This is a genomic window from Escherichia sp. R1, from assembly GCF_003000935.1.
Classification (GTDB): domain Bacteria; phylum Pseudomonadota; class Gammaproteobacteria; order Enterobacterales; family Enterobacteriaceae; genus Escherichia; species Escherichia coli.
The window spans coordinates 56,136-286,821 of sequence record NZ_PSRU01000003.1 but is presented as its reverse complement, the minus strand read 5'-3'; the positions used below and the strand labels follow the sequence as shown (position 1 = coordinate 286,821).

The following is a 230,686-nucleotide window of genomic DNA, read 5'->3' as shown; positions in this document are numbered from 1 at the left end:
GATATTTCGTCGCTGCGAGAACGTATTCAACAACAAATACGCGGAGAATATCACTTAGGTGATGTTGATTTGTATTATCCTGGTGCCAGTCTTGGCATAGTAGAAGTCGATCCTGAAACGACCGATGCAGACAGTGCCCTGCATGCTGCCGATATCGCGATGTATCAGGAGAAAAAACATAAACAGAAAACACCTTTTGTCACGCATTCAGCGCTACATTCCTGAGGCGTATTCACATCCTTTTGATTGGTGATAACATGCGAATCGGTATTATTTTTCCGGTTGTAATCTTTATTACAGCGGTCGTATTTTTAGCATGGTTTTTTATTGGCGGCTATGCTGCCCCGGGAGCATAAAGATGAAAAAAACAACGATTATTATGATGGGTGTGGCGATTATTGTCGTACTCGGCACTGAGCTGGGATGGTGGTAACGTCACATCTAAAAAATAGCAAAGGCTGCCTGTGTGCAGCCTTTGTGCAATTTACGCGTTAACTTTTAATCTTCCTGTAGATAAATAGCACAACAATTGCACCAATAACGGCAACCACGAAGCTGCCAAAATTGAAGCCATCGACTTTACCAAAGCCAAACAGCGTGCTGATCCATCCGCCAACTACGGCACCGACTATCCCCAGTAGGATAGTCATAAAGAATCCACCACCATCTTTACCTGGCATGATCCACTTCGCCAGAATACCGGCAATAAGCCCAAAAATAATCCATGACAGAATGCCCATTGTTTCCTCACTTATCTGTTTTGCATTAGCGGGTTAGTCGCTGATAAAAAGCATAGCACAACATCGGGAGGGTAAGATTTGTGACGAGCATCACGGAGGAATTTTTTGCGATGGCGCAGAAATTGCGCCATCAACGATCAGTGATAATTACCAACCACAAACATCATGTTCGTTTTCCGTGTCATAAGAACGCACGGTATTCACCAGATCTTTTATCACTTCAGCCGCCACTTCTGGCACCAGCAAAGTCATCGGCGTCTCTGTTTCATAATCGACAGAAACGCCATTGCTGTTATTGGTGACGGTCACGGTATACGTTGCTTTGCCCATGATTCATTTCCCGTTATGAATGACTTTCCGTTGTTGCGCGCCTTCCATCAGGACTTCAGGAGCAACGAAGAAGTCAATGTTGAAATAAGTATCGTCAGTCATGGCTTCAATGTTGTGCCACTTTTCTGGAGGGAACACCGCAAACTGCCCCGCTTCGATAAGGATCACCTGATCAGGCTCTGCACTGTGTTCATCAGCGTAGCCGAGATATTTGACCGCCCCATGCATAACGGAAAGGCGTGGGTAAACCCCCGGGCGCGTTCCTTTATCAAGATGACGTTCGAATATTCCGGCAGGCGCAGTTTGTTTATTCCAGAAAGGCGTTGAGCGCGTATGAATATAATTCTGTGGGATTTGCAGCATCCTTTTCCCTCCTTCGGTGAATGCGCTGAAAACGGTTTATTCCAGCCGTTTCAGGGTACGCCTGATAATTTGCATTTTAAATACCATTTATTGGTTACTTTTTAGCACCGTATCAGAGAAGAATCAGGGAGGATTACAGGTGGGAAGCCCGCGGCAACGCGGGCTGAAAGCATCAGGATTGCAGCGTCGCCAGTCGGGCGGCGAAACCCACGAACATCAAACCAATCAGGGAGTTGCCCACTTTAGCCAGTTTCTTTTTGGTACGTATGTACTGCGTGACAAAAGCCCCAGAAATAATCAGAAAGCTCAAATAGCAGAAACTCACCAGTTCCAGCGTCGTCGCCAGAATAAAGAATGAAATTCCCGTATGTGGGGCATTAACATCGATAAACTGTACGAAAAACGACACATAGAACAAAATGGCTTTCGGATTAGTCAGGCTCAAAATTAACGCGCGTTTAAAAATGGCACCGTATTGGGGCTCATCGGATTTGGCCTCGCTATTTTTACCCTTCAGGGTTGCGTAGAGAATTTTACTCCCCAGATAGAGCAAATAAAACGCACCAAGATAACGTACGATGTTGAATAATATCGGGGTGGTCTTAATTAATGTCGCCACTCCAGCCCATGCCAGAAACATCAATACCGCATCGCCAATAAATACACCACAGGCCGCAAGATAACCGCCTTTCATACCGCTACTGACGCTATTTTTGAGTACAAACAGGGTATTTGGCCCTGGCACCAACACAATAAAAATGGCCCCAACCAGATAGGTCCAGTAATTCAGAACCCCGTATTCAGCGAACACATTAACCTCTTTAATTATCTTTCGATCATGCGCGATTAAAGGTGAATATGCTAACCAATCTGTAGCGGCTTAGAAAGGAGAAAATCAGGTTTTAACTCGATATCAACCCGATAATTGAATCATTAATCAGGCATGCTCCAGTGAAAAATTCGGGTAGTGCTCGGCAAAATACTGGCGTAAAAATTCTACCGTTATCCGCACTTTCGCTGACGTCGCCAGCCTTGAAACATAAACGGCCCAGACATTCGCTGGCTGGTAATATTCCGGTAGCACTTGTACTAAATGACCACTGGCGGGAAACAGCCTGGCGACATCGATTTTTACGTGGTCCGGAAAAACACCGAAGGCGAATATTCCTCGCCAGGCGGTAGAGTAAATGAAGGAACAGAGAATGAAGTCGTCATTCAGGAATCGGTATTTACTCGTCGTGGTGTCGAGCGCATTTTGCGTTAAGCTCAAATAAGTTCATTTGAACCACCTGCTGTTGGATTTGTAGTTTGCCGAAGCCGGACTGAGCGCGCCCAGTCCGGCTTCGGAAGATTTTACTGTGGATATTCCTGCAATAAATTGTGTAATGCTTCCGCCATCAACTCACCACGCCAGCCGGAAATCAGCTCCGGCAAATTGTTCTGCGGTTTCAGTTTCCAGTGCCAGTTCAGCAGTTGGTTGATTTGCCGACGCGACGCCAGCAATTCGGCGCTGATCTTGTGCGTTTCGCTGACGTCAGTAATCAGCGACTTAATCGCTTTAAACGCTTTACGATAACCCGGCATGTCCATCAGGTTAAGCATCGGCTGCGGTAAGGCCTCTTCTGGCAATGCCTGCGCTTTTTCCACCAGCGCCAGCAACGTTTTACCGTGGAAGCGGATTTCGCTACCGGATAAGCCCAGGCTGTCCAGTTCGCCCAGACTTCCCGGCATATAACGCGCTACCGACCACAAATGCTCTTCACGCACGACAAAGTTCACCGCCAGATCGCGCTCTCGCGCCTTGCGCAATCGCCAGTCGGCTAACAGTTGCAGACAGGCCAGTTGGCGTGTGCGTAACTGCCAGGCATTGGTGATATCACGCCAGGCGTCTTCCGGCGCAACGACTTCCTGACGACGCATTTGCATCAGGCGGCATTCATCCAGCGCCGCAGGTAGCCAGCCGGAGGCCTCCGTTTCTACCATAAGCTTGGCGGTGATCGGTAACAGATACCAGACATCCGCCGCTGCATATTCACACTGACGTTCGGTCAGCGGTCTGGCCAGCCAGTCGGTGCGCGATTCACTCTTGTCCAGCGTAACGCCGGAATACTCTTCCACCATGGAAGCGAAACCCCATGACATCGGGCGTCCGCAGAAGGCAGCAAGGATTTGCGTGTCAATCAGGGGTTGTGGTAATTCGCCAAAGACATTGAGGAACACTTCCAGATCTTCACTGCCTGCATGGAGAAATTTTGTGATGGACGGATCGCGCAGGATCGCTTTCAGTGGTGACCAGTCGGAGATCCCGAGAGGATCAATTAGCGCCAGATGCTCACCATCAAAAAGTTGAATTAGACCCAGTTGCGGGTAATAGGTGCGCGTACGAACAAATTCAGTATCCAGGGCTATCGCCGGAAAGGCACGGACGGCTTCACACAAAGAAGCCAGCGCATCGTCCGTGGTAATCATTTGGTAATTCAAATTGTATTCTCTTTAGTGGGCGTCAAAAAAAACGCCGGATTAACCGGCGTCTGACGACTGACTTAACGCTCAGGCTTTATTGTCCACTTTGCCGCGCGCTTCGTCACGTAATTCTCGTCGCAAAATTTTTCCGACGTTAGATTTCGGTAACTCATCACGAAACTCCACCAGCTTCGGTACTTTGTAGCCCGTGAGCTGACGGCGGCAAAAGGTCACCAGTGACTCTTCGGTAAGCGATGGATCTTTTTTCACTACGAAGATTTTCACCGCTTCACCACTGGAGCCGGAAGGTACGCCAACAGCCGCGACTTCCTGTACGCCAGGATGCTGCATGACGACATCTTCAATCTCGTTGGGATAAACGTTAAAACCGGAAACCAGAATCATGTCTTTTTTACGATCGACAATGCGCAGGAATCCTTCTTCATCCATCACCGCGATGTCGCCGGTGTGTAACCAGCCATTTTTGATGATTTCATCGGTAGCATCCGGACGCTGCCAGTAACCCAGCATCACCTGCGGTCCTTTGACACAAAGCTCACCTGGTTGACCAGGTGGTACTTCATTATCATCATCATCCACCAGTTTGGCTTCCGTCGACGGCACCGGCAAACCGATGCTACCACTATGATAATCAATATCATACGGGTTAACGCTGACCAGCGGCGCGCACTCGGTCAGGCCATAACCTTCCAGCAGATACTGTCCAGTCAGTTTAACCCAACGTTCTGCCACCACTTGCTGAACAGGCATCCCTCCGCCTGCGGAAAGATGCAGACTGGAGAAATCCAGCTGCTGGAACTCTTTATTGTTCAGCAACGCATTGAACAAGGTGTTAACACCAGTGATAGCGGTAAACGGATATTTCGCTAACTCTTTTACCAACCCTGGAATATCGCGCGGGTTAGTGATAAGCAGGTTCTGCCCCCCCAGTTCGATAAACAGCAGGCAGTTAATGGTCAGTGCAAAAATGTGATACAGCGGCAGCGCCGTCACCACCAGCTCTTTGCCCGGATGCAACAGCGGACCATAGGTCGCGTTAACCTGTTCCAGGTTCGCCAGCATATTGCGGTGAGTCAGCATCGCGCCTTTCGCCACACCAGTGGTGCCGCCGGTGTATTGCAGGAAAGCTAAATCTTCCGGCACCAGTTCTGGTTTGACGTACTGCATCCGGTAGCCGTTGTGCAGGGCGCTACGAAATGAAATGGCATCTGGCAGATGGTATTTCGGCACAAGACGCTTGATGTATTTAACAACGAAATTGACTACCGTGCCTTTTGCCGTAGATAGCTGATCGCCCATACGGGTCAGAATAACGTGCTGAACGGCGGTTTTATCAACCACTTTTTCCAGAGTGTGGGCAAAGTTAGACACGATAACAATCGCCGATGCGCCGCTATCGTTAAGCTGATGCTCAAGCTCACGCGGGGTATACAACGGGTTAACGTTTACGACGATCATCCCGGCACGCAAAATGCCAAACAGCGCCACCGGATATTGCAATAAGTTAGGCATCATCAACGCAACGCGATCGCCTTTCTTCAGCCCCAACCCTTGTTGCAAATAAGCGGCAAACGCGCGACTGCGTTCTTCCAGTTTGCGGAAGGTCATCACCTCCCCCATATTCACAAACGCGGGTTGATCGGCATAGCGCGCGACCGACTGCTCAAACATATCTACCAGAGATTGATAACGGTCAGGGTTGATCTCCGTCGGAACGTCCGTGGGATAACGGTTAAGCCAAACCTTCTTCAATTCTTCACCTCTAAAATGCGTGTTCGTCGTCATCGCAACCCCAAGTGATAGACATGCTGTTAACATAATATTAACTCATCTTACCAGCTTGATAATTACCCAAGGAAAAGGTTGCGAAGCGCGTCACTATTTATTTTTATCTTTACCGTAAGAATGCAGAAACAGCGGACCGGCCGCTGTTTCTTTTTCTTTAAAAACAAGCAATTATTCAGTTACAACTGTTTGTACTCTCGCGGGGCCGGGATTATACCAGCCCCATCCACCGTAGCCATAGGGCCAGCCACGACCGCCATAAAACCATGGATCAATCGGCTGAGGCGGCATAATCACCTGCTGGGTTAAATGCCAACGTTTGTAACCTGTTGCCTGCATCACCATAAATTTATAGGGCGTGTTGCCGATTTTTCCGTCAACCGTACCGGTGATTGGCCCGACAACTGTCACCAGCTGCCCACGGAAATCGACCGGATCAAGAAAACCATTCACATCGGCATAAATGCGACCGCGAGAAGGTTCTCCCAGCGTCGGTCTGGCACCGCTGTCCAGCGGTACGGTAGCAATTTCCAGGCGGGTTTTCCCTTGCTGGTTTTGTACCGCAACCACTTTGCCGCCAAAGCGTGCCTCCTGACCAACGTACAGCTGCGGCGCACTCATCACCCGAACTAAATCTTGTTGCGGCGTGGGACTGCTGCCTTTAATGGCGTCCGGCACAGTAACACAACCGCTCAGCATTAGCGCAAACGTACCTGCCAGTATGCCTTTGATAACATTCTTTTGAACCGCCATGATGCGACTCCTTTTTTTCTCAGGGCATACTCTTAAGATTCATTCTTTGCCCGGAAGTTTCTTCCATGCGACGTTGTTACGTAAATAAACTGGTTCAGCATGTTCCACCGCCACCGTTTTACCCTCGGCAAACATCTGGCACGCAATCGGCAGCATATCTTCTGCAGCGGGCAGTAACACTTCGCCATCGCGCAAAACCAGCCCGCTCTCTTTACCGAGATCCGGCCAGGCTTGCCAGCCCGTCCCTACCGTCACCCATTCGCCGGAAAGCTGTTGCATTCGTTCATGAACCAGTTCGGGTTTGAGTACGGCTTCGGTTTCTTCACCATGCCAGATACCGTTTTCATCACGCTGATATTCGGCCCAGTAAACTTCGCCCATTCGCGCGTCAATAGCTGCCAGCACGCGGGTTGCGCCGTTTTTGCGCCACGCCCCTTGCGCCATCGTCATTAGCGTGGAGACGCCAATCATCGGCAGCTCTGCGCCAAGTGCCAGCCCTTGCGCAATGCCAATACCAATGCGCACGCCGGTAAAGCTACCGGGGCCGCGCCCGTAAGCCAGAGCGTTTATGTCAGTCAGAGAAGTTCCGCTGGTGGTCAGGATATCCTGCACCATCGGTAAGATTCGTTGAGTATGTTCACGAGGGCAAAGCTCAAAATGAGCGTTGACAGTACCGTCGTTCCACAGGGCGACAGAGCAGGCCTCTGTCGCGGTATCGATAGCCAGAATTCGCATGGGTCTTCGTGCTTAGATCAATAAAAAGGCGCGCATCATACCATACTCCGTAACAAATTACCTGGAGGATGGTATCGCAAGGAAACGAACCGCACGGGCAATGTCGCGGGTGCGCGGCGCTGGCGGCAGACTGGCGAGAAACGTCGCGCCGTAAGGGCGCATCACCAGCCGATTGTCGCAAATCACTAACACGCCGCGATCGTCGGCGTCGCGAATCAATCGCCCTACCCCCTGCTTGAGAGTAATGACCGCATCCGGCAGTTGTACTTCATCGAACGGATCACCACCGCGCAAACGGCAATCTTCCATGCGTGCTTTTAATAGTGGATCATCCGGCGAGGTAAACGGCAATTTGTCGATAATCACCAATGACAATGTATCGCCACGCACGTCCACCCCTTCCCAGAAACTGCTGGTTGCCACAAGAAGCGCGTTACCGGCGCTGACAAATTGCTGCAACAGTTGCCCTTTGCTGGTTTCCCCCTGCAACAAAACGGGAAGCGTCATGGTAGCGCGGAACTGCTCGGCCAGATCGCGCATCATGGCGTGCGAGGTACAAAGCATAAAACAACGACCGTTGTTAGCTTCGATGATCGGTCGCAGCATTGCCGCCAGTTGCCGTGCGGAACCCGGTTGATTGGTTTGCGGCAGGTTGCGCGGCACACAGAGTAACGCCTGGCGGCTGTAATCAAAGGGGCTGGGTAACAGCAACGACTCTGCCTGTTCAATGCCAAGCCGCAAGGTGAAATGATGCAGATCGTCGTTTACCGACAGCGTTGCTGAGGTAAAGATCCAGCTACCGGTTTTTTGCGCCATTAACTCTTTGAATTTATCCGCCACGCTGAGCGGCGTGAGAGCCAGAGTAAAATGGCGCGAAGTGCATTCGTACCAGTAGCTGTAGCCCGGCTGATTGATCTCTTTTAGCCGTTTCAGCCGTGTGCGATATAACGTGGCGCGTTCAAATGCCGCATCCAGCAAGGCGGAACGCCCCAGCGACAGTTTCGCCACGTCATAACAAAGTTCCAGAGTGTCATCGAGCAGTAAAAATGCCCGCTGAATTTGCGGATTAGCTAACAGCTCACGCAGGTTACCGCGATAACCTGGCTCACCGAGTTGCAGGCGAAAATCCTGCGCACTCTGGGCAAGACGGTCCGCGCACTTTTGTAACTGCTGGGTGTCTTTTAATTCGGTGCGGTAGGCGATGGTGATGTCTTTTGCCAGGTCGAGCAGTTGTCGACTGGAGAGTGACTGACCAAAATACTGGCTGGCAATGTCGGGCAGCTGGTGGGCTTCGTCGAAGATCATGACGTCCGCTTCCGGGATCAATTCGCCAAAACCGCTCTCTTTCACCACCATATCCGCCAGAAACAGATGATGATTCACCACCACCACATCGGCGTCCATCGCTTTTTTGCGTGCTTTGACCACAAAGCAATCTTTATACATCGGGCAGTCACTGCCGAGGCAGTTATCGTTGGTGCTGGTGACCAGCGGCCACGCCTGTGAATCTTCCGCCACGCTGACGCAGGTGCTGATATCGCCATCGACTGTTTGATTAGACCAGGAGCGCAGCAGGATCACATCGCTTAAGATTTGTACCGGCAGATCGCCCCCCGCCAGCGCCTGCTGTTCGAGACGTTCGAGGCAGAGGTAGTTTGAGCGCCCTTTCAGCAGCGCCACATTGCCCGTGTATTTCAATGCCTTTGAGACCGTTGGCAAATCGCGGCTGTAGAGCTGATCCTGCAACGCTTTTGAGCCGGTCGAGATTATGACTTTCTTTTTCGCCCGCAGCGCAGGGGCCAGGTAAGCGTAGGTTTTGCCCGTACCGGTTCCTGCTTCCACCACCAGCGGCTGGCCTTTTTCTATCGCCTGGGTGACGGCTACCGCCATCTGTCGCTGTGGTTCTCGCGGCTTAAAGCCTGGTATCGCTTTCGCTAACTGACCGTCTGGTGCAAAATCGTCCGTCACACTACCCCCTGTTGATTTGAACAGGGATTATGTCAGGATGAGGGCGCTTTCGCCAGTTGAAGTGGTGACGGCGACCTCACATTGTGGCAGTCTTTGCAGCACGAAAATGGGAGTATAATGAGGACAAAATGATGACTATCGTTCGTATCGATGCCGAAGCCCGCTGGTCTGATGTGGTAATCCACAACAACACGCTCTACTACACTGGTGTACCGGAAAACCTCGACGCCGATGCCTTTGAGCAAACCGCCAACACGCTGGCGCAGATTGACGCCGTGCTGGAAAAACAGGGCAGCAATAAATCGAGCATTCTGGATGCCACCATTTTCCTGGCCGATAAAAACGACTTCGCGGCGATGAATAAAGCGTGGGATGCCTGGGTTGTCGCGGGTCATGCGCCGGTGCGCTGCACGGTACAAGCAGGTTTGATGAACCCGAAGTATAAAGTTGAAATTAAGATTGTGGCTGCGGTGTAAGCTTTATCGAAGCAAAATAAGTCAGACGATAATTTATCGACAATACTGGTCGGTTTTGCATAAATCGACCAGAGATTAAGATATTACAGTTGATGCTCCTGCTAATTCATTATTTATTTTTATAATTTCAATTTTATCTATAAAACTAACTATATAAATAAACATAATCATGCCGTTATGTTCGCCCTTCGATTAGCATCTCTGGTTTTCTTTCTTACCTGAACAATCTGGTTATAGCGTGAGGACTGACCATTAATTTTCTCCATCTTACTGGATAACACACTATGAGCTGCTACCTTTAAAACACCTGAATGTCAACAGGTTAACTCGTGCCATATCGTTATAATCCCTTTGATATTAGATACAAATTAAGGTCATATATAGCCTTATCGATAACATGGTTAATTTTAAGGATAAGAATATGCCTGCTGTAATAGATAAAGCCCTGGATTTCATTGGTGCCATGGATGTATCAGCGCCAACACCAAGTTCGATGAATGAAAGTACGGCGAAGGGAATCTTTAAATATTTAAAAGAACTGGGAGTACCCGCGAGTGCCGCTGATATTACGGCGCGAGCTGACCAGGAAGGCTGGAACCCTGGTTTCACGGAAAAAATGGTTGGATGGGCAAAAAAAATGGAGTCTGGTGAACGCTCTGTGATTAAAAATCCTGAATACTTTTCAACATATATGCAGGAAGAACTAAAAGCACTGGTTTGAGTTAAATTTACATCAGCACAAATGGGTCAGGACGCTTTTAATCACATATAAAAAGCGTCCTTTTTCTCACAATCAAATAATCATCGGCTTCTATAACGAAAGCGATACGGATTAGTGTGTTACTCGTCTTCATCCTCAAAACGCGCCACGATTCGCTCGCCGGAATGGTTGGCACGCAGCTCTTCTGCCACCAGCGCGATTGCCTGGCCGCTGCTCATCCCTTGTGCCATCAGTTCCTGGATCCGCTCGACAGCTTTTTGCTGCTGTTCATGGGTGAGTGAAGGTAAACCTGCAAACATTGTTAACTCCTGCTAAATTGTTGGCGCTAATTATTTCATGCTACCCGGCACATAGCCAGTAGAGTCAGGACTGATGAAGACGTTATCTCCCGCTGTGATTACTTTACCCTGGCGTCAGGACGCCGCTGAATTTTATTTCTCACGCTTAAGCCACCTGCCGTGGGCGATGCTTTTACACTCCGGCTATGCCGATCATCCATATAGCCGCTTTGATATTGTGGTCGCCGAGCCGATTTGCACTTTAACCACTTTCGGTAAAGAAACCGTTGTTAGTGAAAGCGAAAAACGCACAACGACCACTGATGACCCGCTACAGGTGCTCCAGCAGGTGCTGGATCGCGCAGACATTCGCCCAGCGCATAACGAAGATTTGCCATTTCAGGGCGGCGCGCTGGGGTTGTTTGGCTACGATCTGGGCCGCCGTTTTGAGTCACTGCCAGAAATTGCGCAGCAAGATATCGTTCTGCCGGATATGGCAGTGGGTATCTACGACTGGGCGCTGGTTGTCGACCACCAGCGTCAAACAGTTTCTTTGCTGAGTCATAATGATGTCAATGCCCGTCGGGCCTGGCTGGAAAGCCAGCAATTCTCGCCGCAGGAAGATTTCACGCTCACTTCCGACTGGCAATCCAATATGACCCGCGAGCAGTACGGCGAAAAATTTCGCCAGGTACAGGAATATCTGCACAGCGGTGATTGCTATCAGGTGAATCTCGCCCAGCGTTTTCATGCGACCTATTCTGGCGATGAATGGCAGGCATTCCTTCAGCTTAATCAGGCCAACCGCGCGCCGTTTAGCGCTTTTTTACGCCTTGAGCAGGGCGCGATTTTAAGCCTTTCACCAGAGCGGTTTATCCTTTGTGATAATAGTGAAATCCAGACCCGCCCGATTAAAGGCACGCTACCACGCCTGCCCGATCCTCAGGAAGATAGCAAACAAGCAGAGAAACTGGCGAACTCAGCGAAAGATCGTGCCGAAAATCTGATGATTGTCGATTTAATGCGTAATGATATCGGTCGTGTTGCCGTAGCAGGTTCGGTAAAAGTACCAGAGCTGTTCGTGGTGGAACCCTTCCCTGCCGTGCATCATCTGGTCAGCACCATAACGGCGCAACTACCAGAACAGTTACACGCCAGCGATCTGCTGCGCGCGGCTTTTCCTGGTGGCTCAATAACCGGGGCTCCGAAAGTACGGGCTATGGAAATTATCGACGAACTGGAACCGCAGCGACGCAATGCCTGGTGCGGCAGCATTGGCTATTTGAGCTTTTGCGGCAACATGGACACCAGCATTACTATCCGCACGCTGACTACCATTAACGGACAAATTTACTGCTCTGCGGGCGGTGGAATTGTTGCCGATAGCCAGGAAGAAGCGGAATATCAGGAAACTTTTGATAAAGTTAATAAGATATTACGCCAACTGGAGAAGTAAGACGTGGAATACCGTAGCCTGACGCTTGATGATTTTTTATCGCGCTTTCAACTTTTGCGCCCGCAAATTAACCGGGAAACCTTAAATCATCGTCAGGCTGCCGTGTTAATCCCCATCGTCCGCCGACCGCAACCGGGGTTGTTGCTGACTCAGCGTTCGATTCATCTGCGTAAACACGCTGGACAAGTGGCATTCCCTGGAGGCGCAGTCGATGACACGGACGCATCAGTTATCGCCGCTGCGCTGCGCGAAGCTGAAGAAGAGGTCGCTATACCGCCTTCCGCCGTTGAGGTTATCGGCGTGCTGCCGCCCGTCGATAGCGTCACTGGCTATCAGGTAACCCCAGTGGTCGGCATTATCCCGCCCGATCTGCCGTATCGCGCCAGTGAAGATGAAGTCTCCGCCGTCTTTGAAATGCCGCTCGCCCAGGCATTACATCTGGGTCGTTATCATCCTTTAGATATCTACCGCCGTGGCGATTCACATCGGGTATGGCTGTCCTGGTACGAACAGTATTTTGTATGGGGAATGACCGCAGGCATAATTCGTGAGCTGGCGCTGCAAATTGGTGTGAAACCCTGACTATACTTATCTTTACATCTACAAAACACTACTTGAGACAATCATCGCAATATTAGTTAAATCGCGGTTTTTGATTAGTTTAATTCATGTGAATAGTTAAGCCAGTCGCCGCGTTCCCTCTTACACTATGCGCTGTTATTAGTTCGTTACTGGAAGTCCAGTCACCTTGTCAGGAGTATTATCGTGATTAGTCTATTCGACATGTTTAAGGTGGGGATTGGTCCCTCATCTTCCCATACCGTAGGGCCTATGAAGGCGGGTAAACAGTTCGTCGATGATCTGGTCGAAAAAGGCTTACTGGATAGCGTTACTCGCGTTGCCGTGGACGTTTATGGTTCACTGTCGCTGACGGGTAAAGGCCACCACACCGATATCGCCATTATTATGGGTCTTGCAGGTAACGAACCTGCCACCGTGGATATCGACAGTATTCCCGGTTTTATTCGCGACGTAGAAGAGCGCGAACGTCTGCTGCTGGCACAGGGACGGCATGAAGTGGATTTCCCGCGCGACAACGGGATGCGTTTTCATAACGGCAACCTGCCGCTGCATGAAAACGGTATGCAAATCCACGCCTATAACGGCGATGAAGTCGTCTACAGCAAAACTTATTATTCCATCGGCGGCGGTTTTATCGTCGATGAAGAACACTTTGGTCAGGATGCCGCCAACGAAGTGAGCGTGCCGTATCCGTTCAAATCTGCCACCGAACTGCTCGCGTACTGTAATGAAACCGGCTATTCGCTGTCTGGTCTCGCTATGCAGAACGAACTGGCGCTGCACAGCAAGAAAGAGATCGACGAGTATTTCGCTCATGTCTGGCAAACCATGCAGGCATGTATCGATCGCGGGATGAACACCGAAGGCGTACTGCCAGGCCCGCTGCGCGTGCCGCGTCGTGCGTCTGCCCTGCGCCGGATGCTGGTTTCCAGCGATAAACTGTCTAACGATCCAATGAATGTCATTGACTGGGTAAACATGTTTGCGCTGGCAGTTAACGAAGAGAACGCCGCCGGTGGTCGCGTGGTAACTGCGCCAACCAACGGTGCTTGTGGCATTGTTCCGGCAGTGCTGGCTTACTATGACCACTTTATTGAGTCCGTCAGCCCGGACATCTATACCCGCTACTTTATGGCAGCGGGTGCGATTGGTGCACTGTATAAAATGAACGCCTCTATTTCCGGTGCGGAAGTCGGTTGCCAGGGCGAAGTGGGTGTTGCCTGTTCAATGGCTGCTGCGGGCCTTGCCGAGCTGTTGGGCGGTAGCCCGGAACAGGTTTGTGTGGCGGCGGAAATTGGCATGGAGCACAACCTCGGTCTGACCTGCGACCCGGTTGCAGGGCAGGTTCAGGTGCCGTGCATTGAGCGTAATGCTATTGCCTCTGTGAAAGCGATCAATGCTGCACGCATGGCCTTACGCCGCACCAGTGCACCGCGCGTCTCGCTGGATAAGGTCATCGAAACGATGTACGAAACCGGTAAGGACATGAACGCTAAATACCGCGAAACCTCACGCGGTGGTCTGGCAATCAAAGTCCAGTGTGACTAATACTTCTTACTCGCTCATCTGCAACGGATGGGCGAATTTATCCCCGCTTTCTCGTCTGCTGTAATTTTCCCCACTACACTTCCACTGTTGCGTCAGGCGTTTGTCGCCATACGCTTACAGGGTGGCCCGCATGCAAAAAGCACAACGGATCATTAAAACCTATCGCCGTAATCGAATGATTGTTTGTACGATTTGCGCACTCGTTACGCTCGCTTCGACCCTGAGCGTGCGATTTATTTCACAGCGTAACTTAAATCAACAACGGGTAGTACAATTCGCCAATCACGCTGTAGAGGAATTAGATAAAGTACTGCTTCCCCTACAGGCAGGTAGCGAAGTCTTACTTCCGCTAATTGGTCTGCCCTGCTCTGTCGCCCATTTGCCATTACGTAAACAGGCGGCAAAACTCCAAACTGTGCGATCCATTGGCCTGGTGCAAGACGGCACACTTTATTGCTCCAGCATTTTTGGCTATCGCAATGTGCCCGTCGTGGACATTCTGGCTGAACTTCCTGCACCGCAACCACTTTTACGACTGACGACCGACCGTGCCCTGATAAAAGGCAGTCCGGTTTTGATTCAATGGACGCCTGCAGCGGGCAGTAGCAATGCTGGGGTCATGGAGATGATTAACATCGACTTACTGACGGCAATGCTCCTTGAACCACAGCTGCCGCAAATCAGTAGCGCCAGCCTGACGGTGGACAGTCGGCATTTGCTCTATGGGAATGGGCTGGTAGATTCCCTTCCGCAACCTGAAAACAATGAAAACTATCAGGTTTCTTCGCAACGCTTTCCTTTTACCATTAACGTTAATGGCCCGGGGGCTACGGCGCTGGCATGGCACTATCTTCCAACACAATTACCGCTGGCGGTGCTGCTAAGTTTACTGGTGGGCTACATCGCCTGGCTGGCGACCGCTTACCGAATGAGCTTTTCCCGCGAGATCAATCTGGGCCTGGCGCAACATGAGTTCGAATTGTTCTGTCAGCCTTTGCTTAATGCACGCAGCCAGCAATGTATTGGTGTAGAGATTTTGCTGCGCTGGAACAATCCGCGTCAGGGCTGGATTTCACCGGATGTGTTTATTCCTATCGCGGAAGAACATCATTTAATTGTGCCACTGACCCGCTATGTGATGGCAGAAACCATTCGTCAGCGCCATGTTTTCCCAATGAGTAGTCAGTTTCATGTTGGCATTAACGTCGCACCCAGCCATTTTCGCCGTGGTGTGCTGATAAAAGATCTCAATCAGTACTGGTTTAGCGCTCACCCGATTCAGCAACTGATCCTCGAAATCACCGAACGCGATGCCTTACTGGATGTTGATTACCGGATTGCCCGCGAGCTGCATCGTAAAAACGTCAAACTGGCGATTGATGACTTCGGCACCGGCAACAGTTCATTTTCCTGGCTTGAAACATTACGTCCTGACGTTCTGAAAATTGATAAGTCATTTACCGCAGCTATAGGTTCTGACGCGGTTAACTCGACGGTGACCGATATCATCATCGCACTGGGGCAAAGACTGAATATTGAACTGGTGGCGGAGGGCGTAGAAACGCAAGAACAGGCGAAGTATTTGCGCAGTCATGGCGTGCATATTTTGCAAGGGTATTTGTACGCACAGCCGATGCCGCTACGTGATTTTCCCAAATGGCTGGCGGGCAGCCAACCGCCGCCCGCCCGGCATAATGGACATATCACACCCATTATGCCGTTACGTTAACGCTTACTCATCTTCATCGTGCGCCGGTTGCTCTTTAACAATGCGAACCAGATCAACACGATAATCATTGGCTTCAATGATGGTGATATGCAGTGGCCCTACATCAATCACATCGCCCACACGGGGAATGTGACCATTTGCCGAGATCACGAGGCCCGCGACCGTCGCGATATCATCGTCATCGGCAAGGTGCTCAACATCAAGCGCCTGCTGCAAGGCATGCAAATCTGTACCGCCTTTTACCAGCCAGCCGTCACCATCAGTAATGATTTCCGGCGTTTCGTCAGCATCCGGGAATTCACCCGCAATGGCTTCCAGCACATCCAGCGGCGTGACCAAGCCTTGTACCACACCAAACTCGTTGGTCACGATAACAAAGCTCCCGCGAGCACGACGCAGCACGCCCAGCAGGTTGATCGGATCGAGGGTTTCAGGGACGATAATCGCCGGAGACGCCGAAGCAATCGCCGCCACATCAACGCCCTCTTCCAGCGCCACCAGCAGTTCTTTAGCACGTACGATACCAATGATTTCATCCAGTTCACCGCGACATACCGGGAACAGACTGTGCGGTGAAGAGAGCAGTTGCTCGCGGATTTCATCGACCCCGAGATTAGCGTCAACCCAGCTTATTTCACCGCGCGGCGTCATGATCCCGCGCAGAGAACGCGACGCCAGCGTCAGTACGCCGTTAATCATGTAACGTTCTTCTTCGGCAAATGCACCTTCCGGGATCGGCATCGGCATCGGGTTATCGGCATCGTGCTGAACATTGGCCTGACGTTTCCCGCCCATCAAACGGAGAATCGCATCGGCAGTACGCGCTCGCAGCGGCAAAGTCGACTGGTGACGAATAAAGTTGCGACGCGCAATCTGGTTAAACACTTCGATGATGATCGAGAAGCCAATCGCGGCATACAGGTAACCTTTCGGAATGTGGAAACCGAAACCTTCTGCCACCAGACTCAGACCAATCATTAACAGGAAGCTCAGACAGAGCACCACCACCGTGGGGTGCTGGTTAACGAATCGCGTCAGCGGTTTTGATGCCAGCAGCATAACCGCCATCGCAATCACTACCGCCGCCATCATCACTGGCAGATGGTTAACCATCCCTACTGCCGTAATTACCGCATCCAACGAGAAGACGGCGTCAAGGATGACGATCTGTGTGACGACCACCCAGAAACTGGCGTAGCCTTTACCGTGGCCGGAATCATGATCGCGGTTTTCCAGCCGTTCATGCAGTTCGGTTGTTGCTTTGAACAGCAAGAATATCCCCCCGAACAACATAATCAGGTCGCGTCCGGAGAAGGAAAAATCCATAACGGTAAATAGCGGTTTGGTCAGCGTGACCATCCATGAAATCAGCGACAGCAGCCCCAGACGCATAATCAGCGCCAGTGATAATCCCAGCAAACGCGCTTTATCGCGTTGTTTTGGCGGCAGTTTGTCAGCAAGAATGGCAATGAAGACCAGGTTATCGATACCCAGCACAATTTCGAGAACAACAAGCGTGAGTAGCCCCGCCCAAATTGAGGGGTCCATTAAGAATTCCATGACAAGCTCCTGCTTAAGGAATAGCTATTCGACGCCAGAAATAATGCAGGCGTAACGACAAAATGCAAACGAAAGGTGCGGCATAGAGTGCCAGAAAGGCAGGCGTTAAAAGGCCTGATGCTGAAATGACGTCGGTGACGATCCATACTGCGGGCTACTGCCCTATACTCCATGGTTGTTAAACGGGAGTTAAACATATCAGAGACGCCTCTGATTTGGCAAAGATTTACCTTCCTTTGCAAACGAATGTGACAAGGATATTTTACCTTTCGAAATTTCTGCTAATCGAAAGTTAAATTACGGATCTTCATCACATAAAATAATTTTTTCGATATCTAAAATAAATCGCGAAACGCAGGGGTTTTTGGTTGTAGCCCTTATCTGAATCGATTCGATTGTGGACGACGATTCAAAAATACATCTGGCACGTTGAGGTGTTAACGATAATAAAGGAGGTAGCAAGTGACCATTGCTATTGTTATAGGCACACATGGTTGGGCTGCAGAGCAGTTGCTTAAAACGGCAGAAATGCTGTTAGGCGAGCAGGAAAACGTCGGCTGGATCGATTTCGTTCCAGGTGAAAATGCCGAAACGCTGATTGAAAAGTACAACGCTCAGTTGGCAAAACTCGACACCACTAAAGGCGTGCTGTTTCTCGTTGATACATGGGGAGGCAGCCCGTTCAATGCTGCCAGCCGCATTGTCGTCGACAAAGAGCATTATGAAGTCATTGCAGGCGTTAACATTCCAATGCTCGTGGAAACGTTAATGGCCCGTGATGATGACCCAAGCTTTGATGAACTGGTGGCGCTGGCAGTAGAAACAGGCCGTGAAGGCGTGAAAGCACTGAAAGCCAAACCGGTTGAAAAAGCCGCGCCAGCACCCGCTGCCGCAGCACCAAAAGCGGCTCCAACTCCGGCAAAACCAATGGGACCAAACGACTACATGGTTATTGGCCTTGCTCGTATCGACGACCGTCTGATTCACGGTCAGGTCGCCACCCGCTGGACCAAAGAAACCAATGTCTCCCGTATTATTGTTGTTAGTGATGAAGTGGCTGCGGATACCGTTCGTAAGACACTGCTCACCCAGGTTGCACCTCCGGGCGTAACAGCACACGTAGTTGATGTTGCCAAAATGATTCGCGTCTACAACAACCCGAAATATGCTGGCGAACGCGTAATGCTGTTATTTACCAACCCAACAGATGTAGAGCGTCTCGTTGAAGGCGGCGTGAAAATCACCTCTGTTAACGTCGGTGGTATGGCATTCCGTCAGGGTAAAACCCAGGTGAATAACGCGGTTTCGGTTGATGAAAAAGATATCGAGGCGTTCAAGAAACTGAATGCGCGCGGTATTGAGCTGGAAGTCCGTAAGGTTTCCACCGATCCGAAACTGAAAATGATGGATCTGATCAGCAAAATCGATAAGTAACGTATTGTGTTGATTATCACTCAGTTTTCACACTTAAGTCTTACGTAAACAGGAGAAGTACAATGGAGATTACCACTCTTCAAATTGTGCTGGTATTTATCGTAGCCTGTATCGCAGGTATGGGATCAATCCTCGATGAATTTCAGTTTCACCGTCCGCTAATCGCGTGTACCCTGGTGGGTATCGTTCTTGGCGATATGAAAACCGGTATTATTATCGGTGGTACGCTGGAAATGATCGCGCTGGGCTGGATGAACATCGGTGCTGCAGTTGCGCCTGACGCCGCTCTGGCTTCCATCATTTCTACTATTCTGGTTATCGCAGGTCATCAGAGCATTGGTGCAGGTATCGCACTGGCAATCCCTCTGGCCGCTGCGGGCCAGGTACTGACCATCATCGTTCGTACTATTACCGTTGCTTTCCAGCACGCTGCGGATAAGGCTGCTGATAACGGCAACCTGACAGCGATTTCCTGGATCCACGTTTCTTCTCTGTTCCTGCAAGCAATGCGTGTGGCTATTCCGGCCGTCATCGTTGCGTTGTCTGTTGGTACCAGCGAAGTACAGAACATGCTGAATGCGATTCCGGAAGTGGTGACCAATGGTCTGAATATCGCCGGTGGCATGATCGTGGTGGTTGGTTATGCGATGGTTATCAACATGATGCGTGCTGGCTACCTGATGCCGTTCTTCTACCTCGGCTTCGTAACCGCAGCATTCACCAACTTTAACCTGGTTGCTCTGGGTGTGATTGGTACTGTTATGGCAGTGCTCTACATCCAACTTAGCCCGAAATACAACCGCGTAGCCGGTGCGCCTGCTCAGGCAGCTGGTAACAACGATCTCGATAACGAACTGGACTAACAGGTGAGCGAAATGGTTGATACAACTCAAACTACCACCGAGAAAAAACTCACTCAAAGTGATATTCGTGGCGTCTTCCTGCGTTCTAACCTCTTCCAGGGTTCATGGAACTTCGAACGTATGCAGGCACTGGGTTTCTGCTTCTCTATGGTACCGGCAATTCGTCGCCTCTACCCTGAGAACAACGAAGCTCGTAAACAAGCTATTCGCCGTCACCTGGAGTTCTTTAACACCCAGCCGTTCGTGGCTGCGCCGATTCTCGGCGTAACCCTGGCGCTGGAAGAACAGCGTGCTAATGGCGCAGAGATCGATGACGGTGCTATCAACGGTATCAAAGTCGGTTTGATGGGGCCGCTGGCTGGTGTAGGCGACCCGATCTTCTGGGGAACGGTACGTCCGGTATTTGCAGCGCTGGGGGCTGGTATCGCGATGAGCGGCAGCCTGTTAGGTCCGCTGCTGTTCTTCATCCTGTTTAACCTGGTGCGTCTGGCAACCCGTTACTACGGCGTAGCGTATGGTTACTCCAAAGGTATCGATATCGTTAAAGATATGGGTGGTGGCTTCCTGCAAAAACTGACGGAAGGGGCGTCTATCCTCGGCCTGTTTGTCATGGGGGCATTGGTTAATAAGTGGACACATGTCAACATCCCGCTGGTGGTCTCTCGCATTACTGACCAGACGGGCAAAGAACACGTTACCACTGTCCAGACTATTCTGGACCAGTTAATGCCAGGCCTTGTGCCACTGCTGCTGACCTTTGCTTGTATGTGGCTGTTGCGCAAAAAAGTTAACCCGCTGTGGATCATCGTTGGCTTCTTCGTCATCGGTATCGCTGGTTACGCTTGCGGCCTGCTGGGACTGTAAGACTGTTGTACACTACCGGGGCCTTTTGGCCCCGTTTTTTTATCTGGAGGATTAATGACAATCACGGACCTGGTACTGATTCTTTTCATCGCCGCACTTCTGGCCTTCGCGATCTACGATCAGTTCATCATGCACCGCCGTAACGGCCCCACCCTGCTGGCAATTCCTTTGCTCCGGCGTGGTCGCATCGATAGCGTTATCTTCGTCGGATTGATTGTCATTCTTATCTATAACAACGTCACGAATCATGGCGCGCTTATAACAACATGGTTATTAAGTGCACTGGCTCTGATGGGTTTTTATATATTCTGGATTCGCGTTCCGAAGATCATCTTTAAACAAAAAGGTTTTTTCTTCGCCAATGTCTGGATTGAATATAGCCGAATCAAAGCGATGAACTTGTCGGAAGATGGCGTGTTGGTGATGCAATTAGAACAGCGTCGGCTGTTAATCCGCGTTCGAAATATCGACGATTTGGAAAAAATTTATAAGCTTCTCGTTTCAACTCAATAAGTTATGAATTTAGCCAAAGCTATGTTTAGTGTATTTTTAATAATCAGACATAGCTTAGGCTATATTACCTCTTCCCTTATTTGTTTTTTATTTTAACGTTTCATTGATATATAAATATAAATGAAAATCGTTATCAATAAAACAATAAAATAATATATTCCAACAGTTGTCTTATATTCTCAAAATATGTTAAGGTTGCGCCCTCATTTGGGGAGTAGCTGATTTCCAGATTCCGGAAATGTACGTGTCAACATACTCGTTGCAAAACGTGGCACGTACGGACTGAACACTTTCAGTCAGGCGAGACCATATGCACATCAATCGCTATGCCTGCATGAACGCGAAAACCATCGCGGCTTGTTGTTCATGTATGCATGTTTGCTGGGGGCGATGATGTGTTTTATGGATACCCCGGTCAGGACGTTGTCATGAATATCACTGCTACTGTTCTTCTTGCGTTTGGTATGTCGATGGATGCCTTTGCTGCATCAATCGGTAAAGGTGCCACCTTCCATAAACCGAAATTTTCTGAAGCATTGCGAACCGGCCTTATTTTTGGTGCCGTCGAAACCCTGACGCCGCTGATCGGCTGGGGAATGGGCATGTTAGCCAGTCGGTTTGTCCTTGAATGGAACCACTGGATTGCGTTTGTGCTGCTGATATTTCTCGGCGGGCGAATGATTATTGAGGGTTTTCGTGGCGCAGATGATGAAGATGAAGAACCGCGCCGTCGACACGGTTTCTGGTTACTGGTAACCACTGCGATTGCCACCAGCCTGGATGCCATGGCTGTGGGTGTTGGTCTTGCTTTCCTGCAGGTTAACATTATCGCGACCGCATTGGCCATTGGTTGTGCAACCTTGATTATGTCGACATTAGGGATGATGGTTGGTCGCTTTATCGGCTCAATTATTGGGAAAAAAGCGGAAATTCTCGGCGGGCTGGTACTGATCGGTATTGGCGTCCAGATCCTCTGGACGCACTTCCACGGTTAATAAGAACGCTGCCAGAGGTGAATATTAAAGTCCGTCTGGCAGTCGAACACTTCTTTTGCTGCCAGTGCTTGCCAGACTTCAGGCTTCGCACGCCAGGCAAACGGCGTCATCTGCAATAATGCGACGGCTTCATCACCGCGAAGACGCATCAGATAACACAACTCATCACTCTGCTGTAATGTAAAACCTTTCAGTTGTTCTGCATGAGGTGCATGAAGATGTACTTCATTGTAAATCAGCCCCTTCAGCTCCATTAAGTGTCTCGGTCCCGGCGTGGCAGTAATGACCCAACCGCCGGGCTTCACTACTCGCGCTAGTTCTTCTGCTTTACACGGCGCGTAAATACGTATTATGGCGTCCATACTGGTATCGGAAAACGGCAAACGGTGGCTGGAAGCAACACAAAAAGTGACCTGCGGATAGCGTTTCGCCGCCGCTTTTATCGCTACCTTCGAGACATCCAGACCAAACGTGGTGATTTCGGGCAACGCATCAGCAAATGCGTGTGTGTAATACCCTTCACCACAGCCAATATCCAGCACCGCCGCGGCCTTTGCATCAAGCCGTTCCCGCAGTTGGCCGACAATTGCATCACGCAGCGGCTGATAATGTCCGGCATCTAAGAATGCGCGGCGTGCTTGCATCATTTCCGCGCTGTCGCCCGGATCACGAGACCGTTTATGCTGAACGGGCAGCAGATTGACATACCCTTCTTTCGCCATATCAAACTGATGTCGCAGGGGACAGATATAGCTGTTTTTTTCACGCGAAAGAGGCTGATGGCAAAGTGGACAGGAAAACGACATGACAACTCCGGCAGGATACTAAAGGCCGCAAGTGTAACGCGAATCATGCGGCGGGCAAATATCCGAACGACTGGAGCGAAGATAAAACAAAGTAAAAAGCCTCGCATTCGACGAGGCTTTATAGCGAGATTGAAGCGTATTCACACTTCAGATCAGTGGATTCGATCAGATAGCTGTTACGTTAACAGCTGCCGGACCTTTCTGACCGTCCTGAATTTCGAACTCAACGTTCTGACCTTCAGCCAGAGTTTTGAAGCCATTACCCTGGATAGCGGAGAAGTGTACGAACACATCTTTGCTGCCATCAGCCGGAGTAATGAAGCCAAAACCTTTAGACTCGTTGAACCACTTAACCTGACCTTTAATCTTTGCCATTTGAAAAATTCCTTAGATTGTTTTCTTCGCCCGCAGGCATAACATAGATAAAACTGACACATTACTGCATGAGGCACCAATATAAGGCTCGGCAGAGAAGCGGTATTCAACGTCAACGTGTTTACTCAGGACTTCTTTACTGAAAATGCCACACATAAACAGAACTGTACCTCGTTTAACCCGAAATCTGTTATCACATACAACGTTAATTATGGCAAGCCATTTTTAAACATGTCTCGATCAGACGCACAAATCTCGATACGTCTTCCACTTTTTTTGCACACTTATGCAACGGAATACGCGCCGATATATCATTGTGCTTAACCTTGCCAGTTCAGGCAGATACTTAAACTGACGTATTTTCTAACATAGTTCAATAAGTTCAGTTGTTCCAGGCCAGTGGGAGAAGTTATTACATAGTGCGTGCAATATCACATTTTCTACTATGCAATGAATAAAAAGTTATATCACTTTTTCTCATAAAACAGTCAGTTAACGGCTATCAATTACCCTAAAGAGAAGTCAATCCCCAAAGGGATTGTAAATTTAAAATAAGAAAAATTGATGAATGAGCAAAAAAATCAAGAGAGAAACGTTTCGCTAATAAATAATACCACGCTTAATCACAAATCCGATGTAAACATCCTAATAAATTAATGAGGGAAATATCTTTTTCTGATATCCCGTTACGCAAATTAATAATATGATAATTATTTGAAGTCAGACCAGAGTTTTAATTTGAAGCAGCTGCACCATGACAGTGCGTATAATCAGCATGAATTGAGTAACCCTTCAACGACGGGGTTACTCAAGATTGAGGAAGGATTATCGCTCGGCGACCAGACGAATAATATCTTCGTCTTCAACCGATTTTTGACTCTCAACGGTCTTTTTATCTGCTTTCTCAGGTTCGTTTGCTTCGCACAAACGACGTAACAGTGCATTTTGACGTTTTTGCTGATCCAGCAACGCCTCAAGCAGTTCAATCTGTTCGTTAGTCCGTGAACTGGCACGATTGATAAAAAACCACAAGATGAGCCCGATAAGAAGAACCACCACCGATACAACCAAAGACGCAATGTTCATCACGCCTGAATTTACAACTTCGTTCATTTCACCACCTCTGAGTAGAGGCGCTATTCTACCACTGCTGGAGAGGAAGAAAATCTAGTGCTGAAAAAATGATATCACCACGGGATAAACTGGTTAATGGCACAAATTCCGCTGAAAAATTGTACATCCTGATCGCACATCATGTTGAATACCTGCGCCCAAAGCAGCAAGCAAGCCAACACCACGACAACCAGAGCGACCCATCGAAACTTTTTCACTCCAATCTCCGTTTCACCTACCTTATGTCATTAAACTAGCATGCGTTAGTTAAACAGCGCCTAACTATGTCGATATTCGTGCTTTTTCGGAATGAGTCGCTTGCTTCAGCGCATATTGCCGCTACGATTAAGCGAACATAAAAAGAGAAGAGGTTGTAATGCGATTCATCATTCGCACAGTTATGCTGATAGCGCTGGTATGGATAGGATTATTACTCAGCGGATATGGCGTTTTGATTGGAAGCAAAGAGAATGCCGCGGGATTAGGTTTACAATGTACCTATCTGACCGCCAGAGGCACCAGCACGGTACAATACCTGCACACTAAAAGTGGTTTTCTGGGGATAACAGATTGCCCGTTGTTACGTAAAAGCAATATTGTGGTCGATAATGGTTAAGGGTAATAAATAACCAGATTCTCACTCATGAGTAAAATATTCTTATCGCAAGTGCGTTTAATATAACGCCACCTTCAACTTTATTTTTCTCATGCTAAATAAAGAACCTGTCTGTTTGATATTCAGACAGGTTCTTACTTTCCTCAGAACGGATAGTCGTGATAACCCATTTGGGCAGAAATTTTGCGCGCCGCGGTATGCAACATTGCGACATATTCCTGTAAACGCTCTTCAGAGAAACGCAACGTCGGGAAGGAGATGCTCAGACCGGCAATGACCACGCCAAAGCGATCAAATACCGGAACCGCAATGCAACGCAGTCCTTCTTCCTGCTCTTCATTATCTTCGCCATACCCCTGCTCGCGCACCTGGTCCAGAACGGGTAATAACGCTTCTGTACTGGTGATGGTCCGCTCGGTACTGCGTTTATACTCCACGCCCTCAAGAATTTGCATCACTTCATCGCGATCGCGCCATGCCAGCAGTACCTTACCAATCGCGGTGCTGTACAGCGGATTACGACGCCCAATCCGTGAATACATGCGCAAATTGTACATTGAGTCAATTTTGTGGATGTAAACAATACTATCTTCGTCCAGTGCGCCGAGGTGGATAGTTTCTTTGGTCAGGCGGGAGATCTCACGCATCTGGATATCTGCGCTACGAATTAAATCGACGTTTTGCAACGCGCGAGCGCCCAGTTCAAACAATTTCAGGGTCAGCGAATATTTCTCCGACTCCCCTTCCTGCGCCACATAACCTAAGGTTTTCATGGTCTGTAAAAAGCGATAAACGGTGCTTTTTGACATCATGACGCGCTGCGACAACTCGGTTATCCCTATTTCGCGCTCTTCACCCAGCGCCTGCAAAATGCCAAAAACTTTTAGCACGGAAGATACAGAATCAGGCTGTTTATCCAGATCTGCGTTAGCCATTTATCACCTCATTGCGAGTGTTTTATAAAAATCAGAACTGTTTTTTATTATAATTTCGCACCAGGGTGGTCGCAATCCATCTTTTGCCGGTTAGTTACAATTCTGCGACATCCACCGTGAATATCAGTGCTAGAATCATACCCCTGTTGATTATTCACCAAAGATATAAAATTCCTATGCCAAAAGTTCAGGCCGACGGCCTGCCATTGCCCCAGCGATACTGTGCGATATTAACCATTGTGATTGGTATTTCGATGGCTGTCCTTGACGGCGCAATCGCCAACGTCGCCTTGCCAACAATCGCTACGGACCTTCATGCCACGCCGGCCAGTTCCATCTGGGTAGTGAACGCCTATCAAATCGCCATTGTCATCTCCCTGCTCTCGTTTTCGTTTCTGGGCGATATGTTTGGCTATCGACGTATTTATAAATGCGGTCTGGTCGTTTTTCTGTTGTCTTCACTGTTCTGCGCCCTTTCTGATTCGCTGCAAATGCTCACCCTTGCGCGTGTCATACAAGGTTTCGGCGGTGCAGCGTTGATGAGCGTTAATACCGCACTTATCCGCCTGATCTATCCACAACGTTTTCTGGGTAGAGGGATGGGCATAAACTCGTTTATAGTTGCCGTCTCTTCTGCTGCCGGGCCGACAATTGCTGCAGCAATCCTCTCCATCGCATCCTGGAAATGGTTATTTTTAATCAACGTACCGTTGGGTATTATCGCCCTGCTTCTGGCGATGCGTTTTCTGCCACCCAATGGTTCTCGCGCCAGTAAACCCCGTTTCGACCTGCCCAGCGCCGTGATGAACGCGTTAACCTTCGGCCTGCTTATTACTGCATTGAGTGGTTTCGCTCAGGGGCAATCACTGACATTGATTGGTGCGGAACTGGTGGTAATGGTTGTCGTTGGTATTTTCTTTATTCGCCGCCAGCTTTCTCTTCCCGTACCGCTGCTACCGGTGGATTTACTGCGTATCCCGCTGTTTTCACTTTCTATTTGCACATCTGTTTGCTCTTTCTGCGCACAAATGCTGGCAATGGTTTCCCTTCCCTTTTACCTGCAAACCGTGCTCGGGCGTAGTGAAGTCGAAACAGGTTTACTTCTGACACCGTGGCCGTTAGCAACGATGGTGATGGCTCCACTGGCAGGCTATTTGATTGAACGCGTACATGCAGGATTGCTGGGTGCTTTAGGGTTATTCATCATGGCTGCGGGGCTTTTTTCCCTGGTTCTGCTGCCCGCGTCACCTGCGGATATCAATATTATCTGGCCGATGATCTTATGTGGCGCTGGATTTGGCTTGTTCCAGTCACCCAATAACCACACCATTATTACCTCCGCTCCTCGCGAACGTAGCGGTGGAGCCAGTGGCATGTTAGGGACGGCTCGTCTTCTGGGTCAGAGTAGCGGCGCGGCTCTGGTAGCGCTGATGCTAAATCAGTTTGGTGATAATGGTACGCACGTCTCGCTGATAGCTGCGGCTATTCTGGCAGTGATTGCTGCCTGTGTCAGTGGTTTACGTATCACTCAGCCACGATCCAGGGCATAAAAAAAGCGCGTCGATCAGGACGCGCTTTTTAGTATTTACTTCATATTACTTCAGGTATTCACCCGTACGCAGAGCTTCAATACGTTTATCCAGCGGCGGGTGAGTCATGAACAACTCACTGAGCGATTTCGACTTCCCGTTAATGCAGAAAGCCATCATGCTGGTTGCTTCTTGCGGTTCATAGCTGGTTTTCAGGCGTTGCAGCGCGGCAATCATTTTCTCGCGACCAACCAGTTTTGCTGAACCCGCATCGGCGTGGAATTCACGATGACGCGAGAACCACATGGTTATAATGCTCGCCAGAATACCAAACACCAGTTCCAGAACCGTTGCAACCGCAAAGTAGATCAGCGGGTTGCCGTTGCTCTCTTCACCTTCATCACGGTTTCCGCCCATAAAACCCGCGGCAAGCTGCGCCAGAATACGGGAAATAAAGATAACGAAGGTGTTCACCACGCCCTGAATCAGCGTCATGGTGACCATATCACCATTGGCGATGTGGCTGATTTCGTGAGCAATTACCGCCTCGGCTTCATCCGGGCTCATGTTCTGCAGCAAACCGGTGCTGACAGCAACCAGAGAGGCATCACGGCGCGCACCGGTTGCAAAAGCATTGATGTCCGGCGCATGGTAGATAGCCACTTGCGGCATAGCGATCCCCGCCTGACGAGCCTGGGTTGCTACAGTATTGACCAGCCAACGTTCCCTTTCGTTACGCGGTTGCTCGATCACTTCCCCGCCAACAGATCGTAATGCCATCCATTTGGACATCAGAAGCGAAACGAAGGAACCACCAAAACCGAACAGCAAGGCCATGATCATCAGCCCCTGAACGCTGCTCGACTGTATCCCTGTCAGGCTCAGTACCAGCCCGAAAACGACCATTACGGCCAGGTTCGTTAGCAGGAAGAGCGCGATTCGCATCATAATTTTCTTTTTACCTCAGTTTAACAAAACGCAATATGCGATACCCACATCGTATGGGTTACGCGACTATTTTCAAGTCTGGATAGTGCGTAAGTCACCAGAAAGACACAACTTTACATTTTGTAGCATCTGATTTACGGCATCTTGCCGCTGTTAAAAAATCAGGCACAATTTCTTGTGCCTGATTGATATTACTTGACGGGAGCGGGTTGTTCCGCGGGTCTGGCTTTTTCAAGCTTCGCCAGATCGAGTGCGATATTCACCGTCTCATCCAGATAAGGATCTGGCTCCTGGTAATCTTTCGGTAGATCATCCAGTTTCTTCAACTCCGGTTTACCTTCGCGTTTAAAGCGTTCGTTCAAACGCGCCAGACGCGTCGCATCATCTTCATTATTCTCTTTCTCACGCACAGCGTAATTCAGAGAAACGATATTGCGCTTGTCCTTCATAGCGTTGAAGCGCGCGATATCCTTCATGATGTTCTGGAACTCAGGATCTTTCGCGATACGCGCATTATGTTCCTTCAGCAGCTCCGGTTCAAAGGCCGTTAAATCTCCTGATTTCACATAAGTCGCGGCATCAATGCTATCCCACGGCAGCGCGTTATCTTCGAATTTCTCACCCGTTTCCGTTTCTTCATTACCCGTCGGCATGATGATGTCTGGCGTTACGCCTTTACGTTGCGTACTGCCGCCGTTAACGCGATAGAATTTCTGGATCGTGTACTGCACAGAACCCAGCGCTGGCCATTCAGGACGTAACATCTGATCGTAAATACGGTTCAATGAACGGTACTGCTGAACGGTGCCTTTACCAAATGTCGGTTCACCCACAACCAGGGCACGACCGTAATCCTGCATTGCCGCGGCAAAGATTTCTGAAGCCGAAGCACTGAAGCGGTCAACCAGCACCACCAGCGGGCCTTTATAGAAGACCTGTCCGTCGGTGTCGCTGTCTTCACGAACCTTGCCGTTGTTATCGCGGACCTGAACAATCGGGCCGGATGGAATGAACAGACCGGAGAGCGATACGGCTTCAGTCAACGCCCCACCACCATTGCTACGCAGGTCGATAATCACACTGCTGACATTCTGTTTTTCCAGTTTCTGCAATTGCACTTTGACATCGTCTGTCAAACCTACATAGAAGCCCGGAATATCCAGCACGCCGACTTTCTCTTTACCGACGGTCTTCACCGACATTTTAACCGCGCGGTCTTCGAGACGAATACGTTCACGGGTCAACGTTACCGTACGGGTCTTGGTCCCTTTACCAGCAGGTAAAATTTCCAGACGAACTTTACTGCCCTTAGGCCCTTTAATTAAGGCCACCACATCATCAAGACGCCAGCCAATCACGTCAACCATCGGCTTGCCTGTTTGACCAACACCGACAATTTTGTCACCAACGCTGATAGCTTTGCTCTTCGCTGCCGGACCTCCTGCCACCATCGAATTGATAACGGTGTAGTCATCATCCATTTGCAGCACTGCGCCAATACCTTCCAGCGACAAACTCATTTCAGTGTTGAACTGTTCGGTATTACGCGGGGAAAGATAGTTGGTATGCGGGTCGATTTCACGCGCAAACGCCGTCATTGCCAGCGAGAAAACATCTTCGCTGTTGGTTTGCGCCAGACGACGAATGGCAAATTTGTAGCGGCGAGTCAGGGTTTCACGAATTTCCTTATCCGTTTTTCCTGTCAGCTTCAGGCTTAACTCGTCGAATTTGACTTTACTGTCCCACAGCGCGTTCAACTCAGCCTCGTTTTTCGGCCAGGGCGCTTTGCTGCGGTCAAGGTTATAAGTGTCGTTGCCGGTGAAATCCATCGGCTTTTCCAGTACCGACAAAGCGTACTGGTAACGTTCAAAACGGCGCTTTTGCGCCAGATTGTAGAGATCGTAGAAAACGTCGAGTTTACCTGAACGCAGTTCATCGCCTAACTCAGTTTTCTTTTTCGCGAACTGTTCAACATCGCTTGCCAGCAGCACATTGTGGCTGTAATCGAGCAGATTCAGGTAGCGGTCAAAGATTTTGGCCGAAAATGCCTGATCGAGGTCGAACTGGCGATAATGAGAACGGGTGAAGCGCGACGTTACGCGCTCACTCACCGTCGCATGCTGCGTCTCTTCCTTTAATACCGGAATTTGATCAGCACGCGTGATATCTTCTACAGCGAAGGTCTGGCCTGCTATTGCAAGCAGGCCAGCTAACGCGGTAAGCCTAAAAAACATGTTCATGCCTGGCCCGGCCTCCGTTTCAGAACACCAGGTGTTCTGCGCGCACAATCAAAGACATACCCGAATTCAGCTGGACGCGGACGCCGTCTTTGGTGATTTCTAATACGGTGGCATCCATCGCGTTTTGACCCGCTTTCACCTTCAGGGCTTGTCCGACAGTCAGAGCTGAAATGTCAGAAACCGGGGTGTGCTGTTCTTCGCGAGGTGCTTTTACTGTTTTTGGCGCTTTCTCTACCGGCTTTTGCGAACGAGGTTTACGTTCAGCGCCTTCTTTGCGGCGTGGCGTGGTCGGACGTGGCTTGCGTTCGCGGCGCGGTGCGTCTTCTTTCTCACCAGCAGCTGCGGCAGCTTCGCGTTTTTTCGCTTGCTGTTCAGCACGCTGTGCCTGAACACGCGCTTTCGCTTCTTCAAGCTGCTTGCGAGCATGCTCGACATGTTGCTCGTCCAGCTCACCGCATGGGTTGCCGTCAAGATCGACACGTGTTGCACCGGGTTTAACACCGTAAAGATAACGCCAGCTCGAAGTGTAGAGACGTAAAGCGGATCGCAATTGCGTTTTGCTCAGGTTCATTTCCCCGGCAACACGATCGACCAAATCCTGAAAAATACCGATTTTCAGCGGACGCGCTTCACCTTCCGCACTGAAACAGTGGGGAAAACGTTCGGCCAGAAACGCGATTACTTCTTTACTGCTATTCAACTTAGGTTGATTTTCCATGAAATTTCCTGATTACAACGGACGTAGCCAACAAGCGCAGGCATGAACAGGCGTCATTATAATGACGCTATCAGTAAATGCTACGTTATCCGTTGATTATCCTGCGACGCTCGCAAAGAATTTTTTGTAATCCGTCGTTGCAAGCACTTTTTCAAGCTGTGCCACAAGCTGACGTAAGCCTTGCTCGTCCTCGTCTGTAAAGCGACCGAAGACGGTACTATCGATGTCGAGAACACCAATAATCTGATTTTTCACCACCAGCGGCAGAACAATTTCAGAATTACTCGCCGCATCACAGGCAATATGCCCGTCAAACGCGTGAACATCCTCGATACGCTGCACTTGATTGCGGGCAACCGCAGTGCCGCATACACCGCGCCCAACGGGTATCCGGACACAGGCAATTTTGCCCTGAAATGGTCCGAGCACCAGTGTATCGTCCTCAAGCAAATAAAAACCTGCCCAGTTTACGTCAGTGAGACGCTCATATAACAACGCACTGGTGTTCGCAAGCGTTGCCAGAAAACTGGTTTCTCCCGCCATCAGCGCGTTAAAGTCGCGATTTAAATCCGCGTAAAATTCTGCTTTGTTCATTATATAATCACTTGGTTGTCTTACCTGGAACTGCCAGCCTATTAAAATAAGCATTAAATGCGTTAATGCTCAAGATCATTCCCATCATGGGTTAAGATTAATGTTAATTCTTATTACATTTGGCACGTCATGGCTCTTAACACACCACAAATTACGCCGACAAAGAAGATAACAGTGAGGGCTATCGGCGAGGAACTGCCGCGTGGTGATTACCAACGTTGCCCGCAATGTGACATGCTGTTTAGCCTGCCCGAGATAAATTCTCATCAAAGTGCCTATTGTCCGCGCTGTCAGGCAAAAATTCGTGACGGGCGCGACTGGTCGCTAACGCGCCTGGCGGCAATGGCCTTCACCATGCTGTTGCTTATGCCGTTTGCCTGGGGCGAACCGCTGTTGCATATCTGGCTGTTAGGCATTCGTATTGACGCCAACGTTATGCAAGGCATCTGGCAAATGACCAAACAGGGCGATGCGATAACGGGGGCGATGGTCTTTTTCTGCGTTATCGGTGCCCCCCTCATTCTGGTGACCTCCATAGCTTATTTATGGTTTGGTAACCGATTGGGAATGAATTTACGCCCGGTACTGCTGATGCTTGAGCGGCTGAAAGAGTGGGTGATGCTGGATATCTACCTGGTCGGCATTGGCGTTGCTTCTATAAAGGTACAGGATTATGCCCATATCCAGGCGGGTGTCGGCTTGTTCTCTTTTGTGGCGTTGGTGATTTTAACGACGGTGACGTTGTCACATCTTAATGTTGAAGAACTGTGGGAGCGATTTTATCCGCAGCGCCCCGCTACGCGTAGGGACGAGAAACTCCGTGTCTGTCTTGGGTGCCATTTTACCGGCTATCCTGATCAGCGTGGTCGCTGCCCGCGTTGCCATATCCCGCTACGCCTGCGTCGCCGTCATAGTCTGCAAAAATGCTGGGCGGCGCTGTTAGCGTCAATCGTTTTGTTGTTACCTGCCAACCTGTTGCCTATCTCTATCATTTATCTGAATGGTGGTCGGCAGGAAGATACGATTCTTTCCGGAATTATGTCGCTGGCAAGTAGCAACATTGCAGTTGCGGGAATCGTGTTTATCGCCAGTATTCTGGTACCGTTTACTAAAGTGATCGTCATGTTCACTTTACTGTTGAGTATTCATTTTAAATGCCAGCAAGGTTTACGCACACGCATTCTGTTACTGCGGATGGTGACCTGGATTGGTCGCTGGTCGATGCTCGACCTGTTTGTCATATCTTTAACCATGTCGCTGATTAATCGCGATCAGATCCTCGCTTTTACTATGGGACCGGCTGCGTTTTATTTCGGCGCAGCGGTAATTTTGACTATTCTTGCTGTGGAATGGCTGGACAGCCGCTTACTTTGGGATGCACATGAGTCAGGAAACGCCCGCTTCGACGACTGAAGCGCAGATTAAAAATAAACGCCGTATCTCACCTTTCTGGCTGCTGCCGTTCATCGCGCTAATGATTGCTGGTTGGCTGATTTGGGACAGTTATCAGGACCGGGGCAATACTGTCACCATCGACTTTATGTCGGCGGATGGTATTGTTCCAGGCCGTACGCCTGTTCGTTATCAGGGCGTTGAAGTTGGAACAGTGCAGGATATCAGCCTCAGCGACGATCTTCGTAAGATTGAAGTCAAGGTCAGCATCAAGTCCGATATGAAAGATGCGCTGCGCGAAGAGACACAGTTCTGGTTGGTGACGCCAAAGGCCTCGTTGGCAGGTGTCTCCGGGCTGGACGCCCTCGTCGGTGGTAATTATATCGGCATGATGCCGGGTAAAGGTAAAGAGCAGGATCACTTTGTCGCACTCGACACCCAACCGAAATATCGGCTGGACAATGGCGATCTGATGATCCACCTGCAAGCCCCCGATCTCGGTTCACTGAGCAGTGGTTCATTGGTCTATTTCCGCAAGATCCCGGTGGGTAAAGTCTACGACTATGCCATCAATCCCAACAAGCAAGGCGTGGTGATTGATGTCCTGATCGAGCGGCGTTTTACCGATCTGGTGAAAAAAGGTAGCCGTTTCTGGAACGTTTCCGGCGTTGATGCCAACGTCAGTATCAGTGGCGCGAAGGTGAAACTGGAAAGTCTGGCGGCACTGGTTAACGGTGCGATTGCCTTCGATTCACCTGAAGAGTCGAAACCTGCCGAAGCGGAAGATACCTTTGGTCTGTATGAAGACCTGGCCCATAGCCAACGTGGCGTAATAATAAAACTGGAACTGCCAGGCGGTGCCGGATTAACCGCCGACTCGACGCCGTTAATGTATCAGGGGCTGGAAGTCGGACAGCTGACTAAACTGGATTTAAATCCTGGTGGTAAAGTCACTGGGGAAATGACCGTTGATCCCAGCGTCGTCACCCTGCTTCGTGAAAATACCCGCATCGAATTACGCAACCCGAAATTATCCCTTAGCGATGCCAATCTCAGCGCCCTGCTGACCGGAAAAACCTTTGAGTTGGTGCCCGGCGATGGCGAGCCACGCAAAGAGTTTGTTGTTGTGCCAGGCGAAAAAGCCCTGCTGCAAGAGCCGGATGTTCTGACACTGACCCTGACAGCACCAGAAAGTTACGGTATTGATGCTGGTCAGCCGCTCATTCTTCACGGCGTGCAGGTAGGCCAGGTTATCGATCGTAAACTCACCAGCAAAGGCGTCACCTTTACCGTCGCCATCGAGCCTCAGCATCGCGAACTGGTAAAAGGCGATAGCAAATTTGTCGTCAACAGCCGTGTCGACGTGAAGGTGGGGCTGGATGGCGTTGAGTTTCTCGGTGCCAGCGCCTCAGAATGGATCAATGGCGGAATACGTATTCTGCCGGGCGATAAAGGCGAGATGAAAGCCAGCTATCCACTGTATGCCAATCTGGAAAAAGCGCTGGAGAACAGCCTTAGCGATTTACCCACCACAACCGTGAGTTTGAGTGCAGAGACGCTGCCGGATGTGCAGGCAGGATCGGTAGTGCTGTACCGTAAATTTGAAGTTGGTGAAGTTATTACTGTGCGTCCGCGAGCTAACGCGTTTGATATCGATCTGCATATTAAGCCGGAGTATCGCAACCTTCTGACCAGCAACAGCGTGTTCTGGGCAGAAGGTGGGGCGAAAGTTCAGCTGAATGGTAGTGGTCTGACTGTACAGGCATCCCCGCTCTCCAGAGCATTAAAGGGGGCTATTAGCTTCGATAACCTCAGCGGTGCCAGCGCCAGTCAGCGTAAAGGCGACAAGCGTATTCTGTATGCTTCCGAAACAGCGGCCCGTGCGGTTGGCGGGCAAATTACGCTTCACGCTTTCGATGCCGGAAAACTGGCGGTCGGGATGCCAATTCGCTATCTCGGTATTGATATCGGGCAAATCCAGACGCTGGATCTGATTACCGCGCGCAATGAAGTACAGGCAAAGGCGGTGCTCTATCCGGAATATGTCCAGACCTTTGCTCGCGGTGGTACGCGCTTCTCAGTGGTCACACCGCAAATTTCGGCAGCTGGCGTTGAGCATCTTGATACTATCCTCCAGCCGTATATCAACGTCGAACCAGGCCGGGGCAATCCTCGCCGCGACTTTGAATTACAAGAGGCCACCATTACTGATTCGCGTTACCTGGATGGCTTAAGCATTATTGTTGAAGCGCCGGAAGCCGGTTCGTTAGGTATCGGTACACCGGTGCTGTTCCGTGGTCTGGAAGTAGGTACGGTTACCGGAATGACGCTGGGGACATTGTCAGATCGCGTGATGATTGCGATGCGCATCAGTAAACGCTATCAACACCTGGTGCGTAACAATTCCGTCTTCTGGTTGGCATCGGGTTACAGTCTGGACTTTGGTCTGACGGGCGGCGTAGTGAAAACCGGTACCTTTAACCAGTTTATCCGTGGCGGCATCGCCTTCGCCACGCCTCCGGGTACGCCACTGGCACCGAAAGCCCAGGAAGGCAAGCACTTCCTGTTGCAGGAAAGTGAACCGAAAGAGTGGCGTGAATGGGGAACTGCGCTTCCCAAATAATGCCCACTGCTCCGGCGTGCCTGCGCCGGAGCGTTTATGCTAAACTGCGCGCCTGTTTTTTTGCCAGTGGTATATGCTCGTGGCCCAACACACCGTTTATTTCCCGGACGCCTTTCTGACACAAATGCGCGAAGCGATGCCTTCGACGCTCTCTTTTGATGATTTTCTTGCCGCCTGTCAGCGCCCGTTGCGCCGCAGCATTCGCGTTAATACGCTGAAAACCTCCGTTGCTGATTTCCTGCAATTAACTGCTCCTTATGGCTGGACGCTTACGCCAATTCCGTGGTGTGAAGAAGGTTTCTGGATTGAACGCGACAATGAAGATGCATTGCCGTTGGGTAGTACCGCCGAGCATTTAAGCGGCCTGTTTTATATTCAGGAAGCCAGTTCAATGTTGCCTGTTGCCGCCTTGTTTGCTGACGGTAATGCACCACAGCGGGTGATGGATGTCGCTGCTGCACCAGGTTCCAAAACGACGCAAATTGCTGCGCGGATGAATAACGAAGGGGCAATCCTTGCCAATGAGTTTTCCGCCAGTCGGGTAAAAGTGTTACATGCCAATATCAGCCGCTGTGGCATCAGTAATGTTGCGCTCACGCATTTTGATGGCCGCGTATTTGGTGCGGCAGTGCCAGAAATGTTCGATGCCATTTTGCTGGACGCTCCCTGCTCCGGCGAAGGCGTGGTGCGTAAAGATCCCGATGCGCTAAAAAACTGGTCACCAGAAAGCAATCAGGAAATCGCAGCGACCCAACGAGAGCTGATCGACAGCGCCTTTCATGCATTACGTCCTGGCGGTACGCTGGTTTACTCGACCTGTACCTTAAACCGGGAAGAAAACGAAGCCGTTTGCCTGTGGCTGAAAGAGACTTATCCCGACGCAGTAGAGTTTTTACCGCTTGGCGATCTCTTCCCTGGTGCAAACAAGGCGCTGACCGAGGAAGGCTTTTTGCATGTTTTCCCACAAATTTACGACTGCGAAGGCTTCTTCGTTGCTCGTCTGCGTAAAACTCAGGCGATTCCCGCCTTACCCACCCCAAAATACAAAGTGGGCAATTTCCCGTTCAGCCCGGTGAAAGATCGCGAAGCCGGACAAATTCGTCAGGCGGCTGCAAGTGTTGGCTTAAACTGGGATGAAAACCTGCGACTCTGGCAGCGTGACAAAGAACTGTGGTTGTTCCCGGTGGGCATTGAAGCCCTGATCGGTAAAGTCCGATTTTCTCGCTTGGGGATTAAACTTGCCGAAACGCACAACAAAGGTTATCGCTGGCAGCATGAAGCCGTTATTGCCCTTGCCTCCCCCGACAATGTGAACGCTTTTGAACTGACACCGCAGGAAGCGGAGGAGTGGTATCGCGGGCGCGATGTATACCCGCATGCCGCGCCAGTGGCGGATGATGTATTGGTTACCTTCCAGCATCAGCCGATTGGTTTAGCCAAACGGATTGGTTCACGACTGAAAAACAGCTACCCGCGTGAACTGGTGCGCGACGGGAAACTTTTTACCGGTAACGCCTGACAGCGCACAAAAAAAAGCGCACTTTTTGACTGGCACATTCAACTGCCTCAACTAGGCTGAAAAATGGTGCGATCGGACTGGTCGTACCACAACCGGCAGCTAAATGGAGAGCACGAAGATGAAAACCAGTGTGCGCATAGGCGCTTTTGAAATCGACGACGGCGAATTACACGGCGAATCGCCGGGTGATCGAACGTTAACCATTCCTTGTAAATCAGACCCCGATTTATGTATGCAACTGGATGCCTGGGATGCTGAAACCAGTATCCCTGCCCTGCTAAATGGCGAACACTCTGTCCTTTACCGTACCCGTTACGATCAACAATCTGATGCCTGGATTATGCGTCTTGCCTGATCCAAAAAGAACCCGTCGGCATGGCGGGTTATTTGTCCTGGTTATTCCCCCGTTGTAAAATCTCTCCTAAACTTAACGGTACGGCACCACACTTCGGGGATGAAATGTTCGCGCTGGTACTTTTTGTTTGCTACCTGGATGGCGGTTGTGAAGATATTGTTGTGGATATCTACAACACGGAACAGCAGTGTCTCTATTCTATGAGCGATCAACTGATCCGTCATGGCGGTTGTTTTCCGATTGAGGATTTTATAGATGGTTTCTGGCGACCTGCACAGGAGTACGGTGATTTTTAATTATTGCAATTGCACAAGAGTCAGTTCTCCCCCAAAGACAGCACCGGTATCAATATAATGCAGGTTGCCAATATCCACGCGATGGCGCAAAGGTGTATGACCAAACCAGAAATGATCAGCACCTGCAATTCCCTGCCCTTTTTGGTGTTCACCTAATCGCGAGCGGCTCCACAAGATCTGATGCAAATCGACGTCCTTTTGCCATTCATAAACATCATCTGGATAATCGGCATGAGCAATAACATGTTTGCCGGTGCGACTGTGTACTTCAAGAATAAAGGGCAAATGCTGACATTTTTCCAGCGCCGTTTTCGCTTGTTTCTGGTGATTATCTGCCAGCGCAATAAACCAGTCGCCGCCATTCATCAACCATAAAGACATCTGCCGGGATGCCAGCGCATCCATCGCCATCTGTTCATGATTGCCTCTTACCGCACGAACCCAATGTTGTTCCAGTAACTGCAGGCAACGTAAACTTTGCGGCCCACGATCGATAACGTCTCCCACTGAGATAAGTAAATCTCGCCACGGATCAAAACGACAATGCCATAATTTGCGGCGCAACTGCTCAAGACAACCGTGTATATCGCCTGAAAGCCAGATATGTCGCCATTGATGACCCGCAATTCTCTGATAAACGGGCGCAGGCTGTTTCATCAATATTTTCCTCCCGCGCTAAAGATCACATAATCTTAACAAGAATGTTAAAAAACGCTGGACTCAGACAGTAGAGTGTGTGTTATGGTTGACTATAAAGTCAGCGAAGGGAATGCTTCTGGCTTTTAACAGATAAAAAGAGACCGAACACGATTCCTGTATTCGGTCCAGGGAAATGGCTCTTGGGAGAGAGCCGTGCGCTAAAAGTTGGCATTAATGCAGGCTTAGTTGCCTTGCTCTTTAAGAATAGATGACGACGCCAGGTTTTCCAGTTTGCGTGCAAAATGGTCAATAAAAAGCGTGGTGGTCATCAGCTTAAATGTTAAAAACCGCCCGTTCTGGTGAAAGAACTGAGGCGGTTTTTTATTGGAAATCAAAAGGCTATTTTAGGTAATTAACAGAGTTTTTCAGCTCGCTCTATAAACGGTGCCAGACTCATTTTTTCGCCGGGATTGTTAGGATCATCAATCTGAATCACCGAAATGGGTTGGGCTTTAGTCTTCCCACTGGCAACTTCCTTTTGTGCGATATCGTTTAAAGGATACTGCACGAGGGTACTTGGGTTAATGACATACAAAGCATTACCCGGTCGGCAAGTCAGCATCACCTCTTCGCGATTAAACGCCCATTTGTCTTTACCCACTTCAAAACGGCTGACGGTAATCACCTGCGGTGCCGCCAGCGCAGCTGCAGAACTGGTGAGTAACAGAAACGCCAGAATACTTTTTCTCATCATTTTCGTAATCCATCAAAAAGGTTCGAGAGTCGCAAGCAGGCTGATGATCACCAGCACTACCGCACCTATCGCCCATTCGAGTTTAGTCATCCAGACAAACCAGGGAGCCGCACGATCTTCATCCTGCCTCATGCGCGGTACAAGAACATAACGATTAGCCAGCGCGATGACCACCATAATCATCACCAGGATGGCTTTGAGCAATAAGAGTTGGCCCCAGTAAGTCGTAAGCGTGGGGGGAAATCCGGTAATCAACAATGCATTAAGCACGCCGCTTGCCAGTACGCCGATCACCGCAAAATGCCCGCACCAGGAAAAACGCATCAGCGCCTGAATAGCCTGGTGTCGCCAACGGCCTTTGATGAGTTGCATACACCAGAGCACCGGCAGTAATCCCCCAAACCACGCCGCCGCACAGATCAGGTGAATTGCGTGATTAGTCTGATGGATTTTCGCCGTTACCCCTTCATTCAACGTCGCATGCCCGACTCCCGCCAGCAGAATAAATTGCGCGGTAGTGAGCATAAACAGCAAACGTGGCATATTCCGCGGTTGCATAAGGGCGACGATCAACGTTACGAGGGCGAGAACAATTTGCCATAACCAGACGCCACCAAACTGCGTTTGCAAAACAGCCAACCAAATGTTTGGCGAAAATACATCTGACCATCCCGCTCCCATCAACCCGCCCTGAACGGCGAGCATTGCAGTGGCACTGATCAAACTCCAGACGGCAGCGTGCTGTTGTAAACGCAGAAAACGCTTCGTCAGCAAGCGACGAATCGTTAAGGGGGCCAGCCAGGCACCGTACATTGCGAAGCCAAAAACCAGCATCAGCGAGGTGAAATGGATAAATCGCAGCGCGATCCAGGTAAACGCCAGCATGATTTATTTCACACTAAAGGTGTAATGTCCTTTCGTTTTATGCCCATCCACCGAAACAACATGCCAGTCAACGGTGTAGGTTCCGGGTTTCAGCGAATCGGCCAGTGGAACAATCAGTTGCTTTTGGTCCTGCTCATTCCGCTTCGCCGGTAATGTTTTAATATTTTCGTTTTTTGGCCCCGTGATTTTTGCACCACTGAATCCTGTTTCAACGCCTTCCGAGAAGTTTAAAGTGATTGCCTGCGGAGCTGCTGTCACTTGTGCATTTGCCGCAGGATACTGATGCGTTAAATGCGCATGTGCCCAGACGGAAGGTGTCACCAACGAAGTGGTCAGGATTGCCAGCGCGTAGCGAAGGGAGCGTGCAGTTGAAGCCATATTATCTATTCCTTTTTGTAATAACTTTTTTACAGAGCATAACCTTGTCTAATGTCTGAGTCGAGGATCATCAATTCCGGCTTGCCATCAAGGCTCACTCTTAGTAACTTTTGCCCGCGAATGATGAGGAGATTAAGAATGCTGAAGAATCTGGCTAAACTGGATCAAACAGAAATGGATAAAGTGAATGTCGATTTGGCGGCGGCAGGGGTGGCATTTAAAGAACGCTACAATATGCCAGTGATCGCTGAAGCGGTTGAACGTGAACAGCCTGAACATTTGCGCAGCTGGTTTCGCGAGCGGCTTATCGCCCACCGTTTGGCTTCGGTCAATCTGTCACGTTTACCTTACGAGCCCAAACTTAAATAAAACTTATACATAGTTACACTTTCTTACATAACGCCTGCTAAATTATGAGTATTTTCTAAACCGCCCCCATAATTTGCAGTCATTTTGAAAAGGAAGTCATTATGTCGTTCTGGAAAGTTGCAGCAGCGCAATATGAGCCTCGTAAAACCTCACTCACCGAACAGGTAGCTCATCATCTGGAGTTTGTGAGGGCCGCCGCCAGGCAACAATGTCAGCTGTTAGTTTTTCCATCGCTTTCTTTACTGGGGTGTGATTATTCGCGACGTGCCCTTCCTGCCCCACCCGATCTCTCGCTATTAGACCCGCTTTGTTATGCCGCAACGACCTGGCGAATGACCATCATTGCCGGCCTTCCCGTTGAATATAACGATCGCTTTATTCGTGGAATTGCGGTATTCGCACCGTGGCGAAAAACGCCAGGGATCTACCATCAGAGTTATGGTGCATGTCTGGGCCGTCGTTCCAGAACCATCACGGTGGTCGATGAACAACCGCAAGGTATGGATATGGACCCGACCTGTTCACTGTTTACGACAGGGCAATGTCTGGGAGAACCCGACCTGCTGGCGTCGGCCCGTCGCTTACAATTTTTTTCACATCAGTACTCGATTGCTGTGCTGATGGCAAATGCCCGTGGTAACAGTGCACTATGGGATGAACATGGTCGTCTCATCGTTCGCGCCGATCGTGGTTCATTATTGTTAGTCGGTCAGCGTTCATCACAGGGTTGGCAAGGCGATATCATTCCATTACGCTAGGCTTTTTCGGCCTGGAGCATGCCATGTTGCGCATTATCGATACAGAAACCTGCGGTTTGCAGGGAGGGATCGTTGAGATTGCCTCTGTTGATGTCATTGACGGAAAAATCGTCAATCCCATGAGCCACCTGGTGCGTCCCGATCGTCCTATTAGTCCACAGGCGATGGCGATTCATCGCATCACCGAAGCCATGGTCGCCGATAAACCGTGGATTGAAGATGTGATCCCGCACTATTACGGTAGTGAATGGTATGTCGCGCATAACGCCAGCTTTGACCGCCGCGTACTGCCTGAAATGCCCGGTGAGTGGATTTGCACTATGAAACTGGCCCGTCGTTTGTGGCCAGGGATCAAGTACAGCAATATGGCGTTATATAAAACACGGAAGCTCAATGTACAGACGCCGCCGGGCCTGCATCATCACCGCGCGTTGTATGACTGTTATATCACCGCTGCGTTGCTTATCGATATTATGAACACCTCCGGCTGGACGGCAGAACAGATGGCCGATATCACCGGACGTCCATCGTTGATGACGACTTTCACCTTTGGCAAATACCGTGGCAAAGCGGTTTCCGACGTTGCCGAACGCGATCCGGGCTATCTGCGCTGGTTATTTAATAACCTGGGCAGCATGAGCCCGGAGCTGCGTTTAACACTGAAACATTATCTGGAAAATACTTAATCCGCAGGCGTAGCGGGTAATGTTCCCTGCGCCAGCGCGACCAGAAAAGCATATTCCATCGCTACGCCTTCGTACGATTTAAAGCGACCAGATTTACCGCCATGACCTGAGTCCATGTCGGTACAGAGCAATAAAAGATGGTCATCGGTTTTCAGCTCGCGCAATTTAGCGACCCATTTTGCCGGTTCCCAATATTGCACCTGAGAATCGTGTAAACCGGTCGTTACCAGTAAATGCGGATAAGCCTGTGCGGTGACGTTGTCATACGGGCTGTAGCTTTTCATATACTCGTAATATTGCGGATCCTGCGGATTCCCCCACTCTTCAAATTCGCCGGTGGTAAGAGGAATTGATTCATCCAGCATTGTTGTTACAACATCAACAAACGGTACCTGGGCGATAACGCCGTGGAACAATTCCGGGCGTTGATTAATCGCAACGCCCATCAACATACCCCCCGCACTCCCGCCCATCGCATAACAGAGCGAAGGAGAGCCATAGCCCAGTTTTAACAATGCATCGCAGGCATCAAGATAATCATTAAACGTATTTTTCTTCTTCAGAAATTTACCGTCCTCGTACCATTGTTGCCCCAGCTCACCGCCGCCACGAACATGGACAATGGCGTAGACAAATCCACGATCCAACAAACTCAAGCGGCTAAAACTGAAATCGGCATCAATACTTGCGCCGTAAGAACCGTAGCCATACACCAGCAGCGGGTTGTGTCCTTTGCGAAAATGTTTGCGATGATAGACCAGCGAAACCGGAACTTCGACGCCATCACGGGCGACTATCCACAGGTGTTCACTGCGGTAATTCGCCGCATCAAAACCAGGAACTTCCGTTTGTTTTAATACACGACGCTCACCGGTATCCATATCCAGTTCAAACAAAGTATCTGGTGTGGTCATGGAAGAATAACCATAACGCAATCGCGCGGTTTCAGGTTCTGGATTGTAGGCAATCCAAGTCACATAGGCCGGATCATCAAAGGCAATGCCAATGACTTCCCGGGTCTTGCGGTTAATTTGCCGCAAACTGGTTAACCCGCGCTGACGCTCTTCAACCACCAGCCAGTCGGTAAACAGCGTAAACCCTTCCAGCATAATGTTATCACGTGGCGGAATTAACTCTTCCCACTGTTGCTCATCACGCATACGGGTACGGTATAAGCCAAAGTTTTTACCGTGGCGGTTGGAACGCAGATAAAACCGATGCTGGTAGTGATCAAGGCTGTATTCGTGATCTTTGCGGCGAGGCAGAAAAACAAACGGCTCGGCATCGGCCATTTCCGCGTCCAGCAGGCGAACTTCACTGGTGGTGGCGCTGGCCAGATGAATGACCACATAATGCTTCGAGGTCGTTTTATGCAGGCTGACGTAATAGGTATCGTCTTTTTCTTCGTAAATCAGTTTATCTTGCGATGCTGGCGTACCGATGGCGTGACGCCGGACCTGATAAGGGAGCAGCGTCACTGGATGCTTGCGAACATAGTAGAAAGTCCAGGAGTCATTTGCCCAGACAAAGCTGGGTTCAACGTTATCCAGCAGTTCCGGGTACCAGTTACCTGTTTCCAGATTACGAAAACGAATGCCGTACTGCCGTCGGGAAAGAAAATCTTCTGCCAGTGCCATAATGGTGTTATCTGGCGTAATCGCCATTCCGCCCATCGAATAAAACTCACTATGAGCCGCGCGCTTGTTGGCATCGAGCAATGTTTCCCACTCGTCCCACTCTTCACTGAACGCCGATTGACGCTGGTAGATAGCATATTCACAGCCTGGTTCATAAATATGCCGATAGCGGTAGCCATTTTTGATGTAGGGCGCAGAAACTTCTCGTTGCGGAATGCGGTCGATGATTTCCTTTAAGATGCGATCCTGCAAGGCTTGTTGCGAGGCCATCACCCGATGACCGTAACTATTTTCTTGTTGCAGATAGTCCAGGACTTCCGGCTGAGAACGCGTATCGTCCCGCAGCCAGTAGTAATTATCGATGCGCGTATCGCCATGAAGCGTCATGGCGTGGGGAATGCGGGCGGCTTTTGGTAGCATGTTATTGTTCTTTCTGGTTGAAACATCTTATAAGGGTGGCAAAACTCACCGGGGATGCAAGCGAAACAGGGTAGTCATTGCTTAGATGATGACAGGTAATGGCGCGGATATCGACTGTTATGCAGACAGAGAAAATCAGCCTGTTCAAATGGCTGTGCGGTTCTGGATAACCCGAAATAGTCAACTTCAGGCTATCCAGAGAGCGGAATTACTCCGCCAAAGTACGTTTTTGCTGTTCGAGATCGCGTTCAATGCCTTCACGAACGTCCTGGGGGATTTTCAGCGCATCACCCAGTGCATTCAGGTAACTGCGTTCCATAAAATGGTCAATATCAATAGCCGCGCAGCTCAGGAAATAGATTTCCAGCGCCTCTTCTTCATTGCGGACCCCGGTAGCCAGGCGTTGTGGATCCAGCGGTTGTTCGATTGCCTGCTCAATGAGTACACGCCCCTTCTCTTCCACACCGGCTTCTCGCAATTGCTGGTCGATTGCCGCACGTTCTTTGGCATCGATATGGCCATCACTTTTAGCGGCAAAGACCAGCGCAAGGATCAAACGTTCCGTACGCTCATCCAGCGGCGTACTTTGCGCGCCAAACTGCGGTTCATCCTGATGCGCCGCGCGAATTTTATCTTTGTATTTATTCCACAGCACCGTACCCGCTACCGCTCCGCCGCCAACCAGTAACGCGTTTGTGCCATATTTCGTAAGAAGTTTACGTGCTGATTTATTTGCGACCAGCAGCCCAGCCAGTCCGCCTAATGCGCCAGGCACTAAAAGTTTGCCCAATCCCTGATCCGCAGACGAGGAGGTAGAAGAACGGCTTTGCCCAAGCAGAGATTGCAGTTGATTTAACCAGTTAGCCATATTTGCTCCTCAATAACCATTTTTAGTGCCTGTAGCATAGCGGATGAGGATGTCAGAAAATGTATATCGAGACAAAAGATGCGCAAATAAGCGGGGCGGTAGGCCGTTATTCAAAGAAATTCGCGCCAGGTAAGGTGTTCACTGTATATAAGGTGATAAGGGTATTTTAGGTGAAAGTAGTTTGACATTTTGAGTGGAACTGTTTGATGCTGATTGCCCAGTTCGACGCTACTGCGTCTTCTCAGGACTACGATTGTGTTGCGTTGTAGGGCGGACAAGGCACTCGCGCCGTATCCGCCAACGGTCAATCGAATTATCAGAAGCCATTAACGCCGCTGATATTCCGCCATTCCCGCTTTGCAGTCCACGCTGACCTGGTAATGAATATCGGCACTTTTACCACGCACGGTTAGCGGTACTGACCATTTATCATCTTTCCCCTGAATGTCCTGCAAACTGACCCATGCCACGGGGTCGGCCTGACCGACAATTTTTTGATCATCAGCCCAGCGCGCCACGCGATTTTGTTGGTAATCACGTTTTACGCTCGCGGCAATTCCGGCAGCATCCAGACCTTCACACTTTGGGAAAGTGACCGACTTGCTGGTTTCATTATTGGCAGCGAAAACTGATGCGCAGGCAGAAACCAACAACAGCCCTAAAAACGCCCCTCTTTTTTTCATGTTTTTCTCCATAGCACAATGATTCAGGAGAAAGCATGGTACAAATTGTCAGGAGCGCAAGTTGCTTCAGGCCGCGTGTGAGGCATCTTCCTCTTCGGATTCAGCACCGACGACCTGTGGGGACGGTAATTTGCCGGTTTTCAGAATGGTGCTCAGCACATCTTTTTGTTCTGCCAGCCATAGCGAAAGGGCTTCACGTTGCTCATCTTCCATTTGCACTGGAGAATTTGTCAGCCAGGTGTCAAGCAGATCGGCCGTATCAAGCATCTTGTCATAAGCATCGGCTTCCTTTTTGCTGGTAAACGACATTTTCTCTTCGCCCTCACGAATGACTACGTATTTAACTTCAACCGCCATTTGCAGCCTCTCATAATAACTGTGATTTTATACAGTATATTTCTTTTCAGTTGGGAAATCAACATCAGCAATAAAGACACACGCAAACGTTTTCGTTTATACTGCGCGCGGAATTAATCAGGGGATATTCGTTATGACGTTATTAGGCACTGCGCTGCGTCCGGCAGCAACTCGCGTGATGTTATTAGGCTCCGGTGAACTGGGTAAAGAAGTGGCAATCGAGTGTCAGCGTCTCGGCGTAGAGGTGATTGCCGTCGATCGCTATGCCGACGCACCAGCCATGCATGTCGCGCATCGCTCCCATGTCATTAATATGCTTGATGGTGATGCATTACGCCGTGTGGTTGAACTGGAAAAACCACATTATATCGTGCCGGAGATCGAAGCTATTGCCACCGATATGCTGATCCAACTTGAAGAGGAAGGACTGAATGTTGTCCCCTGCGCTCGCGCAACGAAATTAACGATGAATCGCGAGGGTATCCGTCGCCTGGCGGCAGAAGAGCTGCAGCTGCCCACTTCCACTTATCGTTTTGCCGATAGCGAAAACCTTTTCCGCGAAGCGGTTGCCGCCATTGGCTACCCCTGTATTGTTAAACCGGTGATGAGTTCTTCCGGTAAAGGGCAGACGTTTATTCGTTCTGCAGAGCAACTTGCTCATGCATGGGAGTACGCTCAGCAAGGTGGTCGCGCCGGAGCGGGCCGCGTAATTGTTGAAGGCGTCGTTAAGTTTGACTTCGAAATTACCCTGCTAACCGTCAGCGCGGTGGATGGCGTCCATTTCTGTGCACCGGTAGGTCATCGCCAGGAAGATGGCGACTATCGTGAATCCTGGCAACCACAGCAAATGAGCCCGCTTGCCCTTGAACGTGCGCAGGAGATTGCCCGTAAAGTGGTGCTGGCACTGGGCGGTTATGGGCTGTTTGGTGTCGAGCTGTTTGTCTGTGGTGATGAGGTGATTTTCAGTGAAGTCTCCCCTCGCCCGCATGACACCGGGATGGTGACGCTAATTTCTCAGGATCTCTCGGAGTTTGCCCTGCATGTACGTGCCTTCCTCGGACTTCCGGTTGGCGGGATCCGCCAGTATGGTCCTGCTGCTTCTGCCGTTATCCTGCCGCAACTGACCAGTCAGAATGTCACGTTTGATAATGTGCAGAATGCCGTAGGCGCAGATTTGCAGATTCGTTTATTTGGTAAGCCGGAAATTGATGGCAGCCGTCGTCTGGGGGTAGCACTGGCTACTGCAGAGAGTGTTGTTGACGCCATTGAACGCGCGAAGCACGCCGCCGGACAGGTAAAAGTACAGGGTTAAACCCGGCAAAAAAACGCTACAAAAATGCCCGATCCTCGATCGGGCATTTTGACTTTTACAGCTTAGCGCCTTCTACAGCTTCACGCGCCAGCTTAGTAATGCGGTCGTAATCGCCCGCTTCCAGCGCATCTGCCGGAACCAGCCAGGAACCACCGATGCACAGCACGCTTTTCAGCGCCAGGTAGTCACGGTAGTTAGCCGGAGAAATACCACCTGTCGGGCAGAAACGGACCTGAGAGAACGGACCCGCGATCGCCTGCAGGGCTTTCACACCGCCGTTAGCTTCAGCCGGGAAGAATTTGAACTCTTTCAAACCGTAGTCCATACCCAGCATCAGTTCGGAAACAGTGCTGATCCCCGGAATCAGAGGAATAGTCCCTTCGGTAGCAGCTTTCAGCAGCGGCTCGGTCAGACCCGGGCTAATTGCAAACTGTGCACCTGCTTCAGTGACTTCTGCCAGCTGCTGTGGATTCAGCACCGTACCGGCACCCACAATCGCTTCAGGCACTTCTTTGGCGATAGCACGGATAGCGTCAACTGCGCACTCGGTACGCAGAGTCACTTCCAGAACGCGCACCCCACCAGCAACCAACGCTTTTGCCATCGGCACCGCGTGTTCCAGTTTTTTTACCACGATAACCGGTACAACCGGGCCGGTGGTCAGGATTGATTCTGCACTTGTTTTCCAGTTTTTCATCAGAGTTTTCTCTCGCCTGATTACAAATTTGTCGTCTTAAAAAGTGATACAGGTTGCGCCCTGTTCGGCACCGGACAGTTTTTCACGCAAGGCGCTGAATAATTCACGTCCTGTTCCCACGCGTGACGCGCTCAGGTCAGGAATGTGCGGTTCGCGAGCAGCCAGTTCCGCTTCGTCTACCAGCAGCGTCAGTTCGCCTGTCTGTCCATTCACACGAATGATGTCCCCGTCGCGCACTTTTGCCAGCAGCCCGCCATCGTAGGCTTCTGGTGTTACGTGGATAGCTGACGGCACTTTACCTGAAGCGCCGGAGAGTCGTCCATCGGTAACTAACGCAATTTTGAAACACCGGTCCAATAATACACCAAGTGGCGGCATGAGTTTATGTAATTCTGGCATTCCGTTCGCTTTTGGCCCCTGATGACGGACAACAACGACACAATCGCGGTCCAGTAAACCCGCTTCAAAGGCCGGCATAACGTCATGCTGGCTTTCAAAAACAACCGCTGGCGCTTCAATCACCTGGTTCTCTACCGGCACGGCAGAGGTTTTCATAACCGCTCGGCCCAGGTTACCGCTTAACACTTTTGTCCCACCATGATGAGAGAAAGGTTGTTCGAAGGACGCGATCACATTGTTGTCGAGTGATTTTTCTGCCCCTTCCCGCCAGTCCAGTTCACCATTATTCAGCCATGGTTCAAGGGTATAACGAGACAGACCAAAGCCTGCCACCGTATTGACATCTTCATGCAGCAGGCCTGCTTTGAGCAGTTCACGTACCAGAACCGGTACGCCACCTGCCGCCTGGAAGTGGTTAATATCGGCCGGACCGTTCGGGTAGAGACGTGCCATCAGCGGTACAACATCAGAAAGGTCAGAGAAGTCATCCCAGTTAATCTGAATACCGGCTGCGCGCGCCATCGCCACTAGGTGCATGGTGTGGTTAGTGGAACCACCGGTCGCCAGCAGTGCAACGATACCGTTCACCACCACTTTCTCATCGATCATCTTACCGATCGGCATCCATTCATTACCATTACCGGTCATGCGCGTAACCTGGCGCGCAGCTGCAGCGGTCAAAGCATCGCGCAGCGGAGAATCCGGATGAACAAAAGAAGAGCCTGGCAACTGCATCCCCATAAACTCCACCACCATCTGGTTGGTGTTGGCAGTACCGTAGAAAGTACATGTTCCCGGCGCATGATAAGACGCGGCTTCTGACTCCAGTAATGCCATGCGGTCCACTTTACCTTCGGCATAAAGCTGGCGAATACGCACTTTTTCTTTATTTGGCAAACCGCTTGCCATCGGTCCAGACGGCACAAACACCGCAGGCAAATGACCAAACGACAGGGCTGCCATGGTCAGACCTGGGACAATCTTGTCGCACACACCGAGAAACAGAGCACCATCAAACATGTTATGGGACAGCCCCACCGCCGCAGACATCGCAATCACTTCGCGGCTTAACAGCGACAATTCCATTCCATCCTGCCCCTGGGTGACACCATCACACATCGCCGGAACACCGCCCGCAACCTGACCAACCGCATTCGCTTCATGCAGGGCTTTACGAATGATTTCTGGATAGTGTTCATAAGGCTGGTGAGCGGAGAGCATGTCGTTATAGGAGGTGATGATGGCGATATTGTTACGCAACATGCTTTTCAAAGAGGCTTTGTCTTCTGGCTGGCAGGCAGCGAAACCGTGTGCCAGGTTACCGCATGCCAACTGCGAACGATGAACGGTCGAAGTTTTCGCTTGTTCTATCCGGGTGAGGTAAGCAGAGCGAGTCTCGCGCGAACGTTCAATGATTCGATTTGTTACGCGTAACAATTGTGGGTTCATAAAGGCTCCTGAAATTGAGTTGTCAGAGCAGGATGATTCACAACGCGTTTCATACATGGAAATTATGATTGAAACGCCTGTAACCGGAGCTCATAGGGCAAAAACGTTTCAGTCAGTGTAATAAAAAAAGCCTCGTGGGTGAATCCGCACGAGGCCTGAAAGTGTAAAAATTGTTCTACAATCTGTGCAAGATCATGTTACCGGTAAAATAACCATAAAGGATGAGCGCAGATATTACTCAAACTCATTCCAGGAACGACCATCACGGGTAATCATCGCCACTGAGGCAACGGGTCCCCAGGTTCCGGCCTGATACGGTTTCGGCGCATCATTGTCCATCGCCCACGCCTCAGTAATGGAGTCTACCCATTTCCAGGCTTCTTCCACTTCGTCGCGACGTACAAACAGTGCCTGAATACCACGCATGGTTTCCAGCAGCAAACGTTCATAGGCATCCGCCAGATGCGTCTGATTAAAGGTTTCTGAATAGCTCAGATCCAGCTTGGTGATTTGCAGGTTATGTTTGTGGTCAAGGCCAGGAACTTTATTCAGTACCTGGATATCCACGCCTTCATCAGGTTGCAGACGGATAGTCAGTTTATTTTGCGGTAGATCCTGCCACGACTCTTTAAACAGATTCAGTTCAGGTGTTTTGAAATAGACCACGACTTCAGAACATTTGGTCGGCAGACGTTTACCAGTACGCAGGTAGAATGGCACACCGGCCCAGCGCCAGTTATCAATGTCGACGCGGATCGCCACGAAGGTTTCTGTATTGCTGCTCTTGTTCGCGCCCTCTTCTTCCAGATAGCCCGGCACTTTTTTGCCCTGAGCGAAGCCCGCAGTATATTGCCCGCGTACGGTTTTTTCGCGCACATTGGAGCGGTCGATGCGGCGCAGAGACTTCAGTACTTTCACTTTTTCATCGCGGATGCTGTCTGCGCTCAGGTCAGACGGCGGAGACATCGCAATCATGCAAAGAATTTGCAGCAGGTGGTTCTGGATCATGTCGCGCATCTGACCGGCTTTATCAAAATAGCCCCAGCGCCCTTCGATCCCCACTTCTTCTGCCACGGTAATCTCAACATGATCAATGGTGCGATTGTCCCAGTTGTTCACAAACAGAGAGTTAGCAAAACGCAGCGCCAACAGGTTCAGCACTGTTTCTTTACCAAGATAGTGGTCGATACGGTAAACCTGGCACTCCTCGAAGTATTCGCCAACCTGATCGTTGATTTCCTGCGAGGTCGCCAGCGACGTCCCCAGCGGTTTTTCCATGACTACGCGTGCCGGTTTAGCATTCAGTTTTGCCTCACCAAGCCCTTTGCAAATTGCGCCAAAAGTGCTGGGCGGCATGGCAAAGTAGTTAATGGTGATACGATTTTTTTGATCCAGCATCGCGCCGAGACGGCTGAATGCAGCAGTGTCATTGACATCAAGATTACAAAAATCCAGACGTGCACTCAGGGTGTCCCATAAACCTTCATCAATGGTTTCTTTCATGAAAGTTTCGAGCGCCTCGCGGACAACTTTGGTATAAGCCGCTTTATCCCAGTCAGCACGCCCTACGCCGATAATCCGGGTGTCCGGGTTGAGCTGACCGGCTTTTTCCAGTTGATACAGGGAAGGCAGCAATTTACGACGCGCAAGGTCGCCTTTCGCGCCGAAAATGACCAGGTCACAGGCCTGGGCTGTTTGCGTTACCGCCATGTCATTCTCCTTAAGTTAACTAACCCGGTACTTAAGCCAGGGTATACTTGTAATTTTCTTACGGTGCACTGTACTGCTTTTACGAGCTTGCGAAAACTGTAAACGCTTATCCACCCGTGCGATTACGGTAAAAGCGCGCAAAGTGCGGCAAAACTGATAAAAAAATCATCGTTTTCCATTGGGTAAAAATCTGACACTGATCATGTTATGAAAAAAAATAACAACTTTTTTATCTGCTTTTGTCATTAACACAGCACACAGGCGTAATATCTGACAAAACTGCATTTCGATTTCTTTCAGAGCGGAAATCGTCATTACCCGTGAGTCTCTTTACATCATGAATATGCTGGAAAAAATCCAGTCTCAGCTGGAACATTTGAGCAAATCTGAGCGCAAAGTTGCCGAGGTCATTCTGGCTTCGCCCGATAACGCGATCCATTCGAGTATTGCTGCTCTGGCGCTGGAAGCCAATGTTAGCGAACCGACGGTGAATCGTTTCTGTCGCAGCATGGACACACGCGGTTTTCCTGATTTTAAACTTCATCTGGCACAAAGTCTGGCGAATGGCACTCCCTATGTTAATCGCAACGTCAATGAAGATGACAGCGTTGAATCATACACGGGGAAAATATTTGAGTCCGCAATGGCAACGCTCGATCATGTCCGTCATTCACTGGATAAATCTGCCATCAACCGCGCCGTCGACTTGCTCACTCAGGCAAAAAAAATCGCCTTTTTCGGATTAGGTTCTTCAGCCGCCGTTGCCCACGATGCGATGAATAAGTTCTTTCGTTTTAATGTTCCGGTGGTGTACTCCGATGATATCGTGCTGCAACGCATGAGTTGTATGAATTGTAGCGACGGAGACGTGGTGGTGCTGATTTCTCACACGGGAAGAACAAAAAATCTGGTCGAGCTGGCGCAGCTGGCACGCGAAAACGACGCTATGGTAATTGCCCTCACCTCTGCGGGTACCCCACTCGCCCGGGAAGCAACGCTGGCAATTACCCTCGACGTACCGGAAGATACTGACATTTATATGCCCATGGTTTCTCGACTTGCACAGCTGACCGTGATAGATGTGCTGGCGACAGGATTTACTTTGCGGCGCGGTACAAAATTCAGAGATAACTTGAAGCGGGTCAAGGAAGCGCTGAAGGAATCGCGTTTTGATAAGCAGTTACTTAATTTAAGTGACGATCGCTAAAAACGACTGTCACTGTCCTAATCTTATACGACATCCGAATGAGATTAATTTATCGCCATCACGGCGTTATTTCATTCGGATTTCATGTTCAAGCAACACCTGGTTGTTTCAGTCAACGGAGTATTACATGTCCAGAAGGCTTCGCAGAACTAAAATCGTTACCACGTTAGGCCCGGCAACAGATCGCGATAATAACCTTGAAAAAGTTATCGCGGCGGGTGCCAACGTTGTACGTATGAATTTTTCTCACGGCTCGCCTGAAGATCACAAAATGCGCGCGGATAAAGTTCGTGAGATTGCCGCAAAACTGGGGCGTCATGTGGCTATTCTGGGTGACCTCCAGGGGCCCAAAATCCGTGTATCCACCTTTAAAGAAGGCAAAGTTTTCCTCAATATTGGGGATAAATTCCTGCTCGACGCCAACCTGGGTAAAGGTGAAGGCGACAAAGAAAAAGTCGGTATCGACTACAAAGGCCTGCCTGCTGACGTTGTGCCTGGTGACATCCTGCTGCTGGACGATGGTCGCGTCCAGTTAAAAGTACTGGAAGTCCAGGGCATGAAAGTGTTCACCGAAGTGACCGTCGGTGGTCCCCTCTCCAACAATAAAGGTATCAACAAACTTGGCGGCGGTTTGTCGGCTGAAGCGCTGACCGAAAAAGACAAAGCAGACATTAAGACTGCGGCGTTGATTGGCGTAGATTACCTGGCTGTCTCCTTCCCACGCTGCGGCGAAGATCTGAACTATGCCCGTCGTCTGGCACGCGATGCAGGATGTGATGCGAAAATTGTTGCCAAGGTTGAACGTGCGGAAGCCGTTTGCAGCCAGGAGGCAATGGATGACATCATCCTCGCCTCTGACGTGGTAATGGTTGCTCGCGGCGACCTCGGTGTGGAAATTGGCGATCCGGAACTGGTCGGCATTCAGAAAGCGTTGATCCGTCGTGCACGTCAGCTAAACCGCGCGGTAATCACGGCGACCCAGATGATGGAATCAATGATTACTAACCCGATGCCGACGCGTGCAGAAGTCATGGACGTAGCAAACGCCGTTCTGGATGGTACTGACGCTGTGATGCTGTCGGCAGAAACTGCTGCTGGTCAATACCCGTCAGAAACTGTTGCAGCCATGGCGCGCGTTTGCCTGGGGGCGGAAAAAATCCCGAGCATCAACGTTTCTAAACACCGTCTGGACGTTCAGTTCGACAATGTGGAAGAAGCCATTGCCATGTCAGCAATGTACGCGGCTAACCACCTGAAAGGCGTTACGGCGATCATCACCATGACCGAATCGGGTCGTACCGCGCTGATGACCTCCCGTATCAGCTCTGGTCTGCCAATTTTCGCCATGTCACGACATGAACGTACGCTGAACCTGACTGCTCTCTATCGCGGCGTTACGCCGGTGCACTTTGATAGCGCTAATGACGGCGTAGCAGCTGCCAGCGAAGCGGTTAATCTGCTGCGTGATAAAGGTTACTTGATGTCTGGTGACCTGGTGATTGTCACCCAGGGCGACGTGATGAGTACCGTGGGTTCTACTAATACCACGCGTATTTTAACGGTAGAGTAAGTACGTTGCCGGATGCGGCGAAAACGCCTCATCCGGCCTACAGTTCAATGATAATTCAACAGATTTCGAATCTTCTGAAGCAAACTTGAACTTATCATCAGTCGAAGGCCTCTCCTCGCGAGAGGCATTTTTTATTTGATGGGATAAAGATCTTTGCGCTTATACGGTTGGATTTCGCCCGGTTTGCGAGTTTTCAGCAATTTTAATATCCAGGTGTATTGTTCTGGTCGCGGACCAACAAAAATCTCGACTTCTTCATTCATCCGCCGCGCAATCGTATGATCATCCGCCTCTAACAGATCATCCATCGGTGGGCGCACCTGAATCGTCAGACGATGCGTCTTGCCATCATAAATCGGAAACAGCGGTACAACGCGCGCACGGCACACTTTCATCAAACGACCAATCGCGGGCAACGTCGCTTTATAGGTGGCAAAGAAATCAACAAATTCGCTGTGTTCTGGGCCATGATCCTGATCGGGTAAATAATATCCCCAGTAACCCTGACGTACCGACTGGATGAATGGTTTAATACCATCATTTCTCGCATGCAGACGACCACCAAAGCGACGGCGCACCGTGTTCCAGACATAATCAAAAACCGGGTTGCCCTGATTATGGAACATCGCTGCCATTTTCTGCCCTTGCGAGGCCATCAGCATGGCAGGAATATCGACGGCCCAACCGTGCGGCACCAGAAAAATCACTTTCTCGTTATTACGCCGCATCTCTTCGATGATCTCCAGCCCTTGCCAGTCAACGCGCGGCTGAATTTTCTCCGGCCCGCGTATTGCCAACTCAGCCATCATTACCATCGCTTGCGGCGCGGTGGCAAACATCTCATCTACAATCGCTTCGCGTTCAGCTTCACTACGTTCTGGAAAGCAGAGCGACAGATTGATTAACGCACGACGGCGTGAGCTTTTTCCCAGTCGTCCGGCAAAACGTCCCAGCCGTGCCAGAATGGGATCACGGAACTTTGGCGGCGTTAAAGCGATACCCGCCATCGCTGCTACGCCCAGCCATGCTCCCCAGTAGCGCGGGTGGCGAAAGGATTTATCAAACTCAGGAATGTATTCGCTATTATTTTTTTTCGTTTCCATGCTTTTCCAGTTTCGGATAAGGCAAAAATCAATCTGGTGATAGTGTAGCGGCGCAACTTGCCCCGCACCAAATAAAAAAGCCGGTACTGACTGCGTACCGGCTGCGAATGGATGTTAATTAATCAAACCGTAGCTGCGGCACAATCTCTTTGGCCTGTGCCAGGAATTCGCGACGATCGGAGCCGGTCAGCCCTTCGGTACGCGGCAGTTTTGCCGTCAGCGGGTTTACGGCCTGCTGGTTTATCCATACTTCATAGTGCAGATGCGGCCCGGTTGAACGTCCGGTATTACCGGAAAGCGCGATACGGTCGCCACGTTTCACCTTCTGTCCCGGTTTCACCAGGATCTTGCGCAAGTGCATATAACGCGTGGTGTAGCTGCGACCATGACGAATAGCCACATAATAACCTGCTGCGCCACTACGTTTGGCAACCACCACTTCACCGTCACCCACTGAAAGCACTGGCGTACCTTGTGGCATGGCAAAATCAACACCTCTGTGTGGCGCAACGCGACCGGTCACCGGATTAGTACGACGCGGGTTAAAGTTAGATGAGATACGGAACTGTTTCGCCGTCGGGAATCGCAAGAATCCTTTCGCCAGACCAGTACCGTTACGATCATAGAATTTGCCATCTTCAGCGCGGATTGCATAATAATCTTTACCTTCTGAACGCAAACGTACGCCCAGCAGCTGGCTTTGCTCACGTTTACCATCAAGCATTTCTCGTGACATTAACACCGCAAATTCATCGCCTTTTTTCAGTTTGCGGAAATCCATTTGCCACTGCATGGCTTTAATCACTGCGCTCACTTCGGCGCTGGTTAAACCGGCGTTTCTGGCGCTGGCAACAAAGCTTCCCCCGACGGTACCTTTCAGCAGATTGTTGACCCACTCTCCTTGCTGCATTTCGCTGGTCATTTTAAAACCGTTAGCGGCAGTACGGTCATAGGTTCGGGTTTCACGACGAGACACTTCCCAGGTGAGGCGCTGCAGTTCGCCGTCCGCGGTTAATGTCCAGGAGAGTTGTTGACCGATTTTCAGGTTACGCAATTCTTTGTCGGCAGCAGCCAGTTGGGTGATATCACCCATATCAATACCATACTGATTGAGAATGCTGCTTAGCGTATCGCCAGTGGAAACAACATATTCATGCACGCCCGCTTCACCGGCGATTTTGTCATCCAGTTCGTCCTGGGGAATGGCTTCATCTTCTTGTGCAGCTTGATCAATCGGCTCACTGGCTTCAGGTAAGAGCGAACGAATTTCGTTCTGTTCCAGCTCAATGGTTTTGACAATTGGCGTGGCATCACGGTGATAAACATAGGGCCGCCAGACAGCGACGGCCAGAGTAAGAACGGTGAGCGACCCCAACATAACGCGGTGTGGTCGCGGTAAATTATTAAACGCTAGGGCGACAGAGCGGGCTATCTGTTGCACGTAATCACTTCCTCATTAATCTCCTTTCAGGCAGCTCGCATACTGGTTGGCTAATTGATTCAGGAATTCTGAATAGCTTGTTTTACCCAGTTTGATATTCGTCCCCAGGGGATCCAACGTTCCCATACGAACGGATGTCCCTCGTGCGACGCTCTCAACGACCGCTGGCCTGAACTGTGGCTCAGCAAAAACGCAGGTTGCTTTTTGCTCAACCAACTGTGTTCTTATTTCATGTAAACGCTGCGCGCCAGGTTGAATCTCAGGGTTAACGGTAAAATGACCAAGCGGTGTCAGTCCGAACTGTTTTTCGAAGTAGCCGTAAGCATCGTGAAAAACGAAATAACCTTTCCCCTTGAGCGGCGCGAGCTCGTTACCAACCTGCGTTTCGGTTGAGGCTAATTGTGCCTCAAAATCCTTCAGGTTGGCGTCAAGTTTGGCTCGACTTTGCGGCATAAGTTCCACTAATTTTCCATGGATTGCAACCGCTGTAGCCCGCGCTATCTCTGGGGAAAGCCAAAGATGCATGTTGAAATCGCCGTGATGGTGATCTTCGTCACTTTTTTCCGCGTGATCGTGATCATCATCATCGTCGTGAATACTTTTCATCAGCAGCGGTTTCACATCTTCTAGCTGCGCAATCGTTACCTGTTTCGCTTCTGGTAATTTACTTACCGGTTTTTGCATGAACGCTTCCATCTCCGGGCCAACCCAAACGACTAAGTCCGCGTTCTGTAAGCGTTTTACATCCGATGGACGCAGTGAATAATCATGTTCTGAAGCGCCGTCAGGCAGTAAAACCTGCGTTTCTGTTACCCCATCAGCAATGGCAGAAGCGATGAACCCAACGGGTTTAAGCGAAGCGACAACGGCGGCATCTGCGGCCTGTGTTGCACCGCCCCAGAGAGCGGCGGATAATGCTGCGAAAAGAAGCGTTTTTTTATGTAACATAATGCGACCAATCATCGTAATGAATATGAGAAGTGTGATATTATAACATTTCATGACTACTGCAAGACTAAAATTAACATGACAAGTCTGGTTTCCCTGGAAAATGTCTCGGTTTCTTTTGGCCAACGCCGCGTCCTCTCTGATGTGTCGCTGGAACTTAAACCTGGAAAAATTTTGACTTTACTTGGGCCAAACGGCGCAGGTAAGTCGACACTGGTACGGGTAGTGCTCGGACTGGTAACACCCGATGAAGGGGTTATCAAGCGCAACGGAAAACTGCGCATCGGCTATGTACCGCAGAAGCTGTATCTCGACACCACGTTGCCACTGACCGTAAACCGTTTTTTACGCTTACGCCCTGGCACACATAAAGAAGATATTTTGCCTGCACTGAAACGTGTCCAGGCCGGGCATCTGATTAACGCACCGATGCAAAAGCTCTCGGGTGGCGAAACGCAGCGTGTACTGTTAGCGCGAGCATTGTTAAATCGACCGCAATTATTAGTGCTGGATGAACCCACTCAGGGCGTGGATGTGAATGGTCAGGTGGCGTTATATGACCTTATTGACCAACTGCGTCGTGAACTGGATTGTGGCGTTTTAATGGTATCTCACGATCTGCATCTGGTAATGGCAAAAACCGATGAAGTGCTTTGCCTGAATCACCACATTTGTTGTTCCGGCACACCGGAAGTTGTTTCCCTGCATCCGGAGTTTATTTCTATGTTTGGTCCTCGTGGTGCTGAACAACTGGGTATCTATCGCCATCATCATAATCATCGTCACGATTTACAGGGACGAATTGTTTTGCGTCGGGGAAATGATCGCTCATGATTGAATTATTATTTCCCGGTTGGTTAGCCGGGATCATGCTCGCCTGTGCCGCGGGTCCGCTGGGTTCGTTTGTAGTCTGGCGTCGTATGTCTTATTTCGGTGATACGCTGGCTCATGCCTCATTACTTGGCGTCGCGTTTGGTTTGTTGCTGGACGTGAATCCATTCTATGCGGTGATTGCAGTTACGCTGCTGCTGGCGGGCGGTCTGGTATGGCTGGAGAAGCGTCCACAGCTGGCGATCGACACGTTATTAGGGATTATGGCGCACAGTGCCCTGTCGCTGGGCCTGGTGGTCGTTAGTCTGATGTCTAATATTCGTGTTGATTTGATGGCTTACCTGTTCGGTGATTTACTGGCAGTGACGCCAGAAGATCTCATCTCTATTGCGATTGGCGTGGTCATCGTGGTGGCTATTTTGTTCTGGCAATGGCGCAATTTGCTGTCGATGACGATTAGCCCGGATCTGGCGTTTGTTGATGGTGTGAAATTACAGCGCGTGAAATTGTTGTTGATGCTGGTGACGGCATTGACGATTGGTGTAGCGATGAAATTCGTCGGCGCGTTGATTATTACTTCACTGCTGATTATTCCTGCTGCTACTGCACGTCGCTTTGCCCGCACGCCGGAACAGATGGCTGGTGTCGCTGTTTTGGTGGGGATGGTGGCAGTGACTGGCGGTTTAACCTTTTCCGCATTTTACGATACACCTGCAGGCCCGTCGGTGGTGCTATGCGCGGCACTGTTATTTATTCTCAGTATGATGAAAAAACAGGCCAGCTAATCTTTCGCTGAACATATTTGTCGGATGCGGCGCGAGCGCCTTATCCGACCTACGGTTCGCTATCTCTGGTAGGCCTGATAAGACGAACAGCGTCGCATCAGGCACACTGCCAATGTCGGATGCGGCGCGAGCGACCAATCCGACTTACGGCATTTCTGGCGGCGTTATGCCAAAGTGATTCCACGCCCGCGTCGTCGCCATACGCCCACGCGGTGTACGCTGCAAAAAGCCTTGCTGAATCAAATAAGGTTCCAGTACATCCTCAATGGTTTCACGTTCTTCGCCAATGGCTGCCGCCAGGTTATCCAGACCTACCGGCCCACCAAAGAACTTATCGATTACCGCCAGCAACAATTTGCGGTCCATATAATCGAAACCTTCAGCATCGACATTCAACATATCCAGCGCCTGAGCAGCGATATCTGCCGAGATGGTGCCATCGTGCTTCACTTCGGCGAAATCACGCACTCGACGCAGCAGACGGTTGGCAATACGTGGCGTACCGCGCGCACGACGAGCAACTTCCAGCGCGCCGTCATCACTCATCTCAAGCCCCATAAAGCGTGCGCTGCGACTGACGATATATTGCAGATCCGGCACCTGATAAAACTCCAGACGTTGCACAATACCAAAACGATCGCGCAACGGTGATGTCAGCGAACCTGCGCGCGTGGTTGCACCAATCAGGGTAAACGGCGGCAAATCAATTTTAATGGAGCGTGCCGCCGGACCTTCACCAATCATGATATCCAGTTGGTAATCTTCCATTGCCGGATACAACACCTCTTCCACCACTGGTGAAAGACGGTGGATCTCATCAATAAACAGTACATCGTGTGGTTCAAGGTTAGTGAGCATTGCTGCCAGATCGCCCGCCTTTTCCAGCACCGGACCAGAAGTCGTGCGTAAATTAACGCCCATTTCATTGGCGACAATATTGGCAAGCGTAGTTTTACCCAACCCCGGAGGACCAAAAATCAATAGATGATCGAGGGCATCGCCGCGCAGTTTCGCTGCTTTGATGAAAATCTCCATCTGCGAACGAACCTGCGGCTGACCAACATACTCTTCCAGTAATTTAGGGCGGATGGCGCGATCTGCCACATCTTCCGGCAAAGTGGTACCGGCAGAAATCAGACGGTCTGCTTCAATCATCCTTTACCTCATAACGCGGCGCGTAGGGCTTCGCGAATTAATGTTTCACTGCTGGCGTCAGGGCGAGCGATTTTGCTCACCATGCGGCTTGCTTCTTGTGGTTTATAGCCCAGTGCCACCAGCGCAGCAACCGCTTCCTGTTCAGCATCGTCGGTCGCCGGGCTGGCAGGAGACGTGAGTACCAGGTCGGCGGCTGGCGTAAAGAGATCGCCATGCAAACCTTTAAATCGGTCTTTCATTTCGACAATCAAGCGTTCGGCGGTTTTTTTGCCAATACCCGGCAGTTTCACCAGTGCCCCCACTTCTTCACGCTCAACGGCATTAACGAACTGCTGCGCTGACATTCCGGAGAGGATCGCCAGCGCCAACTTCGGGCCGACGCCGTTGGTTTTGATCAACTCTTTGAACAACGTGCGCTCTTGTTTATTGTTAAAACCGTACAGCAGTTGCGCGTCTTCACGCACCACAAAGTGGGTGAAAACGATCGCTTCCTGACCCGCTTCAGGGAGTTCATAAAAACAGGTCATCGGCATATGCACTTCATAGCCTACGCCGCCCACTTCAATTAACACCAGCGGGGGTTGTTTTTCAATGATGATGCCTCTGAGTCTGCCTATCACATGACGCTCCTGCGTAATGAATCAAAGATAATGCTGTATGATAAAAAAATGCTGGATAGATATCCAGCGAAGGATGAAGAAAACTTGCGAGGTGTCTCAATGATCTGAAAAATGGCGCAGTATAATTTATTCTACAGGTTATATTGGAAGCAAATATTTAAATATTACATATTCAGCGAAGAAATGTGTAATAAAAATATACATTGCGACTCCTGAAAAAATAATTTTTTATGCTATTACGTATATTCATATCTATTTCAATGGAATGACAACGTGAATATTAATTATCCTGCTGAATATGAAATTGGTGATATCGTCTTTACATGTATAGGTGCTGCCTTATTTGGTCAAATATCAGCTGCATCAAATTGCTGGAGTAATCACGTCGGGATCATTATCGGTCATAACGGTGAAGACTTTCTGGTTGCAGAAAGCCGTGTTCCCCTCTCAACCATCACTACGCTATCCCGTTTTATTAAACGCTCTGCTAATCAACGCTATGCTATAAAGCGATTAGACGCCGGACTAACAGAACAACAAAAACAACGAATTGTTGAACAGGTTCCTTCCCGGCTACGCAAACTTTACCACACCGGTTTTAAATACGAATCTTCGCGCCAGTTCTGTTCAAAATTTGTTTTTGATATTTATAAAGAGGCGCTATGTATTCCGGTGGGTGAAATAGAGACGTTTGGAGAATTGTTAAATAGCAATCCGAATGCAAAACTCACTTTCTGGAAATTCTGGTTCTTAGGTTCTATTCCGTGGGAGCGTAAAACCGTCACGCCAGCCAGTTTGTGGCATCATCCGGGTTTGGTGTTGATTCACGCGGTGGGAGTTGAAACGCCTCAGCCGGAACTGACCGAGGCGGTATAACTTAACGCAGTCGCCCTCTCGCCAGGTTCAGTCGCGATTCGCTCATTTGCATCGCATTCTGACTAACGTGGCAGTGGGTGATGGCAATCGCCAGCGCATCGGCGGCATCCGCCTGTGGATTAGCGGGCAGTTTCAGCAAGGTGCGGACCATATGCTGCACCTGGCTTTTTTCGGCACTACCAATACCTACCACTGTTTGCTTTACCTGACGTGCCGCATATTCAAATACCGGCAATTCCTGATTCACCGCCGCCACAATCGCCACGCCGCGCGCCTGCCCCAGTTTCAGGGCTGAGTCAGCGTTCTTCGCCATAAAGACCTGTTCAATGGCGAAATAATCAGGCTGGAATTGGGTGATGATTTCCGTCACGCCCGCATAGATGAGCTTCAGACGAGACGGTAAATCATCCACTTTGGTGCGTATGCATCCGCTACCCAGGTAGGACAGTTGCCTGCCTACCTGGCGGATGACGCCATAGCCGGTCACGCGCGAACCCGGGTCAATGCCGAGAATAATAGCCATCACGCGTCTCCGTTTTGCTGTTTAGCAGGCCTCATCAGAGAGTCGCTGCAACCTCATCAGAGATTTCACCGTTATGGTAAACTTCCTGCACGTCGTCGCAATCTTCCAGCATATCGATCAGACGCATCAGTTTCGGTGCGGTTTCTGCATCCATATCAGCTTTGGTGGACGGGATCATGGAAACTTCCGCGCTGTCTGCTTTCAGACCTGCCGCTTCCAGAGCGTCGCGTACTTTGCCCATTTCTTCCCATGCAGTGTAGACATCAATCGCGCCGTCATCATAGGTCACAACGTCTTCAGCACCGGCTTCCAGGGCTGCTTCCATGATGGTGTCTTCATCGCCTTTCTCGAAGGAGATCACGCCTTTTTTGCTGAACAGATAAGCTACGGAACCATCAGTACCGAGGTTACCGCCACATTTGCTGAATGCATGACGCACTTCAGCAACGGTACGGTTGCGGTTGTCAGACAGACATTCAATCATGATTGCCGTGCCGCCAGGACCGTAACCTTCGTAGATGATGGTTTCCATGTTTGCATCATCATCACCGCCCACACCTCGTGCAATTGCGCGGTTCAGAGTGTCACGGGTCATGTTGTTAGACAGTGCTTTATCAATTGCTGCACGCAAACGCGGGTTAGCGTCCGGATCACCACCGCCCAGCTTAGCCGCGGTTACCAGCTCACGAATGATTTTAGTGAAGATTTTACCGCGCTTAGCATCCTGCGCAGCTTTACGATGTCTGGTGTTGGCCCATTTACTATGACCTGCCATAAAAATATCTCCAGATAGCCCTGCCTGTTCAGGCAGCGTTAATTACAAACTGTTCAATCGCCTGCCGGTTGCTCCAGGACTTAGTGAGCGCCGCCGCAGCAGACGCATCAAGCCACTTGTAAGCCAGATGTTCAGTGAAAACGATCTGGCGCTCGTGCGGAAGCGCAAGACAGAACCATGATTCCGTATTACGCGTCACGCCCGGCGCATAGCGATGACGTAAATGTGAAAAAATTTCAAACTCTACCGTGCGCTGACAGTCAATTAAGGTCAGTTGTTCAGCGACAACATCAATGGTGACCTCTTCCTTTACTTCGCGCATGGCAGCTTGCGGCGCGGTTTCACCCTCTTCCACGCTGCCGGTTACCGACTGCCAGAAATCGGGATCGTCACGCCGCTGCAACATCAGCACCCGTTTCGTATCTTGTGCGTAGATGACCACTAAGATCGAAACGGGACGCTTATAAGCCATATCAGTTATTCTCAGCCTTCTTCACAACCTGAATGCTCAGCTCAGCCAGTGCAGTCGGGTTAGCAAAGCTCGGTGCTTCAGTCATCAGACACGCCGCCGCCGTGGTTTTCGGGAAGGCGATAACGTCACGGATATTGTCGGTGCCGGTCAGCAGCATCGTCAGACGGTCAAGACCGAATGCCAGACCTGCGTGCGGCGGAGTACCGTATTTCAGGGCGTCGAGCAGGAAGCCGAATTTCTCGCGCTGTTCCTCTTCGTTGATACCCAGAATACCAAACACCGTCTGCTGCATATCACCATTATGGATACGCACAGAACCACCGCCCACTTCGTAACCATTGATGACCATATCGTAAGCGTTCGCCACCGCATTTTCCGGTGCAGCTTTCAGTTCTGCTGCCGTCATGTCTTTCGGTGAGGTGAACGGATGGTGCATTGCCGTCAGGCCGCCTTCACCGTCGTCTTCAAACATCGGGAAGTCGATAACCCACAGCGGTGCCCATTTGCTTTCGTCGGTCAGACCAAGGTCTTTACCCACTTTCAGGCGCAGTGCCCCCATCGCGTCGGCAACAATTTTCTTGTTGTCGGCACCGAAGAAAATCATATCGCCATCTTGCGCGCCAGTACGCTCCAGGATGGCTTCAATGATTTCTGCATTGAGGAACTTCGCTACCGGGCTGTTGATACCTTCCAGACCTTTCGCGCGTTCGTTAACTTTGATGTAAGCCAGACCTTTCGCGCCGTAGATTTTAACGAAGTTACCGTATTCGTCGATCTGCTTACGGGTCAACGATGCGCCGCCCGGAACACGCAGAGCGGCAACACGGCCTTTCGGATCGTTCGCCGGACCTGCAAATACTGCAAACTCAACAGATTTCAGCAGATCGGCAACGTCGGTCAGTTCCATCGGGTTACGCAGATCCGGTTTATCAGAACCATAACGGCGTTCTGCTTCTGCAAAGGTCATTACCGGGAAATCGCCCAGATCCACACCCTTCACTTCCAGCCACAGATGACGCACCAGCGCTTCCATCACTTCACGCACTTGCGGCGCGGTCATGAAAGAAGTTTCCACATCGATCTGAGTAAATTCAGGCTGACGGTCAGCACGCAGGTCTTCGTCACGGAAGCATTTAACGATCTGATAGTAGCGGTCAAAGCCGGACATCATCAGTAGCTGTTTGAACAACTGCGGGGATTGCGGCAGCGCGTAGAATTTACCTTTGTGCACACGAGAAGGCACCAGGTAGTCACGCGCGCCTTCAGGCGTGGCTTTGGTCAGCATCGGAGTTTCGATGTCGAGGAAGCCGTGGTCATCCATAAAACGGCGCACCAGGCTGGTGATTTTAGCGCGGGTTTTCAGGCGCTGAGCCATTTCCGGGCGACGCAGGTCGAGGTAGCGGTATTTCAGACGCGCTTCTTCGGTGTTGACGTGGTTAGAGTCAAGCGGCAGAACATCTGCACGGTTGATGATAGTCAGCGAGGACGCCAGTACTTCGATTTCGCCAGTCGCCATATCGCGGTTAATATTTTTTTCGTCACGCGCACGTACGGTGCCCGTGACCTGAATGCAGAACTCATTACGCAGTTCAGAGGCCAGCTTTAACGCGTCCGCACGATCCGGATCGAAAAATACCTGCACGATACCTTCGCGGTCGCGCATATCGATGAAGATCAGGCTACCAAGATCACGACGACGGTTGACCCAACCACACAGAGTCACCTGCTGCCCCACGTGGGACAAACGGAGCTGTCCACAATATTCTGTACGCATGAGATATCCCTTAACTTAGCTGCCGGCGGATGCCCCCTGCTGCGCAGGTGACCAAGTCGCAGCGTTAGCTGTATGTCACAACTGAATGAAAAAAGGCGGCTATTATACTGGAAATTCTGCCGCACCGTAAGAGCCTGGCCCGCGCTGGAACGCCTCGTTACCACTTTATATCGGGCCTGAAATCAGACTCTACGCCAGTTTGCTATAAAGGTGTTGCCCGAACTCATAAAAATTAACAAAATTTGTCGTTCCGCCATCGGCTAATCGCATTAAGGTGAGAGGCACGATTTTGTTTTGTCAGGAGTCATCATGCTTGAACTTAATGCTAAAACCACCGCGCTGGTGGTGATTGATTTACAAGAAGGCATCTTACCTTTTGCCGGAGGTCCACATACTGCCGATGAGGTGGTTAATCGCGCCGGGAAGCTGGCGGCGAAATTTCGCGCCAGCGGTCAGCCCGTGTTTCTGGTGCGCGTTGGCTGGTCTGCCGATTACGCCGAAGCATTAAAACAGCCGGTTGATGCCCCCTCCCCCGCAAAAGTGTTGCCCGAAAACTGGTGGCAACATCCTGCTGCATTAGGTGCAACCGACAGCGATATCGAAATCATCAAACGTCAATGGGGTGCGTTTTACGGTACGGATCTGGAGTTGCAATTACGCCGCCGGGGTATCGATACAATAGTGTTATGTGGGATCTCGACCAATATCGGTGTTGAATCCACCGCCCGCAATGCCTGGGAACTCGGTTTTAATCTGGTGATTGCCGAAGATGCCTGTAGCGCCGCTAGCGCCGAGCAGCACAATAACAGCATTAATCATATCTACCCGCGCATCGCCCGTGTGCGCAGTGTGGAAGAGATCCTCCACGCGTTATGATTTACATCGGTCTGCCGCAATGGTCGCATCCTAAATGGGTGCGGTTGGGGATCACCAGCCTTGAAGAGTATGCCCGCCACTTTAACTGCGTGGAGGGTAACACCACGCTTTATGCCCTGCCGAAACCCGAGGTTGTCCTGCGCTGGCGTGAGCAGACCACAGATGACTTCCGCTTCTGTTTTAAGTTTCCGGCGACCATTTCGCATCAGGCAGCATTACGGCATTGCGATGATTTAGTGACTGAATTTTTGACCCGCATGTCACCGTTGGCTCCGCGCATTGGACAATACTGGCTGCAACTGCCTGCCACATTCGGCCCACGGGAGCTGCCTGCGCTTTGGCATTTTCTCGATTCTCTTCCCGGTGAATTTAATTATGGGGTGGAAGTCCGCCATCCACAGTTTTTCGCCAAAGGGGAAGAGGAACAAACGCTTAATCGCGGTTTACATCAGCGCGGCGTTAATCGGGTGATTTTAGACAGCCGCCCGGTTCATGCAGCACGTCCACACAGTGAAGCTATTCGCGACGCTCAACGAAAAAAACCTAAAGTTCCGGTACATGCTGTACTGACGGCGAAAAATCCACTGATCCGTTTTATCGGTAGTGATGATATGACGCAAAACCGGGAGTTATTTCAGGTCTGGTTACAAAAATTAGCACAGTGGCATCAGACCACTACGCCTTATCTTTTTTTACATACGCCAGATATTGCCCAGGCCCCGGAACTGGTACATACCCTGTGGGAAGACTTACGTAAAACGCTTCCAGAGATCGGAGCAGTTCCGGCTATTCCACAGCAATCTTCTCTTTTCTGAATTTGCCACCTATCATAGACAGGTGCCATCGGCCATTTTAAAGGGAGTTTGTATGGTAAGCGCGCTGTATGCCGTTTTAAGTGCGTTGTTATTAATGAAGTTCTCTTTTGATGTCGTTCGCCTGCGAATGCAGTACCGCGTTGCCTATGGCGACGGCGGTTTTAGCGAACTGCAAAGCGCTATTCGCATTCATGGTAACGCGGTGGAATATATTCCTATCGCGATTGTGTTGATGCTGTTTATGGAAATGAATGGCGCAGAAACCTGGATGGTGCATATTTGCGGCATCGTTTTGCTTGCTGGTCGTCTGATGCATTATTACGGTTTTCATCACCGTCTGTTCCGCTGGCGACGTTCTGGCATGAGCGCGACCTGGTGTGCGCTGTTGCTGATGGTGCTGGCGAATCTTTGGTATATGCCCTGGGAGTTGGTTTTCTCCCTGCGTTAGCGCACAATACGCCACTTTCTTTTTCCCGGATTTTTACGTTATGTCTCACCGCGACACGCTATTTTCTGCCCCTATCGCCAGACTGGGCGACTGGACCTTTGATGAACGGGTAGCTGAAGTCTTCCCGGATATGATCCAGCGTTCCGTTCCCGGCTATTCCAATATTATTTCCATGATTGGTATGTTAGCCGAGCGCTTCGTTCAACCTGGTACGCAGGTTTACGATCTGGGTTGTTCTCTGGGCGCGGCGACGCTCTCGGTGCGTCGCAACATTCATCATGATAATTGCAAAATTATTGCCATCGATAACTCCCCGGCGATGATTGAACGCTGCCGTCGTCATATTGACGCCTATAAAGCTCCTACGCCAGTAGACGTTATTGAAGGTGATATTCGCGATATCGCCATTGAAAACGCATCGATGGTGGTGCTGAATTTTACCCTGCAATTCCTGGAACCTTCCGAGCGCCAGGCGTTACTGGATAAAATTTATCAAGGGCTGAACCCGGGCGGTGCGCTGGTGCTTTCGGAAAAATTCAGTTTCGAAGATGCCAAAGTTGGTGAATTGCTGTTCAACATGCACCACGACTTTAAACGTGCCAACGGTTACAGCGAACTGGAGATCAGCCAGAAACGCAGCATGCTGGAAAACGTGATGCTGACCGATTCCGTGGAAACCCATAAAGCACGCCTGCATAAAGCCGGTTTTGAGCATAGCGAGCTGTGGTTCCAGTGCTTTAACTTTGGTTCACTGGTGGCATTAAAAGCAGAGGACGCTGCATGATCGACTTTGGTAACTTTTATTCTCTGATTGCCAAAAATCATCTTTCACACTGGCTCGAAACGCTGCCCGCGCAGATTGCTAACTGGCAGCGCGAGCAGCAGCACGGGCTGTTTAAGCAGTGGTCCAACGCGGTGGAATTTCTGCCTGAAATTAAACCGTATCGTCTTGATTTACTGCATAGCGTGACGGCAGAAAGCGAAGAACCACTGAGCGCCGGGCAAATTAAACGCATTGAAACGCTGATGCGCAACCTGATGCCGTGGCGCAAAGGGCCGTTCTCACTGTATGGCGTCAACATCGATACCGAATGGCGTTCCGACTGGAAATGGGATCGCGTTCTGCCCCATCTTTCTGATTTAACCGGGCGCACCATTCTTGATGTTGGCTGCGGCAGCGGTTATCACATGTGGCGCATGATTGGCGCAGGCGCGCACCTCGCGGTGGGGATCGACCCTACGCAACTGTTTCTGTGCCAGTTTGAAGCGGTGCGTAAACTACTGGGCAACGATCAGCGCGCACATTTGTTACCGTTAGGTATTGAACAACTTCCGGCACTGAAAGCCTTTGATACCGTCTTTTCGATGGGCGTGCTTTATCATCGTCGTTCACCGCTGGAGCATCTCTGGCAGTTAAAAGACCAACTGGTGAATGAAGGCGAACTGGTGCTGGAAACGCTGGTTATTGATGGCGATGAGAACACGGTGCTGGTGCCGGGCGATCGTTACGCACAAATGCGTAATGTCTATTTCATTCCTTCCGCGCTGGCGCTGAAAAACTGGCTGAAGAAGTGTGGTTTTGTTGATATTCGCATTGCAGATGTGAGCGTTACCACCACAGAAGAGCAGCGACGCACCGAATGGATGGTCACCGAGTCTCTGGCCGATTTTCTCGACCCGCATGATCCGGGTAAGACGGTGGAAGGTTATCCTGCGCCTAAACGCGCGGTGCTGATTGCGCGCAAGCCGTAAAGGTCTGGTAATACTGCCGGATGCGGCGTGAACGCCTTATCCGGCCTACAAAGTCTTGCTAATTCAATATATTGCAGGGGCTATGTAGGCCTGATAAGCATAGCGCATCAGGCAGTTTTGCGTTTGCATAACCTCAGCGCCCGTTTCCGGGCGCTTTTCACGTCTTATGCCTGAACAGCTGGCTGATCAAACGCCGTTAACTTCAGCGCATTGCCCGTATATTTTTCGATATACACCAGCGCAGAGTTACCGGCACAGGCATTCGCCAGCTGCGAGCTGGGGATATCCGCCGTTAACACGTTCGCACTACCGTTTTTACACAAGCCATTTTCCAGATCTGGCCATGCACCTTCATGCACGCATACCACGCCTTTTTTGATCCCGTCAGTCACCACCGCGCCTGTCAGGATCTGACCGCGCTTGTTCCAGACACGCACCAGATCGCCATTCGCAATACCAAAGCGAGCAGCATCTTCGGTGTGAATAGTGATTGGTTCACGATCGGCAACCGCATATTTTTTACGCAGTTCCGCATAGTTAAGCTGACTGTGTAAACGGTGTGCCGGATGTGCGGTCAGAAGCTGCAACTGCTTCTCGTCGGCGGTACCCTTCCACTCATCAGGCGCAAGCCAGGTTGGGTGTGCCGGGCAATCCTTATAGCCAAATTTTTCCAGCGTTCTGGAGTAAATCTCAATTTTGCCGCTTGGCGTACCCAGCGCATTTTTCACCGGATCGGCGCGGAAATCACCATAACGAATGTACTGTTCGTTCTTCTCGCTGCGGCGCATTTCGATCAGTTTATTTTGCTGCCAGAAGGCATTAAACATCGGCATAGTCACGCGTTGCGCACGGGCACCTTTCTGAGCGGCATCATAGAAAAATTTCAGCCACGCCATTTCATCTTTACCTTCGGTATAGATCTCTTTTCCGCCAGGTTTGAGTAATTCAGCAAGATCGGCAAACACGTCAAAATCGTTGCGCGCTTCAAATTGCGCAGCGACAGCCTGCTTCATCGGCACAATATGCTGGTTGCTGTAATCACCGGTCATCGTCAGGTCATTGCGCTCAAACGATGTGGTGATCGGTAATACGATATCTGCGTGTTTGGCTGCTGCGGTCCAGTAGCATTCAGAAACGACGATCATCTCCGGTTTCTGCCATGCTTTAATCAGACGATTAGTATCCTGGTGATGGGTAAAGTTACCGCCACCCGCCCACCAGATCATTTTGATATTCGGATACGTTTGTTCTTTACCGTTATGCTGATATTTGCTGCCAGGATTTTCCAGCGCATCGACGATACGGGCAACAGGAATCGCCGTCATTCCGCCATCATCAGCGGCCTCGCTGGCCTGTCCGGCAATCGCCGCAGACATTTCTGGTAGCACGCCGCCAACACGCGTCGGGTTGCCACCGTTGGAGTAATGATAAGAGAAACCAAACCCGCCGCCCGGTGTACCAATCTGCCCTAACATCGCCGCCAGCGTCACCAGCATCCAGTGTTTCTGTTCACCATATTGCTGGCGCTGAATTCCCCAGCCTGCCATCAGCATTGTGCGATTTGCCGCCATCAGTTCAGCGAGTTTGACTATCTGCGCTTCCGGTACGCCAGTAATTTCCGCCGCCCAGGCCGCGCTCTTCGGCGTATTATCGCTCTTACCTGTCAGATACTCTTCAAACTGCGGATACCCGGTAGTGTATTTTTCAAGGAACACTTTATCGTGTTTGCCTTGTGTCATCAGGGTATGCGCAATCCTAACATCAGTGCCACATCGGTGCCCATATTCGGTGCGATCCAGGTGGCATTATCGCCAAAGAATTCGATGGTTTCGGAGCAGATAGGATCAATGGCAATCACTGGTTTGCCAGATTTTTTCAGCTGATGGAAGTATTCCAGCCCTTGCTCATCGGTACTGCTCCAGGCAATTTTGAGCGTGTTCAGCGGGTTCATCCCCCACAGCACCACCACCTGGCTGTTTTCCAGAATCAGCGGCCAGGAGGTCTGCTGTTCATACACCTCTACAGAACCGACCACATGCGGCATGATCACCTGTGCCGCTCCGGTTGAATAATCGCCGCTATGCCCGGAATAACCGCCCGCCAGGTTCATATAACGTTGCAGTAAGGTTTGCGCTTTATGCAACACGCCAGAAGAACGCCAGCCATAAGATCCGGCAAAAATGGCCGATGGTCCGTTAGCTTTGCGAATGCGATCGTGTTGTTCATGAATCAGTTTTAATGCTTGTTCCCAGCTCACCTGTACATAGGTATCTTCGCCACGACCTTTCACCGGTTGCAGTGGATTATCGAGATAGCTTTTTCTCACCATCGGATGCTGAATACGCGCCGTGGTGTGTACCTGATCCGCCGCCGTAGACTGTAATGAGTTCGGTATGGTTTTCGCCAGCGCGCCTGTCGAAGAAACAATCTTGCCGTCCTTCACTTCTACGTTCATCGCTCCCCAACGGCCCGCGGTGAGAATTTTGCCGCCCTTTTCTTCTGCCCATGCGGGTAGCGGTGCAGCCGATGTCACCACCAGCGTCCCTGCCGCAATACCGCTATGTTTAATAAATTCACGTCTTGTTAATGTCATAACTTCCTCCCTGATCAACGAGGATCACTGTTTCTCGGTAATATCTTTGGCGTTGTACTGGAAGTACCGCGTCAAAATGTCCAGTTCGTTTTCGCTCATGCTGGTTCGCGCCCCCATTCCTTTGGCAATGGACGGCCATGTATTGACGGTGTAATGGTCGGCGGCAATAGGGGCATGGCAGCCAGCGCAATAGGTACCGTCAAGTTTTTCAGCGTATTGCCATAGCGGTTTACGGTCCGCTAATGCGGGATCGATAAGCGCCCCCTGCAAAGACGCCTGACGCCATTGATTGCCGTATTCGTCAGCCTGCCATTCCCCGTTTACCGTTAGCGCCTTGATACCTTCTTCACTTAATGTGGCGAGCGCCAGCCGTTGGCCTGCCGCCAGGTAGAGCGTGTTTTCACTGCCCTGCATTTGATAACCCTGCAACCGAACAATTGGCTGTTTGCCACTGGCATCAACGACGGTAAGATCGGTACCAGGAGTCACGGTAGCCAGTTCGCCTATGCGAGAAGTTTTGAAAGGATAAATATGTGCGCCATTAGTAACTGAAGTAGCGGCCTGACTTTCCAGCTCATGCGCCGCGTTGTCATCCATTTTTATTTCTGGCGGAAAATGGGCAATGCCTTTATGGCAATCGATACAGGTTTCGCCGTCCTTTTGCGCTTTATTATGCATTTTCTGCGCAGATTCACTTTGCGAGGCAATATCCATGGCATCAAAAGAATGGCAACTACGGCAGGTTGCAGAGTCAGTTGCTTTTAATTCTTTCCATACTGTTTCGGCCATTTCCTGGCGATGAGCTTCGAACTTATCATCACTGTCTATTTTGCCGCTAACAAATTCATGATAAATATCTTTAGATGCTTTTAATTTAGCAAATAAATAATCCATCCCTGACTTTGGAATATGGCAATCGGCACATTCCGCACGTATCCCTTTCTGGTTTGAAAAGTGGACAGTTCCCTGATATTCCTCAAAAGGTTTACTCATCGAGTGGCAGGAAAGGCAAAATGCGGTATCCGACGTTTTATGTAAGGCTTTTTGCGCCAGCAATAACCCGCCGCCACCAACCACAACCGCTATCAGCAAAAACAATAACCCAATGCGTTTTTTCCCTCGCATAGATTCCTCTAATTAAATTCCAGGACACCGATACCATTGTATAAATAAATACACAACGAATTGACTACTTGCTTAATTCGGCACAACACTGCCTGAAATAATCGATAAAGAATATGATTTATTACAATGTAATCATTAATTGCTAAGGAATAACCCAGTTGTTATTTAGAATATATATTTGTCAGTTTTGGCAATTTAAATCACATAATGAATGTGAATATATAAAATATTTTTAGCACAACGCTATGCGCACTGTCACCCGCTCAACAGATCACGGCAATCGTTCGTTTTTTATACTGCTCAGGGATAAAAAAAGGCCCCTGTTGAAATTGCAGGGGCCTGGTACGAGCAAGCATCATATTGGGCGACATGATGCAACGGTAAAAATCATTTGGCCTGATGGCGTTCAATGATTCCTTTCATTTCAGCAACCGCCGCCCCGTCTACGACATAACGCGAATACTCGTCCGCGTGTGCATCTGATGACATGGACAATCCTTGATTACGATAACGCATCGGTGAGGCTTGCCACGCTCCCGCGGAGCTATGGACTTCCAGCACTCCGGCATCGAGGAAGTGGTGCAGGTTTTCCGCACGGACTCCTGCTCCGGCCATAATGATTGGAGCATCACGATGGGCAATAAGTTCCATAATTTTTGATAAACCTTGCAGTGCGTCTGACTTTTGCCCTGATGTCAGTACCCGGGCAATGCCCAATTCCGTAAGATTATTGAGTGTATTTAAAGGGTTAGCGCACATATCGAAGGCACGATGAAAAGTCACTGCCAGCGGACCGGCAGCAGCCATTATTTTTTCCATTCGTGGCATATCGACATTCCCGTCAACATCGAGAACGCCCGTCACCAGTCCAGGAAAACCTAATTCGCGGACTGTGCGCACATCTTCAAGAATGGCGGCAAACTCACCGTCGCTGTAGCAAAAATCACCACCGCGTGGGCGGATAATCGGATGCACTGGGATCGTCACCCGCTGGCGCACGGATTTCAGTACCCCCAACGACGGCGTTAAGCCCCCCTCTTTTGGAGCTGCGCATAATTCAACTCTGTCAGCGCCGTTTTGCTGCGCCGTTAGCGCGCATTCCATGCTGTAACAGCAAATTTCCAGTAATGCCATTTTTGCTCCTTAGTTACGCCGACTGCTCGCTGGCAACGATCTCTTCAATGGACCACGGATGAAACTTAATGGTTGTTTTACCATCGGTGACCGCCAGCGTCGGATTCGGTAATCGTTCATGCTCACCTTTTGGCGAACTGGTTTTAACTGAGATCCCCGGCAGGCTGAGTCCTTCATCAGAAAGCAATGCCAGCGCACGGGCATTCAGCGTTTCTGGATCACCCGGTAGAACGATTTCAATATGTTCCCAACCTTCGTGCGGGTAACGTTTTTCCCCGGGCCACGGTAGCTCCACAATGGAAAACTGCCAGTGCGCAACCTGTAGCGGTTCATGCAATTTAAACAGACAAATCGGTCTGCCATTGATCATATTTTCTGACAAAAGCTCGCCGCACTGTTCAAACCCGCGACGCCAGCGTTCAGCGGTGACGTTTTGATGGCAACGCAAGGAAATGTGATCGGCAGTCAGCGGAGTGATATCCAACCCCAGACGGCGGGAAAGTTCATCTAATGCGTGGGTAAATCGCGGTAAATCCGATGCAATATCCTGCAGCTCGTCGATAGATTGCCAGTTCGCCATAATCACTCTTCGTCTTTCATTAAAAGCGCTAATTTACCCTGTTGCCCTGCGCCAACCAACCGCTGATTTCACGCCGCTTCTGATGCAATGGTGAAAACGGCAATACGCCACGCGCACGTTGCTGACGAAAACAGCCATTTGCAGTATACTCCCGCCCTAATTTCTTTAACTGGTGCGGGCAATTTTTGCTCGCTTCATCAATGTAAGGTATTCCGGTGAATATTCAGGCTCTTCTCTCAGAAAAAGTCCGTCAGGCCATGATTGCGGCAGGCGCGCCTGCGGATTGCGAACCGCAGGTTCGTCAGTCAGCAAAAGTTCAGTTCGGCGGCTATCAGGCTAACGGCATGATGGCAGTTGCTAAAAAACTGGGTATGGCACCGCGACAATTAGCAGAGCAGGTGCTGACTCATCTGGATCTTAACGGTATCGCCAGCAAAGTTGAGATCGCCGGTCCAGGCTTTATCAACATTTTCCTTGATCCGGCATTCCTGGCTGAACATGTTCAGCAGGCGCTGGCGTCCGATCGTCTCGGTGTTGCTACGCCAGAAAAACAAACCATTGTGGTTGACTACTCTGCGCCAAACGTGGCGAAAGAGATGCATGTCGGTCACCTGCGCTCTACCATTATTGGTGACGCAGCAGTTCGTACTCTGGAGTTCCTCGGTCACAAAGTGATTCGCGCAAACCACGTCGGCGACTGGGGCACTCAGTTCGGTATGCTGATTGCGTGGCTGGAAAAGCAGCAGCAGGAAAACGCCGGTGAAATGGAGCTGGCTGACCTTGAAGGTTTCTACCGCGATGCGAAAAAGCATTACGACGAAGATGAAGAGTTTGCCGAGCGTGCACGTAACTACGTGGTAAAACTGCAAAGCGGTGACGAATATTTCCGCGAGATGTGGCGCAAACTGGTCGACATCACCATGACGCAGAACCAGATCACCTACGATCGTCTGAACGTGACGCTGACCCGTGATGACGTGATGGGTGAAAGCCTCTACAACCCAATGCTGCCGGGTATCGTGGCGGACCTGAAAGCCAAAGGTCTGGCAGTAGAAAGTGAAGGCGCGACCGTTGTATTCCTTGATGAGTTCAAAAACAAGGAAGGCGAACCGATGGGCGTGATCATTCAGAAGAAAGATGGTGGCTATCTCTACACCACCACTGATATCGCCTGTGCGAAATATCGTTATGAAACACTGCATGCCGATCGCGTGCTGTATTACATCGACTCCCGTCAGCATCAACACCTGATGCAGGCGTGGGCTATCGTCCGCAAAGCAGGCTATGTACCGGAATCCGTACCGCTGGAACACCACATGTTCGGCATGATGCTGGGTAAAGACGGCAAACCGTTCAAAACCCGCGCGGGTGGTACAGTGAAACTGGCAGACCTGCTGGATGAAGCCCTGGAGCGTGCACGCCGTCTGGTGGCAGAAAAGAACCCGGATATGCCAGCCGACGAGCTGGAAAAACTGGCTAACGCGGTTGGTATTGGTGCGGTGAAATATGCGGATCTCTCCAAAAACCGCACCACGGACTACATCTTCGACTGGGACAACATGCTGGCGTTTGAGGGTAATACCGCGCCATACATGCAGTATGCTTACACGCGTGTATTATCCGTGTTCCGTAAAGCAGAAATTGACGAAGAGCAACTGGCTGCAGCTCCGGTAATCATCCGTGAAGATCGTGAAGCGCAACTGGCAGCTCGCCTGCTGCAGTTTGAAGAAACCCTCACTGTGGTTGCCCGTGAAGGCACGCCGCATGTGATGTGTGCTTACCTGTACGATCTGGCCGGTCTGTTCTCTGGCTTCTACGAGCACTGCCCGATCCTCAGCGCAGAAAACGAAGAAGTGCGTAACAGCCGTCTGAAACTGGCACAACTGACGGCGAAGACGCTGAAGCTGGGTCTGGATACGCTGGGTATTGAGACAGTAGAGCGTATGTAATCGCGTTATACGGCAACAGCCGATGTCATTGCAGACATCGGCTTTTTTATCATTAACGATAATTTACAATCACTTCATTCCGTTGAATCTTTAGCGGCGGAATTAACCGCCCACCGCCAGGCACTTCCCAGATAAAGCGCAACGGTTCTGCCGCCGGTATACCGGAAAAGGCCACGGTGGTTCCACTCTGCCCCTCTAATTCGACACAACGAGATTGTGAACACAAGCGAACCCGCAGTCCTGCAGGTGTCGGACCGATAAGCTGATAACGCCACGCCACCAGCGTCATCAATCCTGCAGCAGGTTGTCGAGTAGAAAGAGGCGCTGACGACATCGACTCACCACGGTGATTCAGCGTAACGCCCACACTACTCGCCTGCCACATCCCCTCCCCGGCGGCTTGCACCAGCAGCGGAAACAATAATATTGCTAATAAAGTTCTCATCATTTACCACCAATTGTCGCCGTCATGCGGATATGTCGGTTATCAGATAGTTCCAGATTCGACAGCACCACTAACTGCGGCAAGCTGCGGCGCAGGAAGCGAGACAATAATGGTCGCAGCGCGTGGTTCACCAACAGTACCGGCGGCGCACCCAACATCTCCTGACGGGATAGCGCTTCCTGAGTTTGCGCCAACAAGCGATCCGCCAGCCCTGGCTCCAGTCCCCCCCCGCCCTGCAATGCCTGTAGCAACAAACGTTCCAGCGGTGTATCGAGGCCAATAACATGGACTTCATCTTTGCCAGGAAACCACTGCTGGGTAATCGCACGTCCCAACGCCACGCGCACGACAGCGGTTAATTCATGCGGATCGCTCTGGATGGGCGCATGTTCCGCCAGCGTTTCGAGAATGGTGCGCATATCGCGAATCGGCACTTTTTCATCGAGCAGATTTTGCAGCACTTTATGCAGTGTGGTAAGCGTGACGACGCCAGGAACGAGATCTTCCGTCAGCTTTGGCATCTCCTGGGCGACGCGATCCAGCAGCTGTTGCGCCTCCTGACGACCAAACAGCTCTGCGGCATGCTGGCTAATGAGGTGGTTAAGATGCGTTGCCACCACCGTGCTGGCCTCAACCACGGTGTACCCCTGAATCTGCGCCTGTTCTTTAAGCGCACTTTCAATCCAGATAGCATTCAGGCCAAATGCCGGATCAACGGTCGCTTCACCAGGTAATGTTCCGGCGGCAGTGCCTGGATTAATTGCCAGCCAGCGCCCCGGATAAGCATCACCACTCCCCATTTCGACACCTTTCATCAAGATACGATAGCGGGCTGGTTGCAAATCCATATTGTCGCGAATGTGTACCACTGGCGGCAGAAACCCCATCTCCTGGGCAAATTTCTTGCGGATACTGCGTATACGGCCCAACAACTCACCATCCTGCTGGAAATCGACCATCGGGATCAGTCGATAACCCACTTCCATTCCCAGAGAATCTTCCAGTTGTACATCGTTCCACGTCGCTTCGACAACGGTATTATTCTCTGCCATTTTTACCGGTTTTGGTTCAGCAGGCGCTTTTTGTTCACGTCCGCGGATCCACCAGGCCAGCCCCAGCAATCCGGCAGTGAACAGCAAAAATACCAGGTTCGGCATTCCAGGCACCAGGCCGAGTAAACCGAGCACGGCGGCGCTTAATAACATAACGCTCGGATTACTGAAAAGCTGATTCACCATCTGCTCGCCAACATCCTGATCGGTGCTGACACGTGTAACGATGACGCCCGCGGCGGTAGAAATCACCAGTGCCGGGATTTGTGCCACCAGACCGTCGCCAATGGTCAATAGCGTATAACTTTCCGCCGCGTGCCCCATGCTCATGCCATGTTGCAGCACACCGACCAGCAATCCGCCGACAACGTTAATGACCATGATGAGGATCCCGGCGATGGCATCGCCGCGAACAAACTTACTTGCCCCGTCCATCGAGCCGTAAAAATCGGCTTCCTGAGTCACTTCGGAGCGGCGTTTTTTCGCTTCATCTTCACCAATCAATCCGGCGTTAAGGTCGGCGTCAATCGCCATCTGCTTACCCGGCATACCATCGAGAACAAAGCGCGCGCCCACTTCCGCAATACGCCCGGCACCTTTGGTGATAACCATAAAGTTGATGATCACGAGAATGACGAACACCACGATACCGATAGCGAAATTGCCACCAACGAGGAAGTGACCGAACGCTTCGACCACCTTTCCAGCCGCCGCCGCGCCGGTATGCCCTTCCATCAAAATGATACGGGTTGAAGCCACGTTAAGTGCCAGACGCAACAGCGTGGTAAACAACAGGATGGTCGGAAACGCAGCAAACTCGAGCGTGCGCTGGGTAAACATCGCCACCAGCAACACCATGATCGACAAGGCAATATTGAAGGTAAACAGCAGGTCGAGTATGAATGCGGGCAGTGGCAGTACCATCATCGACAAGATCAACAGGATCAAAATCGGTCCGGCAAGGATCTGCCATTGTGTCGATTTCAGGTTTGCAGGCAGGCGCAGCATCGCGGCCAGATTACTCATGGGTCGGTTTCTCGTTAATAAAATCCAAGGCTTCCGGCACCGGAAGATGAGTAGGTTGTACAGGGCGCTGTCCACCAGCCAGACGCCAGCGTTTCAGTTGCCAGACCCAGGCCAGCACTTCCGCCACCGCGGCGTACAGTTGACCCGGGATTTGTTGACCGATCTCCGCATGTCGATACAGCGCACGCGCCAGCGGCGGCGCTTCAAGCGTCGGGACGTTATTTTCAGCGCCAATTTCACGAATGCGCAGCGCGACCAGCCCTGCACCTTTAGCGACCACTTTCGGTGCGCTCATTTTGTTTTCGTCATACTGCAACGCTACCGAATAGTGGGTCGGGTTATTGACAATGACATCCGCTTTCGGCACATCGGCCATCATCCGACGCCGTGCGGCCGCTCGCTGCATCTGACGGATCCGCCCTTTAACATGGGGGTCGCCTTCGCTTTGTTTGAACTCATCACGAATATCCTGCCGTGACATTCGCAGCTTTTTCAGGTGGCTGAAGATTTGGAAAAAGACGTCAAATCCCACCATTGGAATGACACCAAGCACCACCAGCAGCGCGCATAGCCCTACCAGATCCATCGCATTACCCATGGCGGTAATCGGAGACTCGGCCATTAAGCGCATCATCTGCGGCCAGTGATGCCAGAGAAAAAACCCCGTCACGCTGCCAACCAGGATGGTTTTCAAAATTGCCTTAAGCAACTCCGCGCCAGTCTGTGCCGAGAACATCCGTTTAATGCCCGGTAGCGGGTTGAGTTTGGAAAACTTCGGCTGCAAGGATTTTCCGCTAAATACCAGCCCCCCCAGCATAACCGGAGAAATAATCGCCACCAGCACCACGCCGCTAATCAGCGGTAGCAGCGCCAGCATGGCTTCTCTGATCAGCAGAATAATCTGCCCGAGGATCAGATTCGGGTCATTGATAATACTGTGATCAAAATGCAGCCCTGCGGAGAGCATGCCCGACAATCGACGGGCCAGCGACACACCGCCAAACCAGATAACACTAACGCCCACCAGCAAAATCAGCAGTGAAGTCAGTTCGCGGGAACGCGGGATTTGCCCCTCTTCCCGCGCTTTTTCTAGTCGGTGAGGTGTGGGGGCTTCTGTTTTGTCGTCGCTCTCGTCAGACACGTCGCCAATCCTGGAAAGAGTATTAAGCGTAAATGATGCCAGAGCGCAAAGTGTTCAATGGTTTGAGTAAGGGGCAAAACAGGCGGGATTTAGGGCTTTTGCCACAGCACATCAGGCATGGTGACATGTTTGTCGGGTACGGCGTAAACGCCTTATCCAACCTTGAAGATCTGATGTGACGCGGCCACGTCACATCAGGCAATACAAATCAAAATCCAAGACTATCCAACAAATCGTCCACCTGATCCTGACTGGCTACCACACCGGCTTTGCTGGTATCGACCTGAGGTCCATTAAGCAAACTCTGGTTTTCACGTTTTGGACGCGACTCCTGTTCCGGGATGTTTTCCAACAGCACCATCAGCAACTGACGTTCGATCTCCTGAATGACATCCATCATCCGCTTAATGACCTGTCCGGTGAGATCCTGAAAATCCTGCGCCATCATGATTTCCAGCAGTTGCGCGTTAGTAAAGCTGGTATGTGCGGGGACATCTGCCAGAAATTGCCGCGTGTCTGTTACCAGTTCACGGGCGTCGGCAAGGTCAATCGGATCGGCAAACCAGTCATCCCAACGTTGGGTTAACGCTTTTGCTGATTTCTCCATTTGATCCTGATGCGGTTGTGACGCCTCAACACTGTTCAGCGCCCGCTCCGCAGCCTGGGCGGTCATCTGCACAACATAGTACAAACGATCGCGCGCATCGGGGATAGCTTCCGCGGCTTCGGCAATGGCCTGATCCAGCCCCAGTTCCCGCAAACTGTCGCGCAGCATACGCGTCAGGCTGCCGATGCGCGCAATGATATCGCCAGCTGAATGCTCGTCAGCAGGTTTGATTGATGGTTGCATCATAGTCGCATCCTCACATGCCCAGTTTCTCAAAGATTTTGTTGAGTTTTTCCTCCAGCGTCGCGGCGGTAAATGGTTTCACCACATAGCCACTGGCCCCCGCTTGCGCCGCAGCAATGATGTTCTCTTTCTTCGCTTCTGCAGTCACCATTAACACTGGCAATGCCGACATCGCGCCATCCGCACGAATCGTTTTCAGCAACTCCAGGCCATCCATATTGGGCATGTTCCAGTCGGAGATAACAAATCCATAACCGCCTGCCTGCAACTTATTGAGAGCGTCGAGGCCATCTTCCGCTTCCTCAACATTATTGAATCCCAGCTCTTTCAGCAGGTTACGCACTATGCGTCGCATGGTGGAAAAGTCATCCACAACCAAAAATTTAAGTTCTTTATCCGCCATTTCACACTCCTGATTTAAATACGTATCGCCTGTCCGGCACTAATTTTTGCCAGCATTTGCTGACTTACCTGGCTAAGATCGACCACTTCGCAGACACCACCCATATTGATGGCCTCGCGCGGCATGCCGAACACCACGCAACTTGCTTCGTTTTGCGCAAGGGTCCATGCCCCCGCCTGACGCATCGCCAACATTCCCGCCGCGCCGTCGTTGCCCATACCGGTTAGGATTACCCCAACCGCATTACGCCCCGCCTGTTTGGCCACAGAATGGAACAACACATCTACCGATGGCCGATGGCGATTAACCGCCGGGCCATCGTGAATTTTGATTTGATAATTTGCGCCACTACGCGCCAGCTCCATATGCCGATCGCCCGGCGCGATATAGGCATGTCCCGGCAAGACGCGCTCTCCGTCTTCGGCTTCTTTAACTCCGATCTGGCAAAGCTTATTAAGTCTGTCGGCAAAAGAGCGGGTGAAACCGGGCGGCATATGCTGGGTAATTAACAGTGCCGGACTGGAAAGCGGCAACGGTTGCAGTACGTGACGAATTGCCTCAGTTCCACCCGTTGAAGCACCAATCGCAATCAGTTTTTCAGAACTCAACAACGGCCCCGCCTTCAGCGTTGTCGGTACCGACAATGGCTTATGTGCTGCAAGGCTCGCCTTTGCTGCCGTACGCACCTTTTCAGCAATCATTTCGCTATATGCCAGCATTCCTTCGCGAATACCCAGTTGCGGTTTGGTGACAAAATCTATCGCCCCCAGCTCCAGCGCGCGCAGCGTAACTTCTGACCCTTTGCCGGTCAGGGAAGAAACCATCACAACGGGCATTGGACGCAAACGCATTAATTTTTCGAGGAAATCCAGTCCGTCCATCCGCGGCATTTCAACATCCAGCGTCAATACATCGGGATTGAATTTCTTAATCAAATCACGCGCAACCAGCGGATCAGGGGCGGTCGCCACCATTTCCATGTCGCTATGGCTGTTGATGATTTCTGTCATGATCTGGCGCATCAGTGCCGAATCATCGACAGATAACACCCTGATTTTGCTCATCGTTAATCCTTACTTAGCGCATACACCGTCTGACCACGCAGCATGAAGCGGCGCTCAAGGTGGCTAAAGTTTTCAGAGTGACCCGCAAACAGCAATCCGTCGGGTTTAAGGAGCGGAACAAAGCGGCGCAAAATCTTCTGCTGGGTAGTTTGATCGAAGTAGATCATGACGTTACGACAGAAGATCGCATCAAACGGCCCCGGCACGGTGTACTGTTTCGCCAGTAAATTCAGCGGGGCAAAATCAACATAGTTCGCCAGCTCCTGACGCACGCGTACCAGCCCTTCATGCGGTCCCGTCCCTCGCATGAAATACCGTTGCAGTTGCTGCGGCGTCAGGTTTTTCAACTCTTCATGGCGATAAATACCGCTTCTGGCTTTTTCCAGCACTTCGGTGTCGATATCGCTGGCAAACACTTTCCAGCGTCCGGGCGCGGTGCCCAATGTATCAGCCAGCGTCATCGCTATGCTGTACGGCTCTTCGCCGGTTGAAGCCGCCGCACTCCATACGCGATACTCGCCAGAACGGCGACGTGCGTGATCCGCGAGCAGAGGAAAATGGTGTGCCTCACGGAAAAATGCCGTCAGATTCGTGGTCAGCGAATTGATAAACGCCTGCCACTCACCGCTGTGCTGATTAGATTCCAGCAAGTTCAGGTAATGACCGAAATCCGCCAGTCCCAGCGCACGCAAACGACGAACCAGTCGGTTGTAAACCATGTCGCGTTTATGGTCAGCCAGAACGATCCCGGCTCGTTGATAGATCAATTGACTTATCCGCCGAAAATGCGCGTCGGAAAGCGCCAGGCGCTCGGTCATCTGTAACAATAAAGACGTTTGCCCACAGGGCAGAGATGAAGTCATAGCGCCTTCTCAATCACTTCAGGATACCACTGGCGCAATTTGTAACTGCGCCGACTCATGTCGTGCTACTTCATGTTCTTCAAGGGTAAATACCGCCACACGCGACGAAAGATGGTCGGCCTGATTCAGTCGTTGCAAATCGTCGCGAAATGCCCAAAAGACATGCCGTTACTGCCAATCTGCAAGATCCCGCAGAGAATCAAAATTAAAAACAGCGTGGTCGAAATTCGAATACGATTAAACATCAACGCTCCCCATCAGGCGGCAATGACCGCTTTAGTAAATACTCGTCAAAATGTTTCCCAGTTTGGATCTTGTTCAGCAATTCGCAGTCGTGGCTGTGCCGGTGGTTGCTCACTGGCAGGACGAGATGGTGTTTGCGGTTTATTGGTGAGTGGGCTGGCTGCCAGACGGAACGCGGAAACCGCTTGCGTTAAACGACTCGCCTGTTCTTCCAGCGCAGCTGCGGCGGCAGCTGATTCCTGCACCAGCGATGCGTTCTGTTGCGTGACGCGATCCATTTCCGAAACCGCCAATGCGACTTGATCGATGCCACGACTCTGTTCATCCGATGCTGATGCAATCTCGCCCATAATGTCAGTCACGCGAGTGACAGCATTGACGATATTGTTCATTGTTTCCCCTGCGCTTTCGACCAGCACCGAACCGGTATCAACGCGCGAGACGGAGTCTTCAATGAGGGCTTTGATCTCTTTTGCCGCCTGGGCGCTGCGACTGGCAAGATTACGCACTTCGCCCGCCACCACGGCAAAACCACGGCCTTGTTCACCCGCTCGCGCGGCTTCAACAGCGGCATTCAGCGCGAGGATATTAGTCTGGAAGGCAATACCATCGATAACGCTGATAATGTCGGCAATTTTCTTCGAACTATCGGCGATCTCATGCATCGTTTTCACTACGCCATCCACCACTTTGCCGCCGTGCTGGGCGGTGTCGGAGGCACTTTGCGCCAGTTGCGAGGCCTGGCGGGCGTTATCGGCGTTTTGCTTCACTGTCGCGGTGAGCTGCTCCATGCTGGCGGCAGTTTCTTCCAGCGCGGATGCCTGCTGTTCAGTACGGGAGGAAAGATCGGTGTTGCCCGCCGCAATTTCACGGGTACCGGCATAGATGGCATCTGAACCTTCGCGCACATGAGTGACGGTGTCAGTCAAAGAGCGTTGCATATGTGAAACGCTCTGCGCCAGGTCGCCCATTTCACTGCGCCCGTCAATGGTCAGGGTATTCGCCAGGTTACCACCGGCAATTTCGCGAATATGCGCAATAATTTTTGCCAGCGGTGTAAGCAACATACGGCGAATGCCGTACCACGCCACCAGCAGAATCAATACCACCACCAGCGCGATAACCGCCAGTTGCCACTGGGCAAATCGGTAATCATCTGCGTTGTCAGTGACGATATCGCGATACAGTTTTTCACTGCTGAGGGCGTACTGAGCAAACGCTTCGCCCATTGCATTTTGCATTCCCTGGGTTGGCTGAGCGAAATAAGCTCCAGTATTGCCATAATCAAGATAATCAATCAGTTCAGTTAACGCTGTGTGATAGTTTTTATATTTTTCATCAATATTACGACTGGTAGCGACCATTTCAGGTAACGGTGCCATGCTTTTGAATTTTTTATAATGAGTCGCGGCCTGGGCCAATGTTTTCCTGGCACTATCGAGCAACTCAACTTTGGCATTACTTTGCTGATTGGATGAATCCATCATCATCCGCACCGCTGAACGACTCAGGTTAATGCGCGTTTGTAGCATTAAATCCCATGTTGACGTCAGCTCGCCCTGCTGTTCCCGTAATTGATTGGAAACCACAAAGCTCTTCTGGCTATGGTGAAGGGAAGAAAAAAACAGACTGCCGGAAATAAGCTGTAACAGTGCGAATACCCCCAGCACCATTACCAACAGCGTGACTACGCGGATACGGTTAATCATAAGGCACCTTCCTGAAAACAAGTTGATCTCGTTATCGGCAAGGAGGGGGGAAACTTTATTGCTGATGCCACCCGCCGCGAAATTGAAATAAAAAACCCGATGCGCAGATCATCGGGTTCATTTCAATTGAGGACATCGGGAGAATTACGCCACTTCTGACGCCGCGCTATCTAACAGCGCCATCTCTTCGCTGTTCAGCAGTTTTTCGATGTTCACCAGAATCAACATGCGGTCGCCCAGTGCGCCCAGTCCTGTGAGATATTCGGTTGAAAGCGTCACGGCAAATTCCGGTGCCGGACGAATTTGCTCCGCCGTCAATGAAAGCACGTCTGAGACGCCGTCAACCACGATGCCGACCACCCGCTGTCCGAGATTCAGGACGATAACTACCGTGTTGTCGTTATAGTCCACATCCACCTGGCTGAACTTAATTCGTAAGTCAACAATCGGCACAATAACGCCGCGCAGATTCGTGACGCCTTTGATAAACGCTGGCGTGTTCGCAATCCGTGTCACCTGATCGTAGCCACGGATCTCCTGCACTTTCAGAATATCAATACCGTACTCTTCATCACCAAGGGTAAATACCAGAAATTCCTGGCCTGACGGCTCGCTGGCCAGCTTTGTTACATTCGTCATACCGGTCATATTGTTACCTTTTTACTCATTCAGGCGGCGGTGTTCGCCATACGTTGTTCGCGGTTTATCGCCTGCAAGGCGGAGACATCAACAATCAGTGCCACGCTGCCGTCGCCAAGAATGGTCGCAGCAGAAATGCCGGGGACTTTGCGATAGTTACTTTCAAGGTTTTTAACCACAACCTGGTGTTGACCAATTAATTGATCCACTAGCAAGGCGTAGCGGCGACCGCCACTTTGTAAGATCACCACAATTCCCTGGGTGGCTTCGGTTTTCGCGCCCGCGACGTTGAACACTTTCCACAGTTCGACGATAGGCAGATATTCACCCCGCACTTCCAGCACCCGCTCGTCGCCAGCCAGTGGATGCAGATCGGCTTCACGGGGTTGCAGTGATTCCATGACAGCATTCAGCGGCAGAATGAAAACTTCATCCGCAACGCGTACGGACATGCCGTCAAGAATTGCCAGCGTCAGCGGCAGTAAAATGCGGATCGTAGTGCCAGTACCCTGCATCGACTGGATCTCGACATGACCGCCCATCTCCTGGATATTACGTTTAACGACGTCCATGCCGACGCCACGCCCGGAGACGTCGGTGACCTGCTCCGCCGTGGAGAAGCCAGGTGCAAATATCAGCATTGCAACTTCGTCGTCGCTCATGTTTTCGCTGACGGTCAGACCTTGCGAGGCCGCTTTTGCCAGAATTCGTTCACGGTTTAGCCCCGCCCCATCGTCGGTCACTTCAATGCAAATGTTGCCGCCCTGATGTTCGGCAGACAGAATTAAATTTCCGACGCTGTTTTTACCTGCAGCGAGCCGTTTTTCTGGCAGTTCAATACCGTGATCGAGGCTATTGCGTACCAGGTGGGTCAGCGGGTCGATAATGCGTTCAATCAGGCTCTTGTCGAGTTCAGTAGAACTGCCCACCAGCGTCAGTTCTACCTGCTTGCCGAGTTTTCCCGCCAGATCACGCACCAGCCGGGGATAGCGACTAAAGACATATTCCATCGGCATCATGCGAATCGACATCACTGATTCCTGCAAATCACGAGCGTTACGTTGTAACTGCCCCATGCTGGTAATCAAATCACCATGATTAACCGGGTCCAGTTCACTGGAGCGCTGAGCAAGCATGGACTGGGTGATGACCAGCTCGCCGACGAGGTTAATTAATTGATCAACCTTTTCTACCGCTACACGGATGCTGGTGGATTCACTGCTGCGCGTCGTTTTTTCCCGCTCCACGCGACCGGTTGGCGCTTGTTCGGCTGCCAGTTTAAGCACTGGTGGGGTGGATATTTTTGGCGAGACGTCTACTGTTTCAAAGGTAATCTGACCGGCTTCAATCACAAAACAGAGTACCGCTGTGATGTCATCTTCGGCGATGTCGCCCGGTAATATTGCCGAGAGAGAATCCGCCCCTTTCACCACGTCAGTTAACGTTGTCAGATGCCCCAACTCTTCTTCCAGCAGGTCGACTTCGCCGGCCTTCAGGCGCGAAAGGATAATTCGTCGCGGTGACTGACTACGACTCTGCTCATCTTGCGGTTCACTTTTGGCAACCACACTTAATCGGGTCACTGCAGATGGCGTTTCGCCTTTCGCTTCTAATGCCAGTTGACGCAAGGCCTAGCAGATATAATCGAAGCTGGCGGCATCCGGCTCTTGCGACTGTTTATAAGCGTCGAGCTGTTCTTGCATGATGTCCTTCGTTTCCAAAAACAGATTGATAATGTCGGTGTTGAGTTGCATCTCACCTCGTCTGGCTTCATCGAGCAGGTTTTCCATCAGATGCGTGGTTTCCTGCAAAACGCTGAAGCCAAAGGTTCCTGCCCCTCCTTTGATCGAGTGGGCAGCCCGAAAGATGGCATTCAACTGTTCGGCATCTGGCGCTTCCGGCTGCAAAACCAGCAGATGCTGCTCCATATCAGCCAACAGTTCGTCCGCTTCATCAAAAAATGTCTGATAAAAATCGCTTATATCCATGCTCACGCTGTCACCTCGGTTCGGCTGATGGCATTGTGGGAACACTGACCTGTGGTGCAACCTCAGGTTTTTCCAGGGCGCTTACTGGCTCATTCTGGCTTTCGGCGTTTTCATGCAAAATGGCCTGTTCGGCGTGTTTGTTCAGTACCAGCAGGCTGATGCGACGGTTGATGGCATCATCAGGTCCGCGATCGCTTAAGCGCATCGTTGCCGCCATGCCGACGACACGTAACACTTTGCCGCCATTCAACCCGCCAACCATCAGTTCGCGGCGGGATGCATTGGCCCGATCGGCAGAAAGCTCCCAGTTGCTATATCCTTTCTCACCACTGGCGTAAGGGAAATCATCGGTATGACCCGAAAGGCTAATACGGTTGGGAATACCATTCAGAACGGGCGCGATGGCGCGCAGAATGTCGCGCATATAGGGTTCGACGTCGGCACTGCCGGTTCTGAACATCGGGCGATTCTGGCTATCGATGATCTGAATACGTAGACCTTCCTGGACCAGATCGATTTTGAGATGTGGACGTAACGCCCGCAGTTTCGGATCGGACTCTATCAATTGGTCGAGATCGCCACGCAATTTCCGCAATCGACTTTGCTCCATGCGTTTTTTCAGCTCTTCGATGTTCGGCTGCTTATTCACTTCCCCCTGGCTTTGGGTGTAATCATCACCACCGCCGGGAATTGGGCTTTCACTATTAGAAATGCGATCGCCGCCCGTAACCGCTGTCGCCAGCGGAGTCCGGAAGTACTCCGCAATCTGAATCAGCTCTTTTGGACTGGAGATAGAGATCAGCCACATCACCAGAAAAAAGGCCATCATTGCGGTCATAAAGTCGGCATAAGCAATCTTCCACGATCCATGTGCTGCCCCGTGGCTTTTGGCTTTGCGTCGTTTGACGACAATAATCGGATGCGCTTGATTCTTCATGCTTCCTCGGTTGTCGTCTGTTGTTGCGGATTTTTCACCGCACGCACATGCTCTTCCAGCTCAATAAACGACGGACGTTCGCTGGAATAGAGCGTTTTGCGACCAAACTCAACGGCGATAGGCGGTGCGTAACCGTTCAGATTAGAAAGCAGAGTGACTTTGACGCACTGCATCATTTTGCTGGTTTCGGCGCTTTTCTGACGTAAAACACTCGCTAATGGGGAAATAAATCCGTAAGCCAATAAAATACCGAGGAAAGTCCCCACCATCGCATGAGCGATAAGCGCCCCCAGCTCGGCGGCAGGACGATCGGCTGAACCTAACGCGTGAACGACCCCCATTACAGCCGCAACAATACCAAACGCCGGAAGTGAGTCCCCGACCAGCGCCAGACTGTTCGCCGGGACTTCTGCCTCGCTTTCGTGCGTCTCAATCTCTTCATCCATCAGAGCTTCGATTTCGAAGGTGTTCATGTGACCACTGATAATCAGGCGCAGATAATCGACGATAAATTCAAGCATGACGCTATCCGCAAGGATGCGTGGGTAGCTGGCGAAGATCTCACTCTCACGGGGATTTTCAATATCGCGTTCCAGCGAAAACATCCCCATCTGCCGCGATTTCGCCATCAACCGATAAAGCAGAGCCAGCAGATCCATATACATTGCTTTGGTGTATTTGGAGCGACGAAACAGCAACGGCAGCGCCTTCAGCGTGCCTTTAATCGCTTTGCCATTATTGCCGACGATAAACGACCCAATCCCTGCACCGGCAATAATCACCAGTTCAGCGGGTTGATAGAGTGCTCCAAGGCTTCCACCGGTCATCAAATAACCGCCGAAAACTGTACCGAGAACAACCAGGTAACCTAATAAGATAAGCACGACATCATCCTTCCACTGTTGACCATGACAGGATGTTCAGTCGTCAGGCGTTAACACGCGATAGGGGCAAAAAAAAGCAGCGGTACATCGTTACCGCTGCTGGAATGTTTCGCCACACCGTATCAGTTAAACAGCCTGTACTCTCTGTTCATCCAGCAGTTGTGGGATAATATCGGCAGGATTCTGGGAAAGTTTACGTCTTTTTACTGCCCGGGATGGCGGCTGACATAAGCTGCAGGCAAAGCTGCCAACAGGCTGGTGAGCGTGGGTAATAAAATTGCCGCCGCAGCAGTTGCAGCTGGAAAGTTGCAGTAATCCACTTTCAACAAACCGCACCAATGTCCAGGCACGGGTTAATGCCAGCAGCGGTCCTTCTTCTGCTTGCGGGCACTGTTCAAGGTATAAACGGTAGGCTTTGATCACCGCATCGACGCCATTACACAAGCCAGTTTTCAGTAAAAACTGCCATGCATTACAGAACATCGAAGCATGAACATTTTGTTCCCAGGTCATAAACCAGTCGGTTGAGAATGGCAGCATGCCTTTCGGCGGTGGGCTTCCGCGCAGTTCTTTATAGAGTTTTATCAGACGTCCGCGACTTAACTGTGTTTCGCTTTCCAGCATCTGCAAACGAGCGCCCAGGGTGATCAATTCCATTGCCAGCTGAATATCCCGCGCTTCCTGAACAATGCTTTTTTCACTCATGATCAGGCCCTTTTCTTGCGCAGCGCTTCTTCAGGCTGATTAACATCATTCAGCAAGCGTGTTGAGAGCATGATGCCGGTATGAATTTGCTGGAGATCGTCAACGCGGGAATCTTGCGTCAACTGAGTAATCGTCTGGTGGCTGTCAAAACGGAAGTGACAAACCAGTTGATTGGTTTCTGCCAGCTTAACCATTTGCGGAAGAGTCAGTGCCGCTAACGTTGTCGCCATTTCTTCATTTATGCCGAGACGAAACATAGCGGACGCTTTGTCCTGAACAATCAGACGCTGTGCAAGTAGTAAATATGACAAGTTGATGTCATAAATGTGTTTCAGCAACTCGGAGGTATGCATTATTCCCACCCAGAATAACCAACTTTATTTTTATGCGGTCACACCGCACCCCGTGATGTCGCCGGGAAGCCCCGGTAAAAAATAATTAGCATTAGAATAGTTGCGATAAGCTGCAATAAGCAGACCCACCTTTTTGGTTTAATAAGTCCTTACAAATAGAAGGGGGTCTTTACACTTATCTAAGATTTTTCCTAAATCGACGCAACTGTACTCGTCACTACACGCACATACAACGGAGGGGGGCTGCGATTTTCAATAATGTGTGATGCAGATCACATAAAACGCTCAATTACTTAACATAAATGTATAAGTCATACTTTTGTTTTGGGTGTATTTCAATCTGTTAAAAATTTTTTCGCTACACTGGCAAGCAAAAATGAAACAGGAATAATCGAAATGGGATGTTGCGCACAGTTAAAATAACTCACCGTAAATAATCATCTGCTATAAATAATCGCTTTAATGCAATACCCGATAAGCCATTTTTAAACAAACACTTACCGCACAACAAACTAATTAACTACAAAGAAAGGCAACAATCAACCTAATGTTAATAAAATGTTTTGCATATATTAACCACTTGTTCAATATGGGAAATCAGTACATTATTTTCTTATAAATACAGTTGAAATCATATGATAACCAAGAGTGATTGATTAATTGTCTTTACTAATAATCAGACTAATATTTACCTGTTTAACTGAGTTGGGATTGCGTCGTTTCTCCATTAGGAGTAAAGCTTTAATGTCACCTGAAGTTCACAGAATAAGGAACAGGTTATGAGCTATAGCAATATTCTTGTCGCCGTTGCGGTTACACCGGAAAGTCAGCAACTGCTGGCAAAAGCGGTATCTATCGCCAGGCCAGTAAAGGGACACATCAGTTTAATTACTCTCGCTTCCGACCCGGAAATGTACAATCAATTAGCTGCGCCGATGCTTGAAGATTTACGCAATGTGATGCAGGAAGAAACGCAAAGCTTTCTTGATAAGTTAATTCAGGATGCGGGGTATCCCGTTGACAAGACGTTTATTGCCTACGGTGAGTTAAGCGAACATATTCTGGAAGTTTGTCGCAAACATCATTTCGATTTGGTGATTTGCGGTAATCACAATCACAGTTTCTTTTCGCGAGCATCCTGCTCGGCGAAAAGAGTGATTACCTCAAGTGAGGTCGATGTGCTGTTAGTTCCACTTACGGGAGATTAACCGCACCTACGCAAGCTTAGGAAAGGTAGCAACTTTATCGCGCTGCTGGCTTTCTGCGCTTCGCGGAACTATCTGCTTTAGGTCGCTAATGAAGCACTCCTGCCAGTGGTTAATATCGTTTTTCACGATAACGTCCAGCATTTCTGCATGACGGGAAATACGTTCCGCCAGCGACATAGTCAATGCACGATCCAGCGCAGCTGCAACTTCGTCACGATCGTAGGGATTAACAATTAACGCCGACGTTAACTCGTTTGCCGCTCCCGCAAATTGCGAAAGAACAAGAACGCCCGGGTTAGCAGGGTCCTGAGCGGCAACATACTCTTTTGCCACCAGGTTCATCCCGTCACGCAGTGGCGTCACTAAGCCCACGTCAGAGTAGCGGAATATTTTCATCAGTAATTTACGGTCAAAATGCTGATTCAAATAATAAAGCGGCGTCCAGCCTAATTGCCCATATTTACCATTAATTCGTCCGGCTTCATTTTCGAGCTGATGACGAATATCCTGATAGGCTTGCACATCACCACGAGACGTTGGCGCGATCTGGGTATAACGAATTTTACCGTGATGTTGCGGATATTTTTCCAGTAACGCTTCATAGGCGAGAAAACGCTCCGGCAAACCTTTGGAATAATCCAGTCGTTCGACAGAAAAGATATTTTGTACGTTTTTCAGTTCTGCTTTGAGTTGCGCCAGTTTTGGCGGCAGTGGACCGGCAGCCTGTTTCGCTATTTCTTTCGGCTCAATGCCGATCGGGTAAACTTCCGTTCGAAACGCTTTGCCGCAGGCCGTATGGCTTTTTGCGCTACGTGTCGTGACGCGGGTCAGGTTAGAAAGGCAATCCAGGAACGCCAGACGATCGTTCTCCGTCTGGAAACCCAGCAAATCATAATCACAAAGCTGTTCAAGCAAGGTGTCATATGTCGGCAGCGCGTTGAAGATTTCCGGTGTCGGGAAAGGAATATGCAGAAAGAAACCAATGCGATTATTCACGCCCCGTTTGCGTAATTCATGCGCAAAGGGCAACAGGTGATAATCGTGGATCCAGATAATGTCATCGTCTTGCAACAGCGGCAGTAATTTATCTGCCAGCAACGCATTTACGCGTAGATAGCCATCCCAGGCAGGACGCTGAAATTGCACCAGATCGAGCCGATAATGAAAAGCGGGCCAGAGAACGGCATTGGAGAATTTGTTGTAGTATTCGTCAAGGTCCTGTTCGCTGAGGTTAAAAGAGGCCCACGTAATGTTACCCTTTTTCACCTTTTTTAGCGGCTGATCCTCATTCCCTGTTTCACCGCTCCAGCCAAACCACAGTCCACCTGCGGCTTTCAGTGCCCCCAGTATGCCAACGGCAAGGCCACCGGCACTGGCGGCGTGCTCGTCTGGTGGTGCAATCCGGTTAGATACTACGACTAAACGACTCATAGTCATCACTCCTGTTATTTTCTCTTTTTTGTTGTAATGCGGTGGTTATCATTTCAAGCCAGCTCCAGACATCCGGCACGCCCGCCAGTCGCCATGATGCCTGAGTTGCACCTGTGCCAATTTTTACTGACATTCCGCCCAGCCGGTTAACGACTGCGAAGCCAGATTCATCGGTCAGATCATCGCCCAGAAATACGGGCGTTCGCCCGATAAAGGGAGCTTCCTGCATAAAAGCAGCAATCGCCTCACCTTTACTGGTACCTTTCGGTTTGATCTCGACAACACACTTTCCCTGCTGTAACGCCATTTGTGGCCAGATCTGAGTAATACGTTGCGCTAATGTCATTAATGCGTCTTCATGCTGCGGAGCCTGGCGATAATGCAGCGCAAAAGCCATTCCTTTCGCCTCCAGCTCCGCGCCGGGATACTGGGCGATGACCGTATGCAGTTGCACGCTAATATCACGCGCAATCGCATCCGGCAGATAAACGATATGCGTTTTACCATTGATGTCACGGCGCTCCGCCCCATGCACGCCCGCTAACGGGAAGCGATAAGGTTTTGCCAGTGCGTCAAGCTCCACCATTGAGCGCCCTGAAATCAATGCCAATGCACCATCACTTGCGGTTGCCAGTAGCTGAAGTCCTTGCAGAATAGTGTCAGGCACGACGACTTGATCGGGATGCGGTTTGATTTCCGCCAGCGTTCCATCGAGATCAAAAAACCAGGCATATTTCGCAGATAGTTCAGGGGTTTCGGTTAACGGTTCTGTCACCCGGTTCTCCTCCTTCTCTTTTCTTATTGTGTTGCGCAGAACGCGCTTTACAGACATGTAAGTATAGACAGTGTGACGGGGGTCGCCATTTGCAACGAAGAACAGCCAACCGTTGTGGCGGCTGGCTGTGGTGGGAAAAAACGCTAAATTGTTGTGGAAAAAAGCATCAGACAGTGCGTTTCGCTTTTTGCTTGTAACGGTCGAAAATCACCGCTGCCAGCAGGATTAAGCCGCGAACTACGTACTGTGCGAAAGGAGAAATATTAAGCAGGTTCATGGCGTTTTCCACGGTGCCTAAAATTAAGATACCCGCCACCACATATGAGATTTTTCCGATGCCGCCTTTCAGAGAAACGCCACCTAAAACGCAGGCGGAGATCACAATCAGCTCATAGCCAATCGACGTCATTGGCTGCCCACTGGTCATACGTGAAGCCAGAATAATTCCGGCTATCGCTGATACCAGGCCAGAGAGAACAAAGATAATAATTTTGGTGCGAACAACCGGTACACCCGCCAGACGCGCAGCCTCTTCGTTCCCGCCAATCGCCAGGGTATTACGACCAAAGGTGGTTTTATTCAGCAGCAAGCCAAAGATGATCAAACACGCGACGGTGAGCCAGATTGGCGCAGGCAGACCAAACCAGTTGGCGTAACCAAGGGCAAAGAAGCTTTCATCTTCGATACCGACCGCTTTACCGTCTGAAATGATGTACGCCAGACCTCGAACAATCTGCATCGTTGCCAGTGTCGTGATGAGGGCATTTATTTTCAGTTTGGCGATAACAAAGCCATTGACCAGGCCACAGAGAACGCCCAGCAACAAACCCGCTGCCACGCCAATCCACAGGCTTTCAGTCAGGTTGATAACCACCGCAGTGGTGACACCCGCACAGGCAATTACGGAGGCGACAGAAAGGTCAAAGTCACCGGAAGCAAGGCAGAACAACATGCCACACGCCACCATCCCCGACATAGAAATTGCCAGGCCCAACCCTTTCATATTAATGAAGGTGGCAAAATTTGGGACAAAAATGGCACAGGCGATAAAAAGCACCGCAAACACCACCAGCATGCCGTACTGATCCCAGATACGCCCAAAGCTGAATGACGACTTAGGTGCTCCAGAACCCGATGTAGAAACAGAAGACATCATACTCTCCTTACTCAGGCAACTGCCTGGCTGACTTTAGGCATCGCAAGGCTCAGTGCCTGACGCTCATCTGCCTGCTCGTGTAACAATTCACCGGCGATTTCACCTTCGCGCATCACCACAATCCGGTCGGCAACGCCGAGGACTTCAGGTAAGTCGCTGGAGGCAAACAGCACCGCCACACCCTGCGCCGCCAGCGCATAAATCACGTTATATATTTCGTGCTTAGCACCAACATCAATGCCGCGCGTAGGTTCATCCAGCAAAATGACCTTCATCTCTTCCGATAACCAGCGGCCCAGAATGGCTTTTTGCTGATTTCCACCTGAGAGATTCATAATCAGTTGCTCAGCGCCCGGCGTTTTGATGTTGAGCGAACGAATGTGGTGATCGGCATTGTTTTCTTCCCAACCGTTGTTGATTACACAACCGCCGAGCACATGTTTGCGTCTGGCACTGATGTTGATATTGTCGCGAACGGAGTGCACAGGAATAATGCCTTCCGCTTTGCGATCTTCCGGGCAGAGCATCATGCCTGCGGTAATAGCGTGGCTCGGTTTACGAATATCGATCGGCTGTTGGTCGATATAAACCTGACCGGCGGTGATTTGCGTACCGCCAAACATGCCTTTCATTAATTCGCTACGCCCTGCCCCGACCAGACCAAACAGACCGACAATTTCTCCACTGCGAACCGCCAGACTTATTGGCGTACGCACGCCTGGTGCTTTCACAGCATCAAGACGCAGCCGCTCCTCGCCATAACTACGCGGTTGCCAGCCGTAGATATCGCCAATGTCTCGCCCGACCATCGCCTGCACCAGTGCGTCGTGGTCAACCTGCTGCATATCGGTAAAGGTTTTGACATAACGCCCATCTTTAAAGACGGTGATGGCATCGCTGAGGGCAAATATTTCTTCCATACGGTGAGAAACGTATAAGATCACCCGCCCCTCTTTTCGCAGTTCACGAATAACGCGGAAAAGATTGTCGATTTCGCGGGCAGAGAGGGAGCTGGTTGGCTCATCAAAGGCGATAATTTTGGCGTTACGCGCCAGCGCTTTGGCGATTTCAACCATCTGCCACTGACCAATGGAGAGATATTTCAGCGGCGTGTCCGGGTCAATATCCATACCAAGATGTTTAATTTGTAAACCTGCCTCATAATTCAGCAATGAACGATTCACAATGCCGCCTTTATGCGGCAGCTGGCCGAGATAGATGTTTTCCGCGACGGTCATTTCCGGCACGAGATGCAGTTCCTGGTAAATAATCGCCACCCCCGCGTTAAGTGCTGCGGTCGTGTCGGAAAAGGACATTTTCTGCCCATTAATCACTACAGAACCCGTGGTTGGCGCATAGTTTCCGCTGAGGATTTTTAAGAGAGTTGATTTTCCTGCGCCATTTTCACCCATCAACGCATGAACCTGACCGGCATAGCAGTCAAAACTAATATCCGTCAGCGCCTTAACGCCGGGAAACGTTTTACCGATGCCGCGAAATGAGAGATACGGGGTAGACTGTTGCATAACGTCTCCGTGAATCACTGGTCGTTCACACCCCCTCTGCATCATGCAGAGGGGAATTTTTCCGGCAAATTACTTACCGCCTAAACCTTTTTTCTCCAGTTCTTCTTTAAAGTTGTCACGCGTGATCAGCACCACGTCGGTAACTTCGGTGAATTTGGTCGGTTCAACACCTTTTGCAACCCAGTTGTAAAGCATTTCGCTGGACTTATAACCATGTACGTCCGGGCTTGGCAGCAGGGAACCGTAGAAGCCGGTTGCCTGTGCCTTAGACAGTTCACTCACCGCATCCACACCGTTAATACCGATACCGATGATATCGGCCGCTTTAAAGCCCTGACCTTCCGTCGCGCGTACGCCGCCCAGCACGGTGCTGTCGTTCATACCGACAATCAGCCAATGTTTAACTTCCGGATGTTGAACCAGCATTGAGTTGGCAGCGTCAAATGCCCCCGGGATGTCGTTAGATTTGGTAGGTACCTGATAAATTTGTTTTTCCGGGAATCCTGCAGCTTTCAGCGCATCCATAGACCCCGTAGTACGGCGACGAGCCGTATCCAGTTCGTTGGAGGTAATCGCCATCACCGCGCTTTCTTTGACATCCCAGCCACGTTTCTGCATCTCTTTATACAGTTCCTGGCCCTGACGTTCGCCAATTTTGGTCGCAGCCATCATCACCAGCGGAACGGTATCCATTGGCTTACCTTTGGCGTTAACAAACTGGTCATCCACGGCAATGACTTTCATATCGTAGCCACGCGCTTTCGCCACGATGGCAGAGCCGAGTTTCGGGTCCGGAGTACAAATAACGAAACCTTTCGCGCCACTGGCAGCCAGGCTGTCGATAGCGTTCAATGTTTTTTCGCCATCCGGCACGGCAATCTTAATAACTTCAAACCCTAAATCCTTCCCGGCTTTATCGGCAAACTTCCATTCGGTCTGGAACCACGGCTCTTCCGGTTGCTTCACCAGGAAACCGAGCTTCAGGTTCTCCGCCATAGCGGATTGTGACATAACGGCTGCCAGACCAATGGCTGCCAGGGCTTTAGTAAATTTGTGCATGGTTCTCTCCAGCTTTAGTGTCGTTTTGTGTAGGGCAAAAACGAATGACATTCGTTAAATTAATCGGAAAACAAAGCATTACCTTTTAACTAAAAGATAAGTGACTGTGTTGACATAGTTTTAGCGAGAAATTAATTCTCCATAGGAGAGCAATATCACATCGCAGAATTACAGTGAGAACGTGCATAAATTTAGCGGGAAAAGACATAAGGAAAAGCGAATTTGTCAGACAAATTATCGAGTGCACAGCAGAATAATCCATAAGATTAGCCTGGAAGTCCTTGTTGTCTTTGGTACCCATGCGGGATGTTTTCTTTTTAACCAGTCAATAGGCCTCATTACCTGGCGTTGAGTTTTTGCAATGGTGTAATAACCGCAACTTAAAGATGTGGAAAATGCGCGTCATTCATTTCGCCATTAATTATCACTGTACTCATTAATTAACAGAACACGTATAATGAGAGCCATATCGCAAAAATGAAAAAACGTTTTATAAAATCATTGCTTCATCATGAATTCAAATTCATCGATTAATATCAACAAGATACAAAAAGCACCATCATTAAAATTCATTACAGTTACATTGATTTCATCAATGAAATGTAAAAATATATAAACTTGATGATTTAAGCATTTTCTTATACCCGTTCAGACGTTATTCTTATTTCAGATCATCGTCAGAATTGACTCCACGATCACATTTCGGACCGGCAGAAAGGAATTATTCTGCAAACAGTAATTATGGTGTTTTGATTTATCTTGCACCTCTCCACTTCTGGATATAAGGATATTAGGTATGGCAACCGCTGGAATGCTTCTCAAACTCAACTCTCAAATGAACCGCGAGTTTTACGCATCCAATCTCTACCTTCACCTGAGTAACTGGTGTTCTGAACAAAGTCTGAACGGCACCGCCACTTTCCTTCGCGCCCAGGCACAGAGTAATGTGACCCAAATGATGCGCATGTTTAACTTTATGAAGAGTGTCGGCGCTACCCCCATCGTTAAAGCCATTGATGTTCCCGGTGAAAAACTGAACTCTCTGGAAGAACTGTTCCAAAAAACGATGGAAGAATACGAGCAACGTTCAAGCACGCTGGCGCAGTTAGCCGATGAAGCGAAAGAACTGAATGATGATTCAACCGTCAATTTCCTGCGCGATCTGGAAAAAGAACAGCAGCATGATGGCCTGTTACTGCAAACCATTCTTGATGAAGTGCGCAGTGCGAAACTTGCTGGTATGTGTCCTGTGCAGACCGACCAACATGTTCTGAATGTCGTGTCGCATCAGCTGCATTGATCATACATCGGCGCTAATGCATTGCGCCGATGAAGTTTTTGAGAAACCGCTGCCTCATTTTTTTGAAGCAGCGGTTTTTTAATGGGATTCGCCCTGTGGGGTAAACTTGAGTTCAATCAACGCGATGGCTTTTTGGATTGCCCGCATGGTGACCGGGTCTGCGGCGGCGGGATGGTTAGTAAAGTCGATATTCTTCAGCTGGCTGGACATTTTTTCGCGAACTTCAACGGGCGCGATCACATCGAGAACATCCAGAATTTGTTTGATAACCAACTGGCAAGCAACCACATCAGAAACCAGTTCCTGATCGGCATTCAGCGGCTGGGACATCGTAAACTCCTGATAGCATTTTGAAAGCCGTTATAGTAGCGGCTTCACATCTTCAGCGATAGTCACATCCACCGTCATCAGAACACAAAAAAACCTGCCGGAGCAGGTTTTTTGTTATCGGAACATATTGCCTGGCGGTACGTCTTTGAACGTCTTGCAATAGTTATTGAACATACTTTTCAGGATCTTGCGCAGTTTCATCGCGGTACTCCGACCATTTGTTATACAGGTGTTATTGTCTTTGCGTTTATAATATGACAACCATCACAAAAATCAATCTTTATGTGATGTAAATCACATAAATACCCCTTTAATGTTATAAAAATGATAATCAAAAAGCAGCCCCCCCAATTTCTGACACATATAGATGGCAAGAAATAGCGCCTGCCAGGCGTCTTTTCCGGCCATTGTCGCAGCGCTGTAACGCGTAAAATACTGCTTTCTTTTACTCTTCTGGCTGGACCATGAGACTTCTGATTCTGACTCTTTCCTTAATAACGCTGACAGGATGTACGGTTACTCGCCAGGCCCATGTGAGCGAAGTTGACGCGGCAACAGGTATTGTTCGGTTGGTTTATGATCAGGCTTTTTTGCAGCATGCCCGTACCGATCGTTATGTCAGTCGCGGGATCGCCGATCGCGCATGCCAGCAGGCAGGCTATACCCACGCTATCCCCTTTGGTCAGCCAGTAGGCAACTGTAGCCTCTTTGCGGGTTCCTTATGTTTGAATACGGAATTCACTTTGTCATATCAGTGCCATCATTCCGCCTTCCCTGTCTTTCTCTAAACGTTTTAATCAGCGAGGGGGATCTTCGCTGATTAAATAAATAGCGGTAATGCGTTTTATTCCCATTCGTATTTTTAATAAATGATGTTTATATTTTACCTTTTGCAAATAATAAAATAACAAATTATAGTGACGCTACAGCAACAAATATAACCTTTGTGGAGCACTATCATGCTGAAACCAGAAATGATTGAAAAACTTAATGAGCAGATGAACCTGGAACTGTACTCTTCACTGCTTTATCAGCAAATGAGCGCCTGGTGCAGCTATCATACCTTCGAAGGTGCTGCCGCGTTCCTGCGCCGTCACGCCCAGGAAGAGATGACGCATATGCAGCGTCTGTTTGATTACCTGACTGATACCGGCAACTTACCGCGTATTAATACCGTTGAATCTCCGTTTGCTGAATATTCCTCACTTGATGAATTATTCCAGGAAACCTATAAACACGAACAATTAATCACGCAGAAAATTAACGAACTGGCTCATGCTGCAATGACCAATCAGGACTACCCAACATTTAATTTCCTGCAATGGTATGTTTCTGAGCAGCATGAAGAAGAGAAACTGTTCAAATCGATTATTGATAAATTAAGCCTGGCAGGCAAAAGTGGCGAAGGTCTGTATTTTATCGACAAAGAACTCTCTACCCTCGACACACAAAACTAATGCTCTCCGGCGGCAGGTTTTCTGCCGCCGTTTCAAATCAGTGACGGCAAATCTTACTCTGATCGGTTGAAAAACCTTCTTCTGAAGGTATAAATTTGCCTTTTGCTGCCAGAAACGCCACCAACTCTCCCGCAGTCATCCCTTCTGCCGAGCAGGTGTGAAAACGTGCCTGTTCACCAAAACGCGCTTTAATTGCTGCTTCCAGACTGGCATGCGTATATTGCTCGCCTGATTCAATCATCATATTTAACACTTCATGACCGTGAATAGAGTCCATCGTTCCTCCTCAAAAAAAGCCTAGCGTAGCGATTGCCGCTTATGAAGACTTTGCGCCAGCGCAGAACTGAACGCTTTTTGTTGTACATTTATATTTACATCATATGTAACGTCGGTTTGACGAATCAGCCGTTATGCCTTAACCTGCGCCGCAGATATCACTCATAAAGATCGTCAGGACAGAAGAAAGCGTGAAAAACAGAACTCTGGGAAGTGTTTTTATCGTGGCGGGAACCACAATTGGCGCAGGCATGCTGGCAATGCCGCTGGCTGCGGCAGGTGTTGGTTTTAGCGTCACGTTAATCTTGTTGATTGGGCTTTGGGCGTTGATGTGCTACACGGCGCTATTACTGCTGGAGGTGTACCAGCATGTCCCGGCAGATACCGGTCTGGGCACGCTGGCAAAACGCTATCTGGGACGCTACGGTCAGTGGCTGACGGGCTTCAGTATGATGTTTTTAATGTATGCTCTGACTGCGGCATACATCAGCGGTGCCGGTGAATTGTTGGCCTCCAGCATCAGCGACTGGACAGGTATTTCAATGTCGGCAACCGCTGGCGTGCTGTTGTTCACTTTTGTTGCCGGTGGCGTGGTTTGTGTCGGAACTTCGCTGGTCGATTTATTTAACCGTTTTCTGTTCAGCGCCAAAATTATTTTTCTGGTGGTGATGCTGGTATTGCTGCTACCGCATATTCACAAAGTGAATCTTTTAACCCTGCCGTTGCAACAGGGACTGGCACTGTCTGCAATCCCGGTGATTTTTACGTCGTTTGGTTTTCACGGTAGCGTGCCGAGTATTGTCAGCTATATGGATGGCAACATTCGTAAGCTACGCTGGGTGTTTATAATCGGTAGTGCGATCCCCCTGGTGGCATATATTTTCTGGCAGCTGGCGACCCTTGGCAGCATTGATTCAACAACCTTTATGGGATTGCTGGCTAATCATGCCGGATTAAACGGGCTGTTACAGGCGTTACGCGAAATGGTGGCCTCTCCGCATGTTGAGCTGGCAGTGCATTTATTTGCTGATTTAGCCCTCGCCACGTCCTTCCTCGGCGTAGCGTTAGGCTTATTTGATTATCTGGCAGATTTGTTTCAGCGTTCAAATACCGTTGGTGGACGATTGCAAACTGGTGCAATTACCTTTCTGCCGCCACTGGCGTTTGCACTGTTTTATCCACGAGGATTTGTGATGGCGCTGGGTTACGCCGGTGTGGCACTGGCGGTACTGGCATTGATTATCCCTTCGCTGTTGACCTGGCAAAGCAGGAAGCACAATCCTCAGGCGGGTTACCGGGTGAAAGGTGGTCGTCCGGCGCTGGTGGTGGTGTTTCTCTGTGGTATTGCTGTGATTGGCGTGCAATTTTTGATTGCGGCAGGCTTGTTACCAGAAGTGGGGTGATTAGATAGCCTCAAATTCCTTATTGGGTGCCAGAATTAACGCTGACACCCAATGTGACCTCTTAATGCAGGCAGCACTGCTTAAATTTCTTACCACTACCGCACGGACAAGGATCGTTACGCCCCGGTTTCTCTTCTGCTTTGATAGGTTGCTGAACAGCTTTTTCCTGCGGATGCGCCATCCAGTATGCATGTAAATCAAGCGCCGCCAGTCGAATAGCATCTACGCTCTCTTCAAACGCTTCTGGCGACATCTTCTCTACCCGCTCGAAGTTTTCCTCAGTACCGTGCAGCGCAATCGCATCCAGCGCTGGTTTTAACGAATCGGGCAACGTTGACCAGTCAGAAAGTGCCACGCCCCGCATATAGCCAAAGCACCACTCCTCAACAATCGTCAGCTCGCTGCCATCGACTTCTCGCAAGCCGAATAACGGCTCAAACTGCTCCGGGAATTCGTTCAGACGCTCTGCGGTATCAGCCATATGTTGAAAAGCCAGGTTCATAAAGCGCGTCATCTCTTTCTCTGACGCCCAGCGCGGCACATAGTCAGCCCCACCCCACACGGCAACCAGCCACTGTGCCGGTTCAATCTCTTGCGGAGAACTCAACACCGCCGTCAATAAACCGTCCAGCTCCGCCACATCAAGAATGGCGTGGTCAGTGTTGTATTTGGTCAGAATATCGTCCAGCCATTCCAACTCACTTTCGTTTAACGGTCCTGTTTTCATACGCTTTTCCTTGTGGATCTCAACTCGCCAGCACCTATCTTACATGCCGGTCCGTATCAGAGATACTTTTTGAGTGGCTTTGCCGGTGATTAAAAATTAAGGAGGGTGTAACGACAAGTTGCAGGCACAAAAAAACCACCCGAAGGTGGTTTCACGACACTGCTTATTGCTTTGATTTTATTCTTATCTTTCCCATGGTACCCGGAGCGGGACTTGAACCCGCACAGCGCGAACGCCGAGGGATTTTAAATCCCTTGTGTCTACCGATTCCACCATCCGGGCTCGGGAAGAAAGTGGAGGCGCGTTCCGGAGTCGAACCGGACTAGACGGATTTGCAATCCGCTACATAACCGCTTTGTTAACGCGCCAAATTCTTCAGGCCTTTCAGCCAGACATCCGCTGCCGCCGATGTCTTTTAAACTGGAGCGGGAAACGAGACTCGAACTCGCGACCCCGACCTTGGCAAGGTCGTGCTCTACCAACTGAGCTATTCCCGCACTCATCAAGCAATCAGTTAATCACTTGATTTTATTATCGTCTGGCAATCAGTGCCGCCGTTCGATGCGTTGCATTCTACTTACCTGGCGCGATGAGTCAACGATATTTTTCACCACTTTTGATCGTTTGCTGAAAATTGCGCCGAAACGATCACTGATCAAGCAAATCTGCACGCGCAGCGCTCAAATATTGCAACATTGACCACAGAGTCAGTACCGCAGCCACAAAGAAAAGTGCAATACCGGCGTACTCAACCCAAATGTTCGGACGCCACAGCAGCCAGGCTAACGCCACCATCTGGGCAGTGGTTTTCACTTTCCCAATCCAGGAGACAGCCACGCTACTGCGTTTACCCAACTCCGCCATCCATTCGCGTAGCGCAGAAATAATAATTTCACGGGCGATCATCGTTGCTGCCGGTAAGGTCACCCACCAGCTGTGGTAATGCTCGGTTACCAGCACCATGGCGATAGCCACGAGAACTTTATCTGCGACAGGGTCAAGGAAAGCACCAAACCGGGTACTCTGGTTCCAGCGGCGTGCCAGAAAACCATCGAACCAGTCAGTCAGCGCCGCGACGCAGAAAATGAGCGCGGCGGCAAATGGCGACCAGGTGACAGGCAAATAAAAGACCAATACAAAGAATGGGATAAGGATGACACGGAACAGTGTAAGCAACGTAGGGATATTAAATTGCATAATGACGGGTAACTATCTGTTGTCAGTAAGATTACCCCTATGTTGCTACAGAGACATCAATGTTTCAACGACCAGAAGATCTTTTCTGCCAGACCTTGCGAAATACCCGGCACTTTTGCAATTTCCTCGACGCTGGCGTTACGTAAACCTTGCAAACCGCCCATATATTTCAACAACATTTGCCGACGTTTTAGCCCGACGCCTTCAATGGTTTCCAGGGAACTGGTATTTTTGACCTTCGCCCGTTTTTTACGGTGCCCGCCAATCGCGTGATCGTGTGATTCATCGCGAATATGCTGGATAACATGCAGCGCGGGAGAATCTGGCGGCAAACTAAATCCCTCACCTTCCGGCTCAAAGAACAGCGTTTCCAGCCCAGCCTTACGATCTGCTCCTTTGGCAACACCAAGTAGCAGCGGATGATTTTTATCCCATGAGACATCCAGTTCGGCGAAAACATTTTTCGCCTGCGCAAGCTGGCCTTTGCCGCCGTCAATAAGGATCACATCCGGGATCTTACTGTCGTCGATAGCTTTACCATAACGCCGACGCAGCACCTGATTCATCGCCGCGTAATCATCGCCCGGCGTGATGCCAGTAATGTTATAGCGCCGATACTCCGCACGCAGCGGGCCGTTGGCATCAAACACCACACAGGAAGCGACGGTTTGTTCACCCATGGTATGGCTGATGTCAAAGCACTCCATCCGCTTCACTTCCGGCAATTTCAACACGCTGGCAAGCGCGGTCAGCCGCTGGTGAACGGTAGATTGCTGCGAAAGTTTGCTGGTTAAGGCCGTCGCCGCATTGGTACGCGCGAGTTTCAGATAACGCGCTCTATCGCCACGAGGTTTGGTTTGAACATTAATCTTGCGTCCCGCCAGTTCTGAAAGGGAATCGGCGAGCAGCGTTTTATCGCTAAGATTAAAATCGAGCAGGATCTCACCCGGTAAGGTGCGCATCTGGCTGCCTTGTAAATAGAACTGACCTACGAAGGTTTCCACCACCTCGCTCAGTTCCGTACCACCAGGCACTTTCGGGAAATAGCTGCGGCTGCCGAGCACTTTGCCCTGACGAATGAACAATACGTGGACACAAGCCATACCCGCATCGAACGCCACTCCAATAACGTCAAGGTCGTCGCCGGTATTGGAAACAAACTGTTTTTCGGTGACACGTCGCACCGCCTGAATTTGGTCGCGAATCCGCGCCGCTTCTTCAAACTCCAGATTCTGGCTGGCAGTTTCCATACGACTAATGAGTTGCGTAAGCACCTGATCATCTTTGCCAGACAAAAACAAGCGCACATACTCGACCTGCTGAGCGTATTCTTCTTCACTCACCAGTCCTTCAACGCACGGCCCCAGACAGCGCCCTATCTGATATTGCAGACACGGACGCGAGCGATTGCGATAAACACTGTTTTCGCACTGGCGAATGGGAAAAATCTTTTGCAGTAGCGCCAGTGTTTCACGTACGGCATAGCCATTCGGGAACGGGCCGAAATATTCACCTTTGGCATGCTTCGCTCCACGATGCATCGCCAGACGCGGGTGGGTATCGCCACTCAGGAAGATAAAAGGATATGATTTATCATCGCGTAGCAAAACGTTGTAACGCGGCTGATAAAGTTTGATGTAGTTGTGTTCCAGTAACAGCGCTTCGGTTTCTGTATGAGTAACCGTTACATCAATTTGCTGGATCTGGGCGACCAGCGCTTCGGTTTTGCGCGAAGCGAGGTTGCTACGGAAATAGCTGGAAAGCCGTTTTTTCAGGTCTTTCGCTTTGCCGACATAGATAACCGTACCACCAGCATCGTACATGCGATAAACGCCTGGCTGGCTGGTTACGGTTTTTAAAAACGCTTTTGCGTCAAACTGATCACTCACTGACTTGATAATGTCTCCGCATTACACAGACCATGGCGAATTGCCAGGTGAGTCAGCTCAACATCGCCATGAATGTTTAGTTTACTGAACATACGATAGCGGTAGCTGTTCACCGTTTTCGGACTGAGATTGAGCTGTTCTGAGATCTCATTGACCTTCTGGCCCTTGGTGATCATCAGCATAATCTGCAATTCACGTTCAGACAAACTGGCAAATGGGCTTTCTGTTTTTTCTGGTTCGATCTGGCTTAACGCCATTTGTTGAGCGATATCAGAAGCAATGTAACGCTGCCCTGAATAGACAGAACGAATCGCACTAACGACTTCCTGCGGAGCCGCGCCTTTGCTGAGGTAGCCCGCAGCTCCGGCCTGCATGACTTTCGCTGGTAAAGGGTTTTCTGTATGGACGGTAAGCATGATGATTTTGACATCAGCTGTGGAACGCGCGATTTTACGCGTCGCCTCAAGACCGCCAATGCCCGGCATACTCATGTCCATTAGCACCACGTCAACGGCATTTGCCCGGCACCATTTAACGGCGTCTTCACCGCACGATGCCTCACCGACGACTTTTATACCCTTTATATCTTCCAGAATGCGTCGTATCCCTGCGCGCACCAGTTCGTGGTCATCAACAAGTAGAACGTTGATCAAAGGAATATCTCCAGAAATAGGGATAACGCTACTGATAGTTAGTCATTCGTATATTAGCGGTTTTTATTGCAACTTTGAAACGTTAAAAATGGTGGGTATTCGATTTTTCTCTCGTTTTTGTCAATTCGATTGTCCACAGTTATGGTCACGCCCGTCACCAACGGCTTCCGGGATCGTTTCACAGTAAGCCCGGCGATGAAATGTGACAAAAATTGACTTTATTCAGCAAAAATGAAAATCAGCCCGCTGAATATGTAACATTAATTAACCCGAACAATACGGGCAAAAAACATTCATGATAAAAATATTTATTGGTCATTATATTAACGTATTTTATAGTACTGTTGATATCACGCTCAAAAAACAACCACTGCTATTTTTAGCAAAGCTTATGGTATACTCCGCCGCCTTAACATTTTTCACCGCAAATTTTCATTGCAACATGACGAGGAAAATAAATGAGTACGCCTGATTTTTCTACTGCCGAGAATAATCAAGAACTGGCAAATGAAGTCTCCTGCCTGAAAGCGATGCTGACGCTGATGCTGCAGGCGATGGGACAAGCTGACGCGGGCCGCGTGATGTTAAAGATGGAAAAACAGCTTGCGCTGATCGAAGACGAAACCCAGGCTGCAGTATTTTCCAAAACGGTTAAGCAAATTAAACAAGCCTACCGTCAGTAATATAAAACCGGCTGAGAGCGTGCCTTTCAGCCGGTTTTTGCATCTGGCACGCAGAACAGAAAAGAGATCAAATTAAGCCAGTAGCGGCCGCGTAACAAGCAACCTGCGTCTTATTCGGTGCATTGATTTTTTTCTGCATGTTTTTCTGATGGAAATTGACCGTATTCTCAGAGATTGACAAAATCATCGCTATCTCTGCTGATGTCTTACCTTCCGCCGTCCATTTCAGAATTTCTTTTTCGCGCTTGCTGAAATTCATCTCTGGCGTCATCACTATTTCATCATTTAAACGCATCAGAGCCATCAGACTTTCGCGCACCAGTAGCTGCATTTTTAATTGCAGTTCATCACTAAGAATGGGTATTTCGCGCGTGCTGCAACGGGAAAAGGACAAAAAGCCCAACGCCCGATTTGGCAGCATTAAATACTGAGTGACACCGCGGCGTAAACCATGTGCGCGCGCAGCTTCCCATAACGGCTGTGCTTCGCTGAATAAGTCATCATTCCACATTAAATGGCCCTGACTAAAGTTTTCAGGGTTCAGCACCGGATCAATTGCGAGAAAATTTTTTGCCTGATAATAACTAACCCACGACTCAGGGTAATTGGTGTAGAAAGCCACTTTAGGTCGCGTGAATGGTACCGGGTGGCGAACACATAACGAATAGTAATCGTACTCCAGCTGCTGAGCCTGAAGCTCTATTTCATGGTAGACCTCTTCTGCGGCCTCCATCCTCTGAAAACGCAACAACATCGTGCGAAGCCAGCTGAAAAAATCCGTATCCTGCATAGTAAACCGCAACGCCCCTGAGAGTGAGTATCATTTATAATGATAATTCAAACTATCACATAAATAAGATTTATATATAATTTATATTATTCAGGCAATGAATTACTTTTGCAAGCCATCGCATTCTCTTATGTTATTAATGAGTTATGCTGATTTGTTAAGCAGTTTTATCACGTTTGAAATGGCGTCCCGCCCCGACTGGTGAATCGTCGGGGCTGATTTTTTCTTATTATTGCAGCAGAAACTTCTCCAGGAACTGGCGGGTGCGAGGCTGCTGAGGATCAGCAAATAACGCTTTTGCTACCCCCTGCTCGACTATCCGCCCCTGGTCCATAAAAATCGCCCGGTCCGCAACATCCCGGGCAAAGCTCATTTCGTGCGTCACAATCACCATCGTGCGCTTTTCCTGCGCCAGCTGACGAATGGTGTTCAGGACTTCGCCCACCAGCTCTGGATCCAGCGCCGACGTTGGCTCATCAAACAAAATCACTTCAGGACGCATTGCCAGAGCACGCGCAATCGCAACGCGCTGCTGTTGACCGCCAGACAAACGACGTGGATAACTGGTTTCTTTACCGGCCAGCCCAACTTTCGCCAGCAGCTCGCGAGCGCGCGCCGTGGCCTCTTCTTTCGGTTCGCCTTTGACGATCACCGGCCCTTCAATAATGTTTTCCAGCACCGTACGATGCGGAAACAGATTAAAGTTCTGGAAGACAAACCCGACGTGCTGACGCAACTGGCGAATCAGCGATTTTTGCTGACTTAATGAACGTGCAGTATCAATAGTGATATCGCCAACGGTGATGGTTCCCGCTTCCGGTTGTTCCAGCAGATTTATGCTGCGTAGCAACGTGGTTTTGCCGGAACCACTCGGACCGATAATAGCCACTACTTCGCCAGGCTTCACCTCAAGGTCGATACCATGCAGCACCGTCTGACCGTGGAATTTTTTCACCAGGTTCTTAACTTCAATGGCACTCATTTGGGTTCCCTCTCCTGGCGATTAAGTTGATTCTCAAAATGGTTCTGCAACGTCGATAACACAGTCGCCATAATCCAGTAGATGAGCGAAGCCGCCAGGTACATGGTGAACACCTCCAGCGTGCGCGAGGTAATCAACTGCGCCTGACGGAACAGCTCCGGCACCTGGATTGTCGCGGCCAGCGACGTATCTTTTACCAGGCTGATAAAGCTGTTCGACAGCGGCGGCAACGCCACCCGCGCCGCCTGTGGCAAAATCGCGCGACGCATGGTCTGCCATGGCGTCATACCAATACTGGCTGCAGCTTCCCACTGACCTTTATCAATAGAAGAAATGGCGGCGCGCAGCGTTTCGGCAGCATAGGCGGCAGTGTTCAGCGACAGACCAATCATTGCTGACGGAATGGGATCTAATTCGATACCAAACTGTGGCAGTCCGTAATAGATCATAAACAGTTGTGCGATGAGCGGCGTACCACGAAAAATAGAGATATAAAAACGCGCCAGCCAGCGCACGGGCCAGATTGGCGACAGGCGCATCAGCGCGAGAATAAACCCGAGCAGTAAGCCAAAAAACATGCCGCCGATACTGAGTTGCAGCGTATACCCAGCCCCTTTCAGCAGGAACGGCAAGGAATCAATAACCAGTTGTATACTTTCTTGCATGAGCGTTCCCGGAGCTAAACGTGGGGATGATAGGCGAACAGCGCAGGCGCGCCGCCGGTATGAATAAACAGAATCGGCCCTTCATCTTTGAAGCGTTTCTGACTGATACCGTCAATCAGCCCCGCCATCGCTTTTCCGGTATACACAGGATCAAGCAGAATGCCTTCCAGCCGCGCCAGCAATTTCACTGCTTCCATGCCTTCGTCGTTCGGCACGCCGTAGCCAGGTGCAAAATAGTCATCCCAGAGTAAAATTTCCGCTGATGCGGTCAGCTCCAGTTCTTTCGCAATCGCCTGTTGGAGGTTAACCACTTTCGGCAATTGATCGGCAACGGAACGCGACACGGTCACGCCAATCAGTTCGCTTTCAGGCATCAGGTGTTCCAGCCCAACAGCCAGTCCGGCGTGAGTTCCGGCACTGCCCGACGCGACCACCACCGACGAAATATTAACTGCCCCTTCACACTGTTGCGCAATTTCCAGCGCACTCTCCACATAACCCAGCGCGCCCAAAGCATTAGAACCGCCAACCGGAATGACATACGGGCGAAAGCCTTGTGCTTCGACTCGCGTCGCCAGCTCTTCCAGTTGGGTATTGGGATCGGTCAGTGCGTCGCACATTTCAATCTGGGTATTGAACAGATCCAGCAACAAACGATTGCCGTTGGTTAAATAGTTTTCTGCGGTTGTGCCAATAGGATTTTCCAGCAGCGCCACGCAGTGCAGACCGAGTTTCGCCGCAACTGCGGCAGTCTGGCGCACATGGTTAGACTGGATCGCCCCAGCAGTAATCAGCGTATCGGCACCTTCACGCAGAGCATCTGCCGCGAGAAATTCCAGCTTACGTAATTTATTGCCGCCCATTGCCATGGGAGTGACGTCATCCCGTTTGATGAAAATTTCCCGTCCAAGATAATCAGAAAAGCGCGGCAGATATTCGAGCGGCGTTGGCGCGCCGATAAACTCCAGCCGTGGAAAACGGGTTAAATTATGCAGTGGCATAACAGCCTCCGATGTGTGTTGTTGTGATTTTCTTATTATGCACGCTGAAAACGCGTAAATAAAAAAGGCGCTAGTGAAAGCGCCCTTTTTTGTCATTATGCTGATTATTTGGTCACATCAGCACCAAACCATTTTTCGGAAAGGGCTTGCAGAGTGCCGTCTTTTTGCATTTCCGCAATTGCATCATTCACTGCTTTCAGCAGGTCTTCATTTCCTTTACGCAACGCCACGCCAGACTCCTGACGGGAGAATGCTTCACCGGTTACTGCCAGCGTATCGTTGGTTTTCTTCACCAGATCCAGCGCCGCCAGACGATCAACGAGGATCGCATCGATACGGCCTACGCGCAGATCCTGATATTTGGTCGGGTCATCATCATAGGTACGCACATCGACACCCTGAACATTCTGACGCAGCCACTCTTCATAGTTGGTGCCCAGACCGACACCCACTTTTTTGCCTTTCAGATCAGCAGCCGTTTTAATGGTGCCTTCGTTACCTTTTTTCACCAGCGCCTGAATACCAGAAATGGTGTACGGGGTAGAGAAATCGTATTTTTTCTTGCGCTCGTCAGAAATGGTGACCTGATTAATCACCACATCAATGCGTTTAGAGTCCAGCGACGCCAGCATACCGTCCCATTTAGTCGGTTTTAGTGACGCCTCAACGCCAAGATGTTTTGCCAGCTGTTGGGCAAATTCCACTTCAAAACCGGTTAATTTGCCGTCATCCCCCTGAAAACTGAACGGCGGATAAGTTCCTTCCAGCCCTACCAGCAGCGTGCCGCGCTCTTTGACTTTATTAAGCAGACCTTCATCTGCAAAACTTTTAACGCTCATACCCGCAACCAGCGCCACGGCCATCACACCCATCAATGCCTGACGTCCCAGATGTGCTAATTTCATATTTACCCCGAATGTTGTTATGTCTGTTTGCAGTGTAGAGCCATTGTTTGTAAACACAAAAACAACTCCGCTACATCTTATTCTTATTTAATATATATCAGAAGCAGGTTGGCTGGAGGATTTCTGCACAAGTCCGGTACACGTTTGACGCTGATAGTGTTGATACTTCCGTAACGCGATGCGGTAATTGTTGGTGCTGGTGGAGGGCAGCCACGGGGCGAGGATTTCATCAAGGAAACCGTCCTGCAGCTGGTCGAGGGAAATATTTTGCTCGTGTAGATGATTCCCCAAACGGCGCAGACGAACGACATATTCACGCACCGTACCAGGGCTCATTTCAGTTTGCTCAAAAAGAAATTGCTTAAAGCCGATAATATCGAAAAAATCACTCTGCGTTTTGCAATGTAAATCACCGCAAAATCGGCACAATGCCGCCCATGATTGTTGTTCCACTTGCCAGCCATTTTCATCAAGCAGCGTATCCAGGCGGGAAATCTCGATTTTATTCACTATTTTGCCGTCGCGAACTAAGGTAATGCGATCGAGTAATTTACGGCAATGCGCGCAATGGGTCTGGCTGTGTTTAAAGTCTTTAAGATAGCGGCTTAATGGCCGTCTTTTCAGGTGCTGCACCATCATTAAGAACTCCTGGTAGTCAAAATTAAAGTGCGGCATTTACTGACGTTATAACTTACCCAGTTTAGTGCGTAACCGTTTAATAGCCTGGCTGTGTAACTGACTGACCCGCGATTCCCCGACCTCCAGCACCGCACCAATCTCTTTGAGATTCAGCTCTTCCTGATAATAGAGAGTTAATACCAGTTTTTCGCGCTCCGGCAACGTTTCGATGGCTTCCATCACCCGCTGGCGCAGATTACTGTCCAGCAGTTATTGTAGCGGGTTTTCTCGCTGATGATCATCAGTAACCAGTTCGATGCTATCGCCGTGCTCTTCGCGCCACTCATCGTAGGAGAAGAGCTGGCTGTTATTGGTGTCGAGCAACATTTGGCGATAATCGGCAATATCGATCCCTAAACGTTCCGCTACCTCAGTTTCCGTGGCGTTGCGGCCAAGTTCCTGCTCCAGTTGCCCTATTGCCTGTGCCACTTCACGCGCGTTGCGTCGCACGCTGCGCGGCACCCAGTCACGGCTGCGAAGTTCATCCAGCATAGCGCCACGTATACGCTGCACTGCGTAAGTTGTAAATGCCGTTCCTTGTAGGGCGTCATAGCGTTCGACGGCATTAAGTAACCCAATGCCGCCCGCCTGTAGCAGATCGTCAAGTTCCACGCTCGCGGGCAGTCGAACCTGCAGGCGCAATGCTTCGTGACGCACCAGCGGGACATAACGCTGCCACAGCGAGTGTTTATCCATTACACCTTCAGCGGTATAGAGTGAATTCACGATAAACAGCCCTGCGTTATATGAGTTATCGGCATGATTATCCGTTTCTGCAGGGTTTTTAATCGGGCGATTAGTGGGTGAAATGAGGGGTTATTTGGGGGTTACCGGTAAATTGCGGGCAGAAAAAAACCCCGCCGTTGGCGGGGAAGCACGTTGCTGACAAATTACGCTTCATGTTGCCGGATGCGGCGTAACGCCTTATCCGGCCTACAAAAATCTGCAAATTAAATAAATTGCAATTCACCTTGTAGGCCTGATAAGCGCAGCGCATCAGGCAATTTGGCGTTGCCGCCAGTCTCAGTTAATCAGGTTACGACGATTAACCCTGCAGCAGAGACAGAACCTGCTGCGGTACCTGGTTGGCTTTTGCCAGTACGGAGTTACCGGCCTGCTGGATAATCTGCGCTTTCGACATGTTGGACACTTCGGTCGCATAGTCGGCGTCCTGAATACGGGACTGCGCTTCAGACAGGTTGGTGGTGGTGTTGTTCAGGTTGGTTACTGCGGAATCCAGACGGTTTTGCACCGCACCGAGGGAGGAGCGGAAAGTATCAACCTGTGCAATAGCTTTGTCTAAAAGTGCCAGTGGATCAGCAGAAGAAGCCCCTGAGAACTGTGCAGTCGGTTTTGCTGTTGATAATTCAACAACAACTTTATTATCTGTTGCTTTTGCCGCAGTATTATCATCAAGTGCCGTTGAAACCGTTGTAGCGTAGTTTTTACCTTGGAATGTTACATATCCCGCAGCCGAGCCGTCAGAGTCAGCGGCAACTTTAATCAGTTGATCTTTCTGAGTAGCCGCAGTCGTTAGTCCATTATCGGTGTCTGTGTATTCGACATCGGCTTTATTCAACGTGACTTTGCCGTCTGTATGATTAATCGACGCGGAGTAGAAATCATTGCCGGATTGAACGACGAACTGTGATGTAGCAGCCCCTTTCGCATCCAGAGTGTTGTGTAACGTCAGGCTAGAAACATCGACTGTTTTACCTGTCGCAGTAGTCAGATCTTTCGCAACAGCAGTGAAATCAACACCAACAGGTTTTGTCCCGGCGGCACCGGTAATTTGAGTAATGGAATCACTAACGTTAAGTGACTGACCCGAAACGGAGAAACCGTTCAGTCCTAATGTAGAAGAGTCAATCTTCTGCAAATCAATGCTAATAGTCTGCCCATCATTCGCGCCAACCTGAATCTTCATCGAACCATCTTTCGCCAGCACATTCACGCCGTTGAACTGGGTCTGACCGGAAACGCGATCAATTTCATCCAGACGGGATTTGATTTCGTCCTGAATAGAAGACAGGTCAGAATCAGAGTTAGTCCCGGTCGTCGCCTGAACGGTCAACTCACGCACACGCTGCAAGTTGTTGTTGATTTCAGACAGTGCGCCTTCCGTGGTCTGCGCCAGAGAAATACCGTCGTTGGCGTTACGTGCGGCCTGAGTCAGACCTTTGATGTTAGAAGTGAAGCGGTTAGCAATCGCCTGGCCCGCAGCGTCATCTTTAGCGCTGTTAATACGCAGACCAGAAGAGAGGCGCTCGATAGAAGTCGACAGCGCAGACTGGTTTTTGTTGATGTTGTTCTGAGTGATCAGCGAGAGGCTGTTGGTATTAATGACTTGTGCCATAATTCATTTTCCTGTTTTCAAGTCTACGGTTTAAGTATTGGGCTTCCACCCTTCGGCTTCGTCGCCGTCAACCCTGTTATCGTCTGGTCACTCACAACCTTTAGAATTTTTTTCTAGCGGTCGAAATACTCCCCTTCCTCGTTGCTGTTCGTGCCATTAAGGCAAAAAATAAATCGTAAACTTTACCCCGCTTACGCCGATAACCCCGGTATTCGTTCTATACACGTCGCATGATTAAGGAAACTATATGGCTAGTATTTCAACGCTTGGGGTTGGGTCGGGGCTGGACTTAAGCAGCATCCTTGACAGTCTGGAGGCGGCAGAAAAATCTACCCTGACGCCGATATCAAAACAGCAAAGCTCTTACACCGCGAAACTGAGCGCCTACGGGACGCTGAAAAGTGCACTAGAGAGTTTCCAGACAGCCAACACAGCACTGAATAAAGCCGATTTATTTACCGCCACCTCAACCACCAGCAGTTCATCGGCTTTCAGCGCCACCACCACGGGCAGCGCGATTGCTGGGAAATACACCATTAGCGTTAGCCAACTGGCGCAGGCACAGACGCTGACAACAAAAAATAGTCAAAAAGACAGTAAAGCCGCCATCGCCACCAGCGATAGCGTACTGACCATCCAACAAGGCGGCGGTAAAGATCCTGTCACGATTGATATCAGCGCGGGTAACTCGTCACTTTCCGGCATTCGCGATGCCATTAACAACGCCAAAGCTGGTGTCAGCGCCAGTATCATCAATGTGGGAAACGGCGAATATCGTCTGTCCATCACCGCTAACGATACGGGCAGCGATAACGCTATGAAACTTAGCGTCAGCGGCGACAGCGCCCTGGAAAGTTTTATGGGTTACAACGGAACGCCGGGTGATAGCAGCAATGGCATGATTGAAAGCGTCACCGCGCAAAACGCCAAACTGACAGTCAATAACGTTGAGATTGAAAACAGCAGTAACACTATCAGCGACTCACTGGAAGATATCACCCTCAACCTGAATGACGTCACCACCGGTAATCAGACACTGACCATCAGTAAAGACACATCCAAAGCTGAAAATGCGGTTAAAGCGTGGGTGGATGCCTATAACACATTGCAGGATACATTCAGCAGCTTAACCAAATACACCGCTGTCGATGCCGGAGCTGAAAGTCAGGACTCCAGTAATGGCGCATTACTCGGTGACTCCACACTGCGTACCATCCAGACTCAGCTTAAAACCTTGCTCGCCAATACTCACAGCAGTTCAAACTATAAAACGCTGGCACAGATTGGCATTACCAGCGATGCCAGTACCGGCAAGCTGGAAATCGCGACTGACAAATTGCAAACGGCGCTAAAAAATGATGCCGCTGGTATCGGTGAAATGTTTATAGGTGACGGCAAAAGTACTGGGGTAACCACCGGCATTAGTAGCAACCTGACCAGTTGGCTCTCTTCCACCGGGATAATCCAGGCAGCAAAAGATGGCGTCAGCAAAACGCTGAATAATTTGACCGACCAGTACAACGCAGCCAGTGAACGTATCGATACCTTAATGACGCGCTATAAAGCCCAGTTCACCCAATTAGATGTGTTAATGAACTCGCTGAACTCCACTAGTAGCTATCTGACACAGCAGTTCGACACCTCAAATAGCAACTCGAAATAATCTTCAGGAGAGACTATGTACGCGGCAAAAGGCACCCAGGCCTATGCACAAATTGGCGTCGAAAGCGCCGTAATGAGCGCCAGCCAACAGCAGTTGGTCACCATGCTATTTGATGGAGTGCTGAGCGCACTGGTTAGAGCGCGCCTGTTTATGCAGGACAACAATCAGCAAGGCAAAGGTGTCTCTTTGTCAAAAGCGATCAACATCATTGAGAACGGACTGCGGGTGAGTCTTGATGAAGAGAGCAAAGACGAATTAACCCAAAACTTAATTGCTCTTTATAGCTATATGGTCAGGCGTTTGCTGCAAGCCAATTTACGCAACGATGTCTCCGCAGTCGAAGAGGTGGAAGCATTAATGCGTAATATTGCCGATGCCTGGAAAGCGTCTTTACTCTCCCCTTCTTTGATTCAGGACCCAGTCTGATGAACAATGCACCGCATTTGTATTTCGCCTGGCAACAACTCGTCGAAAAAAGCCAGCTCATGTTACGCCTGGCGACAGAAGAACAATGGGACGAACTCATCGCCAGCGAAATGGCGTATGTGAATGCGGTGCAGGAGATTGCACATCTGACTGAAGAGATTGACCCATCCACCACGATGCAGGAGCAGCTCCGCCCGATGCTGCTCCTGATTCTCGACAACGAAAGCAAGGTAAAGCAGTTATTACAGATTCGGATGGATGAACTGGCGAAACTGGTCGGTCAGTCATCGGTGCAAAAATCGGTGTTAAGTGCCTATGGCGATCAGGGCGGCTTTGTGCTGGCTCCGCAGGATAACCTCTTTTGAATCTTAATGAGCCGATGGCTCGCGAATAATCCGATTACGGCTACGCTTCTAATATTCCCCTTGAATGGAGTCGAAGAATGCGTAATCCCACTCTGTTACAATGTTTTCACTGGTATTACCCGGAAGGCGGTAAGCTCTGGCCTGAACTGGCCGAGCGCGCAGACGGTTTTAATGATATTGGTATCAATATGGTCTGGTTGCCGCCCGCCTATAAAGGCGCATCGGGCGGCTATTCGGTCGGCTACGACTCCTATGATTTATTTGATTTAGGTGAGTTTGATCAGAAAGGCAGCATCCCTACTAAATATGGTGATAAAGCACAACTGCTGGCCGCCATTGACGCCCTGAAACGTAATGACATTGCGGTGCTGCTGGACGTGGTAGTCAACCACAAAATGGGCGCGGATGAAAAAGAAGCTATTCGCGTGCAGCGTGTAAATGCTGATGACCGTACGCAAATTGACGAAGAAATCATTGAGTGTGAAGGCTGGACGCGTTACACCTTCCCCGCTCGTGCCGGGCAATACTCGCAGTTTATCTGGGATTTCAAATGTTTTAGCGGTATCGACCATATCGAACACCCTGATGAAGATGGCATTTTTAAAATTGTTAACGACTATACCGGAGAAGGCTGGAACGATCAGGTTGATGATGAACTCGGTAATTTCGATTATCTGATGGGTGAGAATATCGATTTTCGCAATCATGCCGTGACGGAAGAGATTAAATACTGGGCGCGCTGGGTGATGGAACAAACGCAATGCGACGGCTTTCGTCTTGATGCGGTCAAACATATTCCGGCATGGTTTTATAAAGAGTGGATCGAACACGTACAGGAAGTTGCGCCAAAGCCGCTGTTTATTGTGGCTGAATACTGGTCGCATGAAGTCGATAAACTGCAAACGTATATTGATCAGGTGGAAGGCAAAACCATGCTGTTTGATGCGCCGCTGCAGATGAAATTCCATGAAGCATCGCGCATGGGTCGCGACTACGACATGACGCAGATCTTCACTGGGACGCTGGTGGAAGCCGATCCTTTTCACGCCGTAACCCTCGTTGCCAACCACGACACCCAACCGTTGCAAGCCCTCGAAGCCCCCGTCGAACCGTGGTTTAAACCGCTGGCGTATGCCTTAATTTTGTTGCGGGAAAATGGCGTTCCTTCGGTGTTCTATCCGGACCTCTACGGTGCACATTATGAAGATGTCGGTGGTGACGGGCAAACCTATCCGATAGATATGCCAATAATCGAACAGCTTGATGAGTTAATTCTCGCCCGTCAGCGTTTCGCCCACGGTGTACAGACGTTATTTTTCGACCATCCGAACTGCATTGCCTTTAGCCGCAGTGGCACCGACGAATATCCCGGCTGCGTGGTGGTCATGTCGAACGGAGATGATGGCGAAAAAACCATTCATCTGGGAGAGAATTACGGCAATAAAACCTGGCGTGATTTTCTGGGGAACCGGCAAGAGAGCGTAGTGACCGACGAAAACGGCGAAGCAACCTTCTTTTGCAACGGCGGCAGCGTCAGCGTGTGGGTTATCGAAGAGGTGATTTAAATTCATCCCCGGCGGCAAGCCGGGGAGATTTCATTACGGCAGTGGCGTCGGTAACGGCGCTTTATCCAGCGCGGCGGCACACTCTGCCGTCGGGCGATCCACACGCTCCATCGTCATACCATCGTACTCAATGGTGTTACCGTCACGCTCAACCTCGTACAGCTCACGTTTTACGGTAACGTTAGTGAGATCATCAGACATCAATGTCAACTTACCCGGCACGGCAATCACCCGCTGCCACTGACGGCAATCGAGGGTATCGCCCTCTTTAGTGACAATGAGGCTGCCTATCGCTTCCGGACTGACCAACGCACGTTGCGGCCCTTTGGTCTGCCAGTAACCCGTCAGCCAGTCCGGCGCGGGGGTTTTCACGACATTGTTATAGTTTTCGACTTCGGCACAGCCCGCCAGCAACATGAGCGCACCTGCAATTGCGAGTTTTTTCATCATTCGTCCTGCATGAGAAGAAAAGAGGATTGTGGCATTAAAGCCCTGATGTCGCCAGCCTTTCCAGGCTCAGAGAGAAATTTGATCTAACCATTATTTTTGTGAATTATTACCCCGAAAATAAATTTGCATGGTGTATGATTCGCGACTCTTGTTTCAAACCTTCTGAGTTCAGAGGCTACATTCATGTCATGGCAGCAATTCAAACACGCCTGGTTGATTAAATTCTGGGCACCCATCCCTGCGGTCATCGCGGCGGGTATTCTCTCCACTTACTATTTTGGCATCACTGGCACATTTTGGGCAGTCACGGGTGAATTTACCCGTTGGGGCGGTCAGCTTTTGCAGCTGTTTGGCGTCCATGCTGAAGAGTGGGGTTATTTTAAAATTATCCATCTGGAAGGATCGCCATTAACCCGCATCGACGGAATGATGATCCTCGGTATGTTTGGCGGCTGTTTTGCCGCAGCGCTGTGGGCCAACAATGTCAAACTGCGCATGCCGCGCAGCCGTATCCGCATTATGCAGGCCATCATTGGCGGTATTATCGCCGGTTTTGGCGCACGTCTGGCAATGGGCTGTAACCTGGCGGCGTTCTTTACCGGAATTCCACAGTTCTCGCTGCACGCCTGGTTCTTTGCCATCGCCACTGCCATTGGTTCATGGTTTGGCGCGCGCTTTACCCTGCTGCCCATCTTCCGTATTCCCGTGAAAATGCAGAAAGTTTCTGCTGCCTCACCGTTGACGCAAAAACCGGATCAGGCGCGGCGTCGTTTTCGTCTCGGGATGCTGGTCTTTTTCGGCATGCTGGGCTGGGCGCTGCTGACGGCGATGAACCAGCCCAAACTGGGGCTGGCAATGCTGTTTGGCGTCGGCTTTGGTTTACTGATTGAACGTGCGCAAATCTGCTTTACTTCGGCGTTCCGCGATATGTGGATCACCGGACGTACCCATATGGCGAAAGCAATCATTATCGGTATGGCGGTAAGTGCCATCGGGATCTTCAGTTACGTACAGTTAGGCGTTGAACCCAAAATCATGTGGGCGGGACCAAACGCGGTAATTGGTGGTTTACTGTTTGGTTTTGGCATCGTGCTGGCAGGCGGCTGCGAAACCGGCTGGATGTACCGCGCGGTAGAAGGCCAGGTGCACTACTGGTGGGTCGGTCTGGGCAACGTGATCGGCTCAACGATTCTGGCGTATTACTGGGATGATTTCGCTCCGGCGCTGGCCACCGACTGGGACAAAATCAACCTCCTGAAAACCTTTGGCCCGATGGGCGGCCTGCTGGTGACATATTTGCTGTTGTTTGCAGCTCTAATGTTGATTATCGGCTGGGAAAAACGCTTCTTCCGCCGTGCGGCACCGCAGATTGCTAAGGAGATCGCATGAAAAATATCGTTCCTGATTACCGTCTTGATATGGTGGGTGAACCCTGCCCTTATCCGGCAGTCGCAACCCTTGAGGCGATGCCGCAGTTAAAAAAAGGGGAGATCCTGGAAGTGGTGAGCGACTGTCCGCAGTCGATCAATAATATTCCACTGGATGCGCGTAATCACGGCTATACGGTGCTGGATATTCAGCAAGACGGGCCGACCATTCGTTATTTAATTCAGAAGTAATCCCTCATTCCCGCTGTGGCCCACAGCGGGAACATCATTACCTCTCTATCACATAGATTTTACCCGCCCCCTCTCCTATTCTTTTCAGTGTGACCTCAGGAGGTTTCTATGTGTGGACGCTTTGCTCAATCCCAAACGCGTGAAGATTACCTTGCGCTTCTCGCGGAAGATATTGAACGCGATATTCCCTACGATCCCGAACCTATTGGCAGATACAACGTCGCGCCGGGAACCAAAGTCCTTCTGCTCAGTGAACGTGATGAACACCTTCATCTGGATCCGGTTTTCTGGGGATATGCTCCCGGAGGGTGGGATAAACCGCCGCTGATTAACGCCCGCGTAGAAACTGCCGCAACCAGTCGCATGTTTAAACCGCTCTGGCAACATGGTCGGGCAATCTGCTTTGCCGATGGCTGGTTTGAGTGGAAAAAAGAAGGCGACAAAAAACAGCCTTATTTTATCTATCGCGCAGATGGACAACCTGTTTTTATAGCCGCGATAGGTAGCACACCGTTTGAGCGCGGTGACGAAGCCGAAGGATTTTTAATTGTCACTGCAGCAGCAGACCAGGGTCTGGTAGATATTCATGACCGCCGCCCGCTGGTACTGTCGCCAGAAGCTGCACGGGAATGGATGCGGCAAGAGATTAGCGGTAAAGAAGCCTCTGAAATTGCTGCCAGTGGCTGTGTTCCAGCAAACCAGTTCACCTGGCACCCGGTATCGTGCGCGGTGGGTAATGTTAAAAACCAGGGCGCGGAGTTAATTCAACCTGTTTGATAAGCCTGGAGATTATCTACACCTGGATGGACATCATTGTACTATGCCCCGTACATGCCCCATCACATCCTCAACATCAAAGTATTAGAGCCTTGCAAACCATTATGCGTCTCAGTTTGTCTCATCTATCTTACGCAAAAAAAAATAGAACTAATATCAAGCGGCGCTATATTGCGTATTAAATAAAACCACCTCAATTACATTAATAAATCTAAACAAATATCATGCAAATAATTTCCATGGTTATTTTTAGGCTATTTAAATTAAAAAAATAAATTATGAGTCAAACATAAATAACAACCTTTAATATAATTTGACTACCAAATTTATATTCGTTCACAAAATAGTCATGCATTGTGTGCAATAGAAACAGTTCAGATAAAAATAGGGATCTACTTCACAATTTAAATGAGAAACTAAAACTTACATCTTGAAATAATCTCATTGATTAGATGAATATTTGTAGTGCAGTGACATCATTTTTAAATAATAGTTCAAATAAAAGGGCTCACGATGAAAAAATTAACAGTGGCAATTTCTGCTGTAGCTGCATCAGTACTGATGGCGATGTCTGCTCAGGCAGCAGAGATTTACAATAAAGACAGTAACAAGCTGGATCTGTACGGAAAAGTTAATGCTAAGCACTACTTCTCTTCTAACGATGCAGATGATGGCGACACAACTTATGTTCGTCTGGGCTTCAAAGGCGAAACTCAAATCAACGATCAACTGACTGGTTTCGGTCAGTGGGAATATGAATTCAAAGGCAACCGTGCTGAATCTCAAGGTTCTTCCAAAGATAAAACCCGTCTTGCCTTCGCTGGCCTGAAATTCGGTGACTACGGCTCCATCGATTATGGCCGTAACTACGGTGTAGCATACGATATCGGTGCATGGACCGACGTTCTGCCAGAATTCGGTGGCGATACCTGGACCCAAACAGATGTGTTCATGACTGGTCGCACCACAGGTGTTGCAACCTATCGTAACAACGACTTCTTTGGTCTGGTTGATGGTCTGAACTTTGCTGCTCAGTATCAGGGTAAAAATGACCGCACTGACGTAACTGAAGCTAACGGTGATGGTTTCGGTTTCTCCACTACTTATGAGTATGAAGGATTCGGTGTAGGTGCAACCTATGCTAAATCTGACCGCACTAATGATCAGGTTATCTACGGTAACAACAGCCTGAATGCATCTGGTCAAAATGCTGAAGTATGGGCAGCTGGTCTGAAATATGATGCGAACAACATCTATCTGGCTACCACCTATTCTGAAACCCAGAACATGACTGTTTTTGGTAATAACCATATTGCCAACAAAGCACAAAACTTCGAAGTAGTTGCACAATATCAGTTCGACTTCGGTCTGCGTCCGTCCGTTGCTTACCTGCAATCTAAAGGAAAAGACTTGGGTGCGTGGGGTGATCAGGACCTGGTTGAATATATTGATGTAGGTGCAACCTATTACTTCAACAAAAATATGTCCACTTTTGTTGATTACAAAATCAACCTGATTGATAAGAGCGATTTCACGAAAGCATCTGGCGTTGCTACCGATGATATCGTTGCTGTAGGATTGGTTTACCAGTTCTAATCTGATTACTCAAAGATATGTTGTGGGAGGCTTTGCCTCCCCAACATATAAGTGGCGCCCTCAAGCCACTTTCCTTAGAAGCACTATCTTGCTTCTGACTATATAAACCTTCTGTTATATATTACCCTTTATTTTCTGGGGCGTTTCAACGCCCCATTTTTAATAATACTCAGTGAACAATTAACGTATCAATTAGATTTAATAACAACGATATCCGTACCTAACCGGATATCTAATGTCATAAGCATCCCTTTAATTATCCCCTCAACCTCTTGTAACTTTCCCACTCTTGAACTCCACATAGTCCAAACGCCGGATGCAAAAAAATCACACGTGCATTTCTGAAATTGTGATGAAGGAAGATAGTATCAATTATATGTGCTTATAAACGTCCCCGATTAGCGCAGAAGTCACCGGATTGTTCAGGCTCCAATAGGTTGAGTATGCCGTATTTATTTTCCAAAATAAAAATCGATGCTGTTGCTCCTTCATAAAATACTTTTACTCTCTGGACGCTTTTCTTAGCTCTCTTGGTGTTATCTTAAAACGATTATGGAACCTTTCAGTAAAACGAGAAGGACACTTGTAACCATTTTCCCTGGCAATCTCGCTGATGGGTTTTACTGTCGTTTGTATAGCAGACAACGCATTATTTAACCTCACGTCGTCCAATATACTTTGAAAACTTATTCCCTCGCTTGCCAGACGGCGATGCAATGTGGAAACAGAAATGTAGAGATATCTCGCTACCTTGTTTGCTGTCCATTTTGTTCCAGGTTCGGATAGCATTAGGTTATAACAACGACTTATTAATGATTGTTTACTATCTGATAAAAGTAAACAATTAACATGATGTGCTCCTAATGAAAGTAGAACGCCCATTGCTAAGTGTTCCTGAATTTGCGTTGAGAAGCCTCGGAAAATAGATGTTTTTAGTTGCTCCCAACAATATATTAACTCGGGGTTCTGAGGTAAGCAGAAACCTGTCGTGTTACGAATTTGATCAGTTATCGCATAAAATTTTTGAAACTTTTCAATTAGATCAATGGGATAATAAAGCATTTCTGCAAGATAAAGACCTGCTTCTGGATAATTCGCAATATAAAATTCATATCCACAGGGAAATAATATTATCTGATTATTATCAACAGTTAGACTATGCGTCTCCCAATTGATAACTTTTTTTCCCTGACGGATACGACATAAAGCTGGCATAAGAGGCTTAACCCTGTGAATCTCATGATGTTTATGCATCCGTATTTCTTCAATCTTTAGGTTAGACTTATCTTTTGCCAGCATACTCTTACCCTACTTTATCTCATAAACTGGTGTTATCTCAGCGGTTGCAATTTTATTGGCATTAAGCATATAACCAACTAACGCTCCGCTGGAATTAGAATCCACAGGAATCTTATCAGTTTTTAGAGCCCATACTTTAAACTGGTAATGATGGGGTTTATCTCCTTTGGGAGGACATGCTCCACCAAATCCTGCATAACCAAAATCATTTCGGCCTTGAACAGCACCAGTCGGAAGTTTTGTACCATCACGTCTTCCTGCATCAGTGGGCAAATATGTTACAGTTGCTGGAATATTAGCAACAGTCCAGTGCCACCATCCACTGCCTGTAGGAGCATCTGGATCATACACAGTTACGGCAAAGCTTTTGGTGCCTTCAGGAGCACCAGACCAGGTTAATGAGGGCGATGTATTACCCCCTTCACACCCAAATCCAGAAAATACATGAGACGTTGTAAGTTGCTCTCCTGTTTTTATTTCATTACTAGTGACCTGAAATGCTGCGGCCTGCGCAGAAAATGTTATGAATGCCAATACACTTGAAACGATAAGTTTTTTCATAAAAACCTCATTGTTGTGACCTATCGTTATTTTATTTGATGTGCCTTGATCTCATTATGCATAAAGGCGCAATGATCGCGCAAATGCAATCATAATTATAAAGGTGCCCCGAACATTAGCCATAATATGCACAAATCAGATTCCTGTTATCTCAAGGATAATTATTTTTTAATGCGGTGCACTTCGTGACAACAAGTTAATGACTAACACACCGGCACAAATCAACATCATGCCTATGATAGCTGGCAGGTCCAGTCGTTGACCAAAAAATCCCCAGGAAAGCAAACTAATCAGAACGATACCGACTCCTGACCAGATAGCATAAGCAATCCCTGTAGGTATATAAGCCAGCGTCTGAGCTAATAACCAGAATGATGCACAATAGCAAATAATTGTGCCAACAGAGGGCCATAACCGTGTAAATCCCTCTGAAAACTTCATTAAGGTTGTACCAATGACCTCTGCAAGTATTGCGCCACCAAGATAAATATAAGGGTTCATAGCATATTCTTTCCTGTTCATACTGGAGAGAATTGTACTACAGTTTGAACACAACTCACCGTTTTCATCCTGGTGTATGTGTATCCAGGGGGCTCTGGCGTGGCAAGAGATAAAGGCAGGAACAATAATGATCAGAAGGAACCCCAGGCTAACGAATGAGTTCACTCTTCCTGGGAGCAAAGCGAAGACAAAACATGTTATCGCGTTTACGGATCGTGGATGGCAGAAAACAACCAGGATCAGGTATCCATTTTAAACCAGAAATTGAGTGAGTTTGCCCCATCCATGCCCCACGCTGTGGGATCGGATATAATTAAACAAGCATAGTCAACAGGTTACACAACCTACACCTGCATGGACATCACTTCCTGATACGCCGCCACCAGCTTATTACGCACCTGAATCCCCATTTGCATAGAAACTGAGGCTTTTTGCATATCGGTCATCACATCGTTTAGCGCCACGCCGGGTTCACCGAGGGTGAATTTTTCTGCCTGCGTGCGGGCGACTGTTTGTGTATCGCTTATGCGATCGAGCGCGGCGTGCAGCTGCCCGGCAAAACTAATGGTCGGTTGCGGCAGTGATTCCTGCGCACGCGCACTCATCGCCGTAGCCTGTAACTGGCTGATAACCCCTTCAATCCCCTGTATCGCTGACATTTTCGTCTCCCGGATAATTTCTGGTAGCAAAGCCTACCAGTAAGTCAATAAGACAAAGGCGCTAAATAGCAACAAAAAAACGGGTTTATTGGCGGATAGAAAAAAACGAAAGCACAAATAATGGGAGCGTCAATTTTTCGAGTTTGCTGACCCGGGAGTGAGTCTTGTTCCACTTTGCCAATAACGCCGTCCATAATCAGCCACGAGGTGCGCGATGAATGCGACTGCAGCCCAGACAAAATCTCTTGAGTGGCTTAATCGCCTGCGTGCGAATCCGAAAATTCCATTGATTGTTACCGGTTCCGCGGCAGTGGCGGTCATGGTCGCACTGATCCTGTGGGCGAAAGCCCCCGACTACCGCACATTATTCAGCAATCTTTCCGATCAGGATGGTGGCGCAATTGTCAGCCAACTGACGCAAATGAATATTCCTTACCGCTTCAGCGAAGCCAGCGGCGCTATTGAGGTTCCGGCAGATAAAGTTCACGAACTGCGCCTGCGCCTGGCGCAACAAGGTTTGCCCAAAGGCGGCGCGGTCGGTTTCGAACTGCTCGATCAGGAAAAGTTTGGTATCAGCCAGTTCAGCGAACAGGTGAATTATCAGCGGGCGCTGGAAGGCGAGCTTTCTCGTACCATCGAAACTATCGGCCCGGTAAAAGGGGCGCGCGTACATCTGGCAATGCCGAAACCGTCTTTATTCGTCCGTGAACAAAAATCCCCTTCTGCATCGGTGACGGTAAATCTGTTACCCGGCCGCGCACTCGATGAAGGGCAAATTAGCGCTATTGTACATCTGGTTTCCAGCGCGGTTGCTGGTCTGCCGCCGGGAAACGTCACGCTGGTGGATCAGGGCGGGCATCTGTTAACCCAGTCCAATACCAGCGGGCGCGATCTTAATGACGCTCAGTTGAAATATGCCAGCGATGTCGAAGGCCGTATTCAGCGGCGTATTGAAGCGATCCTGTCGCCTATTGTTGGTAACGGTAATATTCACGCCCAGGTCACGGCGCAACTGGACTTCGCCAGTAAAGAACAAACGGAAGAACAGTATCGCCCTAACGGTGATGAATCTCATGCGGCGCTTCGTTCACGCCAGCTTAATGAGAGCGAGCAAAGCGGTTCCGGTTATCCGGGCGGCGTACCGGGGGCGTTGTCGAATCAACCGGCACCTGCGAATAACGCGCCAATCAGCACGCCTCCGACAAATCAAAATAACCGCCAGCAGCAGTCGAGCACCACCAGCAATAGTGGGCCGCGTAGCACACAGCGGAATGAAACCAGTAACTACGAAGTCGATCGCACCATTCGTCATACCAAAATGAACGTGGGCGATGTGCAACGTCTGTCAGTCGCGGTAGTGGTGAATTACAAAACCTTGCCAGACGGTAAACCATTGCCTCTCAGCAACGAACAGATGAAGCAAATTGAAGCTCTGACCCGCGAGGCGATGGGCTTTTCTGAAAAACGCGGTGATTCGCTCAATGTTGTTAACTCGCCGTTCAATAGCAGTGACGAAAGCGGCGGAGCACTGCCGTTCTGGCAACAGCAAGTGTTTATCGATCAGTTGCTGGCTGCCGGTCGCTGGTTGCTGGTACTGCTGGTGGCGTGGTTGCTGTGGCGGAAAGCGGTACGCCCGCAGCTAACACGTCGCGCCGAGGCGGTGAAGACTGTGCAGCAACAGGCGCAGGCCCGCGAGGAAGTGGAAGATGCGGTGGAAGTCCGTCTGAGCAAAGACGAACAACTCCAACAACGGCGCGCTAACCAACGACTGGGGGCAGAAGTCATGAGCCAGCGTATCCGTGAAATGTCTGATAACGATCCGCGCGTGGTGGCGCTGGTCATTCGCCAGTGGATAAATAACGATCATGAGTAACCTGACAGGCACCGATAAAAGCGTCATCCTGCTGATGACCATTGGCGAAGACCGGGCGGCAGAGGTGTTCAAGCACCTCTCCCAGCGCGAAGTGCAAACCCTGAGCGCTGCAATGGCGAACGTCACGCAGATCTCCAACAAGCAGCTAACCGATGTGCTGGCGGAGTTTGAGCAAGAAGCTGAACAGTTTGCCGCACTGAATATCAACGCCAACGATTATCTGCGTTCGGTATTGGTCAAAGCTCTGGGTGAAGAACGTGCCGCCAGCCTGCTGGAAGATATTCTCGAAACCCGCGATACCGCCAGCGGTATTGAAACGCTCAACTTTATGGAGCCGCAGAGCGCCGCCGATCTGATTCGCGATGAGCATCCGCAAATTATCGCCACCATTCTGGTGCATCTGAAGCGCGCCCAGGCCGCCGATATTCTGGCGTTGTTCGATGAACGTCTGCGCCACGACGTGATGTTGCGTATCGCCACCTTTGGCGGCGTGCAGCCAGCCGCGCTGGCCGAACTGACCGAAGTACTGAATGGCTTGCTCGACGGTCAGAATCTCAAGCGCAGCAAAATGGGCGGCGTGAGAACGGCAGCCGAAATTATCAACCTGATGAAAACGCAGCAGGAAGAAGCCGTTATTACCGCCGTGCGTGAATTCGACGGCGAGCTGGCGCAGAAAATCATCGACGAGATGTTCCTGTTCGAGAATCTGGTGGATGTCGATGATCGCAGCATTCAGCGTCTGTTGCAGGAAGTGGATTCCGAATCGCTGTTGATCGCGCTGAAAGGGGCCGAGCAGCCACTGCGCGAGAAATTCCTGCGCAATATGTCGCAGCGTGCCGCCGATATTCTGCGCGACGATCTCGCCAACCGTGGTCCGGTGCGTCTGTCGCAGGTCGAAAACGAACAGAAAGCGATTCTGCTGATTGTGCGCCGTCTTGCCGAAACTGGCGAGATGGTGATTGGCAGCGGCGAGGATACCTATGTCTGATAATCTGCCGTGGAAAACCTGGACGCTGGACGATCTCGCGCCACCACCGGCAGAGTTTGTGCCAATGGTCGAGTCGGAAGAAACCATTATTGAAGAGGCCGAACCCAGCCTTGAGCAGCAACTGGCGCAACTGCAAATGCAGGCCCACGAGCAGGGTTATCAGGCGGGGATTGCCGAAGGTCGCCAGCAAGGTCACGAACAGGGCTATCAGGAAGGACTGGCCCAGGGGCTGGAGCAAGGTCTGGCAGAGGCGAAGTCTCAACAAGCGCCAATTCATGCCCGGATGCAGCAACTGGTCAGCGAATTTCAAACTACCCTTGATGCGCTTGATAGTGTGATAGCGTCGCGCCTGATGCAGATGGCGCTGGAGGCAGCACGTCAGGTCATAGGTCAGACGCCAACGGTGGATAACTCGGCACTGATCAAACAGATCCAACAGTTGTTGCAGCAAGAACCGTTATTCAGCGGTAAACCACAGCTGCGCGTGCACCCGGATGATCTGCAACGTGTGGATGATATGCTCGGCGCAACCTTAAGTTTGCATGGCTGGCGCTTGCGGGGCGATCCCACCCTCCATCCTGGCGGCTGTAAAGTCTCCGCCGATGAAGGCGATCTCGACGCCAGTGTCGCCACCCGCTGGCAAGAACTCTGCCGTCTGGCAGCACCAGGAGTGGTGTAATGACCACGCGCCTGACTCGCTGGCTAACCACGCTGGATAACTTTGAAGCCAAAATGGCGCAGTTGCCTGCGGTACGTCGCTATGGGCGATTAACCCGCGCTACCGGGCTGGTGCTGGAAGCCACCGGATTACAATTGCCGCTCGGCGCAACCTGTGTCATTGAGCGCCAGAACGGCAGCGAAACGCACGAAGTAGAAAGCGAAGTCGTTGGCTTTAACGGTCAACGGCTGTTTTTAATGCCGCTGGAGGAAGTGGAAGGTGTCCTGCCCGGCGCGCGTGTATATGCCAAAAACATTTCGGCAGAAGGGCTGCAAAGCGGCAAGCAGTTGCCGCTCGGTCCGGCGTTATTAGGTCGTGTTCTGGACGGTAGCGGTAAACCGCTCGATGGCCTGCCCTTCCCCGATACGACGGAAACCGGTGCGCTGATTACCCCGCCATTTAACCCGTTGCAACGTACACCGATTGAACATGTGCTGGACACCGGCGTGCGCCCAATCAATGCCCTGCTTACCGTCGGACGCGGGCAGCGTATGGGGCTGTTTGCCGGGTCCGGCGTTGGTAAAAGTGTGCTGCTGGGGATGATGGCCCGTTACACCCGCGCCGATGTCATTGTCGTGGGTTTGATTGGTGAACGAGGGCGCGAAGTAAAAGATTTTATTGAGAATATCCTCGGTGCCGAAGGGCGTGCACGCTCAGTGGTGATTGCCGCTCCGGCGGATGTTTCTCCGCTCCTGCGAATGCAGGGTGCCGCCTACGCCACGCGCATTGCCGAAGATTTTCGCGATCGTGGTCAGCATGTGTTGCTGATTATGGACTCCCTCACCCGCTACGCGATGGCCCAGCGTGAAATTGCGCTGGCGATTGGCGAACCACCTGCCACTAAAGGTTATCCACCGTCGGTGTTTGCCAAATTACCGGCACTGGTCGAGCGTGCCGGTAATGGCATTAGCGGCGGCGGCTCGATTACCGCGTTTTATACCGTGCTCACCGAAGGCGATGACCAGCAGGACCCCATTGCTGACTCCGCGCGGGCAATCCTCGACGGTCACATTGTGCTGTCTCGCCGACTGGCGGAAGCCGGGCACTATCCGGCTATCGATATTGAAGCGTCGATCAGTCGCGCAATGACGGCGTTGATCAGTGAGCAACATTACGCGCGAGTGCGCACCTTCAAACAGCTGTTGTCGAGTTTTCAGCGTAACCGCGATCTGGTTAGCGTCGGCGCGTATGCCAAAGGCAGCGATCCGATGCTCGATAAAGCCATCGCCCTGTGGCCGCAGCTGGAGGGCTATTTGCAACAAGGCATTTTTGAACGCGCGGACTGGGAAGCGTCTCTCCAGGGGCTGGAGCGTATTTTCCCGACAGTGTCATAACCCAGGAGATAACGGCAGATGGCGGAACATGGTGCGCTGGCGACCCTGAAAGATCTGGCAGAAAAAGAGGTAGAGGATGCCGCTCGCCTGCTGGGTGAAATGCGTCGCGGATGTCAGCAGGCGGAAGAACAGCTCAAAATGCTGATCGATTATCAGAATGAATATCGCAATAACCTCAATAGCGATATGAGTGCCGGGATGACCAGCAACCGCTGGATCAACTATCAGCAGTTTATCCAGACGCTGGAAAAAGCCATTACTCAGCATCGCCAGCAACTTAATCAGTGGACACAGAAAGTTGACATTGCCCTGAACAGCTGGCGAGAAAAGAAACAACGTTTGCAGGCCTGGCAGACACTGCAGGAACGGCAATCCACGGCGGCACTGCTTGCAGAAAACCGCCTCGATCAGAAAAAGATGGATGAGTTCGCCCAGCGCGCCGCCATGAGGAAACCTGAATGATTCGCTTAGCGCCCTTGATTACCGCCAACGTTGACACCACCACATTGCCTGGCGGCAAAGCCAGCGATGCTGCACAAGATTTTCTCGCGTTGTTGAGCGAAGCATTAGCAGGCGAGACAACTACCGACAAAGCGGCCCCCCAGTTGCTGGTAGCAACAGATAAGCCCACGACAAAAGGCGAGCCGCTGATCAGCGATATTGTTTCCGACGCGCAACAAGCGGATTTACTGATCCCCGTGGATGAAACACTGCCTGTCATCAACGACGAACAATCCACATCAACACCGTTAACCACCGCTCAGACGATGACGTTGGCTGCGGTGGCTGACAAAAATACGACAAAAGACGAAAAAGCGGATGATCTTAATGAAGACGTCACCGCAAGCCTGAGCGCCCTTTTTGCGATGTTGCCGGGTTTTGACAATACGCCCAAAGTGACTGATGCACCGTCAACCGTGTTACCGGCAGAGAAACCAACGCTCTTCACAAAACTGACTTCTGCGCAACTCACTACAGCACAGCCTGATGACGCCCCCGGCACCCCAGCTCAGCCATTAACACCGCTGGTAGCAGAAGCCCAGAGTAAAGCGGAAGTCATCAGCACGCCTTCGCCGGTGACCGCTGACGCCAGCCCGCTAATCACTCCACACCAGACACAGCCACTGCCCACCGTCGCCGCGCCTGTTTTGAGTGCACCGCTGGGTTCTCACGAATGGCAACAATCATTAAGCCAGCATATTTCGCTGTTCACCCGCCAGGGGCAACAAAGTGCAGAGTTGCGTCTGCACCCACAGGATTTAGGTGAAGTGCAAATTTCCCTCAAAGTGGATGATAACCAGGCGCAGATCCAGATGATTTCACCGCATCAGCACGTACGCGCCGCCCTGGAAGCAGCGCTGCCGGTACTGCGTACGCAGCTGGCCGAAAGTGGCATTCAGTTAGGGCAAAGCAACATTAGTGGCGAAAGCTTTAGTGGTCAGCAGCAGGCCGCTTCCCAGCAACAGCAAAGCCAACGCACAGCAAACCATGAACCTCTGGCGGGGGAAGATGACGATACGCTTCTGGTTCCCGTCTCTTTACAAGGGCGTGTAACAGGTAACAGCGGCGTTGATATTTTCGCCTAACGTCAGAGGTAGCACCGTAATCCGCGTCTTTTCCCCGCTTTGTTGCGCTCAAGACGCAGGATAATTAGCCGATAAGCAGTAGCGACACAGGAAGACCGCAACACATGACTGATTACGCGATAAGCAAGAAAAGCAAGCGATCGCTTTGGATCCCGATTCTGGTATTCATTACCCTCGCGGCCTGTGCCAGCGCAGGTTACAGCTACTGGCATTCGCATCAGGTTGCCGCTGACGACAAAGCGCAGCAACGCGTCGTGCCCTCCCCGGTCTTCTATGCGCTGGATACCTTTACGGTCAATTTGGGCGATGCGGATCGCGTGCTTTATATCGGCATAACCCTGCGACTGAAAGATGAAGCTACCCGTTCGCGGCTGAGTGAGTATTTGCCGGAAGTCCGTAGCCGTTTGCTGTTACTGTTTTCGCGTCAGGATGCTGCCGTACTGGCGACAGAAGAAGGCAAGAAAAACCTGATTGCCGAGATTAAAACCACACTTTCCACCCCGCTTGTTGCCGGGCAACCGAAACAGGATGTCACCGACGTGCTGTATACCGCTTTTATTCTGCGATAACGACATGGGCGATAGTATTCTTTCTCAAGCTGAAATTGATGCGCTGTTGAATGGCGACAGCGAAGTCAAAGACGAACCGACAGCCAGTGTTAGCGGCGAAAGTGACATTCGTCCGTACGATCCGAATACCCAACGACGGGTTGTGCGCGAACGTTTGCAGGCGCTGGAAATCATTAATGAGCGCTTTGCTCGCCATTTTCGTATGGGGCTGTTCAACCTGCTGCGCCGTAGCCCGGATATTACCGTCGGGGCCATCCGCATTCAGCCGTACCATGAATTTGCCCGCAACCTGCCGGTGCCGACCAACCTGAACCTTATTCATCTGAAACCGCTGCGCGGCACAGGGCTGGTGGTGTTCTCGCCGAGTCTGGTGTTTATCGCCGTGGATAACCTGTTTGGCGGCGATGGACGCTTCCCGACCAAAGTGGAAGGCCGCGAGTTTACCCATACCGAACAGCGCGTCATCAACCGCATGTTGAAACTGGCGCTTGAAGGCTATAGCGACGCATGGAAGGCGATTAATCCGCTGGAAGTTGAGTACGTGCGTTCGGAAATGCAGGTGAAATTTACCAATATCACCACCTCGCCAAACGACATTGTGGTTAACACGCCGTTCCATGTGGAGATTGGCAACCTGACCGGCGAATTTAATATCTGCCTGCCATTCAGCATGATCGAGCCGCTACGGGAATTGTTGGTTAACCCGCCGCTGGAAAACTCGCGTAATGAAGATCAGAACTGGCGCGATAACCTGGTGCGCCAGGTGCAGCATTCACAGCTGGAACTGGTGGCCAACTTTGCCGATATCTCGCTACGCCTGTCGCAGATTTTAAAACTGAAACCCGGCGACGTCCTGCCGATAGAAAAACCCGATCGCATCATCGCCCATGTTGACGGCGTCCCGGTTCTGACCAGTCAGTACGGCACTCTCAACGGTCAGTATGCGTTACGGATAGAACATTTGATTAACCCGATTTTAAATTCTCTGAACGAGGAACAGCCCAAATGAGTGACATGAATAATCCGGCCGATGACAACAACGGCGCAATGGACGATCTGTGGGCTGAAGCGTTGAGCGAGCAAAAATCAACCAGCGGAAAAAGCGCTGCCGACGCGGTGTTCCAGCAATTTGGCGGTGGTGATGTCAGCGGGGCGTTGCAGGATATCGACCTGATTATGGATATTCCGGTCAAGCTGACCGTCGAGCTGGGCCGTACGCGGATGACCATCAAAGAGCTGTTGCGTCTGACGCAAGGGTCAGTCGTGGCGCTGGACGGTCTGGCGGGCGAACCGCTGGATATTCTGATCAACGGTTATTTAATCGCCCAGGGCGAAGTGGTGGTTGTTGCCGATAAATATGGCGTGCGGATCACCGATATCATTACCCCGTCCGAGCGGATGCGCCGCCTGAGCCGTTAGTGATGAATAACCATGCTACTGTGCAATCTTCCGCGCCGGTTTCTGCTGAGCCACTGCTGCAGGTGAGCGGCGCACTCATCGCCATTATTGCCCTGATCCTCGCTGCTGCCTGGCTGGTAAAACGGCTGGGATTTGCCCCTAAACGCACTGGCGTTAACGGTCTGAAAATTAGCGCCAGTGCTTCGCTGGGCGCGCGTGAACGGGTCGTGGTGGTCGATGTGGAAGATGCACGGCTGGTGCTCGGCGTTACCGCAGGGCAAATCAATCTGCTGCATAAACTTCCCCCTTCAGCACCAACGGAAGAGATACCGCAGACCGATTTTCAGTCGGTCATGAAAAATTTGCTTAAGCGTGGCGGGAGATCCTGATGCGTCGTTTGTTTTCTGTCGCACCGGTCCTTCTCTGGCTGATTACGCCCCTCGCCTTCGCGCAACTGCCGGGTATCACCAGCCAGCCGCTACCTGGCGGTGGACAAAGCTGGTCGCTCCCGGTGCAGACGCTGGTGTTCATCACCTCGTTGACGTTCATTCCAGCGATTTTACTGATGATGACCAGTTTCACCCGCATCATTATTGTTTTTGGTTTATTGCGTAACGCGCTGGGAACGCCCTCCGCGCCACCTAACCAGGTATTGCTGGGGCTGGCACTGTTTTTGACCTTTTTTATTATGTCGCCAGTGATCGACAAAATTTATGTCGATGCGTACCAGCCATTCAGCGAAGAGAAAATCTCAATGCAGGAGGCGCTGGAAAAAGGGGCGCAGCCGCTGCGTGAATTTATGCTGCGTCAGACCCGCGAGGCGGATTTAGGGTTGTTTGCCAGACTGGCGAATACCGGCCCGTTGCAGGGACCTGAAGCTGTGCCGATGCGCATTTTGCTCCCGGCCTACGTGACCAGCGAGTTGAAAACCGCATTTCAGATAGGCTTCACGATTTTCATCCCTTTTTTGATTATCGACCTGGTGATTGCCAGCGTGTTGATGGCATTGGGGATGATGATGGTTCCCCCCGCCACCATTGCTCTGCCCTTTAAACTGATGCTGTTTGTACTGGTGGATGGCTGGCAATTGCTGGTCGGTTCGCTGGCGCAGAGCTTTTACAGCTAGAGAGGCAAAATGACACCTGAATCGGTCATGATGATGGGAACTGAAGCGATGAAAGTCGCGCTGGCACTGGCAGCCCCGCTGTTGCTGGTGGCGCTGGTCACGGGCCTTATCATCAGTATTTTGCAGGCAGCCACGCAGATTAACGAAATGACGCTGTCGTTTATTCCGAAAATCATCGCCGTATTTATCGCCATTATTATTGCCGGACCGTGGATGCTCAATCTGTTGCTGGATTACGTCCGCACCTTGTTCACTAACCTGCCGTATATCATCGGGTAGCCCGTACAATGATGCAGGTGACAAGCGATCAATGGCTTTCCTGGTTAAGCCTGTACTTCTGGCCGTTACTGCGCGTGCTGGCGCTCATTTCTACCGCGCCAATTCTGAGCGAACGCAGCGTGCCGAAACGGGTAAAACTGGGTCTGGCAATGATGATCACGTTCGCCATTGCCCCATCATTACCTGCCAACGATGTTCCTGTTTTTTCGTTCTTTGCTCTGTGGCTGGCCGTGCAGCAGATCCTGATCGGCATTGCGCTTGGTTTTACCATGCAATTTGCCTTTGCCGCTGTGCGAACCGCTGGCGAAATTATCGGTCTGCAAATGGGGCTGTCATTTGCGACATTTGTCGATCCTGGCAGCCATCTCAATATGCCCGTTTTAGCGCGCATCATGGATATGCTGGCATTACTGCTGTTCCTGACATTTAACGGTCATTTATGGTTGATTTCACTGCTGGTCGATACCTTTCACACCCTGCCGATTGGTAGCGAACCGTTGAACAGCAATGCGTTTCTGGCACTCACCAAAGCAGGGAGTTTGATTTTCCTTAACGGGCTGATGCTGGCGTTACCGCTCATTACTCTGTTGCTGACCCTGAATCTGGCATTAGGTTTACTGAATCGTATGGCCCCGCAATTATCCATTTTTGTTATTGGATTTCCATTAACTCTGACTGTCGGCATCTCTTTAATGGCGGCATTAATGCCGTTAATTGCGCCTTTTTGCGAACATTTATTCAGTGAGATGTTTAATTTGCTGGCTGATATTATTAGTGAATTACCATTAATATAATTCCGTAACGTTTATCATGCTACCCTAAGGATTATCCGAAAAATAATATCTGCGAACATCTTCCAGGATACTCCTGTAGCGAAATATTTGTTTTAAGCTCACTCACATATCGCAACATTTACTTTACTTTAAGACAATTCCAGGCAAATTATACAACACTTTACGGGATAGTAAGTCCGCCTGAAAAATTGCGAGAGTGGCGCATTAGGTGACCCATGTTGTTCCGTTTAGTCATGATGAAATATTCAGGTAAGGGGAATTATCGTTACGCATTGAGTGAGGGTATGCCATGTCAACGATTATTATGGATTTATGTAGTTACACCCGACTAGGTTTAACCGGGTATCTGTTGAGTAGAGGGGTTAAAAAAAGAGAAATCAACGACATTGAAACCGTTGATGACCTTGCCATAGCTTGTGATTCACAGCGCCCTTCAGTGGTGTTTATTAATGAGGACTGTTTCATCCACGATGCTTCTAACAGTCAGCGCATCAAGCACATCATTAATCAACATCCCAATACGTTATTTATCGTTTTTATGGCAATTGCCAATGTTCATTTTGATGAATATCTATTGGTCAGAAAAAATTTATTGATCAGTTCTAAATCGATTAAACCGGAATCTCTCGACGATATCCTTGGCGATATTCTGAAAAAAGAGACAACGATAACCTCGTTTTTAAATATGCCGACGTTATCATTGAGCCGAACCGAATCGAGTATGTTGCGAATGTGGATGGCAGGTCAGGGAACCATTCAAATCTCCGACCAAATGAATATCAAAGCCAAGACCGTTTCATCGCATAAAGGTAATATTAAACGTAAGATCAAAACGCATAATAAACAGGTTATCTACCATGTCGTCCGACTGACGGATAATGTGACTAATGGTATTTTTGTCAACATGCGCTAACACATTCTGACTGGTGGTTTCCCACCAGTCAGGCTGAATAAGATTACTCTGCTTTCTCAACAAAGATACCGTCCTGATGCCCTGCTTCATTAAAGAACCAGATGCCGAGCGGGTAGTCTTCCAGCGAAACCAGGTACATTGTGCCTTCACTAAACTCCTCAACTGCCAGTACCACGCCAGGACGACGCGGACCGCCATCCGTTTTGACTGTTACCCGATCATTCACCTTCATCGTTTTCCTCCTGTGGCTTTGTGCCAGTGTAGAACAATTTCGTTTTCCTGGCAGCGCCAGGCGCGCGCGAGTGCTGATTTTCTCGACGGTCTATACTTAAGAGATGCCAGGCGGACTTAACGACTGGCGGCAACAACAGAGTAACGGTTGCGAGGAAAGATGATGAAAACCGCAAAAGAGTACAGCGATACCGCAAAACGTGAGGTCAGCGTCGATGTCGATGCCCTGCTGGCGGCGATCAATGAAATTAGCGAAAGCGAAGTTCATCGCAGCCAGAACGATTCTGAACACGTTAGCGTCGATGGACGTGAATATCATACATGGCGTGAATTGGCGGATGCCTTCGAACTGGATATTCATGACTTCAGCGTCTCTGAAGTGAATCGTTGAATGCACAATAAAAAAATCCCGACCCTGAGGGGGTCGGGATGAAACTTGCTTAAGCAAGAAGCACTTAAAAAATTCGTTACACCAGGAAATCTGATGTGTTCATCACCTTATCTGCAATTTTTTTCGCTGACAAGAAAATATTCGCGCTATGAATGATTAACGCTACTTATGAATAGAAATGTGACGCGCGTCACCCCTTGGTGGCTCTGGTGTCAACGGGATCGCTCCCGAAAAAATCATCTTTGATTATTTGTGCTGTTTTGAGAATCATCCTGGTAAGGGGAGTACTGCGCCCATGTTTTCAATTCAACAACCACTACTGGTTTTTAGCGATCTTGATGGCACCCTGCTGGACAGTCATAGTTATGACTGGCAACCGGCAGCCCCCTGGCTCAGCCGTTTACACGAAGCCAATATTCCCGTCATTCTCTGTAGCAGTAAAACTTCAGCGGAAATGCTGTACTTGCAAAAAATGTTGGGGCTACAAGGCTTACCGCTGATTGCAGAGAATGGCGCAGTGATCCAGCTTGCTGAACAATGGCAGGATATAGACGGTTTTCCACGCATCATCTCAGGTATTAGCCATGGCGAAATCTGCCAGGTTTTAAATACGCTACGCGAGAAAGAACATTTTAAATTCACGACTTTTGATGATGTCGACGATGCAACCATTGCCGAATGGACGGGATTAAGCCGTAGCCAGGCGGCGCTGACGCAGCTGCATGAGGCGTCGGTAACGCTAATCTGGCGCGACAGTGACGAGCGTATGGCACAATTTATCGCTCGTCTGAACGAACTGGGCTTGCAGTTTATGCAGGGTGCGCGCTTCTGGCACGTACTGGATGCCTCTGCCGGAAAAGATCAGGCTGCCAACTGGATTATCGCGACCTATCAACAATTGTCAGGCAGACGCCCAACCACACTTGGCCTGGGCGATGGGCCAAACGATGCGCCTTTACTGGAGGTAATGGATTACGCGGTGATTGTGAAAGGGCTAAACCGTGAAGGGGTCCATCTGCATGATGAGGATCCGGCCCGCGTCTGGCGAACGCAGCGTGAAGGACCGGAAGGCTGGCGTGAAGGGCTGGACCATTTTTTCTCCGCCCGTTAAGCGTTATCGCTCGCGAATACCCGATTACGCCCGGCCTGTTTTGCGAGGTAAAGCCGACGGTCGGCCAATGACTGGAGTTGTTCAAAATCATAATCACCGGTTTCCTCGCTGCTACTTACCCCCAGCGAGGCACTGATGCGTATCGTTGTACTCTTGGCGATCAGCATCTCTTTTTCATTTAACTTCAGGCGAATACGTTCTGCGACCTCCGCAGCCTGCGTCAGATTCGCGCCTGGCAGAATCACACAAAACTCCTCACCACCGACCCGCCCGGCAATGTCCTGCGCACGTAAGGAACTGCTAATTAATCCGGCAGCATGAGAAAGAACACGGTCGCCCGCCTGATGACCAAAGCGGTCATTAATCGCTTTAAAATGGTCAAGATCGACCTGAATGACAGAAAAAGGATGTTGGTGCGTGTGACACAATTTAGCGAGCGGACAGGCTTTTTCGAACAATGCGCCACGGTTATATAAACGCGTTAAGGTGTCGTGCCACGCCTGCCACTGCAACGAGCTTTGCAGAACATACATGTTGCTGACCATCCGGCGAATCACATACCAGGAGAGGAGTAACATGCTGGTAAAGAGCGCCCACAGCAGGGTTAATGCAATGCTGATACTGCCGAAATCGCCGCGCACGCCTTCGCTTAGCGTATGGACGCGCACCAGCACACCGTCGAAATGGTCCAGACGTTCCCAGCTAACATAGCGACTGTCAATACGAATGCCGCCCCGCGTGTCATGTTCCATTGCCTGCGCCAGCAAGGCCAGTTCACGAGGATCAAAAATATTCCCTGTTGGGTGGTCAGGATTTGAAGAGGTCAAAAATCTCAGCTTACTGTCATAGAGCTGATACTCACCATCGAGGTTTTTATCGATGGCGTTTCTTAAAAATTGCTGCATAGTACGCACGGGAATACTCATCCCCAGCACGCCATACCAGTAGTTATTACTGTCTACCGGAACACTGACGGTAACCTGCGGTTCAGTATTGCTGGCGTGTTCCGGTTGCGAAGTGAACCAGCGTACCGCGCGGTGACGATTTTCTCGTTGTGAATGGCCGATAAACCAGGGTTGGGTGACATAGCCGTAATAACGCGTTGGTACATTGCGCGTAAACAAGGTCGGCAGCGTCGAAACGTAAAATCCAGCACGCGAGACATACACCGCCTGTTCAACCATCGACGAGGAGTTGTGCGCCAGTCGCAGCAAGTAACCAACTTCCAGTGCAGCGGTAATTTCATTGTCGAGGCTTTCATTTTCGCGAGACAGGAGATTCCCCTCGCTGACTAATGCATCCGATACGCCATTGACTGGCATGGTGCGCCGTCGGTTGAGTTCGATTTGCCAGGCGTGCTCGTCGCGATGCTGTTCGAACTCGGTTACGGCATTACGCAGAGAGATGAAATCCAGTGGCGCCACGAGAGCTTCGCGCATGCCATTACGCAAAAAGATCAGTTTGTCGACGTTATACTGCAAATGCTTATCGAGCGCGTTGGCTACGTTTTCCAGATGATTACGCTGGCTGGAGATATAGGCATCTTCCAGCACCACCACTTCACGCCAGGTGAGCAAGGTGGAAAAAAGCAATACCACGATAAAGCAGAGATTAACGACATGACCAGGCCCCAGGCGGCGTGCGAGTTTTTTCAACCAGCTCTGGTTTTCCATTTTTGTCTCGTGCTGCACCCTGACGACTCCCAACCTGCTTTTTTATGATTCTGGCATAACCCGGCGATAGCGTACCGCAAAACAGCGATAATTTTATAATGGTGGCATGATAAGACGCGACTATCATTCATTGCAGGCATTGGGACACCAGGCCGGATGTGATCCGGCCTGGTGTTAATGATACCCTTTCAAACTTCTTCCGCAGAACGACTCCCCTCCCCCGGAACAAGATCGGTTTCATGAAAAGCTTCCCGCTTGACCCCGTAACCGTCATACCAACGACACTCAACCATACCGCTGGAGTATCCAGTGACAATCATCCGCGGGCCGCCCTCTTTAACCGTAACTTCCTCACTAACCATAAAGCTCATACTCGCCTCCTTTTTTCGAGTGAAACTTGTTCACCTTAGTTGAAGATGGCGAATTTTGCATAATAGCCAGTGCGAGTATTAATGTGCCTGACCGCGCATTTTCGCTACTGCTTTCACTCCCAGCACCACGATGCCGCCGATGATAAATCCAAGAATCAGATTTAAAATAGTCGGTAATATCATCGCCACCACTGCACTTTGCTGCCCGGCGATATGTTCAATAGCGTGATGCAGCGGCGCAATACCATGTACCACAATCCCGCCGCCGACGAGGAACATCGCCAGCGTGCCGACAATCGATAGCGCTTTCATCAGCCAGGGCGCGATAATCAATAACCCTTTACCTAATGCCTGCATCAGCGCGCTGGATTTTTCCGCCAGCCAATACCCCAGGTCATCAATCTTAACGATAACCCCTACCAGACCGTAGACGCCCACGGTCACTACCAGCGCGATGCCTGAAAGCACCAGCACCTGATTAAGCAACGGTGCCTCTGCCACAATCCCCAGCGTAATGGCGACGATTTCCGCAGACAAAATAAAATCGGTACGAATCGCCCCTTTAATTTTGTCCTTTTCAAACTTCAGCGGATCCTGCGCCGCCAGCTTCTCCAGACGCTGCTGGCTCTGCGCTGGATCTTCTTTATGTTTACGCGCCTCCAGCATATGCAGCACTTTCTCTACCCCTTCAAAGCAGAGAAACGCGCCACCAATCATCAACAGTGGCGTAATCGCCCACGGGATAAACGCACTGATGATCAGCGCCAGCGGCACCAGAATCACTTTATTGATCAGCGATCCTTTCGCCACGCCCCAGACCACGGGAAGTTCCCGGTTGGCCCGCACGCCTGAAACTTGTTGCGCATTGAGCGATAAATCATCCCCTAATACACCGGCGGTTTTCTTCGCCGCCAGTTTGCCCATCACGGAGATATCGTCCAGCAGTGTGGCGATATCATCGAGCAACGTCAGTAAACTACTCCCGGCCAAAAGCATTCCCTCTCATTTTTATTGTTGAAGGGTGTAAGTATGAAGCAAAAACGGCAGCTCTGATACTTGCTTCACAGGTCAACATTTATTTAACAATCAAGTGCAATTATATCTCTCGCCAGCAGAATGATTTTCACGTTTACTATGAACCACCTTTTTATTTCCGCCGTGAGGGATTATGCGTTTCCGCCAGTTGTTACCGCTTTTTGGCGCGCTGTTTGCGTTGTATATCATTTGGGGCTCAACCTATTTTGTCATTCGGATTGGCGTGGAAAGCTGGCCTCCGTTAATGATGGCGGGCGTTCGATTCCTGGCAGCCGGTATTTTATTGCTGGCATTTTTGCTACTGCGCGGACACAAACTTCCCCCGCTACGTCCGCTGCTCAATGCCGCGCTGATTGGCCTGTTATTGCTGGCTGTCGGTAATGGCATGGTGACGGTTGCCGAACATCAAAATGTTCCTTCCGGCATCGCCGCCGTAGTGGTTGCAACCGTGCCCCTCTTTACCCTGTGCTTCAGTCGCCTGTTTGGCATTAAAACGCGCAAACTGGAATGGGTGGGTATCGCCATTGGGCTTGCCGGAATCATCATGCTCAATAGCGGTGGAAATTTAAGCGGCAATCCGTGGGGCGCGATTCTGATTTTAATCGGCTCGATTAGCTGGGCGTTTGGCTCAGTTTATGGCTCGCGCATTACCTTACCTGTAGGGATGATGGCGGGTGCGATTGAGATGCTGGCGGCAGGCGTGGTGTTAATGATCGCGTCGATGATTGCGGGTGAAAAACTGACGGCGCTCCCTTCCCTGTCAGGCTTCCTTGCGGTCGGCTATCTGGCGCTGTTTGGTTCGATTATCGCCATTAACGCTTATATGTATTTAATCCGTAATGTCAGTCCGGCTCTCGCCACCAGCTACGCCTACGTTAACCCGGTGGTCGCGGTCTTGCTGGGTACGGGACTGGGTGGCGAAACGCTGTCGAAGATTGAATGGCTGGCGCTCGGCGTAATTGTTTTCGCGGTGGTACTGGTCACGTTGGGAAAATATCTCTTCCCGGCCAAACCCGTTGTCGCGCCAGTTATTCAGGATGCATCAAGCGAGTAAATGAATCCCCTGCGTGTCGATCTGCGCGCTGGCACCTTCGCCGCAGATCCACTCTTCCAGACGCTCGGTAAGCGCCGCATCCGTCAGCTTCTCGCGCCCACGTAACGCACACTCCCAGACAATCAGTACGCGCCAGCCGAGCTCCTGCAAGCGACTGATATCGCGGCGATCGCGTTCAACATTTTTACCTATCTTCTCCAGCCAGAACTCGGTTCGAGTCGCAGGCACTTTAAACAGATAGCAGTGATGATGATGCCAGAAGCAGCCGTGGGTAAATATCACGCAGCGATATTCATCAACGACAAAATCCGGGCGTCCGGGCAGACTGGCGTCCTGAACGCGAAACGCAAGGCCCTGCCCGGTTAACAAACTGGCGAGGCGCTTCTCAATCGCCGTATCACGCGTGGCAATCGCGCGCATATTTTTGCTGCGGGTGGCCTTATCGTGAACGTCGACCATGTTGTGCCTCTTGCTGACGCAACGCCACCGCCTGTTTGATTTTTGGCTCAAGCAGTTTTGCCACCGCGGCAAAGACCGGCACGACCACCGAGTTACCGAACTGGCGATAGGCCTGAGTGTCCGAAACCGGAATGCGGAATTTCGCTTCTCCCGGCGCTTCAAAACCCATTAAGCGCGCGCATTCACGAGGTGTTAACCGACGTGGACGATGTTGCTGATTCAGCGGATCGTCAAAGTCTTTCTCACCCGTGGCCATATCCCAGCCGCGGTCGATTAAAATTTCCGCGCCATCTTTGTAATAACGAGCAGACAGCGTACGGGTGACGCTTTGCGGATTGTTCGGATAAACCATTCCATAACCGAAGCCGTTACCGCGCGCCTGATGTTTTTTCGCATATCGATAGAGGTACTTCCACAGCACCGGCGTCAGGATATATTTCGCCTCAACCATCGGGTCCAGCAGCTGCGCCAGCGTCACTCGCTGTGCAGGGAAACATTCGCTGATATCACGCAGAGTAAAATCGGCTTTCAGATTCAGATCGCGACGAAAACCCACCAGCACGATGCGTTCACGGTGCTGCGGCAGGAAATGTTTACCATCGATGATTTTCGGATCGTCCGGCCCGTTATCTTCTGCATCAGCCACGTCATAGCCCAGTTCGTCCAGCGTCTGCATGATGATGCGGAACGTTTTTCCCTTATCGTGACTCTTCAGGTTTTTGACGTTTTCGAGCACAAACATCGCCGGACGACGCGCGTCGATAATGCGCACCACATCAAAGAACAGCGTGCCCTGGGTATCGCAGGCAAAACCGTGCGCCCGCCCGAGCGAGTTCTTTTTCGATACGCCAGCCAGCGAAAATGGCTGACAAGGGAAACCGGCCAGTAAAACATCGTGTTCAGGAATGTGTTGACGAATATGTTCCGCCGCCGCCTCATCACTCACGCCTTCTTGATGGCTGAGGGTGATGTCGCGGATATCCTCATTAAAATGATGCGTCGCCGGGTCGCAATAATGGTTGGCTTTATAAGTGCGTACCGCATGTTTGTTCCATTCGCTGGTAAACACGCACTGTCCACCAATCGATTCAAAACCACGACGGATGCCGCCAATTCCGGCAAATAGATCGATAAAGCGAAACGCATAATGCGGATGATGTTCCGGTGGTTTGGGTAACAACGTTTGCAGATGGGCAAACTCTTTCTCACTTAAACGGTGCCATGCCGAGTCATTCGCCAGCGCACGTTTTAAAATTGCCGCGCTCCAGTGATTCTCACCCACACCATTAAGCTGCGCCACCAGCGTTTTAACATCATAAATTTGCAGCAGTTTCTCCAGCATTGCCTGTGCGGCATTCCCGGTGCTGTATGAATCGGTTACTGATATATTTTCCTGCATAGATTTAACCGGCCATCTGAGATGGCCGACAGGTTAACATAATTACTGCCGTTTAGGGCCACGCGCTCAGCCAGCAGGTGAAAACGCATCTATCACCTTGTGATCGATACCTTCATTCTCCCCCGCCAGTTCGGCACCGAGCTTCGCCATAAACTCGACTAAAAATTGCGCGTTGTGCTGTGCCAGCTGCTTGCCTCTTGCGGTTTGCATGGTTTGCGGTAATTTCAGTAACTTTGTCTGGAAATGATCCAGCGCGTAGCGTTTATCATCAAGCGGGCGATGCTGTGCGAACGGATCTTCGCCATCAAACAGCGCCAAGCCCAATGCCCCTGAAACGGCAAATACGCGCGCCAGGCCAATCGCCCCCAGGGCTTCCAGCCGATCCGCATCCTGGACGATTTTAGCTTCCGTTGTTAAGGGGGCGATTTGCGCGCTGAAACTGTGAGCGGCAATGGCATGACAAACGGCCTCAATTTTCTCCGCCGGAAATTGCACGAACTCTTCACGGAGCAGGCGACGCGTCTCTTCTGCCGCCAGGATTGAAGAACGCTGCCGTTGCGGATGATTTTTCGCCAGGCTCACGATATCGTGAAAATAACAGGCGGTTAAAATCACCAGCATATCGACATCGTCATCTGCCGCCAGTTTCTGTGCCGTAGCCCAGACACGGCGAAAATGACACAGGTCATGCGCCGCGTCCTGATGTTGATGATGGTTTTTCAACCAGTTCTCGAACTGTGCCTGCCAGTGTTGTAACTCCATACGCGCTCCGTTGCCAAAGAGTCGCAACCTTAGCAGTTTTTATTCATAGCGTCTGCAACGTGCGGGACGAGGTCGGGTGTACCATGCAATGCCGCCTAACAAGGCACCAACCAGGGCCATAAACAGAAATCCGACCAATGCTCCTAACCACTTCCCCGCGGTAGATCCTAAATCACTTTCAAATCCCGACACGGGGGCATCGGGGATCCGGCTCATCACCCAGATGTATCGCGCCATTGCCCAGACGAAATAGCCACACCATGTATAGAAAGCCCACAAAGCCAATTTGCCGCCAGGGCTGCGAGAGAGTCTCTCTTCCATCTTTGTCGAACCGTATTCCATTTTGAGATAACCCGGAAAATTCAGACTTAGAACTATTATGTGATAAAAATCACATTTTTCCACATTGGATGAGCCAGTCAAGACTCAATCATTTTTTGAACAAATAGATAAATTTTGCGCAACGGCGGTGAATACAGGAAAAATCGATTTGAACGATGTTATTTATCTTTGATTTCGGCTTTATTAATTCATTCAATCAATATATTGGCACTGATTACAATTATACCTTTTTATTTTTCTGTGTCATCATGCCTCCGTTATTAGCCTTTTATCGTCTTGTTTATATTTTTTTGGCCGGCATGATGCCGGCTTTTTTTATGCCTTCATTAATGTGCGCGAGATCACACCAGCCGTTTAGCACAACAATCATTGATACCCCCTATCTTTTCAATCAACTCATAACATATTGATATACACCCATAATATTCGTGAATATTTATATTCAGAATTCATAATCATGAATTATATTAAATAGATTAGAAACATTTTGAAATCTTTTAAATACATTTGTTACATGTAATCTTTAAAATAAAATGAACTTCATAGAATAGTATCCAAATGTGCTTTTTTTGGATAACAGCACTTATTGATATATTCATGAAGATTATAATCACAAGGGAATACATAATGAAAAGAAAAGTTCTGGCAATGCTGGTCCCGGCGTTATTAGTTGCTGGCGCAGCAAATGCGGCTGAAATTTATAATAAAAATGGCAATAAAGTTGAGCTATACGGCAAGATGGTTGGTGAGCGCATTCTGACCGACCGTGAAAGTGGTGAAAAAGGCGATAATTCTCAAGATACCTCTTATGCTCGTGTAGGCGTGAAAGGTGAAACTCAGATCAACCCTGAACTGACTGGTTACGGTCAGTTTGAACTAGACCTGGAAGCATCAAACAGACACAACCCTGACCAAACTCGTTTGGCATATGCTGGTTTGAGTTACAAAGATTTTGGTTCATTCGACTACGGTCGTAATGTCGGTGTCGCGTATGATGCAGAAGCATTTACTGATATGTTTGTTGAGTGGGGCGGTGACTCATGGGCTGGTACTGACCTGTTCATGACCAACCGTACCAACGGTGTTGCAACCTATCGTAACACAGATTTCTTTGGCATGGTTGAAGGTCTAAATTTTGCTCTGCAATATCAGGGTAAAAATGAAGGTACAGGCAACTACAAAGCAAATGGCGATGGCCATGGTTTATCTGCAACTTACACTATTGACGGTTTCTCATTTGCTGGTGCTTATGCAAACTCTGACCGTACTGATTGGCAGTCTGGTGATGGTAAAGGCGAAAGAGCCGAAGTTTGGGCGTTGTCAACAAAATATGACGCTAACAATGTCTATGCTGCTGTGATGTACGGTGAATCTCACAACATGAATTCCGACGACGGTGATGTTGTGAACAAAACACAAAACTTCGAAGCTGTTCTGCAATATCAGTTCGACTTTGGTCTGCGTCCATCCATCGGTTACTCCTATTCTAAAGCACTGGACGTAGCAGGTTACAAAGATTCTGATCGTCTGAACTATATTGAAATCGGTACCTGGTATTACTTCAATAAGAATATGAACGTATATACCGCTTATCAGATCAACCTGCTTGATAAGAGTGATTATGTTCTCGCTCATGGACTGAACACCGACGACCAACTGGCAGTTGGTATCGTCTACCAGTTCTAATCAGCCAACGCGCCGAGGCGTGTTACTGTAAAACATAACACCAGCCTGAGTTCGTCCCTCATCGAACTCAGGCTTTTTTTATTGGCATTTCATCTCCATCTGCGGCACACGCAATTGCCAAAGCATCTCGATACAGCCCCTTACCCTGCCCCTCCTGGCACAATATCCTCTACCAGCAACTCTTCCAGCCAACACCCCAAATGCATTTCTTTATAAATTTAATCTGTAACAAAACCGCTTCCCATATAGAAATATTTGCAAAAATAGTGCATGAAAAAAGCTTTTTCCCTACCAATCCGGGATATAAATATTCATCAGTACCACAACATTCCACAGCACTAAATCTCTCCCCATCGCCCCCAAACCTCTGATAATGGTCTAAAATCATTGAGGCCACTTGCGACGACGTTACTCAATAAGGAAAGTTTGGCGTGAATAATATTCAACACCAGTGCAGCATCATCATTACATACTTATGCCCGCCAACTACCGCTTTCGATATATTGACTCAATTTTTCAGCCTGGTTAAAAATAGCGACCAGCTCAGTCGCAAATATAGTGACTACCCTAACTAAGCAACAATAAGGAATACACTATGACTGTTCAAACAAGTAAAAACCCGCAGGTCGATATTGCTGAAGATAATGCGTTCTTCCCTTCAGAATATTCGCTTAGCCAATATACGAGTCCCGTCTCTGATCTTGATGGCGTGGACTATCCAAAACCGTATCGCGGTAAACATAAAATTCTGGTGATCGCCGCGGACGAACGTTATTTGCCGACCGATAACGGAAAACTGTTCTCGACCGGTAACCATCCGATTGAAACGTTGCTGCCGTTGTATCATCTCCATGCTGCAGGTTTCGAATTCGAAGTGGCGACCATTTCCGGTCTGATGACCAAGTTTGAATACTGGGCTATGCCGCACAAAGATGAAAAAGTAATGCCATTCTTTGAACAGCATAAATCGTTATTCCGTAATCCGAAGAAACTCGCGGATGTTGTCGCCAGCCTCAACGCTGATAGCGAATATGCAGCAATCTTTGTTCCTGGTGGGCATGGCGCACTTATTGGTTTACCAGAAAGCCAGGACGTGGCTGCCGCTTTACAGTGGGCAATCAAAAATGACCGTTTTGTTATCTCCCTTTGCCACGGTCCGGCGGCTTTTCTGGCACTTCGCCACAGCGATAACCCACTGAATGGTTATTCTATTTGCGCATTCCCAGACGCCGCAGACAAACAAACGCCAGATATTGGCTATATGCCGGGTCATCTCACCTGGTACTTCGGCGAAGAGTTGAAGAAAATGGGCATGAACATCATTAATGACGACATCACCGGGCGAGTACATAAGGACCGTAAACTTCTCACCGGCGACAGTCCTTTTGCAGCGAATGCGTTGGGTAAACTGGCGGCGCAGGAAATGCTGGCAGCTTACGCGAGTTAATCCCTGTTACATTGTAATGTAAGCGCATAATCAATCGCAGCCACGTTAATACTCACGACGTGGCTGCGTTTTTTCACGGTTAACTTATGGCGTACTGAAGCCCGATGTTAATTTCTTTGCGGTAACGTAATTCGGAACACGTTATGCTTACTGAGATAGTGATACGTAGCACTTCCTCCATGTAATTCGGCAATCGCTTTGACTAAAGAAAGGCCAAGTCCCTGACCTACGGAATGACGCGAATTATCTCCCCGCCAAAATCTACGGAAGAGTTTTTCAGGCTCATTAATTTTCGTTCCAGGACTGGCGATATCAATATTAAGAGAGCCGTTGGCATCAAGAAAACTGGTTATATGAATACGCGATTTTTCTGGTGAATATCGAATGGCGTTAACAATAAGATTCGATAACATTCGTTGCAGTAAAATTTTATCCGCAAAGATTTGTTGATTGCACTCGACCTTAAAACGAATCTCTTTCTCGTCTGAAAGATATTCAAGATAGTCCATAAGATTTTCAACTTCCTTATTGAGAGAAAGCGCATCCAGTTTCACCAAAACATTGTTTTTGTCTGCCCTGGCAAGAAACAGTATATTCTCTGTTAACCGCGAAATATTTTCCAGCTCTTCAATGTTTCCGGCAATTGTTTTTTGATATTCAGCGATACTTCTGGTTTGACTGAGCGTAACCTGATTCTGACCCAGTAATGCATTAATTGGCGTTCTAAGTTCATGAGCGAGATCGTCAGCAAATTGACTAAGGCGCTCAAAATCTTTGACTAAAGCATGATGCATTTTATTCAACGCCTGCCCAAGAGGTTTTAGTTCTCTCGGTAATGCGTTAACCTCAACCGGCACTCGGCTATCGTTATAATTCAGCGCTTCCGTTACGCCACTCAACTTTTTGATCTCTCGCAACCCCGTTCTGATTAACAACGGACTTAATACTGAGCACAATATAATGGCGACAATGCAAATTATAATGCTATTAATTTTATACTGTTCAAGCATATTATGTCTGGCTGAAGCCAATTTAGCCACAGTAACCGTTAATGATGGCGAAACTTCATCAATATTAATTCGGAAAGCATCTATCTCTGTATCATTAATAATGCTTCTGTAAATGCCTGCTGCGCTGATTGTCTCACTAGCAGGTATGTTATTTAACATGTCATCACTGACATTTGTCCGGTTAACAATTTTATTGATGCCATCACCATGAATGATCAAAATATCCTGACTAACATCCATCATCCGGTTAAAGTACACAGGTAACGTATCTGGATTTACCCCATCAATTAACAACTGCTTGATCTGCGCTGTCCGGTTAATGAGTGTTGTATCATCGCGCCATTTCAACTCACTTGCCAGGCCATTATAGAGAGTCCATACAATTCCAGCGCCAGCAACAGACAGCAGAAATATAAAAAGCAAGGTTAAACGGACGGTTATAGATAATCTTTTCATTATTTTTTTACCGCTACGAATGAATAGCCCATCCCCCGGATTGTGGCGATTAGCTTTTCAGGAAAAGGATCATCAACTTTTGCGCGGAGCCTGCGAATGGCGACATCCACCGTATTGGTATCACTATCAAAGTTGATTCCCCAAATTTCACTCGCAATAACCGTTCTGGGTATAATCTCGCCAGCTCTGGAGGCCAGTAGCCAAAGTAACTGAAACTCCTTGCGCGTCAGTGTAATACTGATATTGTCCCTGCTCACACTTTGACTGACAGAGTCCATTTTTAAGCCACTGATTTCTAATGTTGAATTCAGAGCGTGATGTTGCCTTAATTGTGCCCGAACCCTTGCCAGCAACTCAGAAAATGAAAAAGGTTTTACCAGATAATCATTTGCTCCACTGTCCAGCCCTCTGACTCTGTCATCGACAGAATCCCTTGCTGTAAGGCAAATAACAGGAGTTTGCTTTGCCGTTCTTAACGTTTGTAAGATCTGCCAGCCATCCATACCCGGAAGCATAATATCCAGAATGATCAATGCATAATCATCCTTCAGCGCAAGATAAAGCCCATCTCTGCCATCAGAAACGGCATCAATGACATAACCCGCTTCGGAAAGCCCCTGCGTTACCCATTCCTGGGTCCTTTGATTATCTTCAATAAGTAGAATCTTCATGAAAATAATATGCCATAAATCATATGTTATAGAAACAACCTGGTTCATTACAAAATTGTAATGCTGCTGTAAGGTTACCCTGGACGTTTTTTCGCTATCCTCAAAACTCATTCACATGACAAGGATATAAACATGTTAAAGCGTTATTTAGTACTCTCGGTAGCAACGGCAGCATTTTCATTACCTTCTTTGGTTTATGCCGCACAACAAAACATTCTTAGCGTGCACATTTTGAACCAGCAAACAGGAAAACCCGCTGCCGACGTGACAGTCACTCTTGAAAAGAAAGCGGATAACGGCTGGTTACAACTTAATACCGCCAAAACAGATAAGGATGGACGAATTAAGGCACTGTGGCCCGAGCAAACTGCGACTACTGGCGATTACCGTGTCGTATTTAAAACCGGGGACTATTTCAAGAAACAAAATCTTGAAAGTTTCTTCCCTGAGATCCCCGTTGAATTTCATATTAATAAAGTGAACGAGCATTATCATGTGCCTTTATTACTCAGCCAATATGGGTATTCAACCTATCGTGGCAGTTAATGCGTAAATATGTAAAAGCTGATCTCTGCTACTGTTAGGGAGGTGACTCCCTGACAGATTAACAGTAAACGGCTCTTGTTGGCTAACGACAAAAAAGTGTGATGGCTTATGAAAAAGAATCAATTTTTAAAAGAATCAGATGTTACGGCCGAGTCGGTATTCTTTATGAAGCGTCGGCAGGTGTTAAAAGCACTGGGCATCAGCGCAGCTGCATTTTCTTTGCCTCACGCTGCGCATGCCGATCTGCTTAGCTGGTTTAAAGGGAACGATCGTCCGCCCGCCCCCGCCGGAAAACCGCTGGAGTTCAGCAAGCCTGCCGCCTGGCAAAATAACCTGCCACTGACGCCAGCAGATAAAGTCTCCGGTTATAACAACTTCTATGAATTCGGGCTGGATAAAGCCGATCCCGCGGCTAATGCTGGTAGCCTGAAAACCGATCCATGGACACTGAAAATCAGCGGCGAAGTGGCAAAACCATTGACCCTCGATCATGATGATTTAACCCGTCGCTTCCCGCTGGAAGAGCGTATTTATCGTATGCGCTGCGTGGAAGCGTGGTCGATGGTGGTGCCGTGGATTGGTTTTCCGCTACACAAATTGCTGGCGCTTGCCGAACCCACCAGCAATGCGAAGTATGTCGCTTTCGAAACGATTTATGCGCCGGAACAGATGCCAGGCCAGCAGGACCGCTTTATCGGCGGCGGGCTGAAATATCCTTATGTCGAAGGATTGCGTCTCGACGAAGCAATGCATCCGCTCACACTGATGACCGTAGGTGTTTATGGCAAGGCGTTACCACCGCAAAATGGCGCACCGGTGCGACTGATTGTGCCGTGGAAATATGGCTTTAAAGGGATTAAATCGATCGTCAGTATTAAGCTGACCCGCGAGCGTCCGCCAACCACCTGGAATCTGGCAGCGCCTGACGAATACGGTTTTTACGCCAACGTTAATCCGCATGTTGATCACCCGCGCTGGTCACAGGCTACCGAACGATTTATTGGTTCAGGCGGCATTCTCGATGTTCAGCGCCAGCCAACACTACTGTTTAATGGTTACGCCGACCAGGTGGCATCGCTGTATCGTGGCCTGGATTTGCGGGAGAATTTCTAAATGCGTCTGACAGCAAAGCAGGTGATATGGCTGAAAGTTTGCCTGCATCTTGCCGGATTGTTGCCGTTTCTCTGGCTGGTCTGGGCGATCAATCACGGTGGACTAGGTGCCGATCCGGTGAAAGATATTCAGCATTTTACCGGTCGCACTGCACTGAAATTTTTGCTTGCGGCCTTGTTAATCACACCTCTGGCACGCTACGCAAAACAGCCGTTATTGATACGCACTCGCCGCCTGTTAGGCTTATGGTGCTTTGCCTGGGCGACACTGCATTTAACCAGTTACGCATTGCTGGAGTTGGGCGTGAATAATCTGGCGTTATTAGGTAAGGAGTTAATTACCCGGCCTTATTTAACGTTAGGAATTATCAGCTGGGTTATTTTGCTTGCTTTAGCGTTCACTTCAACCCAGTCGATGCAGCGAAAACTCGGCAAACACTGGCAACAGTTGCATAACTTCGTCTATCTTGTCGCGATCCTGGCCCCAATACATTATCTGTGGTCAGTGAAGATTATTTCACCGCAGCCACTCATCTACGCTGGGCTGGCTGTACTGCTTTTAGCCTTACGGTATAAGAAGTTGCTTTCCCTTTTCAACCGGTTACGCAAGCAGGCCCACAACAAATTATCTCTATAACTTCATATTGCCGACAAACTTCGCGTTATCCCGGCCGGATGCGGCGCGAGCGCCCTATCCGGCCCACACAGATCGCATCAAGTTATGTTTCGTTTGTCATCAACCTTTCATCACCAGAATAATTTATTTTATTTCAATAAGATAGTTAAATACACCTGAGAATACCATGCTCTCATTTCCTAATGAGTTGTTGCATTTTTTCATATGTTACAATATAACATTACACATCATGTACATTAACTCTGGAGGAAATTGTTTTGGCGATTCGTCTTCATAAACTGGCTGTTGCTTTAGGTGTCTTTATTGTTAGCGCTCCTGCCTTTTCGCATGGCCATCACTCACACGGCAAACCCTTAACAGAGGTCGAACAAAAAGCTGCTAATGGTGTTTTTGATGATACCAATGTACAAAACCGAACGCTCAGTGACTGGGATGGAGTCTGGCAATCCGTTTACCCTTTACTGCAAAGTGGCAAACTTGACCCCGTCTTTCAGAAGAAAGCGGATGCAGATAAAACCAAAACATTTGCTGAAATTAAAGATTATTATCGCAAAGGTTATGCGACAGATATCGAAATGATTGGCATTGAGGACGGCATTGTCGAATTCCATAGAAATAATGAAACAACATCCTGTAAATATGATTACGATGGATACAAAATACTCACCTATAAATCAGGCAAGAAAGGCGTTCGTTACTTATTCGAATGTAAAGATCCTGAAAGCAAAGCCCCTAAATATATACAATTTAGCGATCATATAATTGCACCACGAAAATCATCTCATTTTCACATTTTTATGGGTAATGATTCCCAACAGTCTTTATTGAATGAAATGGAAAACTGGCCAACGTATTATCCCTATCAGTTGAGTAGCGAAGAAGTGGTCGAGGAGATGATGTCTCATTGATTTTTTTGCGCTGACTTCAGTTATTTAACAGAACAGTGCCTGGTAGTAACAACAATAATTTGCCAAGACAAATAAGTAAGACAAACTCAGACACGCTCATACTTGAGTCGTGTCTTTTTTATTATGTCTGTAGAAAAAAACTGCGAAAAAGGCGAACAATAAATACACAACTCAGCCATACAGACTGGCAGCGCAAATGTTTCCAGGAGCAAGTCATCTGTCATGGTAAAGCTAACCAGAAATATAGGTTAATTTTGGTGTTTAAACCTTTTTTACTTGTTAGTATGATACAAAGGCTTTCAAAAAAGCTGGGAAATTCAACAACTCTTGGAAATTATGGACTTTGTCCCGCGGCTTTAATCTGACGGCCGCGTTCCTTTTTTGGCTCAATTATTGACCCCTTCTCTACGCAACTTCAGTTCCCGCCAGCAACTTTGCGGCAGTTTCATAGGATCAATGTCTAAAAGAATAATGGTGACCGATAAGAAAACGACTGAATAACTGTAGATTTTCGCTCGAAACCTTCCTGTCAGACCCATAGCGAATCAAGTGCTGAATGTCACAGTATCGAACAGAAAACAGTGACGATCTAACCCTTCAAGAATATTCTACGATTGTTCTGTTTAGGAAAAGCAAGGCGGGAAGTCGGGAGATAAGTCATTGATAAAGTGGCGGAGAGAGGGTCTAAATTTTTAGTGTTCGATAATGCCCACCAAAGTGCTATTTTTCCTTTAAAAACAAAATATTGTCATTATTTTTTTGTTCGGTAGTGTATTGCTACTGTGCAAACAATCAGCTATTTTATGCAGTACCGTATGTATGGCGGGTTGTATGACAGGATTTTGCTATGCCAAAGAAGGCCAAGGAACTCTCAGGACTCGTCGTTTCACGATTAAAATCCGAAGGCATGTATGCCGTTGGTGGTGTGGATGGTTTATACCTTCGCATCAGAAATCAGTCTCGCGCATGGGTTCTTTGCGTGGCTATGGGAACCCGAATCAACAATCTCGGTAGAACAGTTCCAAGACGTTTGAATATGGGGCTTGGCCCTTACCCGGAAGTCTCCTTAGCCGAAGCGCGTGACAAAGCGCGTGAGCTACGTAAACAAATCCGTAATGGTATTAATCCCCTTCAAGAAAAACACGAGCAAAAAGCCCGGCAGGAAATACTGGCCCGGAAGAAAAAGACCTTTGCCGAATGTTGTGAAGAAGTGCTGGAAGTCAAAGACAGTGAGATGAAGAACAAAAAACATCTCGCGCAATGGCGTTCCACACTGGAAACCTATGCCTACCCTTTCATTGGCAAAAAGGCCGTTAGTGAAATCACCAAAGTGGATCTTCTGGCAATACTGGAACCTATCTGGTTAACCAAGAATGAAACTGCCAGTCGCCTACGTGGACGTATTGAAACAGTGATCGATTACGCCAAGGCCAAAGAATACTTTGAAGGTGATAATCCTGCAGCATGGAAAGGTATGCTGAAACCTCTGTTGCCTCAACCAAGTAAGGTTCAGATCACCAAACACCATGCGGCCCTTCCCTATAACCAGCTCGGCTCCTTTATGAAAGAACTACGTGAACGAAGCGGCGTTTCTCCTCGTGCGCTTGAGTTTGCCATACTGACCGCAGCACGCTCAGGTGAAATTCGTGGTGCCGAGTGGTCAGAGATCGATCTTGAAGGTAAAACATGGACCATCCCCGCCAGTCGAATGAAAGCAGCGAAGGAGCATCGAGTTCCGTTGTCTGATGCTGCTGTTGCCCTGTTAAAGGCTTTACCACGCTTTAAAGGTATCAATTTTGTATTCCCTGCCACTCGGAAGGGACAACTCTCGGATACTGCTTTACTGGCAGTCCTAAAGCGAATGGGATATACCGACTTAACGCAGCATGGGTTTAGATCGACATTCCGTGATTGGGCTGGTGAAACGACCAACTACCCGCGTGAGGTAATTGAACATGCGTTAGCTCATCAGTTGGCAAATAAGGCAGAAGCTGCGTATCAACGTGGGACGTTATGGCCTAAGCGGGTGGCGTTAATGGATGATTGGGCGGGGTATTGTGTTTCTTAGAAGTTCTAATTAGCTACAAATAGTCCCCGCCCTTTATGAACTGACACCATAAATTCTTAATGATTGTATAAGATTTATCAATTTAGAGTAATATACGACAGAAACGTTTCACATGAATATGCTGTTTTTAAGGAGAAAAATGAAATGAGTAAACTGGACTGGTTCAATAACGTAGAAAATCGCCCACATCCTTGGGAAGGTATGGGGCTGACATGGTTGACAACAGCACTAAATGTCCCTGATGTAAAAGCAGCTATTAATTTTTACACTGAAGTAATGAAGATGGTGGTAATTTCTGAACTTGAGGGTGATGGTGGTGATGTATTATTTGCTCGTATCCGTTACCGTGGCACAAACTTCACCATAAATAAGGAAGGATGGGATTCCGACCTGAAAAGCCCAAATACTTCGGGAGCTATGCCTCCCTTTATTTTTTATATGTATGTAGATGATATGATCACTCTGGTAAATGAAATGGTTGAAGCTGGCTCGACTGTTCTAAATGAACCTGCTGAAATGTTCTGGGGTGATTTAAAAGCCCGTGTGAAAGACCCATTTGGTTTTATCTGGGATATAGCACAGAAACTGTAAAGAAATCGTCAGATCATCGTTCAACTCCTCTTTTCGGTTAAAGTAGGCTGTTGAAATCAAAATGCACAACACATTTAATTCTTACTATGTCGTGCATTTTTGATTCAAATAATTAATACAAAATCAATTCTGTATACTACTTTTATTTACATGCATATAACCTTCTGAAATTACTATAACAGTGCTCGTTCTTACTACCACTACAACGACGTTCATCATATTCCGCAATAAGTGTTCCAGATATATAACCAAACTGAGGACTATACATTGATCCCGGGCAGGCACATGTCCCAGTGTCACTATTCGGTATTACACATTTATATCCAGATGTTTGATCGGTTATTGTTATAAAAATACCTTTCAGGCCATCACCGCTTGCTGTCTGCCATTTACCGTTAACACACGATAAGACTCTACCTGTACTGTCTCGCCCCACCAGACCATTAGGCGTACATTTCGCATTTAACGTTGCCTGACCATTCAAATGAAGATATTCACCAGCCTTGATTCTGCCAGTTGATTCAATTGTGCCATTAGATTTTATCGTTCCGGCAGTTAGATTACCTGACGCGTAAATATTACCCGCATTGTTCATGTAAGCTTTAACTGTTTTACCGGTTCCTACACCAACAGTCCCTGACGCATACAAATCATAGGTGCGAACACCGCCAGCCCACCCAGCAGGCAAATCGTTTGGATTAAGTCCGTTGGTTGCTATACGTCCTCCGAACTTAGCCAGTCCGGTTGTAGATAGCGTGTTCAGATAGGTATCGGATTTTACCTTCAGGTTGTTGTTGATATTTACAGGACCATTAAGGGTAGATGTTCCACCCACACCAAGATCGGATGCAACAGACGCATTACCCGTTGTCTTAAGTGCTCCGGTTGTTGTTGTCCCTGATGCCGTAATATCTTTGATGTTTTTGATGCTCTTCCCACCAAGATTCAGATCACCTGTCATCGGCAACGTTCCATCACGACGCAGGTAAACAGAATACATTGAAGAGTTATACCCTACACGGTAAGCCAGCAATCCACCACCCGTGATATTGCTGTAGCTATTAGAATTCTCACTCCACTGACCACCATAGCCGGACGCTATCTTGGTGTTTCTGCTCATCCCACCATCAACACCTGCCGACTGAACCGCTTTTCCTAACAGGTCATAGCGAATGTTCTTTCCTTCTGTCCACGGACTGGTTGTTGTTATAAGGCCATTAATGACGTAATCCGGCGCTGTTCCTGAACGCTTTAACACAATTTTGTAGGATGCTTTTTGCGCATTCGTTCCTGTATAGCCCACAGGCAACAGACCTTCATTAATTAACGTCTGGTAAGTGATTTCACAACCAGCAGCCGAACAGGTTCTTGGCCCCGGATCACTGCTTTGATTGTTGGATGATGACAGTGTGGAAATCTTGTCATAGCGAATACTGATATAGCGGTTAACTGCTTCACCGAGTTGTTTAATCTGTGTTCCGACATTATCAGCCAATACTGCTTCCTGATCGTTTCTCATATCCTGAAACTTCATAAAAGCGATAAGCGTTCCAATACCTAAAACAATAGTCACTTCCAGTAAGGTAAATCCTTTTTTCTTTATCATCCCTGTTTTAGCAATAAGAAAGAAAAGGGCCTGCGCCCTCTTCATTAAATAGACGTGAAAACTAATGTATTGCTTGTGGCATTCGTACATGCTGCTGCCGTAGCTGCCACATCGAGTGTTCCTCCAGCGGCTTTAACAACCTTGGTTCCTACCGTAGTAATATAAAAATTACCGGCTGCCGCTGTCGCAATCTTCACACATTCCGCTGCTGGCACATTATCGTATGTGATAGTGAAAGAAGATCCAGCCGCTGATGATGGCCCTGTAGCTGTCGCAGCCAGCGTCACATTACCTTTAAAGGCATTGATGGGTTTAGCAGCCGTTCCTGACCCACTTAACATATTGTCAGGGAAGATTTTTGCCTGAACAGCCACAGTATTTGTCAGGCCAGTAAAGCTTGAAGCCGATGTGTATAACGCTTTAACACCTGCCTGTATGGTGGCAATGTTATTGGATTCTGCCTGCGCTCTTTGTGAAGCCTGAACCTTGGGATAAACGATAAAAGCCGCTACCACTAATGCAGCAATGATGCCCAAAACAAGTAATAGTTCGAGTAGTGAGAAACCTTTCTTGCTTTTTCTTTTGTTATTTAATAAAACCATTATTATCTCCTTTTTTGTTTTAATGATATCTCCTGTTATAACTCTTCTCTCCTATCTGGCAATAGAAATAGCAAGATATATTTAACTCTATCTGATAGACGGATGAATTAAAAAAGGCAAAGATTTCTCTTTGCCTTCCGGGAGATTTAAAAACAACATTTGTTATCACTACTACTGTCATTATTACTTCCTCATGGGATATTTATCATATCTGATAAAAAAGTAATAATGACGTTCGCTACATAAAGATAAAAATTAACAGATTACTGGTCAAACAGAACGCATGATTGAAAAGGAAAAAAATATTAATAAAGGATGATCCTGCGTTCTGTTCTTTTATATAGATAACAGATAATAATTAGATATCAATACCTGAAGCAAAATAAATTTAGTTTTTTTATTTTTGTCTTCCATCCATTTGAGCAAGAAACCATCTCCCTGCTTTTATATACTTTATTCTTTCAATATCATTCAGGTCAGAAACTGAAAGCAAAATCCCCATGACAAGTTCCTTATCCACCTGTTCGATATCGCAATGCATAGCCTTAGCTACTTCCGCACCAAGAATAATCTTTAGCCGGGTTTCAACTTTCTTTCGTTCTGATTTCTCCATTGACTTAAGTCGGTTAAGCTCAAGTTGAGCAAATGCTACTTTCTGCTTTAATGTTTTTTCTGTTCTTGGTTTTTTACTTTCATCACTCATACAACATTATCCTTACCCAAAAAATAGCCAAATACCTCATCCACGCCTTTCATGGCAAGAACATCACTGAACAGCAAAATGGACGTCGCCAGATTTCCCGCTTCATCTGATGGTATAGAGCTAAAGAACTCCATCACTTCATCTTCCTCATGGTATCGTGTCATCGCATCAACTTTTATTTGCCATTCACCAATAGCAAAAAGCGCTGCTTCAAAGCAGGACTCAAATCGTTCCATATCAGGGCCAAAATGATACGTTATTCCTTCTTTATATTTCGCAATGAAAATTTCAGTAATCCTTTCATTACTGTTCTGAAGAATACGAGTATCAATAGTAAAAACATAGGCCAGTTGTGCATTCATTTTTTATCTCCTTTGGTTATTGAATATTATATTTAACTATCACCAAAGAGAAATAACGTCAAATTAATAAAGTATTAGATTTTACAATAGGATGTTAATCCTAAATCTACAACCGAAAATATCCCTTGTAATCATCCTTAATTTAAAATATTAAGTCATATGCACAATAATTAGTGATTCACCTAATCCAAAATCATCAGTAATTAAGTTATCAAATGATACACATTATTCTAAAACTTCTTTTATCTATATCCTCCAACGTTTACAATGCATGATAGGCAACGATTAATCATAAGAGGTAATTATGAATATTTTTAGTCTCATCACTGATCCTGATAATGCAGTTTATTTGACTTTAGATAAATTTTATAAAAAAACGCATAGACATTATCCCTATATTCAAAAGGTTAATGGAGAAACTAAAGCATACGCTTTATGCCCAAGATGTCACAATCCGGTCCTTTTGGTTAATAGAATAAATAATCAGACGGAATCAAAAACTTTATATGCTAAGCATGTTAAACATGATGTAATGGGTATCGCATCATATTCTCAACAAGGTTATGATGATTGCTCACTTGCAAACCCAACAAATCTTGATGCAAAAATCAAGAGAGATATTAATAATAAATCAAATAATGAAATAAAAGATGCTGTTAAAAATTATTTCGATCTACTTATATACTCAATTGAATCACATATAGGCATCAATTTTTCTGATTCCGTTTTAGCTCAAATGCTTGAGGATTTCAACGCTTGTGATGGACACCAGTATAGAGCGATTAACTTATATAATTTACCGTTATCATTTGTCTACATCGCAAATGCTCAGGATCTTTATGGTTGTAGAGTAAACGGAAAAATCAAAGAAAATATAGATAAAAACTCAGAATCATTTATAACATCCGGTACAGAACTTTATGATAAGAGCCTGTATTATGTTAATAGAAAGAAAGGCAGTCCTTATAATAAAATCCTGTTTTATTTCTCTAATCATACCATTTCGACAGAAAATGATGATGAATCGGTAATGTTATATATTGTAGAAAAAAAACAGGATCAGACTATAGATTCAGCAAAAATACTCTATAAAGAAAAAATATATTTTGATGGCACATATTTTTTTAATACTATGAAAAAAAGAGCACGGCTAAACGATTTAGCAAAATCAATTATTCAATAGTATTTATTCTGGAATGCTAATTATTTTTGATAACGGCTGGTTTAATACCAGCTTTATCAAGTCGATAGATATTGATGATGTATCAAATTGTTCCAACTCATACTCTGCAAAAGGTAAATCACCGACCACTTTTATATTCCCCATTATCTTTCCCAGAATATCACAAAATTCTTGATCTGTTTTTGGTTTTTCAATCAATCCTAAATCCAGTAACTTTTGATATTCAAATAATGCTCTAAGTGTTGCATTTTCCCAAAAAGTAAATTCCTGAAAATATGTTCCGTCTTCATATCTAGATTTTCTAAACTCCATTATATCTCCTTATGTTAATTATTATACATGGAGTAATACAATTATTCTCATCAGTCAAATCATAAAATTATAATAAATTCCATGAGTGGGTAAAGCTCAGTAGAAGATCGTCTTAAAAAGTTAAAGCCTCTCCCAGACACTACCAATATAGACGATAAAAAACATAATGAGCATAGTGATAATAACGAAGTCCATAAAAAAGACAGAAGAAGCAAATAGTATTATCCATACATTATCCGTAGTATCAACGCTCATAAACGCAAGTATGTTTATGAGCAATAAAAAATAATATTATCATTAGGTTTTGGCTTTTTATACTTATATTTCTCATTCAAAGACTCCATATTAAATATACACATACCATAATAAATATGTGATCTTATCAGTTTGTCAATGCAATGAAATAATGTCTATAGATAAGATCTACGCACTTAGCAGTAAAACTATCCAAATAAAGTGTTTTTGCCGCATAGATTAAATTTGATTGCCATAAAAATAAAATAGTGCAACGCATGTGATAGTAATTACTAACCAAAAACATCTGGCACTCTCCGCGTTACTTATTTTTGCACATTCGTGTTTTTATTTTCACCTGTAAATTTTAAACTCTATTTTCCAACCTCAACCTGTGAATTGTGCAACACATAACACTCTCTATTTTATTGTTTTTTTTCATCAAATTTAGCTATCCCGCCTTACGGCGGGAATAATTAATACCTCTTTTGCCCTTACGGGCCTTTTCTTTACTCTTTTTGTTCTGTGGACGTGAAACCTACACCTTTAATCCAGTTTGCGCCGCTTAACCCGGCGTATTATTTTACAACAATACATATATTTCGTATTAATTGATAAGAGGGGCATTTTACATTGGCTTATTTTCTTAAAGACAATGCCCACCTATACACTGCTACGCAGTGTGTGGGGTCTACCGACGGTTGCTGCCGCAGGCTAAAAGCAAAACCAAGGTCAACGTCAACCCCGAAGTTTTTCTGACGAAAAACTAACAGCAGCATTTATATTTGAGGTTATATTTTTAATGGCGATTTTTCATCTGGATTTTAAAATTGTGAAACGAAGCGAAGGCATGACTTCTGTTGCGAAAGCTGCCTACCATGCCCGTACACGTATTACGGATGATCGCATTGGAGAAACATTTGATTTCAGCCACAGAACTGATCTACATGGTCATATTATATTAGCCCCTCTTTCCACACCTGCTCATATTATTGAAAGCTCCTCAGCACTCTGGAATGAAGTTGAAAGAGTGGAACGCCAGAACAATGGTCAAACAGCCCGTTATTTTGATGTCGCTATACCAGTAGAACTCAACAACGATGACAAGAAAAAATTGGTTGCCGAATACTGCCAAAAGAACTTTGTTGATAAAGGAATGATTGCTGATATCGTTTTCCATGATTTAGACAGTAAGAACCCACATGCTCACGTCATGTTAACCCTGAAAACCATTGGTCCCGAAGGCTTCGGTAAAAAAGACAGAAGCTGGAATGATAAGAAGATAATGATCCAATGGCGTGAGTCATGGGCCACGATGTCAAACAGCTACCTTGAGGCTGCAGGGAGTGAAGAACGTATCGATCACCGTTCTCTCAGGACACAATGTGCTGATGCCCTTGCTCACGCAGAAGAAGCATTCAGTGCCGAAGAAAAAGCATTCTGGCTTGCCAAAGCAACGGAAACAAACCGCCCAGCAATGCAACGTGTTCATCGTGCTAAATGGAATGACGAAGAGTCTCAGGAACAGCGAGCTACTGAACAAGCTCAACGCGATCATCAAATTGAAGAGGCCAAGAAGGTCTACACCACATTCAGTGAGCTACCACTGGAAATCGTTGTTGATGTCAGAAGCTTTACGATTACACATCTTGCTGAACCCGAAGAGATTGTTCTTCCAGACTACCCGGCAACAGTAGAACAGCAGCCGATTGTGGCAACAGCAACTACAAGCAGAAGACCAGCAGCAAAATCTTACCGTGATCCCAATAAGGTCAGTAAAGTAAATGTTTCAGGGAAGAAATCCCCTGTTCTGGTTGCGCCTGAACCAAATACATCCACTCAATTGAAAACCCCATCTCTTCAAAACACCAGAGCGATGAACCGCGCTCCTATGAAGAGTAGGAAACAGACCAAGCCCCGCCAGAATGGTTTATTTAAGCGTTTCACACTACTGATAGTAGGATATATAAGAGAGAAATTTATATGGGCCAGAAGGAAACCCGATACCATTGATGCTGACCATGATAAGCGTATCGCAGAGAACTATATCTATGATGAAGTGCTGGGTGTCAATGTTCCACGCTCGGAGTTTGAAAGACGCGCCATATTTAACAATGGTGACTATAAATTAAAACCTGATGAAATCAAGCGTTTCCCAAGCCGTCCTAATCAGGAACAGCCGGAAGTCAATAGAAGCATAGATCTCACACCTTCAATGCCACCAGAACACATGAGGCAAGGAAGCGCGCCAAAACTGAGTCCACCGTAATACATGACTCCTATAATGCTGTAGAATAATAGTTAATGATGTTCATTTCTTGTCATGATAAAAAAGAGATAGAATTATATGGAAATCAATGAGTGGTTTGACAAAATAAACAATCTTCCATTAGAGAAAAGCAAATGGTGTTCCTTGGGGACTTTTTATCGAGCATTCATTGAACGGTCCAACTTACTCACTGATGAGTTATTCCCCCACATAAGTATCTCATTAGAAAAGTCATCCTTTCAGTTATATATCATTTCTATCTTTAACAAAAAACACAATACCAATATAAATTACAATGAATTAACTGAAATAATAAAACACAGCCATAGAGATATGAAAGATATTATGGACAATTCATATAAAAACGTTCATGGCTCGGAGGATAACACATACATCACTTCTAATTACAAATATTATTATATCGGTGCTTTATTGTTTGAAAATTATATGAACATGAAAAACAAGTCAGCCATTATCGACATGAAAAAGGCCAAAACAATTGAAAAGAAATATAATGAAATTAAAATAAACATTAATAATGTTGATTCTCAATTTAAAAGATACAAGTTATTAAGCTTAAACGAAAACATTTCAATATGTAATAATAAAGATAGTCAAACAATAGTAGACAAACGAATAGGTGCCCATTTTTGGATACCTGTTCCACGAAAATTATTAACTACACTTCAGGCTTTAATAGATTTAGAGCTTATCACTAACATTTCATTTAGAATAGATAACATAACCGACTACATTCCATTTTTTGAAGACATGGAGTTTGGTTCACCTCTAAAGTTGGATGTGGCAGATCTCCCCTCAGTTTCAAAATTTTATTCTATTGATAACTACGCGAATAGCTTTTGGGTTCATCATGATTCAAGAGAGGGAAGTATCACCTTTGAAGAATTAAGAGATGACTTTCAGATGGTAAATAATGATGTCATTACACAGGTTATTCACCTTGAGTATTTCAACCTTAATAATGCGTTTTATATACAACATTTAGACCATGAATTCATATCCTATACGTTAGAACAATATGAGAAAAAATTATCAGATTCCAAAATTAAAGGCTATAAAAAAACAAAGTCATTTAAAATTGATAATGCCAAAATCCCTTTTATGTTTAAGAACAATAACGAGTTTTTATTATTTCAGATTCTAGACTCATATTTTAAAAATTCCGACTTAATTTCAGAATATTTCAACAACATTCAATAAGGATGTGAGTTTTATTTCAGGGAATAAGATAATAAACCACCACCACAATGCGGGTTGGTAGTGGTTTATTATTTATAGCTGCTAGCTACATTCTTCGCCAAAACACTACATTGTCAGCAAAAATAACCTTACCAGCTACAAATCCTACGATAGCGATTAACGGAAGGCTGATAGTAGCTCCTGCCATACCTGTTGACATACCGCTCAACGCCGATAAACCAAAAGTCAACAGCAAAACAACAGCAGCATACCAGCCGGGATAAGTGCCATATAACACCGTCGCTAAACAGCCTGTACAGACGTGAACCCCACGCTGACTCTCTTTGAAGCAAAACGGGCATTTGATGGTATTGTTTTCCATGATGGCGTCCTTAATTGGCTTTCCAACCATTACTTGTTTTAACGAGATTGATTGCACCATCAGCAGGTTCATTCATCCCTTTAACGTTGGCGAACGCCTTTTTGTCAATCCAGCTCGGAACGTCATTAAGCTTCCATGTATACGATACGCGAACAACCTTCTGACCGCCGTTACCCGGTTCCGTCCATTCCTTAATCTCGTCAACAGCACGACGACCAACACAGGCACCGTCTGCTGTGCTCCAGACTTTGGCTTTTTTGCCTTCCTCTGTTATCCCTAATACGTTCGAATCATAGCCCTGTTCAAAAACCATCAGGCCCTGCTCAACAAAGCCATCGAGGATCACTGAATTGGTCCCTGTGCCAGTCGAATCAAGTCGTGGTTTGGCAAGACGGATGGGGAAGCTGGTGTTATTGTTATCAAGCGAGAAGCAGTATTTGTCCTGCCCAATCTTGGTATTAATCGCTTTCTCAAAATCACCTTTCTCACCACATCCCGCCAGTGCCAGAGCTGCGCCAGCAACGAGTAAAATCTTCTTCATCTGCTTATCCATCCTGATAATCAAAGTGCCTAAATTTTTGACCTAATCCGGTCAGGGCTAGAGTTGTTGCGGGATCCGGCTGATATCACATGGCAAAACCACCGCTTAACCAATTGATAGGATTCAATTTTTTTAACTTCTCGTCATATCGTTTAAAACGATCAAAAACAACCTTATAATAGTTCTTATCTATCATAAATAAATATTTGATCGATAATAACAATTAATTGCCGATCGAAAACGCACAATCAATCGTTATAAACTATCAATAATAAATTATCGATCTTTTATATCGATCATTTTATTGAGATCTGTTCACAAAATGATATGCTTCGCGTAGGTCGTTCAGTAGGATCTGGTGAGGTGGTTATGGAAGTCATCGTCAAGGAAACCGACAGCATTCAAGCAATGTCTGACAGTGCTGTTTTATCATATGTCTATGAACAGTCTGGATTCTCTATTGATCTGAATAAATGTTTTGTGCGGCTATTCAATAATGCATCTGGCATTAATGCCGTATATGACTACAACCAAATCCGGGAAATCAATTACACATTACCAAACACTGATTTCGGTGATGCAGAGATCTGTATTCTCACATCTGGAAGCAACAATGCTTTATGGAAATTTACTGTTAAGTCGGAAGGCAGCGAAAGAGTTTGTGAGAGATGGATTAACATATTTGATGAGCAGATATTTAACAGAATATAAAATAAAACATAAAATGTTAATTCTTTTATAAAGGAAACCGCAAATATATTTGCTTTTTTAAAAATTAATATTTAATTATATACACATGTAATATTTAATAATGAGGTTTATTTATGTCTGGAAAAAATCCATTCTGGAATTATGATTATAATGCAGCACAACGCAACAGAGAGATAGTAGATTCATATCAACAGGCTAATGAGGCCAGACTGAACTCTCAGCAAGCTCAGTTTGAAGCATCTATGGCTAATGACAGGGTTAGTAGAATACAGGTGCAGTTGAATAATACAATCAACAGTCATAAAAAGGCTATTGCTGATTATGAGCAGCGTCTGGAAGAACAAAAAGCAATTTCTTTTAAATTGATCATGAAGGTAAATATATTTGAGAGAACGTTAAATCGCCTTCAAGAGCAATGGCCTGAAAAAAAAGAAAGCATCTTAGACGAAATTCAGCACCAGAAAGATTACTGTTCGGTTGAAGAATACAAAGAGAAATGGTGGAAATGGGTCAATGATGGTGGCCTTACACCAGAAGCTAATTGCTTAAAATTCCCTTACCCAGAGCGCGAGATAAAGAACAAGACATAAGAAGAAACTAAGTATTTTTTCATAACATTCAATTAAATTTCAATAAGACACTTCTCTACTGTGTCTCCTACAAATACGTCTAAAATTCACTCACCTTATGGAACGTTCAATATGACCATCGTTTCTAATCCTCGGTATGTTGTACAGCTAATCGTCCTTCCAAAATATCTTATGAGCAATATTGCTCCCAGTGAAGTTATTAAAGGAAAAATAGATAAATCAGAAATGATCTATATGTATATTATTTACGACACTGTAGGTTTAACATACAAGAACAGCTTTCCTGATGATGAAAAAGCCGCTATTCTGGAATGCTATAAGTTGAACTACAGTAATATTCCCATTTACAAGGCAGAAGTAGCCAAATTCAAAGACGGCTCACCCGATAAACTCAAGGACATATCCCCATACCAAAAAATTGAAGATTCTAATGAGGAATACGACAACCTTCACGACGAGGAAAAAGTGAAATTATTCGAATATTTAGAGAAAGAGCATGGTGTAGAAAATATCTCTCCAGTTAAGCTAAGAAGACCGAGACCTTAAAAATAAGCCTCAGCATAATGGACTGCGCCCCAAAAGTTGGACACCCAACTGATTAAGGTGCATTTTTTTGTGGCAAAGCCAAAATATTCTCTCGAAACCAGATTAGCTGCCGTTAATCATTATCTTGCCGGACACGATGGCGCACGTCGTATCGCTGAACGTTTTGGTGTTGAAGAAACATCATTGCGCAAAAGAGATAAGTTTAGCCCACGACCATGCCATATATACGCTCCATCAATAGGTGGCAACTTTCCTGTAATCATTTGATGTATTTCTTTCGAAGTGCCTTTTTTAAATATATCTTTAGAACAAAAATAACTCATTATTTACGCTCTTTACAAAATAACTTTAAAATCTTTTCTGGATCTATAAGCCGTATAATCCTCTAGTGCTCGAATAAAATTAAGATCACTTTTTGATATTAATGAATGAATAAAAGCATCTAATCTGTTGCATTCACTATAAGAAAAGGAAATATATTTATACAACATAAAATAGTCACTATCGTCATCATAAGATGATACATTATCTTCAAGTGAAAAATAAAAATATCTTGAAATTACAGCTTCTTTAGCATTACCACTAACATAAAAAATATTTTCGCTTGTTATTTTCATACAAACCTCTCTGACTTAACATTACTTTTTTTACGATATTTATCCAAAAAACACCCAATAGAAATAACACAGTTTTCCACTGATGATGGTTATCATCACGCAGATAACAGGTAGAAAAACAAGGTAAAAACGTAAATTTCATCCATAGTTTTTTCTTCATGAGTATTGTTTTTATTGAGATCATCTTTTTACATTTTTTATTTTCCATATTAACCTTATAAATTATTATTTCGTTGCTGCCTGTGTTGATTTTGTCGCATTGATTTTCAGGTTATTCAACATCACCTTATCAACAGGTTGTAGTTGCTGTCCTAATAGAGCTGCTAATAAAATATTTGTGTCTTCTGTTCTTTCTATTAGAAGCATCTGTAATCTTAAATCAATGGCCTGCATTCTTGCCTGCTCATGTGCGGTTTCTTTTTCATCTGTACTGCTGATCTTGACCTGCCATGCATCAGCACCAGTAGTATCCGCATAACGAGAATAGATCTCATATCTCAACATTTCCCATTCCGAAGGTTTAGACGGGAACTCTGCTCCGGGGAATAATGTCGCATACTTGGTTTTCACAGACGCATCAGTCCACGCCTGACTTGCTCCTGCTGTAGAACCAAGTCCAGAGCCTATGTTTACTCCTCTTGAGTTTACTGATACATCACCAGATTTCTTTATTGCCAGAATAGAATCAACAGCATTAGTTCCCGCTGTGCTTCTGGCAACAAAACTTGAGAATGCTGACAGGTATTCGCGTCCTTCTTTCGTATCTTCAAGATTCCTGTCATTTAGCTGCTGTAGCGGTAAATTACCGATTAGATTTCGCTTAGCAGCGTCAGCCACTTTCATCTGTTTAACGTCATATGATTGGTTTGAAACTTTATTCCCCTGAGCATCAGATATGGATAGCGGTGGTGTGGTGAGTGAGGTAGCAGATTTATCTTTATCAGCATATGCACCAATAGCACTACATCCACCTCTGTTGTATTTCACATCCTCGTCAGAACAGACTTCAATTGAGACTCGGCCCATCACGTTATTTTTAGCCTCATTTATACCGGTGCTTGCTCCCGTAAACATTTTCACACTATTTTCAGCTAAAGCAGCTTTAGCTGAGCTTGTGTTTGATCCTGCCGACCCTCTACCTCCTGCTGCTGTAGCTTCCTCACAAGCATTAGCATCAGGAATTCGCTTAAGGATATTTTGCATTCTTTGCTCCTGAATAGCTTGGTTTGCATTGCTTATAACAGAGTTCTTTTGATTCTCATTAGCAGTAATATTAGCCTGTGCAAGTTTGTCATTCATTGAGACTAATGTCTCAATCATTCCATTTCCCATAGATTGAGGGGATGCCCCCATTACGTAAGGTGTCAATACTTCTTCCGTGACGGGCCAGACAGCAAAAGCTGTATTTGAATACAGAACAGAAAAACACAAAATCGAAGTCGCTGCTATTCTTTTTATTTTGAAATTACCATGACTCATCACACACTCCCTTTAATTCATTACATTCTTTATTAATTAATAAATTAAAAATGAATTGTCAATTGTTCTGACTATGCTTAATGATCCCTTATCGTGTTTAAAAAGCATAGATTTTAAAACCAACTCAGATTAATATATTCACTCCTGAATCATCATTAAGAGAATTGCCATGTCGATTTATAATATTTAAACAAATTCGGATGGAGTTTTTTAGCGACGAAAAGAATCAGGGCGTTTCCATTCAAACACTGCAGCATGTCTTGCTTTAGTTCTTTCACTTTTAATCTGATTAGCTTTACGCTGAGAACATATTTGTTCACGAGCAACACCCAGAACTTTTCTTCTCTCTTCTTTGGTAAGATTCTTACCTTTCACTTTCATTGCCTCACACACTGCATCATCAAGAAATTTCTTTTCCGATACTGTCACGCTTCTTAAACGTCCATGCTTATTCATATTTTTATCCATTTGTTTTTTCTCTTTTTTAATCCCGAGATCTGATTTTTTGTTTCCATCTTCAATATTGGTTCCATTAAAACTTCCCTCGTTATTATTTGTTACAGAACCTTCTTCAGTTTCGTTTTTCATTTTTCTGACTCTTTATTATGTAAGTTATCTATTTAATACAATTAAAATTTTGTTTTTTCAAATTAACTCGTTTTTTAAAACCATTTAAAATGCATATTTTCACAAATCACTTTAGATTTATATTTTTTCTGTACTAGTTTTACTATTTAATTTATTTTAAAAGATTTAGGGTTTTAGAGGGAACTCCGTCAGGAGTAGTATGGTTTTTCTAGAGCTTCGCCTCTCCTAATCCGCATATTAAAGTTTCAAAACAATCTCATGATTTTCAAATTTTATACACGTAATAGGACAAGACGCTTCTCATGCTATGACTTAGAATTGCAATACGTTTCCATATTGCGACACCCTTCTGCACTCCCATAGACAACATCATAGCTATAAAAACATTTTCTCGTTTTGCTAAAGAAAATTACACTGCTGTTTTTATAAGCCTTAGATGTGCGCTTCGAGTTGATGTTACGCAGACTCCCCGCTTTGGCATCGACAATAACCTTGAGAATGAATCAAACACTTTCGCTCCTACCTTCTCAGACCCGTACAATCAGGTTTAACGTTATTGCTTTTGAGAACTAGATTAGTTTTTGGAAATGGTATTTGACAGACTTGTAAAAAGTTGAGATTTAGATTTGACAAATATGAAAAGATTATTTAATACTTTATTATATTTGTAGTCATGTTATCTGGTTAACTGATTACAAGGCTTCAAAAGTCGGCAAAACTTTTTTAGTCCTTAAAAAGTCAACTTTGATAAGTTGGCTTTTTTTGTATCTTCATTCTATTTACATCTTAATATTTCATTTGTCAAATATAATATTATAACATACGCAATTGAGCCATGATTTCTACATGGCTCATGTTTGATATTTATGTATGACACTAACCTTATTCCGATATTTCTCCTTTGTTTTCGACATCTTTCTTGATTCTTATTGCCAACTCAACAATTTCTTTCAGATATAACTGGTGGCTGGCAACTTTTTTCAACATTAATGCCCCCAATGACATACCCAGCAAAAGTGCTAATCCAAACATGATAATAGTATTAGTAGAATCCGCATTAGAAAAGTCTCCAATAAATGTTTGACTTAATTTATCAAAGCCAATTGATGCCTGTACTGCCGAATAGCAGAGACCCAATACCGAGAGTACTGCTGTTTTTTCGCCAAAAAAGCTACTAACTCTCATCGTTATTCTATTAATCTTAAGTTGTATCCAGTGAATCGCATACAATAATTCTTTTTCTGAATAATCTAAAAGACGCTTTGCGTTATCTTCATCATGTGATATTTCGCAAATAAAGTCATTAAAAGCTTCTTTCTTCCAATCAATCAAATGTTTTATTCCTAAGATAGGTGGCAATGCCATTATTACTAATCCTATTAGCACCCCTGTAAAATACAACCCAAAAATAACATCTACAACTGTCTCGGTTCTAAAACAACTATTGAATTTATACAAAGCAATGCATAAAGCAAGTAAAGCGATGATAAAAACCCCGAGCCTGACTAATCTACCATGTATTTTATCAACCACTTTATCTGTTTTACTTTTGTATGTATAAGGGGCATATGCCTTCATTTCACCAAGGATCTTTACTATTTGATTGATTCTTAACATGTCATCTCCCGAGTTATAAATCGTATGTATATGAGATATTCCTTTTCTAACATTCAGTTTGACATTCATGAAATGTAGAAACTCTCACTTCGCTAAAGATACCTTGAATACAATCTGCGTTCCAGAAATATGAAGAAAGAACTAATGACAATTAGGAAATGTTGCCCCTCTCAGGTTTAACAACACTCCCGGTAGGGTCTGTTAAAGAACAGCAACACATTCATATTAAACCTACTGAGACTAAGTTAGTTAGTTAGTTAGTTAGTTAGTTAGTTAGTTAGTTAGTTAGTTAGTTAGTTAGTTAGTTAGTTAGTTAGTTAGTTAGTTAGTTAGTTAGTTAGTTAGTTAGTTAGTTAGTTAGTTAGTTAGTTAGTTTATTACTTAGATATATAGATTTTGTTCTTAAATAGATAGGAAAACTATATTTTGTGTAGCAACTCTAAGAGATTGCCCCTGTTGATGATGTATTTATCCTAAAAACACGTCAAAGGCGAAAATACAATAAGGATGAAGGATACAATCCATTAAAAAGAGGACCGAAGCCCTCTAATACCTTTATTCATCATTGACTCGGTTCTTCACTTCCACCAGAAGATCCGCCCCCATCACCTTTACCCGGAGTCTTAAAACTCTCTATAGGAGACGCTTTACTTTGAAGATTTAGTGGCAACAATGGCCTGTTATGCTCGCCAAAAGATACCGCTCTGTTAGCTGCTTTTTGAGCGACATCCATATAGCCAGCAGCTCCCGCTGTATCACCAACAGCATCTGCAGCTTCAGCCGCACTGTAAGCAGAGTTGGCACTTTCAAGGGATTGATATTCATCCTGCTGATCAAGCGGTCCTGCATTACTCATATGGGTGCGGAATGCAGATCCAGTATCACTGGCTCTACTGGAAGCCTGAGCTTTCCCTTGTTGAACTTGTTGCTGCTGTTGAAGCTCACGTTGTTGTTCACGGTCTTTATTCATTTGCCCGTTTCTGATCTGATTACCTAACGCGTTCGAAGAATGTGATAACTGATCTAATACTGTTTTTGCCAGTACTGCCGATTCCACACCTTTTGATGCCGACTGAGCATAACCCGACATGCTCTGACCACTATGAACGCCAAGCCACTTCATAATTTCATCTGGAATAACATGGATCAGCGAAAGCGATTTCTTCACAACCGTAAACATCAGCGCAATGTAAACAGCAATCAGGGCCAGTGATTCTATGATGCTAATCCCGGCGTTGGCTGACATCATACCGAACGCGCCGGAGAACGTTTCATTAATCACCCCACCAAGTATCGGAAGCATCGTATAAGCGGCTATTAGTCCCGTTACCATCAGTGCCGGGCGCATAGTTAACGACAGCACCAGACCATAGCCAGCACCGCCTCGTCCTACAACACCATCTCCGTCTGGATGTAAGTGTGTGATTACCCATAATGGTGCTGCCACCATTGCTTCAAGGCACAGAATCATCCAGCCCACGCAGACACCAAACCACATGACGTATGGCAGCATTGGAATAACAACAGCTAATGTAGCACCAGCAACCCATAGCGGGATCACCAGTGGCATAACGACACCAATTGCACCAAAGGCTCCAGACAACCAGTTTGCAGTAAATGACGTCCATATTCCAAGACCTGCACCAACAACAGCAGAGCCACCTAATAAACTCCACCCGGCGGTACTGAGTGTATCGCCAAGGCCTTTAACGGCTAACAGGGGGTTGATAGCCTGTAAATTTGCTGCCGTTGTATCTGTTGAAAATGCGACGAGTTTTCCTTGTTTTCTGCCATTGATTACGCTTGAACTCAGGAAACCAGCCATTGCGCCAGAAATACTCTTATCTGCTTCACTCTTGAGTGAAGTGATTATTTTACTGGCATCATCTGTTTTAGACCCCTGTCCCCCCTTACCAGTGGTATTGGCTTCTGTTCGGTTTTGCGCATCAATACCATTCGCGTATCTTGATGCCGTCGTCGATCTCGCCATGTCGTGAGACACTTTTGCCATAACAGCATTCAGACTGTTAAAAATATCGCCATAATCCATACTCTGTTGCCCCGCGACAGGAAGATTGTGAGCAGCACCATTTATTGCATCCTGAATGCGGATCAACTTCATACTCCATGCCCCCGCCATGAACCAGCCATCCTTCTGGACGTTATCCTTGAAGTCATCCCACTGGTTGCCTGTAGAAAATGTAGTTCTGACCGCCGTATCGATAACAGAAACGTAGGTAGCAGTTGCACTGTTTATATCAGACTGAATATCAATGTTATTATCAGCGACATATTTTTCTGCCAGCGTCATCATATTGTTATTCAGGGCAATAAAAGCTGCATTATGAGCTTCAACAACGGCTGATATATTGGTTTTGATTTCCTGCGGCATGTAGCTCATATACATTCCACCTGATGCGATAGCCGCCTGTGCCTGAGCTTGAGACTGTTCATCGTAAGACGCTTTAGCCTCTGGGTCTGTCAATGTGATACTTCCACACGCTGATTTGGATACCAGTAAGTTTTTATTCATTTCATTACCAGCATTATTAGCACCGTAATTGTATCGGTATAAATACTTTCCTTTTTCCGACGTCATTTCAAACACAGGCATAACACCGGGAAACAACGCACTCTCATGCGATTTTTTCCATAGCTGGCCTGCCTTCAACATACAAACATTATTGATGAATGCCGTCTTTGCTATGCGGTCAAGCTCCTGATAGGACGCTGACGTGGTGATAACAGCACCATCTGATGGATTTGCGGCATACGTATTCCAGACCGTATCGGCAAGACCTACACCCTGATTTATCAGCCATAACACCATAACCTGAGCTGCACAGAACCCACCGGCTGCGGGAAGTATCATTGCGGTTCCTAACGCTGTCCTGACAGGAAGCCACATAGAGGACCATTTCTTACCCAGCATTTCGCCATCATGCGCCGTTGACATCGTTCCGGCTATTAGCGTGTATGCTGCTAAAATCCCACCAACCAACAAAATGGCACTGTTGAGGATTGTCATTGTGCTGGCTAACGGGCTTTGGGCTAAATTCTCAGGAAATAAAACATCCAAGAACCACAGTTTTGATTTATCCGTATCAGGAACCGTAAATAAATCTGCTGCGTATGCATTTTGCGTAATCAGCAAACACATAAAAAGAATGGCTGCCGGGATGTATCCTATCCTCATTATATCCAAAGAGCGTTGCTCCATTTTTATTTTCATTTTTTCTCCCTTTTTTATGCAACGCACCAAGTGAGTTACATTTTTATATTTTACTTCATCACATCACTGATACTGTTCCATACATCAGAACCTGTTGTGGAGTTTCCATTAACATTAATGCTTCCTCCCGCAGTTGATCCTGTTCCTGTTGAAATGCTACCCCCAGCAATATTCCCCATACCCGGAACATCAAAAGAAACGCTTTCCGATATATTCCCCATAACAGAATTCATTTTTTCTCTGGCAATCGAACAGGCTTTACTTATTGCTGCTTCTTTTGCTTTTCTGATTATAGTATCGAAACTTGGCAGATTTATGCCGATGCTTCCAGTAGGCCATACATCGGTGCAACCAATAGTATCTAATGTACTATTTATGTTTGCCATAAACCCTTCGGCTATGGGTTCCAGTTGAGCTGCATCGATTTTCATTGCGTTGTATTGAGCCTGTTTTACTGCGGTTTCCATAGCGGGTGTGCAAACAGCAGCGTTTGCTGTTGTAGTCATAACTGCGATGAAAAACAGTGAAAATAAAATATATTTTCTTCTATTCATTTTTACTCCTTTATTGATTTTATTTCTCGCCACCTCATATATTTAATTAGCTGTAAATAAAAGGGCTTATTTAATATATATTAAATATTGTAAAAATAATCAATAGAACAGCAACTTTAAATTTGACAATCAATTTATTTTATAGTTAATATTAAAGAGTAAATAAATAATTACTCCAAGATATTGTATTTATACTCTAAAAAGAGACCTGAATACGAAATCAGGTCTCTTTTTATTTTCGTGTCATATAGAATCGGTTGTATAACTTCACATGTAATGCTAATATTGCCCAATAAAAAGCATTGAATATGTTGTTCAGTGCTAAGTTCATCAAAAAGATAATAGCTATAAGGATTCTTACATGGCTAATTCAGGAAGAGAATATGAAGAACTTGTCAGAGATATACAATATTCTTTGTTTAAAGCCGAAAATATTCCTAGCCTTAAAAACATTAATATCGAGAAAAATAAGAAGATAAAAGATCGTTCGGGAATTGAACGAGAATTTGATATATATTGGGAGTTCGAAATTGGAGGTCATACCTATCGTTCGGTTATCGAGTGTAAGGACTATTCCTCCCCGGTATCGATTGAGAAGATAGATGCTTTCATTGGTAAAACTAATGATATTCCGGGACTTAAACTAATCTATGCGACGCGAACGGGGTATCAAAGTGGTGCAAAGATAAAAGCAGAGCAGCATAACATTCAACTGCTTGTTATCAGGGATCAGCAAGAACAAGACTGGGTTGATGAAGATGGCACTCCGTATCTAAAAACAATTCATTTTAAAATGATCGCAAAAACTCTCCCTCAAATAATAAGTTTTAATACAGATATCGATAAGCAATGGTTTCAATCTCAAGAAACTTATACAGAAGAAATGATATTTAATGTTTTCGGTTGTGCATTAAATAATAGCGTATTTATCAATAATATTACAGATAATGAAAGATATAGCATATACGATCTTCAGGAATTACTCCTTACAAAAGTTAAAAATATTGAATATGGAACATACAATTATGACGAAACAATAGAAAATGGTTATATTGAAAATGAAGATGCTTCTATTCAGATAAAAATATCAGGATATAGCTGTACTTACGTCTATAGAAAACCAATGGAAACGACTTCTATCGTTGATTTTTCAGAGCAAGTCAAAGCCATTGTAGAAGATTTTCAAACTGGCAGAAAAAAATGGGTTTTCAATGATGGAAATGTAAGATAAAAATTAGTCTGGCGATTAGTAAAATATAGCCAGAAAGATACTTGCCAGCGTTGTTCCTTCTTCAATCAGAACGGTATGGTGGAAGAAACGGAGAAGAAAGAACGGATCGGTATCGGCTATGACGTTCTGGATGGATAGCAATGGAACGGCAGCGGTTTCATCGTAATTGGATTGAAACCGTAGTATTGCATCGGAACAAAAATTAACTTACCTTCCATCGCTCATCCTCCTCCTGTAGTTATCAGACTAAATATTTTACCAGATCATAGGTTGTTATCGCATTTTGATTTTTACTGATTCATATTCGTTGATGTGATCATTAAAAGTGCTTATTGCTTTGGGCAATGACCTGTTAAGTAATCCATTAACTTCTTGTGATGCTTTTCTGTTTCTGACTACCACGATATATCCAAGAGTCAGATCTTGTCTTATCATTGGATTTAATGGTTCTATTCCTATGCTAATCCCCGTATTTTTATATTTAGCAAACGGATATCCAAGTGAACTATGGATTACAATATTACCGCTATCTGCAAGCCTTGATAACATTCTGTCGCTGTATATTGCTTTTCTTAAATCCTCTAAAACAGGGATATAGTGTTTATCCATGTTTCCTGTTGAAGCTGTAGGCAAGTAGATTTTTGTTTTTATTTTTCTCATGATATTTTCCTGTTATTGTTTTTATTTAATACCATGCAACTAATCATAATATCAAAAATATTTATGGTATTTTGAAAAAAGTTTTATAACATTTGCGATTTTATAGTTTCTTCACTCATCTGCGTGAGTTCTGAAACCAAGCGAATATAAATATTCTTTAACCTGTCTTTATCGCAACGACTTACAGATTCTGATAACAGATAATGACTATAATTATTGACACAAATGTTGTTGCCGTTTTCAAGAGTTAATTTCTATCCAAGTTCTGTATCTTCTACTTTGTTTATAATACAGATCATAAATGGTGTTTTTTCATGGGGATGGAAGAGCGTGATCATTTTGATATTGTTCATTGTATTTTCCTTTTATTATTTTATTACTGCTTAATACTCTATCGTAAGCGTAAAAATCAAATATATCTGTGTTTTCTTCATGCTTTTACTTATTATTTTTAAACTCTTTTTTGAAAAAATCTTTATCTCTGTGCTGACGCACGGCTACGCCCTGACGCTGGTATTTTTATTTTATTCATCTCCTGTCTTTTAAATAAAAAGAAAAGTACTCGATCATTGTTTGATCTCTTTTCCTCATGATGCTGAATTTAGATCCTATGTTTAAACATAGTTTTTCCCTTTAGACATATAGCATTTGCTCTTAAACGTATAGGAAAACTATATCCTTGATAGCAGCACTTCGTGATTGTTGCGAACAATCACTCTGCTGAACAGGGCTTGTCCCTGTTAATATTGGATTTATCCAAAAAAGATCGCGTCGTAGACGCATATAAAGTTAAAGTAAAATTAATCAAGCAGTCCCGATAGTAGCAGCGGTTCGTGATTGTATACAACAACCACTTCGCTGTAATAACATAGTAGGAAAAATAACACAGATGACACCATTGGTGCCATTTTGATAAGGCACCAATCAACTAAAAAGAAGAACTATTTCCAATATTATATTCTTTAAAATGTCATCCAAAGCTTCGCTATTTGAATAATGAAGAAGAAAACTGCTCTCAAGCCAGCTATAGCTTAAAACAAAGTACGCACTCTCGGGAGTTAAAGTCCCGAATCCCGGTACTTAAGTTGATAACTATTCTCAAATAAAAATAATAAAGTGTTATTTGCATATATTCTGTAGCACTACAAGTTTTATACGTAAAAACATCAAGTGTTAGTTATTTTAAAAAATATAAACTTTAAGTATTGACTTGCACGCAAAATATAGTATTTACTTAAATGTATAACTAAAAAAAATAAAGGAGTAAATACCATGATAGAAAATAAGATACAAACGGAAGTAAAGAAATCAAGAAGAGGTCTACCTCGCCATGTAAAAAACCCATTCCTTAATGATACAAATATACATACAAAAACAGGTATCAGACGTATCACAACAGGAAAAGACCGCTTAGCCGTAGTAAATGAAAATACAGGAGAACAGGTTGGGCATGGTGGTTTCTTTCAGTCAATGGAAGTAGACAAGACACAGTTCGTGAAGCTTTATGTGGATGGCGTATCAGCTATTGAGGGTTTATCCTCATCCGGTAAGAAAGTATTTAAGATACTGTATCTTGCTATTAGAGACAATAAAGATACAGATACGATATTAATGTCATTCGATATTGTTGATCAAGAGATTGTAAAAATATCAAGAACGACATATTTCAAAGGGATGAAAGAACTTGCTGACAAGAAATTTATTGCTGAGACCATGATACAGAACTATTATTTTATTAATCCAGACTATATGTTTAATGGTGATCGTTTAACTTTCATGAAAACTTATTACTTGAAGGGCAAAAAGAAAACAGCGAATAATAAAAATTAATTACCAACGGGAAAACAGGTTAAAAAATCGCCGTAATAAACCACGATTACATTAAAGGTATTTTCTTGCCAAGAGAGAAACATCACCAATTTGACACCTGAACCATATCTCGTAATATAAATATATCAACCATTTTAATTACGAGGTATTTCTTATGAGAAAAGTAAAAACAGACAACAGTGATTTAATCGAATACGTAAATACAGTCAAAGAACTAAAAAATCACATTCCAATAGAAGAATACAGAAATGAATATCGTAAACTGCGTTCCGATGATATTCCATTGGTTAAAGCTCAGAAATTTAAGTCTGCCCATACCGAACTTCGCAGGCTGGAAAAAAAGAGAGAATCTCTTATTGAATACTTTATTGATGAGTTAAATCCCATCAGCAGTTCAAAAGCTAACACATCAGCAAGATCAACTGGCAATCTCGATTTATTTAACGAACGCGTGTTATACCGTAAGGCTATTTCAGAAAAGAGTGATGAAGAAATAGTAGCCTTGGTCATAAAACAACGCACAGAAGCCGCTGTTGAGTTCCAGCGTTCAATTGAGCATAGTCTTGAGCAACTATCTCGTATCTCGTCAGAGTTCGAACCAGCAAGCCAAAAGCGCAGGAAAATGTCTCTTTAAAACGACTCTATGCTATTCGTGTGAAATGTGATGTATTAGATTGCTTATGCAATAATGTTTACTATATTATTTACTGACTGTTTTTTTTGATTTTTCCAACAGCACCGTAAGCATTATTTTTATTAATCGCCCATTTTAAAACACCGGATGACATACTATGAGTGAAGCTCTCAAGGCACTGAACAATATTCGTACACTTCGCGCACATGCTCGTGAAACAGATCTGACAACTCTGGAAGAGATGCTGGAAAAGCTCTCTGCTGTCGTTGAAGATCGTCGTGAGGAAGAAAGTGCTGTCCGTAAAGAACAAGAAGAACGTCAGGCTAAACTGGAAGCCTTCCGCCAGAAACTGTTAGAAGATGGTATTGATCCAGCAGAACTCCTTGCTGCTGTTAGTTCATCCCAGCCTAAAGCCAAATCGACACGCACTCCACGCCCTGCTAAATACAAATATACAGATGAAAATGGCAATGAGCAGACTTGGACGGGTCAGGGCCGTACTCCTAAAGCGATAGCTGCTGCCATCGAAGCTGGTAAAACGCTGGAAGACTTTGCGATCTAATCACAATAAAACCGTCAATCTAATTTGGCGGTTTTACTTTCGCTCCATCAGTAATTAACCTGCAACAATAGAGGCGACTACGAACAGGAAGTTGAAATTAATCCATCTCCCCAAATGGCTACAAAATAATGATGATTCATTCCCGAATATTAGAATTATCTCATCTCTTGTTGCTAGCCAATTGTTGTTTGCTTACTGCATCCACACACGCGAACTATTTTTCAAGCATTTATTAAAGTATTCATGTCCATCTTTATTACTGGCAACATGCAACCTTTCACCATTTGTAATATCACGATAGTCAAATCCGATTAAAAAGAAACCTTCTCGGATTTTATAGGGATTAATGTTTATGCGTATAGAATTTTTTTCGGTCCAGTCAATCCACGTATTATCATTACCTTGATGCCAAATCTGAATGCTATGATTATAGAAAGTATTATTAAACGTGGAAAAGTAATGTCGAAATAACTCTTTTTTATCCTTAAATAGGCATTCAATTGCTTTGCGATCTGATTTGATATCAATTAAACTAATATTTTTACCATAATCAACCAAGCCATCTCGAATTACTTTATTTTTAATTATTGATTCCTTTATTTCATGTGATATATGATATGAGAAATCAATAATCTCGTTGCTAAATTTGTTAAACTCGTTATCAGAATAATGACCTGTTGCAATACTAATTGCAGCAGCAATATCCATAGTGGAAAAATGATAGTCACCGGGTTGGAAAAGCGAATTAATCATCCCTCTGAATTCTCTGGCATTCATCAAATCACATGGACTATACCATCCGCGCAGTTTATTTTCATTAACTCTACCGAGAATTTCAATAATATTTTTCTGATATAAATAATGTGAAAGTTTTCTCTTGAATATATAGTGAAATGGGGATGTAATTGTTTCAGATATTTTAAAAATGTCATTTATAATCATTTTAGTTCCCTAGCATCATTCTTAATTATTAGTGCATCAGATAGAATCTGGCTAAACAACACTTAAAAAAGAATTTTTTACTTTTGAAATTAACCTTCCCCATAAGGATGTTTTTTTATCCGTCGGTGATGAATTCGCCCATGAAGGATTCATAAGGTCACTTGGTAGCGAATATTTATGATCATCCTCATCAACGACTACAGCATGTAGCTTCTCAGCTATCTGCAACATTTTACAGTAAAGGGCTTCGTCAGGATGTTTTGTTGAAATCCTTCCATCATTCCAATCAAGCCAAGGTTCATCGAGTTCACAATGCCCACTCCATGTAGCAAAAAAATCACCGTTCTTGTTATCTATAGATAGTTCTTTATCATCATTAACAAGCTGGAGCCATTCTTCACTACTGATTGGAGCACTTGCGCTATCGAACCAATGTTCCGTTCTTACAATGTGAAGCTCCCAGCCCATAACCACCTCCATTTTTTTGATATAGATACGTTATTATACAGAACACTTATCAGTCAATGAGATCTTCTGGCGAGACTCGGTCACACGCCATCTTCTCAAGCATTCTTTGTAATCTTTTCATTTTCAACTTACGCGCTTTTTTCTCACCAATCTCCTGATAGTATTCTTCACGACGTTCGTTAACCACGCTCCTGAACTTTTTCAAAAGCTGTTCAAGTGTTTTGATGTCAGTAGTTGCGGCTTCCGCTTGGATTTTTTTATACATATACATCACATGAAATTCATCAATCATTTTTTTGCTCCTTGGACAGACAAATAAGATTTGTTATCAGCCCCAAGAAGGGGCCGATAGACATCAGAACATATCAACATATTGATTCCGCCAGAACCGTATAATGCATTTTGGCTAATGCCTGCTTAACCCCTTTAAAATCTACCTCAGACAGTTTTTCAGCAGCATTCTTTTTCCATGCTTTTTTCAGAAGATGCTTTTCAGCATTTCTCATCGCCAGATCGATTAGCTTACAAACAAACTCATGATCCATTACATGCGTTATAATCATATTACTGGTCGTTTTATCCTTTGAGTTAAAAAGCTCCGCATAGATATGCAAGGACACAACATAAAAGACTTCAGTAGTTTTATTTTTAAATGTATTCATTTTTATTTCCTCTTTAGTTTAATATTGGAATAGAAAAATATTTGTATAAGTATTAGCGGTATACACACTTATAGATAATCCAAAGCTGACGAAGGTGTTGTTTTACCTTACAGTGGCTTACCTCTCCATAAATCCGATTTCTTTGGTCTTCTTCTGTGTCATCGTAAAAATGACATCTCGTTTTTTTAATGATACTTTCCATAATGTCATTCATATTGTATTTATTGTTGAGAAAATAATAAAAATCATCTGGTGCATTCCTCCGCAATCCGTCCATATAGCTCCTGAAATAACATTCGGCTTGTTCAATAAACTGTTTTGTCGTAATAAGCTCTATCTTCATATTTTTCTCCATTATTGTTTAGAATAATAAGATACCCTGAGCGAACAGATATCTGTTCGACACGAGATCTTGTTTCTGTTTTTATGCTGCGTTCTGGCGTGAGTGTCGAATAGCCGCTTCAATCCATTCATCAATCTCACTTTCAACAAAAGCGACACACCTCGGACCTATTTTTACTCTGTCTGGAAAGTTTCCTTCCTTAATACGTTCATATAAAGTCGTGCGACTAAATCCCACTCGATTTAAAACATCAGGAACGCGGATAAATCGTTTTACGCTGGTTTCACTATTTTCTTTCATTGTCTGTCCTCTATTATTGTAAGTAATCTCTATGAGATTTCGCTTTTCTCTATGTTGTTTCGACGTGAACAATGATAGCGATTTTGCTTATGGTAATTTAGGGGCGTTCATAAAAGAATTTTATGAAAAAATAGAAGGGAGGTGAATGGAAAAAGATTCGTTAATGCTGAATGCGATCACGTTCGCACGGAGCGAACGTAACCCTTTTTACTTGGCTTATTTTTTCTTATTCCTGTCGTCTTCTACATGCTTTTCAACAGGGGAGTCTTTCAAGTGATTGTTTTCCATCATGTAATCTTCAAGCGATTTCAGATAGCTCGCATCCGTCAGAAAAGCCATTGCTAACGGGTAGTCCGTTGCCTTTAGCATTCCTTCATCACGATCGTTGTCGCTGTCCTCGTGAAGCAGCGAGGAAATCAGTGAAAGCGGGATTTTAATGCCGTTATCTTCTCCCCAGAAGATCAGGTCCATCATCGGGATAAGACGATATTCAATAATTTTTCTGAATGTGCTTTTCCCAAAACGATACTCTCTTGGCGCTGGAGACTTCATCTTAAGCTGTCTCTTCCATCGGGGGATCAACACTTTCAGATGTTCAATGATCTCTTCGGTTGATGCTTCTTCCAGATGAATATCGACAGTAATACGTGAAAGATTATTAAGGGATGTCTCTTTCAGATACTCGGACAGAAATTCAGACTGGCTTAACCCAGAGAGTTCAGGCGTGGCTTCGGTTAATGCCAGCGTTTTCGCATAAAATTGCGCGTGGCTTCGTGTCGTAGGATTTACTGCGTAGGTTCTGGCAAGCTCATGTCCAAGAGTAGCGGTATCACCACTGAAAAAGATTTCACCGCTGAGGATCTTGTTGCGGTAATCATCCAGCATTAATCGGTTAAAGGTAGGTATGGTGTTCCGGCTCAACAACATTCTGTAAGCCAAGATGCGCCGCTCAACCTCAACATAAAACTGCTGTAAGGTAAGTTTCTCTATCGCCTCATAGCGTTCCACATCAAACCATGCTTCCAGTGCTTTCCTGATTTCACTTCTTTTCATCCATCCTCCAACAATCCATTTCCTTTGATATATCTTCACAGGATCCGTTTGGAACAATTGAAGTTCAACTGTTTTGTCATCAGAGACGGGGGAATGGCTAAGTTGTTGTTAAGAGTGTGAACTCGAGAGCATAAAAGTGGATGCCCGACGCGCGGCAAAATGGTAAAAAACAGCATCAGTAGTAAGAAAAATTGAGCGAGAGAAAGGAATTTTAATGCAGGGATTTATGCATGACAAAATCAAAAATGCTTTGTAAGTAATTGATTTTGTTGAATGATTGGCGGAGAGAGGGGGATTTGAACCCCCGGTAGAGTTGCCCCTACTCCGGTTTTCGAGACCGGTCCGTTCAGCCGCTCCGGCATCTCTCCGTTCAGATGGTTGCCATGATGCCAGGAAATTTGGCATTTTAACAGTCCCTGTCCGTGCAATTTTGTTCAAGTGACGAGTTTGCGAGCAAAACGATGATTAAGTGGCCCTGGAAAGTACAAGAATCAGCACATCAAACTGCCCTTCCCTGGCAGGAAGCACTATCGATCCCCCTTTTAACGTGTCTGACAGAACAGGAACAAAGCAAATTGGTCGCTCTTGCCGAACGTTTTTTACAGCAAAAACGGCTTGTTCCTTTACAGGGCTTTGAGCTGAATTCATTAAGAAGCTGCCGGATAGCACTTCTATTTTGCCTGCCCGTTCTGGAGTTAGGACTGGAATGGCTGGATGGTTTTCATGAAGTCTTAATTTATCCTGCGCCATTTGTGGTCGATGATGAATGGGAAGACGATATCGGTCTGGTGCATAACCAACGTATTGTTCAGTCAGGTCAGAGCTGGCAGCAAGGGCCTATCGTTTTGAACTGGTTGGATATACAAGATTCTTTTGATGCTTCTGGTTTTAACCTGATTATTCATGAAGTCGCTCATAAGCTGGACACCCGTAACGGCGATCGCGCCAGCGGAGTTCCCTTTATTTCGTTGCGTGAGGTTGCTGGCTGGGAACACGATCTTCATGCTGCAATGAACAACATTCAGGAAGAAATCGAATTAGTTGGTGAGAATGCGGCGAGCATTGATGCTTATGCTGCCAGTGATCCTGCTGAATGTTTTGCCGTACTTTCTGAATATTTCTTTAGCGCCCCAGAACTTTTTGCTCCTCGTTTCCCTTCATTGTGGCAACGTTTCTGTCAATTTTATCAACAAGATCCTTTGCAGAGACTGCATCACGCTAATGATACAGACTCGTTTTCGGCGACGAATGTTCATTAATTAACAACTTTGCAGATTAATTAACCAATTGAAATGGCTTATGAAATTTAGTGTTGACAGACAAGGTACCGCTAAGTAATATGCGCCCCGTTCTCACGATTCCTCTGTAGTTCAGTCGGTAGAACGGCGGACTGTTAATCCGTATGTCACTGGTTCGAGTCCAGTCAGAGGAGCCAATTTTCTGTTTTCTTGCATCCTTGCGAATCTTTATCTGATGTTGATTCAACAGGTTAGTGTGAAAACTCTTCTCGGTGCATTTTGATTTTACCCTACGCATCGGGAAAAATTGGTGGTCAAATCTGGGGTCAGGTTAGTTCGATAATGGAGTGACCCCCATATATCCCTTACCGACGTAAAAATCCGCACCCTCAAGCCTTCTGATAAACCCTTTAAAGTCTCCGATTCTCACGGTCTGTATCTGCTGGTCAAGCCGGGTGGCTCCCGCCACTGGTATCTCAAATACCGTATTAGCGGTAAAGAATCCCGCATTGCGCTGGGTGCCTATCCAGCCATCTCCCAGTCTGATGCGCGACAGCAACGTGAAGGTATCCGTAAAATGCTGGCGCTGAATATCAACCCGGTACAGCAGCGGGCTGCTGTACGTGGCTCACGAACACCGGAGAAAGTTTTTAAAAACGTGGCGCTGGCGTGGCATAAAAGTAACAGGAAATGGTCGCAGAACACCGCCGACCGTCTGCTTGCCAGTCTGAACAATCACATCTTTCCGGTCATCGGGAACCTACCTGTATCAGAACTTAAACCCCGTCATTTCATTGACCTGCTGAAAGGGATCGAGGAAAAAGGTCTGCTGGAGGTTGCGTCCCGCACACGGCAGCACCTGAGTAACATAATGCGCCATGCGGTCCATCAGGAGTTAATCGATACGAACCCTGCAGCAAACCTTGGCGGCGTGACCACACCTCCTGTCAGACGGCACTATCCTGCCCTGCCGCTGGAGCGGCTGCCTGAACTGCTTGAACGTATTGGGGCATATCATCAGGGCCGTGAACTGACCCGGCATGCCGTTCTGCTGATGCTGCATGTGTTCATTCGCTCCAGTGAACTGCGTTTCGCCCGCTGGTCAGAGATTGATTTCACAAACCGAGTCTGGACGATACCCGCGACGCGAGAACCCATTATTGGCGTGCGTTATTCCGGCCGCGGGGCAAAAATGCGAATGCCGCATATCGTCCCCCTCTCAGAACAGTCCATCGCCATTCTGAAACAGATTAAGGATATCACCGGTAATAATGAACTGATCTTCCCCGGCGACCATAACCCGTATAAGCCAATGTGTGAAAACACGGTCAATAAGGCACTGCGGGTGATGGGTTACGACACGAAAAAGGATATCTGCGGTCACGGCTTCCGGGCAATGGCATGCAGTGCGCTGATGGAATCGGGTTTATGGGCAAAGGACGCAGTAGAACGCCAGATGAGTCATCAGGAGCGCAATACCGTGCGCATGGCTTATATTCATAAGGCAGAGCACCTGGAAGCCCGCAAAGCGATGATGCAGTGGTGGTCGGATTATCTGGAAGCATGCCGAGAATCTTATGCACCGCCTTATACAATTGGTAAAAATAAGTTTATCCCATAGTATACTAACGAATCCCACACTCTGGCAAATTACCACCACCTCCACAGGAGGTGGTTCTATATAGACTTTTATCAACTTCATGACGAAAAACACCTATTTTATCCCAAAAGAAGACAATAGAGTCACAGAGGAATCAAAGAGCGACTCAATTGTCTTTGGACAATCTGGTTGTGAGGTTAGAAAACAGTTACTCCTACACCATTAAATAGGGCGCAATGCTCGCTAATTTCTCCCGGGTTTCTGTCAGTTCGCGTTCCGGCGTAGATTGCGCGATGATTCCCGCCCCCGCCTGTATCCAGCAGCGCTGGCTATCCTGAAATACGGAACGCAGAACTAGAGCCGCATCAAAGCGCGTATCGTCCAGCAGCAGGATTGCGCCGGAATAAAGCTCTCGCGGCGTCTTCTCAATTTGCATAATCGCGTTCAGAGCAGCATTTTTAGGGATACCTGAGGCGGTAATCGACGGAAACAGCACGGTAAACGCATCCCAGGCATCCTTGTTTTCCGCAAGCTGACCGCTCACGCCAGACCCCAGATGCTGAACGCTGCCGCGCTGGCGAACCGACATTAAATCTTCAACCACCACGCTGCCCGGCTGGCAAACGGCCTCCAGTTCAGCAATAGCTTCTTTGACAGAAAGGATATGCTCAAGCACCTCTTTACTGTCGTGCAGCAGTTCTGCCTCTTTCGCCTTATTATGCTCCGGGTTTCCCATGCGATCGCGGGTGCCCGCAAGCGGTTCAGTGACCACTTTATTGCCCGTCACTGACATCACCAGTTCCGGGCTAAAGCCCAGCGCTTCGCGTCCTTCCTGACGGAACATAAACGAGCGCACAGGCGTGTTTGCCTGCCGCCCGTATAACAGCGTGGCGGGCATATCAATCCGCGATGGCAGGGGAATGGCGCGCGAGACAATCACTTTGACATACTCGCCACGGCGGATCTCCGCAACGGCGCGCGCAACCTGTTGTTTATATGCCTCACCATTGAGGGCGGTATCCACCGCCAGTGGTGCGTTCTGCGTCGTTGTACCGGCCTCTTTTACCCACTCGCACAAACGTCGGCACCCGTCGGCGGAGTCCGCATAAACGGTGACATTTCCCTTTTCAAAAATAAGTTCTTCACGGGGAACGGTTAACGTCAGCAGCGGCCACTCCCCGGCGTTAAAGGCAATCCCCCGCGCATGCGCCGCAAAGTTGAACCCAACCTGTCCATATACCCGACGTCCTTTCACCTGAGGATGCGCCATAAAACGACGCGCGCAGTCGGCAATGGAATCCACCGCCCATTTTTGCTCCCCGGCATCATCAATAAATGTCGCCTGCGTTCCGTCGGCATTAATGTGCAGCCGTGCCTGGCACCCTTTGCCTAAATACCAACAGGGTTGACGCTCATAGACATAACACTCTTCTTCTACGAACTGGCGTAAAACGCCAGAAATCGTCGGTAGCCATTGTTCCTCTGGTAACGCCAGATGTAGAAATTCACTGATTTTCATCCCTTACCTCTCTGTGTTATTCGCGGATCAATCAATTGCGCTTGTCATCAGTTCTCTTGCCGAATGCAGCCGGATATAAGCAACCCACGCCGCCAGCAACGTGAATGCCCCGGCAAACAGGAAGCAGGCCGCATAGCCAAAATGTTGAGCAACAACGCCACCGATAACGCCGGCCAGAATGGCGATTGCCGCATCAGTACATTGAAAGAGGGTGAAGTCGACACCGGCCTGCAAAGGCGATGAAAGCGACATCAGCGTGGCGTAAAGACAGACCAGCGCGCAGGCCAGCGAAATGGACTGGACAATGACCAGACACTGGAGAATCTGCAGCAGCAGATGACCCGGCGCCATCATGAGCGTCATCACCACCGCCAGCAGCGCGATCCCCTGGACGCCATAAGCCGTCAACAGCGCTCTGCCGGGTGAGGTGTATTTCATCAGCAATCCGCCGGCCAGCGTTCCTGCTATGCCCGCTGCAATATTGCCGCCGCTGAACAGCGCGCCCAATGCGGACATGCTCAACCCATGATCCAACAACAGCGGTGCCAGAAGAGGCAGCACAAACCGCATGCCTGAATTCAGCATCAATACCAGCAGTAAGCCCAGGCGCGCCTGCTTCCTCCTTAGCGCATAACCTAACGCCGGAACATGCGGGATAGTCGCTGTTCGCGTCGGCTCCGTAATGCGCCACAGCGGGAGTGACAGCGCCATAATCAGCACCGCCATCATCAGCATGGCGACAGGCCAGCCGGATGCCGCCGACAGCATCAGGAACACCCCGCCGCCGCACATCATTCCCAGATAGCTGCCGCCGACCTGCACGCTGTTTCCCCAGCCGTAACCCGTGCGGGTCAGTTGATCGACACAAAAGCCGTCGCTGGCGATATCAATGGTGGAGGCGACCGTGCCTGCCACCATAAACAGAACAAATAACGCGACGATTTGCGTATCGGGGAATCCCCCTTCTCGCCCAAACCAGCCAATCGCTGCGGCAATAGTCAGGATCGCCGCTAGCGCGACCTGACCACGCAGGATTAACATGCGGGAACGGCGTTCCTGGCTACCGGGCGGAAGCCGCCAGCGCTCGATCCACGGCGCCCAAATAAACTTCAGCGCCCAGGGCAGCATAAACAGGGTTGTCGCACCGGCAAGCGCCAGCGAACCGCCAGCAGCGCGCACCAGCGCGGGTAAGGACTGCATAGACAGCGCCGATACCAGACTCTGCGTCACATAGACGCCGGCAATAGCAAAAATCACCCGCCCGGTCGTCAACGTCAGAGGTTTCACATTCGACTGAACATCACTCATGCACCCACTCTCCAGACGCGGAACCCCCGTCGTCGCGCCACACGCGCGCGGCCATTTGCGCCTGCCACAACGCCTGATAACGTCCATGATGTGAGAGCAATTGCGCATGAGTACCCTGCTCAACCACCTGTCCCTCTTCCATCACCAGAATGTTTCCGGCCCCGGCGATGGTGGATAAACGGTGAGCGATGATAATCACCGTCCGGTTGTGAACCAGGTTATCGATCGCTTTTTGCACCGCCAGCTCGCTTTCAATATCCAGCGCGGCAGTCGGTTCATCGAGAATGACGACCGGCGCGTTTTTCAATAACGCTCTGGCAATGGAAATCCGCTGGCGCTCGCCGCCCGATAGCTGGCCGCCCATCTCTCCCATTGGCGTCAGCCAGCCTTGCGGAAGACGGGAAATAAACTCAAGGCACTGCGCCGCGCGGGCGGCCTCTTCTACCTCCTGCCGCGTCGCCTGTGGGCGCGCGATACGGATATTCGCCAGCAGCGTGTCATCAAACAGCCAGACATCCTGGAAAACAACAGAAATCAGGCTATTGAGCTGTTCCGGCGTCAGGCGGCGAATATCGACGCCGCCAATAGAAATCTGCCCTTGCTGCGGATCGGCATAGCGCATTAACAGTTTGGTGACCGTAGTTTTGCCTGCGCCGGAGGCACCCACCAGCGCGCTCATACTGGCTGCCGGGAACGTCAAAGAAACATGATTAAGCGCGTGGCCGTCACCTTCTTCGTAGCGATAGCTGACGTTGTCAAAGCGGATATCGTAACGTTCCGGCATCTCGCTTTGCTCTGCGACGGGAAGCGGTGCTATCGCCATAAACTGCTCAATCCGTTGCAGGGCGCTGGCGATCAGTTCCACAACCGAGGTGTAGCTGATAAACATCGCCATCGGTTCTGCGAAGCGCATAATCATCGCGACGGCGGCAATCAAAAAGGCGAGGTTCAGAGTGCCCGTCACTACCCAGACGATCCCGGATAACACCACCACCTGTAGGCCCAACTCCACGACGCTGGCGATCAGCATCGTCGCGCCAGCGCCCTGACGGTGAGTGCGGGTCTGTAAGTTTTCCAGCGCATTGAAATGCGCCAGCAGCGCCCGGCTTTTATCGGCATCGCTGCCGCAGGTGCGCAATACCATCATCCCCTGAGCAAATTCAACGATATCGCCGCTCAGACGCTGGTGCGCTTCCCCCAGCGTCTGCATTTGTCGCCGCATCGCCGGGCGGCGCCAGTAATAAAACGGCACCAGCAGAGGGAAGATCAGCAACATCACCAGCCCCAGCCGCCAGTCTATCCACAATGTCGCCAGCGACGCCGTCAGCGGCGTGACAATGGTGAGCAGCAAAATATTGGCTATCGCAATAACATAATTGAGGTTTTCATCCACGCTGCCCAGCAGCAAGGCGTTCATTTCACCCGCCCTGCCGCGCTGGAGCTTCTCCAGCGGCACGCGGCGTAACTGCTCGCCAAGTCGCAGGCGCAACTCATGGGTGGCCTGCGCCAGATGACCACGGTATTCAAAGCCCAGGCCATACCAGCGTAGCACCAGCGTCACAATTGCGGCGACGCTGAAGGCCATAGCCCAGTTAAGAAGTTGCGGCGCGTCTCCCCGTAACAGCGCATCAATGATCGGATAAAGACAGGCAAAGGCGATCCCCTGCATGAATGCCGCCAGCAACAGCGCCAGCATACTGCGTCGCAGCATCCTGGCCTGACTGCCAACGCTGGAGATAAGCTGGCGCCAGATGACGCGCCAGGCCAGGTTATCCGCAGGATTATTGTCTTTCATTTTCCACCACCTCTTCCTGTGTTCCACCCGGCACCCAATGCTGCGCCTGCTGATAGTGTTGCCAGAGCCGTTGATACAGGCCGCCCTGCGCCAACAGTTGCGTATGGTTCCCCATTTCCCTGAGCTGTCCGTCGGAAAACAGCAATATCACATCGGCCTGAGTCACCATTGAGAGACGATGCGCGACCATGATGACCGTCCGGCCACGCATGGCCGCCGCGAGCGCCTTGATAAGCGCCGCTTCGTTTTCCGGGTCAGCAAACGCCGTCGCCTCATCGAGCACCAGGATGGGGCGATCCTGCAAAAGCGCCCGGGCGATAGTAATGCGCTGCCGCTGGCCGCCGGAGAGAAATACCCCACGTTCCCCGACTCGAGTGTTGTAACCTTCTGGCAGAGCGCTAATAAAATCATGGGCCTGCGCCACTCTGGCCGCCGCTATAACCGCCTCCAGCGGCGTATCCGGCGCGCCCAGACGAATGTTATTGGCTATCGTGTCGGCAAAAAGGAAGTTGTCCTGAAACACAAACGAGAGTTGCTTCATCAGGGTGTCCGTCTGCATATCACGCAGATCCACGCCGCCAATACGGATATGGCCTTTGTCCGGGTCGGCGTAACGCAGCAGCAAGCGCGCCACGGTGCTTTTTCCGGCGCCGCTTGGCCCGACCAGCGCCACAATTTGCCCGGCAGGCACATGAAAGCTCACCTCCTGCAACGCGGCGCCAGTACGCGCTTGCGGATAATGAAAGCTCACCTGCTCAAAGGTAATGCTCGCCTCTTGCGGCTGCTGGTCAGACTGCGGCAGCGATAACTCCGGCATCGCGAGAACCTGATAAATACGCTGAATGCTTAAACGCGTTTGCGCGACCAGGTTATTGAGCATCATCATTGGCATTACGGCTTCGGCCATTCCGCTGCCCAGCAGTAAAACGGCCACCCACGCGATAAAATCGAAACTGCCATAGTGCAACAGGCCGTATCCCGACCAGATCAGGACAAACAGGGTCGGGAGAGGATTCAGAATCGAGAAGGAAAAACGCGCTGAAAAACCGGCTTTGCGATACCAGGTTTTGAGCACATCGACCCACTCTTCAAGGGCGCGTTGATAGCGCAAAAAACTGGTGCTGCCGCTATCAAACGTTCTCACCACGGGCATGGCCTGCACGAACTCAATAACCGCCGCGCTAACCTGCTCGCGCGCCTTATGATAACGCTGAGCCATATCTTCCGAACGCTGGCGGGCGAGCACGAGAACAATCGATCCAAACGCCAGTATCCCCAGCGTCGCGATTGCCAGCCGCCAGTCCAGCCAGAACAAGATAACGATTGTCGCCAGCGGCATGATGATCGCGCGGGCATAGAGCGGCGTGCTGTCGGCCACAAAAATATGTAACGACTTCACGTCATCCAGCATCACTTTCGCCACTGACCCGCTGCCCATTTGCTGTAACACGCCAGGCGGAAGCTGCAATGCTTTACGGGCTAACCTGCTGCGCAGAATGTTCTCCAGATGAAAAGCCGCGTAATGAGAGGTGTTGAACGCCTGTAAGCGCAGAACAAAAGTTAAGACCACGCAGCCGATCACGCCGCCCAGCGGCCAGGCCGGAATAGCGTCAGGCGTCGCGCGAATGTCACGCAGGCTCCACGCCAGAAAAAGGAGCGCCCCCAGGCTGGTTAATGCCGCCAGCCCCGCCAGCGCCATAGCTAAAATAACCTTCCTGCGAACCGGTGTAATCACCTGCCAAAGAGGAAATCGGGACAGCGATTCAGTATTGGATGATTGAGATGACATGGGAGTAACTGAATTTCCTGATGAATTTTTACGGACGCCAAAAACGACAATTCAGGGTGGCGTTCTGAGAATTAATGTGAATAATAACCATTATCAATAACTCATCTACCCCATTCGGTTCTATTTATACCCGCATTGGTCTAAGCCACAGGGAGATAACCAGGTCATGACGGAGTCACCGCAAACGCAATCTGAAATCTCTATTCACCAGTTGGTGGTCGGGAAACCTGCAAACGATGGCAATATTCCTGCTCAGTGTGAACTGCTGCGCTGTTCGTTGCAGGAAGGTATGGATATTTTGCTCTGGAGGGGCCATTTTGCGCGGCCTGAGACGTTGCAGCTACACGACGATCTGGGCAGGATTAACTTCTCGTGCATCCTGGAAGGCACATCGCGCTTTGCGATTCAGGGACTCCGGCGTCACACCGACTGGGAGCTTGCGCGCAATCGCCATTACATTACCCATACGCCAGACTGTCGCGGCAGCGCCTCCTATTGTGGCCGATTCGAGAGCATTACCCTCTCCTTCAGCCCTGAAACCCTCGCGCTGTGGGTGCCGGATATTAGCGCGGTCATTAAGAATAAGATCGACTCCCACTGCTGTTGCCAGCAGCACCGTTGTAATGCTGAAACCCACTTAACGGCTCAGGCCTTGCGTCACGCGCTGATGCGCATGCACGGCGGCTTCAGTCATGAACAAAAGCCGTCGACGCTATGGTTGCAGGGGCAAAGTCTGGTCATGCTCAGTCTGGTGCTGGATGAACATCGCGAAGACGCCAGTTGCCTCTCCTGCCACTTCAACCCGATGGAACGCCAGAAACTGCTGCGGGCGAAGGATCTGCTGCTGGCTGATCTGACGCAAGCGCCGGGCGTCGCGGAGCTGGCCAGAGAGTCCGGTCTGAGCGTTCTCAAAATTAAGCGAGGCTTCCGCGTTCTGTTCAACAACAGCGTCTATGGCCTGTTTCAGGCTGAACGAATGCAGGAAGCCAGAAGACGCCTGGCCAACGGCAATACCTCCGTCATGACGGTGGCGGCCGATCTGGGCTATGCCAACGCCAGCCATTTCTCTGCCGCCTTCCAGAAACAGTTTGGCGTAACTCCTTCGACCTTTAAACGCGGGATGTAACCGGGGTCGCGCCCCCCTAAACTCCTCCCTGACAGAGGCCCGGATACCCCATCCGGGCCTCTGTTCTTTCCGCCTGTTACCAACCCGAAACGGGCATAAATAAACCCGTTTCGGGTAGCATCCAATTGTTAATAATTATTATTCTCATATGAGTAATGCTTTTCGGTAAGACGTGCCATCAGGAGGAAGAATGATTTCTGGCGCACCATCTCAGGATTCGCTGTTACCGGACAACCGCCACGCGGCTGATTACCAACAATTACGCGAGCGGCTCATACAGGAACTGAATTTAACGCCGCAGCAGTTACATGAAGAGAGCAACCTGATCCAGGCCGGCCTGGATTCCATAAGATTGATGAGATGGTTACACTGGTTTCGTAAAAATGGCTACCGCCTTACCCTTCGCGAGCTGTATGCCGCCCCCACGCTGGCGGCATGGAACCAGTTAATGCTCAGCCGGTCGCCGGAGAACGCGGAAGAAGAAACGCCGCCCGACGAATCATCCTGGCCGAACATGACCGAAAGTACCCCCTTCCCATTGACGCCAGTACAGCACGCCTACCTGACGGGCCGCATGCCGGGGCAGACGCTTGGCGGCGTGGGTTGCCACCTGTATCAGGAGTTTGAAGGCCATTGTCTGACGGCGTCGCAGCTGGAGCAGGCCATCACGACCTTGCTGCAACGCCACCCAATGCTGCATATCGCCTTTCGCCCCGACGGGCAGCAGGTCTGGCTACCGCAACCTTACTGGAACGGCGTCACCGTTCATGATTTACGCCATAACGACGCTGAAAGCCGCCAGGCCTATCTGGACGCACTGCGCCAGCGCCTGAGCCACCGTCTTTTACGCGTGGAAATCGGCGAAACGTTTGATTTTCAGCTGACGCTCTTGCCGGACAATCGCCACCGCCTCCATGTCAATATTGACCTGCTGATTATGGATGCCTCCAGCTTTACGCTTTTCTTCGATGAGCTTAACGCCCTGCTGGCCGGAGAATCGCTGCCGGCTATCGACACCCGCTATGATTTCCGCTCGTATTTGCTGCACCAGCAGAAGATCAATCAACCACTGAGAGACGACGCGCGCGCTTACTGGCTGGCGAAAGCATCGACGCTTCCCCCCGCGCCCGTCTTGCCGCTGGCCTGCGAACCCGCCACGCTACGTGAAGTCCGTAATACCCGACGCCGCATGATTGTCCCGGCAACACGCTGGCACGCCTTTAGCAACCGGGCCGGCGAGTATGGCGTGACGCCGACAATGGCACTGGCGACCTGTTTTTCTGCCGTGCTGGCTCGCTGGGGCGGCCTGACGCGTCTGCTGCTTAACATCACCTTATTCGACCGCCAGCCGCTGCACCCGGCGGTTGGCGCGATGCTTGCCGACTTCACCAATATTCTTCTGCTGGATACCGCCTGCGATGGCGATACCGTCAGCAACCTGGCGCGTAAAAACCAGCTCACGTTTACGGAGGACTGGGAGCATCGCCACTGGTCCGGCGTCGAATTACTCCGTGAACTCAAACGCCAGCAGCGCTACCCCCACGGCGCCCCGGTGGTATTTACCAGCAATTTGGGGCGTTCCCTCTACAGCAGCCGCGCAGAATCGCCGTTGGGCGAGCCGGAATGGGGCATCTCGCAAACGCCGCAGGTCTGGATAGATCATCTGGCGTTCGAGCATCACGGCGAGGTCTGGCTACAATGGGACAGCAACGACGCGCTGTTCCCTCCGGCGTTAGTCGAAACATTGTTCGACGCCTACTGCCAGTTGATTAACCAACTCTGCGATGACGAAAGCGCCTGGCAAAAGCCGTTCGCAGATATGATGCCCGCCAGCCAGCGCGCGATACGCGAACGGGTCAACGCCACCGGCGCACCCATTCCCGAAGGCTTGCTGCATGAAGGCATTTTCCGTATCGCTCTGCAACAGCCGCAGGCGCTGGCGGTAACGGACATGCGTTATCAGTGGAATTATCATGAGCTGACAGACTATGCCCGCCGTTGCGCGGGCAGGTTAATCGAGTGCGGGGTTCAGCCCGGCGATAATGTGGCTATCACGATGTCGAAAGGCGCAGGACAACTTGTTGCGGTTCTGGCCGTCCTGCTGGCCGGGGCGGTTTACGTTCCAGTTTCGCTGGATCAGCCTGCCGCACGGCGCGAGAAAATCTACGCTGACGCCAGCGTCCGGCTGGTGCTCATTTGTCAGCACGACGCCAGCGCCGGGTCAGACGATATTCCCGCCCTTGCCTGGCAGCAGGCCATTGAGGCGGAGCCGATCGCCAACCCGGTAGTACGCGCCCCACGCAACCGGCCTACATTATCTACACCTCCGGCTCTACCGGTACGCCGAAAGGGGTAGTCATTTCTCACCGGGGAGCGCTTAACACCTGTTGCGATATCAATACCCGCTATCAGGTTGGCCCGCATGACAAGGTGCTGGCCCTCTCCGCCCTACATTTTGATTTATCGGTTTACGACATTTTTGGCGTACTGCGCGCGGGCGGCGCGCTGGTGATGGTGATGGAAAATCAACGGCGCGATCCTCACGCATGGTGTGAGCTGATCCAGCGCCATCAGGTCACGCTCTGGAACAGCGTCCCGGCGCTGTTCGATATGCTGCTGACCTGGTGTGAAGGTTTCGCCGACGCCACGCCGGAAAACCTGCGCGCAGTGATGCTTTCCGGCGACTGGATCGGGCTTGACCTCCCCGCCCGTTATCGGGCCTTCCGGCCACAAGGACAATTTATCGCGATGGGCGGCGCCACCGAGGCGTCTATCTGGTCTAACGCCTGCGAAATTCACGACGTCCCTGCCCACTGGCGCTCCATCCCTTACGGTTTTCCGCTAACCAACCAACGCTACCGGGTGGTGGATGAACAGGGCCGGGACTGCCCTGACTGGGTGCCGGGTGAATTATGGATTGGCGGCATTGGGGTCGCGGAAGGCTATTTCAACGATCCCCTGCGTAGCGAGCAGCAATTTTTGACGCTCCCGGACGAGCGCTGGTATCGCACCGGCGATCTCGGCTGCTACTGGCCAGATGGCACAATCGAGTTCCTCGGTCGTCGCGACAAGCAGGTCAAAGTCGGAGGATATCGCATCGAGCTGGGCGAAATCGAAAGCGCGCTCAGCCAGCTGGCGGGGGTGAAACAAGCAACCGTTCTGGCGATCGGCGAAAAAGAAAAAACGCTGGCGGCATACGTTGTTCCTCAGGGCGAGGCTTTTTGCGTTACCGATCATCGGAACCCGGCACTGCCGCAGGCGTGGCACACGCTTGCGGGAACGTTGCCCTGTTGCGCCATCTCGCCAGAGATCTCCGCAGAACAGGTAGCCGATTTCCTTCAGCATCGCCTGCTAAAACTGAAGCCGGGTCACACCGCTGGCGCCGATCCTCTCCCCCTGATGAACTCACTCGCTATCCAGCCGCGCTGGCAGGCCGTGGTGGAACGCTGGTTAGCATTTCTGGTGACACAACGGCGACTGAAGCCCGCTGCTGAAGGTTATCAGGTCTGCGCTGGTGAAGAACGCGAGGATGAGCACCCGCACTTCAGCGGACATGATTTAACGTTATCGCAAATTCTTCGCGGTGCCCGTAACGAACTGTCGTTACTGAACGACGCGCAGTGGTCGCCGGAAAGCCTGGCCTTTAACCATCCGGCCAGCGCCCCGTATATTCAGGAACTGGCGACAATTTGCCAACAGCTTGCACAGCGCTTACAGCGCCCGGTACGCCTGCTTGAGGTGGGAACCCGCACTGGCCGCGCCGCAGAATCGCTGTTAGCACAGCTCAACGCCGGACAGATTGAGTATGTCGGGCTTGAGCAGAGCCAGAAGATGCTGCTGAGCGCCCGGCAGAGGCTCGCCCCCTGGCCTGGCGCCCGTCTGTCCCTCTGGAATGCAGACACGCTGGCGGCGCACGCTCACTCGGCGGACATTATCTGGCTTAATAACGCCCTGCATCGTCTGCTGCCGGAAGATCCCGGGCTCCTTGCGACATTACAACAGCTTGCCGTTCCCGGCGCGCTGCTCTACGTGATGGAGTTTCGCCAGTTAACGCCGTCCGCCCTACTCAGCACGCTCCTGTTAACCAATGGGCAGCCGGAGGCCTTGCTGCATAACAGCGCCGACTGGGCGGCATTATTTAGCGCGGCCGGCTTCAACTGTCAGCATGGCGATGAGGTCGCGGGGTTACAACGCTTCCTCGTACAATGTCCTGACAGGCAGGTGCGCCGCGATCCCCGTCAACTTCAGGCCGCCCTCGCCGGGCGTCTGCCGGGGTGGATGGTGCCGCAACGGATCGTCTTCCTCGACGCCTTACCGCTGACGGCTAACGGGAAAATTGACTACCAGGCGCTGAAGCGTCGTCATACCCCTGAAGCGGAAAACCCGGCCGAAGCGGATTTACCCCAGGGCGACATTGAAAAACAGGTTGCCGCCCTCTGGCAGCAACTCTTATCAACTGGCAATGTCACCAGAGAAACCGACTTCTTCCAGCAAGGCGGCGATAGCCTGCTGGCGACCCGTCTGACCGGGCAACTTCATCAGGCAGGTTATGAAGCGCAATTAAGCGACCTGTTTAATCATCCCCGGCTGGCGGATTTTGCCGCCACGCTGCGGAAAACCGACGTCCCGGTCGAACAACCATTCGTCCACTCCCCTGAAGATCGCTACCAGCCCTTTGCGCTTACCGACGTGCAGCAGGCTTACCTGGTGGGGCGTCAGCCGGGCTTTGCCCTGGGCGGCGTCGGCTCACATTTCTTTGTTGAATTTGAAATTGCCGATCTGGATCTCACCCGGTTGGAGACGGTCTGGAACCGATTAATCGCCCGCCACGATATGCTACGCGCCGTCGTGCGTGATGGACAGCAACAGGTGCTCGAACAGACGCCTCGCTGGGTAATACCCGCACACATCCTCCATACGCCTGAAGAGGCGTTGCAGGTGCGCGAAAAACTGGCCCATCAGGTACTCAACCCCGAAGTCTGGCCGGTATTCGATCTCCAGGTCGGTTACGTTGACGGGATGCCCGCCCGCCTGTGGCTGTGTCTGGATAACCTGTTACTTGACGGGCTGAGCATGCAGATTCTGTTGGCGGAGCTGGAACATGGCTACCAATATCCGCAACAGTTGCCTCCGCCGCTACCCGTCACCTACAGGGATTACCTGCAACAACCCGCGATCCAGTCGCTTAACGCAGATTCTCTGGCATGGTGGCAGGCGCAACTTGATGATATTCCTCCGGCTCCTGCATTGCCGCTGCGCTGCTTGCCTCAGGAGGTTGAAACACCGCGCTTCGCTCGCCTGAACGACGTACTCGACAGCACACGCTGGCATCGGCTGAAAAAACGGGCGGCTGACGCCCATCTCACCCCGTCAGCCGTGCTGTTGTCCGTGTGGTCAACCGTGCTCTCTGCATGGAGCGCGCAGCCTGAGTTCACGCTTAATCTTACGCTTTTCGACAGGCGACCACTGCACCCGCAAATCAACCAGATTCTGGGCGATTTCACCTCGCTGATGCTGCTGAGCTGGCATCCCGGCGAAAGCTGGCTGCACAGCGCGCAGTCACTACAGCAGCGGCTGAGCCAGAACCTCAACCACCGCGATGTGTCAGCCATCCGCGTGATGCGTCAACTGGCGCAACGGCAAAACGTGCCAGCCGTTCCGATGCCCGTCGTCTTTACCAGCGCGCTGGGCTTTGAGCAGGATAACTTCCTCGCCCGGCGTAATCTGCTCAAACCGGTCTGGGGCATCTCCCAGACGCCGCAGGTCTGGCTCGATCACCAGATTTATGAATCCGAAGGCGAACTGCGCTTTAACTGGGATTTTGTCGCCGCGCTGTTTCCTGCCGGGCAGGTGGAGCGCCAGTTTGAACAGTATTGCGCATTGCTAAACCGAATGGCCGAGGATGAAAGCGGCTGGCAACTGCCGCTCGCCGCGCTGGTGCCTCCCGTTAAACACGCAGGGCAATGCGCAGAGCGCTCACCGCGCGTATGCCCTGAGCACTCTCAGCCACACATTGCGGCGGACGAGAGCACCGTCAGCCTGATTTGCGACGCCTTCCGCGAGGTGGTTGGCGAGTCTGTCACGCCCGCAGAAAACTTCTTTGAGGCGGGCGCAACGTCGCTGAATCTGGTGCAACTGCACGTTTTGTTACAACGTCACGAATTTTCCACCCTGACGTTGCTTGACCTCTTCACCCACCCTTCTCCTGCTGCCCTGGCCGATTATCTGGCCGGCGTCGCCACGGTGGAGAAAACAAAACGACCTCGCCCTGTTCGCCGTCGTCAGCGGCGGATATCGCGCGAAGCAAACTGATTTTCCCCGGAACGCCATCGCGAACGCATGGCGTTCCATTGACTTTGTGAATATTAGGAAACGGGACCGATTATGGATAACTTGCGCTTCTCTTCTGCGCCGACAGCAGATTCCATTGATGCATCGATCGTTCAACACTACCCGGACTGCGAACCTGTCGCGGTTATCGGCTACGCCTGCCATTTTCCTGAATCGCCGGATGGCGAAACGTTCTGGCAAAATCTGCTGGAAGGTCGTGAATGCAGCCGACGCTTTACGCGCGAAGAGCTTCTGGCCGTCGGTCTGGATGTCGCCATCATTGACGATCCTCATTATGTCAATATCGGTACGGTGTTAGACAACGCCGACTGCTTCGACGCCACCCTGTTTGGCTATTCGCGACAGGAAGCGGAGTCGATGGACCCGCAGCAGCGCCTGTTTTTGCAGGCGGTCTGGCATGCGCTGGAACATGCCGGTTATGCCCCCGGCGCCGTCCCCCATAAGACCGGCGTTTTCGCCTCTTCCCGGATGAGTACCTACCCCGGTCGCGAAGCATTGAACGTGACAGAAGTCGCGCAGGTAAAAGGTCTGCAATCTCTGATGGGCAATGATAAAGACTATATTGCCACCCGCGCCGCGTACAAACTCAACCTGCACGGCCCGGCGTTATCGGTACAGACCGCCTGCTCCAGCTCGCTGGTTGCCGTGCATCTGGCCTGTGAAAGCCTGCGCGCAGGCGAATCCGATATGGCGGTTGCCGGCGGCGTGGCGCTCTCTTTCCCCCAGCAGGCAGGCTACCGCTACCAGCCCGGAATGATTTTCTCTCCTGATGGTCACTGTCGTCCCTTTGACGCCTCGGCTGAGGGCACCTGGGCCGGTAACGGTCTCGGCTGCGTGGTGCTGCGTCGCCTGAGAGACGCGCTGCTGTCAGGCGATCCGATTATCTCGGTGATCCTCTCCAGCGCGGTCAACAACGACGGCAACAGAAAGGTCGGCTATACCGCCCCTTCCGTCGCAGGGCAACAGGCAGTCATCGAAGAGGCGTTAATGCTGGCGGCCATCGACGACAGGCAGGTAGGTTACATTGAAACCCACGGCACCGGCACACCGCTGGGCGATGCGATTGAAATAGAAGCGTTACGCAACGTCTATGCGCCGCGCCCGCAGGACAGGCGCTGTGCGCTCGGTTCCGTGAAAAGCAATATGGGGCATCTGGATACCGCGGCGGGCATTGCCGGACTGCTGAAAACCGTTCTGGCCGTCAGTCGCGGACAAATTCCACCCTTATTGAATTTCCACACCCCCAACCCGGCGCTGAAACTTGAAGAGAGCCCCTTTACCGTACCAGTGTCGGCGCAAGCGTGGCAGGATGAAATGCGCTATGCGGGCGTATCCTCCTTTGGTATTGGCGGCACCAACTGCCATATGATCGTCGCCTCGCTGCCCGATGCGCTCAACGCGCGCCTCCCCAATACGGATGGCGGCAGAAAAAGTACTGCGCTGCTGCTCAGCGCCGCCAGCGACAGCGCGTTGCGGCGGCTGGCGACGGATTATGCCGGGGCGCTGAGGAAGAATGCGGATGCCAGCGATCTGGCCTTCACGGCCCTGCACGCGCGCCGTCTCGATCTTCCTTTCCGCCTGGCGGTGCCATTAAACCGTGAAACCGCCGACGCGCTCAGCACCTGGGCTAGTGAGAAATCGGGGGCGCAGGTATACAGCGGCCACGGAGCCAGCGGCAAGCAGGTGTGGCTGTTTACCGGCCAGGGCTCGCACTGGCGCACTATGGGTCAGACGATGTACCAGCACTCAACGGCGTTTGCCGACACGCTGGATCGCTGTTTTTCCGCCTGTAGCGAAATGCTCATGCCGTCACTGCGCGAAGCGATGTTTAACCCCGACTCGGCGCAGCTGGACAATATGGCCTGGGCGCAGCCGGCGATTGTCGCGTTTGAAATCGCGATGGCGGCGCACTGGCGTGCTGAAGGACTGAAGCCAGACTTCGCCATTGGGCATTCCGTCGGTGAATTTGCCGCTGCCGTTGTCTGCGGACACTATACGATTGAACAGGTCATGCCACTGGTTTGTCGGCGCGGCGCGCTAATGCAGCAGTGCGCAAGCGGCGCGATGGTGGCGGTATTTGCAGACGAAGACACGCTGATGCCGCTGGCTCGCCAGTTTGAGCTGGATCTCGCCGCCAACAACGGTACGCAACATACGGTATTTTCCGGGCCGGAAGCCCGTCTCGCGGTATTTTGCGCCACGCTCTCGCAGCATGACATTAACTATCGTCGCCTGAGCGTAACCGGTGCGGCGCACTCCGCTTTACTGGAGCCGATACTCGATCGGTTCCAGGACGCCTGCGCGGGACTGCACGCGGAGCCGGGGCAAATACCGATTATTTCCACGCTCACCGCCGACGTCATTGATGAGTCAACGCTCAACCAGGCGGATTACTGGCGCCGACACATGCGCCAGCCGGTGCGTTTTATCCAGAGTATTCAGGTGGCGCATCAGCTCGGCGCCCGCGTTTTTCTGGAGATGGGGCCCGATGCCCAGTTGGTTGCTTGCGGGCAGCGCGAATACCGCGATAACGCATACTGGATAGCCAGCGCCCGGCGTAACAAAGAGGCGAGCGATGTCCTCAATCAGGCCCTGCTCCAGCTTTACGCTGCCGGCGTCGCCCTACCGTGGGCCGACCTGCTGGCGGGCGATGGACAACGTATCGCTGCGCCATGTTATCCGTTTGATACTGAGCGTTACTGGAAAGAGCGCGTCTCCCCGGCCTGCGAGCCTGCCGACGCAGCGCTGTCTGCCGGGCTGGAGGTGGCGAGTCGCGCCGCGACAGCGCTCGATCTCCCTCGCCTGGAAGCGCTTAAACAGTGCGCCACGCGACTGCACGCCATCTACGTCGATCAACTGGTACAACGCTGTACCGGCGATGCCATAGAGAACGGCGTGGACGCCATGACCATCATGCGCCGTGGACGTCTGCTGCCCCGCTACCAGCAGCTACTCCAGCGCCTGCTGAATAACTGCGTGGTCGACGGCGATTACCGCTGCACCGACGGGCGATACGTCCGCGCCCGCCCCATTGAACATCAACAGCGGGAATCACTGCTGACGGAACTTGCCGGTTATTGTGAAGGTTTTCAGGCTATTCCCGACACCATCGCCCGTGCCGGCGATCGGTTATATGAAATGATGAGCGGCGCGGAAGAACCGGTGGCGATTATCTTCCCGCAAAGCGCCTCCGACGGCGTGGAAGTGCTGTATCAGGAATTCAGCTTTGGCCGCTATTTCAACCAAATCGCCGCCGGGGTATTACGCGGCATTGTCCAGACGCGTCAGCCCCGCCAGCCGTTGCGTATTCTTGAAGTTGGCGGCGGAACCGGCGGCACCACCGCGTGGCTGCTGCCGGAACTCAACGGCGTTCCGGCACTGGAGTACCATTTCACCGATATCTCGGCGCTGTTCACCCGTCGCGCCCAGCAGAAATTCGCCGACTATGATTTTGTGAAGTATAGCGAGCTGGATCTCGAAAAAGAGGCGCAGTCTCAGGGTTTCCAGGCACAGTCTTACGATCTTATCGTGGCAGCGAACGTGATTCACGCCACCCGCCATATTGGCCGCACGCTCGATAATCTGCGCCCCCTGCTCAAGCCGGGCGGGCGCCTGCTGATGCGCGAAATCACCCAGCCAATGCGTCTGTTTGACTTCGTTTTCGGCCCGCTGGTTCTTCCGCTACAGGATCTCGACGCCCGCGAAGGTGAGTTATTCCTCACCACCGCTCAGTGGCAACAACAGTGCCGCCACGCCGGATTCAGCAAAGTGGCGTGGCTACCGCAGGATGGCAGCCCGACCGCCGGGATGAGCGAACATATCATTCTCGCCACGCTGCCCGGTCAGGCGGTTAGCGCCGTAACATTCACCGCGCCATCAGAACCCGTGTTGGGGCAGGCGCTGACGGATAACGGTGATTATCTCGCCGACTGGTCTGATTGCGCAGGTCAGCCCGAACGGTTTAACGCCCGCTGGCAGGAGGCCTGGCGTCTGCTTTCACAGCGTCATGGCGACGCTCTGCCTGTGGAACCGCCCCCCGTCGCCGCCCCGGAGTGGCTAGGGAAGGTTCGCTTAAGCTGGCAAAACGAAGCCTTTTCCCGCGGTCAGATGCGCGTTGAAGCCCGTCATCCTGCTGGCGAGTGGCTGCCGCTATCGCCCGCCGAGCCTCTTCCTGCGCCGCAAACGCATTATCAATGGCGCTGGACGCCCCTCAACGTCGCCAGCATTGACCATCCGCTTACCTTTAGCTTCAGCGCCGGTACGCTTGCGCGCAGCGACGAGCTGGCGCAATACGGCATCATTCACGATCCGCACGCCTCTTCACGACTGATGATTGTTGAGGAGAGCGAGGATACGCTGGCCTTAGCGGAGAAAGTGATAGCAGCGCTCACCGCCAGCGCAGCCGGATTGATTGTGGTTACTCGCCGCGCGTGGCGAGTCGAGGAAAATGAAGCACTCTCTGCATCCCATCACGCGCTATGGGCCTTGCTTCGCGTCGCGGCCAACGAACAGCCGGAACGGTTGCTTGCCGCCATCGATCTCGCCGAAAACACCCCGTGGGAAACGCTGCATCAAGGGTTGAGCGCAGTCTCACTATCACAGCGCTGGCTCGCCGCACGGGGTGACACCCTTTGGCTTCCTTCACTGTCGCCCAATACGGGATGCGCCGCTGAATTACCGGCAAACGTGTTTACCGGCGATAGCCGCTGGCATCTGGTGACCGGAGCGTTTGGCGGATTAGGCCGCCTTGCCGTGAACTGGCTCAGAGAAAAAGGGGCGCGACGCATCGCCCTGCTGGCACCGCGCGTGGATGAGTCATGGCTACGCGACGTGGAGGGCGGGCAGACGCGCGTCTGCCGTTGTGATGTGGGCGATGCCGGGCAACTGGCCACGGTTCTTGACGATCTGGCGGCCAACGGCGGCATTGCCGGAGCGATTCATGCCGCTGGCGTATTGGCTGACGCGCCCTTGCAGGAGCTTGATGACCACCAGCTGGCTGCCGTTTTCGCGGTAAAAGCGCAGGCGGCAAGCCAACTGTTGCAAACCCTGCGCAACCACGACGGACGCTATCTTATTCTCTACTCTTCCGCTGCCGCCACCCTCGGCGCGCCGGGTCAGAGCGCCCATGCGCTGGCCTGCGGCTACCTGGACGGGCTGGCCCAGCAGTTTTCCACCCTTGATGCGCCGAAAACGCTCTCTGTCGCCTGGGGCGCATGGGGAGAAAGCGGTCGGGCGGCCACGCCGGAAATGCTGGCGACGCTCGCCAGCCGAGGTATGGGCGCGTTAAGCGATGCCGAAGGCTGCTGGCACCTGGAACAGGCGGTGATGCGCGGCGCCCCGTGGCGACTGGCGATGCGCGTTTTTACCGACAAAATGCCCCCGTTACAACAGGCTCTGTTTAACATCAGCGCCACAGAAAAAGCCGCAACGCCGGTCATTCCTCCTGCTGATGACAACGCCTTTAACGGCAGCCTGAGCGATGAAACAGCGGTGATGGCATGGCTGAAAAAGCGGATTGCGGTTCAGCTAAGGCTGAGCGATCCGGCGTCACTGCATCCAAACCAGGATCTGTTGCAACTCGGCATGGACTCGCTGCTCTTCCTTGAACTCAGTAGCGATATTCAGCACTACCTGGGTGTACGCATCAATGCGGAACGGGCGTGGCAGGATCTGTCTCCTCATGGACTCACGCAGCTTATCTGTTCTAAGCCAGAGGCGACGCCTGCCGCTTCGCAGCCGGAAGTGTTGCGGCACGACGCCGACGAGCGTTATGCGCCCTTCCCTTTGACGCCCATTCAGCACGCCTACTGGCTGGGGCGAACCCACCTCATTGGCTATGGCGGCGTCGCCTGTCACGTCCTGTTTGAGTGGGATAAACGCCACGATGAGTTCGATCTCGCCATACTGGAGAAAGCATGGAACCAGCTCATCGCACGCCACGATATGTTGCGTATGGTGGTTGATGCCGACGGGCAGCAGCGAATCCTGGCGACAACGCCGGAGTATCACATCCCGCGTGACGATCTGCGCGCGCTTTCCCCGGAAGAACAGCGCATCGCGCTGGAAAAACGGCGGCATGAACTGAGCTATCGCGTTTTGCCTGCCGACCAGTGGCCTCTTTTTGAGCTGGTGGTCAGCGAAATCGACGATTGCCATTACCGTCTGCATATGAACCTCGACCTTTTGCAGTTTGATGTGCAGAGTTTTAAAGTCATGATGGACGACCTGGCGCAGGTCTGGCGCGGTGAAACGCTGGCGCCGCTCGCTATTACCTTCCGTGATTATGTGATGGCTGAACAGGCGCGCCGACAGACATCGGCATGGCACGATGCCTGGGATTACTGGCAGGAAAAACTGCCGCAACTGCCCTTAGCGCCAGAGCTGCCGGTGGTTGAGACGCCCCCGGAAACGCCACACTTCACCACCTTCAAATCGACGATCGGCAAGACAGAATGGCAGGCCGTGAAACAGCGCTGGCAGCAGCAAGGCGTCACACCGTCTGCCGCGCTGCTCACGCTGTTTGCCGCCACCCTTGAGCGCTGGAGCCGTACCACAACATTTACGCTGAACCTGACGTTCTTCAATCGCCAGCCGATCCATCCGCAAATCAACCAGTTGATTGGTGATTTTACCTCCGTCACGCTGGTTGATTTTAACTTCTCAGCGCCGGTGACGTTGCAAGAGCAGATGCAACAGACCCAACAGCGCCTCTGGCAAAACATGGCGCACAGTGAAATGAACGGTGTTGAGGTGATCCGTGAGCTGGGCCGCCTGCGCGGATCACAACGTCAACCGCTGATGCCGGTAGTGTTTACCAGTATGCTGGGGATGACGCTGGAAGGCATGACTATCGATCAGGCGATGAGCCATCTGTTCGGCGAACCCTGCTATGTATTCACGCAAACGCCGCAGGTCTGGCTGGATCATCAGGTCATGGAGAGCGACGGCGAGTTGATGTTTAGCTGGTACTGCATGGACAACGTGCTGGAACCCGGCGCTGCCGAGGCGATGTTTAATGACTATTGCGCCATCCTGCAAGCCGTCATCGCCGCCCCTGAAAGCCTGAAGACTCTCGCCAGCGGCATCGCCAGGCACATTCCCCGCCGACGCTGGCCGCTGAACGCGCAGGCGGACTACGACCTGCGGGATATTGAGCAGGCGACGCTCGAATACCCCGGCATCCGGCAGGCCAGAGCGGAAATAACCGAACAGGGCGCGTTGACGCTGGATATCGTGATGGCCGACGATCCGTCGCCATCAGCGGCGATGCCTGATGAGCACGAACTTACCCAACTGGCGCTGCCGTTGCCTGAGCAGGCGCAGCTTGATGAGCTGGAGGCGACCTGGCGCTGGCTGGAGGCGCGTGCGCTACAGGGGATCGCGGCTACGCTAAATCGTCACGGCCTGTTTACCACGCCGGAGATCGCCCATCGCTTTAGCGCAATAGTACAGGCGCTGTCCGCGCAAGCGTCTCACCAGCGTCTGCTGCGCCAGTGGCTACAGTGTCTGACGGAAAGAGAGTGGTTAATCCGCGAAGGTGAAAGCTGGCGCTGCCGCATTCCGCTCAGCGAGATTCCTGAGCCTCAGGAAGCGTGCCCGCAAAGCCAATGGAGCCAGGCGCTGGCGCAGTATCTGGAAACCTGCATCGCCCGGCACGACGCCCTCTTCTCCGGGCAGTGTTCTCCGCTGGAGTTGCTGTTCAACGAGCAGCATCGCGTTACCGACGCGCTGTATCGCGACAACCCCGCCAGCGCCTGTCTGAATCGCTATACCGCGCAGATTGCCGCCTTGTGCAGCGCAGAACGGATTCTGGAGGTTGGCGCCGGAACCGCAGCCACTACCGCGCCGGTGCTGAAGGCCACGCGGAACACGCGGCAGTCGTACCACTTCACGGACGTCTCCGCGCAGTTCCTCAATGACGCCAGAGCCCGTTTCCATGATGAATCGCAGGTGTCTTATGCCTTGTTCGACATCAACCAGCCGCTGGATTTCACCGCCCACCCGGAGGCGGGTTACGACCTGATCGTTGCCGTCAATGTGCTCCACGACGCCAGCCATGTCGTCCAGACGTTGCGCAGATTAAAACTGTTGCTGAAAGCCGGCGGACGTTTGCTGATCGTTGAAGCGACGGAGCGAAACAGCGTATTCCAGCTGGCGAGCGTGGGCTTTATTGAGGGATTAAGCGGATACCGCGATTTCCGCCGCCGGGATGAGAAACCGATGCTCACCCGCTCCGCATGGCAGGAGGTTCTCGTTCAGGCCGGGTTTGCAAACGAGCTGGCGTGGCCCGCGCAGGAATCGTCGCCGCTGCGCCAGCATCTGCTGGTAGCGCGTTCGCCTGGCGTAAATCGCCCGGATAAAAAAGCCGTGAGCCGCTATTTACAGCAGCGCTTTGGCACCGGTCTGCCCATTTTACAGATCCGGCAAAGAGAAGCGTTATTTACGCCGCTGCATGCCCCGTCTGATGCGCCGACTGAGCCAGCCAAACCCACGCCAGTTGCCGGGGGGAATCCGGCGCTGGAAAAACAGGTGGCTGAACTCTGGCAATCGCTGCTGTCTCGCCCCGTGGCAAGGCATCACGACTTTTTCGAACTGGGCGGCGACAGCCTGATGGCGACAAGGATGGTCGCGCAGCTAAACCGGAGAGGGATTGCCAGGGCTAACCTTCAGGATCTGTTCAGCCATTCGACGCTGAGCGACTTCTGCGCCCATCTACAGGCGGCTACGTCAGGAGAGGACAACCCGATACCCCTTTGCCAGGGCGACGGTGAGGAAACCCTGTTTGTCTTCCACGCTTCAGACGGCGATATCAGCGCCTGGCTGCCGCTCGCTAGCGCGTTGAACAGGCGCGTTTTCGGCCTGCAAGCAAAATCGCCGCAGCGCTTTGCCACGCTCGACCAGATGATCGATGAGTATGTCGGGTGCATCCGTCGTCAGCAGCCTCACGGCCCTTATGTGCTGGCGGGTTGGTCGTATGGCGCGTTTCTTGCGGCGGGCGCCGCACAGCGCCTGTACGCCAAAGGCAAGCAGGTTCGGATGGTGTTAATCGATCCCGTGTGCCGACAGGATTTCTGTTGCGCAAACCGGGCGGCCCTGCTGCGCCTGTTAGCCGAAGGACAAACGCCTCTGGCACTGCCCGAACATTTCGACCAGCAGACGCCCGACAGCCAGCTTGCCGACTTTATCAGCCTCGCTAAAACGGCCGGTATGGTGTCGCAAAACCTGACGCTGCAAGCGGCAGAAACGTGGCTCGACAACATCGCGCATCTGCTGCGTTTACTGACTGAGCATACGCCGGGCGAAAGCGTTCCGGTCCCCTGTCTCATGGTGTATGCCGCCGGGAGACCCGCGCACTGGACGCCAGCAGAAACCGAGTGGCAGGGCTGGATAAACAACGCCGACGACGCTGTGATTGAAGCCAGCCACTGGCAAATCATGATGGAAGCCCCCCACGTTCAGGCTTGTGCGCAACACATTACGCGCTGGCTTTGCGCAACCTCAACGCAACCGGAGAACACGTTATGATGCCGTCCGCCTCCCCAAAACAACGCGTACTGATTGTGGGCGCCAAATTTGGCGAAATGTACCTGAATGCCTTTATGCAGCCCCCGGAGGGGCTGGAACTGGTCGGCCTGCTGGCGCAGGGAAGCGCCCGTTCAAGAGAGCTGGCTCATGCGTTTGGCATTCCGCTGTATACCTCGCCGGAACAGATAACCAGGATGCCGGATATCGCCTGTATTGTCGTGCGTTCGACCGTCGCCGGAGGAACCGGTACGCAGCTTGCCAGACACTTTCTGACGCGCGGCGTACACGTCATTCAGGAGCATCCCCTCCACCCGGATGACATCAGTTCCTTACAAACGCTGGCGCAGGAACAGGGCTGCTGCTATTGGGTAAACACGTTTTATCCGCATACGCGCGCGGGACGCACATGGCTTCGCGATGCGCAGCAGCTGCGTCGCTGTCTGGCTAAGACGCCGCAGGTGGTCCACGCCACCACCAGCCGACAGTTGCTCTACTCCACTCTGGATTTGTTGTTGCTGGCTCTGGGCGTTGATGCCGCCGCCGTGGAGTGCGACGTGGTTGGCAGCTTTAGCGATTTTCACTGTCTGAGACTCTTCTGGCCGGAGGGAGAAGCCTGCCTGCTGCTTCAGCGCTATCTCGATCCTGACGATCCAGATATGCATAGCCTTATCATGCACCGCCTGCTGCTGGGCTGGCCGGAAGGTCATCTTTCGCTGGAGGCGAGCTACGGCCCCGTCATCTGGTCATCCAGCCTGTTTGTCGCAGACCATCAGGAGAACGCCCACAGCCTCTACCGCAGACCGGAGATCCTGCGCGATCTGCCGGGTCTGACGCGCAGCGCGGCGCCCCTGAGCTGGCGCGACTGCTGCGAAACCGTCGGGCCGGAGGGCGTCAGCTGGTTGCTACACCAGTTGCGCAGCCATCTGGCGGGCGAACATCCACCAGCGGCCTGCCAAAGCGTACATCAGATCGCGTTATCACGTTTATGGCAGCAGATTTTACGTAAGACCGGCAATGCGGAGATCAGACGCCTGACGCCGCCGCACCACGACCGGTTAGCCGGTTTCTACAACGATGATGATAAGGAGGCGCTGTGACGCAATCTGCAATGTGCATACCGCTGTGGCCCGCCCGGAACGGCAATACTGCGCATCTGGTCATGTGCCCTTTCGCTGGCGGCAGCAGTAGCGCGTTTCGCCACTGGCAAGCTGAGCAACTGGCTGATTGCGCGCTTTCTCTGGTGACCTGGCCGGGGCGCGATCGCCTTCGCCATCTGGAACCGCTCAGAAGCATTACACAACTGGCGGCACTGCTGGCGAACGAGCTGGAAGCATCCGTATCGCCTGACACGCCGCTTTTACTCGCCGGGCACAGCATGGGGGCGCAGGTGGCGTTTGAAACCTGCCGACTTCTGGAGCAACGGGGGCTTGCGCCACAAGGACTGATTATTTCCGGGTGCCATGCCCCGCATCTGCATTCTGAACGCCAGCTCAGCCATCGCGATGATGCCGACTTTATCGCTGAGCTGATAGACATTGGCGGATGTTCTCCTGAACTGCGGGAAAACCAGGAATTAATGTCGCTGTTTCTTCCTCTTCTGCGCGCTGATTTTTACGCCACCGAGAGCTATCACTACGACTCGCCCGACGTCTGTCCGCCGCTGCGCACGCCTGCGCTGTTATTGTGCGGCAGCCACGATCGCGAAGCCTCCTGGCAGCAGGTCGATGCCTGGCGTCAGTGGCTGAGCCACGTTACAGGCCCGGTGGTGATTGACGGCGATCACTTCTATCCCATTCAACAAGCCCGGTCCTTTTTTACGCAGATTGTCCGCCATTTTCCCCACGCATTTTCTGCAATGACCGCGTGGCAAAAACAGCCCAGTACTTCAGAAAGGTGACGCATGAATTCTTCCTTTGAATCTCTGATTGAACAGTATCCCTTACCCATTGCCGAACAGTTGCGCCACTGGGCGGCCCGTTATGCCTCGCGAATTGCCGTCGTTGATGCAAAGGGGTCGTTAACCTACAGCGCGCTTGATGCACAAGTTGACGAACTTGCCGCAGGTCTGTCATCACTGGGTTTGCGTTCGGGGGAGCATGTAATTGTGCAGCTTCCCAACGACAACGCGTTTGTTACCCTGCTGTTCGCCTTGTTAAGACTGGGCGTTATCCCCGTGCTGGCGATGCCCTCGCAACGGGCGCTGGATATCGACGCGCTGATTGAGCTGGCGCAACCCGTCGCTTACGTTATTCACGGGGAAAACCACGCAGAGCTGGCCCGACAGATGGCGCACAAACACGCCTGCTTGCGTCATGTTCTGGTCGCTGGAGAGACCATGAGCGACGATTTTACGCCGCTCTTCTCCCTTCACGGTGAGCGACAGGCATGGCCGCAGCCTGATGTTTCCACCACCGCGTTGTTGTTGCTCTCAGGCGGCACAACCGGCACGCCCAAACTCATCCCGCGCCGACATGCCGACTATAGCTATAACTTCAGCGCTTCTGCTGAACTGTGCGGCATCAGCCAACAGAGCGTGTATCTCGCCGTCCTCCCGGTGGCGCATAACTTTCCGCTGGCCTGCCCCGGTATTCTGGGAACGCTTGCCTGCGGCGGAAAAGTGGTGCTGACCGACAGCGCCAGCTGTGATGAGGTGATGCCTTTAATCGCGCAGGAAAGAGTGACTCACGTCGCCCTGGTTCCGGCGCTGGCGCAATTATGGGTGCAGGCCAGGGAGTGGGAAGACAGCGACCTTTCGTCGCTGCGCGTCATTCAGGCAGGCGGCGCCCGGCTCGACCCGACGCTTGCTGAGCAGGTTATCGCCACCTTTGACTGTACCCTGCAACAGGTTTTCGGTATGGCGGAAGGCCTGCTCTGTTTTACCCGGCTGGACGATCCGCATGCCACCATTCTCCACAGCCAGGGGCGCCCGTTGTCCCCTCTGGATGAAATCCGCATCGTTGATCAAGACGAGAACGACGTCGCGCCGGGCGAAACCGGGCAATTGTTAACGCGCGGCCCTTATACCATTTCGGGCTATTACCGCGCCCCTGCCCACAACGCGCAGGCCTTTACCGCGCAAGGGTTTTACCGCACAGGCGACAATGTCAGGCTGGATGAGGTGGGGAACCTGCACGTTGAGGGACGCATAAAAGAGCAGATCAACCGCGCCGGAGAAAAAATAGCCGCGGCTGAAGTGGAATCGGCACTGCTGCGTTTAGCGGAAGTGCAAGATTGCGCGGTGGTCGCCGCGCCGGACACGCTGCTTGGCGAGCGGATTTGCGCGTTTATCATCGCGCAGCAGGTGCCAACTGACTATCAGCAGTTGCGTCAACAACTGACCCGTATGGGGCTCAGCGCGTGGAAAATTCCTGACCAAATCGAGTTTCTGGACCACTGGCCGCTCACCGCCGTCGGCAAGATAGACAAAAAACGCCTGACGGCTCTCGCCGTCGACCGTTATCGCCATTCTGCCCAATAAGCGCAAACCGACCCGAAACAGGTTGAAATAAACCCGTTTCGGGTAGCACTACTATTAGAAATAGTTATCATTTTCAATTCACCATTGTCGGTATTTTTGGCGTTTCGCCGTCTTACAGGGACTCACAACAATGAAAATGACACGGCTTTATCCTCTGGCCTTGGGGGGATTATTGCTCCCCGCCATTGCTAATGCCCAGACTTCACAGCAAGACGAAAGCACGCTGGTGGTTACCGCCAGTAAACAATCTTCCCGCTCGGCATCAGCCAACAACGTCTCGTCTACTGTTGTCAGCGCGCCGGAATTAAGCGACGCCGGCGTCACCGCCAGCGACAAACTCCCCAGAGTCTTGCCCGGGCTCAATATTGAAAATAGCGGCAACATGCTTTTTTCGACGATCTCGCTACGCGGCGTCTCTTCAGCGCAGGACTTCTATAACCCCGCCGTCACCCTGTATGTCGATGGCGTCCCTCAGCTTTCCACCAACACCATCCAGGCGCTTACCGATGTGCAAAGCGTGGAGTTGCTGCGAGGCCCACAGGGAACGTTATATGGCAAAAGCGCTCAGGGCGGGATCATCAACATCGTCACCCAGCAGCCGGACAGCACGCCGCGCGGCTATATTGAAGGCGGCGTCAGTAGCCGCGACAGTTATCGAAGTAAGTTCAACCTGAGCGGCCCCATTCAGGATGGCCTGCTGTACGGCAGCGTCACCCTGTTACGCCAGGTTGATGACGGCGACATGATTAACCCCGCGACGGGAAGCGATGACTTAGGCGGCACCCGCGCCAGCATAGGGAATGTGAAACTGCGTCTGGCGCCGGACGATCAGCCCTGGGAAATGGGCTTTGCCGCCTCACGCGAATGTACCCGCGCCACCCAGGACGCCTATGTGGGATGGAATGATATTAAGGGCCGTAAGCTGTCGATCAGCGATGGTTCACCAGACCCGTACATGCGGCGCTGCACTGACAGCCAGACCCTGAGTGGGAAATACACCACCGATGACTGGGTTTTCAACCTGATCAGCGCCTGGCAGCAGCAGCATTATTCGCGCACCTTCCCTTCCGGTTCGTTAATCGTCAATATGCCTCAGCGCTGGAATCAGGATGTGCAGGAGCTGCGCGCCGCAACCCTGGGCGATGCGCGTACCGTTGATATGGTGTTTGGGCTGTACCGGCAGAACACCCGCGAGAAGTTAAATTCAGCCTACGACATGCCGACAATGCCTTATTTAAGCAGTACCGGCTATACCACCGCTGAAACGCTGGCCGCATACAGTGACCTGACCTGGCATTTAACCGATCGTTTTGATATCGGCGGCGGCGTGCGCTTCTCGCATGATAAATCCAGTACACAATATCACGGCAGCATGCTCGGCAACCCGTTTGGCGACCAGGGTAAGAGCAATGACGATCAGGTGCTCGGGCAGCTATCCGCAGGCTATATGCTGACCGATGACTGGAGAGTGTATACCCGTGTAGCCCAGGGATATAAACCTTCCGGGTACAACATCGTGCCTACTGCGGGTCTTGATGCCAAACCGTTCGTCGCCGAGAAATCCATCAACTATGAACTTGGCACCCGCTACGAAACCGCTGACGTCACGCTGCAAGCCGCGACGTTTTATACCCACACCAAAGACATGCAGCTTTACTCTGGCCCGGTCGGGATGCAGACATTAAGCAATGCGGGTAAAGCCGACGCCACCGGCGTTGAGCTTGAAGCGAAGTGGCGGTTTGCGCCAGGCTGGTCATGGGATATCAATGGCAACGTGATCCGTTCCGAATTCACCAATGACAGTGAGTTGTATCACGGTAACCGGGTGCCGTTCGTACCACGTTATGGCGCGGGAAGCAGCGTGAACGGCGTGATTGATACGCGCTATGGCGCACTGATGCCCCGACTGGCGGTTAATCTGGTCGGGCCGCATTATTTCGATGGCGACAACCAGTTGCGGCAAGGCACCTATGCCACCCTGGACAGCAGCCTGGGCTGGCAGGCGACTGAACGGATGAACATTTCCGTCTATGTCGATAACCTGTTCGACCGTCGTTACCGTACCTATGGCTACATGAACGGCAGCAGCGCCGTCGCGCAGGTCAATATGGGTCGCACCGTCGGTATCAATACGCGAATTGATTTCTTCTGATTATTGTAAAAGGGATACCGAAAAGGTATCCCTTTTACACCACTAGTTAAAACCAGCAACTCAGCAGAGTCGCAAAAAATATTAATCCATAGTGATTATTTAAACAATGAAATTGCGATTAGGATAAATAGATTTAACTTTCTCGTTCCTTTCTCTCCTTATACTAAAGAAATAATCATATCAAAATAAAAATTCACAACAGCGCAACATTAAAAAATACAACCAACAAACAATCCTATATACAAGGCACATCTCCAGAATATAAAAGCACAGGCAAACAACCTAAAAAAAACCCATACATATAAATTATTTTATAGGTAAAATAGATTATATATTCTCATAGCTACCACAAACTATACTAGCCTGAACTATATTTATTCTGCTGCAATCAATGCATACACAACACAAATATCACTCAGGTACACTACTCAAACCACGCTGGGATTTTTCCTCAAGTTATAATCATCACCCCGAAAATCATTCGGCATTTACTCATTAAATAGTCACCCCATAGGCCTGTACATGTTTACTCAGAAATATACATCCTTTTCTCTGTCATAAACCCTCTGATTAATCATAGATAAATACTTGTGACACCAATCTTTTTCCTTAAAGGAACGAATTGTTGTGTAGAAGGAGATAATATTATGTCAAAAAAATATCAGCCATTGCTTATAACTCATTATATGTCAACATGGGTCACTATAACGGAAGCAGTTGAGATCACTACCAAAGCCATAAAACAAAAAATTACTCCTAGCGATATTTATCGTCATGCCTTGAGTGGCAACATCCTACTATCGGTCTATTTCCAGTCTCCTGTGATACTTAAGAAGATACAAACTTTTAATGGAAAAATAAAATTCAGGCAGTTTGAGGGAGACCTACTTGATAAACTATGCATGCTTGACAGGGACGGTTTTATTTATGGTCAAAATTTAAGACTCTGTACAGAAGCCAGATATGTTTGTCCTGTGCAACAAATTATAGATACCCCCCTGTTACGCAAACTCAACCAGTTTCGTACGTTTGCTCGAGGTTTTGATAATGTCCGCCTGGGTGATGAACTGGATGTCCCGGCACAAGTTAGTGAAAAAAATTTAACCCCGCCGCCGGGGAACAGCAGTGGCAACCTTGAGCAACAGATAGCCAGTACTTCACAGCTAATTGGATCTCTGCTCGCCGAAGATATGAACAGCGAGCAAGCAGCAAACATAGCACGTGGATGGGCCTCTTCTCAGGCTTCAGGGGTAATGACAGACTGGTTAAGCCGCTTCGGTACCGCAAGAATCACGCTGGGCGTGGATGAAGATTTCAGCCTGAAGAACTCCCGTGACGGCAACCCTCGAAAATGGCGATTCGATGCAACAAACAGTGAACTATGTGCCGAACGTCACAAATGCTGAAATCACGCTGGCAGCCTCGAAGGATCCGGTGATTGCCGACAATAACGATCTCACGACACTAACAGCACCGTCGCTGATACAGAGGGCAATGCGATAGCCAACACTGAGGTAACATTTACTCTACCGGAAGATGTGAAGGCGAACTTCACGCTGAGCGATGGCGACAAAGCGGTTACTGATGCCGATGGCAAAGCGAAAGTCACGCTGAAAGGTACAAAAGCAGGCGCTCATACCGTGACAGCATCGATGGTTGGCGGTAAGAGTGAGCAGTTGGTGGTGAACTTTACTGCGGATACGCTCACTGCGCAGGTTAATCTTAACGTTACCGAGGACAATTTCATCGCCAATAACATTGGAATGACCAGGCTACAAGCAACAGTGACTGATGGAAACGGCAACCCAGTAGAAGGTATAAAAGTTAATTTCCGCGGAACCTCCGTCACGCTAAGCAGCACCAGCGTTGAAACGGATGATCAGGTTTTCGCTGAAATTCTTGTGACAAGCACCGAGGTCGGACTAAAAACAGTTTCAGCCTCTCTGGCAGATAAACCTACTGAAGTCATCTCGCGATTACTGAATGCCAAGGTAGATGTTATTTCTGCGACGATTACCAGTCAGGAGATACCTGAAGGTCAGGTCATGGTCGCACAAGACATAGCAGTTAAAGCTCACGTTAACGACCAGTTTGGCAACCCGGTGACGCATCAACCCGCGACATTCAGTGCAGCGCAATCCTCGCAAATGATCATCAGCCAGAATACGGTCTCTACTAATACGCAGGGAGTAGCCGAGGTCACCATGACGCCTGAAAGAAACGGCTCGTATACTGTAAAAGCATCCCTAGCGAATGGAGCTTCACTTGAGAAACAACTGGAGGCTATTGATGAAAAACTGACACTCACGTCCAGTCCGCTTATCGGTGTCAATGCTCCTAAAGGCGCTACTCTGACGGCAACGCTAACCTCTGCAAATGGCACTCCAGTGGAGGGTCAGGTCATCAACTTTAGCGTAACGCTAGAAGGTGCGACGTTAAGTGGCGGAAAAGTGAGAACCAACTCTTCAGGTCAGGCTCCAGTCGTTCTGACCAGCAATAAAGTCGGTACATATACGGTGACTGCATCGTTCCATAACGGCGTCACAATACAGACACAGACAACCGTGAAGGTTACTGGCAACCCAAGCACCGCACATGTTGCTAGCTTTATCGCTGATCCGTCGACTATCACCGCCACCAACAGTGATTTAAGTACCTTAAAGGCAACGGTTGAGGATGGCTGTGGTAACCTGATCGAAGGTCTCACTGTGTACTTCGCCTTAAAAAGCGGCTCCACTACATTAACGTCATTAACAGCGGTGACCGATCAAAACGGAATCGCGACAACAAGCGTGAAAGGAGCGATAACGGGGAGCGTCACTGTAAGCACAGTCACAAGCGCAGGTGGAATGCAAACAGTAGATATATCGCTAGTGGCAGGCCCAGCAGACGCCTCGCAGTCCATCCTTAAGAACAACCAGTCATCACTGAAAGGGGACTTTACCGATAGTGCTGAGCTACATCTTGTTCTGCACGATATATCAGGCAATCCGATCAAAGTTTCTTAAGGGATAGAATTTGTGCAATCAGGTACAAACGTGCCCTATATGAAAATTAGCGCAATTGATTACAGTCAAAATATCAACGGTGATTACAAAGCTACTGTTACAGGAGGCGGAGAGGGTATCGCAACGCTGATCCCCGTATTGAATGGTGTTCATCAGGCGGGTCTGAGTACCACGATAGAATTCATTAGCGCGGAAACCAGACCAATGACGGGTACAGTGTCAGTGAATAGTGCAAACCTACCGACAGCTTCATTCCCTTCGCAGGGATTTACCGGGGCGTATTATCAGTTGAATAATGACAACTTTGCACCAGGAAAAACGGCGGCTGATTATTCGTTTTCAAGCTCGGCCTCCTGGGTAGGCGTTGATGCTACTGGTAAAGTGACATTCAAAAATGACGGTGATAGCAATACTGTAATAATCACAGCGCCCCCAAGATCCGGTGGTGCTATTTACCAAACAGTTCCTCCTGAATCGCGTTCGGTGTGACTATGATCATTTTCGGTGAGTATTGCTTTGATCCAAAGGCTGGTTTTCTGTGATGATTGACCAGCCTCAGAGTATTGATGACACCACCGTTCATAACAGATCGGCATTACTATGCATAAGTACTGCCTCAAATTCTCGCCAAAACACTTTTTAATGCCTTTGCGAATTCATCCAGACTTATATTGTCAATTTTTTGCCCAACGACGACTGACTCCGAAACATCGGCCATTGCGGGCCATCGCGTTTTGTAATCAGCATAAATTGCAACAACAGGGGTATTATAGGCACTTGCCATATGTAATATTGAGGTGTCAGGAGTTATTGCCATATAAGCATCTTTTATGATTGCTGCTGAACGTTTAATCGAGGGTGATAAGGATAAACGGTAGACATTATTATAACAATCCACTAATGCCCTGGCTTTATCTTCCCCTTTGGGTCCATAAACGATCACTATTGGCATATCTGTTTCACTTTGAATTTTTGCTATTAGATTTTCTGCAATCGATAATGAAAATGTACGTTCCTGCGAGCTACCGTCTAAATTGAGCGCAATGTAAGATCCTAACGATCGCATTTCCTCGCGTACCTCATCGAGTACATCATCGCTTAATGGCAATTCATATATTGACCTGACTGCCGGAAAACCCGCCTCACGCATCATAAATGCCCATGTCATGGGTACAGGAGCCCGGAGATTCTGATCCATCCGGGACGCGTTCTTACACAAAGGGGAATAGCACTTCATGGTTAAACCGACGACCTGGAAATTCGTTTTTGCTTTCAACTGACTGATAAATATCATCATTTTCAGGTTCTTTTTACGCATCGCCTCTATACAAAGATCCGGCGTACCGTATTGCAGTGTTATGTTCTTCGCTAAATCTTTTATTTCTTTTAATGTTGCGTGATCCTGCATAGTCATTGTGACTAATGTTAATTTAGTCTGTTCAAGTTTGAGCGCATTAAAGACTTCTAAATTAATTGTCGATGTAACAATTAATAGATGCTTAATTTTATGCAATTCAAGCGCCCGAATAACAGGAAAGATGGCCATAGCATCGCCAATCTGATCGGGAATATGTATGACAACAAAGTCTGTTTTTTCAATATTAAAATTATAAGATTTATAATCGTAGTAACTAAATGCAATACGTCTCAACGATGATACTAAAAACATAACTAACCTCGCCTCCCTACTGGTTATAATGCAATGCAGTCTATCAGAATCATCAGGGTGCAATTTTGTGCATATGCGGACTTTTATGTTTCATATCTCGAACCTGTGGGCCCTCTGCTTAATCCTTAAACAACACCAGCAACTCCTGCGCTTTCATCTTCCATCGAATTTTTCATGTTGCCGCTAATCAGCCATAAAATCATTTGCAGATGCGCTCTGTCGAGGTAGTCTCATAAGGTTCGTTTATAGATCGACGGCAATGTGAGTTACCTTTTCCATACTAATTATAAAAAGACAGTACAAACAGGATCATTATGGACTCCACGCTCATCTCCACTCGTCCCGATGAAGGGACGCTTTCGTTAAGTCGCGCCCGACGAGCTGCGTTAGGCAGTTTCGCTGGTGCCGTCGTCGACTGGTATGATTTTTTACTCTATGGCATTACCGCCGCACTGGTGTTTAATCGCGAGTTTTTCCCGCAAGTAAGCCCGGCGATGGGAACGCTCGCCGCATTTGCCACCTTTGGTGTCGGCTTCCTTTTCCGACCGCTCGGCGGTGTCATTTTCGGTCACTTTGGCGACCGACTGGGACGTAAGCGCATGTTAATGCTGACCGTCTGGATGATGGGCATTGCGACAGCCTTGATTGGTATTCTTCCTTCATTCTCGACCATTGGGTGGTGGGCACCTATTTTGCTGGTGACACTGCGTGCCATTCAGGGATTTGCCGTCGGCGGCGAATGGGGAGGCGCAGCGTTGCTTTCCGTTGAAAGTGCGCCGAAAAATAAAAAAGCCTTTTACAGTAGCGGTGTACAAGTTGGCTACGGAGTAGGTTTACTGCTTTCAACCGGACTGGTTTCATTGATCAGTATGATGACGACTGACGAACAGTTTTTAAGCTGGGGCTGGCGCATTCCTTTCCTGTTTAGCATCGTACTGGTACTGGGAGCATTGTGGGTGCGCAATGGCATGGAGGAGTCCGCGGAATTTGAACAACAGCAACATAATCAAGCGGCCGCGAAAAAACGCATCCCGGTTATCGAAGCTCTGTTACGACATCCCGGTGCTTTCCTGAAGATTATTGCACTACGACTGTGCGAGTTGCTGACGATGTACATTGTTACTGCCTTTGCACTTAATTATTCAACCCAGAATATGGGGTTACCGCGCGAACTTTTCCTTAATATTGGTTTGCTGGTAGGTGGATTAAGCTGCCTGACAATTCCCTGTTTTGCCTGGCTTGCCGATCGTTTTGGTCGGCGCAGGGTTTATATCACAGGCGCGTTGATCGGAACGTTGAGCGCATTTCCTTTCTTTATGGCGCTTGAAGCACAATCTATTTTCTGGATAGTTTTCTTCTCCATAATGCTGGCAAACATTGCGCATGACATGGTGGTGTGTGTGCAACAACCGATGTTTACCGAAATGTTTGGTGCCAGTTATCGCTACAGTGGTGCTGGAGTCGGTTATCAGGTTGCCAGTGTGGTTGGCGGTGGATTTACACCTTTTATTGCCGCTGCACTCATCACTTACTTTGCCGGGAACTGGCATAGCGTCGCCATTTATTTGCTGGCTGGATGCCTGATTTCTGCAATGACCGCTTTATTGATGAAAGACAATCAACGCTCGTGATAGCCTGGCGAAGATCATCCGATCTTCGCCTTATACTTTTGTTTCACATTCCTGTGACATACTATCGGATGTGCGGTAATTGTATGGAACAGGAGACACACATGAATAATAAGGGCTCCGGTCTGACCCCAGCTCAGGCACTGGATAAACTCGACGCGCTGTATGAGCAATCTGTAGTTGCTTTACGCAACGCCATTGGCAAATATATTACAAGTGGCGAATTACCTGATGAAAACGCCCGCAAACAAGGTCTTTTTGTCTATCCATCACTGACCGTAACCTGGGACGGTAGCACAACTAATCCCCCCAAAACGCGCGCATTTGGTCGTTTTACCCACGCAGGCAGCTACACCACCACGATTACTCGCCCTACTCTCTTTCGTTCGTATCTCAATGAACAACTTACGTTGCTGTATCAGGATTATGGTGCGCATATCTCGGTGCAACCCTCGCAGCATGAAATCCCTTATCCTTATGTCATCGATGGCTCTGAATTGACACTTGATCGCTCAATGAGCGCTGGGTTAACTCGCTACTTCCCGACAACAGAACTGGCGCAAATTGGCGATGAAACTGCAGACGGCATTTATCATCCAACGGAATTCTCCCCGCTATCGCATTTTGATGCTCGCCGGGTTGATTTTTCCCTCGCACGGTTGCGCCATTATACCGGTACGCCAGTAGAACATTTTCAACCGTTCGTCTTGTTTACCAACTACACACGTTATGTGGATGAATTCGTTCGTTGGGGATGCAGCCAGATCCTCGATCCTGATAGTCCCTACATTGCCCTTTCTTGTGCTGGCGGGAACTGGATCACTGCCGAAACCGAAGCGCCAGAAGAAGCCATTTCCGACCTTGCATGGAAAAAACACCAGATGCCAGCATGGCATTTAATTACCGCTGATGGTCAGGGTATTACTCTGGTGAATATTGGCGTGGGACCGTCCAATGCTAAAACCATCTGCGATCATCTGGCAGTGCTACGCCCGGATGTCTGGTTGATGATTGGTCACTGTGGCGGATTACGTGAAAGCCAGGCCATTGGAGATTATGTCCTTGCACACGCTTATTTACGCGATGACCACGTTCTTGATGCAGTTCTCCCGCCCGATATTCCTATTCCGAGCATTGCGGAAGTGCAACGTGCGCTTTATGACGCTACCAAGTTAGTCAGCGGCAGGCCTGGTGAAGAAGTCAAACAGCGGTTACGTACTGGCACGGTGGTAACCACAGATGACAGGAACTGGGAGTTACGTTACTCAGCTTCTGCACTTCGTTTTAACTTAAGCCGGGCCGTAGCAATTGATATGGAAAGTGCAACCATTGCCGCGCAAGGATATCGTTTCCGCGTGCCATACGGGACACTACTGTGTGTTTCAGATAAACCGTTACATGGTGAGATTAAGCTTCCCGGCCAGGCTAACCGTTTTTATGAAGGCGCTATTTCCGAACACCTGCAAATTGGCATTCGGGCGATCGATTTGCTGCGCGCAGAAGGCGACCGACTGCATTCACGTAAATTACGAACCTTTAATGAGCCGCCGTTCCGATAATAAGTTATGAACCTTCTTATCAGAAATAGATGTGAAGGATTAAGTAAGACATCTGGCAAATAGCCTGCAATAAACGCGGGCTGTTTGCTTCCTTGGGCAGATGCGAGTTTTATTATCGTCTTAATGATTTCCACATATTAAAAGCAAGTATGCTTTCAAAACACAATTATAAAAAATCCCGCCAACAACATTATTTTTTATAAAATTAAATATAAAATTATGGATTTAGAATATTTTTATTTCTAATAGACGAGATTTTTCCTGTTATGATATAATATGCCGAATTAACACATGTTAACGATTTACCAGTAATGTAAATAAATTTTCGAGGAGATCATTCCAGTGGGACGTAAATGGGCCAATATTGTTGCTAAAAAAACGGCTAAAGACGGTGCAACGTCTAAAATTTATGCAAAATTCGGTGTAGAAATCTATGCTGCTGCCAAACAAGGTGAACCCGATCCAGAATTAAACACATCTTTAAAATTCGTTATTGAACGTGCAAAGCAGGCACAAGTTCCAAAGCACGTTATTGATAAAGCAATTGATAAAGCCAAAGGCGGCGGAGATGAAACGTTCGTACAGGGACGTTATGAAGGCTTTGGTCCTAATGGCTCAATGATTATTGCTGAGACATTGACTTCAAATGTTAACCGTACGATTGCTAACGTTCGCACAATTTTCAATAAAAAAGGCGGCAATATCGGAGCGGCAGGTTCTGTCAGCTATATGTTTGACAATACGGGTGTGATTGTATTTAAAGGAACAGACCCTGACCATATTTTTGAAATTTTGCTTGAAGCTGAAGTTGATGTTCGTGATGTAACTGAAGAAGAAGATAATATTGTTATTTATACTGAACCTACTGACCTTCATAAAGGAATCGCGGCGCTAAAAGCAGCTGGAATCACTGAGTTCTCAACAACAGAATTAGAAATGATTGCTCAATCTGAAGTTGAGCTTTCCCCAGAAGATTTAGAAATCTTTGAAGGGCTTGTTGATGCCCTTGAAGATGACGACGATGTACAAAAAGTTTATCATAACGTCGCAAATCTCTAATTATATGTTAAAGAAATCTGTCTTTATGGCAGATTTCTTTAATCTCATATAATCCTTATAAAAATATAATGTTTAACTCGTCATATTGCTTATAAAAAATCCCCGTTCCCAGAGAAATAATATTTATTAAAATGGCAGGTCTTCTTTTTCTGATTACCGAAGACAAAGTGGCAATTACGTATAGTTTCCCGATAAAGACGCGACAGCTACATCCCGCATAAGGCATTTTTCTCTTTATCTTTGTACGGTACTTCATGGAACAGAATTTTTGACCTTGTGAATCGTGATATCTGTTGGGGAGGGGCAATTTGCTCACTGAAGCGTGAGACTCGATTAAGCGCACGAAACACAGAAATCAAAAACCCGGCCACTTTTTTACAAAGTGACCGGGTAAAAATAATTTTTATTTTTTAACTGTCCTGAGACTCATAGAGATGTCTCAAAACTAAAATTTGGCTCCTCTGACTGGACTCGAACCAGTGACATACGGATTAACAGTCCGCCGTTCTACCGACTGAACTACAGAGGAATCGTGAGAACGAGGCGAATATTAGCGATGCCCACCCACAATGTCAAAGCCTGTTTTTTAAATTTGAAATCGTTTGCTGAAATAATCTGCATTTTGTCGTTTATTCCGACACAACTGGCTTTTTTTCACACTTTTGCGGCTCGGATCGAGGGTATTTCCATAGCCAACGTCCAGTAACCATTCGCCAGTAAAACAGCACGGCCCGCACAGCCCAGTCGGCAAACATTCCCATCCAGACACCAACCACACCCCAGCCAAGCATGATTCCCAGCACATAACCGACTACAACCCGGCAACCCCACATGCTCAACATAGAAACCCACATGGCGTAACGGGCATCACGAGCCCCCTTAAATCCAGCGGGTAGCACCCATGAGGCGGACCAAATAGGCATAAATAAAGCATTTAGCCAAATCAGAATCACAACGACGTGTTTAACCTGTGGATCCTGGGTGTAAAACGATGCCATAACCCCGGCAAAGGGAGCCGTTAGCCAGGCGATGGCCGTTAATCCAAGAGTGGACAGCCAGAACACATGCCGCAACTGAATCTCTGCTTGCGCTATCTGCCCTACCCCCAACCTTCGGCCTGTAATGATCGTAGAAGCAGAGCCGAGCGCACTTCCGGGTAAGTTGATAAGAGCCGCAATTGAAAACGCGATAAAATTTCCGGCAATAACGCTGGTCCCCATCCCGGCAACGAACATTTGGGTTAATAACCGACCACTGGTAAATAGCACTGATTCGACACTCGCTGGAATACCAATCCCCATGACTTCCCAGATAATGCTAAAATTCAGCGGTTTAAAATAGCTCTTTAATGAAATCCTTAGCGCAGGATTAAAACCAATCGCCAGCACCCACAAAATTGCAACTGCGCCAATATAACGAGAAATGGTTAAACCCAACCCAGCCCCGACAAATCCCAGTCCCGGCCAGGAGAAAAGGCCGTAAATCAATATGCCGCTAATAATAATATTAAGAATATTCAGGCTACCGTTAATCAGTAGCGGTATTTTCGTATTCCCTGCACCACGAAGTGCCCCGCTACCAATAAGAGTGATGGCAGCTGCTGGATAACTGAGTACGGTCAGCTCCAGATAAGTCAACGCCAGTGCTTTAACGTCTGTCGTGGCATCACCCGCGACGAAATCAATAATTTGTTCGCCAAAATGATGAATTAGCGTTGCCAACAGTACGGCAAACAACGTCATGATCACCAATGACTGCCGCGTCGCCACCCTCGCTCGTCGTCGATCTCGCTTACCGAGACTAAATGCTACAACGACAGTAGTACCAAGATCGATAGCTGCAAAAAAAGCCATAATGACCATATTGAAGCTGTCCGCCAACCCCACGCCGGCCATCGCATCTTTTCCCAGCCAGCTGACCAGAAAAGTGCTCAGGACCCCCATCAACAGGACACAGGCGTTCTCCATGAAGATAGGAACAGCAAGCGGGGTTATCTCGCGCCAGAACAACACTTTGTAGCTCTTGCGTTTAGAGTGCCAGCGAGTGCCGTGAACAACCTGGCGTAAAGCAGAGGAGATATTCAAAGCCGACCTTAATTGCAGAAAGTGAAACCACATTTCAAATGATGAGGGAGAATCAGCAAAGCTGCAAAGATTTTCGCCAACAAATTGTCTGCAAATGCAACAAACTGTTGATAGAAACGGCAAACAGTTGGGAAATTTAAAAATCGGGTTTGACAAAATATTTTTCGCCGTTAAGATGTGCCTCAACAGCGATTCCTCTGTAGTTCAGTCGGTAGAACGGCGGACTGTTAATCCGTATGTCACTGGTTCGAGTCCAGTCAGAGGAGCCAAATTTCTGAAAAGCCCGCTTTTATAGCGGGCTTTTTGCTATATCTGATAATCAATTTCCTCTTCACTGTTTTCCATCACCTGGCGCTTGATATCCTCAACTGACAGTCCTGCATTACAAAGTTCCAGAAAGCGCCAGACATAGTTACGCTGAAGTTGCC

At 49.1% G+C, this 230,686-nt stretch carries 220 protein-coding genes, 7 tRNA genes and 10 pseudogenes (2 of these 237 only partly in view); 104 read left to right on the top strand and 133 right to left on the bottom strand.

The genetic code is table 11. The annotated features are described in order from the left end of the window. The 3 genes in view from dgcP to yoaJ are tightly spaced (at most 32 nt apart) and all read left to right on the top strand, a layout consistent with a single transcriptional unit that may run on beyond the window. Window positions 1-225, top strand: the 3' end of a protein-coding gene (gene dgcP, locus C4F37_RS05995) for a diguanylate cyclase DgcP (RefSeq protein WP_001283458.1). Its footprint begins 801 nt before the window's first position; 225 of the gene's 1,026 nt are visible here — the last part of the coding sequence; its start codon lies beyond the left edge, outside the window; it ends in the stop codon at window positions 223-225. 32 nt (window positions 226-257) lie between these two features. Next, on the top strand, window positions 258-356 hold the full coding sequence (locus C4F37_RS05990; protein ID WP_001219350.1) for a YoaK family small membrane protein: 99 nt from the start codon (window positions 258-260) through the stop codon (window positions 354-356). Window positions 357-358: 2 nt separating this feature from the next. Next, complete coding sequence (gene yoaJ / locus C4F37_RS05985) at window positions 359-433, top strand: protein YoaJ (protein WP_001386836.1); 75 nt, start codon at window positions 359-361, stop codon at window positions 431-433. A 58-nt stretch (window positions 434-491) separates the two neighbouring features. Here the strand turns inward: yoaJ and C4F37_RS05980 are convergent, their stop codons facing one another. The 5 genes and pseudogenes from C4F37_RS05980 to C4F37_RS27720 form a co-directional block, all read right to left on the bottom strand. After that, the gene (locus C4F37_RS05980; protein ID WP_000512153.1) at window positions 492-740 is read right to left on the bottom strand and encodes a GlsB/YeaQ/YmgE family stress response membrane protein; all 249 of its coding nucleotides are present in this window, start codon (window positions 738-740) and stop codon (window positions 492-494) included. 147 nt (window positions 741-887) lie between these two features. Continuing rightward, window positions 888-1,070 carry a DUF1869 domain-containing protein gene (locus tag C4F37_RS05975; RefSeq protein WP_000513737.1) on the bottom strand — a complete coding sequence of 61 codons (183 nt, stop codon included), beginning with the start codon at window positions 1,068-1,070 and terminating at the stop codon, window positions 888-890. Window positions 1,071-1,073: 3 nt separating this feature from the next. After that, window positions 1,074-1,433, bottom strand: a complete 360-nt coding sequence (yeaR, locus tag C4F37_RS05970; protein WP_000939317.1) for a DUF1971 domain-containing protein YeaR — start codon at window positions 1,431-1,433, stop codon at window positions 1,074-1,076. A gap of 172 nt (window positions 1,434-1,605) precedes the next feature. Then, window positions 1,606-2,244 (bottom strand): leucine efflux protein LeuE, encoded by a 639-nt coding sequence (gene leuE, locus C4F37_RS05965; protein WP_000457207.1) that lies wholly within the window; start codon window positions 2,242-2,244, stop codon window positions 1,606-1,608. A 126-nt stretch (window positions 2,245-2,370) separates the two neighbouring features. Continuing rightward, window positions 2,371-2,538 (bottom strand): annotated as a pseudogene (locus C4F37_RS27720) (LysR family transcriptional regulator); the annotation flags it as partial. On the opposite strand from C4F37_RS27720, the pseudogene C4F37_RS27715 reads away from it, so the two are divergent. Beyond that, window positions 2,539-2,694: pseudogene (locus C4F37_RS27715) on the top strand (tartrate dehydrogenase); the annotation flags it as partial. Window positions 2,695-2,786: 92 nt separating this feature from the next. Here the strand turns inward: C4F37_RS27715 and rnd are convergent. The 5 genes from rnd to C4F37_RS05935 all read right to left on the bottom strand — a co-directional run bounded on the left by rnd (window position 2,787) and on the right by C4F37_RS05935 (window position 9,158). Next, on the bottom strand, window positions 2,787-3,902 hold the full coding sequence (gene rnd, locus C4F37_RS05955) for a ribonuclease D (RefSeq protein WP_001335321.1): 1,116 nt from the start codon (window positions 3,900-3,902) through the stop codon (window positions 2,787-2,789). Window positions 3,903-3,983: 81 nt separating this feature from the next. Continuing rightward, the gene (gene fadD, locus C4F37_RS05950) at window positions 3,984-5,669 is read right to left on the bottom strand and encodes a long-chain-fatty-acid--CoA ligase FadD (RefSeq protein WP_077572252.1); all 1,686 of its coding nucleotides are present in this window, start codon (window positions 5,667-5,669) and stop codon (window positions 3,984-3,986) included. A 204-nt stretch (window positions 5,670-5,873) separates the two neighbouring features. Then, a complete protein-coding gene (gene yeaY / locus C4F37_RS05945) occupies window positions 5,874-6,455 on the bottom strand; it encodes a Slp family lipoprotein YeaY (protein ID WP_000290578.1) in 582 nt (193 codons plus the stop codon). Window positions 6,456-6,494: 39 nt separating this feature from the next. Next, window positions 6,495-7,190 (bottom strand): tRNA (adenosine(37)-N6)-threonylcarbamoyltransferase complex dimerization subunit type 1 TsaB, encoded by a 696-nt coding sequence (tsaB, locus tag C4F37_RS05940; protein WP_001220981.1) that lies wholly within the window; start codon window positions 7,188-7,190, stop codon window positions 6,495-6,497. A gap of 57 nt (window positions 7,191-7,247) precedes the next feature. Beyond that, window positions 7,248-9,158 (bottom strand): ATP-dependent DNA helicase, encoded by a 1,911-nt coding sequence (locus C4F37_RS05935; protein WP_001773936.1) that lies wholly within the window; start codon window positions 9,156-9,158, stop codon window positions 7,248-7,250. A gap of 131 nt (window positions 9,159-9,289) precedes the next feature. Here C4F37_RS05935 and C4F37_RS05930 point away from each other — a divergent pair, with 131 nt between their 5' ends. Together C4F37_RS05930 and C4F37_RS05925 are read left to right on the top strand one after the other, a co-directional pair. After that, a complete protein-coding gene (locus tag C4F37_RS05930) occupies window positions 9,290-9,634 on the top strand; it encodes a RidA family protein (protein ID WP_001295493.1) in 345 nt (114 codons plus the stop codon). A gap of 421 nt (window positions 9,635-10,055) precedes the next feature. Further along, window positions 10,056-10,355 carry a DUF1889 family protein gene (locus C4F37_RS05925; RefSeq protein WP_001111990.1) on the top strand — a complete coding sequence of 100 codons (300 nt, stop codon included), beginning with the start codon at window positions 10,056-10,058 and terminating at the stop codon, window positions 10,353-10,355. 119 nt (window positions 10,356-10,474) lie between these two features. Here the strand turns inward: C4F37_RS05925 and C4F37_RS05920 are convergent, their stop codons facing one another. Beyond that, entirely contained in the window at window positions 10,475-10,654 is a 180-nt protein-coding gene (locus C4F37_RS05920) for a YoaH family protein (RefSeq protein ID WP_000457334.1), read from the bottom strand. Between the two features lie 73 nt (window positions 10,655-10,727). Here C4F37_RS05920 and pabB point away from each other — a divergent pair, with 73 nt between their 5' ends. The 4 genes from pabB to C4F37_RS05900 all read left to right on the top strand — a co-directional run bounded on the left by pabB (window position 10,728) and on the right by C4F37_RS05900 (window position 15,948). Beyond that, a complete protein-coding gene (pabB, locus tag C4F37_RS05915) occupies window positions 10,728-12,089 on the top strand; it encodes an aminodeoxychorismate synthase component 1 (protein ID WP_000855012.1) in 1,362 nt (453 codons plus the stop codon). Window positions 12,090-12,092: 3 nt separating this feature from the next. Beyond that, window positions 12,093-12,671, top strand: a complete 579-nt coding sequence (locus C4F37_RS05910; protein WP_000456725.1) for a CoA pyrophosphatase — start codon at window positions 12,093-12,095, stop codon at window positions 12,669-12,671. 183 nt (window positions 12,672-12,854) lie between these two features. Next, entirely contained in the window at window positions 12,855-14,219 is a 1,365-nt protein-coding gene (gene sdaA, locus C4F37_RS05905; protein ID WP_000624298.1) for an L-serine ammonia-lyase, read from the top strand. 130 nt (window positions 14,220-14,349) lie between these two features. Beyond that, a complete protein-coding gene (locus C4F37_RS05900) occupies window positions 14,350-15,948 on the top strand; it encodes an EAL domain-containing protein (RefSeq protein WP_001337803.1) in 1,599 nt (532 codons plus the stop codon). 3 nt (window positions 15,949-15,951) lie between these two features. On the opposite strand, the gene yoaE is transcribed toward C4F37_RS05900, so the two are convergent. Both yoaE and C4F37_RS28220 read right to left on the bottom strand, forming a co-directional pair. Then, complete coding sequence (gene yoaE / locus C4F37_RS05895; protein WP_000394983.1) at window positions 15,952-17,508, bottom strand: CNNM family cation transport protein YoaE; 1,557 nt, start codon at window positions 17,506-17,508, stop codon at window positions 15,952-15,954. After that, entirely contained in the window at window positions 17,496-17,654 is a 159-nt protein-coding gene (locus tag C4F37_RS28220) for a protein YoaL (protein WP_001327808.1), read from the bottom strand. Before C4F37_RS28220 ends, yoaE begins: the two co-directional genes overlap by 13 nt. Before the next feature lie 316 nt (window positions 17,655-17,970). Here C4F37_RS28220 and manX point away from each other — a divergent pair, with 316 nt between their 5' ends. From manX to mntP, 5 genes are all read left to right on the top strand, one after another. Then, window positions 17,971-18,942, top strand: coding sequence for a PTS mannose transporter subunit IIAB (gene manX / locus C4F37_RS05880; RefSeq protein WP_000150543.1), 972 nt, complete (start codon window positions 17,971-17,973; stop codon window positions 18,940-18,942). Window positions 18,943-19,004: 62 nt separating this feature from the next. After that, the gene (gene manY, locus C4F37_RS05875; RefSeq protein ID WP_000406926.1) at window positions 19,005-19,805 is read left to right on the top strand and encodes a PTS mannose transporter subunit IIC; all 801 of its coding nucleotides are present in this window, start codon (window positions 19,005-19,007) and stop codon (window positions 19,803-19,805) included. Window positions 19,806-19,817: 12 nt separating this feature from the next. Beyond that, window positions 19,818-20,669 (top strand): PTS mannose transporter subunit IID, encoded by an 852-nt coding sequence (manZ, locus tag C4F37_RS05870; protein ID WP_000228655.1) that lies wholly within the window; start codon window positions 19,818-19,820, stop codon window positions 20,667-20,669. A 54-nt stretch (window positions 20,670-20,723) separates the two neighbouring features. Beyond that, window positions 20,724-21,182, top strand: coding sequence for a DUF986 family protein (locus tag C4F37_RS05865; protein WP_001538832.1), 459 nt, complete (start codon window positions 20,724-20,726; stop codon window positions 21,180-21,182). 428 nt (window positions 21,183-21,610) lie between these two features. Then, complete coding sequence (mntP, locus tag C4F37_RS05855) at window positions 21,611-22,177, top strand: manganese efflux pump MntP (RefSeq protein ID WP_001773937.1); 567 nt, start codon at window positions 21,611-21,613, stop codon at window positions 22,175-22,177. Here the strand turns inward: mntP and rlmA are convergent. The 5 genes from rlmA to mgrB all read right to left on the bottom strand — a co-directional run bounded on the left by rlmA (window position 22,174) and on the right by mgrB (window position 24,689). Continuing rightward, entirely contained in the window at window positions 22,174-22,983 is an 810-nt protein-coding gene (rlmA, locus tag C4F37_RS05850) for a 23S rRNA (guanine(745)-N(1))-methyltransferase (protein WP_001538833.1), read from the bottom strand. The genes mntP and rlmA overlap by 4 nt on opposite strands. 165 nt (window positions 22,984-23,148) lie before the next feature. Further along, entirely contained in the window at window positions 23,149-23,358 is a 210-nt protein-coding gene (cspE, locus tag C4F37_RS05845) for a transcription antiterminator/RNA stability regulator CspE (RefSeq protein ID WP_001062678.1), read from the bottom strand. A 12-nt stretch (window positions 23,359-23,370) separates the two neighbouring features. Next, window positions 23,371-23,514, bottom strand: coding sequence for a DUF2627 domain-containing protein (locus C4F37_RS05840; RefSeq protein ID WP_001295496.1), 144 nt, complete (start codon window positions 23,512-23,514; stop codon window positions 23,371-23,373). Window positions 23,515-24,183: 669 nt separating this feature from the next. Beyond that, window positions 24,184-24,471 carry a YebO family protein gene (locus tag C4F37_RS05830; protein ID WP_001006866.1) on the bottom strand — a complete coding sequence of 96 codons (288 nt, stop codon included), beginning with the start codon at window positions 24,469-24,471 and terminating at the stop codon, window positions 24,184-24,186. A gap of 74 nt (window positions 24,472-24,545) precedes the next feature. Then, window positions 24,546-24,689: a PhoP/PhoQ regulator MgrB gene (gene mgrB / locus C4F37_RS05825; protein ID WP_000714544.1), complete on the bottom strand. Its 144-nt coding sequence runs from the start codon at window positions 24,687-24,689 to the stop codon at window positions 24,546-24,548. A 158-nt stretch (window positions 24,690-24,847) separates the two neighbouring features. On the opposite strand from mgrB, the gene C4F37_RS05820 reads away from it, so the two are divergent. Then, window positions 24,848-25,087, top strand: coding sequence for a YobH family protein (locus C4F37_RS05820; RefSeq protein ID WP_001211011.1), 240 nt, complete (start codon window positions 24,848-24,850; stop codon window positions 25,085-25,087). Between the two features lie 143 nt (window positions 25,088-25,230). Here the strand turns inward: C4F37_RS05820 and kdgR are convergent, their stop codons facing one another. Continuing rightward, entirely contained in the window at window positions 25,231-26,022 is a 792-nt protein-coding gene (gene kdgR, locus C4F37_RS05815; RefSeq protein ID WP_001262188.1) for a DNA-binding transcriptional regulator KdgR, read from the bottom strand. Window positions 26,023-26,198: 176 nt separating this feature from the next. Here kdgR and C4F37_RS05810 point away from each other — a divergent pair, with 176 nt between their 5' ends. After that, window positions 26,199-27,572, top strand: a complete 1,374-nt coding sequence (locus C4F37_RS05810; RefSeq protein ID WP_001538834.1) for an MFS transporter — start codon at window positions 26,199-26,201, stop codon at window positions 27,570-27,572. A 45-nt stretch (window positions 27,573-27,617) separates the two neighbouring features. On the opposite strand, the gene htpX is transcribed toward C4F37_RS05810, so the two are convergent. The 4 genes from htpX to msrC form a co-directional block, all read right to left on the bottom strand. Then, on the bottom strand, window positions 27,618-28,499 hold the full coding sequence (htpX, locus tag C4F37_RS05805) for a protease HtpX (protein ID WP_000984517.1): 882 nt from the start codon (window positions 28,497-28,499) through the stop codon (window positions 27,618-27,620). 191 nt (window positions 28,500-28,690) lie between these two features. Then, on the bottom strand, window positions 28,691-30,739 hold the full coding sequence (prc, locus tag C4F37_RS05800) for a carboxy terminal-processing peptidase (RefSeq protein ID WP_001055794.1): 2,049 nt from the start codon (window positions 30,737-30,739) through the stop codon (window positions 28,691-28,693). A gap of 19 nt (window positions 30,740-30,758) precedes the next feature. Then, window positions 30,759-31,457, bottom strand: coding sequence for an RNA chaperone ProQ (gene proQ / locus C4F37_RS05795; RefSeq protein ID WP_000431376.1), 699 nt, complete (start codon window positions 31,455-31,457; stop codon window positions 30,759-30,761). A gap of 96 nt (window positions 31,458-31,553) precedes the next feature. Next, window positions 31,554-32,051 (bottom strand): L-methionine (R)-S-oxide reductase, encoded by a 498-nt coding sequence (gene msrC / locus C4F37_RS05790; protein ID WP_001029106.1) that lies wholly within the window; start codon window positions 32,049-32,051, stop codon window positions 31,554-31,556. 129 nt (window positions 32,052-32,180) lie between these two features. On the opposite strand from msrC, the gene yebS reads away from it, so the two are divergent. The 5 genes from yebS to C4F37_RS05765 all read left to right on the top strand — a co-directional run bounded on the left by yebS (window position 32,181) and on the right by C4F37_RS05765 (window position 38,236). Further along, window positions 32,181-33,464, top strand: coding sequence for a membrane integrity lipid transport subunit YebS (gene yebS, locus C4F37_RS05785; protein WP_001207279.1), 1,284 nt, complete (start codon window positions 32,181-32,183; stop codon window positions 33,462-33,464). Further along, on the top strand, window positions 33,433-36,066 hold the full coding sequence (gene yebT / locus C4F37_RS05780) for a lipid-binding membrane homeostasis protein YebT (protein WP_001298452.1): 2,634 nt from the start codon (window positions 33,433-33,435) through the stop codon (window positions 36,064-36,066). Before yebS ends, yebT begins: the two co-directional genes overlap by 32 nt. A 79-nt stretch (window positions 36,067-36,145) precedes the next feature. Beyond that, window positions 36,146-37,585 (top strand): 16S rRNA (cytosine(1407)-C(5))-methyltransferase RsmF, encoded by a 1,440-nt coding sequence (gene rsmF / locus C4F37_RS05775; RefSeq protein ID WP_024186841.1) that lies wholly within the window; start codon window positions 36,146-36,148, stop codon window positions 37,583-37,585. 118 nt (window positions 37,586-37,703) lie between these two features. Beyond that, window positions 37,704-37,940: a YebV family protein gene (locus tag C4F37_RS05770; protein ID WP_001295499.1), complete on the top strand. Its 237-nt coding sequence runs from the start codon at window positions 37,704-37,706 to the stop codon at window positions 37,938-37,940. A 104-nt stretch (window positions 37,941-38,044) separates the two neighbouring features. Next, the gene (locus C4F37_RS05765) at window positions 38,045-38,236 is read left to right on the top strand and encodes a YebW family protein (RefSeq protein WP_024186842.1); all 192 of its coding nucleotides are present in this window, start codon (window positions 38,045-38,047) and stop codon (window positions 38,234-38,236) included. Here C4F37_RS05765 and pphA read toward each other — a convergent pair whose 3' ends face one another. The 4 genes from pphA to yobA all read right to left on the bottom strand — a co-directional run bounded on the left by pphA (window position 38,237) and on the right by yobA (window position 40,892). Then, on the bottom strand, window positions 38,237-38,893 hold the full coding sequence (gene pphA / locus C4F37_RS05760; protein ID WP_000812744.1) for a protein-serine/threonine phosphatase: 657 nt from the start codon (window positions 38,891-38,893) through the stop codon (window positions 38,237-38,239). A gap of 394 nt (window positions 38,894-39,287) precedes the next feature. Beyond that, window positions 39,288-39,629 (bottom strand): YebY family protein, encoded by a 342-nt coding sequence (locus C4F37_RS05755; protein ID WP_000984819.1) that lies wholly within the window; start codon window positions 39,627-39,629, stop codon window positions 39,288-39,290. A 12-nt stretch (window positions 39,630-39,641) separates the two neighbouring features. Next, window positions 39,642-40,514: a copper homeostasis membrane protein CopD gene (gene copD / locus C4F37_RS05750; RefSeq protein WP_000879311.1), complete on the bottom strand. Its 873-nt coding sequence runs from the start codon at window positions 40,512-40,514 to the stop codon at window positions 39,642-39,644. A gap of 3 nt (window positions 40,515-40,517) precedes the next feature. After that, complete coding sequence (gene yobA / locus C4F37_RS05745) at window positions 40,518-40,892, bottom strand: CopC domain-containing protein YobA (RefSeq protein WP_000168747.1); 375 nt, start codon at window positions 40,890-40,892, stop codon at window positions 40,518-40,520. A gap of 138 nt (window positions 40,893-41,030) precedes the next feature. Between yobA and holE the strand changes: the two genes are divergently transcribed. The 3 genes from holE (at window position 41,031) to exoX (ending at window position 42,705) form a co-directional block, all read left to right on the top strand. Further along, a complete protein-coding gene (gene holE, locus C4F37_RS05740; protein WP_000916763.1) occupies window positions 41,031-41,261 on the top strand; it encodes a DNA polymerase III subunit theta in 231 nt (76 codons plus the stop codon). Between the two features lie 101 nt (window positions 41,262-41,362). After that, the gene (gene yobB / locus C4F37_RS05735; protein ID WP_000011664.1) at window positions 41,363-42,019 is read left to right on the top strand and encodes a carbon-nitrogen hydrolase family protein YobB; all 657 of its coding nucleotides are present in this window, start codon (window positions 41,363-41,365) and stop codon (window positions 42,017-42,019) included. 23 nt (window positions 42,020-42,042) lie between these two features. Further along, complete coding sequence (exoX, locus tag C4F37_RS05730; protein ID WP_000944258.1) at window positions 42,043-42,705, top strand: exodeoxyribonuclease X; 663 nt, start codon at window positions 42,043-42,045, stop codon at window positions 42,703-42,705. On the opposite strand, the gene ptrB is transcribed toward exoX, so the two are convergent. From ptrB to yebG, 4 genes are all read right to left on the bottom strand, one after another. After that, window positions 42,702-44,762, bottom strand: a complete 2,061-nt coding sequence (ptrB, locus tag C4F37_RS05725; RefSeq protein WP_001538837.1) for an oligopeptidase B — start codon at window positions 44,760-44,762, stop codon at window positions 42,702-42,704. The genes exoX and ptrB overlap by 4 nt on opposite strands. Window positions 44,763-44,970: 208 nt before the next feature. Next, on the bottom strand, window positions 44,971-45,630 hold the full coding sequence (locus C4F37_RS05720; protein WP_000024728.1) for a tellurite resistance TerB family protein: 660 nt from the start codon (window positions 45,628-45,630) through the stop codon (window positions 44,971-44,973). Window positions 45,631-45,956: 326 nt separating this feature from the next. Further along, on the bottom strand, window positions 45,957-46,313 hold the full coding sequence (gene yebF, locus C4F37_RS05715; protein ID WP_001295500.1) for a protein YebF: 357 nt from the start codon (window positions 46,311-46,313) through the stop codon (window positions 45,957-45,959). Between the two features lie 66 nt (window positions 46,314-46,379). Further along, complete coding sequence (yebG, locus tag C4F37_RS05710) at window positions 46,380-46,670, bottom strand: DNA damage-inducible protein YebG (RefSeq protein WP_000257738.1); 291 nt, start codon at window positions 46,668-46,670, stop codon at window positions 46,380-46,382. Between the two features lie 133 nt (window positions 46,671-46,803). On the opposite strand from yebG, the gene purT reads away from it, so the two are divergent. Next, window positions 46,804-47,982 (top strand): formate-dependent phosphoribosylglycinamide formyltransferase, encoded by a 1,179-nt coding sequence (purT, locus tag C4F37_RS05705; protein ID WP_000173466.1) that lies wholly within the window; start codon window positions 46,804-46,806, stop codon window positions 47,980-47,982. Between the two features lie 55 nt (window positions 47,983-48,037). On the opposite strand, the gene kdgA is transcribed toward purT, so the two are convergent. From kdgA to zwf, 3 genes are all read right to left on the bottom strand, one after another. Then, complete coding sequence (gene kdgA / locus C4F37_RS05700; RefSeq protein ID WP_000800512.1) at window positions 48,038-48,679, bottom strand: bifunctional 4-hydroxy-2-oxoglutarate aldolase/2-dehydro-3-deoxy-phosphogluconate aldolase; 642 nt, start codon at window positions 48,677-48,679, stop codon at window positions 48,038-48,040. 36 nt (window positions 48,680-48,715) lie between these two features. Then, complete coding sequence (gene edd / locus C4F37_RS05695; RefSeq protein WP_001538838.1) at window positions 48,716-50,527, bottom strand: phosphogluconate dehydratase; 1,812 nt, start codon at window positions 50,525-50,527, stop codon at window positions 48,716-48,718. Window positions 50,528-50,761: 234 nt separating this feature from the next. Beyond that, window positions 50,762-52,237, bottom strand: coding sequence for a glucose-6-phosphate dehydrogenase (gene zwf / locus C4F37_RS05690; RefSeq protein ID WP_000301727.1), 1,476 nt, complete (start codon window positions 52,235-52,237; stop codon window positions 50,762-50,764). Window positions 52,238-52,574: 337 nt separating this feature from the next. On the opposite strand from zwf, the gene hexR reads away from it, so the two are divergent. Further along, window positions 52,575-53,444 carry a DNA-binding transcriptional regulator HexR gene (gene hexR, locus C4F37_RS05685; protein WP_001056695.1) on the top strand — a complete coding sequence of 290 codons (870 nt, stop codon included), beginning with the start codon at window positions 52,575-52,577 and terminating at the stop codon, window positions 53,442-53,444. Window positions 53,445-53,571: 127 nt separating this feature from the next. Then, complete coding sequence (pyk, locus tag C4F37_RS05680; protein WP_000091149.1) at window positions 53,572-55,014, top strand: pyruvate kinase; 1,443 nt, start codon at window positions 53,572-53,574, stop codon at window positions 55,012-55,014. A 131-nt stretch (window positions 55,015-55,145) separates the two neighbouring features. Here pyk and lpxM read toward each other — a convergent pair whose 3' ends face one another. The 3 genes from lpxM to znuA all read right to left on the bottom strand — a co-directional run bounded on the left by lpxM (window position 55,146) and on the right by znuA (window position 58,506). Further along, window positions 55,146-56,117 carry a lauroyl-Kdo(2)-lipid IV(A) myristoyltransferase gene (gene lpxM, locus C4F37_RS05675; RefSeq protein WP_001296141.1) on the bottom strand — a complete coding sequence of 324 codons (972 nt, stop codon included), beginning with the start codon at window positions 56,115-56,117 and terminating at the stop codon, window positions 55,146-55,148. Between the two features lie 118 nt (window positions 56,118-56,235). Continuing rightward, window positions 56,236-57,558: a murein DD-endopeptidase MepM gene (gene mepM / locus C4F37_RS05670; protein ID WP_001184045.1), complete on the bottom strand. Its 1,323-nt coding sequence runs from the start codon at window positions 57,556-57,558 to the stop codon at window positions 56,236-56,238. A gap of 15 nt (window positions 57,559-57,573) precedes the next feature. Next, window positions 57,574-58,506 carry a zinc ABC transporter substrate-binding protein ZnuA gene (gene znuA / locus C4F37_RS05665; protein ID WP_001347089.1) on the bottom strand — a complete coding sequence of 311 codons (933 nt, stop codon included), beginning with the start codon at window positions 58,504-58,506 and terminating at the stop codon, window positions 57,574-57,576. Between the two features lie 78 nt (window positions 58,507-58,584). Here znuA and znuC point away from each other — a divergent pair, with 78 nt between their 5' ends. Together znuC and znuB are read left to right on the top strand one after the other, a co-directional pair. Next, window positions 58,585-59,340, top strand: coding sequence for a zinc ABC transporter ATP-binding protein ZnuC (gene znuC / locus C4F37_RS05660; protein ID WP_000202996.1), 756 nt, complete (start codon window positions 58,585-58,587; stop codon window positions 59,338-59,340). Then, window positions 59,337-60,122 carry a zinc ABC transporter permease subunit ZnuB gene (gene znuB / locus C4F37_RS05655; protein WP_000571479.1) on the top strand — a complete coding sequence of 262 codons (786 nt, stop codon included), beginning with the start codon at window positions 59,337-59,339 and terminating at the stop codon, window positions 60,120-60,122. The genes znuC and znuB overlap by 4 nt, the downstream gene beginning before the upstream one ends. A gap of 144 nt (window positions 60,123-60,266) precedes the next feature. Here the strand turns inward: znuB and ruvB are convergent, their stop codons facing one another. The 3 genes from ruvB to yobI all read right to left on the bottom strand — a co-directional run bounded on the left by ruvB (window position 60,267) and on the right by yobI (window position 62,101). Then, window positions 60,267-61,277 (bottom strand): Holliday junction branch migration DNA helicase RuvB, encoded by a 1,011-nt coding sequence (gene ruvB, locus C4F37_RS05650; RefSeq protein ID WP_000568519.1) that lies wholly within the window; start codon window positions 61,275-61,277, stop codon window positions 60,267-60,269. Window positions 61,278-61,285: 8 nt separating this feature from the next. Beyond that, window positions 61,286-61,897 (bottom strand): Holliday junction branch migration protein RuvA, encoded by a 612-nt coding sequence (ruvA, locus tag C4F37_RS05645; protein WP_000580323.1) that lies wholly within the window; start codon window positions 61,895-61,897, stop codon window positions 61,286-61,288. Between the two features lie 138 nt (window positions 61,898-62,035). Next, complete coding sequence (yobI, locus tag C4F37_RS05640) at window positions 62,036-62,101, bottom strand: stress response small protein YobI (protein WP_072093883.1); 66 nt, start codon at window positions 62,099-62,101, stop codon at window positions 62,036-62,038. A gap of 69 nt (window positions 62,102-62,170) precedes the next feature. On the opposite strand from yobI, the gene C4F37_RS05635 reads away from it, so the two are divergent. Beyond that, the gene (locus tag C4F37_RS05635) at window positions 62,171-62,773 is read left to right on the top strand and encodes a YebB family permuted papain-like enzyme (RefSeq protein ID WP_001024913.1); all 603 of its coding nucleotides are present in this window, start codon (window positions 62,171-62,173) and stop codon (window positions 62,771-62,773) included. A 1-nt stretch (window position 62,774) separates the two neighbouring features. On the opposite strand, the gene ruvC is transcribed toward C4F37_RS05635, so the two are convergent. The 4 genes from ruvC to aspS are packed head-to-tail and all read right to left on the bottom strand — an operon-like array spanning window position 62,775 to window position 66,317. Then, the gene (gene ruvC / locus C4F37_RS05630) at window positions 62,775-63,296 is read right to left on the bottom strand and encodes a crossover junction endodeoxyribonuclease RuvC (RefSeq protein ID WP_001295503.1); all 522 of its coding nucleotides are present in this window, start codon (window positions 63,294-63,296) and stop codon (window positions 62,775-62,777) included. Window positions 63,297-63,330: 34 nt separating this feature from the next. After that, complete coding sequence (locus C4F37_RS05625; RefSeq protein ID WP_000907234.1) at window positions 63,331-64,071, bottom strand: YebC/PmpR family DNA-binding transcriptional regulator; 741 nt, start codon at window positions 64,069-64,071, stop codon at window positions 63,331-63,333. 28 nt (window positions 64,072-64,099) lie between these two features. Further along, window positions 64,100-64,552, bottom strand: a complete 453-nt coding sequence (gene nudB, locus C4F37_RS05620) for a dihydroneopterin triphosphate diphosphatase (RefSeq protein ID WP_077393227.1) — start codon at window positions 64,550-64,552, stop codon at window positions 64,100-64,102. After that, on the bottom strand, window positions 64,545-66,317 hold the full coding sequence (gene aspS, locus C4F37_RS05615) for an aspartate--tRNA ligase (RefSeq protein ID WP_001258675.1): 1,773 nt from the start codon (window positions 66,315-66,317) through the stop codon (window positions 64,545-64,547). The genes nudB and aspS overlap by 8 nt, the downstream gene beginning before the upstream one ends. Before the next feature lie 309 nt (window positions 66,318-66,626). Between aspS and C4F37_RS05610 the strand changes: the two genes are divergently transcribed. From C4F37_RS05610 to cmoB, 5 genes are read left to right on the top strand one after another with little or no spacing between them, the layout of a single operon-like run. Beyond that, window positions 66,627-67,193, top strand: a complete 567-nt coding sequence (locus C4F37_RS05610) for a hydrolase (RefSeq protein WP_000891620.1) — start codon at window positions 66,627-66,629, stop codon at window positions 67,191-67,193. Further along, the gene (locus C4F37_RS05605; protein WP_000639272.1) at window positions 67,190-68,008 is read left to right on the top strand and encodes a DUF72 domain-containing protein; all 819 of its coding nucleotides are present in this window, start codon (window positions 67,190-67,192) and stop codon (window positions 68,006-68,008) included. Before C4F37_RS05610 ends, C4F37_RS05605 begins: the two co-directional genes overlap by 4 nt. A 52-nt stretch (window positions 68,009-68,060) precedes the next feature. Then, window positions 68,061-68,456 (top strand): MAPEG family protein, encoded by a 396-nt coding sequence (locus C4F37_RS05600; protein ID WP_000252980.1) that lies wholly within the window; start codon window positions 68,061-68,063, stop codon window positions 68,454-68,456. 40 nt (window positions 68,457-68,496) lie between these two features. Next, a complete protein-coding gene (gene cmoA, locus C4F37_RS05595; RefSeq protein WP_000019588.1) occupies window positions 68,497-69,240 on the top strand; it encodes a carboxy-S-adenosyl-L-methionine synthase CmoA in 744 nt (247 codons plus the stop codon). Then, on the top strand, window positions 69,237-70,208 hold the full coding sequence (cmoB, locus tag C4F37_RS05590) for a tRNA 5-methoxyuridine(34)/uridine 5-oxyacetic acid(34) synthase CmoB (RefSeq protein ID WP_000564725.1): 972 nt from the start codon (window positions 69,237-69,239) through the stop codon (window positions 70,206-70,208). Before cmoA ends, cmoB begins: the two co-directional genes overlap by 4 nt. 164 nt (window positions 70,209-70,372) lie before the next feature. On the opposite strand, the pseudogene torZ reads toward cmoB, so the two are convergent. The 4 genes and pseudogenes from torZ to C4F37_RS05570 all read right to left on the bottom strand — a co-directional run bounded on the left by torZ (window position 70,373) and on the right by C4F37_RS05570 (window position 75,640). Then, window positions 70,373-72,801 (bottom strand): annotated as a pseudogene (torZ, locus tag C4F37_RS05585) (trimethylamine N-oxide reductase TorZ). A 24-nt stretch (window positions 72,802-72,825) separates the two neighbouring features. Beyond that, complete coding sequence (locus C4F37_RS05580; protein ID WP_001214286.1) at window positions 72,826-73,926, bottom strand: NapC/NirT family cytochrome c; 1,101 nt, start codon at window positions 73,924-73,926, stop codon at window positions 72,826-72,828. A gap of 387 nt (window positions 73,927-74,313) precedes the next feature. Next, window positions 74,314-75,060: a copper homeostasis protein CutC gene (cutC, locus tag C4F37_RS05575; RefSeq protein ID WP_001185734.1), complete on the bottom strand. Its 747-nt coding sequence runs from the start codon at window positions 75,058-75,060 to the stop codon at window positions 74,314-74,316. Window positions 75,061-75,073: 13 nt separating this feature from the next. Further along, window positions 75,074-75,640, bottom strand: coding sequence for a VOC family protein (locus C4F37_RS05570; RefSeq protein ID WP_001490174.1), 567 nt, complete (start codon window positions 75,638-75,640; stop codon window positions 75,074-75,076). Between the two features lie 215 nt (window positions 75,641-75,855). On the opposite strand from C4F37_RS05570, the gene argS reads away from it, so the two are divergent. Next, window positions 75,856-77,589, top strand: a complete 1,734-nt coding sequence (gene argS, locus C4F37_RS05560) for an arginine--tRNA ligase (RefSeq protein ID WP_001773938.1) — start codon at window positions 75,856-75,858, stop codon at window positions 77,587-77,589. Between the two features lie 52 nt (window positions 77,590-77,641). On the opposite strand, the gene flhE is transcribed toward argS, so the two are convergent. The 15 genes and pseudogenes from flhE to flhD form a co-directional block, all read right to left on the bottom strand. Further along, the gene (gene flhE / locus C4F37_RS05555) at window positions 77,642-78,034 is read right to left on the bottom strand and encodes a flagellar protein FlhE (RefSeq protein ID WP_024186843.1); all 393 of its coding nucleotides are present in this window, start codon (window positions 78,032-78,034) and stop codon (window positions 77,642-77,644) included. Beyond that, on the bottom strand, window positions 78,034-80,112 hold the full coding sequence (gene flhA, locus C4F37_RS05550) for a flagellar biosynthesis protein FlhA (RefSeq protein WP_001538876.1): 2,079 nt from the start codon (window positions 80,110-80,112) through the stop codon (window positions 78,034-78,036). Before flhA ends, flhE begins: the two co-directional genes overlap by 1 nt. Further along, window positions 80,105-81,253: a flagellar biosynthesis protein FlhB gene (gene flhB, locus C4F37_RS05545; protein ID WP_001278942.1), complete on the bottom strand. Its 1,149-nt coding sequence runs from the start codon at window positions 81,251-81,253 to the stop codon at window positions 80,105-80,107. Before flhB ends, flhA begins: the two co-directional genes overlap by 8 nt. Before the next feature lie 208 nt (window positions 81,254-81,461). Next, window positions 81,462-82,106: a protein phosphatase CheZ gene (gene cheZ / locus C4F37_RS05540; RefSeq protein ID WP_000983609.1), complete on the bottom strand. Its 645-nt coding sequence runs from the start codon at window positions 82,104-82,106 to the stop codon at window positions 81,462-81,464. 10 nt (window positions 82,107-82,116) lie between these two features. Then, entirely contained in the window at window positions 82,117-82,506 is a 390-nt protein-coding gene (cheY, locus tag C4F37_RS05535; RefSeq protein WP_000763860.1) for a chemotaxis response regulator CheY, read from the bottom strand. 14 nt (window positions 82,507-82,520) lie between these two features. Then, on the bottom strand, window positions 82,521-83,570 hold the full coding sequence (gene cheB / locus C4F37_RS05530) for a protein-glutamate methylesterase/protein glutamine deamidase (RefSeq protein WP_000036385.1): 1,050 nt from the start codon (window positions 83,568-83,570) through the stop codon (window positions 82,521-82,523). Window positions 83,571-83,572: 2 nt separating this feature from the next. Further along, window positions 83,573-84,433 (bottom strand): protein-glutamate O-methyltransferase CheR, encoded by an 861-nt coding sequence (gene cheR, locus C4F37_RS05525; protein ID WP_001533408.1) that lies wholly within the window; start codon window positions 84,431-84,433, stop codon window positions 83,573-83,575. 93 nt (window positions 84,434-84,526) lie between these two features. Then, window positions 84,527-84,678 (bottom strand): annotated as a pseudogene (locus C4F37_RS27505) (Tar ligand binding domain-containing protein); the annotation flags it as partial. Window positions 84,679-84,723: 45 nt separating this feature from the next. Continuing rightward, window positions 84,724-86,385: a methyl-accepting chemotaxis protein II gene (gene tar / locus C4F37_RS05515; protein ID WP_001313042.1), complete on the bottom strand. Its 1,662-nt coding sequence runs from the start codon at window positions 86,383-86,385 to the stop codon at window positions 84,724-84,726. A 144-nt stretch (window positions 86,386-86,529) separates the two neighbouring features. Beyond that, a complete protein-coding gene (cheW, locus tag C4F37_RS05510) occupies window positions 86,530-87,033 on the bottom strand; it encodes a chemotaxis protein CheW (protein ID WP_000147302.1) in 504 nt (167 codons plus the stop codon). 20 nt (window positions 87,034-87,053) lie between these two features. Then, window positions 87,054-89,018, bottom strand: a pseudogene (gene cheA / locus C4F37_RS05505) (chemotaxis protein CheA). Between the two features lie 4 nt (window positions 89,019-89,022). Further along, the gene (gene motB, locus C4F37_RS05500; protein WP_001538878.1) at window positions 89,023-89,949 is read right to left on the bottom strand and encodes a flagellar motor protein MotB; all 927 of its coding nucleotides are present in this window, start codon (window positions 89,947-89,949) and stop codon (window positions 89,023-89,025) included. Then, complete coding sequence (gene motA / locus C4F37_RS05495) at window positions 89,946-90,833, bottom strand: flagellar motor stator protein MotA (RefSeq protein ID WP_000906342.1); 888 nt, start codon at window positions 90,831-90,833, stop codon at window positions 89,946-89,948. The genes motB and motA overlap by 4 nt, the downstream gene beginning before the upstream one ends. A gap of 126 nt (window positions 90,834-90,959) precedes the next feature. Further along, window positions 90,960-91,538 carry a flagellar transcriptional regulator FlhC gene (gene flhC, locus C4F37_RS05490; protein ID WP_001291603.1) on the bottom strand — a complete coding sequence of 193 codons (579 nt, stop codon included), beginning with the start codon at window positions 91,536-91,538 and terminating at the stop codon, window positions 90,960-90,962. Window positions 91,539-91,540: 2 nt separating this feature from the next. Next, window positions 91,541-91,891, bottom strand: a complete 351-nt coding sequence (gene flhD, locus C4F37_RS05485; RefSeq protein ID WP_001295647.1) for a flagellar transcriptional regulator FlhD — start codon at window positions 91,889-91,891, stop codon at window positions 91,541-91,543. Between the two features lie 779 nt (window positions 91,892-92,670). Between flhD and uspC the strand changes: the two genes are divergently transcribed. Further along, the gene (gene uspC, locus C4F37_RS05480) at window positions 92,671-93,099 is read left to right on the top strand and encodes a universal stress protein UspC (protein WP_000122412.1); all 429 of its coding nucleotides are present in this window, start codon (window positions 92,671-92,673) and stop codon (window positions 93,097-93,099) included. A 6-nt stretch (window positions 93,100-93,105) separates the two neighbouring features. Here the strand turns inward: uspC and otsA are convergent, their stop codons facing one another. The 5 genes from otsA to araF form a co-directional block, all read right to left on the bottom strand. Further along, window positions 93,106-94,530, bottom strand: a complete 1,425-nt coding sequence (otsA, locus tag C4F37_RS05475) for an alpha,alpha-trehalose-phosphate synthase (protein ID WP_001296148.1) — start codon at window positions 94,528-94,530, stop codon at window positions 93,106-93,108. Then, window positions 94,505-95,305 (bottom strand): trehalose-phosphatase, encoded by an 801-nt coding sequence (gene otsB, locus C4F37_RS05470; protein ID WP_001538879.1) that lies wholly within the window; start codon window positions 95,303-95,305, stop codon window positions 94,505-94,507. Before otsB ends, otsA begins: the two co-directional genes overlap by 26 nt. A gap of 166 nt (window positions 95,306-95,471) precedes the next feature. After that, on the bottom strand, window positions 95,472-96,458 hold the full coding sequence (gene araH, locus C4F37_RS05465; protein WP_000100205.1) for an arabinose ABC transporter permease AraH: 987 nt from the start codon (window positions 96,456-96,458) through the stop codon (window positions 95,472-95,474). Window positions 96,459-96,472: 14 nt separating this feature from the next. Beyond that, window positions 96,473-97,987 (bottom strand): arabinose ABC transporter ATP-binding protein AraG, encoded by a 1,515-nt coding sequence (gene araG / locus C4F37_RS05460; RefSeq protein ID WP_001538880.1) that lies wholly within the window; start codon window positions 97,985-97,987, stop codon window positions 96,473-96,475. Between the two features lie 69 nt (window positions 97,988-98,056). Further along, on the bottom strand, window positions 98,057-99,046 hold the full coding sequence (gene araF, locus C4F37_RS05455) for an arabinose ABC transporter substrate-binding protein AraF (RefSeq protein ID WP_000548680.1): 990 nt from the start codon (window positions 99,044-99,046) through the stop codon (window positions 98,057-98,059). A gap of 796 nt (window positions 99,047-99,842) precedes the next feature. Between araF and C4F37_RS05445 the strand changes: the two genes are divergently transcribed. Then, window positions 99,843-100,346 (top strand): non-heme ferritin-like protein, encoded by a 504-nt coding sequence (locus tag C4F37_RS05445; protein WP_000179469.1) that lies wholly within the window; start codon window positions 99,843-99,845, stop codon window positions 100,344-100,346. Between the two features lie 78 nt (window positions 100,347-100,424). Here the strand turns inward: C4F37_RS05445 and yecJ are convergent, their stop codons facing one another. After that, window positions 100,425-100,676 (bottom strand): DUF2766 family protein YecJ, encoded by a 252-nt coding sequence (gene yecJ / locus C4F37_RS05440; protein ID WP_000082127.1) that lies wholly within the window; start codon window positions 100,674-100,676, stop codon window positions 100,425-100,427. Window positions 100,677-100,790: 114 nt separating this feature from the next. Continuing rightward, complete coding sequence (azuC, locus tag C4F37_RS27295; RefSeq protein ID WP_010723106.1) at window positions 100,791-100,877, bottom strand: stress response protein AzuC; 87 nt, start codon at window positions 100,875-100,877, stop codon at window positions 100,791-100,793. A 263-nt stretch (window positions 100,878-101,140) separates the two neighbouring features. On the opposite strand from azuC, the gene C4F37_RS05425 reads away from it, so the two are divergent. Together C4F37_RS05425 and ftnA are read left to right on the top strand one after the other, a co-directional pair. Continuing rightward, entirely contained in the window at window positions 101,141-101,464 is a 324-nt protein-coding gene (locus C4F37_RS05425) for a YecR-like lipofamily protein (protein WP_001237881.1), read from the top strand. Window positions 101,465-101,635: 171 nt separating this feature from the next. Continuing rightward, window positions 101,636-102,133, top strand: coding sequence for a non-heme ferritin (gene ftnA, locus C4F37_RS05420; RefSeq protein ID WP_000917208.1), 498 nt, complete (start codon window positions 101,636-101,638; stop codon window positions 102,131-102,133). Window positions 102,134-102,170: 37 nt separating this feature from the next. Here the strand turns inward: ftnA and C4F37_RS05415 are convergent, their stop codons facing one another. Further along, window positions 102,171-102,410 (bottom strand): YecH family metal-binding protein, encoded by a 240-nt coding sequence (locus C4F37_RS05415; protein WP_000377224.1) that lies wholly within the window; start codon window positions 102,408-102,410, stop codon window positions 102,171-102,173. A gap of 190 nt (window positions 102,411-102,600) precedes the next feature. Between C4F37_RS05415 and tyrP the strand changes: the two genes are divergently transcribed. Continuing rightward, on the top strand, window positions 102,601-103,812 hold the full coding sequence (tyrP, locus tag C4F37_RS05410; protein WP_000797555.1) for a tyrosine transporter TyrP: 1,212 nt from the start codon (window positions 102,601-102,603) through the stop codon (window positions 103,810-103,812). 61 nt (window positions 103,813-103,873) lie between these two features. On the opposite strand, the gene yecA is transcribed toward tyrP, so the two are convergent. The 7 genes from yecA to uvrY all read right to left on the bottom strand — a co-directional run bounded on the left by yecA (window position 103,874) and on the right by uvrY (window position 108,278). Then, on the bottom strand, window positions 103,874-104,539 hold the full coding sequence (yecA, locus tag C4F37_RS05405; RefSeq protein WP_000847877.1) for a UPF0149 family protein YecA: 666 nt from the start codon (window positions 104,537-104,539) through the stop codon (window positions 103,874-103,876). Window positions 104,540-104,734: 195 nt separating this feature from the next. Next, window positions 104,735-104,821: transfer RNA gene (locus tag C4F37_RS05400), tRNA-Leu, on the bottom strand. A 12-nt stretch (window positions 104,822-104,833) separates the two neighbouring features. Beyond that, window positions 104,834-104,907, bottom strand: a tRNA-Cys gene (locus C4F37_RS05395). Window positions 104,908-104,960: 53 nt separating this feature from the next. Beyond that, a tRNA-Gly gene (locus C4F37_RS05390) sits at window positions 104,961-105,036 on the bottom strand. Window positions 105,037-105,187: 151 nt separating this feature from the next. Further along, the gene (pgsA, locus tag C4F37_RS05385; RefSeq protein ID WP_001538881.1) at window positions 105,188-105,736 is read right to left on the bottom strand and encodes a CDP-diacylglycerol--glycerol-3-phosphate 3-phosphatidyltransferase; all 549 of its coding nucleotides are present in this window, start codon (window positions 105,734-105,736) and stop codon (window positions 105,188-105,190) included. A 56-nt stretch (window positions 105,737-105,792) separates the two neighbouring features. Next, on the bottom strand, window positions 105,793-107,625 hold the full coding sequence (gene uvrC, locus C4F37_RS05380; RefSeq protein WP_001773939.1) for an excinuclease ABC subunit UvrC: 1,833 nt from the start codon (window positions 107,623-107,625) through the stop codon (window positions 105,793-105,795). After that, window positions 107,622-108,278, bottom strand: a complete 657-nt coding sequence (uvrY, locus tag C4F37_RS05375; protein ID WP_000611328.1) for a UvrY/SirA/GacA family response regulator transcription factor — start codon at window positions 108,276-108,278, stop codon at window positions 107,622-107,624. The genes uvrC and uvrY overlap by 4 nt, the downstream gene beginning before the upstream one ends. A gap of 295 nt (window positions 108,279-108,573) precedes the next feature. Between uvrY and yecU the strand changes: the two genes are divergently transcribed. Together yecU and yecF are read left to right on the top strand one after the other, a co-directional pair. Beyond that, window positions 108,574-108,750, top strand: a complete 177-nt coding sequence (yecU, locus tag C4F37_RS27290) for a protein YecU (protein WP_001307856.1) — start codon at window positions 108,574-108,576, stop codon at window positions 108,748-108,750. Continuing rightward, window positions 108,737-108,961, top strand: coding sequence for a DUF2594 family protein YecF (gene yecF / locus C4F37_RS05370; protein WP_000106474.1), 225 nt, complete (start codon window positions 108,737-108,739; stop codon window positions 108,959-108,961). The genes yecU and yecF overlap by 14 nt, the downstream gene beginning before the upstream one ends. A 67-nt stretch (window positions 108,962-109,028) precedes the next feature. Here yecF and sdiA read toward each other — a convergent pair whose 3' ends face one another. From sdiA to C4F37_RS05330, 8 genes and pseudogenes are all read right to left on the bottom strand, one after another. Further along, window positions 109,029-109,751 carry a transcriptional regulator SdiA gene (gene sdiA / locus C4F37_RS05365; RefSeq protein ID WP_001154255.1) on the bottom strand — a complete coding sequence of 241 codons (723 nt, stop codon included), beginning with the start codon at window positions 109,749-109,751 and terminating at the stop codon, window positions 109,029-109,031. A 229-nt stretch (window positions 109,752-109,980) separates the two neighbouring features. Next, window positions 109,981-110,733 carry an L-cystine ABC transporter ATP-binding protein TcyN gene (gene tcyN, locus C4F37_RS05360; protein WP_001273000.1) on the bottom strand — a complete coding sequence of 251 codons (753 nt, stop codon included), beginning with the start codon at window positions 110,731-110,733 and terminating at the stop codon, window positions 109,981-109,983. Further along, on the bottom strand, window positions 110,730-111,398 hold the full coding sequence (gene tcyL / locus C4F37_RS05355; protein WP_001158220.1) for a cystine ABC transporter permease: 669 nt from the start codon (window positions 111,396-111,398) through the stop codon (window positions 110,730-110,732). The genes tcyN and tcyL overlap by 4 nt, the downstream gene beginning before the upstream one ends. 14 nt (window positions 111,399-111,412) lie before the next feature. Then, window positions 111,413-112,399: a D-cysteine desulfhydrase gene (dcyD, locus tag C4F37_RS05350; RefSeq protein ID WP_001128237.1), complete on the bottom strand. Its 987-nt coding sequence runs from the start codon at window positions 112,397-112,399 to the stop codon at window positions 111,413-111,415. Window positions 112,400-112,503: 104 nt separating this feature from the next. Continuing rightward, window positions 112,504-113,304, bottom strand: coding sequence for a cystine ABC transporter substrate-binding protein (gene tcyJ / locus C4F37_RS05345; RefSeq protein WP_001295643.1), 801 nt, complete (start codon window positions 113,302-113,304; stop codon window positions 112,504-112,506). Window positions 113,305-113,391: 87 nt separating this feature from the next. Continuing rightward, window positions 113,392-113,943, bottom strand: a complete 552-nt coding sequence (gene fliZ / locus C4F37_RS05340; protein WP_001298510.1) for a flagella biosynthesis regulatory protein FliZ — start codon at window positions 113,941-113,943, stop codon at window positions 113,392-113,394. 45 nt (window positions 113,944-113,988) lie between these two features. Beyond that, window positions 113,989-114,708: pseudogene (fliA, locus tag C4F37_RS05335) on the bottom strand (RNA polymerase sigma factor FliA). 319 nt (window positions 114,709-115,027) lie between these two features. Then, window positions 115,028-116,338 (bottom strand): FliC/FljB family flagellin, encoded by a 1,311-nt coding sequence (locus C4F37_RS05330; protein WP_001538885.1) that lies wholly within the window; start codon window positions 116,336-116,338, stop codon window positions 115,028-115,030. Window positions 116,339-116,585: 247 nt separating this feature from the next. On the opposite strand from C4F37_RS05330, the gene fliD reads away from it, so the two are divergent. The 4 genes from fliD (at window position 116,586) to amyA (ending at window position 120,357) form a co-directional block, all read left to right on the top strand. Next, window positions 116,586-118,001: a flagellar filament capping protein FliD gene (gene fliD / locus C4F37_RS05325; protein WP_000146828.1), complete on the top strand. Its 1,416-nt coding sequence runs from the start codon at window positions 116,586-116,588 to the stop codon at window positions 117,999-118,001. Window positions 118,002-118,016: 15 nt separating this feature from the next. After that, window positions 118,017-118,427, top strand: a complete 411-nt coding sequence (gene fliS, locus C4F37_RS05320) for a flagellar export chaperone FliS (RefSeq protein ID WP_001538886.1) — start codon at window positions 118,017-118,019, stop codon at window positions 118,425-118,427. Continuing rightward, complete coding sequence (gene fliT, locus C4F37_RS05315) at window positions 118,427-118,792, top strand: flagella biosynthesis regulatory protein FliT (protein ID WP_001538887.1); 366 nt, start codon at window positions 118,427-118,429, stop codon at window positions 118,790-118,792. The genes fliS and fliT overlap by 1 nt, the downstream gene beginning before the upstream one ends. 77 nt (window positions 118,793-118,869) lie before the next feature. After that, entirely contained in the window at window positions 118,870-120,357 is a 1,488-nt protein-coding gene (amyA, locus tag C4F37_RS05310) for an alpha-amylase (RefSeq protein WP_001245691.1), read from the top strand. Between the two features lie 33 nt (window positions 120,358-120,390). Here amyA and yedD read toward each other — a convergent pair whose 3' ends face one another. Further along, entirely contained in the window at window positions 120,391-120,804 is a 414-nt protein-coding gene (yedD, locus tag C4F37_RS05305; RefSeq protein ID WP_001296171.1) for a lipoprotein YedD, read from the bottom strand. A gap of 186 nt (window positions 120,805-120,990) precedes the next feature. Between yedD and yedE the strand changes: the two genes are divergently transcribed. From yedE to ompC, 4 genes are all read left to right on the top strand, one after another. Continuing rightward, a complete protein-coding gene (gene yedE, locus C4F37_RS05295) occupies window positions 120,991-122,196 on the top strand; it encodes a selenium metabolism membrane protein YedE/FdhT (protein ID WP_000118896.1) in 1,206 nt (401 codons plus the stop codon). Next, the gene (gene yedF / locus C4F37_RS05290) at window positions 122,193-122,426 is read left to right on the top strand and encodes a sulfurtransferase-like selenium metabolism protein YedF (protein ID WP_000790504.1); all 234 of its coding nucleotides are present in this window, start codon (window positions 122,193-122,195) and stop codon (window positions 122,424-122,426) included. Before yedE ends, yedF begins: the two co-directional genes overlap by 4 nt. A 108-nt stretch (window positions 122,427-122,534) precedes the next feature. Continuing rightward, on the top strand, window positions 122,535-123,203 hold the full coding sequence (locus C4F37_RS05285; RefSeq protein ID WP_001538888.1) for an SOS response-associated peptidase: 669 nt from the start codon (window positions 122,535-122,537) through the stop codon (window positions 123,201-123,203). A gap of 513 nt (window positions 123,204-123,716) precedes the next feature. Beyond that, window positions 123,717-124,799: a porin OmpC gene (ompC, locus tag C4F37_RS05275; protein ID WP_000737290.1), complete on the top strand. Its 1,083-nt coding sequence runs from the start codon at window positions 123,717-123,719 to the stop codon at window positions 124,797-124,799. Window positions 124,800-125,300: 501 nt separating this feature from the next. Here the strand turns inward: ompC and C4F37_RS05265 are convergent. The 4 genes from C4F37_RS05265 to fliE form a co-directional block, all read right to left on the bottom strand. Then, the gene (locus tag C4F37_RS05265) at window positions 125,301-126,098 is read right to left on the bottom strand and encodes a helix-turn-helix transcriptional regulator (RefSeq protein WP_000879821.1); all 798 of its coding nucleotides are present in this window, start codon (window positions 126,096-126,098) and stop codon (window positions 125,301-125,303) included. 9 nt (window positions 126,099-126,107) lie between these two features. After that, window positions 126,108-126,659, bottom strand: a complete 552-nt coding sequence (ybcL, locus tag C4F37_RS05260; RefSeq protein ID WP_001313946.1) for a Raf kinase inhibitor-like protein YbcL — start codon at window positions 126,657-126,659, stop codon at window positions 126,108-126,110. A 168-nt stretch (window positions 126,660-126,827) separates the two neighbouring features. After that, a complete protein-coding gene (gene emrE, locus C4F37_RS05255) occupies window positions 126,828-127,160 on the bottom strand; it encodes a multidrug efflux SMR transporter EmrE (protein WP_001070440.1) in 333 nt (110 codons plus the stop codon). A gap of 344 nt (window positions 127,161-127,504) precedes the next feature. Continuing rightward, on the bottom strand, window positions 127,505-127,819 hold the full coding sequence (fliE, locus tag C4F37_RS05240) for a flagellar hook-basal body complex protein FliE (protein ID WP_001274301.1): 315 nt from the start codon (window positions 127,817-127,819) through the stop codon (window positions 127,505-127,507). A 214-nt stretch (window positions 127,820-128,033) separates the two neighbouring features. Here fliE and fliF point away from each other — a divergent pair, with 214 nt between their 5' ends. The 14 genes from fliF (at window position 128,034) to rcsA (ending at window position 139,397) form a co-directional block, all read left to right on the top strand. Beyond that, window positions 128,034-129,692: a flagellar basal-body MS-ring/collar protein FliF gene (gene fliF / locus C4F37_RS05235; RefSeq protein WP_001557051.1), complete on the top strand. Its 1,659-nt coding sequence runs from the start codon at window positions 128,034-128,036 to the stop codon at window positions 129,690-129,692. Then, the gene (gene fliG, locus C4F37_RS05230) at window positions 129,685-130,680 is read left to right on the top strand and encodes a flagellar motor switch protein FliG (RefSeq protein ID WP_000067950.1); all 996 of its coding nucleotides are present in this window, start codon (window positions 129,685-129,687) and stop codon (window positions 130,678-130,680) included. The genes fliF and fliG overlap by 8 nt, the downstream gene beginning before the upstream one ends. Next, complete coding sequence (fliH, locus tag C4F37_RS05225) at window positions 130,673-131,359, top strand: flagellar assembly protein FliH (RefSeq protein WP_001773942.1); 687 nt, start codon at window positions 130,673-130,675, stop codon at window positions 131,357-131,359. Before fliG ends, fliH begins: the two co-directional genes overlap by 8 nt. After that, complete coding sequence (gene fliI / locus C4F37_RS05220; RefSeq protein ID WP_000213277.1) at window positions 131,359-132,732, top strand: flagellar protein export ATPase FliI; 1,374 nt, start codon at window positions 131,359-131,361, stop codon at window positions 132,730-132,732. The genes fliH and fliI overlap by 1 nt, the downstream gene beginning before the upstream one ends. Before the next feature lie 18 nt (window positions 132,733-132,750). Beyond that, the gene (gene fliJ / locus C4F37_RS05215; RefSeq protein WP_000807584.1) at window positions 132,751-133,194 is read left to right on the top strand and encodes a flagellar export protein FliJ; all 444 of its coding nucleotides are present in this window, start codon (window positions 132,751-132,753) and stop codon (window positions 133,192-133,194) included. Further along, on the top strand, window positions 133,191-134,318 hold the full coding sequence (locus C4F37_RS05210; RefSeq protein ID WP_001773943.1) for a flagellar hook-length control protein FliK: 1,128 nt from the start codon (window positions 133,191-133,193) through the stop codon (window positions 134,316-134,318). The genes fliJ and C4F37_RS05210 overlap by 4 nt, the downstream gene beginning before the upstream one ends. A 104-nt stretch (window positions 134,319-134,422) precedes the next feature. Further along, window positions 134,423-134,887 carry a flagellar basal body-associated protein FliL gene (fliL, locus tag C4F37_RS05205; protein ID WP_000133106.1) on the top strand — a complete coding sequence of 155 codons (465 nt, stop codon included), beginning with the start codon at window positions 134,423-134,425 and terminating at the stop codon, window positions 134,885-134,887. A gap of 4 nt (window positions 134,888-134,891) precedes the next feature. After that, window positions 134,892-135,896, top strand: coding sequence for a flagellar motor switch protein FliM (gene fliM / locus C4F37_RS05200; RefSeq protein WP_001295641.1), 1,005 nt, complete (start codon window positions 134,892-134,894; stop codon window positions 135,894-135,896). Then, the gene (gene fliN, locus C4F37_RS05195; protein WP_001282088.1) at window positions 135,893-136,306 is read left to right on the top strand and encodes a flagellar motor switch protein FliN; all 414 of its coding nucleotides are present in this window, start codon (window positions 135,893-135,895) and stop codon (window positions 136,304-136,306) included. Before fliM ends, fliN begins: the two co-directional genes overlap by 4 nt. A gap of 2 nt (window positions 136,307-136,308) precedes the next feature. After that, window positions 136,309-136,674 carry a flagellar biosynthetic protein FliO gene (gene fliO / locus C4F37_RS05190; protein ID WP_001298519.1) on the top strand — a complete coding sequence of 122 codons (366 nt, stop codon included), beginning with the start codon at window positions 136,309-136,311 and terminating at the stop codon, window positions 136,672-136,674. Then, window positions 136,674-137,411 carry a flagellar type III secretion system pore protein FliP gene (gene fliP, locus C4F37_RS05185; protein WP_001253318.1) on the top strand — a complete coding sequence of 246 codons (738 nt, stop codon included), beginning with the start codon at window positions 136,674-136,676 and terminating at the stop codon, window positions 137,409-137,411. The genes fliO and fliP overlap by 1 nt, the downstream gene beginning before the upstream one ends. A 9-nt stretch (window positions 137,412-137,420) precedes the next feature. Then, window positions 137,421-137,690: a flagellar biosynthesis protein FliQ gene (fliQ, locus tag C4F37_RS05180; RefSeq protein WP_000187358.1), complete on the top strand. Its 270-nt coding sequence runs from the start codon at window positions 137,421-137,423 to the stop codon at window positions 137,688-137,690. 8 nt (window positions 137,691-137,698) lie between these two features. After that, on the top strand, window positions 137,699-138,484 hold the full coding sequence (gene fliR, locus C4F37_RS05175; RefSeq protein WP_001557052.1) for a flagellar biosynthetic protein FliR: 786 nt from the start codon (window positions 137,699-137,701) through the stop codon (window positions 138,482-138,484). A gap of 289 nt (window positions 138,485-138,773) precedes the next feature. Further along, window positions 138,774-139,397 (top strand): transcriptional regulator RcsA, encoded by a 624-nt coding sequence (rcsA, locus tag C4F37_RS05170; RefSeq protein WP_000103994.1) that lies wholly within the window; start codon window positions 138,774-138,776, stop codon window positions 139,395-139,397. 43 nt (window positions 139,398-139,440) lie between these two features. Here the strand turns inward: rcsA and dsrB are convergent, their stop codons facing one another. Further along, complete coding sequence (gene dsrB / locus C4F37_RS05165; RefSeq protein ID WP_000867217.1) at window positions 139,441-139,629, bottom strand: protein DsrB; 189 nt, start codon at window positions 139,627-139,629, stop codon at window positions 139,441-139,443. 162 nt (window positions 139,630-139,791) lie between these two features. On the opposite strand from dsrB, the gene yodD reads away from it, so the two are divergent. Both yodD and C4F37_RS05155 read left to right on the top strand, forming a co-directional pair. Next, complete coding sequence (yodD, locus tag C4F37_RS05160) at window positions 139,792-140,019, top strand: peroxide/acid resistance protein YodD (RefSeq protein WP_000844800.1); 228 nt, start codon at window positions 139,792-139,794, stop codon at window positions 140,017-140,019. Window positions 140,020-140,314: 295 nt separating this feature from the next. Continuing rightward, window positions 140,315-141,130, top strand: coding sequence for a mannosyl-3-phosphoglycerate phosphatase-related protein (locus C4F37_RS05155; RefSeq protein ID WP_000491484.1), 816 nt, complete (start codon window positions 140,315-140,317; stop codon window positions 141,128-141,130). On the opposite strand, the gene dgcQ is transcribed toward C4F37_RS05155, so the two are convergent. The 3 genes from dgcQ to C4F37_RS05135 form a co-directional block, all read right to left on the bottom strand. Further along, window positions 141,127-142,821 (bottom strand): cellulose biosynthesis regulator diguanylate cyclase DgcQ, encoded by a 1,695-nt coding sequence (gene dgcQ / locus C4F37_RS05150; RefSeq protein WP_001773944.1) that lies wholly within the window; start codon window positions 142,819-142,821, stop codon window positions 141,127-141,129. The genes C4F37_RS05155 and dgcQ overlap by 4 nt on opposite strands. 170 nt (window positions 142,822-142,991) lie before the next feature. After that, a complete protein-coding gene (locus C4F37_RS05140) occupies window positions 142,992-143,174 on the bottom strand; it encodes a YodC family protein (RefSeq protein WP_000009302.1) in 183 nt (60 codons plus the stop codon). 78 nt (window positions 143,175-143,252) lie between these two features. Continuing rightward, window positions 143,253-144,170, bottom strand: a complete 918-nt coding sequence (locus tag C4F37_RS05135; protein WP_001773945.1) for a DUF808 domain-containing protein — start codon at window positions 144,168-144,170, stop codon at window positions 143,253-143,255. A gap of 172 nt (window positions 144,171-144,342) precedes the next feature. Here C4F37_RS05135 and yedA point away from each other — a divergent pair, with 172 nt between their 5' ends. Further along, window positions 144,343-145,263, top strand: a complete 921-nt coding sequence (yedA, locus tag C4F37_RS05130; protein WP_001212226.1) for a drug/metabolite exporter YedA — start codon at window positions 144,343-144,345, stop codon at window positions 145,261-145,263. On the opposite strand, the gene vsr is transcribed toward yedA, so the two are convergent. From vsr to drpB, 4 genes are all read right to left on the bottom strand, one after another. Beyond that, complete coding sequence (gene vsr / locus C4F37_RS05125) at window positions 145,252-145,722, bottom strand: VSPR family DNA mismatch endonuclease (RefSeq protein ID WP_000228686.1); 471 nt, start codon at window positions 145,720-145,722, stop codon at window positions 145,252-145,254. The genes yedA and vsr overlap by 12 nt on opposite strands. After that, on the bottom strand, window positions 145,703-147,121 hold the full coding sequence (dcm, locus tag C4F37_RS05120; RefSeq protein ID WP_001157268.1) for a DNA-cytosine methyltransferase: 1,419 nt from the start codon (window positions 147,119-147,121) through the stop codon (window positions 145,703-145,705). Before dcm ends, vsr begins: the two co-directional genes overlap by 20 nt. Before the next feature lie 66 nt (window positions 147,122-147,187). Then, complete coding sequence (locus tag C4F37_RS05115; protein ID WP_001298512.1) at window positions 147,188-147,883, bottom strand: phosphohydrolase; 696 nt, start codon at window positions 147,881-147,883, stop codon at window positions 147,188-147,190. 39 nt (window positions 147,884-147,922) lie between these two features. Beyond that, window positions 147,923-148,204 carry a cell division protein DrpB gene (gene drpB, locus C4F37_RS05110; protein WP_001441990.1) on the bottom strand — a complete coding sequence of 94 codons (282 nt, stop codon included), beginning with the start codon at window positions 148,202-148,204 and terminating at the stop codon, window positions 147,923-147,925. Between the two features lie 648 nt (window positions 148,205-148,852). On the opposite strand from drpB, the gene C4F37_RS05105 reads away from it, so the two are divergent. Next, complete coding sequence (locus C4F37_RS05105) at window positions 148,853-149,911, top strand: porin (protein WP_000824392.1); 1,059 nt, start codon at window positions 148,853-148,855, stop codon at window positions 149,909-149,911. Window positions 149,912-150,506: 595 nt separating this feature from the next. Continuing rightward, complete coding sequence (gene hchA / locus C4F37_RS05095; RefSeq protein ID WP_000218217.1) at window positions 150,507-151,358, top strand: glyoxalase III HchA; 852 nt, start codon at window positions 150,507-150,509, stop codon at window positions 151,356-151,358. Window positions 151,359-151,465: 107 nt separating this feature from the next. Here hchA and hprS read toward each other — a convergent pair whose 3' ends face one another. Together hprS and hprR are read right to left on the bottom strand one after the other, a co-directional pair. Further along, complete coding sequence (gene hprS / locus C4F37_RS05090) at window positions 151,466-152,824, bottom strand: two-component system sensor histidine kinase HprS (RefSeq protein ID WP_000826707.1); 1,359 nt, start codon at window positions 152,822-152,824, stop codon at window positions 151,466-151,468. Then, window positions 152,824-153,495 (bottom strand): response regulator transcription factor HprR, encoded by a 672-nt coding sequence (hprR, locus tag C4F37_RS05085; RefSeq protein ID WP_001347103.1) that lies wholly within the window; start codon window positions 153,493-153,495, stop codon window positions 152,824-152,826. The genes hprS and hprR overlap by 1 nt, the downstream gene beginning before the upstream one ends. A 132-nt stretch (window positions 153,496-153,627) precedes the next feature. Here hprR and hiuH point away from each other — a divergent pair, with 132 nt between their 5' ends. From hiuH to C4F37_RS05050, 6 genes are all read left to right on the top strand, one after another. Continuing rightward, entirely contained in the window at window positions 153,628-154,041 is a 414-nt protein-coding gene (gene hiuH, locus C4F37_RS05080) for a hydroxyisourate hydrolase (RefSeq protein WP_000920127.1), read from the top strand. A gap of 108 nt (window positions 154,042-154,149) precedes the next feature. Next, window positions 154,150-155,154, top strand: coding sequence for a protein-methionine-sulfoxide reductase catalytic subunit MsrP (gene msrP / locus C4F37_RS05075; RefSeq protein ID WP_000740067.1), 1,005 nt, complete (start codon window positions 154,150-154,152; stop codon window positions 155,152-155,154). Next, entirely contained in the window at window positions 155,155-155,790 is a 636-nt protein-coding gene (gene msrQ, locus C4F37_RS05070) for a protein-methionine-sulfoxide reductase heme-binding subunit MsrQ (protein WP_001240061.1), read from the top strand. Window positions 155,791-156,047: 257 nt separating this feature from the next. Next, window positions 156,048-156,698 (top strand): metal-binding protein ZinT, encoded by a 651-nt coding sequence (gene zinT, locus C4F37_RS05065; protein ID WP_001007778.1) that lies wholly within the window; start codon window positions 156,048-156,050, stop codon window positions 156,696-156,698. An 847-nt stretch (window positions 156,699-157,545) separates the two neighbouring features. Further along, window positions 157,546-158,766: a tyrosine-type recombinase/integrase gene (locus tag C4F37_RS05055; protein WP_001773946.1), complete on the top strand. Its 1,221-nt coding sequence runs from the start codon at window positions 157,546-157,548 to the stop codon at window positions 158,764-158,766. Window positions 158,767-158,910: 144 nt separating this feature from the next. Continuing rightward, entirely contained in the window at window positions 158,911-159,357 is a 447-nt protein-coding gene (locus C4F37_RS05050; protein ID WP_001773947.1) for a VOC family protein, read from the top strand. A gap of 142 nt (window positions 159,358-159,499) precedes the next feature. On the opposite strand, the gene pilV is transcribed toward C4F37_RS05050, so the two are convergent. The 4 genes from pilV to C4F37_RS05030 form a co-directional block, all read right to left on the bottom strand. Then, window positions 159,500-160,963: a shufflon system plasmid conjugative transfer pilus tip adhesin PilV gene (pilV, locus tag C4F37_RS05045; protein WP_024193504.1), complete on the bottom strand. Its 1,464-nt coding sequence runs from the start codon at window positions 160,961-160,963 to the stop codon at window positions 159,500-159,502. A gap of 44 nt (window positions 160,964-161,007) precedes the next feature. Next, window positions 161,008-161,565 (bottom strand): type IV pilus major subunit protein BfpA, encoded by a 558-nt coding sequence (bfpA, locus tag C4F37_RS05040; protein WP_000243502.1) that lies wholly within the window; start codon window positions 161,563-161,565, stop codon window positions 161,008-161,010. Window positions 161,566-161,962: 397 nt separating this feature from the next. After that, window positions 161,963-162,268 carry a conjugal transfer protein TraD gene (locus tag C4F37_RS05035; RefSeq protein ID WP_001773949.1) on the bottom strand — a complete coding sequence of 102 codons (306 nt, stop codon included), beginning with the start codon at window positions 162,266-162,268 and terminating at the stop codon, window positions 161,963-161,965. Then, a complete protein-coding gene (locus tag C4F37_RS05030; RefSeq protein WP_001773950.1) occupies window positions 162,265-162,630 on the bottom strand; it encodes a hypothetical protein in 366 nt (121 codons plus the stop codon). The genes C4F37_RS05035 and C4F37_RS05030 overlap by 4 nt, the downstream gene beginning before the upstream one ends. Before the next feature lie 304 nt (window positions 162,631-162,934). Here C4F37_RS05030 and C4F37_RS05025 point away from each other — a divergent pair, with 304 nt between their 5' ends. Further along, window positions 162,935-163,813, top strand: a complete 879-nt coding sequence (locus tag C4F37_RS05025) for a hypothetical protein (protein ID WP_001608346.1) — start codon at window positions 162,935-162,937, stop codon at window positions 163,811-163,813. Between the two features lie 3 nt (window positions 163,814-163,816). Here C4F37_RS05025 and C4F37_RS05020 read toward each other — a convergent pair whose 3' ends face one another. Beyond that, window positions 163,817-164,125 (bottom strand): hypothetical protein, encoded by a 309-nt coding sequence (locus C4F37_RS05020; RefSeq protein WP_001608347.1) that lies wholly within the window; start codon window positions 164,123-164,125, stop codon window positions 163,817-163,819. A gap of 1,036 nt (window positions 164,126-165,161) precedes the next feature. Between C4F37_RS05020 and mobQ the strand changes: the two genes are divergently transcribed. Together mobQ and C4F37_RS05005 are read left to right on the top strand one after the other, a co-directional pair. Then, window positions 165,162-166,628 (top strand): MobQ family relaxase, encoded by a 1,467-nt coding sequence (mobQ, locus tag C4F37_RS05010; RefSeq protein WP_001773952.1) that lies wholly within the window; start codon window positions 165,162-165,164, stop codon window positions 166,626-166,628. A gap of 78 nt (window positions 166,629-166,706) precedes the next feature. Beyond that, a complete protein-coding gene (locus C4F37_RS05005) occupies window positions 166,707-167,849 on the top strand; it encodes a hypothetical protein (RefSeq protein ID WP_001773953.1) in 1,143 nt (380 codons plus the stop codon). A gap of 85 nt (window positions 167,850-167,934) precedes the next feature. On the opposite strand, the gene C4F37_RS05000 is transcribed toward C4F37_RS05005, so the two are convergent. Continuing rightward, window positions 167,935-168,210, bottom strand: coding sequence for a hypothetical protein (locus C4F37_RS05000; RefSeq protein ID WP_001773954.1), 276 nt, complete (start codon window positions 168,208-168,210; stop codon window positions 167,935-167,937). Window positions 168,211-168,220: 10 nt separating this feature from the next. Next, complete coding sequence (locus C4F37_RS04995; protein WP_001773955.1) at window positions 168,221-168,751, bottom strand: lipoprotein; 531 nt, start codon at window positions 168,749-168,751, stop codon at window positions 168,221-168,223. Between the two features lie 369 nt (window positions 168,752-169,120). On the opposite strand from C4F37_RS04995, the gene C4F37_RS04990 reads away from it, so the two are divergent. The 4 genes from C4F37_RS04990 (at window position 169,121) to C4F37_RS04975 (ending at window position 170,865) form a co-directional block, all read left to right on the top strand. Beyond that, entirely contained in the window at window positions 169,121-169,462 is a 342-nt protein-coding gene (locus C4F37_RS04990) for a hypothetical protein (protein WP_001773956.1), read from the top strand. Between the two features lie 113 nt (window positions 169,463-169,575). Next, entirely contained in the window at window positions 169,576-170,052 is a 477-nt protein-coding gene (locus tag C4F37_RS04985; RefSeq protein ID WP_001773957.1) for a hypothetical protein, read from the top strand. Between the two features lie 111 nt (window positions 170,053-170,163). Continuing rightward, window positions 170,164-170,598, top strand: coding sequence for a hypothetical protein (locus tag C4F37_RS04980; protein WP_001773958.1), 435 nt, complete (start codon window positions 170,164-170,166; stop codon window positions 170,596-170,598). Window positions 170,599-170,667: 69 nt separating this feature from the next. Beyond that, entirely contained in the window at window positions 170,668-170,865 is a 198-nt protein-coding gene (locus C4F37_RS04975; RefSeq protein WP_077572384.1) for a transposase, read from the top strand. 68 nt (window positions 170,866-170,933) lie between these two features. On the opposite strand, the gene C4F37_RS04970 is transcribed toward C4F37_RS04975, so the two are convergent. The 6 genes from C4F37_RS04970 to C4F37_RS04940 form a co-directional block, all read right to left on the bottom strand. Next, the gene (locus tag C4F37_RS04970) at window positions 170,934-171,215 is read right to left on the bottom strand and encodes a hypothetical protein (RefSeq protein ID WP_001773959.1); all 282 of its coding nucleotides are present in this window, start codon (window positions 171,213-171,215) and stop codon (window positions 170,934-170,936) included. Window positions 171,216-171,440: 225 nt separating this feature from the next. Next, window positions 171,441-172,694: a hypothetical protein gene (locus C4F37_RS04960; RefSeq protein ID WP_001773961.1), complete on the bottom strand. Its 1,254-nt coding sequence runs from the start codon at window positions 172,692-172,694 to the stop codon at window positions 171,441-171,443. A gap of 210 nt (window positions 172,695-172,904) precedes the next feature. Beyond that, window positions 172,905-173,282: a hypothetical protein gene (locus C4F37_RS04955; RefSeq protein ID WP_001773962.1), complete on the bottom strand. Its 378-nt coding sequence runs from the start codon at window positions 173,280-173,282 to the stop codon at window positions 172,905-172,907. Between the two features lie 882 nt (window positions 173,283-174,164). Beyond that, window positions 174,165-174,899: a hypothetical protein gene (locus C4F37_RS04950; RefSeq protein ID WP_001773963.1), complete on the bottom strand. Its 735-nt coding sequence runs from the start codon at window positions 174,897-174,899 to the stop codon at window positions 174,165-174,167. A 562-nt stretch (window positions 174,900-175,461) separates the two neighbouring features. Next, the gene (locus C4F37_RS04945) at window positions 175,462-178,095 is read right to left on the bottom strand and encodes a DotA/TraY family protein (protein ID WP_125105690.1); all 2,634 of its coding nucleotides are present in this window, start codon (window positions 178,093-178,095) and stop codon (window positions 175,462-175,464) included. A gap of 86 nt (window positions 178,096-178,181) precedes the next feature. After that, on the bottom strand, window positions 178,182-178,685 hold the full coding sequence (locus C4F37_RS04940; RefSeq protein ID WP_001773967.1) for a hypothetical protein: 504 nt from the start codon (window positions 178,683-178,685) through the stop codon (window positions 178,182-178,184). Between the two features lie 361 nt (window positions 178,686-179,046). Between C4F37_RS04940 and C4F37_RS04935 the strand changes: the two genes are divergently transcribed. After that, on the top strand, window positions 179,047-179,916 hold the full coding sequence (locus C4F37_RS04935) for a restriction endonuclease (RefSeq protein WP_001608367.1): 870 nt from the start codon (window positions 179,047-179,049) through the stop codon (window positions 179,914-179,916). A gap of 24 nt (window positions 179,917-179,940) precedes the next feature. On the opposite strand, the pseudogene C4F37_RS28350 reads toward C4F37_RS04935, so the two are convergent. From C4F37_RS28350 to C4F37_RS28215, 3 genes and pseudogenes are all read right to left on the bottom strand, one after another. Beyond that, a pseudogene (locus C4F37_RS28350) lies at window positions 179,941-180,134 on the bottom strand (hypothetical protein); the annotation flags it as partial. Window positions 180,135-180,189: 55 nt separating this feature from the next. Continuing rightward, complete coding sequence (locus C4F37_RS04925; protein ID WP_001773968.1) at window positions 180,190-180,576, bottom strand: hypothetical protein; 387 nt, start codon at window positions 180,574-180,576, stop codon at window positions 180,190-180,192. 83 nt (window positions 180,577-180,659) lie between these two features. Next, window positions 180,660-180,929, bottom strand: a pseudogene (locus tag C4F37_RS28215) (hypothetical protein). A gap of 919 nt (window positions 180,930-181,848) precedes the next feature. Here C4F37_RS28215 and C4F37_RS04915 point away from each other — a divergent pair. From C4F37_RS04915 to C4F37_RS04905, 3 genes are all read left to right on the top strand, one after another. After that, a complete protein-coding gene (locus C4F37_RS04915) occupies window positions 181,849-182,406 on the top strand; it encodes a replication/maintenance protein RepL (RefSeq protein WP_001764630.1) in 558 nt (185 codons plus the stop codon). Window positions 182,407-182,560: 154 nt separating this feature from the next. Continuing rightward, the gene (locus C4F37_RS04910) at window positions 182,561-183,040 is read left to right on the top strand and encodes a DUF4756 family protein (RefSeq protein ID WP_001773970.1); all 480 of its coding nucleotides are present in this window, start codon (window positions 182,561-182,563) and stop codon (window positions 183,038-183,040) included. 157 nt (window positions 183,041-183,197) lie between these two features. Further along, window positions 183,198-183,602 (top strand): H-NS family histone-like protein, encoded by a 405-nt coding sequence (locus C4F37_RS04905; RefSeq protein WP_001773971.1) that lies wholly within the window; start codon window positions 183,198-183,200, stop codon window positions 183,600-183,602. A 192-nt stretch (window positions 183,603-183,794) separates the two neighbouring features. Here C4F37_RS04905 and C4F37_RS04900 read toward each other — a convergent pair whose 3' ends face one another. From C4F37_RS04900 to C4F37_RS04865, 8 genes are all read right to left on the bottom strand, one after another. Continuing rightward, window positions 183,795-184,544, bottom strand: a complete 750-nt coding sequence (locus tag C4F37_RS04900; RefSeq protein WP_001773972.1) for a hypothetical protein — start codon at window positions 184,542-184,544, stop codon at window positions 183,795-183,797. Between the two features lie 51 nt (window positions 184,545-184,595). Beyond that, complete coding sequence (locus C4F37_RS04895; RefSeq protein WP_001773973.1) at window positions 184,596-185,012, bottom strand: hypothetical protein; 417 nt, start codon at window positions 185,010-185,012, stop codon at window positions 184,596-184,598. Window positions 185,013-185,061: 49 nt separating this feature from the next. Beyond that, complete coding sequence (locus C4F37_RS04890; RefSeq protein ID WP_001773974.1) at window positions 185,062-185,304, bottom strand: H-NS family histone-like protein; 243 nt, start codon at window positions 185,302-185,304, stop codon at window positions 185,062-185,064. A gap of 73 nt (window positions 185,305-185,377) precedes the next feature. Then, the gene (locus C4F37_RS04885) at window positions 185,378-185,674 is read right to left on the bottom strand and encodes a hypothetical protein (RefSeq protein ID WP_001773975.1); all 297 of its coding nucleotides are present in this window, start codon (window positions 185,672-185,674) and stop codon (window positions 185,378-185,380) included. Between the two features lie 52 nt (window positions 185,675-185,726). Further along, the gene (locus C4F37_RS04880; protein WP_001773976.1) at window positions 185,727-186,017 is read right to left on the bottom strand and encodes a hypothetical protein; all 291 of its coding nucleotides are present in this window, start codon (window positions 186,015-186,017) and stop codon (window positions 185,727-185,729) included. A gap of 81 nt (window positions 186,018-186,098) precedes the next feature. Then, complete coding sequence (locus tag C4F37_RS04875) at window positions 186,099-186,317, bottom strand: helix-turn-helix transcriptional regulator (protein ID WP_001773977.1); 219 nt, start codon at window positions 186,315-186,317, stop codon at window positions 186,099-186,101. Between the two features lie 216 nt (window positions 186,318-186,533). Further along, window positions 186,534-187,370, bottom strand: a complete 837-nt coding sequence (locus tag C4F37_RS04870; RefSeq protein ID WP_001773978.1) for a DUF6387 family protein — start codon at window positions 187,368-187,370, stop codon at window positions 186,534-186,536. A 278-nt stretch (window positions 187,371-187,648) separates the two neighbouring features. After that, a tRNA-Ser gene (locus C4F37_RS04865) sits at window positions 187,649-187,738 on the bottom strand. Window positions 187,739-187,831: 93 nt separating this feature from the next. Between C4F37_RS04865 and mtfA the strand changes: the two genes are divergently transcribed. From mtfA to C4F37_RS04850, 3 genes are all read left to right on the top strand, one after another. Beyond that, on the top strand, window positions 187,832-188,629 hold the full coding sequence (mtfA, locus tag C4F37_RS04860) for a DgsA anti-repressor MtfA (protein WP_001325918.1): 798 nt from the start codon (window positions 187,832-187,834) through the stop codon (window positions 188,627-188,629). Between the two features lie 100 nt (window positions 188,630-188,729). Next, a tRNA-Asn gene (locus C4F37_RS04855) sits at window positions 188,730-188,805 on the top strand. A 161-nt stretch (window positions 188,806-188,966) separates the two neighbouring features. After that, entirely contained in the window at window positions 188,967-190,229 is a 1,263-nt protein-coding gene (locus C4F37_RS04850) for a tyrosine-type recombinase/integrase (RefSeq protein ID WP_024193506.1), read from the top strand. 193 nt (window positions 190,230-190,422) lie between these two features. Here the strand turns inward: C4F37_RS04850 and ybtS are convergent, their stop codons facing one another. From ybtS to ybtP, 4 genes are read right to left on the bottom strand one after another with little or no spacing between them, the layout of a single operon-like run. Continuing rightward, the gene (ybtS, locus tag C4F37_RS04845; protein ID WP_000703047.1) at window positions 190,423-191,727 is read right to left on the bottom strand and encodes a yersiniabactin biosynthesis salicylate synthase Irp9/YbtS; all 1,305 of its coding nucleotides are present in this window, start codon (window positions 191,725-191,727) and stop codon (window positions 190,423-190,425) included. A gap of 27 nt (window positions 191,728-191,754) precedes the next feature. Continuing rightward, on the bottom strand, window positions 191,755-193,035 hold the full coding sequence (ybtX, locus tag C4F37_RS04840; RefSeq protein ID WP_001286281.1) for a yersiniabactin-associated zinc MFS transporter YbtX: 1,281 nt from the start codon (window positions 193,033-193,035) through the stop codon (window positions 191,755-191,757). After that, window positions 193,028-194,830 carry a yersiniabactin ABC transporter ATP-binding/permease protein YbtQ gene (gene ybtQ, locus C4F37_RS04835; protein ID WP_001304269.1) on the bottom strand — a complete coding sequence of 601 codons (1,803 nt, stop codon included), beginning with the start codon at window positions 194,828-194,830 and terminating at the stop codon, window positions 193,028-193,030. The genes ybtX and ybtQ overlap by 8 nt, the downstream gene beginning before the upstream one ends. Continuing rightward, entirely contained in the window at window positions 194,817-196,529 is a 1,713-nt protein-coding gene (ybtP, locus tag C4F37_RS04830; protein WP_001313954.1) for a yersiniabactin ABC transporter ATP-binding/permease protein YbtP, read from the bottom strand. Before ybtP ends, ybtQ begins: the two co-directional genes overlap by 14 nt. Window positions 196,530-196,785: 256 nt before the next feature. On the opposite strand from ybtP, the gene ybtA reads away from it, so the two are divergent. The 9 genes and pseudogenes from ybtA to C4F37_RS04780 all read left to right on the top strand — a co-directional run. After that, the gene (gene ybtA / locus C4F37_RS04825) at window positions 196,786-197,745 is read left to right on the top strand and encodes a yersiniabactin transcriptional regulator YbtA (RefSeq protein ID WP_000140400.1); all 960 of its coding nucleotides are present in this window, start codon (window positions 196,786-196,788) and stop codon (window positions 197,743-197,745) included. A gap of 190 nt (window positions 197,746-197,935) precedes the next feature. Beyond that, a pseudogene (irp2, locus tag C4F37_RS04820) lies at window positions 197,936-204,057 on the top strand (yersiniabactin non-ribosomal peptide synthetase HMWP2). Between the two features lie 72 nt (window positions 204,058-204,129). Then, window positions 204,130-213,621, top strand: coding sequence for a yersiniabactin polyketide synthase HMWP1 (irp1, locus tag C4F37_RS04815; RefSeq protein WP_001773981.1), 9,492 nt, complete (start codon window positions 204,130-204,132; stop codon window positions 213,619-213,621). Further along, window positions 213,618-214,718, top strand: coding sequence for a yersiniabactin biosynthesis oxidoreductase YbtU (gene ybtU, locus C4F37_RS04810; protein WP_000982870.1), 1,101 nt, complete (start codon window positions 213,618-213,620; stop codon window positions 214,716-214,718). The genes irp1 and ybtU overlap by 4 nt, the downstream gene beginning before the upstream one ends. Further along, window positions 214,715-215,518, top strand: a complete 804-nt coding sequence (gene ybtT / locus C4F37_RS04805) for a yersiniabactin biosynthesis thioesterase YbtT (protein WP_000194283.1) — start codon at window positions 214,715-214,717, stop codon at window positions 215,516-215,518. The genes ybtU and ybtT overlap by 4 nt, the downstream gene beginning before the upstream one ends. A gap of 3 nt (window positions 215,519-215,521) precedes the next feature. Then, entirely contained in the window at window positions 215,522-217,099 is a 1,578-nt protein-coding gene (gene ybtE / locus C4F37_RS04800; protein ID WP_001088819.1) for a yersiniabactin biosynthesis salycil-AMP ligase YbtE, read from the top strand. Window positions 217,100-217,229: 130 nt separating this feature from the next. Continuing rightward, a complete protein-coding gene (fyuA, locus tag C4F37_RS04795; RefSeq protein WP_000784549.1) occupies window positions 217,230-219,251 on the top strand; it encodes a siderophore yersiniabactin receptor FyuA in 2,022 nt (673 codons plus the stop codon). A gap of 647 nt (window positions 219,252-219,898) precedes the next feature. Next, the gene (locus C4F37_RS04790; RefSeq protein ID WP_001773982.1) at window positions 219,899-220,657 is read left to right on the top strand and encodes an inverse autotransporter beta domain-containing protein; all 759 of its coding nucleotides are present in this window, start codon (window positions 219,899-219,901) and stop codon (window positions 220,655-220,657) included. Next, window positions 220,584-222,715 (top strand): annotated as a pseudogene (locus C4F37_RS04780) (Ig-like domain-containing protein); the annotation flags it as partial. The gene C4F37_RS04790 and the pseudogene C4F37_RS04780, both read left to right, overlap by 74 nt. Before the next feature lie 160 nt (window positions 222,716-222,875). Here C4F37_RS04780 and C4F37_RS04770 read toward each other — a convergent pair. Continuing rightward, window positions 222,876-223,928 (bottom strand): glycosyltransferase family 9 protein, encoded by a 1,053-nt coding sequence (locus C4F37_RS04770; protein WP_001773984.1) that lies wholly within the window; start codon window positions 223,926-223,928, stop codon window positions 222,876-222,878. A 314-nt stretch (window positions 223,929-224,242) separates the two neighbouring features. Here C4F37_RS04770 and shiA point away from each other — a divergent pair, with 314 nt between their 5' ends. The 3 genes from shiA (at window position 224,243) to C4F37_RS04755 (ending at window position 228,174) form a co-directional block, all read left to right on the top strand. Then, entirely contained in the window at window positions 224,243-225,559 is a 1,317-nt protein-coding gene (gene shiA / locus C4F37_RS04765) for a shikimate transporter (RefSeq protein WP_000378563.1), read from the top strand. 101 nt (window positions 225,560-225,660) lie between these two features. Beyond that, window positions 225,661-227,115, top strand: a complete 1,455-nt coding sequence (gene amn / locus C4F37_RS04760; protein WP_001060231.1) for an AMP nucleosidase — start codon at window positions 225,661-225,663, stop codon at window positions 227,113-227,115. A 342-nt stretch (window positions 227,116-227,457) separates the two neighbouring features. Next, window positions 227,458-228,174 (top strand): YebC/PmpR family DNA-binding transcriptional regulator, encoded by a 717-nt coding sequence (locus C4F37_RS04755; protein ID WP_000532919.1) that lies wholly within the window; start codon window positions 227,458-227,460, stop codon window positions 228,172-228,174. A 453-nt stretch (window positions 228,175-228,627) separates the two neighbouring features. Here C4F37_RS04755 and C4F37_RS04745 read toward each other — a convergent pair. Beyond that, window positions 228,628-228,703, bottom strand: a tRNA-Asn gene (locus C4F37_RS04745). A 100-nt stretch (window positions 228,704-228,803) separates the two neighbouring features. Next, window positions 228,804-230,291 carry a toxic metabolite efflux MATE transporter YeeO gene (yeeO, locus tag C4F37_RS04740; protein WP_001304260.1) on the bottom strand — a complete coding sequence of 496 codons (1,488 nt, stop codon included), beginning with the start codon at window positions 230,289-230,291 and terminating at the stop codon, window positions 228,804-228,806. Between the two features lie 160 nt (window positions 230,292-230,451). On the opposite strand from yeeO, the gene C4F37_RS04735 reads away from it, so the two are divergent. Continuing rightward, window positions 230,452-230,527: transfer RNA gene (locus C4F37_RS04735), tRNA-Asn, on the top strand. 37 nt (window positions 230,528-230,564) lie between these two features. Here C4F37_RS04735 and cbl read toward each other — a convergent pair. Then, window positions 230,565-230,686, bottom strand: partial view of an HTH-type transcriptional regulator Cbl gene (gene cbl, locus C4F37_RS04730; protein WP_001011024.1) — the 3' end only. 829 nt of this gene lie beyond the right edge of the window; 122 of the gene's 951 nt are visible here — the last part of the coding sequence; the start codon falls outside the window, past its right edge; its stop codon occupies window positions 230,565-230,567.

Excerpts from the sequence above, each read along its gene's own strand:
- C4F37_RS05990 (WP_001219350.1), top strand. The coding sequence starts at position 258 with ATGCGAATCGGTATTATTTTTCCGGTTGTAATCTTTATTACAGCGGTC.
- C4F37_RS05980 (WP_000512153.1), bottom strand. The coding sequence starts at position 740 with ATGGGCATTCTGTCATGGATTATTTTTGGGCTTATTGCCGGTATTCTG.
- C4F37_RS05975 (WP_000513737.1), bottom strand. The coding sequence starts at position 1,070 with ATGGGCAAAGCAACGTATACCGTGACCGTCACCAATAACAGCAATGGC.
- yeaR (WP_000939317.1), bottom strand. The coding sequence starts at position 1,433 with ATGCTGCAAATCCCACAGAATTATATTCATACGCGCTCAACGCCTTTC.
- rnd (WP_001335321.1), bottom strand. The coding sequence starts at position 3,902 with ATGATTACCACGGACGATGCGCTGGCTTCTTTGTGTGAAGCCGTCCGT.
- yeaY (WP_000290578.1), bottom strand. The coding sequence starts at position 6,455 with ATGGCGGTTCAAAAGAATGTTATCAAAGGCATACTGGCAGGTACGTTT.
- tsaB (WP_001220981.1), bottom strand. The coding sequence starts at position 7,190 with ATGCGAATTCTGGCTATCGATACCGCGACAGAGGCCTGCTCTGTCGCC.
- C4F37_RS05930 (WP_001295493.1), top strand. The coding sequence starts at position 9,290 with ATGACTATCGTTCGTATCGATGCCGAAGCCCGCTGGTCTGATGTGGTA.
- C4F37_RS05925 (WP_001111990.1), top strand. The coding sequence starts at position 10,056 with ATGCCTGCTGTAATAGATAAAGCCCTGGATTTCATTGGTGCCATGGAT.
- C4F37_RS05920 (WP_000457334.1), bottom strand. The coding sequence starts at position 10,654 with ATGTTTGCAGGTTTACCTTCACTCACCCATGAACAGCAGCAAAAAGCT.
- pabB (WP_000855012.1), top strand. The coding sequence starts at position 10,728 with ATGAAGACGTTATCTCCCGCTGTGATTACTTTACCCTGGCGTCAGGAC.
- C4F37_RS05900 (WP_001337803.1), top strand. The coding sequence starts at position 14,350 with ATGCAAAAAGCACAACGGATCATTAAAACCTATCGCCGTAATCGAATG.
- yoaE (WP_000394983.1), bottom strand. The coding sequence starts at position 17,508 with ATGGAATTCTTAATGGACCCCTCAATTTGGGCGGGGCTACTCACGCTT.
- C4F37_RS28220 (WP_001327808.1), bottom strand. The coding sequence starts at position 17,654 with ATGGATCGTCACCGACGTCATTTCAGCATCAGGCCTTTTAACGCCTGC.
- manY (WP_000406926.1), top strand. The coding sequence starts at position 19,005 with ATGGAGATTACCACTCTTCAAATTGTGCTGGTATTTATCGTAGCCTGT.
- manZ (WP_000228655.1), top strand. The coding sequence starts at position 19,818 with ATGGTTGATACAACTCAAACTACCACCGAGAAAAAACTCACTCAAAGT.
- C4F37_RS05865 (WP_001538832.1), top strand. The coding sequence starts at position 20,724 with ATGACAATCACGGACCTGGTACTGATTCTTTTCATCGCCGCACTTCTG.
- mntP (WP_001773937.1), top strand. The coding sequence starts at position 21,611 with ATGAATATCACTGCTACTGTTCTTCTTGCGTTTGGTATGTCGATGGAT.
- rlmA (WP_001538833.1), bottom strand. The coding sequence starts at position 22,983 with ATGTCGTTTTCCTGTCCACTTTGCCATCAGCCTCTTTCGCGTGAAAAA.
- cspE (WP_001062678.1), bottom strand. The coding sequence starts at position 23,358 with ATGGCAAAGATTAAAGGTCAGGTTAAGTGGTTCAACGAGTCTAAAGGT.
- C4F37_RS05840 (WP_001295496.1), bottom strand. The coding sequence starts at position 23,514 with ATGTGTGGCATTTTCAGTAAAGAAGTCCTGAGTAAACACGTTGACGTT.
- C4F37_RS05830 (WP_001006866.1), bottom strand. The coding sequence starts at position 24,471 with ATGAACGAAGTTGTAAATTCAGGCGTGATGAACATTGCGTCTTTGGTT.
- C4F37_RS05820 (WP_001211011.1), top strand. The coding sequence starts at position 24,848 with ATGCGATTCATCATTCGCACAGTTATGCTGATAGCGCTGGTATGGATA.
- kdgR (WP_001262188.1), bottom strand. The coding sequence starts at position 26,022 with ATGGCTAACGCAGATCTGGATAAACAGCCTGATTCTGTATCTTCCGTG.
- C4F37_RS05810 (WP_001538834.1), top strand. The coding sequence starts at position 26,199 with ATGCCAAAAGTTCAGGCCGACGGCCTGCCATTGCCCCAGCGATACTGT.
- htpX (WP_000984517.1), bottom strand. The coding sequence starts at position 28,499 with ATGATGCGAATCGCGCTCTTCCTGCTAACGAACCTGGCCGTAATGGTC.
- prc (WP_001055794.1), bottom strand. The coding sequence starts at position 30,739 with ATGAACATGTTTTTTAGGCTTACCGCGTTAGCTGGCCTGCTTGCAATA.
- proQ (WP_000431376.1), bottom strand. The coding sequence starts at position 31,457 with ATGGAAAATCAACCTAAGTTGAATAGCAGTAAAGAAGTAATCGCGTTT.
- msrC (WP_001029106.1), bottom strand. The coding sequence starts at position 32,051 with ATGAACAAAGCAGAATTTTACGCGGATTTAAATCGCGACTTTAACGCG.
- yebS (WP_001207279.1), top strand. The coding sequence starts at position 32,181 with ATGGCTCTTAACACACCACAAATTACGCCGACAAAGAAGATAACAGTG.
- yebT (WP_001298452.1), top strand. The coding sequence starts at position 33,433 with ATGAGTCAGGAAACGCCCGCTTCGACGACTGAAGCGCAGATTAAAAAT.
- C4F37_RS05770 (WP_001295499.1), top strand. The coding sequence starts at position 37,704 with ATGAAAACCAGTGTGCGCATAGGCGCTTTTGAAATCGACGACGGCGAA.
- C4F37_RS05765 (WP_024186842.1), top strand. The coding sequence starts at position 38,045 with ATGTTCGCGCTGGTACTTTTTGTTTGCTACCTGGATGGCGGTTGTGAA.
- pphA (WP_000812744.1), bottom strand. The coding sequence starts at position 38,893 with ATGAAACAGCCTGCGCCCGTTTATCAGAGAATTGCGGGTCATCAATGG.
- C4F37_RS05755 (WP_000984819.1), bottom strand. The coding sequence starts at position 39,629 with ATGATGAGAAAAAGTATTCTGGCGTTTCTGTTACTCACCAGTTCTGCA.
- copD (WP_000879311.1), bottom strand. The coding sequence starts at position 40,514 with ATGCTGGCGTTTACCTGGATCGCGCTGCGATTTATCCATTTCACCTCG.
- yobA (WP_000168747.1), bottom strand. The coding sequence starts at position 40,892 with ATGGCTTCAACTGCACGCTCCCTTCGCTACGCGCTGGCAATCCTGACC.
- holE (WP_000916763.1), top strand. The coding sequence starts at position 41,031 with ATGCTGAAGAATCTGGCTAAACTGGATCAAACAGAAATGGATAAAGTG.
- yobB (WP_000011664.1), top strand. The coding sequence starts at position 41,363 with ATGTCGTTCTGGAAAGTTGCAGCAGCGCAATATGAGCCTCGTAAAACC.
- exoX (WP_000944258.1), top strand. The coding sequence starts at position 42,043 with ATGTTGCGCATTATCGATACAGAAACCTGCGGTTTGCAGGGAGGGATC.
- ptrB (WP_001538837.1), bottom strand. The coding sequence starts at position 44,762 with ATGCTACCAAAAGCCGCCCGCATTCCCCACGCCATGACGCTTCATGGC.
- C4F37_RS05720 (WP_000024728.1), bottom strand. The coding sequence starts at position 45,630 with ATGGCTAACTGGTTAAATCAACTGCAATCTCTGCTTGGGCAAAGCCGT.
- yebF (WP_001295500.1), bottom strand. The coding sequence starts at position 46,313 with ATGAAAAAAAGAGGGGCGTTTTTAGGGCTGTTGTTGGTTTCTGCCTGC.
- yebG (WP_000257738.1), bottom strand. The coding sequence starts at position 46,670 with ATGGCGGTTGAAGTTAAATACGTAGTCATTCGTGAGGGCGAAGAGAAA.
- purT (WP_000173466.1), top strand. The coding sequence starts at position 46,804 with ATGACGTTATTAGGCACTGCGCTGCGTCCGGCAGCAACTCGCGTGATG.
- kdgA (WP_000800512.1), bottom strand. The coding sequence starts at position 48,679 with ATGAAAAACTGGAAAACAAGTGCAGAATCAATCCTGACCACCGGCCCG.
- edd (WP_001538838.1), bottom strand. The coding sequence starts at position 50,527 with ATGAACCCACAATTGTTACGCGTAACAAATCGAATCATTGAACGTTCG.
- zwf (WP_000301727.1), bottom strand. The coding sequence starts at position 52,237 with ATGGCGGTAACGCAAACAGCCCAGGCCTGTGACCTGGTCATTTTCGGC.
- hexR (WP_001056695.1), top strand. The coding sequence starts at position 52,575 with ATGAATATGCTGGAAAAAATCCAGTCTCAGCTGGAACATTTGAGCAAA.
- pyk (WP_000091149.1), top strand. The coding sequence starts at position 53,572 with ATGTCCAGAAGGCTTCGCAGAACTAAAATCGTTACCACGTTAGGCCCG.
- lpxM (WP_001296141.1), bottom strand. The coding sequence starts at position 56,117 with ATGGAAACGAAAAAAAATAATAGCGAATACATTCCTGAGTTTGATAAA.
- znuA (WP_001347089.1), bottom strand. The coding sequence starts at position 58,506 with ATGTTACATAAAAAAACGCTTCTTTTCGCAGCATTATCCGCCGCTCTC.
- znuC (WP_000202996.1), top strand. The coding sequence starts at position 58,585 with ATGACAAGTCTGGTTTCCCTGGAAAATGTCTCGGTTTCTTTTGGCCAA.
- znuB (WP_000571479.1), top strand. The coding sequence starts at position 59,337 with ATGATTGAATTATTATTTCCCGGTTGGTTAGCCGGGATCATGCTCGCC.
- ruvB (WP_000568519.1), bottom strand. The coding sequence starts at position 61,277 with ATGATTGAAGCAGACCGTCTGATTTCTGCCGGTACCACTTTGCCGGAA.
- ruvC (WP_001295503.1), bottom strand. The coding sequence starts at position 63,296 with ATGGCTATTATTCTCGGCATTGACCCGGGTTCGCGCGTGACCGGCTAT.
- C4F37_RS05625 (WP_000907234.1), bottom strand. The coding sequence starts at position 64,071 with ATGGCAGGTCATAGTAAATGGGCCAACACCAGACATCGTAAAGCTGCG.
- aspS (WP_001258675.1), bottom strand. The coding sequence starts at position 66,317 with ATGCGTACAGAATATTGTGGACAGCTCCGTTTGTCCCACGTGGGGCAG.
- C4F37_RS05610 (WP_000891620.1), top strand. The coding sequence starts at position 66,627 with ATGCTTGAACTTAATGCTAAAACCACCGCGCTGGTGGTGATTGATTTA.
- C4F37_RS05605 (WP_000639272.1), top strand. The coding sequence starts at position 67,190 with ATGATTTACATCGGTCTGCCGCAATGGTCGCATCCTAAATGGGTGCGG.
- C4F37_RS05600 (WP_000252980.1), top strand. The coding sequence starts at position 68,061 with ATGGTAAGCGCGCTGTATGCCGTTTTAAGTGCGTTGTTATTAATGAAG.
- cmoA (WP_000019588.1), top strand. The coding sequence starts at position 68,497 with ATGTCTCACCGCGACACGCTATTTTCTGCCCCTATCGCCAGACTGGGC.
- cmoB (WP_000564725.1), top strand. The coding sequence starts at position 69,237 with ATGATCGACTTTGGTAACTTTTATTCTCTGATTGCCAAAAATCATCTT.
- C4F37_RS05580 (WP_001214286.1), bottom strand. The coding sequence starts at position 73,926 with ATGCGAGGGAAAAAACGCATTGGGTTATTGTTTTTGCTGATAGCGGTT.
- cutC (WP_001185734.1), bottom strand. The coding sequence starts at position 75,060 with ATGGCATTACTGGAAATTTGCTGTTACAGCATGGAATGCGCGCTAACG.
- C4F37_RS05570 (WP_001490174.1), bottom strand. The coding sequence starts at position 75,640 with ATGGCGAACTGGCAATCTATCGACGAGCTGCAGGATATTGCATCGGAT.
- flhE (WP_024186843.1), bottom strand. The coding sequence starts at position 78,034 with ATGAGAACTTTATTAGCAATATTATTGTTTCCGCTGCTGGTGCAAGCC.
- flhA (WP_001538876.1), bottom strand. The coding sequence starts at position 80,112 with ATGAGTAATCTGGCCGCGATGCTGCGCCTGCCTGCAAACCTGAAATCG.
- cheZ (WP_000983609.1), bottom strand. The coding sequence starts at position 82,106 with ATGATGCAACCATCAATCAAACCTGCTGACGAGCATTCAGCTGGCGAT.
- cheY (WP_000763860.1), bottom strand. The coding sequence starts at position 82,506 with ATGGCGGATAAAGAACTTAAATTTTTGGTTGTGGATGACTTTTCCACC.
- cheB (WP_000036385.1), bottom strand. The coding sequence starts at position 83,570 with ATGAGCAAAATCAGGGTGTTATCTGTCGATGATTCGGCACTGATGCGC.
- cheR (WP_001533408.1), bottom strand. The coding sequence starts at position 84,433 with ATGACTTCATCTCTGCCCTGTGGGCAAACGTCTTTATTGTTACAGATG.
- tar (WP_001313042.1), bottom strand. The coding sequence starts at position 86,385 with ATGATTAACCGTATCCGCGTAGTCACGCTGTTGGTAATGGTGCTGGGG.
- cheW (WP_000147302.1), bottom strand. The coding sequence starts at position 87,033 with ATGACCGGTATGACGAATGTAACAAAGCTGGCCAGCGAGCCGTCAGGC.
- motB (WP_001538878.1), bottom strand. The coding sequence starts at position 89,949 with ATGAAGAATCAAGCGCATCCGATTATTGTCGTCAAACGACGCAAAGCC.
- flhC (WP_001291603.1), bottom strand. The coding sequence starts at position 91,538 with ATGAGTGAAAAAAGCATTGTTCAGGAAGCGCGGGATATTCAGCTGGCA.
- flhD (WP_001295647.1), bottom strand. The coding sequence starts at position 91,891 with ATGCATACCTCCGAGTTGCTGAAACACATTTATGACATCAACTTGTCA.
- uspC (WP_000122412.1), top strand. The coding sequence starts at position 92,671 with ATGAGCTATAGCAATATTCTTGTCGCCGTTGCGGTTACACCGGAAAGT.
- otsA (WP_001296148.1), bottom strand. The coding sequence starts at position 94,530 with ATGAGTCGTTTAGTCGTAGTATCTAACCGGATTGCACCACCAGACGAG.
- araH (WP_000100205.1), bottom strand. The coding sequence starts at position 96,458 with ATGTCTTCTGTTTCTACATCGGGTTCTGGAGCACCTAAGTCGTCATTC.
- araG (WP_001538880.1), bottom strand. The coding sequence starts at position 97,987 with ATGCAACAGTCTACCCCGTATCTCTCATTTCGCGGCATCGGTAAAACG.
- araF (WP_000548680.1), bottom strand. The coding sequence starts at position 99,046 with ATGCACAAATTTACTAAAGCCCTGGCAGCCATTGGTCTGGCAGCCGTT.
- C4F37_RS05445 (WP_000179469.1), top strand. The coding sequence starts at position 99,843 with ATGGCAACCGCTGGAATGCTTCTCAAACTCAACTCTCAAATGAACCGC.
- yecJ (WP_000082127.1), bottom strand. The coding sequence starts at position 100,676 with ATGTCCCAGCCGCTGAATGCCGATCAGGAACTGGTTTCTGATGTGGTT.
- azuC (WP_010723106.1), bottom strand. The coding sequence starts at position 100,877 with ATGAAACTGCGCAAGATCCTGAAAAGTATGTTCAATAACTATTGCAAG.
- C4F37_RS05425 (WP_001237881.1), top strand. The coding sequence starts at position 101,141 with ATGAGACTTCTGATTCTGACTCTTTCCTTAATAACGCTGACAGGATGT.
- ftnA (WP_000917208.1), top strand. The coding sequence starts at position 101,636 with ATGCTGAAACCAGAAATGATTGAAAAACTTAATGAGCAGATGAACCTG.
- C4F37_RS05415 (WP_000377224.1), bottom strand. The coding sequence starts at position 102,410 with ATGGACTCTATTCACGGTCATGAAGTGTTAAATATGATGATTGAATCA.
- yecA (WP_000847877.1), bottom strand. The coding sequence starts at position 104,539 with ATGAAAACAGGACCGTTAAACGAAAGTGAGTTGGAATGGCTGGACGAT.
- pgsA (WP_001538881.1), bottom strand. The coding sequence starts at position 105,736 with ATGCAATTTAATATCCCTACGTTGCTTACACTGTTCCGTGTCATCCTT.
- yecU (WP_001307856.1), top strand. The coding sequence starts at position 108,574 with ATGATAAAAATATTTATTGGTCATTATATTAACGTATTTTATAGTACT.
- yecF (WP_000106474.1), top strand. The coding sequence starts at position 108,737 with ATGAGTACGCCTGATTTTTCTACTGCCGAGAATAATCAAGAACTGGCA.
- sdiA (WP_001154255.1), bottom strand. The coding sequence starts at position 109,751 with ATGCAGGATACGGATTTTTTCAGCTGGCTTCGCACGATGTTGTTGCGT.
- tcyN (WP_001273000.1), bottom strand. The coding sequence starts at position 110,733 with ATGAGTGCCATTGAAGTTAAGAACCTGGTGAAAAAATTCCACGGTCAG.
- tcyL (WP_001158220.1), bottom strand. The coding sequence starts at position 111,398 with ATGCAAGAAAGTATACAACTGGTTATTGATTCCTTGCCGTTCCTGCTG.
- dcyD (WP_001128237.1), bottom strand. The coding sequence starts at position 112,399 with ATGCCACTGCATAATTTAACCCGTTTTCCACGGCTGGAGTTTATCGGC.
- tcyJ (WP_001295643.1), bottom strand. The coding sequence starts at position 113,304 with ATGAAATTAGCACATCTGGGACGTCAGGCATTGATGGGTGTGATGGCC.
- fliZ (WP_001298510.1), bottom strand. The coding sequence starts at position 113,943 with ATGATGGTGCAGCACCTGAAAAGACGGCCATTAAGCCGCTATCTTAAA.
- C4F37_RS05330 (WP_001538885.1), bottom strand. The coding sequence starts at position 116,338 with ATGGCACAAGTCATTAATACCAACAGCCTCTCGCTGATCACTCAGAAC.
- fliD (WP_000146828.1), top strand. The coding sequence starts at position 116,586 with ATGGCTAGTATTTCAACGCTTGGGGTTGGGTCGGGGCTGGACTTAAGC.
- fliS (WP_001538886.1), top strand. The coding sequence starts at position 118,017 with ATGTACGCGGCAAAAGGCACCCAGGCCTATGCACAAATTGGCGTCGAA.
- fliT (WP_001538887.1), top strand. The coding sequence starts at position 118,427 with ATGAACAATGCACCGCATTTGTATTTCGCCTGGCAACAACTCGTCGAA.
- amyA (WP_001245691.1), top strand. The coding sequence starts at position 118,870 with ATGCGTAATCCCACTCTGTTACAATGTTTTCACTGGTATTACCCGGAA.
- yedD (WP_001296171.1), bottom strand. The coding sequence starts at position 120,804 with ATGAAAAAACTCGCAATTGCAGGTGCGCTCATGTTGCTGGCGGGCTGT.
- yedE (WP_000118896.1), top strand. The coding sequence starts at position 120,991 with ATGTCATGGCAGCAATTCAAACACGCCTGGTTGATTAAATTCTGGGCA.
- yedF (WP_000790504.1), top strand. The coding sequence starts at position 122,193 with ATGAAAAATATCGTTCCTGATTACCGTCTTGATATGGTGGGTGAACCC.
- C4F37_RS05285 (WP_001538888.1), top strand. The coding sequence starts at position 122,535 with ATGTGTGGACGCTTTGCTCAATCCCAAACGCGTGAAGATTACCTTGCG.
- ompC (WP_000737290.1), top strand. The coding sequence starts at position 123,717 with ATGAAAAAATTAACAGTGGCAATTTCTGCTGTAGCTGCATCAGTACTG.
- C4F37_RS05265 (WP_000879821.1), bottom strand. The coding sequence starts at position 126,098 with ATGCTGGCAAAAGATAAGTCTAACCTAAAGATTGAAGAAATACGGATG.
- ybcL (WP_001313946.1), bottom strand. The coding sequence starts at position 126,659 with ATGAAAAAACTTATCGTTTCAAGTGTATTGGCATTCATAACATTTTCT.
- emrE (WP_001070440.1), bottom strand. The coding sequence starts at position 127,160 with ATGAACCCTTATATTTATCTTGGTGGCGCAATACTTGCAGAGGTCATT.
- fliE (WP_001274301.1), bottom strand. The coding sequence starts at position 127,819 with ATGTCAGCGATACAGGGGATTGAAGGGGTTATCAGCCAGTTACAGGCT.
- fliF (WP_001557051.1), top strand. The coding sequence starts at position 128,034 with ATGAATGCGACTGCAGCCCAGACAAAATCTCTTGAGTGGCTTAATCGC.
- fliG (WP_000067950.1), top strand. The coding sequence starts at position 129,685 with ATGAGTAACCTGACAGGCACCGATAAAAGCGTCATCCTGCTGATGACC.
- fliH (WP_001773942.1), top strand. The coding sequence starts at position 130,673 with ATGTCTGATAATCTGCCGTGGAAAACCTGGACGCTGGACGATCTCGCG.
- fliI (WP_000213277.1), top strand. The coding sequence starts at position 131,359 with ATGACCACGCGCCTGACTCGCTGGCTAACCACGCTGGATAACTTTGAA.
- fliJ (WP_000807584.1), top strand. The coding sequence starts at position 132,751 with ATGGCGGAACATGGTGCGCTGGCGACCCTGAAAGATCTGGCAGAAAAA.
- C4F37_RS05210 (WP_001773943.1), top strand. The coding sequence starts at position 133,191 with ATGATTCGCTTAGCGCCCTTGATTACCGCCAACGTTGACACCACCACA.
- fliL (WP_000133106.1), top strand. The coding sequence starts at position 134,423 with ATGACTGATTACGCGATAAGCAAGAAAAGCAAGCGATCGCTTTGGATC.
- fliM (WP_001295641.1), top strand. The coding sequence starts at position 134,892 with ATGGGCGATAGTATTCTTTCTCAAGCTGAAATTGATGCGCTGTTGAAT.
- fliN (WP_001282088.1), top strand. The coding sequence starts at position 135,893 with ATGAGTGACATGAATAATCCGGCCGATGACAACAACGGCGCAATGGAC.
- fliO (WP_001298519.1), top strand. The coding sequence starts at position 136,309 with ATGAATAACCATGCTACTGTGCAATCTTCCGCGCCGGTTTCTGCTGAG.
- fliP (WP_001253318.1), top strand. The coding sequence starts at position 136,674 with ATGCGTCGTTTGTTTTCTGTCGCACCGGTCCTTCTCTGGCTGATTACG.
- fliQ (WP_000187358.1), top strand. The coding sequence starts at position 137,421 with ATGACACCTGAATCGGTCATGATGATGGGAACTGAAGCGATGAAAGTC.
- fliR (WP_001557052.1), top strand. The coding sequence starts at position 137,699 with ATGATGCAGGTGACAAGCGATCAATGGCTTTCCTGGTTAAGCCTGTAC.
- rcsA (WP_000103994.1), top strand. The coding sequence starts at position 138,774 with ATGTCAACGATTATTATGGATTTATGTAGTTACACCCGACTAGGTTTA.
- dsrB (WP_000867217.1), bottom strand. The coding sequence starts at position 139,629 with ATGAAGGTGAATGATCGGGTAACAGTCAAAACGGATGGCGGTCCGCGT.
- yodD (WP_000844800.1), top strand. The coding sequence starts at position 139,792 with ATGAAAACCGCAAAAGAGTACAGCGATACCGCAAAACGTGAGGTCAGC.
- C4F37_RS05155 (WP_000491484.1), top strand. The coding sequence starts at position 140,315 with ATGTTTTCAATTCAACAACCACTACTGGTTTTTAGCGATCTTGATGGC.
- C4F37_RS05140 (WP_000009302.1), bottom strand. The coding sequence starts at position 143,174 with ATGAGCTTTATGGTTAGTGAGGAAGTTACGGTTAAAGAGGGCGGCCCG.
- C4F37_RS05135 (WP_001773945.1), bottom strand. The coding sequence starts at position 144,170 with ATGCTTTTGGCCGGGAGTAGTTTACTGACGTTGCTCGATGATATCGCC.
- yedA (WP_001212226.1), top strand. The coding sequence starts at position 144,343 with ATGCGTTTCCGCCAGTTGTTACCGCTTTTTGGCGCGCTGTTTGCGTTG.
- vsr (WP_000228686.1), bottom strand. The coding sequence starts at position 145,722 with ATGGTCGACGTTCACGATAAGGCCACCCGCAGCAAAAATATGCGCGCG.
- dcm (WP_001157268.1), bottom strand. The coding sequence starts at position 147,121 with ATGCAGGAAAATATATCAGTAACCGATTCATACAGCACCGGGAATGCC.
- C4F37_RS05115 (WP_001298512.1), bottom strand. The coding sequence starts at position 147,883 with ATGGAGTTACAACACTGGCAGGCACAGTTCGAGAACTGGTTGAAAAAC.
- drpB (WP_001441990.1), bottom strand. The coding sequence starts at position 148,204 with ATGGAAGAGAGACTCTCTCGCAGCCCTGGCGGCAAATTGGCTTTGTGG.
- C4F37_RS05105 (WP_000824392.1), top strand. The coding sequence starts at position 148,853 with ATGAAAAGAAAAGTTCTGGCAATGCTGGTCCCGGCGTTATTAGTTGCT.
- hchA (WP_000218217.1), top strand. The coding sequence starts at position 150,507 with ATGACTGTTCAAACAAGTAAAAACCCGCAGGTCGATATTGCTGAAGAT.
- hprS (WP_000826707.1), bottom strand. The coding sequence starts at position 152,824 with ATGAAAAGATTATCTATAACCGTCCGTTTAACCTTGCTTTTTATATTT.
- hprR (WP_001347103.1), bottom strand. The coding sequence starts at position 153,495 with ATGAAGATTCTACTTATTGAAGATAATCAAAGGACCCAGGAATGGGTA.
- hiuH (WP_000920127.1), top strand. The coding sequence starts at position 153,628 with ATGTTAAAGCGTTATTTAGTACTCTCGGTAGCAACGGCAGCATTTTCA.
- msrP (WP_000740067.1), top strand. The coding sequence starts at position 154,150 with ATGAAAAAGAATCAATTTTTAAAAGAATCAGATGTTACGGCCGAGTCG.
- msrQ (WP_001240061.1), top strand. The coding sequence starts at position 155,155 with ATGCGTCTGACAGCAAAGCAGGTGATATGGCTGAAAGTTTGCCTGCAT.
- C4F37_RS05055 (WP_001773946.1), top strand. The coding sequence starts at position 157,546 with ATGCCAAAGAAGGCCAAGGAACTCTCAGGACTCGTCGTTTCACGATTA.
- C4F37_RS05050 (WP_001773947.1), top strand. The coding sequence starts at position 158,911 with ATGAGTAAACTGGACTGGTTCAATAACGTAGAAAATCGCCCACATCCT.
- pilV (WP_024193504.1), bottom strand. The coding sequence starts at position 160,963 with ATGATAAAGAAAAAAGGATTTACCTTACTGGAAGTGACTATTGTTTTA.
- bfpA (WP_000243502.1), bottom strand. The coding sequence starts at position 161,565 with ATGGTTTTATTAAATAACAAAAGAAAAAGCAAGAAAGGTTTCTCACTA.
- C4F37_RS05035 (WP_001773949.1), bottom strand. The coding sequence starts at position 162,268 with ATGAGTGATGAAAGTAAAAAACCAAGAACAGAAAAAACATTAAAGCAG.
- C4F37_RS05030 (WP_001773950.1), bottom strand. The coding sequence starts at position 162,630 with ATGAATGCACAACTGGCCTATGTTTTTACTATTGATACTCGTATTCTT.
- C4F37_RS05025 (WP_001608346.1), top strand. The coding sequence starts at position 162,935 with ATGAATATTTTTAGTCTCATCACTGATCCTGATAATGCAGTTTATTTG.
- C4F37_RS05020 (WP_001608347.1), bottom strand. The coding sequence starts at position 164,125 with ATGGAGTTTAGAAAATCTAGATATGAAGACGGAACATATTTTCAGGAA.
- mobQ (WP_001773952.1), top strand. The coding sequence starts at position 165,162 with ATGGCGATTTTTCATCTGGATTTTAAAATTGTGAAACGAAGCGAAGGC.
- C4F37_RS05005 (WP_001773953.1), top strand. The coding sequence starts at position 166,707 with ATGGAAATCAATGAGTGGTTTGACAAAATAAACAATCTTCCATTAGAG.
- C4F37_RS05000 (WP_001773954.1), bottom strand. The coding sequence starts at position 168,210 with ATGGAAAACAATACCATCAAATGCCCGTTTTGCTTCAAAGAGAGTCAG.
- C4F37_RS04995 (WP_001773955.1), bottom strand. The coding sequence starts at position 168,751 with ATGAAGAAGATTTTACTCGTTGCTGGCGCAGCTCTGGCACTGGCGGGA.
- C4F37_RS04990 (WP_001773956.1), top strand. The coding sequence starts at position 169,121 with ATGGAAGTCATCGTCAAGGAAACCGACAGCATTCAAGCAATGTCTGAC.
- C4F37_RS04985 (WP_001773957.1), top strand. The coding sequence starts at position 169,576 with ATGTCTGGAAAAAATCCATTCTGGAATTATGATTATAATGCAGCACAA.
- C4F37_RS04980 (WP_001773958.1), top strand. The coding sequence starts at position 170,164 with ATGACCATCGTTTCTAATCCTCGGTATGTTGTACAGCTAATCGTCCTT.
- C4F37_RS04970 (WP_001773959.1), bottom strand. The coding sequence starts at position 171,215 with ATGAAAATAACAAGCGAAAATATTTTTTATGTTAGTGGTAATGCTAAA.
- C4F37_RS04960 (WP_001773961.1), bottom strand. The coding sequence starts at position 172,694 with ATGAGTCATGGTAATTTCAAAATAAAAAGAATAGCAGCGACTTCGATT.
- C4F37_RS04955 (WP_001773962.1), bottom strand. The coding sequence starts at position 173,282 with ATGAAAAACGAAACTGAAGAAGGTTCTGTAACAAATAATAACGAGGGA.
- C4F37_RS04950 (WP_001773963.1), bottom strand. The coding sequence starts at position 174,899 with ATGTTAAGAATCAATCAAATAGTAAAGATCCTTGGTGAAATGAAGGCA.
- C4F37_RS04945 (WP_125105690.1), bottom strand. The coding sequence starts at position 178,095 with ATGAGGATAGGATACATCCCGGCAGCCATTCTTTTTATGTGTTTGCTG.
- C4F37_RS04940 (WP_001773967.1), bottom strand. The coding sequence starts at position 178,685 with ATGAATAGAAGAAAATATATTTTATTTTCACTGTTTTTCATCGCAGTT.
- C4F37_RS04935 (WP_001608367.1), top strand. The coding sequence starts at position 179,047 with ATGGCTAATTCAGGAAGAGAATATGAAGAACTTGTCAGAGATATACAA.
- C4F37_RS04925 (WP_001773968.1), bottom strand. The coding sequence starts at position 180,576 with ATGAGAAAAATAAAAACAAAAATCTACTTGCCTACAGCTTCAACAGGA.
- C4F37_RS04915 (WP_001764630.1), top strand. The coding sequence starts at position 181,849 with ATGATAGAAAATAAGATACAAACGGAAGTAAAGAAATCAAGAAGAGGT.
- C4F37_RS04910 (WP_001773970.1), top strand. The coding sequence starts at position 182,561 with ATGAGAAAAGTAAAAACAGACAACAGTGATTTAATCGAATACGTAAAT.
- C4F37_RS04905 (WP_001773971.1), top strand. The coding sequence starts at position 183,198 with ATGAGTGAAGCTCTCAAGGCACTGAACAATATTCGTACACTTCGCGCA.
- C4F37_RS04900 (WP_001773972.1), bottom strand. The coding sequence starts at position 184,544 with ATGATTATAAATGACATTTTTAAAATATCTGAAACAATTACATCCCCA.
- C4F37_RS04895 (WP_001773973.1), bottom strand. The coding sequence starts at position 185,012 with ATGGGCTGGGAGCTTCACATTGTAAGAACGGAACATTGGTTCGATAGC.
- C4F37_RS04890 (WP_001773974.1), bottom strand. The coding sequence starts at position 185,304 with ATGATTGATGAATTTCATGTGATGTATATGTATAAAAAAATCCAAGCG.
- C4F37_RS04885 (WP_001773975.1), bottom strand. The coding sequence starts at position 185,674 with ATGAATACATTTAAAAATAAAACTACTGAAGTCTTTTATGTTGTGTCC.
- C4F37_RS04880 (WP_001773976.1), bottom strand. The coding sequence starts at position 186,017 with ATGAAGATAGAGCTTATTACGACAAAACAGTTTATTGAACAAGCCGAA.
- C4F37_RS04875 (WP_001773977.1), bottom strand. The coding sequence starts at position 186,317 with ATGAAAGAAAATAGTGAAACCAGCGTAAAACGATTTATCCGCGTTCCT.
- C4F37_RS04870 (WP_001773978.1), bottom strand. The coding sequence starts at position 187,370 with ATGAAAAGAAGTGAAATCAGGAAAGCACTGGAAGCATGGTTTGATGTG.
- mtfA (WP_001325918.1), top strand. The coding sequence starts at position 187,832 with ATGATTAAGTGGCCCTGGAAAGTACAAGAATCAGCACATCAAACTGCC.
- ybtS (WP_000703047.1), bottom strand. The coding sequence starts at position 191,727 with ATGAAAATCAGTGAATTTCTACATCTGGCGTTACCAGAGGAACAATGG.
- ybtX (WP_001286281.1), bottom strand. The coding sequence starts at position 193,035 with ATGAGTGATGTTCAGTCGAATGTGAAACCTCTGACGTTGACGACCGGG.
- ybtQ (WP_001304269.1), bottom strand. The coding sequence starts at position 194,830 with ATGAAAGACAATAATCCTGCGGATAACCTGGCCTGGCGCGTCATCTGG.
- ybtP (WP_001313954.1), bottom strand. The coding sequence starts at position 196,529 with ATGGCGCTGGCGGGGCTGGCGGCATTAACCAGCCTGGGGGCGCTCCTT.
- ybtA (WP_000140400.1), top strand. The coding sequence starts at position 196,786 with ATGACGGAGTCACCGCAAACGCAATCTGAAATCTCTATTCACCAGTTG.
- irp1 (WP_001773981.1), top strand. The coding sequence starts at position 204,130 with ATGGATAACTTGCGCTTCTCTTCTGCGCCGACAGCAGATTCCATTGAT.
- ybtU (WP_000982870.1), top strand. The coding sequence starts at position 213,618 with ATGATGCCGTCCGCCTCCCCAAAACAACGCGTACTGATTGTGGGCGCC.
- ybtE (WP_001088819.1), top strand. The coding sequence starts at position 215,522 with ATGAATTCTTCCTTTGAATCTCTGATTGAACAGTATCCCTTACCCATT.
- fyuA (WP_000784549.1), top strand. The coding sequence starts at position 217,230 with ATGAAAATGACACGGCTTTATCCTCTGGCCTTGGGGGGATTATTGCTC.
- C4F37_RS04790 (WP_001773982.1), top strand. The coding sequence starts at position 219,899 with ATGTCAAAAAAATATCAGCCATTGCTTATAACTCATTATATGTCAACA.
- C4F37_RS04770 (WP_001773984.1), bottom strand. The coding sequence starts at position 223,928 with ATGTTTTTAGTATCATCGTTGAGACGTATTGCATTTAGTTACTACGAT.
- shiA (WP_000378563.1), top strand. The coding sequence starts at position 224,243 with ATGGACTCCACGCTCATCTCCACTCGTCCCGATGAAGGGACGCTTTCG.
- amn (WP_001060231.1), top strand. The coding sequence starts at position 225,661 with ATGAATAATAAGGGCTCCGGTCTGACCCCAGCTCAGGCACTGGATAAA.
- yeeO (WP_001304260.1), bottom strand. The coding sequence starts at position 230,291 with ATGTGGTTTCACTTTCTGCAATTAAGGTCGGCTTTGAATATCTCCTCT.